Here is a 230,686-nt window from a genome sequence, read left to right as displayed (position 1 = left end):
TTGCTTCCTTCGTCAGCATGACAAACGGCGCAGTAGAGATGCTCCGGCGGCGCTCAGCCTGACCGTTGTTATTTAGCAACCAGCGCTACTCCCCGGCCGGAAAATCGGCCGCGTCGCCCACTTCGGCATACTGCTCCAGCTCTTTGGCGATACCGGCGAATTTCTCCCGCGCACCTTTCACCGCGGCTTTGCCCAGCGGCAGGTGCAGCGGCGGGTTCTCCAGCTGCACCACGTCGTACATGGCCTTGGCAGCGCGCACCGGGTCGCCGGGCTGCCGGCCACTGTAGCCCTGGATGCCGCGCAGGTTTTCGCCCACGGTAGCCTGGTAATCATCGATTTTAGTATCAGCAATGGTGGCCGACTCGCCAGCCCATTTCGTGCGGAAACCACTGGGCTCGATGTTCGTCACCTTAATACCCAACGGGCCCACCTGCTGGCTCAGGCTCTCGCCGATGGCCTCCAGGGCAAACTTCGAGGCATTGTAGATGCCCACGCCGGGGAAGGTTTTCAGCCCGCCGATGCTGGTGATGTTGAGCACGTGGCCGCTACGCTGCTGGCGCAGCTGTGGCAGCACGGCCCGTAGCACATGCAGCGCGCCAAACACGTTCACGTCGAACTGCCGCTGCACTTCCTCGGCTGGCACCTCCTCGATGCTACCCATGGAGCCATAGCCAGCGTTGTTTACGATGACGTCGAGCTGATTGAATTGGGCGATGGCATCGGCAATGGCGGTTTTGACGGTGGCTTCGTCGGTCACATCGCACACCAGGCCCAGAGTGCGACCTTCAGCCTTTTTAGTGAATTCGTCGGCTTGCTCCGGCTTGCGGAAGGTGGCGGCCACCCGGTCGCCTTTTTCAAGCACGTAGTCGGCTAGAGCTTCGCCGAAGCCGGACGAGGCGCCGGTAATGAACCAAGTTTTAGCAGGGGAATCAGACATGATAAGTCGGTTATTGAAATGGTAGGTGCTAAGACGGGTTGAGGTGACGAATTGTTTGCGGGCAAACTGCGCATTCCTCGTGTAGAGACGCGACACTTCGCGTCTCTTCGTTGAACGAGGGGATTAAACGACTATCGCCGAATTGAACCCATACGGCGCAGACGACGAGACGCGAAGTGTCGCGTCTCTACACCAGCCACGCCTCCCACTGTACCTTCGCGGCCCCAATTCCTTATCCTTCCCAATCCCACCCAACGCCATGAGAAAGCTTTTCTCACTCCTGCTGGCGCTCATCGGCTTCGCCGCCCACGCCCAAGTTACCTTCAAAATCACAGCGGTACCGGCCAACACGCCGGCCAATGCCACCCTCTACATCGCGGGCACTTTCAATAGCTGGAACCCCGGCAGCGCGGCCCACGCCCTCACACACAACGCCGATGGCAGCTACCAAATCACGCTGCCCGCCGCCACCGGTACCATGGAATACAAGTTTACGCGCGGCTCCTGGGCCGCCGTCGAAACCAATGCCACGAACGGCGCGGTGCCCAACCGCACCTATACCTTCGGCAGCAGCGCGGCCACCGTGCCCTGCCAGGTGCTGAACTGGGAAGACTTGGCCGGCGGCACGCCCGGCACCGGCACCTCCACGGCCGCCGCCAACGTGAGCGTGATTTCGACCGCCTTCGCCATGCCACAGTTGGGCCGCACCCGGCGCGTGTGGCTCTATTTGCCGCCCGGCTACGCCAGCAGCGGCCGCCGCTACCCAGTGCTCTATTTGCAGGATGGCCAGAATGTATTTGATGCCGCCACGGCTTTTGCTGGCGAGTGGGGCGTGGACGAGGCCCTGAACCAATTGGCCGCCAGCGGCCAGGACCCCACCGGCTGCATCGTAGTAGCCGTGGATAATGGCCCGAACCGCCTCGACGAATACTCGCCTTGGAACAACCCGACCTACGGCGGCGGCCAGGGCGATTTGTATGTCGATTTCCTAGTCCAAACCCTCAAGCCATACATCGATACCAACTACCGCACCCTGCCGGGCCGCGAGAACACCGGCATCGGCGGCTCCAGCATGGGCGGGCTCATTGCCACTTACGCGGCATTGCGCAACCCGTCGGTATTTGGCAAAGTGGCGTCGTTTTCGCCCGCTTACTGGTTTGCCTATCAGCAATTAGCCGCCTACGCCCATCTACACCCGGCCAACCCCAACACCCGCTTTTACTTCATGAGCGGCACCACCGAAAGCACCACCATGGTGCCCCAGATGCAGGCCCTGCGCGACTCGCTGCAGCGCGGCGGCGTGCCGGCCGCCAACCTCAATTTCAACACCCGCGCCGACGGCCAGCACGCCGAGTGGTTCTGGCGGCGCGAGTTTCCAGCTGGCTACTCCTGGCTGTATGCGCCCGCCACCACCACCGCGGCGCGTCCGGCCCAAACACTGAGCGTCAGCCTCTACCCCAACCCGGCCGCCCGCGAGTTGCGTGTGTCGCTGCCCGCTACGCTCACCGAAGAGGCGCAGCTTGAAATAACCGATGTGCGGGGCCGTGCCGTGCTGCGCACCCGCGTGCGCAACGGCCAGCGCGTGGACGTGAGCCGGTTGGCGGCGGGACTGTACCTGTCGCGCCTCACGGCCGGCGGCGCGGTGGGCAACGGCAAATTCACCAAAGAATAATCACAGGTCAGTGGGAAAGCGGGTTTCCAACCCAACTTCCCGCCGTACCTTTGACTGGCAAAAGGCCCCAACCCCCAACCCCTTTTGCCATGGCGGATTCCGCAACCCCCAAAATTGCCTTCGAGGCCCTCACCTACGACGACGTACTGCTGCTGCCAGCGTACTCCGAGGTTTTGCCCCGCGACTGCGACACCGGCACCCACCTCACCAACAACATCCGGCTGCAAACCCCGCTGATTTCGGCGGCCATGGACACCGTCACGGAGTCGGACATGGCCATTGCGCTGGCGCAGGAAGGCGGCCTGGGCATCATTCATAAGAACATGTCCATCAAGGCGCAGGCCGAGCAGGTGCGCCGCGTGAAGCGCAGCGAGTCGGCCCTGATTCAGGACCCCTTCACTCTACCGCCCACCGCCACCCTGGCCGACGCCCGCCAGCTGATGCGCAAGCACAACATCGGCGGCATTCCGGTGGTGAATGGCGGCCACGTCCTCGAAGGCATCCTCACCAGCCGTGACCTGCGCTTCGAGAAGGACATGAGCCAGCCCGTGACGACGGTGATGGTGCCCCTGAGCCGCCTCGTAACGGCCCCCGCCGGCATCGACCAAGCCGCGGCCGAAGAGTTGCTCACCGATAGCAAAGTCGACAAGCTCCCGCTGGTGGACGCCGACGGCCGCCTTGCCGGCCTCATGACTTACAAGGATATCCGCAAGCGCCGCCGCTCGCCGCACGCCAGCAAGGACCACCTCGGCCGCCTGCGCGTAGGCGCCGCGGTGGGCGTCACGCCCGACCTGCTCCAGCGCGTCGCGGCTCTGGTCGAAGCCGGCGTGGATATCGTGAGCCTCGATACCGCCCACGGCCACTCCAAAGGCGTGATGGATGCCGTGCGCGCCATCAAAGCCGCTTACCCCAACCTGGACGTGATGGCCGGCAACGTGGCCACCGCCGCCGGCGCCAAGGCCCTGGCCGATGCCGGCGCTGACTGCGTGAAAGTGGGCGTGGGTCCGGGCTCCATCTGCACCACGCGCATCATCGCCGGCATCGGCGTCCCGCAACTCTCGGCCGTGCTCGAAGCCGCGAAAGGCCTCGAAGGCACCGGCGTGACGCTGGTGGCCGACGGCGGCATCAAGTTCTCGGGCGACCTCGTGAAGGCCCTCGCCGGTGGCGCCGCCGCCGTGATGGTCGGCTCATTGCTGGCCGGCACCGAGGAAGCCCCCGGCGACCTCATCATTTATGAAGGCCGCAAGTACAAATCCTACCGCGGCATGGGCTCGGTGGAGGCCATGGAGGACGGCAGCAAGGACCGGTACTTCCAGGACGCTGAGGACGACGTGAAGAAATTGGTGCCCGAGGGCATTGTGGGCCGCGTGCCCTTTAAGGGCAATGTTTCGGAGGTAATTTACCAACTGGCGGGCGGCCTGCGGGCTGGCATGGGTTACGTGGGTGCCGCCAACATCGAGGCCCTGCAGGCGGCGCAGTTCGTGCGCATCACCGGGGCGGGCCTGCGCGAATCGCACCCGCACGATGTGCAAATCACCCGCGAGGCCCCGAATTATTCGAGCCGCTAACGCCGCCTATATAGCAGCCTGACGTACAGGAAGCCCCGCCAGTCTACGCTGACGGGGCTTCTTGGTGGGGCCATAATATTGGACATGGTTTTGTCCCCGCGATTGTATCTTGCACGCCGGTTGAGCGCCGCCTGCGACGCGACGGGCTGGTGTGCTTGTGTTATTCCTGGTTTCTGTCTGTGGCTCAACGCTTACGCTCTTTCTTATTGCCGCTTACCGCCCTTAGCTGGCTGTTGCTGCTGCTGAGTGCCCTGAGCCACTCGGGGGCCGGGCCGTGGCTGGGCGGCAGCTGGCCGCAATGGACTACGCAGCTGGCGCAGGGTGCTTTCGTGCTGGGCGCGTTCCTCTATTACCGCTACCAGCCCTCGCCGCTGCAGGGCCAGGCGTTCATCCGGCTGCTCAGGCGCTTGCTCACGGGGCCGGGCTTGCTGGCGCTGGGCTGCATTGGCCTGCACCTGCTGGAGCGGCTGCTGAGCCAGGACTCGGGCCTGAACAGCAACAGCATCCTGTTCACGAGCATCTACACGCTCAACCTGGGTTTGTTCGTCATTTTCCTGGCCCGCACCAACTATGCGTGGCGGGCGCTCGTGCTGTTCCGCTCCTCGGCCCGGCTGCAGCGCGAATGGACCATCTTTGAAGTGCTACTGGGCGCCACGCTGCTGTTCCGGCTCGTGGGCGTGAACCCGCCTAACTACCTGGCCATCCCCATCGTGGTGCTGCTGGGCCTATACGGCATCTACCTGAGCGGGCACCAGAAATGGGTGGCCTACCTCAGCCAGCGCGAAAAATGGCGGGCAGTGCTATTGCAGGCCGGGCTGCTGTTCAGCGTGCTGGTATTCGTGCAATACTTCCGCGTCACGCAGGTCGACCCGCAGCTGATTGCGCCGCAGCCGCAGCACGCTTTTTTGCTGCTTACGGCCTTCTTCTCGGCCTTCTATGCCTTGATGGGCCTGCTGGTCACATTTTTTAACATGCCCATTGCCGACGTCATCGAGCAGCGGCGCAACGAGATTCTCCGCCTGCAGCGCCTCACCCAGATTATTCAGCGCGGCCAGACCACGGCCGAAGTGTACCACATCCTGCTCGAATCGGCGGTGCAGACGGTGCAGGCCGACGCGGCTTGGCTTGACCTCGACCCTAGCCACGCCGGCATCGACGCGGCCGATGCCACGCAGTATTACAACCTCCCCCCGGCCCTGGCCGATGCCATGCGCACCCGCCTGCAGGGCCACGACCTGCCCGAGGGGGAGTTCATTACCAACGACTTGAATGCCCGCGTCGGCTTTGAGGGCACGTCGCAGCACTACCGCTCGCTGCTGCAACTGCCCCTGCGCGGCCTGCACTTCAACTACGGCATGCTCTACCTGCTGAAGCTGGAGCCGCACACCTTCGACCGCGAGGACCTCAGCATTCTGCAAACCTTCACCAGCCAGGCCGTGCTCAGCATCGAGAACCTGGAGCTGGTGCGCACCTCCCTGGCCAACCAACGCACCCAAGAAGAGCTGAAAATCGCCTCGCAGGTGCAAGACAGCCTCATTCCGAAGAACCTGCCCACCGACAACTGGTTCGAAATCAGCTCGCACTCGCTGGCGGCCAAGGAGGTGGGCGGCGACTTCTACGATTTCCTGCACCTGCCGGGCCGGCGGCTGGCCGTCATCATCGGCGACGTGAGCGGCAAGGGCGTCACGGCCGCCTTCCACATGGCCCAGATGAAAGGGATTTTCCATTCGCTGATGCAGGAAAACCCGCTGGCCAAGAACGAGCGCGACAAATTCCCGGTGCCCAGCCGCTTCATGGCCCAGGCCAACACGGCCCTGACGCATTGCCTCGAAAAATCATCATTCATCACTTCCTCGCTCTATATCATTGATTATGAGCAGGGTGGCTTCGTATTTGCCCGCGCCGGGCATTGCCACACGCTCTACTACCACGCCCTGCGCGAGGAGGTGTTCTACTTCGAGTCGCAGGGCCTTGGGCTGGGCATCATTCGGAACGAGAGCTACGAAAAACACATTAAAAACCAGTTTTACGACTACAGCCCTGGCGATGTGATGGTGATTTACACCGACGGCATTGTGGAAGCCCGCGGCGGCGACGGCACCGACGAATACGGCGAAGACCGCCTGAAGCTGCGCCTTGAAGAGAGTTATTTCCAGGAAGCCGAAGACATCAAGAACTTCATCCTCGACGACCTCAACGGCTTTACGCACGGGCATCCGATTCACGACGACCAGACCCTGCTGGTCATTAAATTCAAGTCGGCCCAACCCCTGCCGTTGGCCTGACGTATCGACCTCATTATGAAAGTAACTGCTCAACCCTCCGCTGATACGCTTACCCTCCTGCTCGATGGCGAGCTGGACGCCAGCTCCGCCATTGTCCTTGATACTGAGCTGGCTAAACCCGATATTTTGAACTACCGCAAGGTGTTGATTGATTGCGCCAAGCTGAGCTACATTTCCTCGGCCGGACTGGGTGTATTTATTTCCCACCTGCAGCGTTTCCAGGATGCCAACGTGAAGCTGGTGTTCTTCAACATGCAGGAAAAGGTGTTCAACGTCTTCGAAATCCTGGGCTTGGATGCGCTGATGACCATCGTGCCCAGCGCCGCCGAAGCCGAAGCCGCATAAACTTACGTTTTGAGTGTTGAGGGTAGAACGTTGAGTTAATAGGGGCTTTGGCCCGTGTTTTACACAACTATTCACTCAACATTCAACCCCCAACATTCAACACTTCCCACGTGAAATCCTCTCTCCGCATTGCCTGCTCCCGCAGCCACCTCCAAGAGGTGCGGGACTTCGTGCGGAACTACCTCAACAGCCGTCAGCTGCCCGAAATCACGATAAACCAAGTGGTGCTCGCCATTGATGAAGTCGTGGCCAATTTCATTATCCATGCCAACGGCGAGGACGAAACCCAGTTTCTGGACCTGGAGCTGGCCTTTGAGAAGCACGAATTGAACGTGGAAATTGCGGATAATGGCGACACCATTTACCTGCCCGGCGCCCACCAATCGCCCGATTTGCGGGCTTACATCAAAGAAGGCCGCAAAGGCGGCATGGGCATGGCCTTGGTGAACCGGCTCATGGACCGGGTGGAGTTTTTCACTCGCGGCAACCACACGGTGTGCCACTTGAGCAAGCACCTAGCTTAGCAAGGCTATTCGTTGCGGACGGTCATGCTGAGCGCCACCGAAGCATTTCGCGTGCCGAAGTAATCAGTTACTGGCACGGTAGAGATGCTTCGGCGGCGCTCAGCATGACCGTTTTGCTTTTCACCCTCCCCTCATAACGGGCACCTTTCTTTCCGTCCGGAAATTAGTTAATTTCGCACCGGTAATTTTATGCCCGCGCGGCTGACTTCTTTCCCGCCGACGTTTTTGTTTTCTCCTACTTTATATATGCACAAACGCATTCTGTACGCCGGCGCGGCCGTCGTTACGCTGCTGGCTGGCTGCCAGACCTCCAAACCGGCTGCTACGGCCGCTGTGGCTTCTACCGCCACCGGGCCCGTGGTCGAGACGCTGGGCACTTACCCGGTGCCGGCCAACGAGTTTGCCTATGTGTACCGCAAAAACAACAGCTCGGCGCCCGACTACGGCACCCGCCAGAGCGTCAACGACTACCTCGACCTCTACACCAACTTCCGCCTGAAGGTGCTGGAGGCTGAGCAGCGCGGCCTCGACACTACCCAAGCCTTCAAACGCGAGCTGGACGGCTACCGCCAGCAGCTGGCCCAGCCCTACCTCACGGAGAAGAGCGTGACCGACCAACTGGTGCGCGAGGCCTACGACCGCATGAGCCAGGAGGTGAACGCCTCGCACATCCTCATCCGCGTGGCGCCCGATGCGACGCCGCAGGATACGCTGGCGGCTTACCAGAAGGCTGTCAAGCTGCGGCAGCAGGCGCTGGCCGGCGAAGACTTTGGCCAACTGGCCCGCGCCAACAGCGAAGACCCTTCGGCCAAGGAGAATGGTGGCAAGCTGGGCTACTTCACGGCCATGCAGATGGTGTATCCGTTTGAGTCGGCGGCTTATAAAACGCCCGTGGGGCAGGTGTCACAGCCCATTCGCACGCGCTTCGGCTACCACCTCATCAAGGTGAACGACAAGCGCGCCGCACAGGGCGAAATCAAGGTGGCCCACCTCATGATTCGGATGAACGCCAACGCGCCCAAGTCGGATTCTATCACCGCCAAGAAGAAAATTGATGAGCTGTACAGCCGCTTGAAAAAGGGTGAAAACTGGGATAAGCTCGTGGCCCAATTCTCGGAAGACGCCGGTTCGGCCGCCAACGGGGGCGAGCTGCCGCCCTTCGGCACCGGCCGCATGATTCCCTCTTTCGAGGAAGTGGCTTTCAAGCTGCAGAAACCCGGCGACATTTCGGCGCCCGTGCAGACGCCCTACGGCTGGCACGTCATCAAGCTGATTGAGAAGCAGCCGCTGGCCAAGTTTGCCGACCTGGAGCCCGGCCTGAAAAGCAAAGTGGCCAAAGACTCACGCTCGGAGCTGAACAAAGCGGCTTTTCTAAAGCGCGTGCGCCAGGAAGACCAGTTTGTGGAAGTGCCCGCCGCCAAAACCTACGTATTCAGCAAAGCTGACACGGCCCTCGTGGCCGGCCGCTACAAGTACGCGGCCCCGGCCGCCGCTACCGGCAAGCCTGCCAAAAACGCCGTGACCGACAATTCGGCTCTGTTCACTATCAAAGGCAAGCCCTACACGGTGAAGGATTTCCTGACCTTTGCGCAGCAAAACCAGCGGCCCCGCACCGGCGCGCAGCCCAGCTTCGCCATGCAACAGCTCTACGACCAGTACGTGGAGCAAAGCCTGACCGACTTCGAGAAAAACAGCCTCGACACCAAGTACGAGGACTACCGCATGCTGGTGAAGGAGTACCGCGACGGCATCCTGCTGTTCCAGTTGATGGACGAGAAGGTGTGGAGCAAGGCCATTGAAGACACCGTGGGCCTGAAAAAATACTTCGCTGCCAACCAAGCCAAGTACCAGTGGGACCAGCGCGTGCAGGGCACCGTGGTGAGCGCCGCCACGCCCGCCCTGCTCACCCGCGTGCAGAAAGAGCTTAAAGCCGGCCGCTTCCCCGTCACGAAGAACGTGCCCAAGGCCATTGCCATCCGGCCAGGCTCGGCCGTGCCGAGCAAAATTGGCGGCATTGCTTTGCAAGACCTGATTAAGCAAATGACGCAGGACACCCTGTCGCGCGTGACTCTGACAGGCCGCGTGAAAAAGGGCGAAAAAGCCAGCTTCGCCGCCGCCCGTGCCGATTCGGTGGCCAGCTACCTGCGTCGGCGCGGAGCCATTTCGGCCCGCCGCATCAGCAAGACGGTGGCCAAAGCACCGGGCACGGAATCGGTGCAAGTGGCGCTGGTGAGCGCCAGCCCGGCCGCTATTGAGAGCGAACTGAACGAGCAAAACCCGCTGTCGGTCCAAATCAGCCAGCGCATCTTCCAGAAGGGCGACAACAAAGTGATGGACGACCTGCTGACCAAGGGCCCCGGCACCTACAACGTGCAGAAGGACGGCCGCTACTACGCCGTGACCATCGACAAAACGCTGCCCGCCGGCCCCAAAACCCTGGCCGAAGCCCGTGGCCAGGCCACCAGCGACTACCAAACCTACCTGGAAAAGGAGTGGATTGCGCAGATGCGCGCCGCCCGCCCCGTGAAGGTGAACGAGGCCGAGGTGAGCAAGCTCATCACGAAATAATAATTGCCCGTTAGCAGTGACCGGTTAACGGTGAGCAGTCAACCAATACTGTTCACCGTTAACCGGTCACTGCTAACTGTTTTTACGCCCTGCAACCTTCTCCCGGCAGCGCGGCTCCTTGTTTTTGTCCGCCCGCGGATTTATCGTGAAATTTGTGCGCCCGTTTGCGTGTTAGGCGTGGGTGTGGCTCAGGCCCCGGCCGACTGGCCGTTGGGCTTTACTTATTTGATTTATGCTTGTTAAAGTGAATCGCGCTGCGGCGTCGGCCCTGCTTACGTTGTTGCTGATAATGGGCCTGGCGCCCGCCTCCAAAGCCCAGTTGGGCATCACTCGAACCAAAGGGCAGGAACTGCTCGACGGCATTGTGGTGAAGGTGGACAACCAGATTGTGCTGCGTTCCGACGTAGAGCTCATCTATGCCCAGGAAGTGGCCCGCGCGGCCGGCAAGCCGCTGCCGCCCGATTTGAAATGCAAAATCCTGCAAAGCCTTGTGCTAAACAAGCTGATGCTGGCCAAGGCTGAAACCGACTCGGTGGTGGTAGAAGACAAGACGGTGAACAACGAGGTGGACCGCCGCATGGCCTATTTCGTGCAGCAAATCGGCTCGGAAAAGCGTTTGGAGGAGCAATACAACAAGCCCATCAAGGCGCTGAAGGACGACCTGCGGCCCCAGATTAAGGACCAGCTCACGCAACAGAAAATGCAGGAAACCATCACCGGCAAGGTGGCGGTGACGCCCCGCGAGGTGGCTCAGTATTTCAGCCGCGTGCCCAAAGACAGCCTGCCCTACTTCAGCACCGAAGTGGAAGTAGGTCAGATTGTGATTCCGGCACAGGTGAACGACAAAGCCAAGCAGGCCGCCATGGCCAAGCTGAACGACATCCGGGCGCAGGTGCTGGCCGGGGCCGACTTTGCCACGCTGGCCAAGCAGTATTCCGAAGACCCGGGCTCGGCCAAGGAAGGCGGCTACCTGGGCTTTTTCAAGCGCGGCGAACTGGTGCCGGAGTACGAAGCCGCATCGATGAAGCTGGAGCCGGGGCAATTGTCGCCGGTGGTGCAGTCGCAGTTCGGCTTCCACCTCATTCAGTTCATCGAGCGCAAGGGCAACACGTACTCGACGCGCCACATCCTGCTCAAGCCCGAAACCGGCGCGGCCGACGCCAGCGCCTCGGCCAAGCAACTGGCTCGGCTGCGCCGCCAGATTCTGTCCGACAGCATCAGCTTTGCCAAAGCAGCTAAGGATAATTCCTCGGACAAGCAGAGCAGCACCAACGGCGGCCTGCTGGCCAACCGCCAAGACGGCGGTTCGCGCCTGCCCCTCGACAAGCTCGACCCGGCCATCTTCTTCGTCATCGATACCATGAAGGTGGGCCACATCACCCCGCCCATGCCCTACCGCACCGACGACGGCAAGGACGCCATGCGCATCCTGTACCTGAAATCGAACACGCCCCCCCACCAAGCCAACCTGGAGCAGGACTACCAGAAAATTGCCGCCGCTGCCCTCAACGAGAAGCGCAACAAAGCATTGGATGAGTGGTTTGCCAAAAACCGCGGCAGCGTGTACCTAGAAGTAGCGCCGGAATACGCCCAGTGCAAAGTACTGGAATCGACGGATAACCGGTAGCAACCTTTCTTTGTCATCCTGAGCGTAGCGAAGGACCTTATCAAGTAAGAACGGTTTCCGTTCAGTGGTGATAAGGTCCTTCTACGCTCAGGATGACAGCTTTTTTAGCTTAGCTCATTTCTATCAATGGCTCAATTCCAAAACGACAAAGAAGCAGCCGATGCCCTGGCGGCCTCCTTCCAGAAGCTGCGCCAGGAAATCGGCAAGGTCATCGTGGGACAGGACGAGGTGGTGCGGCTGGTGCTCACCGCCGTGTTTTCGCAGGGCCACAGCCTGCTGGTGGGCGTGCCCGGCCTGGCCAAAACCCTGCTGATTCAGACCATTGCCGACTCGCTGGATTTGTCGTTCAACCGCATTCAGTTCACCCCGGACCTGATGCCGAGCGACATTGTGGGCTCGGAAACGATGAACCAGCAGCGGGATTTTCACTTCGTGAAAGGACCCATCTTCGCCAACATCATCCTGGCCGACGAAATCAACCGGACGCCGCCCAAAACCCAGGCGGCCCTGCTCGAAAGCATGCAGGAATACGCCGTGACGGTGGCCGGGCAGCGCTACCCTCTGCAGCGCCCGTTCTTCGTGCTGGCCACCCAGAACCCCATCGAGCAGGAAGGCACCTACCCCCTGCCCGAGGCGCAGCTCGACCGTTTCATGTTCAACATCGAGCTGGGCTACCCGAGCTACGCCGAGGAGCTGAACATCGTAAAAAACACGACCTCGAACATCAAGCACACTGTGAATAAGGTGCTGCACGCGGCCGATATCCAAGCCTTCCAGGAACTGGTGCGCCGCGTGCCCGTGGCCGACAACGTGGTGGAATACGCTGTGGGCCTCGTGCACAAAACCCGCCCCAACACCGAGCGCGCCCACGCCCGCACCAACCAGCTGTTGGAATGGGGCGCCGGGCCTCGCGCTTCGCAACACCTCATCGTGGGCGCCAAGTGCAACGCCCTGCTCAACGGCAAATACTCGCCCGATATTGAGGACGTGCGCGCCGTGGCCGTGCCCATCCTGCGCCACCGCCTCGTGCGCAACTTCAAAGCCGAAGCCGAAGGCATCGGCGTGGAGCAGATTGTGAAAGAGTTGTTGTAATTGTTAGTTTTTAGAACGTCATGCTGAGCGCAGCCGAAGCATCTCTACCGCAGCAGTGAATCCAATTGCATGGATTGCGTTGCGCAGCAGAGATGCTTCGGCTGCGCTCAGCATGACGTTCTTTGTATTCCAATTGACCGCCTGCCCCCTCATACCCCATGGAAGCCCAAGCCTACTATCAGCAATTTGAGCGCAACGTGCGCATCATCCTCGACGCCCTGGCCGCCGGCCTCGACCTGCGCACCACGGCCCTCGAAACCAGCCTGCCCATTGAGGTGTATGTGCTTTGCGAAGTACTAAACCAGGCCGCTGGCGAAGACTTTACCCTCACCGCCAGCGGCGTAGCCCGCCTGGCCGAGTTCCAGCAGCAGTTCATGAAGCACGAGGGCCAGACGCTGGCCGCCATGCAGCACGTGCTGGCCGACAAGCGCGCCACCATGCGCACGCCCGAAGGCCGCGTGCTGGCGAAGGAAATGCTAATCCGCCGCCTGGAGTTTTTCAACGAAGCCGCCCGGCAGGTGAACGTGATGCGGACCCAGCAGTCGCTGGGCAGCCCCAGCCAGTACGTGGGCATCAACAAGTAACCCATTGAATTTTTCTGGAAAGGCCGCTTCTGGGTTCAGTAGCGGCCTTTTTGTTTTTCTTCAGCCCGTACATCCCCTGACGGTGCTTTTGCCGTATTTCGACGCCATGCTGCCCCGTGCCCAACTCTACACCGAACGCCTCTGCCTGCGCCCCTACGACCCAGCCGATGCGGGTGCTTTTTTCGAGCTGCTGCATGCCGACCGTCCACGCTTCCAGCCTTCCTTCCCCGACCGCCTGCAGGCCGTGCGCTCCCTGGCCGACGCCCAGGTGGCCCTGAGCGCCTTTGCCGATGACTGGCGCACGGGCCGCTTCTTCGTGTTTGGCATCTGGCACCGCGCCACGGCCCGCTACGTGGGCGACATCTGCATCATGCCCCAGCAGAAAGGGCAGGCCGAAATTGGCTACTACCTGGCCGCTGCCGCCGAGGGCCAAGGCTACGCCCGCGAAGCCTTGGCGGCCGTGGTCGAGTTCGGCTTTGGGGCCTTGGGCAGCCAGCGCCTGCTGGTACGCTGCTTCCTGAGCAACGAGAAGGGCCAAGCTGTGGCCCGCGCCAACGGCTTTCAGCCCGAGCCGCCGCCCAAGCGCCCGGTTTGGTTTCGCAATTCCGATGCCGTGAGCCAAATCTGCCGCTTCTGGCTGGTGCGGCCTGAGTAACCTATATCTGGTATTACTGCCCTACCCGCGCGCGCTTGCCGATGTTGCCCAGCAGCCAATCCTGCCGGAAATTGAAGTACATCGCAAAGGAATAGTCGAGCAGCTTGGCGTTCAAATCAAACACCGGCTCCACCCGCGCCGTAAGGGCCGCCGCGTCGGAGATGCGGAAGTCGCGCAACAACCGCACCAGCACGATTTTGCGCTGCGGGTCCAGAAAATCAGGGTTCGACACCGTGCGCGAGGCGCTCTGGTACAAGTCGCCGCCTAGTGGCGAGATGAAGCGTGAACCCTGCCAGTAGCTCACCATCACATCGGCAAAACGGGTTTCGAGGGTGCCGTTCAGGTACAAACCCCGGCCGTATTTGTAGGGAAACTGCCCCGCCGTGAAGGAGTAATCCTGGAAGCCCAGCACGTAGCCATTGAAGCGCACCGCCTGTACCGTCGGCCCCTGCAACTGGTAGCGCGCCTCCAGCCCGAAGGCCTCGTTGAATGCCGTTTGCAGGGGCTTGTCCAGCGTATCAATCTGCCCACCGTGGTGAATGGCCGTGAACTGGAACGGCAGGGCCACGGTCCAGCGGCTGTCGTCCGGGCTGATGCGGTAGCTCGTGCTCAGGCCGCCGGCCACTTCTTCCTGGTAGTTACTGTAGCGGTACTGCTGGCGCTGCCAGTCCACCCACTGGTCCACAAACAGCCGCTTGCCATGGTAGCGCATCTGGATGCCCTCTTCGAGCGGGTTTAGCATCACCCGCTCGAAGTTGAACATCGGCTCGATGTAGTTGTGCGCCAGGTTGGGCCGGATGTTGCCCAGAATAATCTGCTGCTTGCCCGTCGTCCAGGTAGCCCGAAACGTGGGGCGCACTGCCTTCAGCACCGGGTTGCCGAAGTCCTTCCATAGAAACACACCGCCTTCAAGGCGAAGGTCCTTAATTGGGTAATAGACTAGCTGCGGGTTCAATTGTGTGCCGTAAAGCGTGTAGCCATCGACAATCTTGTTGAAGTATTCGTTGTCTTTAAAGAAGGTGAAGGCGTTGAGCGACAGGCGCAGCTCGCCGGCACTTGGCGGAGTTGCTGTGCGAATAACATTTGCCGTTACAGAGTCAATCTCTTTTCCCTGTTCATTTAGCAAATTATCCATTTCCATGTGGCCTTCCGGCCTGCCTGGCATAGGGCTCGTAAACGCCCGATTATCTAGTTGCGCCCGTGCTTCTCCCACTCTAATTAGCAGAGCCACAAGGCCAACTAAAATTCTTAGATAATTCATCATATATTTCCGCTTTCTGCGGCACCAAACCACTGGTCTTTCTGTTAGAAAAAGCCGCCGCAAAAGCGCCCATTCAGGGCTTTTGCTAAAGAATAGATTTATTCGATTGCGACCCGGCCAAAACCGTTAACTTTACCAAACCTAACCCGTTTTTCTTAAACACCCCCACATGGCACTAGCTACCAAAGCGGCTCCGAAAGCCGAAAAAGCAGAGAAGGGCGAAGTGAACACCGCCGCCGAAAAGATGAAAGCCCTGCAGCTCACGCTGGATAAGCTGGATAAAGCCTACGGCAAAGGCACGGTGATGAAGCTCTCCGACAACAAGGTGGGCGACATTCCGAGCATCAGCACGGGTTCGCTTTCGCTGGATATCGCCCTTGGCATTGGCGGTGTGCCCCGCGGCCGCGTGATTGAAATCTACGGCCCGGAATCGTCGGGTAAGACCACCCTCACGATGCACATGATTGCCGAGGCGCAGAAGAAAGGCGGCATGGCCGCGTTCATCGACGCCGAACACGCCTTCGACAAATCGTACGCCGAGAAACTCGGTATTGATACGAGCAATTTGCTCATCGCCCAGCCCGATAATGGTGAACAAGCGTTGGAAATCGCCGACCAGCTGATTTCTTCGGGTGCCATCGACATCATCGTGATTGACTCCGTGGCCGCCCTCGTGCCGAAAGGCGAACTCGAAGGCGACATGGGCGACTCGAAAGTGGGCTTGCACGCCCGCCTCATGAGCCAGGCCCTGCGCAAGCTCACCGGCACCATCAACAAAACCGGCTGCTGCTGCATTTTCATCAACCAGCTGCGTGAGAAAATCGGCGTGATGTTCGGCTCGCCCGAAACCACCACCGGTGGTAACGCCCTGAAATTTTACGCTTCGGTGCGCCTCGACATCCGCCGCATTGGCCAAATCAAGGAGGATAAGGACAACGTGACCGGCAACCGCACCAAGGTGAAAGTAGTGAAGAACAAAGTGGCGCCTCCCTTCAAGGTGGTCGAGTTCGACATCATTTACGGCCAGGGCATTTCCAAAGTCGGTGAGATTGTGGACCTTGGCGTCGACATGGGCATCATTGGCAAGTCGGGCTCGTGGTTCAATTACGGTGACACCAAAATCGGCCAGGGCCGCGAGGCTGTGAAGACGCTCTTGCTCGACAACCCCGAGCTGGCCGCCGAAATCGAAGACAAAATCCGCACCATGGCCAAGGGCGACGAGGACGTCATCCCCGTGGACATGAGCATTGCCGACGACGGCGAAGACACGCTGTAAAGCGTTGAACTGCTAAAGACTGAAAGCCCGTTGCTATGGCAACGGGCTTTTTTTACGTCCGTATCTTTGGGGCAATGCCTGGGCTGGCATTGCGTTTGTCTAGGCCCGGAATAACTATTTTGCTTTATCCCGTTATGAACCGCCGCTGGCTCTTTTTTACTCCTATTATCGTGGTATTACTGGCGGCCGCCGTGCCCGCTTTGGGGCCCGGCGATGCCGTGCGCAACATCCCACAGTCCAGCTTCGGGCGCGGCGAGGTCATCAAATACACGGTGCACTACGGCCTCATCAACGGCGGCGAGGCCACCGTGGAAACATCCGGCGGCCTGGAACGCTTCAACGGCCGCCCCTGCTACAAGGCCACTGTGAGTGGCAAAACCACGGGCTCATTCGACTTTTTCCTGCGCATCCGCGACAAATGGCAAGCGCTGATTGATACAACTAGCATTCTGCCCCTGCGCGCCCAGCGCGAGATTGCCGAGAAAAACTACCGCAAGCGCGAAACCGTGGACTTCGACCACCTGCACGACGTGGCCGAGGTGACCGACCACACCCACGAAAACACCCGCACCACCGTGAAGGTGGCCAACAACACTTTGGAGCTGGTGAGCGGCTTCTACTACCTGCGCACCCTGAACTTCGACCGCATGAAGGTGGGCGACGTGGTGCGCGTGCCCGGCTACTTCGACGGCGACAATTTTATGCTGGAAGTCGTCTTCAAGGGCCGCGAGGTGGTGGAAACCAAGGCCGGCGACGTGCGCGCCTTCAAGCTGGTGCCCAAAATGCCCAACAACAAGCTGTTCCGGGGCGAAAATGCCATTTCGGTGTATTTCTCCGATGACCGCAACAAGATTCCAGTGCTGTTTCAGGCCGAGATGTTTGTGGGCACCGTGAAGGTGGACATGGTGCGCTATCAGGGCCTGAAATCGCGGCTCAACCTAGTAAACTAGTCTTTGAGGCAAAGGTATTGCCAGCGAAGGTGCTGAAAGTGTGTAATATTAAGGCGCGCATTCTCGGGCTGGGTGACCGATATTTGTAGCTATGTGGCTGGCCGTTGAAAAATTTATTACCGATTTCTCAACGGTTCCCTTGGCTGTTGCCGGCGTTATTGGGGTGGCTCGATACCGCCGGCTCGACCGCAACATGCAGTACCTGTTGCTGCTCACGCTGCTGGCGCTGGTCGTCACGGCCGTGGCCATGTGGCTGCGGGTCCGGCACCGGCCCAACCTGTTCCTGTTTCCCATCGACACGGCCATTGAGTTCACGCTGCTGGCGCTCATCTACCGCCACGCCCTGCGCGAGCTGCCCATTAGCCGGTTCATTTTGGCGGGGGTGGGGTTGTTTCTGCTGGGCACGGCCCTCACCTACCGGCCCCGGCTCGACACGCTGGAATTCAGCCCGGTGCAGCACTTCATCGAAGGCGTGGTGGTGCTGACGTTTGTGTTCTACTATTTCCGGCGCGAAATCACCCGTCAAGTAGTAACCCGGCACCTGGAGCGCGACCCCATGTTCTGGGTTTCGACGGGCCTGTTGCTGTATTTCTCGGGCAATCTGCTGATTTTCCTCACCAGCAACCTGGTGCTGAAATACTCGCCGACCATCAGCCGGCACGTGTGGGCCATTCACGCGCTGCTCTACACGTTTCTCAACGTGTTCTACGGCATTGCCCTCAGCCTGCCGCCGTCCCGCGACGAGCTGCCGACGGCCGCCTGAGTCCGGGGTCGGCGGGGGCTGGGGCTGGGCGTCACATAATCGTAACATGGGGCGCGCCGCAGCGAGCGGTACTTTTGCAGCCGCAACCATTGCTTCACCTAAGCCCGTTACGCCGTGAGTACTCCCAAATCCGCCGTGTACAAGATTCTCGTGGTCGATGACGACCCGGACATTGTCGAGCTGCTGGAGTTCAACCTCAAAAAAGAGGGCTACCAAACCGCCTCAGCCGGCGACGGCCGCAAGGCCCTGGAAATTGCCGCCGATTTCAACCCCGACATCATCCTGCTCGACGTGATGATGCCCCACCTCGACGGCATTGCCACCTGCCGCCTGCTGCGCGAGCAGCCCAAGTTCAAAGACACCTACATCCTGTTTTTGACGGCCCGCGCCGAGGAATTTTCCGAAGTGGCCGCCTTTGAGGCCGGCGCCGACGACTTCATCGCCAAGCCCATCAAGCCGCGCGCGCTGCTGGGCCGCCTGGCCGCCGTGAAGCGCCGCGACCAAGACCCCCACGCTGCCGTCGATGCCATCGACATCAACGGCCTGCGCATCGACCGCACCGCCTTCGCCGTGTACCAGGACGGCAAAAAAATCACCCTCCCCAAGAAGGAATTCGAGCTGCTGGCCTTCCTGGCCGCCACGCCCCACAAGGTGTTCAACCGCGAAGAGCTGCTGAAAAACATCTGGGGCAACGACGTTTTCGTGCTGGCCCGCACCGTGGACGTGCACGTGCGCAAAGTGCGCGAAAAGGTGGGCGACCACCACATCCAGACCATCAAGGGCGTGGGCTACAAGTTCAACGCGGACTAGAGTCAGGATAAGGTGCTGCCCAAAGCACGTCATGCAGAGCGCAGCGAAGCATCTTGCCCGCCACCGGTAATTATTTACTATTGCACGCAAGATGCTTCGCTGCGCTCTGCATGACGTGCTTTTTAACTAATTCTCCGCACCGATGAACCTCTCCTCTCGCACCATTGCCATTCTTATTGCGCTGCTGGTGGCGGGCGTGCTCACCACGTATGCCCGCATCGGCCCCACGCTGCCGTTTCGGGAGGCGTTTCTGGCGGCGGGCGTCACGGTGGCGGCGTGCTTTCTGCTGGTCTACTTGTCGTTTGAGGCCCTGATTTTTCGGGAGATTAACGGCATTTACGCGGGCCTGGAGCACATTAAGCGCAAGGAGTTCAAGCGGCTCAGCAACAAGTTCCTGTTCCGGCCCGAGCCGGTGAAGCGCGTGCGCGACGAAATCCTGCTCATGGCCGAGCGCCGCCAGCAGGAGCTTGATGAGTTGGTGCGCCTGCAGGCCCTGCGCCGCGAGTTTCTGGCCGACGTTTCGCACGAGCTGAAAACGCCGCTTTTCGCCGCCCAAGGCTTTGTGCACACCATTCTCGACGACGAGGACGACGACATCGACCTGGCCACCCGCCGCAAATTCCTGCGCAAAGCCGCCGCCAGCCTCGATACCCTCGACGCCCTTGTCCAGGACCTCGTCACCATCGCGCAACTCGAAAAAGGCGTGGTCCGCATGCGCCGCCAGCGCTTCGACCTGGTAGCCCTGGTGCTCGACATCTTCGAGCTGCTGGAGCAGCAGGCCGCCCGGCGCGGCACCGCGCTGGAGCTATTCCCGCCCAACCTGCCCGAAACCGGCCTGCTCGTGGTAGCCGACCGCAACCGCATCCGCCAGGTACTGGTCAACCTGATTGACAACGCCATCAAGTACGGCCGCGACAACGGCCGCGTGGTGGTGTCGCTGGTCGAGGGCAAAACCTCCGTTCGCATTGCCGTGCGCGACGACGGCAGCGGTATCGCTCCCGAGCACCAGAACCGCATTTTCGAGCGCTTCTACCGCATCGACAAGAGCCGGTCGCGCGAGTCGGGCGGCTCGGGGCTGGGGCTGGCCATCAGTAAGCACATTGTGGAGGCGCACAAGTCCACTATCAAGGTGAAAAGCACCGTGGGCGAAGGCACCACGCTGGAATTCAAGCTGAGCAAGCCGAAAGGCGGCGGCCCGGTGAGCAGCTAAAACAAGAGAAGCGCCATGCTGAGCGCAGCCGAAGTATCTCTACCGGGTAAGTAAATAAGTTCGCGATAGAGATGCTTCGGCTGCGCTCAGCATGACGTCCTCGCATAGGTTCTTGCCGTTCGCAGGGCCGTACCTTTGCGGCTTCTTATGAAGCTCCCAAATTTCTCCGACCTCGTTATTTTCGAAAACGACGACTACCTCGTTGTCAACAAGCCGCCGTTTCTGGCCACGCTCGACGAGCGGGTGGGCGGCGCGCCCAACATGCTGCGCCTAGCCCGCCAGCACCACGACGATATTCAGGCTGCCCACCGCCTCGACCGCGAAACCAGCGGCGCGCTGGCCTTTGCTAAAAACCCGGCCGCCTACCGCCACCTCGCCATGCAGTTCGAAAACCGCGAGGTGAAAAAGCAATACCACGCCGTGGTGTGGGGCACCCCGCAGCTACAGGATGAAGTGGTGGAGCGCAACATCGAAACCACCAGCCGGGGTAAGGCCCGCCTCGCCTACAAGGGCAAGCCCGCCGAAACGCACTTCACCACCCTCGAAACCTTCAAGCGCCACGCCCTCATGCTGTGCGAGCCCGTGACGGGCCGCATGCACCAGATTCGCCTCCACCTCATGTACTTGCAGGCGCCTATTGTGGGCGACAAGGACTACGGCGGGGAGGATTTTTACCTGTCTTCGCTGAAGAAGAAGTTCAACATGAAGGAAGGCGAGGAAGAGCAGCCCTTCATCAAGCGCTTCGCCCTGCATGCGCTCAAGCTGCAGTTCACGGGCCTGAACGGCGAGGAAATTTCCGTCGAAGCGCCCTATCCGAAGGATTTCCGCGTGCTGGTGGAGGCGTTGCGGCAGAATCTGTAAGCCTCAACTTACCGCACGCGTTCGAAAATGACGATGCGCGTGGTGTCGCGCTCCGGATGCTCGGGGTGGCGGGGCAAGGCCGTCTGCCACCGCTCGCGGAAGCGGGCATCGGCGCGCATGGTGGCCAGCTGTACCCGCTTTTCGGTGCGAGCAAACCAGTCGTCCCAAATCAGCAGGGCGCCCACGGGCAGCGACTCGACCTGGCCGTTGTTGTTGAGCGCGATGTCGGGATGCGTCTGGGCGGTGAAGGGGTCGTTGCCCGTGGCCACCGACACATAGGGAAACTCGTAGGCCATGGGCCGGGCGGCCAGGTCGTCGGTTTGGCGCAGCCAGGCGGCGGCCTGGTCTACCACCAGCTGGTCGGGCGGCGGGGTAAAATCGCGCTTCCAACGGAAGGCATTGCGCGCGCCAGTGAACAGGAAAAGCACCACCGCCACCGCAAAACCTACCTGAATGCGCCGCCGGGCCAGCGGGCTGCGCCCCAGCAACGTCAACCCGGCTAAGCCACTAAGTGCGACCACGGCAAAGAGCGGCGTGGTCACGTCCAGCACGCGCGTTAGACCAAAGGAATTGAACAGTCCTTTAGCCCAGAAAATGGTGTGCGCGGCAATAAATACCGTGACGCTGCCGTACACCAGCAACAGTTCGGCGGCGAACAACGGCTCCCGGCGTCGCTCCGGCCGCAGGCAGTCGCGCAACATGCGCACGCCGCCCACCGCCACTAGTACCGACAGCACCCAGCCCAGTAAGCCCGGCAGGCTCGCCACGAAATGCGGCCAGTCGCCATGCCCATACACCGAAACGGTAGCGTACGGATTGCGCCCGAACACCCAGCCCGGCTCGCCCAGCACCACGGCGCCGGCCACGCTAAACAGCACATAGCCCAGCACCACCAGCGGCAGATAGCGCCACTGCCGCTCCCAGGCCAGGTACACTACCCAGATGCCAATCAGGATAAAGCCCTCGGAGCGCACGAAGGGCAAAAATGAAATCAGGGCCGCCGACCAGCCCGGCCGGCTCGTCATGGCCAGCGCCACGGAAGCGACAAGTATCAGCCCAAACAGCGGCTCGGTGAGACCCGAGAACTGGATGAGGAAATAATCGGGCGCGGCGTAGCAAAACAGCACCGCCAGCTCCGGCGCCGGGAGCCGCAATGCCCGCGCAATGACGTAGGCGCACCAAGCCGAAACGGCCACCACCGTGCACTGAAACAGCTTCATGCCAATAAACCCGGCCTGCGCCGGCCCCGACGAGAGCAGCGTGAATAGCGGCTTGGCCCACGAATCGAAATAATTGAGCGGGTACTGAAAGGCGTAGTGCGCAAACAGGTAGTGCTTCACGCTGTCACCCGAGTCGTAGGTACCTTTGGTGATGAAGGCCATGACAACCGAAATCAGCAGCAATACGGCCAACAGAAGCCGGGCGCGGCGGTCGGAAGCAGTTGTATCAGAAAGAGCAGCCGAAGGATTCATAAGCGACATTAAGCTTCAAAAGTACGTCTTGGGGCCAAGCATTGCCATTTATCAGCCTCTGGCTTTGACGGCATCAAAAGGGAATCCTGGAAAAACTACTGAGGTACGTTTGGCTATTTCCCCATAAATCAGTACCTTTGTGTCCGTTTTTCCCGAAGCCCAAGCGGCTCCGTACTCTTATTCAATAGTTTAGCATACCTTTTTTTCGACTCATGGACCACCTGAGCTTCAAGACGACCCACGTCAATAAGGCCAACGCCCAGAAGAGCTGGGTTATCGTAGACGCCAGCGTGGCCCCGCTGGGCCGCGTTGCCAGCCAAATTGCCAACATCCTGCGTGGCAAGCACAAGCCTTCGTTCACCCCCAACGCGGATTGCGGCGACAACGTCATCGTTATCAACGCCGACAACCTGCGCGTGACGGGCAAAAAAATGACCGAGAAGGTTTACATCACCCACTCGGGCTACCCCGGCGGCCAGAAGCGTCGCACCGTGCGCGAGCAAATGGAGCGCGACTCGCGCCGCGTGATTGAGCATGCCGTGAAAGGCATGCTGCAAGGTAACCGTCTCGGCGCCGCTCAGTACCGCAACCTGTACGTGTACGCCGGCGACCAGCATCCCCACGAGGCCCAGCAGCCCGTGGCCATCGAACTGAAAAACCTGTAAGCCACGACGGCTTACGCTTCTTTAATTTTTCCACTAATGGCAATTACCAACACCTCTGGTAGAAGAAAAACCTCGGTGGCCCGCATCTACATGCAGGCCGGGCAAGGGAATATCACTATCAATGACCGGGACATGAAATCGTACTTCAGCAACGAGTTGCTGGAGAACGTTGTAAATCAGCCCCTGGCAATCCTCGAGCAAGTCGGCCAGTACGACATCAAGGTGAACGTGCGCGGCGGCGGCATTTCGGCTCAGGCCGAGGCTATCCGTCTGGCTATCACCAAGGCGCTCGTTAGCGACAACGAAGAAACCCGTCCGGCTTTGAAGAAGGAAGGTTTCATGACCCGCGACCCGCGCATGGTGGAACGCAAAAAATTCGGCAAGCGCAAGGCTCGTCGTTCGTTCCAGTTCTCGAAACGCTAATCCAGGAGGAAACACATCATGGCTCAGACGACTTATAAGGACCTGCTCGACGCAGGTGCCCACTTTGGTCACCTCACCCGCAAGTGGGACCCCAAAATGGCGCCGTACATCTTCATGGAGAAGAACGGCATCCACATCATCGACCTCAACAAAACGTTGGTTTCGCTTGATTATGCAGCCCAGGCTATTCGCAACATCGCGAAAAGCGGCCGCAAAATCATGTTCGTAGCCACGAAAAAGCAGGCGCAGGAAATCGTTACGACGGAAGCCGAGCGTTTGAAGATGCCTTTCGTGACCGACCGGTGGTTGGGCGGCATGCTCACCAACTTCGCCACGGTTCGCAAGAGCCTGAAGAAGATGGCCACCATCGACAAGATGGTGAAAGAGAACACCGCTTACGCCGCACTAGCTAAGCGCGAGAAACTGATGATGCAGCGCGAGCGCGAGAAGCTTGACCGCGTGCTCGGCGGCATCGCCGACCTCGGCCGTCTGCCCGCTGCCCTGTTCGTAGTGGACGTGAAGCGCGAGCACATCGCCGTGAAAGAAGCCCACAAACTGGGTATCCCTGTGTTCGCTATCTGCGATACCAACTCGAACCCCGAGCTGGTGCAGTTCCCGATTCCCGCCAACGACGATGCCTCAAAGTCGATTCAGCTCATCGTGAGCGTGATTGGCAAGGCCATCGAAGACGGCCTGTCGGAGCGCAAAGTTGACAAAGAAGACGCCGACCGCAAGGAAGCCGATGAGGCCGCCATTGCTGAAAAAACGGCTGCTGACGAAGAATAGTCCCTTCTGAGCTCTTTGAAAAAAGGGAACCTTCGAGTAGTCTAGGCTCCGGAGGTTCCCTTTTTCTTTTCGTAGCGCGGACTTTTAGTCCGCGACTTTTCTCAAAAAACAACCATTCACTTAATTCGCGGACTAAAAGTCCGCGCTACTTCCAATGGCCGCTATTACCGCCGCAGACGTAAACAAGCTCCGCACCATGACCGGTGCCGGCATGATGGATTGCAAAAAAGCCCTGACCGAAGCCGATGGCGACTTCGAAGCTGCCCGCGACATTCTGCGCAAGGCTGGTCAGAAAATCGCTGACAAGCGCGCCGAGAACGAAACCTCGGAAGGCTTCGTGGCAGTGAACGTGAGCGAGGACGGCACCAACGGCAAGCTGGTGGCCCTGGCCTGCGAAACCGAGTCGGTAGCCAAAGTGGCGAACTTCCGCGAGCTGGTGCAGCGCATCCTCGATGCCGCTGTGCGCACCAACGCCTCTACCAAAGAGGAGCTGCTGGCTGTGAAAGAGGACGATGGCCTGACCATTCAGGAGCACATCACCGACCTGACCGGCAAAATCGGCGAGAAGCTGGACCTGACCTACGTGACGCTGACCGCTGAGAAAGTGGCTTCGTACATCCACTCCGACAGCAAGAAAGGCGTACTCGTGGGCCTGAAGAACGTGGGCTCGGCCGACGCTGCTGCCGTGGGCCGCGACGTGGCCATGCAAATCGTGGCCATGAAGCCCGTTGCCGTTGACAAAGACGGCGTGGACTCGGCTACGGTGGAGCGCGAAATTGAAATCGGCAAAGAGCAGGCGCGTGCTGAAGGCAAGCCCGAGGCGATGCTGGAGAAAATCGCCCAAGGCAAGCTGAACAAGTTCTACAAAGAGCAGACCCTGCTGAACCAGGAGTTCGTGAAAGACAACTCGATGACCATCGCCCAGCTGCTCGACAGCAAGTCGAAAGGCATGACGGTTTCGGACTTCAAGCGCGTGGCTATCGGCGCTTAAACCCCATCCGCGTTGGTTGTGAAAGCCCGCTGGCAAATTGCCAGCGGGCTTTTATATTTAGGTCTTTTCTCAGTTGCTAGTCAGGCAGTTTCACTCTAAATGCGCCGATGGTATGGGCCCTTTCCGTTACACCTGCTTACTGACAATGTTAATGGGTATTGGGCTGCCAGGGCAAGCTCAGGATTTGCCGGCTACGGTACACAAGCGCACGTATGGGCTGTACGCGAGTGCTGTGGCAACTGCATTACAATCTCAACGTTTCGAGTCGACAAATGCTGTCATTCAAACCAGCAAGGGCCCGCTTCTTCCGGTCTGGGGGCTGCACTTGGGCTATAGTCATTCGCCGACGCTGTCGTTTGAAACCGGACTGCTATTCCTGCGCGCCGGCTACGGCTTTCGAGTGCAAGTGGAGCAGGTTGGCATAAGCCGTGCTTACCTGCATAACTACACGCAGGTGCCGCTATCAGTGGTATTACGGCTGTGGCAGCCGACACCGCGGATTGCGCTGCACGTAGTAGCTGGCGGAGTCGTGAGCTTTCTTTCTCCTCAAAATTATCCCTTATTAGTTGACACGTTAGGCTATCAAAACGGACTCAGGACAGTGCCCAATCAGCGTATTTTTCTTACCGCACAAGGCAAGACCCCCGGCGCCCGATATACTGCTGCACTAGGATTGCGAGCGGAGTGGCAGGCTTCACCCATGCTCCTGATTGGAGGAGAAGTGAAAAACATGGTAGCCTTGTCAGGATTGAATGAAAATGTGATTTCCGTGGTGGATGAGGCGACGCACAACGTCTTGGCTACGGCACACACGGACCTTAGATTGAATACGCTGTCTGCTGCAATCACTGTACGGTACGTTTTTCTGACGGGCACTAAGTATCGTTACCAGCCGGAGCAATAACTACTTCACTACAGCTTTACCCGCGAAGCTATCGGCGCTTAATTGCCGTTTTTAGCTAAATTGAAAGCCCCGCTGGCGTTGTGCCGGCGGGGATTTTCTTTGTAGTCATGAATACCTCAGTTCAAGCTTCCAGTAGGCTATCCCGAGTTGTGACTATTCTTGCTGTACTCATTGGTACGCTGCTCTTGGATGGATTTCTGGTAGCGTGGATATGGGCTGATGGCGTTGACTTTGCGACGATGGACAGAGTGATGCCAGGAGAATCAGGGTTTCATATAGCCCCGCTGCCTATCAGCTATAAACTACTATTAGGCTTGATTCTGCTCATCAATGTCGGCCTACTTTATCTACTATCGAAAAGGGGCAGGCCGCATGTATGGGGGTTTGTAGCGGGAGCTATTGTGCCCATGGGATACTTGCTGTTCATCATGGCATCGGCTTAGCCTTTGTATCATTTTTTTAACCACGCCCGCACCCGCGCCCGAGAATTCTCCCGAATGTTCATGTAAAACAGCGCGTAATCGGCGATGTGGCGGGAGTAGCGCAGCTTCTTCTTGCCGGAGGGTGGGAAGTGTGGGAAGCCTTTGAAGCGCGGCGCGTGCACCCAGAGTTGACCGTGGTGAATCTGGGCATCGGTGAAGTGGGGGTGGACGTGCTTGAAGCGGATGCTGACCGCGCCGCGGTTGAGGCTGGCCGGGGCCAGGGTGGAATCGAGCGTCCAGGTGAGGGGGTTGACGGCGATGCTGGGCTGGAACATGGGCGACTCATGACCGGCATCGGAGGTGTTGTAGGCGATGAAGCAGTCGGTGGCCAGCGAGTCGGCGCAGGGCTGGATGGTTAGGAACTCATTGGGCTTTACCTGGAAGCCGATGAGGTAGGCGGCTACGAGTTGGCGGCGCAGCTTGGTATCCTTATCGAAAAACTCGTGGAGCAGGCGCGTGGCGTGGTCGGTGCCCTGGCTGTGGCTGGCGATGATAAACGGGCGGCCCTGGTTGTAGTGCGCGAGGTAGTATTGAAAAGCGGCGCGCACGTCGGAGTAGGCCAGCTCCAGGGCTTTCTCGCCGTTGGGCTCTTTGTCGAGGAAGGAGAAGAGCGTGGCCTGGCGGTAGCGCGGCGCGTAGATGCGGCCGGTGGCGTTGAACACGCTGGCTTGCTGCTTGATGGTGGTGCGGTCGGTGTACTTGTTCAGCCACTTTTTTCGCACGTCGCCGTTCCAGTGACGGGGCGAGTAATAGGTGGTGGGGTGCACGAAAAACACGTCGACGGCGGCCTTAGCCTGTTCGTCGCGCAGCGTGGAGTGGCGGGGCACGGCATCGGCCGAGTCGCGCTGCGTGGGCAGGGCGGCCCAGCTGCTGGCTTGAACGTAGTCGGGCGCGGGCGGAGGCAAATATTTCTCAAACGGCCGGCCTGGCTTGAGCAACAACCGGATGCAGCCATTCAGCGTCAGGAGCAACAGCAGAAGCAGGGCGGTGCGGAGGTGGGAGGCTAACCGGAACATAGTTTGTGAAACAGTCATGCTGAGCGCAGCCGAAGCATCTCGCATACGCAACGCAATCCAATCAATTGAGTCACTACCACACGCGAGATGCTTCGACTGCGCTCAGCATGGCGTTCTTTCTTAAGCTGATACCACCGGCCAGTGCTTCAACTCGCGGGGGGAGCCGTCGGCGTTGTAGAGCAGGGTCATCGGCTCGGCGGGTTTGGCTACCACATCAGCTAGGGTAATTCCCCAGCGCAGCCACATTTCGGCCAGTGTTTGGGTGTAGGCGCTGTTTTCCCAGGGGTTGAAGATGGCGCCGGTCACGTCGTCGATGAGAGCGTCGAATACGATTTGGGTATCGCCGGGGCGTGGGTGGCGCGGGTACACGTCGGGCACGACGTGCAACAGGTGCGCGGCGTAGTACACGCGGGCCTTGAACTCGGCAATCTGCACGGGGTGCAGGGGGCGCTGGGCGTCGGCGTACACCTTGCGCATGGCCTGGCCCACGAGGCCGATATCGACCAAGCAAGCCACCAGCACGGCTTTATCGAGCTTGATGCTGAACACAAGCGTGTTCAGGTCGTCGTCGTATTCGAAGGGCGTTACGTCTTCGGTGGGGTCGGCTTCGAGGACGAAGATGGAACCGGGCACGAAATCGGCGTATTCGGTAGGCACCCGCAGGCCCTGTAGCAGTTGAAAGAACGCCTGGAAGCGGCGCACCAGCGCGGCATTTTCGGCCAGTGGGTACTTGGGCTTTATCACGGGCTCGAACTCGTTCAGCAGCTCAGTGATGAAGATGCCGTAGAACATTTTGCCCATCCACAGAAACAGCGTGTCGTCGCCGAGGGCGCGCAGGGCGGCGGGGCCTTGCGCGGCGGCGGCCTCTACTCTACTCTCCAGTTCTGCGATGCGCTGGCGGGCGGCCGGGCTGGCGGGCAGGCGCAAATCCTTGATGAGAACGGTGCGCTGGTCGAGCAGTTGAATCGGGCGCTCGGCGAGGTTGTAGCGAGCTTGCAACCACTCGGCGAAGACGGGCACGGTATCGTCGGGGCCCACGGGTTGACCACTGAGAAAACAGGTTTCGGGGCCGAAACGCATGCCGTCGAACGGGTCGTAGGGCAGCAGGTCGGTGGGGGTTAGCTGGGGCATAAAATAGCAGTAGCGCGAACTTGGTGGCTCACGTCGCCAACCGCCGACCGGAAAATCCGGGCCGCGTGGCGACGCGAACTACAAAGTTCGCGCTACAATGGTTACCTCGGCGCGGTTAGCGCGAGAGCGTATTACCGGCTTTGATGAGCAGCTTGCTCAGGTTGGTGAGGGGGCTGCTGTAGTCGCCACCGGCGTCTTCGGCCACCTTGGCGGTTTCGGCACCGAGGCTGGCCAGGATTTCGGCAATGTCGTGGGCGGGGGTTTTGGGGTCGGCCAGCAGCTCGTTGAGCTGGTTGAGCTCTTGCTTGATTTTGGCGAGGCCCGGCCGTTCAGACGAAGCCAGCACAGCCTGCCAGCGCTCTACCTCGGCCAGGCCCTGGGGACCGGAGTTGGTGGGCGTGCTGGCGGTGAGGAAGGTGAGGGTATCGTCGAGCAGCGCGGTATTCTGTTGGTCGCTCACGGCCATGGGCACTTCGGGAGTGGCGGGCGTTTGCGGGATGTTGGCGGTTGAATCCATGGGAATGCGAAAAAGAGAGAATGCGTAAGGGGCTATACTAGCGCAGCAGCTAAAAAGTTAGCCCGGCCGTCGGCCGCCGATTCGCGCCCCGAGCCGACGGGCCGGGTTACCTTTTGCCGGCGCTTTTTATTAAGCACATCCATTCACCGCAATTTTATTTCATCATGAAAATGTCGCTGAAATCCCTGTTCTTAGCCGCGGCCGTGGCCCTGACCGCCACCGCCTGCGAAACCAAAACCGCCGAAACAAGCACCGCGGCCGACGGCACCACCACTACCACCGTAACGACTGACAGCACCGCCCCCGCTGGCTCGGCCGCCGAAGCTGGCGCCAAAATCGACGCGGCCGCGGCCAAAGCCGGCGATAAGCTGGAAGCCGCCGGCCAAAAACTCGACGCTAAAATGGATGCCGCCGGCGAGAAGCTCGACGCCAAAATGGCCGAGGCCGACGCCAAAATGGAAGCTGTCGGCAACAAGCTCGACGCCAAAATGAAGGCAATGGGCGACGCGGCTAAACGTTCGGCCGAGCAAACCAAAGCCAATGTGAAGGAAGCAGCCAACAAGTAAGCTCCTTATCGATTGCGTTGAAAAGGCCCGAATGCAGCTGCATTCGGGCCTTTTTTTATGGATGCTGTTTATCTGTCGCCATTAAGCGTACGCCAACTCCAGCAATACGTCGTAGTAGGGCCGGCCCAGCGTTTGGGCACGCAGCCAGGCGTAGAAACTGAGCACCTGCAGGTCTTCGCGCTCTGAGGAGAGGAAATTGGGCATGTGCCAGACGCGGTCGATGAATTCGGGTCGGCGGGCCTCGGCGGGGTTTTCAATCACCTCGCGCACCAGGCTCAGATAGAGCAGCACGGCCTGGTAGGGGCCGCCCACGGGCACGGCGGGCGCGTCGCCCTCGGCCGGCATGGCGGGGAACTGCTCGCGCAAGCTGCGTTCGGTGGCGCGCAGGCGGGTGAGGGCCAGCTCCTGGTTGCCCATTTCGAACTGAATGAGCAGCTCGCCGATGTTGCGGTTCACCATCCATTCCAGGCCCAGGTGCTGCTCCAGCCAATGGTCGGTGCGGTTGAGGCTGAGCATGCTTTGGTTGGCCTTGGCGAATTTGCCTTCGGCGAAGTAGTGAAACGAGAGCTGGAAGCGGGCCGTGAGGTCGTCGGCGGCGGCCAGGGGCTTGGGGCCGCGCAGGGCGCCTTCGAGCAGGGCAATGCTTTCGGCGTTGCGGCGCAAAAAAGCGTAGTTGGCCGCCAGCAGGAAGGTGAAGCGCGGCACCAGCTCGGTGAATTGCCGGGCCGGGCCAGCCGCAATCAGCGCCTGCCCCTGCTCCAGATACGCCACCGATTCGGCAAAGCGGCGCGAGCGGTAGAGCGCGTGCGCCAGCATATACAACAGCCGCAACTGATGCCCGCGCTGGGCCGGCGCAAAGCCGTGGCGCCGCTCCATGAGGTTGTAGCAGCGCTCGATGAAGGGCGCAAACGAGGTGAAGTCGCGCCGCACCAGCATGGCGTTGCGGGCAATGGACATGAGCCGGCTCAGCAGCGAGGGCGAACGGGCAAAGGCCTCCTGCAAGTCGTATTCGGCCAGAATCTGCTGCAAAATGCCATCCACGGCCACGGTGGCGCGGCCCCGGGCCCGCGACTCGCGCAGGCGCTGGCGCAGCAGGCTGTCGGCAATGTTGGCGCGCTCCTCCTCGTCGGCGGCTTTTTTGTTGGCCCGGTAGCGGGGCAGGATTTCGTCGAGCGGCACGGCGTGGGGCGAACCCGCGTACTGAATCTGGAGGTTGTACACCGCGTTCAGCGGTTCGTACTGCTCGTTTTCGCGGGCCAGCTTTTCGGCTTTGCGCAGCGTGCTCCAGGCCAGGCGCGGAATGCCGGCCTCGAACAGGTACTGGGCCAGCGTGAGCTGCCCGCGCACCGAGGCTGCGGCCGTGGTATCGAGCTGGCGCTGGCGCAACAGCAGGAAATCGGTGAGGTGGCGCAGCAGGCGCTTGCGCAGCGCGTAGTAGGCCACGGGGTTGGGCTCGTCGGGGTAGAGTTTGGCGATGAGCTGCTCGGGCTTGAGCTCCTTGGCCTGCACCAGCAGCTCGTAGAGGCGCGAATCTTGCCGGCCAGCGGCCTTGCGGCGCTGCCGCTGAATGAACACGCCAAAGTCGCGGCGCTCGTCGGGGGCCAGCGTAAGAAGCGTCGTGCGCAAATCGTCCATGGGGCCAAATTACGGCGGGCGGGCGGTTGAGGCTTCGCAGGAGGCCGGATATAAGAAAGGCCGTCAGGCAGCGCGTAGCGAAACCTTTCTACCGCGCACTTACTACCGGGTTAAAGAGGCTTCGTTACGCGCTGCCTGACGGCCTTACTTATCCCTTCGCTCCCGCTTACCATCCATCAATAAATTCAGCCGCAGCATTTTGCCGGGTTACCTTTTGCTTTCTGCTTGATTAAGGGTACATTTTTTCAATCATTCCTTTCCTTAATTAACCGCATGAAGACCTCCTTCAAAACCCTGCTGTTGGTAGCCGCTCTCGGCACTTTCACGTTCGCCTCGTGTTCCGAAAAAAAGGCCGATGACGCCGCTACCGCCACCGAAAATGCCGCTTCCAACGCCGGCGACGCCGTGGAAGGTGCCGTAGACAGCGCCAAAGCCGACATGGCCCGCGAACCCGGCGACACCGCCGTGGTGCGCAACAAGCCCGCCAACGGCGTGGTAGAAGAAACGCCCGCCACTCCGCAGAAGTAAGTTGAATCTTCGGTTTGCAAAAAGCCCCGCCATGCAAATGGTGGGGCTTTTTGCTTTTTGGCTGGCCAGGCGGAATCATGGGGCATCGTGCAAAATTCGGGCATTCGGGGTGGCGCAATAAACACAGCCGTGAGGCAGCGCGTACAAGCCCACAAATCACCTTTCTTTTCACATTTCCTTCCCACCCGTTTCAATCATGGACGTTAACAATAATAACATCGGCGACAGCACCGAGCTGCGCGCTCGCGGCAACTGGAACGACATCAAAGGCCAGGCCAAGCAAAAATGGGGCAACCTGACCGACGACGACCTGACTTACGATGAAGGCCGCCAGGATGAATGGCTGGGCCGCCTGCAGCAGAAAACCGGCGAAACCATCGACAGCATCAAAAACTGGTTCAACGACAAAACCGACAACGCCACGGCTTCGACCACCGGTACCGAGTGGCGCGCCCGCGGCAACTGGGACCAGGTGAAAGGCCAGGCAAAGCAGAAGTGGGGCAACCTCACCGACGACGACCTGACCTATGAAGAAGGCAAACAAGACGAGTGGCTCGGCCGCTTGCAGGAAAAAACCGGCCACGCCGTCGACGACATCAAAGCGTGGTTCAACCGCACCTTCTAGCTTTCCGCATTTCCCCCGATGAAGTAAACGTGCCTTCCAGCTCCACACACGGCTGCTTTGTCACAAAAGGCCCCTTCTGATTTCAGGAGGGGCTTTTTTGTTGATGCACTGATTTATATAATACTATCCCCAAAAACAGGCTTTATTCTTGCTTATTCGGCAGTTGTACTTAACGCTGGATTTTATGCAGGCAAACTCTTTACGCTGGTGGTATGGCATGTTGGGGCTATTGGTGCTACTCACTCAACAAGCAGCACGGGCCCAGACCCCCGACCCGGGATTTCAAGCCACCCTTGTCTACCAAATTGGCGCGTCGTTTAACGTCCCGGGGCAGATTAACGACGTCGTGCAGCTGCCCGGCGGCGGTTACATTGTGGGGGGCAATTTCACGCAGATAAACGGCGTGGCCCGCACAAATCTGGCCAAGTTAAGCGCTACGGGTGTGCCCGATGCCACCTGGCCGGCCGCAGCCGGCCCTGACCGCGAAGTTCGGGCCGTGCTGGTGCAGCCCGATGGCAAAGTACTGGTGGGCGGTGATTTTCAGAACATTTCGGGTGCAAGCCGGGCCGGCCTAGCCCGCCTGCTGCCCAACGGCACCCTCGATGCCGCGTTTGCGCCGCCATTTGCAATTGGCTCGATTAACCGGGTGGCGGTGTTGCCGAGTGGCCGGGTATTCGCGGCCGGCACCACGCAGCTGACGGGCGCCACCACCAGCGAAGATTGGCTTCGCTCGCTGGATGGCACCACGGGCCAGGCCGACCTCAGTTTTCCGCGCTATAATGCCAGCGACCTGGTGGTGCAACCCAATGGCAAGCTGGTGGTCGCCGGGTTTTACAATGTGAACGGGGCCCGTTTCGGCAGTGGCTCCTGCGTTTTTCGGCTCCTGCCAAGCGGGGGCCTCGACCCTTCTTTCACCGCAGTTTTCAGCCTGAGCACCGGCCTGGGCGGTGGGCCCGTGGTGACGGCCATTGGCCAGGACCTCAATGGCGACCTATATTACACCAGCTACTTCTACACTGACACGTCTCCATTTATTACGGGCGCAAGCCTCAACCATCTATTGCCCAATGGTGGCACGGCTGGCTCCGTCCAAAACTTGTCTTTTGCCAACACCGGCAGCTTGGCCGTGCAGCCCAATGGCCGCGTGCTACTGGGAACCCGCACGACGCTGCCCACCTCGCAGCCGGGCCTTAGCCGCGTGCTGGGCACGCTGGCCCCCGACGCCAGTTTTTTGCCAGCCAATGGCCCGACTACTGCGGTGAAGCGCATTCTGGTGCAAGCCGACGGGGCCATTATGGTGGCGGGTAGCTTCCTGAGTGTCGGGGGGCAAACCATCATCGGCCTCGTGCGGCTGCTCGACGGCAATGTGCTAAAGGTGAGCAGCCAGCAGCTCATGGCGTCCACCCAAGCCTGGCCCGTGCCCGCTAACGGGCAACTACACCTTTCCCTCGACGCGGCGAGCCGGCCCCAACACGTGGAACTGCTCGATGCCCTGGGCCGCGTGGTGCTGGCACGGGCCGTCGGCCAACCCGAAATGGCGCTTGATGTCGCACGGCTGCAAACCGGCGCTTATGTGCTGCGGGTGCAATACGCCGACGGTTTCGTGACGCGGCGCATAGCCGTGGAATAAGCCTGCCGAGGTCAAAGAATACCTGCCAGAACCTATGAGCTTCAGGCCACGGGCGCGGCATTGCCATCCGCCACGTAGTCAGCCAAATACGCGTACCGTTCCGTGAGCTGGCCGCCCTTGGCAATGGTGGCGCGCGCAATCACGCCTTCGGCATCGGAGCCCACCAGGTGGGGCAGCACTTTGTCGATAAGCTGGCGACCGAAGTCGCGGCTGGCGTTGCGGGGCAGCTCGCAGGGCAGGTTATCCACGGCCATTTCGGTGACGTTTTCGGGCTGTGAGTAGGCCGGCTCCAGCTGGCCGGTGGCGGGGTTATAGTCGAAGGCCGGTTCGGCAATGGTGCTGGCGCGTTTGGTGGTCGGGATGGAGCCGTTCACGTCGCAGGTCACATCGGCAATGGTGTTGATGCGGAAATCCGGGCGCTGCGTGTCGGCTTCCTCAAAAAGGCGGGGGGCGGCCGGGTGCCAGTAGGCGCAGGCAATGAGCAGGTCCGTCACGGGCAGGAAATTGCCGAACGTGGACTCGTATTCCTCCGGATGTTGGTGAAAATTCTGGGTGTCCCACACGCGGCCGTCGCGGCGGCGGTTGTAGTCGGAGCTGCGCAGCTGCGTGTACACCGGCTCGTTAAAATCGAGGTAGAGGTAATCGTACACGCTCACCCGCCGGATGCCCATGCGGTCGAGCACTTCCAGCGCGCCCTGCGCCACCCGGCCCGAGCCGGTAACCACCATTTTGATGGGCGGCAGCTTCTTCACCTTGAAAAACTCTTCCTGCATGTCGTCCATATCTACGCACTGGTAGGCCGGCTTCAGCTCGTACAGGCCGTGCTTGCGGCCGTAGGTGAGCAGGCCATTATAGGCTCCCACAATGCCCGCATAACGCCCAAACGCCACAATTCGCTCGCCGCGCTCGTTGGTCAGCAGTTCATAGTCGACCAGGGTAATGTTTTTCTGCAGCACGGCTTGCAGCAGTTTGCGGTTGGCGGGCTGCTTCTTCACGGTGTGCGAAAACATGAAGTAGGTTTTGCCAGCAATGAGCTGGTCGATGGCCACTTCCTTCACGCCCATCAGCACGTCGCAGTCGGTCACGTCGTCGCGCACTTTCAGGCCCAGGTCGCGGTATTCCTGGTCGGAGTAGCTGCGCACGGCGCTGCTTTGCACCACCAGGCGCAGGCCAGGGAACAGGCTCAGTGCTTCGGTGCATTTCTTGGGCGTGAGGGGCACGCGCTTGTCGGGCGGGGTTTTGCTTTCGCGAATGAGACCGATGGTAAGGGACATGGGTGGGAGTTTGAGGGTGGTGGGTGGGATGTAAAATCGCCTGTCATCCTGAGCGCAGCGAAGGACCTCACCACGATTGCGCGAATTTGGGTTGCTGCAAACTGTTCAGCCGTGACAAGGTCCTTCGCTGCGCTCAAGATGACAAACTTCAGCGGGGCTGCGCGCCAAAATTACGCCTTTGCCTTCAGTTCGCCGGGCCTTTTCGGGCTTACCTTTGTTAAGGAATCTGAACCTGAAAATTCCCCCGCCACACCGGCTTCTCATCTCCAATTTTCCGCTCCTATGATGCTGAAACCCCAGCTAGTCGACGTTTTTGAAGCTCGCCACAACGCGCCCGGCGCCGACGAGCAGGCCGCCATGCTCCGCACCATTGGCGTGGAAAGCATCGAGCAGCTCATCAACGAAACCGTGCCCCCGGCCATCCGCCTGAAGAAGCCGCTCGACCTGCCCGCCGCCCTCAGCGAACGGGCTTTTTTGGCGAAGTTCAAGCAGATTGCCAGCCAGAACCAGGTGTTCAAATCCTACATCGGCCTCGGCTACCACGATACGACGTTGCCCCCCGTCATTCAGCGCAACATCCTGGAAAACCCCGGCTGGTACACTGCCTACACGCCCTATCAGGCCGAAATTGCCCAGGGCCGCCTCGAAGCCCTCATCAATTACCAGACAATGGTAATTGACCTCACCGGCCTCGAAATCGCCAACGCCAGCCTGCTCGACGAAGGCACCGCCGCCGCCGAGGCCATGCACATGCTGCACAGCCAGACCAAGAAAAAAGGCGCCAACCAGTACTTCGTATCGGAGCAGGTGCTGCCCCAAACCATCGACCTGCTGCGCACCCGCGCCACGCCGGTGGGCATTGAGCTGGTGGTGGGCGACCACCGCCAGATTGACCTGAGCAACGAAGGCTTCTTCGGCGCCATGGTGCAGTACCCGGCTGCCGATGGCGAAGTGTTTGACTACAAAGACTTCATTGCTGACGCGAAGAAAAACAATGTTTTTGTGGTGATGGGTGCCGATTTGCTGGCTCTCACGCTGCTCACCTCGCCCGGCGAGCTGGGCGCCGATGTGTGCGTGGGCAACTCCCAGCGCTTCGGCGTGCCGATGGGCTACGGCGGCCCGCACGCCGGCTTCTTCTCCTGCAAAGACCAGTTTAAGCGCGTGATTCCCGGCCGCCTCATCGGCCAGAGCGTGGACGCCGCCGGCAACAAGGCTTACCGCATGGCCCTGCAAACCCGCGAGCAGCACATCCGCCGCGAGAAAGCCACCTCCAACATCTGCACCGCGCAGGTGCTGCTGAGCGTGCTGGCCGGCATGTACGCCGTGTACCACGGCCCGCAGCGCCTCCAGCAGTTTGCCGCCAACACCCATGTGCTAGCCCAGACGCTGGCCGCCGGCTTGAAGAAGCTGGGCATCGAGCAGACCAACGAAAACTACTTCGACACCCTGAACCTGCGCCTGGAAAGCGCCGAGCTGCAGCAGGCCCTGCGCAAGGAAGCCGAAGCGGCCCGCATCAACTTCCGCTATTTCGACGAGGTGCGCGTGGGCATTTCGCTCAACCAGAACACCGAGCTGCACGACGTGGCCGACATTCTGGACGTCTTCGCCAAGGTGCTGGGCCAGGAGGCCGACGCTGTGGAGCTGCCTGCTGAAGTGGAGCTGACCTGGCCCACCGGCCTGGTGCGTACCAGCGAGTACCTCACGCACCCCATCTTCAACACGCACCACGCCGAGCACGAGATGCTGCGCTACATGAAGCAGCTCGAAAACAAGGACTTGAGCCTGGCGCACAGCATGATTCCGCTGGGCTCGTGCACCATGAAGCTCAACGCCACCGCCGAAATGATTCCGGTGACCTGGGCCGAAATCGGCGGCCTGCACCCCTTCGCTCCCATCGAGCAGGCCCAGGGCTACCAACAGATTTTCTCCGACTTGCAGCACTGGCTGTGCGAGGTGACCGGCTTCGCCGCCGTGAGCCTGCAGCCCAATTCCGGCGCGCAGGGCGAATACGCCGGCCTGCTGGCCATTAAAGGCTACCACGATGCCCGCGGCGACCACCACCGCACCGTGGCCCTGATTCCGGCCTCGGCCCACGGCACCAACCCTGCTTCGGCCGTGATGGCCGGCATGCAGGTGGTGGTGGTGAAGAGCACCGAAGACGGCAACATCGACGTGGCCGACCTCAAAGCCCAGGCCGAGAAGCACGCCGCCAACCTCAGCTGCCTGATGGTGACCTACCCCAGCACGCACGGCGTATACGAGGAAACCATCGTCGACATCTGCCAGACCATCCACAACCACGGCGGCCGCGTGTACATGGACGGCGCCAACATGAACGCCCAAGTGGGCCTCACCTCGCCCGCCAACATCGGCGCCGACGTGTGCCACCTCAACCTGCACAAAACCTTCTGCATCCCGCACGGCGGCGGCGGCCCCGGCGTGGGCCCCATCGGCGTGGTGGAAGACCTGGTGCCCTACCTGCCCGGCCACGCCGTGGTGCCCGTAGAGGGCCGCGACAGCGGCTCGGTTTCGGCTGCGCCGTGGGGCTCGGCCAGCATCCTGCCCATCAGCTACGCCTACATTTCGATGATGGGCGGCGAGGGCCTGAAGCGCGCCACGGAAATTGCCATCCTGAACGCCAACTACATCAAGGCCCGACTGGAGGAGCACTACCCGGTGCTGTATTCGGGCAGCAACGGCCGGTGCGCCCACGAAATGATTCTGGAGTGCCGCCAGTTCAAGAAGGCCGGCATTGAAGTAGAAGACATTGCCAAACGCCTGATGGACTACGGTTTCCACGCCCCCACTGTGTCGTTCCCCGTGGCCGGCACGCTGATGGTGGAGCCCACCGAAAGCGAGAGCAAGGACGAGTTGGACCGTTTCTGCGACGCCATGATTTCCATCCGCAAGGAAATCGCCGCCGTGGAGTCGGGCAAGGCCGATGCCAAGGACAACGTGCTGAAGCACGCCCCGCACACCGCCGCCACTGTGCTGGTGCACGACTGGACCCGCCCCTACTCGCGCGAGCAAGCCGTGTACCCCATGGAGTACGTGCGGGCCAACAAGTTCTGGCCCAGCGTGAGCCGCATCGACTCGGCCTACGGCGACCGCAACCTGATTTGCAGCTGCACGCCCATCGAGCAGTACGCCGACCAGGAAGAAAACTTGGTGCAGGCCGATAAAGGGCCGTCGTATTAATCGCCTGTCATTGCGAGCGAAACGCAGTGGAGCGCGGCAATCTGTCCTCCTCTCAGCGACTCGCCTAGTAATGTGACAAGTACTAACCTAAAAAAGCCCCGGCACTGCGCAGTGCCGGGGCTTTTTTAGATTCAATACAAGGCTTTATCACGTCTCGGGGCTGGTCGCGGATGAGAGGACAGATTGCCACGGGCTTCGCCCTCGCAATGACAGACGAGGCCGCCCCTACTTATCGCCCCGCACGCCGAAGCAGCGGCGGTCCATGTAGCCGGTTTGCACTAGGCCGGCTTTTTCCAGCCGCACGCGCACGAAGTAAGCGTTGATGGTATCGAGCACCTGCACGGTATTGCCAGCGGTGGTTTGCACTAGTACGTTGGAGGTCTTGGTCATGCCGTCGTACACGGGGCAGTCCACAATGGTGTTGTGGGGCACGGGCACCGTGTTGGGCGCCGTGCGCCGGAGCTCGTCGCGGGATGAGGTGCAGGCAGTGAACAATCCGGCAGTAGCCAAAACCAACAAGACAGTACTTTTCATCGACGAAGCAAGAACGAAAGAATGGGAATCCGGGGGTAAGGTAGGACAAAATCCGGTTATCTCAATTTTGGACAGTGGGAAATTCATCGCTTAAACCCCGGCTTCGTTCGACTAAAATGTGAACGACAGCGTTCGGTTTTTCGTTAGTACAATAGCCGCCGAAAAGGCCTTATGGGCTTCGATTCCTGCCGTTTCAGCGCTTTTCACATTCCGTATCATACCCCCATTTATGAACCGCATCACCCGTTTCCTGGCCCGCCCTGTGGGCTTAGCCATTGCCGCCGTTGCGCTGCTCCTAGGACCCAGCGCCTGTTCGCCGGCTGCCCGCGTGGGCGTCACCAACGATTTCGACCACGCTGTTAATTTCCGGGCTTTCAAAACCTGGTCTTGGTACCCGCAGCAGCCCAGAGATGTTGAAGGTGGCCCCGCCAAGGGCTACGAATCTTTCCTCGACAAGCGCATGCGCGCCTCCGTGGCGGCCGAAATGACGGCCAAAGGCCTGACCGAGGTTACTACCGCGCCGGACATCTACGTGGCCTACAGCGCCCGCGTGGAGGACAAGCAGCAGGTATCGCCTTATTACAACGGCCTTGGTTACCCCTACGGGTATGGCTACGGCTACTACGGCCGAGGCTATTCGCCCGTGACGCAGTACAAAGCCGGCACCGTGGTCATCGACATCATCGACGCCCGCCGCAAGGAGCTGGCTTGGCGCGGCACTGGGCAGGCTCAGGTCAACCAGAACACGATTGACGAAGCCGAAACCCACCGCATTGTGAACGGCATCCTGAGCACCTACCCGCCCCAGGATACTAACGCCCGCCGCTAACCTTTGGCTTGGCGCGCAGCCACCAATTGACTGGAAAAAGTCTCTTCCTTTGCGGAGAGACTTTTTTTATGCCCCGATATCTCAGAATTACTTTCCTGTTGCTGTGCGGTATACTTGGTTTGAGCAGCTGCCAGACGGTATTTCAGGGCTTGTATGGCATCCATGGCTTGCGGCCGGTGTCATCAAGCGAGATGCAACAGTTGGCAGGCCGCTATGGCATTCCAGCCAATCAGGTTTTTGTGCTTGATACCAGTTACCGGGCCTTTCTTTCGCATCTGCACCGCCGCGATTCTGCAGCCGCCAAGAATCACTACCAACCGTTGCAGGCGGCTTACTATGACCGCAAGGGCCAGTTGCAGTCGTTCTACATTAATTGCTACGCCGGCGGTTTCCCCAACCTGGCCTGGAACGCCGCTGGTGGGCTGAACCAGTTTCCGCCCAAGCCCCAGGCCCCGGCCGATACGGCCCTGCCATTGTCTGACTACTTACGCTACTTGCGGCAACCCAGTGGCCAGCCCTTGCCGGCCCAGCCCACGGCCGACCATACCATCGTCGTCCAATGGAGCCGGTTTATGGGGCGGCAAAGCCGACGCCTGATACAGGCTGCCCAACGCAACGCGGCATTGGCAAGGCCGGGTAGCACGGTCCAGCTCCTGTTCGTGAACAACGATAACTTGGCTACCTACCTGGAAACCCGGCAGGCTCAATTCGCAACAAAACCCAATTAAGCCCGTCCACTTACAAAAACGCCCCTGCTTTGAAACCAAGGCAGGGGCGTTTTTAATGAATTGAGGCTGAAACAGTAGCGAAATTACACCGGCACATTCACATGGCGCTCGGCGTGGTAGGAGCTGCGCACCAGCGGGCCGCTCTCCACGTACTTCAGGCCGCGGCGCAGGCCCTCTTCCTTGTAGTGGGCAAACTGGTCGGGGGTAATGAACTCGGCCACGTCGAGGTGGCGCTTGGTGGGCTGCAGGTACTGGCCGAGGGTGAGGATGTCGAGGCCGTTGGCCACAAGGTCGTCCATGGCTTGGTACAGCTCGTCGGCCTTCTCGCCCAGGCCCAGCATGATGCCGGATTTGGTGCGGTGGCCGGCCAGCTTCGTGCGGCGGATTTGCTCCAGGCTGCGGTCGTAGCGGGCCTGCGGGCGCACGAGGCGGTAGAGGCTGCCCACGGTTTCGATGTTGTGCGAAATCACTTCCTGGCCGCCCGAAATCATCACGTCGAGCGCGTCCCAGTTGGCTTTCACGTCCGGAATCAGGGTTTCGATGGTGGTGCCGGGCGAAAGCTGCTTGGTGAGCACCACCGTTTCGCGCCACACGCTGGCGCCGCGGTCCTTCAGCTCGTCGCGGTTCACGGAAGTGATGACGGCGTGCTTCACTTTCATGAGGGCGATGGCCTCGGCTACGCGGCGGGGCTCGTCGAGGTCGTACTCGGTGGGGCGGCCGGTGGCCACGGCGCAGAACGAGCACGAGCGGGTGCAGATGTTGCCCAGAATCATGAACGTGGCCGTGCCGGCGCCCCAGCACTCGCCCATGTTGGGGCAATTGCCGCTTTCGCAGATGGTGTGCAGCTTGTGCTCATCCACGAGGCGGCGCACGGCGGCGTATTCTTCGCCCACGGGCAGCTTCACGCGCAGCCAATCGGGCTTGCGGGGGCGGGCGGGGGCAGCCGTTTCGGGCTGGATAACGGGCAAGTCAATCATCTTCAGTTATCAATTAGCAGCTGACGGAGTGCATCAACCCTATGCAAAAGCAATTCGCCGCCAAAACGTTTCAACCAAACGGCTACACAAAAATAAGCACGAACGGCTGCGCTATGGCGCAGCCGTTCGTGCCGGGTGGAGCGCGGCTCCTTAGCTATTCACTATGAAGCAATAGCCTTTATTGACGCGTTAGGAGCGGTGCCCGAAATACAGCGTCAGGTACACCGAAGGAAAGAACTGGCGGTTCACGGCCTGGTCTTCGGGGCGGCTGTAGGGGCTGAGGATGACCATGCGCTTGGTGAAGGCTTCGACCAGCACGCCCACTTCCAGGCCGGTCACGGCGTCGCGGTAGCGGCCGTACTCGAAGCTCAGGCCGGCGCGCACGTGGAAGCCCGGCACCACCTTGGTGTCGCTGATGCCGCTGAAAAGCGGGCCGTGGTCGAGGATGGCCGCCGGAAAGGTGTGCTTGAGCGGGTCGTATTGCTCGTTCACGATTTCGTCGGTGGCCAAGTTGGGCACCTGGGTGCGGGCAAACGTGCGGTCGTAGGAAATATAGTAGGGCATGAGCAGGCCAATGGACGGCCCCACGCTCAGCAGGCCGTTCACCTGCACACCGGCATCGGCGGCTTTGCGGAACAGAATGCGCTGCATGCCAATGGACGGCCGCAGCACAAACCCATAGTTGGTTTTGCGGTCGATGTAGCTGCCGCCCACGCCGGTGTTGATGCGCTCTTCCTTAGCGTTTTTCAGCATCACGCCCTCCAGGCTCCAGAAGCGTAGCAGGCGGTCATCGAGCACCCGGCTGGAACGGATGGAAGCGCCCCCGAGCAAACCGCCCTGGGTGTTGAAGTTGATGCCGTAAACAAATTCCTTGCTGTACGACTGCTCATCGGACGGCGCATCGGGGACCGGCGCCACGCGCGGGGGCGCCTGGGCCGGTGCTTCGGACGCGGCCGGCGCCGGGCGCGATGCAGGAGCGGCGGAGCGGACGGGTCGGTCCTGCGCCTGAGCAGCCGTGGCCAAACCGACTGCCGCCAGCAAGCCGAGATAACGGGAAAAAGAAGGAAGCATAAATCAACCGAAAAAGAGCCGCTGCCACCGCCACCGGAGCAGCGCACGGCATAATACGTAATTTAGCGAAAGAAGAAACTACTTGGTAAAGATAACTCGCTGACTTGATGAACACCGCCACCGCCCGCTACGCCGGCCACCTCCGCACCGAAGCCACGCACGTCGCTTCCGGCACCCTTATTCAAACCGATGCGCCCGTAGACAACCACGGCCGGGGCGAAGCGTTTTCGCCCACCGACCTGGTGAGCGCCGCCCTGGGCTCGTGCATGATGACCATCATGGGCATCGTGGCCGAGCGCCACGGCTGGGACCTAGTAGACGCCACCTGGGCCGTGACGAAGCACATGAGCCCGGAGCCCCCGCGCCGCATCGCCCAAGTCGATGTGACGTTTGAGCTGCCCGCCGCCCTCGCCCCCGCCGACCGCACCGTGCTGGAGCGCGCCGCCCTCACCTGCCCCGTGGCCCTGAGCCTGCACCCGGACATCCGGCAGAACGTGGTGTTTGGGTACCGGTAGAAAAGATTGAGTTTTTGATGGTATCGTCATGCTGAGCGAAGTCGAAGCATCTCTACCGCGAGAGTAATTCAGATTGCTTGCGCGGTAGAGATGCTTCGACTTCGCTCAGCATGACGTTCTGTTTTGTCCTTTCAGCTTGGCGCACTATTTCACCACCGATTGCACGTCGCTCAGGCGGATGCCCATGTGCGAGGCATCGTAGGTGCACTCGCCGTCTTTGATGAGCAGCAACTGCGGCGACTCGTGGCGCACGCCAAACTGCTCGGCAATCTGGGCCGAGAGGGGGCGGAAGCGCAGCAAATCGAGGTAGTAAATGGGCAGGTCGAGGCCGCTGTCGGCCCACTGGCGCTCAATCTTGCTCTTGGCCGCCGCGCTGATGGAACAGGTGGTGCTGTGCTTGAAAATGAGTACCGGCTGCTCGTGCGAGGCCTGAGCTAGGTCGGTGAGCTGTTCGGGTTGGGTGAGCGGAAGCCAGGGGGTGGACATAGGAAATCTGAATAAATAGCGAATGATGCGAGAGGCCGCGCCGGCCTGGCCCAGGGCAGCCAGAAGACGCTCCGAATTACTACAACAGTTTTGGAGCTAGTTGATTCCCGCGGGGCCGGTCATTTTTTTTCGTCGTTGCGGCCGGCCATGCGGTTGCGCTGACGCTTTTCCTTGCGCACGAGGGTGGTGGTTTTGTCGCGGCGCAGTCCCAGCAGGCCGGCGGGCTTCACGTTGGGCGCGGTGCCTTTCTTGTAATTCACGTCGCGGCTCGTCTCGGTTTGGGGCTGCGTGCTTTTGCCGCGCTTGAGTTGTTCGGCCGTCACGTCGAGGTGGCTTTCCTTGAAGGGCGACTCGGTGCGCTTGGCCTCGCGCAGGGCGCGGCGGTTGGCGGCCTTCACCTGGGCCGGTTTCGCGTCCACAATCTGGGCGTGCGCGGCGCCGCTGCCCAGGCACAGGGCCGCCAGCAGCACCAGCCAGGCGGCGCTAGGGCTTGCCGCCGCCATCAGGTGCGGCATCGGGCTCAGGGACTTCGGCCGGGGCTTTGGGAGCCGCGCGGTGGTCGATGTCGTAATTGGGTTTCTTGTGGAGGCCATACTTAAAGAAGTCACGGATAGATTGCCAGGGACGGAAAGGCTTGTGTTGCTTGTTCACCTTGCGGCGCTTGAGCTTGGGCTTTTTCATGAGCCCCTTTTTGTCGTAGCGCACGGTCGACTTTTCGGGCAGGGTGCGGGCCGGCGCTGCTTCCGTTGGGGCCGTGATGGTACCGCCGCTCGGCGTCGAGACGTCAGTAGCCGCTTCCTCCGCGTCGGCGCCGCCCTTCTTGGCGCTCTTCTCCGTATCGTGCTGAAACTCCAGCATCTTCTTTTCTTTTTCCTTCTTGGCCTTCTGCTGGGCTAGGTACTCGGGCGAGGGCTTGGGCGTGGGCAGGCGGTACGGATGAAATACCTTGTGATAGAGCGTACAGCTGCTCAGCAGCCACACGCCCAGCAAGGACCGAAGAACAACGGAAGGTATACGAGCAATCACCGTAAGACGGACAAAATCAAGAAGGAAGCGAGAGAAAGGTACGGCCTGGCCGCGCGAAAACCGCGCCAATACCGCGCCGCCTAATAGTTGCGCAGGGCCTGCACCTGCTCGCGCAGCCGCTGCTGGGGCAGGAAAGCCGCTTCCAGCGGCGGCGCAAACGGGATGGCCGTATCGAGCGAGGCCACGCGGCGCACGGGGGCGTCGAGGTGCTCGAAGCAGTTCTCCCCTATCCAGGCCGCGATTTCGCCGCCGATGCCGCCCGTCAGCGTGTCTTCGTGCAGGATGAGCACGCGGCCGTTTTTGAGCACGGTGCGGCGCACGGCTTCCTGGTCCCAGGGCAGCAGGGTGCGCAGGTCGAGCACGTCGGCCGACACGCCCAGGTCCTGGCACACATCCAGGGCCCAGCGCACGCCCATGCCGTAAGTAATGATACTCAGCTCGTTGCCCTCAGCAGCCAAGGCAGCCTGGCCGATGGGCGTGGTGTAGTAGGCCGCCGGCACCGGGCCACTCATGCTGCGGTAGAGCATCTTGTGCTCGAAGTACAGCACCGGGTTGGGGTCTTCGAACGCGGCGCAGAGCAGGCCCTTGGCATCGTGCGGGTTGCTGGGGTACACTACTTTCAGGCCGGGCACGTGCGTGAACCACGCCTCGTTGCTCTGCGAGTGGAACGGGCCAGCCGCCGAGCCCGCGCCGGTGGGCATGCGAATCACCACGTCGGCGTTCTGGCCCCAGCGGTAGTGGCTCTTGGCCAGGTTGTTCACAATCTGGTTGAAGCCGCAGGTCACGAAATCGGCGAACTGCATCTCGACCATGCTTTTCTTCTTTTTGATGCTCAAACCCAGGCCAATGCCCACGATGGCCGACTCACAGAGCGGCGTATTGCGCACCCGTGCCTTGCCAAATTCGGCCACGAAGCCTTCCGTGATTTTAAACACGCCGCCGTAATCGGCAATGTCCTGGCCCATGAGCACGAGGTCGGGGTAGCGCTCCATGCTCTGCTTCAAGCCCTCCTGAATGGCATCGATGAAGCGCTTTTCGGGCGCGGCGCCTTCTTTCGGCGCGTCCGTTACGGGCGCTTCGAAGGGCTGGTACATATCCGCAATTTCTTCCGCGATGTCGGCCACGGGCATAGGCACGGCGTCGGCCTCCTGCAAGCCGGCCTCAATGGCGGCCTTGATAGTTTCGCGGATGCTGTGGCGGGCGGTTTCGGTGAGGATGCCTTCGGCCAGCAGCCACTTTTCATAGTTTTCCACCGGGTCTTTGGCGGCCCACTCTTCCATCAGGCTCTGGGGCACGTACTTGGTGCCGCTGGCTTCCTCGTGGCCGCGCATACGGAACGTGAGGGCTTCTACCAGCACCGGGCGCGGGTTTTCGCGTAGGTCCTCGGCTAGCCGCTTCACAGTGGTGTACACTTCGAGTACGTTGTTGCCGTCGACCTGCACGGCCTCCATGCCGTAGGCGGGGCCTTTGTCTACGAAGGACTTGAAGCGGAACTGCTCGTTGGAGGGCGTACTGAGGCCGTAGCCGTTGTTTTCAATCATGAAAATGACGGGCAGCTGCCACACGGCGGCCACGTTCAGGGCCTCGTGAAAATCGCCTTCAGAAGCGCCGCCGTCGCCGCTGTAAGTAAGAGTTACCTTGGGCTTTTTGTCGAGCAAATCGGCCAGGGCGATGCCGCCGGCTACGGCCAGTTGCGGGCCGAGGTGCGAAATCATGCCCACGATGTGATGCTCGTTGGTGCCGAAGTGGAAGCTGCGGTCGCGGCCCTTGGTGAAGCCCGTGCGCTTGCCCTGCCACTGCGCGAACAGGCGCCCCAGCGGCACCTCGCGGCCCGTGAACACGCCCAGGTTGCGGTGCAGCGGCAGAATGTACTCGTCGGCCTCCAGCGCCAGGGTGCTGCCCACCGAAATGGCTTCCTGCCCGATGCCCGAAAACCACTTGCTCACCTTGCCCTGACGCAGCAGAATCAGCATTTTCTCCTCAATCAGCCGCGGGCGCAGCAGGTGCTGGTAGAGGTGCAGCAGGGTTTCGTTGGAGAGGTCTTGACGGTCGAATTGCAGGGCGACGGCGGCGGGTGTCATAGAGAAAACGGGTGGGTTGGGAGGCGCAAAGGTAGCGGGCGTGCTTTTGCTACCCCCGGCACTGGGCCAACTTATTCGATGGGCATGCGCAACGGCCTCAACAAACCTGATTGGCGCTAATGCCAGTCCACTCATGCCTTGGCGCAACGGTAGCCGGGTTTGCTTGAGAAACCGAAAAGTAGCCGGAACTTTGAATTTCAGACCCCATACCCCACCCTCGCACGCACACTTGTGGCGCAATTTTTAGCTTCTTTTTCCTCACGCTTCCACGGGTGGCGCGGTGCCCTATTGGTAGCCGTGCTGGCCTACCTGCCTCTGTTCTGGCTGCTGGCCAGCCACCCCGTGCAGCCCTGGGACGAGGCCCGCACGGGCATCAACGCCATCAACATCCTGCGCAACCACGACTGGCTGGTGCTGCGCGACGCCTTCCAGCAGCCCGACCTCTGGAACTGCAAGCCGCCGCTGTGGCCCTGGCTGCTGGCCCTCAGCTTCAAGCTACTGGGCCCCACCGAGCTGGGCCTGCGGCTGCCGGCCGCGCTGGCTGGGCTGGCCACCGCGCTGGTGGTGTACCGGGCCGGGCGGCGTTGGCTGGGCGGCTGGGAAGGCGGCGTGCTGGCGGCGTTGGTGCTGCTCACCTCAGCGGGCTACGTGGGCTACCACGTCGCCCGCTCCGGCGATTTCGACGCCCTGCTCACGCTCTGGACCACCTGCGGCACCCTGGCCTGGCTGCGCTACCTGGCCGAAGGGCGTGACCGCCACGCCTGGCTCACGGGGCTATTTTTCTTGCTGGCGGCCTTCACCAAGGGCGTGGCGGGGCTGATGTTCGGGCCGGGCCTGGTACTGGCCACTTTTGCGCTGGGCCAGGGGCAGCGGCTGCGGCGGCCCGCGCCCTGGCTGGCGCTGTTGCCGCTGGTGCTGGGCCTGGGCACGTGGTACGTGCTGCGCGAACACATTCTGCCCGGCTACTGGCAGGCCGTGTGGGACTACGAGTTGGGCGGCCCGGCCGGCTCGCAGCTCGAAGGGCATAAATCCCGGTTTTATTATTATTTGGCGGGCCTCACCGAAACCAAGTTTATTTTTTGGGTGGTGCCGGCCGTGCTGGGCGGCTTGCTGGGCTGGTGGCTGCCCACCGAAAACCGCGTCCGCTGGCTGGTGCGGCTGGCCGTGTGCGTGGCCGGCACCTTCCTGCTCATTCTGGCCCTCACTCAAACGCGGCTGCCCTGGTACGATGCGCCGGTGTTCCCGGTGCTGGCGCTGCTGGCCGCGGCGGGCCTGCTGCCGGCGGCCCGTGCTGTGGCCGCGCAGCAAGGCTGGCGGCCGGGGCCGGTGGCCCGGCTGGGCGCCCTGGCGCTGGTGCTGGCCCTGCCCTACTGGGCACTGTGCCGCACGCTGGTGCGCACCTACGATGCCCGCTACCAGCAAGTAGCCCAGCAGGTAGGCCACCACATCCGCCAGCAGGCCCGGGCCCGGCCCGAGGTGCAGGACTATTACTTCGGCACGCCCGGCGAATACAGCGAGAGCTTACTGTTCTACCAGGCGGCGGCAGAGCTGCAATTTGGCCACCGCATCACGGCCGTGCCGCCGTGGGAATTGCTCAAAACCACGGCCGGGCGCGAGGTGGTGGTGTGCGGCAAGGCCACGCGCCGGGCCTGGGAAAACTACTACCGCACCAGCGTGGTGCTCGAAACCGACTCCTGCGTAACGCTGCGATTGGAGGCCCGGCGCTGACCCTATATGGAATAAAGCCTCGACTGGCATCAGGCTTCGTGGTGGCCTTCGTTTGCAATATGAACCGAATTTTAACCCTTACTTTTTTGCTGGCTTTCAGCACTGCGGCCTACGCGCAGGAGCCACTCGATGCGCTGCCACCTCGTCGGGCCGCATTGGCGCTGGCACCGCCGCCGCCGCTCGACTCGCTGCTGGGGCCGCAGTTCAGATGCAGCTGCAACCCGGTAAGCATTACCGTTTACGCCCCCTGGCAGGCAGCGCCTTTTCTGACCCTGCAGCCGCTGCTCCCGCAGGTGGCCGGGGTGCAGGTAACGCCCAATTCCGGCGCGCCCGGTGACTGGAGCACGGTGCGCATTCGGGGCGGGAGCAGCCTCGCCAGCCCCGACCAGCCGCTCTTGGTTGTAGACGGAGTGCCGGCTTTGAATGCCGATTTTGAACCCGGCGTATCTATTCGGGCCGCTTTTCCATTCAGCAGCGGGCCTGAAGCCACGCGCGCCGGGGCCAACCCGCTGCTGGCCCTGCCCATGGAGGACATCAGCAGCATCCGGGTGATTTCGGGCGGCGTGGCCGCGGCCCAATACGGCGCGCAAGGCAGCAACGGCGTGCTGGAAATCACGACGAAGCGTGGCGGCCTCAAAGGCCGAAAACAGGCCCTTCGGGTGAGCTACGCCGGTTTTGGCGGCGTGCAGCAGGTGCGCCAACGATACGACCTGCTGAATGCCCGTCAGTATGCCGACCTGGCCAATGAGGCTTCCCAGCGCGTGGGTGGGGGCGGCATCGTGGCCTACCCGCTCAGCGGCCCCATCGCGCCGGAAACGGACTGGCAGCGCGAGCTTTTCCGCACGGCCTTGCTCCAAAACCATCACCTCACGCTCGACGGCAGCGGCGGGCGTACCCGCTACGCCATCAGCGCCGACTACCTGAACCAGGAGGGCGTGGTGGTGCATTCCCGTCTCGACCGCTACGCCCTGCGCCTCAACCTCGACCAGCAGGTGGGCGCCCAGCTGCGGCTGTTTCTCAATGCCTCGGCCGCGTCCATCAGCCAAGCGCTGCCGGTACCGGGCACGGTGGCCCAGGCCCTGCTGGCCCCGCCCACGGTGGGCGTGTACGACGCCCGCGGCAATTTCCAGAACTACGGCTTTTTTGGTAACACCCGCAACCCGCTGGACCTGGCCACCACCGACGGCACGGCCATCAGCACCCGCCGCTTGCTGGTGCAGGTCGGGGCCGAGTACACGCTACGGCCGGACCTGCTGCTCAGCGGCAGCCTGAGCCGCGAAGAAGCCCGCGTGGCCAACGACACCCACTTTCTGGTGACCACCGGCCAGCCCTACACGCCCACCGCCACGGCCAGCAGCACCTTGCGCCTACCCACTTCGGCTACCGTGGCCCAGCTGCGCTTGGGCTACGACCATACTTTCAACGAGGCCCACCGCGTGGGCCTCACCCTTAGCGCGGGCTACCAGCGCTACCTGCGGGGCACGGCCGGCACCTACCACGATTACGCTACCGCTTCAGATTACAGCACCGATGCCACCACGTCATTCGCCAACATTGGCCTCGGGGCTACCTACGCCTTTCGCGGGCGCTACGAGGTGCTGGCGTCGGTGCGCCGCGATGCTGGCCAGGGCGCCACGGCCTTCTTCCTGGCCGAAGTGCCGCCCGCCTGGCTGCCGGGAGGCGAAGTGCGCTGGCACCTGAACCAGGAGCATTTTCTGGCCGATTTTACCCCGCTCAGCACCGCCACGCTGTGGGCCAGCCTGGGCCAAACCAGTACCACCAGCTTGCCCGCCACCGGCCTGGGCAGCGGCGTGTCGTCGGACTACATCCGGCTGGGCCCGGGCCAAACCGTGAGCACGCTGTACTCGTCGGCGCCGGTGCCGCCCGCGCCCCGCACCACCCAGCTGGAAGCCGGCTTGAGCCTGGGCTTCTGGCAAGACCGATTGGGAATCGATGTTACCGCTTTTCGCCGCAATACGGCCCACATCACCGTGCCCCAGATGCTGGTGCTGGCCACGGGCACGGGCTTCGGCACCCTGGTGCAGCCCCGCGAGGCCGCGCTGCGCAACCAGGGCCTGCTGCTGGGCATCAGCGGCCGCTGGCAGAAGGGCAATTTCAGTGGCAGCAGCCGGCTGGCCGCCACCTGGCAGCAGCAGCGCGTGGCGGCCGTGGCCGAGCTGGCGGGTGCCGGCAGCGTGCCCGGCCTGCTGGCAGGAGAGGCGCCGCACCCTTATTTCCTTTACCACCGGCTGCCGGTGCCGCCCGTGGGCGCTACGGATGCCCGTGGGCAATCCATCGCCGGCACGCTCCGCTACCAGGACTTCGACAACAGCAACGGGTACATCACAGATGTCGATGCCCGCTACCAGGGCACGGCGCTGCCCACCCAGCTCTACACCTTCGGCCAAACCCTGCGTCTGGGCCGTTTCGGACTCGATTTCCAGCTCGATGCGCAGGCCGGGCATCAGCTGCTCAACACCACACTGGCCACGCTGGACTTGCCGATAGGCTATAACAACGGGACCACCCGTCTGCTCGACCGCTGGACACCGACCTATTACAATGCCGATATTCCGCAAGCCGGCGCTTCGCCGGCCAGTGCCGTCGGGGGCACTCCGCGCTACGACGACGCCCAGCTGCAGTCGGCCGCCAACCTGCGCCTGAGCCAGGCAACTTTCAGCTACGCCCTGCGCCCGGCTACCGGCCCCCACCCCGTCAGCGTGTGGGTGGGCGGCCAAAACCTGTTCGTGCTCACCAGCTACCGCGGCTTCGACCCCAACGTGAGCAGCGGGGGCGCCACCTTGCTGGCCGCCGGCTACGACACCAATCTCTACCCCGTGCCCCGTACCTGGCTGCTGGGGGTGCGGGCCAGCTTTTAAACCAATGATGCCGCATTTCACCCACACGTCGCCCGTTGCGACAACGGTTTTGCCGTACTAGCTGTTGTTCCTTTGGCGTCTGATTCGCCTTCACCTTTTCCCGCTACTTCCCTGTGATTCACTTCACCGAATTCACCCTCGATAACGGCCTGCGCTGCATCGTCCACGAAGATTTTTCCACGCCCATGGCCGTGCTCAACGTGATGTACGACGTGGGCTCGCGCGACGAGGACCCCGACCACACCGGCTTCGCGCACCTGTTTGAGCACCTGATGTTTTCGGGCTCGGTGAATATTCCGAGCTACGACGAGCCGCTGCAGCGCGTGGGCGGCGAGAATAACGCCTTCACTTCCAGCGACATCACCAACTATTACCTCTCGCTGCCCGCGGCCAACCTCGAAACCGGCTTCTGGCTGGAATCCGACCGGATGTTGAACCTGGCCTTCTCCGAAAACGGCCTCGAAGTGCAGCGCAAAGTGGTGGTCGAGGAGTTCAAGCAGAGCTACCTCAACCAGCCCTACGGCGACGTGTGGCTGCAGCTCAAGCCCCTGGCCTACCACACCCACCCCTACCAGTGGAACACCATCGGCAAGGAAATTTCGCACATCGAAAACGCCGTGATGGACGACGTGCGCGGCTTTTTCCAAAAGCACTACGCGCCCCAAAACGCCATTCTGGTGGTGGCCGGCGCGGCCAGCGCGGCCGAGGTGCGCCGCCTGGCCGAGAAGTGGTTCGGCCCCATTCCCGGCGGCCCGGCCTACCAGCGCCAGCTCCCCCAGGAGCCCGTTCAGACCGAAGCCCGCCACCGCACGGCCTCGGCGCCGGTGCCGCTGTCGGCCCTCTACAAGGCCTACCACATGCCCGCGCGCGGCGACGCCCGCTACCACTCCGTCGATTTGCTCAGCGACATGCTCGGCCACGGCAAGTCGGCCCGCCTGCACCAGCGTCTGGTGAAGGAGCAGGCCTTATTCAATAATATTTCGGCCTCGCTCACCGGCTCACTTGACCCCGGCCTGCTCGTCATCAGTGGCAAGCTGAACGCGGGCGTCGACCTCAAAGCCGCCGATGCGGCCGTGGAGGCCGTGGTGGCCGAATTCCTAACCGCCGACGTGGACGCCCAGGAGCTCGAAAAAGTAAAAAACCAGGCCGAAAGCAGCCTGGTTTTCGGCGAAATCGACCTCCTGAACCGCGCCCTGAACCTGGCCTACAGCAAGCTACAAGGCGATGCCAACCTGGTGAACGACGAAAGCCGCCGCATCCAGGCCGTGACCGTGGCCAGCGTGCGCGCCGCCGCCCAGGAAGTACTGCGCCCGGAGAATTGCAGCACACTGTACTACGAAGCCGTGCCGCAAGAGGACTTGGTTGAGGCAGAATAGCGGACTTGTTTGTTCAGCCTAAAACCAAGAACGTCATGCTGAGCGTAGCCGAAGCATCTCTACCGCAAGAGTAAATAATTACTACTGCGGTAGAGATGCTTCGGCTACGCTCAGCATGACGTTCTTTTATTGCCTAGCGTCTACTTCCGCTTGGTCTTCACCTTCGTCTTCGAGGCCGGCGCGGTGGGCAGGTTGCTGTCGCGGCTCAGGGAGCTGTTGGCGGGCTTGGTGTAGCGGGGGCGCGGGGTTCGGTTGTCGTTGTAGCCACCGTTGTTGGTGTAGCCTACCTGCCGGCGCATGGGCGTGGCCGGGGCTAGGTACATCGAGCCGTTTTTGATGTCTTCGGGCACGCCGGCGCCGTAAGGCTTACCAGTGTGTGGATTGATTTTGACGGTCGTCTTCACCTTGCGCGGGCCGCGCGTGGAGTAAGGAGTCAGTTTTTTGCCGCGCGACTGGGCCGCGGCGTCCGTGGCGGCTACTGCCAGCAGCAGCAACGATGCGAAAATGTAGCGAATCATATTGGGGAGAAAAAAATGGGGTAATTCAACCGCAACGGGCGCAGCCGAAGCCGGGCCGAAAGCGAATCGGCTCCCCTTCATACGCACAACTGCCCGGGGCGGATAGTGGCATGAAAGAGGAGCCGATGCAAAAGTAAGCGGGCCGCCGGCTGGACTTATGGGCAAAACCCAGGGTCAGGTACTGTTAGTTGCCGAGCGTGGTCTGGGTGGCGGCGGGCTTGCGGGCCGGGCGCACGCTGTAGGGAGTCAGGCCGTTGCTGGTGCGAACGTGCACGGGCATGCCGGGCGCGGCCGAGATGTTCTGGTTGTCGATTTCGCCGCGCGAGGAACTGGCCGGAAGAACCGATTCGGCCGAGTTCCAGCCGTCGTTCGAGGCCACGGCGGTTTGGGTGTTGTTTTCGATGGGGGGCCAGCCGTCGTTGAGGGGCGCCACCGGGGCCGACTTCACAGCAACGCGGCGGGCTTTCTTGGCTTTGCGGGCCGCTACTTTTGCGGCTTTGGTGGTCTTTTTGGTCGAAGCAACCGGGGTGGTTTGGGCGCTAGCTTCAGCCAGCAGGAACATCGACAGGGCGAGGGTGAGGAACGAACGAAGCATGGCTGAAATGAAATGGCGGAAGTGAAGAAAAATTGATTACCGTAGCTGTATGGACATATTCCAAAGGCGTGCCAACTTTTTCATCCGCGCATTTTCCGCTCCAAAAAAGACCCGCCCGGCATGCAAATGCATACCAAGCGGGTCATTGTCTCGACCAACACCAAGGTTTTATCGCGGCGTGAGCGTGGTGCGGCTTTTGGTGCGGGCGGGGGCGGGCCCGTTGTAGCCCTGCACCTTCTTGGGGTTGTCGACATTGACGGGCATGCCGGGGGCGGCGTACACGCTTTGGCCCTTGCCATCGGCGCTTTCGGTGGAGCCTACAGCGCCATTGCCGCCGGGCCCGATGTCGTTGCGGCCGCCCGAATTAGGCGCGGTTCGGGCCGACGCCGGCTTCATGGTGGTGTTGCGCGTGGTAGCGGTGCGGGTAGCGGTTTTGGTGGTTTTGGCTTTGGTCGTTTTGGTGGCGGGCGCCGACTGGGCCGCCGCTTCAGCGACGATGGCCAGCGCGAGCAGGGCGGAAAGCAAGGAACGCAGCATGAAAAGGGTGGTGAGGGGTGAAAGAAAAACGGCTTCCGATGCTCCCGGAGCAGCGCGCTCCCGGGCGGTACCGTCGTGCTGGGCATACGCTAAACCCTGCCGCTCGGTACGCCATTGCGCTAAACATTTACCTTTTCCTGATACCGTTCGGAGGTCGTTCGAGCGATGTAAGAATAGGGTCGCGGCCCGTTCAGAAACTTTTCTGACTTCCCAGCCAACGCCAAACGGCCCGGCTGCCCCACGCAGAAGCGTGGAACAACCGGGCCGTGCTATTCAAAAACAAATGCAGGCTTATCAGCTTACCAACCGAGGGGTTCGGGAGCTTTTTTCTTGGGAGCCGCTTTCACAGGGGCCTTCGCCGGGCCTTTGTCGGCGGTGGCGCTGCCGCCTTTGGCAGCGGTGGCACCCGTGCCGACTGTGGCCTCAGCCGGAGCCGGGACGGGCTCAGCGGCTGCGGCGGCAGCCGGGGTGGGGGCGGCAACTACAGCAGCCTCAGTGGGGCGGGGCGGCCAGGGCTTCTCGCGGCGGGGCTTGCGGTTGAGGCGACGCTCGCGGGCGGCAATGGCGTCGTCTTCCATCACGTGGCGACCACCGCGCATCATTACCGGCGCGCCGGGCGCTACCGAGATGCCCTGGCCAATGCTGGCGCTGCTCGGCGTGGCGGCGCCGGCACCACCGAAGCCTTTATCGGCGGCGGGAGCAGCGGCGGCGGCGGCTTCCAGCGAGGGAGCGGCTTCGGGCGCGGGGGCAGCAGCGGCCGGCGTGGCACCGCCACTGGCCGTGCCTTTGGTGCTGGTGGCCGCGGCGTTGGTTTTGGTGGTGGTTTTCTTGGCGGGGGCTTTTTTGGGGGTATCCCAGCCACCGGTATCCCAGCCGGCTTGGGCCGAGGCGGAAGAAGCTACTCCTCCGAGAATTAGCAAGAAAAATAGCGCACGTTTCATGGCAAAGGCTTTAAGGATGATGAAGGAAGATGAATCGAGAATTGCGGTAACTGAATGTGTTGGTGAATCGTTCGGCCAGGGCCGGGCCCTTGCCGTAACTTTGCGGCCTATGATGCAGGAATCCATTGCCGCTCTTACGGCCGAAATTACGAAAGCCGAACTGAATAATCCCGCCGAACTCGATGCTTTTCGCATCAGCTACCTCGGCCGCAAGGGTAAGCTGGCCGATTTGTTCGACCAGCTCAAGACCGTGCCCAACGAGGAGAAGCGCGCCGTGGGCCAGCAGCTCAACGCCCTGAAGCAGCAGGCCCAGGCCCGTTTCGACGAGGCCCAGCAGGCCGCCGAAGCCGCCGCCGACAACGCCCCCGCCAATCCTGACTTCGACTACACCCTGCCCCCCGTGCCCAACGCCCTGGGCACCCGCCACCCCCTGAGCCTGGTGCGCGAAGAGATGCTGCGCGTGTTCGCCCGCATCGGCTTCGCCGTGGCCGAGGGGCCCGAAATCGAGGACGACTGGCACAACTTCACCGCCCTCAACTTCCCCGAAAACCACCCGGCGCGCGACATGCAGGACACCTTCTTCGTGGCTCCGGTGTCGCACGCGGCTGGGGCGGCCGACGCCGACGCCACCGGCGATGCCGCCACCGGTGTGCCCAATTTGCCCCACCTGCTGCGCACCCACACCAGCACAGTGCAGGTGCGCGTGATGGAAACCGAGCCGCTGCCCATCCGCCGCGTCATGCCGGGCCGCGTATTCCGCAACGAGGCCATTTCGGCCCGCGCGCACATGATGTTCCATCAGGTGGAAGGTATTTTCATCGACGAGGGCGTGAGCTTCGCCGACCTGAAGCAGACGGTGTATTACTTCGTGCAGGAGCTGTTCGGGGCTGACATCAACATCCGCTTCCGCCCCAGCTTCTTCCCCTTCACCGAGCCCAGCGCTGAAATCGACATCACCTGCCTCATTTGCAAGGGCGCGGGCTGCAACATCTGCAAATACTCGGGCTGGGTCGAAATCGGCGGCTGCGGCATGGTGGACCCTGCCGTGCTCGAAAATGCGGGCATCGACTCCGAGAAATACTCCGGCTACGCCTGGGGCATGGGCATCGAGCGCATTGCTATGCTGAAGTACCAGATTAAGGACTTGCGCCTGTTCACGGAGAATGACATGCGCTTCCTGCGGCAGTTCGAGGCGCTGTAATCGGATGAGGTAGAGACGCGACACTTCGCGTCTCGGCGGTCGCACCATTTGGGTGAAATGTTCAACAAGGAGACGCGAAGTGTCGCGTCTCTACACTGTTCAGGGGCGGGGAATGGTTGGCGACAACTGTTTCCCGCTTTTTTGCATCTCGACCAGTATGCTACCTGCCCAATCCATGCCGGCGCCACCCGCCCCTCTTGGCCCTTTTCTTAGTCAAAAGCTACGGTTTTGGTCGCTGGTGGCCATGGTGCTGCTGATTTACGTGCACGCCTACAACCTGCACCCGCGCTACCTGCAGCCCTTCACGCCGGTGGAGGAGCCGCTGGGGCCGGGCACCTGGCTCCAATACTTCTTGGCCAACGGGCTGCTGCGGTTTCGCATTCCCATTTTGTTTGCCATTTCGGGCTACCTGTTTACGCGGCGCGAGGGCGCGGAGCCACACGGGCAGCGCGTGCGGCGGCGCCTGCGCACGCTGGGCCTCCCCTACCTGCTCTGGAGCGGGCTCTGGCTGGCGGCGCTGTGGGCCTTGGAGCAGTTTCCCATCACAAAACAAGCGGTTATTGATGCCGAAATAAGCCCGTTCTGGCCCCGGCAGCTGCTTAGCCAACTCAGCATCGGCGAACTGGTGCAGCGCTGGTTGGTGGTGCCGGCGCCGTTTCAACTGTGGTTTTTGCGCAGCCTGCTGGTTTGCAACCTAGCCTACCCGTGGCTGCGGGCGGCCATTTTGCGCAAGCCGGCCATCTATTTTATTGTGGCAGGGCTGCTGTGGTTTTTTATGGTGCCCGTGCCGCTGGTGCAGGATGAGGCGCTCTTGTTTTTTGGGCTGGGCATGTGGCTGGCCCTGCGAGGCAAGGACGTGCTGACGCCACCCGGCTGGTTCCGGCTGGCGCTGTTTGTATGCGTGTGGCTGGGCACGGCCGGGCTCAAAACCTGGCTGGCCTTCCACATGGGCCCACCGTTTTCGCTGCCTTTAGCGCTGACAATGCTGGCGCTGCACAAAATGGGCGAAATCAGCGGTATGCTAGTGGCCTGGTTTGGACTGAACGGGCTGGTGCGCTGGTGCATGGCCCTGACGTGGTTTCGCTGGCTGACGGGGTTTTCGTTCATGATTTACGTGCTGCATGTGCCCTTCGTGAACTATGCCACCGAACTGGCGTTGCGCTATGGGCGGGCCGTGCCGCACATTCATTTGCTCACTTACCTGCTCTTGCCTTTGTTGGTAGTGGCTGTGAGTGTGGCCCTTGGTGCGCTGCTCCGGAAGGTGGCGCCGGGCATTTATGCCGTGCTGACTGGTGGTCGGGGACTGGCTACGTCGTAATTTTGGGGTTCGGCCGGCAAGCAATCTATCCTATTCGCGCTTGCCGCCTTGTTCCGCCGACGCAGCTGATGCCCTTGCGCCCATTACCGCATCAGCGAAATCACGGTTAATCAGTTTAAATCAGCGCTTGTGAAAGTTAGAAATCAGACCCAGAATAAAGTTAACGTCATCACCCTCGGCTGCTCGAAGAACATCGTGGACTCGGAAGTCCTGATGGGCCAGCTGCAAGCCAACGACTTCGATGTGACCCACGAGGCCGAGAAGTCCGACGCCAACATCGTCATCATTAATACCTGCGGCTTTATTGATAATGCCAAGCAGGAAAGCATCGACACCATTCTGCGCTACGCGGACGAGAAGGAGGCCGGCCGGCTGGACAAGCTCTACGTGACGGGCTGCCTCTCGCAGCGCTACAAGGACGAGCTGGAAGTGGAAATTCCGCAGGTGGACGCCTATTTCGGCACCCTGGAGCTGCCCCAGATGCTGAAGGTGCTCAACGCCGACTACAAGCACGAGCTCATCGGCGAGCGCCTCATTACCACGCCCAAGCACTACGCCTACTTCAAAATTGCGGAGGGCTGCAACCGCCCCTGCTCGTTCTGCGCCATCCCGTTGATGCGCGGCAAGCACGTCGACCGCAAGATTGAGGACCTGGTAAAGGAGGCCAAGCGCCTCGCCAGCATGGGCACCAAGGAGCTGATTCTCATTGCCCAGGACCTGACCTACTACGGCCTCGAAGCCTACGGCGAACGCAAGCTGGCCGACCTGCTCCGCAACCTGTCGGACGTGAATGGCATCGACTGGATTCGCCTGCAGTACGCCTATCCCTCGCAGTTTCCGCTGGATGCGCTGGACGTGATGGCCGAGCGCGAAAACATCTGCAAATACCTCGACATGCCCTTGCAGCACGGCTCTGATGCCATGCTGAAAACCATGCGCCGGGGCATCACCAAGCGCCGCACCATTGAGTTGGTCGATACCATTCGGCAGCGAGTGCCGGGCATTGCGTTGCGCACTACGCTCATCGCCGGCCACCCCGGCGAGACGGAAAAAGACTTCCAGGAAATGTATAATTTCGTGGAGCAGACGCGCTTCGAGCGCCTGGGCATCTTCACCTACTCGCACGAGGAAAACACGCACTCGCACACCCTCGTGGATGACGTGCCGGCCGAAGTGAAACAGGAGCGCGCCGACGCCATCATGGAGCTGCAGCAGGGCATTTCGATGGAGCTGAACGAAGCCCGCGTGGGCCAGACCTACAAGGTGCTGTTCGACCGCAAGGAAAGCGGCCATTTCGTGGGCCGCACCGAGTTCGACTCGCCCGAGGTGGACAACGAAGTACTGGTGGCCGTGGAGAAGGACACGTTTGTGCGCTTAGGCGATTTTGCCAATGTGAAAATCGATTCGGCGTCGGATTTCGACCTGTACGGGCATTTGGTGTAGAGACGCGACCCACTCAAAAGGAACATTTCGGCCGGGGCCGGGTTTTGTGCGGACTTTTGCCATTGGCTGAGGTTCGCACTGAACCCGGCCCTGCTCGTATTACCCCCATGCCCACTCGCTGTACCACCCTGCCCTACGCCGAAACCGGCGCTTTCTCCGGCCTGCTGACTGATTATTTGGCCCAGAAACCCGCCTTGGCGCCCTTCTACCACCGCTTTCCTTCGCTGGAAAACTTTGCGGCCCAAATCGACGAAAAGCAGGCCAGCTACACCCCCGAGGCCCGCAAGCGGCTGGTGGCCGCCCTGCGCGACCAGTACGGCCTGGCCCCCGAGCCCGAGCCGGCCATCGAAACCAACCTGCTGCTGCTGGCCGAGCCCACCACTTTCACCGTGACCACCGGCCATCAGCTCAACCTGCTCACCGGGCCGCTGTATTTCATCTACAAAATCGTGTCGGCCATCAAGCTGAGCCGCGAGTTGAAGGCGAAGTACCCGCAGTACGATTTCGTGCCGATGTACTGGATGGCCACCGAGGACCATGATTTCGCCGAAATCAACCACTTCTCGCTGTTTGGCAAAACGTATTCGTGGGACGCGGCCGGCACCGGTGGACCCGTGGGCCGCCTGCCACTCGACGGCCTCAGCGAGCAGCTGTTGAGCCAGTTGCCGCCCGAGGTGCCCGCGTCTTTTCACAAGGCGTATTCAACCTCCAAAAACCTGGCCGAGGCCACGCGCAAGCTGGCCGATGCACTGTTTGGCGAGTTCGGGCTGGTGACGCTGGACGCCGACCGCCCGGCCCTGAAACAAGCTCTGGTGCCGCTGCTGACCAAGGAAATCAAGGAGCAGGTTTCCAACGCCGCCGTGCAGGCCACCAACGAGCGCCTGATTGAAGCCGGCTACAAGCCGCAGGTGTACTCGCGGCCCATCAACCTGTTTTTCATCACCGACGAAGGCAAGCGCGAGCGGCTCGAACCCGACGCCAGCGGCGCCGACTGCGTGGAAGTGACCATTCGCAACACGGCCAAGTGCCACAGCCAGGCCGAATTGCTGGCGCTGGCCCAGGCGCACCCCGAGCAGTTCAGTCCCAACGTGGTGCTGCGCCCGGTGTACCAGGAAATGCTGCTGCCGAACCTAGCCTACATCGGCGGCGGGGCCGAGGTGGCGTACTGGTTCCAGCTGAAGGACGTGTTTGCGGCCTTTGGTGTGCCCTACCCCATTGTGCTGCCCCGCAACTCGGCTGAGTACATCAGCCGCGCCAACGCGGGCAAGCTGAAGAAGCTGGGGCTGACTTCGCTGGAAATTTTCCGCCCGCTGCCGGAGCTAAAGAAACACGTGGGCGCCGCCCTGGGCCAGGAAGAAATCAGCCTGCAGGAGCAGCAGCAGGCGCTGGCCGCCGCCTTCCAGCAGGTGCAGGACCTGGCCCAGCGCCTCGACCCCACCCTAGTAAAAACCGTGGCCGCCGAAGCCCAGAAAGCTGCCGGTGGCCTCGCCGGCCTCGAAAAGCGCCTGAGCAAAGCCGCCGAAGCCAAGCACGAAACAGCTTATACGCAGTTGGCGGCGCTCAAGGAAAAACTGTTTCCCGGCGGCGGCTTGCAGGAGCGGAGCGAGAACGTGCTCAGCATTCTGATTAACAACCCCGGCTTCATCGAGCAGCTGATTGAGGCTTTTGAGCCGCTGGCGTTGGAGTTCACGGTGCTGGAGGAAGAGTAAAGCCAAGGAACATCTTATGCTAGAGATAGTGGACCGCTGCCTGCAATGGATGATGAAACATCACCTGAACAGCGTACCAATGCCGGTCCACCCTGCAATGGCGGATTCACAGCCGTGCCCTTGTGCTAATGAGGGCTACGAAAATTGGCTACCTATTGCCAGCATCGTCACAAATCAGCAATTAGATGACTTGGAGGCTACAATCAATTATCCATTGCCTGCAGATTACCGTCGTTTTCTACAACACAAGCATTTTTATGCTTTGTTACTAGGAGGCGCTGAGTTCTTTCCGCACCCAATAGACGAGTGGCAGCAGGTGCTTCGCCAAGAAATGCTGACAAACTGGCCCGATGCATTACGGGCGGGTTACATTCCCTTTGCCAATTATGGCGGAGCCGGCGATGTCTTGTGCTTCTACGCCGAGCCAAACCAATCCACAGCTGATTACCCGGTGGTGTTTTACGACCACGAAGACAGCCGTGCCCAACCGTTCAGCCGCAACTTTGCTACTCTACTGCCGCAGTTGCTGGCCGAAATCCCAACGCGCGACATGTGATGCGTAAAACCGACCTGCGCCGCACCGCCCTGGCCCGCCGCCTGGCCCTAGACGCCGGCGAGGTAGCGCGCCGCAGCGACAAGCTGCGCGAGCACCTGTTCCGCCAGTTTCCGGTGGAGGAGTGGCAGTGGCTGCATTTGTTTCTGCCGCTGGAAAAGCGCAACGAGCCCGATACCTGGGCTTTTATCAATTGGGTGTGGGGCGAGGAATTGCCGTTGCGCCTGGCGGTGCCCGTGGTGCAGCCCGACGGCATTTCGCTGAAACACTACGAGCTGCTGCCCGATACCCAACTGACTCAAAACCGCTGGGACATCACCGAACCAGTGCCCGAACCGGTAACCGCGCCGGAAATATCGCCGGCCGTGCTCGACGCCGTGCTGGTGCCGCTGCTGGCCGTGGACCGCACCGGCCAGCGCGTGGGCTACGGCGGCGGCTTTTATGACCGGTTTCTGGCACAGTGCCGGCCGGGCACGCAATTCATTGGGCTGAATTTGCTGAATGAGGCGCCCGTGCGGCGCATTGCCGACGTGCTGCCCACTGACGTGCCGCTCACGGCCTGCATCACGCCGGGCCGGGTGTGGCGGTTCTGAGCCATGTTGGCTGCGGCCAAGGCAACTAGATAAAACGCTGGAAATGCGGGTCTAGTGTGGGCGAAAAAATTTATATTTTACATATAATCCCCTTACAATAAGGCAATAGCGCAGCGCGTTGGCCGGGTATCAATCACCTAAAAAGGACTGAACCCATGGCCGAAATCCAACCCCAGGCCGCCGGGCCGAACAAGGCCGGCAAGCGCCGCTCCAGGAAAATGTCGACCCGCATCGACATGACGCCGATGGTCGATTTGGCGTTTCTGCTGCTCACCTTCTTCATGCTCACCACCACGTTTGCCAAGCCCTATGCCATGGACTTGCAGATGCCGGCGAAGACCAATGACGAAATCACCCCGGTGGCCATGAAAAAGGCCATGACCATTATTCTGGGCAAGGGCCACCAAGTCCATTATTTCTTTGGCCTGAATGCGCCCGACGATAAAACCGTGGCCGTGCCGGAATTAAAAACCACCACTTTTTCGGCCGATGGCATTCGGCAGGTGGTGCTGGCGCGGCAGCGGCAGCAGGCCGGCCTGGTGGTGCTCATCAAGCCCGGCGAGGAGTCCAAATACAAGGATATGGTGGACATTCTCGACGAGATGAACATCACCAACCAGAAAAAATACGCGCTGGTGAAAATTACGCCCGCCGACCTCACCCTCCTTAAAACCGCAACGTTATGATGACCAATACCCAACTGGCCACGGCCAGCCTCAACGACATCGTGTTCGATGGTCGTAACCGCCAGTACGGGGCCTACCAGCTCCGCGCCCTCTACCAACGCCACGTGACGCGGGCGCTGGTTATCGCCACCGCCATTTTCGCGCTGATTCTGGTGTTTCCGCTCGCCGCGCAGTGGCTGAAGGACAAGCTGCCCGTTGCGCCTCCGAAGACGGGTGTGCTCGTCAATCCCATCCTTCCGCCGCTGCCGCCCGAAACGGTGACGCCGCCGCCGCCCGCCGAAAGCCGGCCCTCGACCCCACCACCCCCGCAGCCGCCCACGGTGAAAAACGTGGTGCCCGTGGTGGTGGAAGACAAGAAAGCGCCCGAGGAAAGCGAGGTACCTGAACAGGACGAACTCAAGGACAAAGCCTCCGGCCTGCACAACATCAAAGGTGATGAGGGTGCCAGCGCCGAAACCAACCTCGACGACCTGAAGACTGGCAAAGGCAATGACGTCATCGGCGACGCGGTGGCGCCCACCACTTACACCTACGTGGAGCAGATGCCCGAGCTGCCCGGCGGCGGCGGCATGGGTGCCATCGTGGCGGCCATTCAGAAAGCCTGCCGCTACCCCGGCGCCGCCCAGAACCAGGGCATCGAGGGCAAGGTGTACGCCAGCTTCACGGTGAACTCGAAAGGCGACATCACAGACGTAAAAATCGTGAAAAGTGTCGGCTTCGGGCTGGATGAGGAAGCCATGCGCGCCATCAAAACGCTGCCCCGCTTCATCCCCGGCAAGCAGAACGGCCGCGAAGTGAACGTGTCGTTCACCGTGCCCGTCACGTTCAAGATTCAGTAGCCGCTTCGCCTGTCATTGCGAGGGCGCAGCCCGTGGCAACCGAAAGACAGCGTAGCTAATCCTTCCTGTCAAACCCAGACACTTTCACCACAAAGCCCCGGCACTGCGCAGTGCCGGGGCTTTTCGCGTTTCAAGCAAAGGCTTTAGCTTCGCTGACCTTCGGTTGTCACATTACTAGGCTGGTCGCTGAGAACAGGACGGATTGCTTCGCTGCGCTCGCAATGACAATTCACCCCACCAGTCTACGAATCCTCTACTTCTTCCCCACCACATCCTCCACTCGCGTGATGCGGGCCTGCCCCCAGGGCGCGATGCTGACGTGCACCCGCAACGGGTGCAGGCGGCCGGCTTTTTCGAGGCGCAGGCCGCTGCCTTCGGGCACGTAGTAGCGCTCCAGGTTGAAGCGCAGCGACAGGGAATGGCGGTACACATCCGTCACCCAGGCGCGCAGCACGGCTTGGTTGGGGCCGGCCATGGGCGCTTTGGGGTACACGCCCACGGTGGTGCTGAGGCTGTCGGGCCCGGCGGCCAGCAGCACGAACACGCCCTGGCGGCGGCGGGGCGGCGCGGCTTCGTGCCACTGGCTCAGGGGCGCTTCGCTCACGGCGTAGCGCAGGCGCACGAAGTCGCCGTAGAGCAGGTCGCGCGGGTCGACGGGCGTGGTGGCCAGCACAATGTGCTGGCCCAGCGCCGTGGTGGCGTAGCCTGCGCCGGCCACGCCCAGCACATACACCACCTGCGCAGCCACCAGCAGGCGCAGCAGCGGCCGGCGGCGCGCCGGGTCCGAAGCCCAGGTGAGCAGGTCAATCATTGGGGGGCGCGGCTTCGGGTGAAACGGTCGAATCCGGCGTCGCTTCGGATGCATTTGCGCCTAGCGTCGGAGATGCCGCGGCCAGCGTTTGGGCATTACGCTGGCGCAGGTACCAGCTCAGGCTGAGCAAGAGCACGCCGCCGAGCAGGAAAAACAGCGACTTATCCAGAAACGCCCAGGTGAGCTTGAAATAGGCTACGGCCGTAGCCACCACAAACAGCACCGCGCCCAGCGTGAGCTGGTCGGAATCCTGGTTGCGGTGGGCGCGGGCCAGCACCGAGCCGGCGTGGGCATACAGCACCACCAGCGTGGCCACCGCCAGCGGCAGCCCGCCCGGCAGATAAAATCCGGGAAGTAGCAGCAGCCAGTCGAGCAGCGTGTTCATCCGCCCGCGCACCCGCTTGCCGGCCACCGACAGCGCAAACACCGCCGCCAGCGCGCCCAGGTAGGGCAGCAGCGGCGGGCGCAGCACGTTGGCGTAGGTGTCGGTTTCGCCAAACGTGGCCAGCCCGAACATGAATAGATAAGCCGCCACCAGCGGCGGCGCCTGCAGAGCGCGGGCCCCGGCGCGGTTGGCCTGCCAGTCGCCGGCCGCGTAGATGGCCATCGCCGGCACAAAAAACCAAGTGATTTTGGCGTGCAGCACAATCACCAACAGTCCCGCCTGCCACAGCAGGCCAATGGCCAGCACCGTGCTGCTCACCACCGCCGGCTGGCGCCACCAGAAGTAGCCCAACCCGCCCGCTACCAGCACCGCCGTGGCGTAGCTAAAGCTGCCCAGCACTTCCACGCAATACGTTTGCACGGCCGCTCCAATCAGCACCGTGAGCAGCACCAGCAGCCGCGAGCCATACACGTAGCTGAGCGCCGTGCCGGCCACCACCCAGGCCAGGAGCCCGCTCACATCATAACCCACCAGCTGGTAGAGCTGGCTGACGAGGATGATGCTGGCGCCGAATACGATTAGCCCCAGTCCCATCAGGCCGTGGCCCAAGTCGGCATTGCCGCGCCGCAGGAAATATGCGCCGGCCCCGTACGAGCCCAGCAGGCTACCGAGTAGCAGCGCCAGCCGCAGGGCCGCGGGCAGCGCCTGCCAGTTGGCGGCCACCACGCTCAGCGCGCTCAGGCCCACCAGCACGCTGCCCAGTAGCGGCAGCAGCCCGAGGGCCTGCGCTTCGGGCGGGTAGCGGGCCAGCAGCTGTTGCTGCTGCGCCTCGCTGATGAGGCCGTCGGCCACCCAGCCGGGGCTTTCGGTTTCTAGAAATTTGCGGGACAAGGGTGGTGGGTTGGTGGAGTGGTGGGTTGGCGGAATAAAAGGATAAAAGAACCGTCATGCTGAGCGGAGGCGCAGCCGCAGTCGAAGCATCTCTACCGCAATAGTAAACCTTGCGATTAAAATTACTTGCGCGGCAGAGATGCTTCGGCTGCGCTCAGCATGACGTCCTTTTTTAACCAGCAGCCTCCTTCCGCGCTCTGGTCATCTCGCGCTTGCCGGGGGGGCCGGGCAGCTTTTCGGTGTGCCAGCCGGCGGCCCGCAGGTTGCGCCGGAACTGGCCCTGGGCGCAGTAGCTCACCAGCACCGCGCCGGGCGCGGCGGCAGCGTAGAGCCGGGCAAAAATGGCTTCCGTCCACAGTTCGGGCTGCTTTTCGGGAGCAAAGGCGTCGAAGTAAATCAGGTCGTAATAATTGGCGGGCAAGGTGGCATCTTCCAGCGCCTCGGGCAGCTTGGTGAGGAAGAAATGCGGCGCCAGCGGCACGGTTTCGGCCCAGGGCGCGGCGTGCAGCCGCTGCAGCAGCGGCACGGTTTCGGGCGAGTCGGCGGCCCATTTGCGGGCCAGCTCGGCCACCACGTCGGGCGGCAGCGGCACGGTTTCGAGGCCGTCGTAGGCCACAGCGGCGCCGGTCGCGTGGGCACGGGCCAGGGTGAGCAGGGCATTGAGGCCCGTGCCGAGGCCTACTTCGAGCAGGTGCAGCGGCCGGGCGCAGGGGCCGCCCAATCCGGCTTCGAGCAGCGGCAGCAGGCCCGCTTCGATGAACACATGCTCCGATTCCTGCCGGGCGCCGTGGCGCGAGTGGTAATGCTCGTCCAGCGCCGGCACGTAGAGCGTGGCTGAGCCGTCGGCGGTGCGCCGCACTTCTACCTTTGGCTCGTCGGCGAATTCCTCGTTCTTCATTCCTGATTCTTCCTTGAAAAAATGGCCCGCGTAAAAGTAGCCCTGCCCGATACGTTCTCCTTCACCACGCAAATCCCGGTCCGCATCACCGACCTCAACTACGGCGGCCACCTTGGCAACGACGCGCTGCTGGGCCTGCTGCACGAGGCGCGGGTGCAGTTCCTGCGCTCATTGGGCCTGGAGAATGACTACGACCCCGTCAGCAAGCTCGGCCTCATCATGGTCGATGCGGCCGTGGAGTACAAGGGCGAGGCCTTCCGCGGCGACGTGCTGCATATCCAAATGGCCGCCGCCGACGCCAGCAAGTACGGTTTCGACGTGGTGTACCACGTGCACAACCAAGCCGGCAAGGAAATAGCCCGCGCCAAAACCGGCATGCTCTGCTTCGACTACAACGTGCGCAAGCTGCGCCTGCTGCCCGAGGCGCTGGCGGCGCAGGTGCGGTAAGTTTATCTTTTTTACCTTCACTTCTTAACCATCGCAGTCCCTCATGGCACAGCAAATGCAGTTTTCAGCCCGGTTGCTGCTAATTGTAGCGCTGGCATTGGGTGGTGCTTTGGCTGCAAACGCCCAACAAAAAGCCCCCATACGGCAGCCATTTCAGCGGTGGAATACCAGCGTGGAGCAGATGCCGCAACTCCCTTCCGGCGGTGGCACCCGAGCGTTGATTACCGCTATTGAGCGGCAGGTGGTATGTCCGTCAGAGGCCGCAAAGGGCCGGGTATTCGTGAGCATGCTTGTAACCGAAGAAGGAACAATCAAGAACCTTGCTATTGTGAAGGGCTTGCGGCCTGACTGGGACGCGGCGGTGCTGCAGGCAGTTCGGAAAATAACGCGCTTAGCCCCAGGCCGGCAGGAGGGAAAAGCTGTGGACGTTTACATCACCCTGCCTATCACCTTGCAGCCCGCACCCAAACCGCCGCGCTAGCTGTCCCGGAAAAATAAGAAGATAGAAGTTTTAAGGTCTGGCCCGGGCTTCTCTGGCAACAAGGCGTTTCCACGGGAACCCAACGCCCTACTAGCTTGTATCTTTGCACTATGCTGCTAGAATTGCCCCTCGCCCCCATTGTCAAGAAGCGTGATATCCGCAAAACCTCGCCCGACGAGCTCAAGGCCTTTATGGTGGAGCACGGCGAGAAGCCCTTCCGTGCCAAGCAGGTGACGGAGTGGCTGTGGAAGAACACCGCCGCCACGTTTGAGGAGATGAACAACATCTCGGTGGCCACCCGCGAGCTGCTCGACCAGCACTTCGTCATCAACGGCGTGACGGTGCAGAACAAGCAGCTAAGCAACGACGGCACCATCAAATCGGCCTTCAAGCTCTACGACGGCAACGTGGTGGAGGGCGTGCTCATCCCGCACGACACGCGCATGACGGCCTGCATCAGCTCGCAGGTGGGCTGCTCGCTCACGTGTAAGTTTTGCGCCACCGGCTACATGGACCGCAAGCGCAACCTCGACGCGGCCGAGATTTACGACCAGGTCGTCCGCATCCGCGAGCAGTGCGAGGCCCAGTACGGCACGCCGCTCACCAATATCGTGTACATGGGCATGGGCGAGCCCCTGCTCAACTACGCCAACGTGGTGGAAAGCGTGCGCCGCATCACCGCGCCCGATGGGCTGAACATGGCCCCGCGCCGCATCACCATCAGCACGGCCGGCATTGCCAAGATGATTAAAAAACTGGCTGATGATGACGTGAAAGCCAATCTGGCCCTTTCGCTGCACGCCCCGACGGATGCGAAGCGCAACGAAATCATGCCAATCAACGAGGCCAACTCCCTGGCCGCGCTCAAGGAAGCCCTGCAGTACTATCACCAGAAAACCGGCCGCAAAGTCACCTACGAATACATCGTGTTCGACGGCTTCAACGACGGGCTGGACGACGCCGCCGAGCTGCTGAAAATCAGCAAGTGGCTGCCCTGCAAAATCAACCTCATCGAGTACAACCCCATCGACAACGCCAGCTACCAGAACGCGGAGGCCGACAAAATCACTGCCTTCCACAAGTTCCTGGCCGACCGCGGCGTGCAAACCAACATCCGCCGCTCGCGTGGCAAGGATATCGACGCCGCCTGCGGGCAGCTGGCGGTGAAGGAAGAAAAAGGCACGGCCGTGGCGTAAGCTGACGCAGTGATTACCAAAAAAGCCCTTGCTTCTATACAGAAGCAAGGGCTTTTTTTATTGGCGAGCACAAGAACGGCGGCTACAGCAGTTCTATGCCAGTAATCTGGCGTTGCTTGTGGTACTGCTTGGTTTCGGCCTGAAAAACATCCACCTCCTCCCACGACACGCGCACCTGGCGGCCTTTCAGCTTGTCTAGCTGGCTGAGCAGCTCATCGTCCTTCGGAAAGTGGCGCGACCACACGAACGACGCTTTATCGGTTTTCCCCACCAGCAGGTCGAGGCTGGCCACGCTGGTGCCACTCAGGCCGTTCCACTCGCCGGTGGTTTGGCCCGTGGTGGCGGCGGTGCTGGCAGCATCGCTGTTGCCGGCCATTACCATCGAATAGGTAATGAACGTGGGGCAGCTTTGCAGCATCTGGTTACCGACTTCGCGCCCCACGTTGTTCATCACCTGTTTGTCGTTGATGGCATTTGGGCCGTACACCTGCTGAATGCTTTTCATGTCCTTGCCGGCACTCACCGCGAAACACTGAACAATGATGCTTTGCGCCGACTCCTTGGTAAGCGGCTTCTGGCCTTCTGCCGGCGTTTTTGCCTGCAGACAATCGCAGATGACGCCTGCCAGTTTATCGGTAAGGGCCTTTTTGGCCGCGGCGGAGGCTTGCGCTTGGCCCACGCGGGGAGCAGCCAGGGCGGCCAGGGCAATGAGAACGGGTAAACGACGCATCATACTGGATAGGAGACTGGGAATAAAGGAAAACGTAAAACGCCTCAAACTTACCACCCGCCTGCTTTTCCATCATCGTCCACGTCCCTTACTAAGCGCTACTCTAGTTTCTTAGTTTCCCGAACCGCACCGTGAACTCCCCGAACGGGTAAACGTAGCTGCCCGAGCCGTTGAAATAGTCGAAGTCTTCCAGCTGGCCGTAGGCGTAGAACACACCCAGCCCGCCGCCGAAGCGCGGCCCCGCCACGCGCACGCCCGCTACGCCGGCCACCAGCAGGAACTTGCCCAAATCCAGAAAGGCGCGGTCGTAGAGAAAGTAGGTTTCGTTCACGAGGGCCACGCGGCGGGCCAGCCGGGTGGCCCCGCCCACCATCACCAGCGGCGTACTGAAAATGCCGCGCTGCCCCGTGGCGCCGTAGCCCAGGCCCAGCGTCAGGTTGTGGTCGGCGGTGCCGTAGGTGGTGTTGGCGTAGGTGAGGGCGCCCACGCCCGAGCGCGTGCCCACCAGGAAGCTGCCTGCCCCCACCCGCAGCCGGCCCGCCACCGGCACGCTCACTTTGGGCGTGAGGGCCACGATGTTATCGAGCCCCTGGCCGGGGATGACCGAGGCCAGGATGCCAAGCGAGAAATGGTCGGTGATGCCGTAATCGGCGCGCAGCACGGCCAGCTCCAGGTCCTGCGCGTAGCCTTCGCCGCGGCGCAGGTTGCGGGCGGTGGGCATAAAAAACAGGTGGTCGCCGCTGCCCACGTCGTCGTAGCCGGGGCGCAGGCCCACGGGCCGGCGGGCAGTGGTGTCGCCGGGAGCCGGGCTGGGGGTGGCCTGCTGGGCGCGCAGCGCCAACGGCCGCGCGCCCAGCAGGCCGAAGATTGCCGCACAGACGAAAAGTTTGGACATAGCCGGGGATTGAACGAGGACGAAACGGCCGCAAATATGCACGGCTCACGCCCACCGGCTCATACCCCAAACCCTGGCGGCATGTTGCAAAACCGCCCCACCGGGCGGCCCGGGTGCTACTTGTGCTTGCCGAAGCGGTAAGTCAGCTCCAGGTAGGCGGGGTAGATGCCGTCGAGGTAGCTGCCGTAGACGAAGCCCAGGCTGCCACCGTACCGCTCGCCCTGCAGGCGCCCGCCCACCAGGCCCAGAAAGCCGCTCGAAACAATGTAGGTTTCGTTGAGCAGCGAGAAGCTGCGCGATATCCGCTTGGCGCCGCCCACCAGCACCACCGGGCTGCTGCTCACGCCAAAGCCATCGGCAAAACCGTAGCCCAGGCCCAGGGTGGCGTTGTCGTCGGCGGTGCCGTAGGTGCCCACGCCGTAGGCAATGCCGCCGCCGTAGCCAAAGGCCCGCGCGTAGAGCGCCCCGGCGCCAACATGAAATTTTTCCGATACCGGCACGCTGACCTTGGGCGTGATGGCGAAAACGTTGGCGCCCAGCCCCGGCACGAGGGGCACCAGCGCCCCCACCGAAATATTGTCGGAGACGCCGTAGTTGACCCCAACCAGGTACACGAGAATGTCCTGCAGATAGCCTTCGCCCTGGCGCAGGTTGCGGGCCGTGGGCGCGAAAAAGAGGCGGGTGCCGTTTCCGGCATCGGTGTAGCCCTTGGCGGCCTGCTCGGCGGTGAGCAGCGAAAGGCGCTTGAGGTTGCTGCGCTGCACCGTCACCAGGCCCAGGTCTTTGGTCATGAACTCCAGCGCGTCGGGCGCGGTGGTTTGCAGCACGCCCGTGAACGTGGTGCCCGAACGCAGCTCGATGCTGTAGCTGCGGCCGGGCAGCTCGGGCGTGCCGGGACTACTGGCATTGGTGCCGGCCGCGGGCTGGGGGTTGGCGTCGAGCTCGCGCTGGCGACGCTCGATGAGGTCGCGGGTGGCCTGGAATTCGGCCAAGGTAAAGGCTCGGGCTACCTGGCGGCCGTCGCGCAGGCGGGTGCGCAGCGTGATGGCGCTGTCCGGCACCAGAGCCCGCAGGAAGCGGGCATCCTGAAAACTATCGGCCGAATAATACGGAAACAGGCCAAAACGGGCCTTTTCGGCGCCGTCGATGACTTCGCCCACCACGGGGCTCACGACGATGACCCGCTCGGCGGGCGTTTGGGCGAGGGCCGAAAAACGGATTAGGGCCAGCGGAAGGCTGCAGAAAAAGGCGCGTAGGATTTGGTGCATGGGGGAGAATTTTCCCCAAAGATGTCCCCACTCACGCCATTGGTTGCAATTCAATATATGGCAGTAAAGGACTTCAAGCAAGCCATGCTTTTTATCAACTTGCGTCGGCAATGGGCGCTATAAATCCCGCCAGACGGCTTATTGGCGCCATCCAATCAACTACGAAAGGACTTTTCAACCGATTGCCGGCCGGTGCTTAGGCCCGCCAGCGGCCCGTGGAGCGGGGGCGGCCGGTGGCAATTTCCTCGTCCGACTCGCCGGGCGCGATTTCCTCCAGGCGCACGCGCACGGCGTGGGCCTTGGGCTGCACCTTCTGGCCGAAGGCGTCGGCAAACTCCTGGGTAAACTCGGCCCCGAAGAAGATGATGAGCGACGAATAGTTGACCCACAGCAGCAGCACAATGGCCGAACCCGCCGCCCCAAACGCCGAGCCGGGGTTCGACTTGGCAATGTAGAAAGCAATGAGGTACTTGCCAATCACAAACAACGTGGCCGTGATGAAGGCCCCAACGCCCACGTCGCGCCAGCGAATGATGGCATCGGGCAGGAAGCGGTAAATCAGGGCGAAAAGCAGCGTGGTGATGCCCAGCGACAGCACCACATCGACCACGTGAATGACGATGACGCCCACCTCCGGAATCTGCCGCTGCAGCCAGTCGGTGAAGACGCTGAGCACGGCACTAATCACGAAGGAAATGAGCAGCAGCAGGGCCACGCTCAGGATAAGGCCAAAGGACAGAAACCGCTGCTTGAGGTAGGCCCCGATGCCGATGCCGTTGGTTTTCACCTTCAAATTCCAGATGTCGTTGATGCTTTCCTGCAGGGTGACGAAGAAAGTGGTGGCCGCAAAAATGAGCGTGGCCACGCCGATGGTGGTGGCCACCGGCCCGCGCTGCTGCACCGTAAACTTGGCAATGCTGTCCTGCAGAAATTTGGCCGAATCGGCCCCGACCAGCCCCTTTAGCTGTCCGTAAATCTGGCCCGTCAGGGCCTCGCCCCCGTAGGCCGCGCTGGCCACCGTGATGACGATGAGCAGCAGCGGCGGCAGCGAAAAGATGGTGTAGTACGACAGCGCCGCCGCGTGGCGGAAGGAATTGTTGTTGCTGAACTCGCCCGCCGAGGACTTGATGACGGCGAGGATGTCGGAGAATTTGTAGTGCGTAGGCATGCAGAAGGGAAAGGAGTGGAAACGCCGTTCTAGTACGGCCCGAAACCCGCACAGTTATCAAACGCCCTGTTTTACGCCTTTGCCAAGGTCCAGCGCAGGGTTTCGACGGGCGCGGCGCGCAGGGCCGCGGCCAGCTCGGCATCGTCTTTATATTGCAGCTGCGTGAGCACGCTGGCTTCCACGCTCACCTCGATTTTGGGCGCCTGAAACGGCCAGGGCTCCACCAGTACCGGGCTGCCGGGGGCGGGCTGGCGCAGGGTGTGGCGGCGGCCGTCGGGGCCATGGTGGATTTCCACGGCGCGGCCCATTTCCGGGATTTCGTGCCGGCAGAGGATGAGCGAGAGGCGGTCGCACCAGTGCAGCAGGGTGTAGGCCTGGCCGGCTTCCTTTTTGGTGATTTTGAGGGCCCGCTCCCACTGCCGCTGCTGGGCCTTGAGCTCATCGAGAAAGCCGTCGATTTCCTTCGACTGGCCCCGCAGGCCCTCATACAGGCAGCTCAGGTGCAGGCTGGTGAGCAGGCTGCGCCAGCGTCCCTGGAAGCGGGCGGCGGCCAGCACCCCGGCGGCCTGCTCCATGGAAAAGGCTTTTTGGGTGAAGTTGGCCGGCGCCCCGGCGTCGGTGAGGCCGTGGTGGCCGCCGCGGCCGCGCCAGGCGGCCTGCTCGTCGTCGTGCTGGGCAATGGCAGCCAGCAGGCCCACCCACTGGTCGGGCGGCAGGGTGGGCGGCCAATGCCAGGCCAGCTGCATGGCCAGCAGGGCGTGGGCCTGCTGGTAGATGACTTGCCAGCCGGCGGGCGTAGAGTTGACTATCATGAACGATGTAAAGCGTGTGCCCCTTGAACCGGCCACGTTGCCGGTAGGTTGCGCCACGCCCCTGCGGCTAACTCCTGTGAGCCCGCACCGTACATTCGGGCCCATGTCCTCCCCCACCGCCGGCCACCCCACGCCCCTTACCATCGGCCTGCCCGACGGCCGCCGGCTGGGCCTGACGCGCTACGGCGACCCCGCGCACCGGGCGGTGGTGTTTCACCACGGCTTCGGTTCCTCGGGCCTGGAGCTGCCCGATGACGCGGCGCTGCTGGCCCGCCTGCAGCTCCAGATTTTGGCGCCCGACCGGCCCGGCGTGGGCCAGTCCGGCGTGTACCGGCGGCTCACGTTTCCGTCGTTTGCCGATGATGTGGTGGCCATGCTCGATGCGCTGGGCATTGATTACCCGGTGGGGGTGATGGGCTGGTCCGTCGGCGGGGTGCACGCGCTGGCGCTGGCGGCGCGGCACCCCACGCGGGTGGCGGCGGCCCAACTGCTCAGCACCTGCCTGCCGCTGGGCGAGCGGGCTGCCTACCGCCACCTCTCGCCCCTGTGGAAGTTCCTGCGCTGGGGCCAAATCGGCTTTCCGTGGCTGAACCGCACCACCTTCCTCTGGCTCAGCCGGCAGTGGCGGCGCCACCCCGACCGTACGATTGATTGGTTTATCCGCGGCATGTTTTCGGAAGAAGCGCGCGTGACCACCCGCTTCCGCGCGCTGCTGCGCGATGCGGCCACGCACGGCTTTGCCAACCACGGCCGCGGCGTGTATGACGATGCGCAGGCCTGGTGCCGCCCGCCCGGCTTCCGCATCGAGGACGTGCGCGCCCCCGTGCGTCTCTGGCACGGCGCGGCCGATGGCGTGTGGGCGCCCGGCAACATCCCGTATTTAGCGAAGCGGCTGGGTAGCGCGCCGGTGCACCTGCTGCCCGGCCAGGGCCACATGCTGTATCTGGAGAATTGGACAGCTATTTTGGAGGAATTGGCGGGGTTGCTGTAGCGCGGACTTGGTAGTCCGCGTCCCCGGCGGACACTCGAACGATGCCCGAACGGCGCAAGGACGCGGACTACCAAGTCCGCGCTACATCCGCACCCACAACTGGTGGCGGCCGGGCTCCTCGTAGTGGTAGCTCAATAAAAACCCGTACGTTTCGCAAATCTGCCGCGCGATGGCCAGGCCCAGGCCCACACTACCGGGCGGCCGCTCCGGCCCGGGCCGGAAGCGCACGAAAAGCTGGTCGGGCGGCAGGGCGCGGGGGCGGCCAGTGTTTTCCACCACCAAAAGCTCTGGATTGAGGTGCACACGCACCTCGCCGCCGGGCACGTTGTGGCGGATGGCGTTGCTGAGCAGGTTGCTCACCAGAATGTCAACCAGCGAGCGGTTGGCGGCCAGGGGCAGCGCCGGCGGCAAGTCGGTTTCGAGGCGCAGGCCGGCGGCGGCCAACTGCTCGCGCAGGTGGCCCAATTGGGTGCGAATGGCAGCGGCCAGGTCCACGGTTTCGGTGGGGAAGAACAGCTGCTGGTCCAAGTGCGCCAGCAGCAGCAGGCTGCGGCTGAGGTGCGTGAGGCGCTGCGTCACATCCAGCAGCGGCTCGATGTGGCTGGCCTGTTCCTCCGTCAGGCCGGGGGCCTGCACCAGTATATCGAGCTTGGTGCGCAGGATGGCCAGCGGCGTTTGCAGCTCGTGGGCCGCGTTTTCGGTGAACTCCCGCTGCCGCCGGTAGATGCGCTGGTTGCGGTTGAGCAGGCGGCCCAAGGCCGTGTTCAGTTCTTTGAACTCGGGGATGCGCGTGGGGGCCAGATGCACCGGCTCGGGCTGGTCGAGCTTGTAGCGCTGCAGTTCGCCCAGCGTGCGGTAAAAAGGCGCCCAGAGCCGCCGCGCCAGCAGGTGCTGCAGCACCAGCAGCCCCACCAGCAGCGCCCCAAACAGCAGCGCCCCCGCCTGCACGATGCGCCCGAGCAGTTCCTGACTGTCGAGCATGGTGGTGCGCAGTTCCAGCCGGTAGGGACGGCCCTGAAACATCACCGGCGCCGCTAGCTGCCGGTAGGGCACCACAGTACCGGTCAGCTCATTATACATCATCCGCACGCTGAAAACCGGCCGTAAGCCGGGCTGCTTCAGCGCTTTGAATTCCACGTTGTGGTCGAGGCGGTGCCAGAAATCCAGGTCGGCGGGCGTGCGCAGGTGCAGGCGCAGGGCCTTATCCACGCGCAGCTTGCGCCGGCTCAGGGTGCGGTCGACGTAGGCATAATAGATTTTGCGGATGAAGCCGTAGTACACGAATGTGCCCGCCCCGGCCACCACGCTGGCGTAGATGAGAAAGTAAACGGTGGTGCGGGCCAGGAGCTTCATTCTTTGATGGATAGGGGTGCCATTCGAATGTCGTTTCGAACGTCATGCTGAGCGCAGTCGAAGCATCTCTCCCGCGCAACGCAATTAATTACTACTGCAGTAGAGATGCTTCGACTGCGCTCAGCATGACGTTGTTTCCATTTCTGGAACCATCAGCAGCCTCAGTTCGGCTCAAACCGGTACCCCAGCCCGTACACCATCCGAATGTAGTTCGGCGCGCCGGCCTCCGTGAGCTTGCGCTTGAGGTTTTTGACGTGGGCGTACACATTCTCAAACGTATCAAACTGCTCGGCCGCGTCGCCGGACAGGTGCTCAGCAATGGCGCCTTTGGTGATGACGCGACCTTGGTTCGCCAGCAGCAAGAGCAGCAGGTCGAACTCGGTGCGCGTTAAAGTCAGCGGCTTGCCGGCCACGGCGGCGCGGCGGGCAGGCACGTCCACGGCCAGTTCGCCGGCTTGCAGCAGGTTGGTGCCCTGGTAGTGGCGGCGGCGCACCAGTGCGGCAATGCGGGCGCTAAGCTCGGGCAGATAGAAGGGCTTGGGCAGGTAGTCGTCAGCGCCCAGTTCGAGGCCGTTGATGCGGTCGTCGACGGCGGCGCGGGCGCTGGTGATGATGACGCCGGCCGCCTTCTGGTGTTTTTGCAGCTCGCGCAGTAGGTCGAGGCCGTCGCCGCCGGGCAGGGTGAGGTCGAGCACGATGCATTCGTAGTCGTGCAGCAGCATTTTTTCCTGCGCCTGGGCGTAGGTGGTGGCTACTTCGCAGATGTAGTGCTGGGCCTGCAGGTAGCTCACCACGCTGGCCAGCAGGGCCGGTTCATCTTCGACGAGGAGCAGTTTCATTCGGGGGGCAGGGCAGGTGGAAAGGCAAACGGGACAGATTGTCAAATCAAAGAACGTCATGCTGAGCGCAGCCGAAGCATCTCTACCGCAGGAGTAAACCCTTTTGATTGGATTAGTTGTGCGGTAGAGATGCTTCGGCTGCGCTCAGCCTGACGTTCCTTCTATTACCGCTGATTAGACAGACGATGAATAAGTAAGCACTCCCTCACTTATTTTTCAAAATCCCGATTTCTTCCAAATGTATTCTAAATCGCCGCGCTACTTCGCTTCCCTAAACCACGAGCTCACGCCCACTTTCCCAAAATTCCCATGAAGCGAATCCTACCTTCCTCTCCCCTCTCGGCCCGGACGGCGGGCGCGGCGCTGCTGCTGGCCGCCTGCGCGGTGGCCGGTCCGGCCGCTGCCGCTTCGGCAGTTTCAGCTGTAGCCTCGGCCCCAAACGATTCCAGCCCCGCTGCTCGCCGGCCGCTCACCGGCCGCATTCTCGATGGCAACGACCAAAGCCCGCTGGCCTTCGCCTCGGTGGCGGTGAAGGGCACCAACCGCGGCACCACCACCGATGCCAACGGCAGCTTCAAGCTCGACGTGGACGACGGCGACGTACTGGTGATTTCCTACGTGGGCTACGAGCTGCGCGAGATGCCCGTGCCCGCCGGCGCCACTACGCTGGACGTGCCCATGAAAACCACCAGCCACACCACCGCCGACGTCATCATTGTAGGCAACCGCGCCTCCGAGGCCCGCACCAACGTGGACCTGCCCGTGCCCGTGGACGTGCTCACGGCCAAGGAAATTACCAAAACCGGCCAGACCGAGCTGGGCCAGATGATTCACTTCACGGCGCCCTCCTTCAACTCCACCAAGCACGCCATCAGCAACGTGACGAGCTATGTGGACCCGGCCACCCTGCGCGGCCTGGGCCCCGACCAGACCCTGGTGCTCGTGAATGGCAAGCGCCGCCATCAGTCCTCCGCCCTGAACGTGAACAACGTGGTGGGCCGCGGCTCGGTGGGCACCGACTTGAACGCCATCCCGACGGCCGCCATCGAGCGCGTGGAGATTCTGCGCGACGGCGCGGCGGCCCAGTACGGCTCCGACGCCATTGCCGGCATCGTGAACATTGTGCTCAAATCCAACCCGCGCGGCGGCGTGGTGACCGGCAACTACGGAATCACGGCCAAGGGCGACGGCGCGACTTATGACACGGGCCTGAATTTCGGCCTGCCCGTGGGCAAGCGCGACGGCTTCCTGAACCTGACCGTGCAGGGCCACCACAACGACCCCACCGACCGCTCGGGCGACTACAACGGCCGCGTGTACAACTCCAACCAGGCTACCGACGACGCCCTGGTAGCTCAGAACAACTTCAACCGTCACGTGACCAAGTACGGCACGGCCCGCAATACCATGGGCCAGTTCTTCTACAACGGCGAAGTGGCGCTGGGCGAGAAGTGGCGGCTGTATTCCTTCGGCGGCTACTCCTATAAGGACATGACGGCCTACGGCTTTTTCCGCAACCCGAGCAACAAGGCGCGGGCGGTGCTCTCGTTGTTTCCGAACGGCTACAACCCTGTATTTCCGGCCACGGTGCAGGACGTGGCCTCCACGGTAGGTTTGCGCCGCAAAACGGCCAGCGGCTGGAACCTTGATTTCAGCCTCGGCGGCGGCCAGAACATCATCAAGACCTACGCCAACCACACGGTGAACCCGTCGTACGGCAGCGCTTCGCCCACTGATTTTTATACCGGCACCAACAAGTTCGGGCAGGTGCTGGCGAATGTGAACGTGTCGAAGGGCTTCGCCATCGGCGGCCTCAAGTCGTTCAGCCTGAGCTACGGCGGCGAGTTCCGGGTGGAAAACTACCAGCTGCTGGCCGGCGACGAAGCCTCCTGGAAAAAAGGCCCCGTCACCACCAACAACCCCGACGTGGGCAGCAGCGGGCGTGAAGGCATCGCGGCCGTGAACGCCGTGGACCGCACCCGCAACAACGTGGGCGTGTACGTGGACGTGCTCAGCGACATCACCGACAAATTCCTGGTGGGCGCGGCCGGCCGCTTCGAGCGCTACTCCGATTTCGGCTCCAACGTGAGCGGCAAAATCTCGACCCGCTACAAGTTCACCGACCTGTTTTCGGTGCGCGGCTCGCTCAATCGGGGCTTCCGGGCGCCCTCCATGCACCAGCTCTACTACTCCAACTACGCCGATGCCCAGTGGCTGACGCTCAACGGCGTGTTCGACTCCTACCCCATTGCCCACCTGCGCAACGACAACCCCTACGTGCAGAAACTGGGCGTGGGCCAGCTCAAGGCCGAAACCACGCTCGACTACAACCTCGGCTTCACGGCCCAGGTCACGCCCGACCTCGTGTTCACGGCCGATGCCTACCAGATTGACATCACCGACCGGGTGGTGATTTCGGGCCAACTCGATGCCACCAAGCCGGCCCTGGCGCCCACCTTCGCCGGCTCGGGCTACGCCCAGGTGCAGTTCTTCTCCAACGCCCTCGACACCCGCACCCGCGGCCTCGACGTGGTGGCCAGCTACCGCAAAAAGATGGACCGCGACCAGGAAATGGGCCTCAACCTGGCCATGGCCCTGAACTCGACCAAAGTAGTAGGCGAAGTGCGCACGCCCGCCTCGCTGGCCAACCTGGGCACCCCGCTCGTCGACCGCGTGATGATTGGCCTGATTGAAGTAGCCCAGCCGCGCTCCAAGTTCATCGGCTCGGCCAACTACCGCTTCAAGAAAATCGAAGGCTTGGTGCGCGCCACCCGCTTCGGCGAAGTAACCGCCATCCAGAGCACCGCCGAGCTGGACCAGACCTTCTCGGCCAAAATCATCACCGACGCCTCGCTCACCTACGGCTTCACGCCCCGCCTGGGCCTGACCGTGGGCGCCAACAACCTCTTCAACGTCTACCCCGACGAAATCGCCTTCCCCTCGCTCACCGCCTCGGGCCAGACGCCTTATACGCGCTTCACCTCGCAGTTCGGCTTCATGGGCGCGTATTATTTCACGTCGCTGCGGTTTAGCTTCTAGGCAATTATCTGATTAAACCGAACAAAAAAGAACGTCATGCTGAGCGAAGCCGAAGCATCTCTACCGGGTAACTAACTCGTTTGCTGCAACGAATGAGGTGGGACGAATTCGTTGCCCTAGGGTTGGTGAGCCGCGCAACGAAGCGGTAGAGATGCTTCGATTACGCTTAGCATGACCGTTCTTTTTTAATCCACCAATCCACTCATCCACCAACCCACCACCATGCTCGCACTCGCTGGCTTTGCCATGATTCTCACCTTCATGGTGCTGATTATGACGAACCGTCTTTCGGCCATTACGGCGCTGCTGCTGGTGCCGGTGGCGTTTGCGGTGCTCACCGGTTTCGGTGGGCAAATGGGGCCGATGATGCTCGACGGCATCAAGAATATTGCGCCCACGGGCATCATGCTGGTGTTTGCCATCATGTATTTCGGGCTGATGACGGACGCCGGCCTGTTCGACCCGGTCATCAACCGCATCCAGCGCGTGGCCCACGGCGACCCGCTGAAAATCATCGTCGGCACCGCCCTACTGGCTCTGCTGGTGTCGCTCGACGGCGACGGGGCCACCACCTATATCATCGTAGTCACGGCCATGCTGCCGCTCTACCGGCGCCTAGGCATCAGCCCCTTGATACTGACCTGCATGAACATGCTGGTGGGGGGCGTGATGAACATCCTGCCCTGGGGCGGCCCCACGGCCCGCGCCATGAGCGTGCTGCATTTAGATAGCACCCAGCTTTTCAACCCGCTAATTCCGGCTATGGGCGCGGGGTTGGTGTGGGTGTTTTTCGTGGCCTGGCGCTTCGGCAAGCGTGAACGGAAACGCCTGGGGCTGGAGCATCTCAATGAAGCGAAAGCTGCCAAAACCGTCGTTTACGGCCTGGCCGCCGGGTTATCCCAACCGCTGCCCGAAGTGCCGGACCTGGAAATCTCACCCGAAGAAAAGGCCCTGCGTCGGCCCAAGTTGCTATGGCTGAATGCCCTGCTCACCATTGCCCTGATGGTGGCGCTGGTGCGCGAGCTGCTGCCACTGCCGGTGCTGTTTATGCTGGCCTTTGCGCTGGCGGCGGTGCTAAATTATCCGAATCTGTCGCAGCAGCGGCAGCGGTTTGCGGCGCACGCGGGCAATGCGCTGTCGGTGGCGGCGATGGTGTTTGCAGCGGGCATTTTCACGGGCATTCTCGGCGGTACGCACATGGTGGACGCCATGGCGCAGTCGTTTGTGGCGCTGGTGCCGCAGTCGCTGGGCCCGCACTTCCCGGTGCTGACGGGGCTGGTGAGCGCGCCGCTCACCTTCTTCATGTCGAATGATGCGTTTTACTTCGGCATCCTACCGTTTTTTACCAAGGCGGCGTCGGCGTTTGGCATTTCGGCGGCCACCATGGGCAAGGCTTCGCTGCTGGGGCAGCCGGTGCACCTGCTGAGCCCACTGGTGCCCTCTACCTACCTGCTGGTGGGTTTGGCGGGCGTCGATATTGGGGCGCACCAGCGCTTTACGCTGAAGTGGGCCGGCGGCACGGTGCTGGTGATGCTGATAACCTCGCTGCTGCTGGGCATCATTAGTCTCTGAATATTAGCACGTCATGCTGAGCGCAGCCGAAGCACCTCGCGTGCAGCAGTAACCAAAACCGTTTCAACGATTGAGTTACCGCTACGCGAGATGCTTCGCTGCGCTCGGCATGACGTTCTTTTGTACTTAGTGCCTGCTGGCATCTTTCCGCCTGCCGCCTCGTTACCCAGCTACCCTAGCTTCCCCGCCGTGAACCAGTACATCGAGCAAATTATCAACAATCCGCTGGCCTCGCTGGCCATCGTAGGCAACCTGGTCATCATCGAAAGCCTGCTTTCGGTGGATAATGCCGCTGTGCTGGCCACCATGGTGGGCGACCTGCCCAAAGAACAGCGGCACAAGGCCCTGCGCTACGGCATCATCGGGGCTTATGTATTCCGGGGCGTGTGCATCGTGTTTGCGTCGTTTCTTATCAAGTTCTGGTTTTTGAAGCCGCTGGGCGGGCTCTATCTGCTTTACTTGGCGTACGGCCACTTCAAGGCCCGGCCCGCGCACGACGACGAAACCATCGACAAGGAAAAGAGCTGGTTCTACCGCAACACGCTCGGTTTGGTGGGGAAATTCTGGGCCACCGTAGCGCTGATTGAACTGATGGACTTGGCCTTCAGCATCGACAACGTGTTTGCTGTGGTGGCCTTCACCGACAACCTGATTCTAATTTGTGTGGGCGTGTTCATCGGCATTCTGGCCATGCGGCTGGTGGCGCAGGCGTTCGTGCTGCTCATGGGCAGGTACCCGTTTCTGGAAACGGCCGCCTTCGTGGTCATCGCCCTGTTGGGCCTCAAGCTCATGCTCTCGCTGGTGAGCCACTTCCTGCCCGGCCACCCCGTAAGTGAAGCGCTGGAAGGCGAAGCCGCCGACGTGGCCCTGACGGTGCTCACGGTGGCCTGCTTCCTGGTGCCGTGGGCTACTTCGCTGCTCTTCAACGTGCCCCAGCGCCCCGGCGGCAACCGCATGGCCGAGGCCAAAGCCGCCGAGCAGGCCGACTCGGCCGCCCAGAAAGCATAGCCCGTGGCCGAGGTTTTTCGCTCGCTGCAGCACCGCAATTTCCGGCTCTACTACGCCGGCCAGTCCGTCTCCCTCATTGGCACCTGGATGCAGCGGCTGGCCGTGGCCTGGCTGGTTTATAATGCCACGCATTCGGCCTTTCTGCTGGGGCTGGTGTCGTTTTGCGGGCAGATTCCGACGCTGCTGCTCTCGCCCTACGGCGGCACCGTGGCCGACCACTACAGCCGCTACCGCGTGCTGCTCATCACCCAGATTGCCTCGCTGGTGCAGGCCAGCGTGCTGGCTTGGCTGGTACTGAGCGGGCACTACGCCACCTGGGCCGTGGCGGGCCTGAGTTTGCTGCTGGGCACCATCAACGCCTTCGACATTCCGGCCCGGCAGTCGCTCATCGTGGAGCTGGTCGACGACCGCGCCCATCTGCCCAACGCCATTGCCCTGAATTCGACCATGGTGAACCTGGCCCGGCTGGTGGGGCCGGCCGTGGCGGGGCTGCTGCTAGCGCGCTTCGGCGAGGGGCCGTGCTTCGTGGTAAATGCGGCGAGCTTTGTGGCCGTGGTGGCCTCGCTGCTGCTCATGCGCATTGCGCCGCGTCCGGCGCGGGCGCACCGCCCCAGCGCCTGGAAAGGCTTGCGCGAGGGCTGGGCTTATCTGCGCCAGGCGCCCATCCTGCGCCGCCAGATTCTGCTGATGGCCGGCATCAGCTTCTGCGTGATGCCTTTTGGCACGCTGCTGCCGGTGTTTGCCAAGGACGTGTTTCACGGCGAAGCCGGCACTTTTGGGTGGCTGAACAGCCTGTCGGGGCTGGGTTCGCTGGTGGGCGCCTTCTACCTGGCCGCGCAGCCGGCGGGCGGGCGCCGCACGCAACTCATCACCTACGCGGCGCTGGTGTTCAGTGCCAGCGTGTTGGCCTTTGCGCTCAGTCCGCAACTGGCGTTGGCGCTGGTGTTCATCACGCTGGGCGGGGCGGGCATGATGCTTTTCATTGCGGGCACCAACACGGCCATCCAGACCAACGTGGACGACCACATGCGCGGCCGGGTGCTGAGCTACTACGTGATGGCCTTCCAGGGCATTCAGCCGCTGGGGGCGCTGCTGGTGGGCTGGCTGGCTCGGCACATCGGGGCGCCGCACACGGTGGTGATGCAGGGCGCGCTGGGACTGGCGGTGGGGCTGGCGTTTTGGCGGCAGGGCCGGCGGGCTGCGAAAGTGGGGCAAGTAGCAGCCACCGCCGCTAGCCAACAGGCCTAGCTTCGTCAAAACAGCGAACAGCCTGTTGCCGTCCCAAAGGTGCCTGACGCGCAGTATATTTGGCCACTCCTTACCATTGTTTCATGTCCAAGGCTACCCGTTGGAAAACAGTCTTTTTTGTCGTTTTTAGTTTCAGTTGGCTGGCCGGTGCTGGCCCCTTGCGCGCCCAAACCTGGCAATGGGCCAGCAGCGTCGTCATGGGTAGCTCGAACGACGCTTCGATGGCCACCGCTGCGGCGGTGGATGAGGGTGGCAATACGGTGGTGACCGGCTATTTCCACGGCACGGCCAACTTCGGGGCCATCAGCCTCGTCAGCAACGGCGGCACCGACCTGTTCATCGCCAAACTAAGCCCGGCCGGCAACTGGGTTTCGGCTGTGCGGGTGGGCGGCAATGGCAGTGTCATTCCCCACGCCCTGGCCATCGACGGCGAGGGCGCAGTGCTGGTGGCCGGCTCGTACACCGGCAATGTAAACTTTGGTTCCTTCACCCTCACCAACGTTACCAGCAGCACGTCTTCGCCCGACAAAGTATTTGTGGCCCGGCTAAACAGCAGCGGCATCTGGACAATGGCCACGGCCCCGCAGGTGAGTGGCGTGGCCACGGCGCTGGCTCTCGACCCCCTCGGCAATGCGGTGGTGGCCGGCTACTACGCCGGCACCGCCACGTTTGGCACCACCACTTTGCCGAACGCCAACACCTCGTTCGGTGGTGCCAGCGCCGATGCTTTCGTGGCCACCCTAAATCCGGCGGGCACCTGGACGACGGCCGTACGCGCCGGCGGCCCCAACTACGACACCGTTCGGGCGCTGGCGATTGATGCGGCAGGCAACGTCACAGTGGCGGGCTATTTTCAGGGCAGCGCCACTTTTGGCCCCATCACCATCACCGCCGGCACCAGCTCCAACGTGGACCTGTTTGTGGCGCGGCTCAGCGCAGCCGGCACCTGGACGCAGGCCGTGGGGGCCGGCGGCAGTGGCAGCGACAGCGCCGACGCGCTGGCCCTGGACGGGGCCGGCAACGCCGTGGTGGGCGGGGTCTTTTTTGGTACCACCGCCTTTGGCGCCACCACCCTGACCAGCGCGGGCGGGGTCGACGTTTTTGTGGCCCGCCTGACGCCCGCCGGTACCTGGGCGCAGGCCACCCGCGCCGGTGCTGCCGGCGACGACGGCGTCAGTGCCCTGGCCGTTGATGCCACCAACAATGCTACGGTGGTGGGCTTTTTCGCAGGCAACGTTGGCTTTGGGCCCTCCGTGCTTACCAGCACCCAACTAGGTGATGTATTTGCCGCCACCCTGAGCCCTGCGGGTACCTGGACGCAAGCCGTGCGCGGCGGGGGCCCCGGTGACGACCAGGTAGCGGCCGTGGCCTTGAAAGCGGGCAGCGCTACCTTGGTGGGCACCTTCCAACAGTCGGCCACCTTTGGCAGCATCACCGTCCTGAGCAATACCATCGGCAACCGCAGCAGCTTCGTGGCCCGCCTGAGCGGCTTGGCCACGGCCGCTCGCCCCGCCGCGGGCATTGCGACATTTACGCTTAGTCCCAATCCGGCGCGGGGCTTGGTGCGGGCAGATTGGACAGCGCCCCTGGATGCCTCGGCCCGCCTGCTGCTATTCGATGCCATGGGCCGGGAGGTAGCCCGGCAGCCCCTCGCCGCCCGGACCAGCTCTGCCTACCTCGACATAACCGGCCTCGCGCCCGGCCTGTACGTGGTGCGCTGCGGCGCGGCCACCAGCCGTTTGCAAGTAGAGTAAGAGTTTTTCTGAATAATCTTAAGAAAATAAAAGCCCGTCTGGCAAACCAGACGGGCTTTTTATTTTCAACTTTTAACACATTACGCCGACTGCATCTGCTTCAAATGCAGCAGCATGTCGGCCGTCATCTTGTCGAGGTCGAAATCGGGCTGCCAGCCCCAGTCCTGCCGGGCCTTGGAGTCGTCGATGCTGGCGGGCCAGGAGTTGGCGATTTGCTGGCGGCCGTCGGGCTTGTAGGTTACTTCGAAATCGGGGACGTGCTTTTGGATGCTGGCCGTGATTTCGGCCGGCGAGAAGCTCATGGCACCTAGGTTGTAGCTGGTGCGCACTTTGATTTGCTCGGCCGGGGCGTGCATGAGGTCCAGCGTAGCTTTCAGCGCATCGGGCATGTACATCATGGGCAAATACGTGTCTTCCTCAAGGAAGCACTCGTAGTTTTCGCCGGCCACGGCGCGGTGGTAGATGTCGACGGCGTAGTCGGTGGTGCCGCCGCCGGGCAGGCTCTTGTAGCCGATGAGGCCGGGGTAGCGCAGGCTGCGCACGTCGAGGCCGTGCTTGCGGTGGTACCACTCGCACCACTGCTCGCCGGCCAGCTTGCTGATGCCGTACACCGTGTTGGGGTTCATGATGGTGACCTGCGGCGTGTTATCGCGCGGCGTGTCGGGCCCGAACACGGCAATGGAGCTGGGCCAGTACACCTGGGCCACGCCGTGCGCTACGGCCGCTTCGAGCACGATGAGCAGGCCGTCCATGTTCAGCTGCCAGCCGAAGAGCGGGTTCTTCTCGGCCGTGGCCGAGAGCAGCGCGGCGAGGTGGTAAATCTGCTTGGGGCGGTACTGGCGGATGAGCTTGTCGAGGCGGGTGCGGTCGAGCACGTCGAGCAATTCGAAGGGGCCGCCGGCCAGCAAATCCGGGTTTTTGGGCGGGCGCACATCGGCCGCTACTACCAGATGGGGCGCGTAGCGCTGGCGCAGGGCGGCCACCAGCTCCAGGCCCAGCTGGCCGCAGGCGCCAATAACCAGCACGGAGCCGGGTAAAACAGAAGTATCAGTATCGCCGGGAGTTGCAGTCATGGAGCGCGGTAAGTGAGGGGGCGGGATGGGAGTTTGGGCGCAAAGATACCGGGCGTATTGCAGCCCAAGCGTGGCTTGCTACGTATTGTCAACTTCCACGTTGCTTGCGCGCTCCTACCAGGGCGCCCTGTCCTATGCCCGAACCCTCCACCCTCTACTCGCTGCTTTACCGCAGCGAGGCTTCCCGTGCCGTGCACGAAGTGACCCTCACCACGCTCGTGCGCAAAGCCCGCCTCTACAACCAGCAGGCGCGCATCACCGGCATGCTACTGTATGGCAAAGGGCAGTTTCTGCAGCTGTTGGAAGGCCCCGAGCCGGTCCTGAGCGACCTCTACGCCCGCATCAACGACGACAAGCGGCACTACGACGTGACTACGCTCTCCTACGGCCCCATCGAGCTGCGCGCCTTTGGCCGCTGGCCCCTGGCCTACGCCGCCGTCGACGCGGCTTTTCTGGAAAGGGTGGCCCAATGCCTGCCCCGGCCCGCCGCCGTGGGCCTCACCGCGCCGCCCTGCCCCGAAGTGGCCCAGCTCCTGCGCGACTTTGCCAGGGAGCAGGACTAGGCTGTTTAGCGCAGACAGCGGCTAGTCAGGGCCCACGGTATCTTTGGACAGATGACGACCCGGTTGACTTCCCTGCTTTTCCTGTTTGGTGCGCTGCTGAGCAGTGCCACGCTGCACGCCCAAACCGCCCCCGTCCCGCCCTACCGCAACCTCGTGATGGAGGGCGGCGGCATCCGCGGCATTGCCTACGGCGGCGCCCTGCAGGAGCTGGAGCAGCGCGGGCTGCTGCGCGAGTTGCGGCGGGTGGGTGGCACTTCGGCGGGGGCCATTCAGGCGGCGCTGCTGGCGGTGGGCTACTCGGCCCAGGAAATCATCGACGTGGTGAATGCTACGCCCGTGCAGCGGCTGAATGACGGCCGGTTCATCTTTTTCGGGGGCACGCACCGGCTCATCACGCAGTACGGCTGGTACCGCGGCGACGAGTTTGCCACTTACCTCAGCGAGCTGGTGGCCCGCAAAACCCAGCAGCCCAACCTCACGCTGGCCGAACTGCACGAGTTGGCGCAAAAAGACCCCGGCCGCTTCCGCGACCTCTACACCACCGGCACCAACCTCACGCTGCAGCGCGTGCAGGTGTTCAGCTACGAAACCAACCCCACCATGCGCGTGGCCGATGCCGTGCGCATCAGCATGAGCATTCCGCTTTATTTCCGGGCCGTGCTGCTCGATGCGCAGGGCAATATAGTGACCGGCGAGCCGGCCCCCGGCCAGCCCATGCAGGTGCTCGTGGACGGCGGCCTGCTGGCCAACTACCCCGTCGATTTGTTCGATTACCCGCGCTACCTGCCCGCCGGCTTCACCGGCCCCACCGACGCCCGCGGCCACGTCTACAACCCCGAAACCCTGGGCCTGCGCCTCGACCGCGCCGAGCAGATTCCGCTCGACACCTCTCCCACCGGCCGCCAACAGCTCGCCCCTTACGACATCCAGGACTTCAACTCCTACCTGGCCGCCCTCTACACCGTGGCCCTCGAAAACCTCAACCCCGTGCAGCCCGCCGACCGCCAGCGCACCATCAACATCGACTTCCTGAACTTCAGCCCCAAAATCAAGCGCATTTCGGACGCCCAGAAAAAGCAGCTGATGGACAGCGGACGCAAGGGCGTGCAGGCGTTTCTGGCGCGGGAGCCGGCGCGGAAATAATAGCGGCTCAAAGCAAAAGCCGCTGTCCAATTAAATGAACAGCGGCTTACCGATTAGGAATGACGCGCTTCCCTACGCTGCCCGGAAACCCGTGGCCTGGCGCACGCTGCGCTCGTTGCCGGTGGCGGCATCGGCGTAGGAATGGTCGCCTACTTCCACCGAGAGGCGCTTGCCCACCAGCTGCTTGGTGTCGAGGTCTTTGCCAGCTTCGGGCTTGATGCCGACCGCCGAGTAAAGCTGAAGGATGATGGGGTGGCCGGCTTCGGAGTTGTAGAAGCGCTGCGACACAAACCCGTCCTCGTTTTCCATGCGGGCGGCGAAGAACGGCACGTTCTGGTGCTCGCTCACGCCTTCTTCGATGGCCGTGATTTCGACCGTGTGGCGGCCGTCGGGCAGGAAGCCTTTGTCCTGGCCTTTGTCAACTGAGATTTTCATATAACTAAATTTATTGGGAGAGGAAGACTAATTTAATTAGCTTAACGTCGGTACCGGACTAAGGTTACAACTTTCGGCAACGGCGCTTGTCTTGTTCACCCAAACACGTATTTGTCGAGCAACCACGGCAGCCGGCCCGGCCCGGTATCTTTGGAGTCTCAATCCACTATCCCACCACTTCCCCAACCCGCCTATGTACGCCACGCTCCAGCCCGACCTCACCCAGCAGCTTCAGGAAATCAAGGACGCCGGCCTTTTCAAGAAGGAGCGCATCATCACCTCGCCCCAGGGCGCCGAGATTGAAACCGACGAAGCCGGCGAAGTGCTGAACTTCTGCGCCAACAACTACCTGGGCCTCAGCTCGCACCCCGAAGTCATCAAAGCGGCCAAGGAAGCCATTGACACGCACGGCTACGGCATGTCGTCGGTGCGCTTCATCTGCGGCACGCAGGACATTCATAAGGAGCTGGAAGCCAAGCTGGCCGATTTTCTGGGCACCGAGGACACCATTCTCTACGCCGCCGCTTTTGATGCGAATGGCGGGGTATTCGAGCCGCTGTTTAACGAGCAGGACGCCATTATTTCGGATGCGCTCAACCACGCCAGCATCATCGACGGCGTGCGGCTGTGCAAGGCCCAGCGCTACCGCTACGCCCACAACGACATGGCCGACCTCGAAAAGCAGCTGCAGGACGCTCAGGCCAAGGGCACGCGCCACCGCATCATCGTGACGGACGGCTCGTTTTCGATGGATGGCACCATCGCGCAGCTCGACAAAATCTGCGACCTCGCCGATAAATACCAGGCCCTGGTGATGGTGGACGAGTGCCACAGCAGCGGCTTCCTGGGCAAAACCGGCCGTGGTACCCACGAATACCGCCACGTGATGGGCCGCGTCGACATCATCACCGGCACGCTGGGCAAAGCGCTGGGCGGCGCCATGGGCGGCTTCACCTCGGGCCGCAAGGAAATCATCGACATGCTGCGCCAGCGCAGCCGTCCGTATTTGTTCTCCAACACGCTGGCGCCGGCCATTGTGGGCGCCAGCCTGCGTGTGCTGGAGCTGCTGACCGAGAGCACCGAGCTGCGCGATAAGCTCGAAGAAAACACCAAGTACTTCCGCGAGAAGATGACCGCTGCCGGCTTCGACATCACGCCCGGCGAGCATCCCATCGTGCCCGTGATGCTCTACGACGCCAAGCTGGCCCAGGAATTTGCGGCCCGTATGCTCAAGGAGGGCATTTATGTGGTGGGCTTCTACTACCCCGTGGTGCCGCAGGGCAAGGCCCGCATCCGGGTGCAGCTCAGCGCCGGCCACAATCGGGAGCACTTGGACAAGGCCATTGCCGCCTTCACCAAAGTAGGCCGCGACCTAGGTACCCTGAAGGACCGCGCCGCTGCTGATGCCGCGCCCCAGAGCGGCCAGGTGGTGACGAACACGCCGTGAAGCCAGCCCCGGGCGCAGCCCGATAAAAGCTGCCGTTTCAGCTTTCGCTAACGAACAAAAAAAGCCCCGCTGGCAATGCCAGCGGGGCTTTTTGATGCGCCGAAGCGCGAGGGCTATTGCCGTACCACGCGCTGCGTGAGCACGCCCTGCTCCGTCAGCACCCGGAAGGTGTAGACGCCCGCCGCTAGGTGGCTAAGCTTGAGCTGGGCCGTGCCGGCGGCCACCGTGCCGGTGTGCACCACCTGGCCCAGCGCGTTCAGCACCGTGAGCTGCGAAGCTTTGGCATTGATGCCGCTCAGCTCGATGCTCAGCTGGCCGTCGGCCGTGGGGTTGGGGAACACGCGCAGACTTACGCCGGCCAGCGTGGCCGTGCCCGTGGCCGTGGCTACCGTCACCGTTACCGCTGCCGAAGGCAGGGACGTGCACTGCGTCGTCGAGGCCACCACCGTGTAGGAGCCCGACGGCGAGCCCACCGGCAACTGCAGCGAGCCCGTGGGGGTAGGCGCGCCCACCGGCGTGGCCGTGCTGCCCACATTCAGGTAGAACTGGTACGTCACGCCCGACAGGGCTGGCGTGCTCAGCAGCACCGCGCCACCTGTCTGCGCAGTGGCCGTGAGCACGGGGCGACCCAGGCCAAAGATGACATCGAACGTGGCCGTAGACGTAGCGCCCGTGCTGCAAGCGCCCGTGCCGGTCACCGTGTTGGTGATGGTGAACGTGCCGTCGATATTGGTGTTGGTGAGGGTAATCACACCCGTTACCGGGTCAATACGCAGGCCCACGCCTGAAGCTGAGAACGTGCCAGCTACCGCGCCGGGCGCCAGAATGGGCGCTACCGTCACCGGCGAGTTGGTGCAATACGTACCCGCCGGGTAGCTGAACGAGGAGTTCGGCGGCGTGGTGATGCTGAGCACCGCCCGCGCCGTTTGGGTGCAGGCCGCGGCCGGACCGGTGGGGGTCAGGGTAATGGTTACGGTGCCGGCCGTTACGTCGGCAGCCGAAGGCGTGTAGGTGGCGTTGAGCGCCGTGGCGCTGGGCGTGAACACGCCCGTGCCGCTGCTCGTGTAGGTGCCGCCCGTGGCCGTGCCGGCAATGCTGCCCGCCAGGGTGTAGGGCGAACGGCCGCAGATGCTGGCGGCGTTGGAAGCCAGCGTGGCCACCAAGCCCGGGGTCACGTTCACCTGAATGGGCGTGCGGGCGGCGGCGCTCACGCACTCCGTCCCAATCTGCCAATTATAGAAGTAGTAATAGTAGGTCGTCACACTCGGGGCGGTGATGGATATCAAGCCACTCGGCGAGGTGTAGGGGTAGCCCGTGGAGTTCGAGCCGCCGCTGTCGCGCACCAGGCCGCCCTGAGTGGCCGAGCGCAGGTAAAGCGCGTACTGGCCGGCGGCCGGAATGGCATAATTGAGCGTAATCACGTAGGGCGCTACGCCGGTAGCCGGGCCAGCGGGCACGGCAAAGGCCGTGCTTTGGCCGTTGACGACGGCGCCACTCGTGGTATTACCGGCCAGCAGGTCGATGGTAACGGTACCAGCAGCCTGACCGGCATTGAGGTACACCGTCACGTTGGTAATCGTGGTTGGAGCGGTAGCGGTGAAGTACAGCGCGCCGCCCGTCTGAGGGGTTTGTCCGGAGCTGTTGTAGGCGGCAGCGCCCACATATTCCTGGCTGCCCGCAAAGGCCTCAGCATAATAGGTGGTGCTGGCCGTCAGGGCGGGCGTCACGTAGGGGTTGCCCGTGCCCACAGCCGTGCCGCCGGTAGCGGCCGTGAAGTAGCGCACGTTGATGCCCGTGGGCACCGTGGCCGTGAGCGAAGCCGTGCCGCCGGCACACACCGTCAGGGGCGAGGGTGCGGCCGAAATCACCGGGTTGTTCACCGTCACTACGGCCACGTTGCTGTACGCCACGTTGGTGCCGCAGCTCACTTTGGCGCGGTAGTAGGTGGTGCTGGTGAGCACCGGCGTGGTGTAGGTGGCTGCAGTAGCCCCGGCCACGTCCGTGAAGGTGCCCGTGGCGCTGCTGCTGCTTTGCAGCTGGATGCTGCCGTTGGCCGCGCCGGCCAGGGCCAGTGAAGCCGTGCCGCTCACGCACAGCGAGTACGTAGCCGGCGACAAGGTGCCGCCCACCGGCGCGGCCACGTTGAGCGTGGGCGCGGGCGCGAGCAGGTCGTTGCTGGTCACGGCGTCGCCGGTCACGGTGGCCCGGATGGCGAAGGAGTAGCTGCCCAGCGGCGTGAAGTCGGCCAAGCTGGTGAGGGTGATGTCCTGCGTGGCCGTCGAGGCCAGGGTACCCGTGCTGATGGTTTGGGTCAGGGTCTGGGTCGAGCTGTTCGGGCCGCTGATGACCACCGTCACGGTGAGCGGGTTGGTGGCGAAGTTGAGCACGCTCGTGCCGAGGTTGCGCACCCGCACCGTCACCGGCGTGTTGGCGCCGTAGCAGGTGGAAGTAGCCGAATTAACCGGCGAAACCAGGGCGCTGGGGGCCACGTCCACGGCCTGGGGTGCAAACTGGTAAGCGCCGAGGCTGGGAGCCGTGGCCGAACGGGTAGCGCCGGTGAAGTCCACCGTCACGCTGAGCGGGGTGCCGGCGCTGGCTACGGCCGGCGAAACCGGCAGCAGGTTGGTGGCCGACGTGAAAATCGGGTCCGTGCTCAGCGAGTTCACGTCCTTGCCGGTAGCGGTTTGCAGGGCGGCCAGGGTGGCCACATCGGCCCCCACGTAGGCCAGCACGCCCCGGGGGGCGCTCACGTAATAGTCGTTATAGTCGCTGACACTCAGCGAGCTGGCGACCGAGTAGTACACGCTGTACGATTTCACCGTGCTGGTGGCGGCCGAGGTGGTGATGGCGTTGGCGAAGATGTTGTCGCGCACGTCCAGGCCCGTAGCCAGGCTGGTGGTCACCAGCAGGGCCGCGCTGATGTTGCTGGGGCTGGAGTAGTTGGTAGTGGGCGTAATCGAGCCGGCCAGGCCCACCGTGTTGTAGTAGATTTTGATGCCCGTACCGCCCGCCAGGCGAATGCCGAAGGGGTTGTAGGTGGTGCCGCTGGTGTACGCCGCCGTTAGAATGTCGGAAATCACGTTGTTCGAAATTTCCGCGTTGGTCACGTTGGTGGTGCTGTTCACGTTGATGCCGTAAGCACCCCAGCCGCCGGTGTTCAGCTGGCGCAGGCCCGAAATGGCGTTGCGCGAAACCACGGCGTCGGTCACGTTGGTGTTCAGCTCGATGCCGGCAATGTTGATGGAAGCGGCCGTGCCGTCCATGCCCAGAATGGTGTTGCGCGACACGAGCGGCGCGGTAGCACCCTGCAGGTCGATGCCGCGGAACATCACGTTATCGGCCGAAACCGTGCCCGTGGTCGTGGGGGCCGCGCCAATGCGGTTGCCCACAATCTGCAGGCCGTCGTAGGACGTGGCCACGCCGTTGGCGCGGGCAAAAATGGCTTCGTAGGCCGTGGTCACGGCGTTGTTCTGCACCACGAGGTTGTCGTTGTCGTCGCCGTAGGTCGAAGCGCTGGGCACAGTGACAGCGGCCGAGGGCGCCGCCGAGGCATAAATACCGAACGAAGCGCTGTTGCTCATGCTGCCGCCCACCACGTTGAGGTTGCGCACGGTGATGTTGGTGGAGCCGGCGCTGGCGCCCTGGCTGCCCACCCACACCACGGCGTTGGCGCCGGTGTTGGTGCTGGTCAGGGTGAGGTTGCGGGTGGTGCCGCCGGTGGTGTTGGCGCCGTCCAGGGTGATGTAGCGGGCGGCGGTGAGTAGCACCACGGCCGGGGCGCCGCTGGTGCCCGTCACCACCGGGCTCACGCCCGGAGCGGGGCTCACCAGCAGGGTGTTGGTGGCCGAGGCCGCAGGGTTGTTGGTGAAGGTAATGGGGAAGGTTTCGGCCGTCGAATACGTGGCATCGAGCAGCAAGAACGTGGTGGCGCCCACCAGGGTGTTGATGTTATAAGCATTGGCGGCCGCCGTGAGGGTGGCAAACACGCGGCTGGCCGGCGTGCCGGCGGGCGGCGTGGAGGTGCCCACGTAGTAGGTGCCGCTCATGTTGCCCACAATCTGGAACGAGCCGGGGTTGGCCGGGGCCGTGCTGCCGGGGGGCGTGGCGCCGCTGCCGCCGCCGGGGCTGGTGCTCACGTTGCCGGCCGTAGCCAGGTCCTGGGCCGCCACGTAGTACTGAATCAGGTCGCCCTGGGCCACGCCGCCGCCGGGCAGCAGCGCGTAGTTCAGGGTGAAGGTGTAGCTGCTGCCGCTCACGCTGGTGGCGTTCACAAACACAAAGGCGCCCGTGGTGCCCTTGCGGTAGTACAGGCGCGGGGCGTTGGTGCCGGTGGCCACGCCGCTGGGGTCCGAAATAGTGACAACCAGCGTGCGGTTGGCGGTGCTGGTGGTGTTGTTCAGCGTAACGCCCGCGATGAGCGGGCCGGTCAGGTCGAGCGGCTGGTAGGTGCCTTCGAAGGCGCCCAGGTCGGGGGCGGTGGTGCTGCGCGTGAGGTTGGCGTAGTCGGTGGTGATGCCGCTGATGGGCGCGCCGCCGCTCTCAATCTGGGTGGGCGTGGTGGTGCTCACCTTCAGGAAGTTGGCGTTGGTGCCGCTGGTGCTCAGGAAGGGCGGGTTTTCGGTCACCGAGCTGGCGTCGCGGCCGGCCACGAAGGTTTTGTAGTCGGCCAGGGTCTGCTGCCCGTTCGTGACGGGGCTGGTGCCTTCGCCGTAAATCAGGTTGGCCGTGCCGGGCGTGCCGGCGTAGTAGAGGTTGTTGTTGGTGGCGCTGGTCAGGTTCACGGGCGCGGCGCCCGCCGTGCCGCCCGAGCGGCGCAGCGCCACGGTAGTGCCCGTGCCGGCCGGCGTGGAGTTGTTCACCACCACGTTGTTGCGCAGCGTGACCAGCGTGGTCGATGTCGAGGTGTAGTAGATGCCCGAGGTGCCGAAGTTGGTGCCCGAGCTGCTGGCGTTGAGGTAGATGCTGTTGTACTGGGCATTCACCGTGGTGCCGCCGCCCAGGTACAGGCCCGAAAGGGCCGAGGTGCTGGAGGCCGTGGGCGTGTTCAAATCACCAATGATGTTGTTGGTGACGTTGGTGGTAGCGCCCGAGGTGTAGATGCCGTAGATGAAGCCGCTGGCGCCGTTGGCCGTCAGGCCCGACACGCGGTTGCGGTACACGTCGAGCGTAGCCCCGCTGCTCAGGTACATGCCGTACACGGTGTTGCCGTCGGTGCTGATGTTCTGCACCGTGTTACCATAGAACTGCACCGCCGCCGCCGAGTTGTTGAAGGCGTAAATGCTGTACACCGACGACGACGTGCCGGTGGTGTTGAAGTTGCTGACCGTGTTGTTGAACACGTTCTGGGTGGCGCTGGCCCCGGTGCTCACGTACAGCATGTAGTTCGAGCCCGACGTGGCCGCCGTGCGGCTCCAGTTGTCGAGGGTGTTGCCCGAAATGTTCAGGTTGGCCACCGAAGCCGTGTTGTAGAGGCCATAGAACGTGGCCGACGTGGCCGTGCCCGAGGTCATCGTCAGGCTGTTGTTGGCGATGTTGACCGTGCCGCCGGTGGCGTTGCCGCCGCTGCCGTTCTGGATGCCGTAGGTGGTCGAGGTGGTCGTGTTGGTGGTCAGGCGCACGGTGTTGCCGAACAAGTCGGCACTGCCGCCCGTGCTCACCAAAATGCCGTAGAGCGTGCTGGTGGGGGCCACCGCCGCGCCCGTCGGGGCCGAATCCACGGTGTTGCCCTGCACCTTCAGGCCGTTCTGGTAAATGGCGTAGATGCCGTAGGCCGTGGTGGTGGTGCCGTAGTTGGTGATGGTGTTGCCCGTGGCCGCGGTGCCGCTCACCACGCTGCCCACCTCGTTGTTCTGGTCGTAGTAGGTGTAGGGGCTGGCCGCCGCGTAGCCCGATACATAAATGCCGTTGTTGACCCCGCTGATGGTATTGCCGTAGAACTTATTGTTCGAGTGGGTGCCCGCCGCCGTGGTGGGCACCACCTGCGCGAGGGCGGTGGCCGTGTGGCTGTTGGAATAAATGCCCGACGTCACGGTGCCTTTCTGCAGCGTAATGGTGCAGTTACGAATCGTCACGTTCTGGCAGCCGTCCACGGCCGGCGAAGTGGTTTTCAGCAGCGCGAAGCCCCATTCCATCTGGGTGTTCACCGTGCCGTTGGAAGCCGGGTCCACCAGCGTCAGGCCGTCGAAGGTCACGTAGTCGGCCGCCTGCAGGCCGATGATGGCGTCCAGCGTGGGCGAATTGCCCACCGCCGCCGTGATGGTGGGGTTGGCGCCGGTGCCCGCTTTCTGGAAAATGATGGGGTTGGCCGCCGTGCCGGTGGCCGTGATGGACCCCGCCGTGGGCGAGGCAAAGGTTTCGGTGTAGCCCGCCGCCAGGTTGAAGGTGACGCCGCCGGGGCCCACGCCCTGCACGTTGAGGTCGGCAATAGCCGCCGTCAGCGTGGCGTAGCCGGTGCTGCCCGAGCCCGGAATGGCTTTGGTGCCCGAGAGCTGGGCCTGCGCGCCGAAGCTGCCGAGCAGCAAGGCGCCCACGCCCAGGAGCCGTGCCAGCCGCTTGCCGGGCGCGAGGGTGCCAAGCCGCAGGAATTGCGGCTCGCGAAGTAAATTTTTGTGCATGAAAACTGAAGGTAAAAGTGAGTGAATACGGAGGTGGGTGAAGAGGAAAAGGGTGGCGGAAAACGAAAACTCTACGGGTGGTAGAAAGCAACGGCCCGGGATAAGCGCACGGCGGGTGGCAGCACCTGCGGGCAATGAAAAGAAGCCCCCAAACGCCACGGCCAACGGCGGGTCGGACCGAACATCTGGAGAAAAGTAAATCCGAAAAGCCCAGAAACCTAATTCTGCCATTGCCAGGCGCCGGTCCAAAAACCTTTTAGCAAATTATCAAACCGCTGATTATTAGCATAATTACTAAATATCAGCTACGCCATCTCATGCCCAATTCTGGTGGCTGGATTTTCGCGCACGGTTTCCGAAAACGCAAGTTACAGCGGGCCAGGCGGCCCGGGCCTAGGCCGCCGCTTCCGGCTTGAGGGAAGCGGCCGCGGGGGTGGCGGCGCTGCTCAGCAGCCACTCGTTGAGGCGGGTGCGCAGCTCGGCGGTGGCCAGGTTGCGGAACACTTCGCCGTGGTGCACCAGGCTCATGGCGCCGGTTTCCTCGCTCACCACCAGCACCACGGCGTCGGTGATTTCGCTCAGGCCGATGGCGGCGCGGTGGCGCAGGCCCAGCGAAGCAGGCACGTCGGGGTTTTCGCTCACCGGCAGGATGCAGCGCGCGGCCTGAATGCGGCCGCCGGCAATGATGACGGCGCCATCGTGCAGGGGCGAGGTTTTGTTGAAGATGGAAAGCAGCAGGCGCTTGCTGATTTCGGCGTCGAGCCGGTCGCCGGACTCGGCAAAGGCCGTGAGGTCGGAGGCCTGCGCGAAGCAAATGAGGGCGCCGGTGTATTTGTTGGAGAGACTTTTGGCGGCTTCCACGAAGGGGCCCACGGCCAGCGGGGCGGCCTCGGAGGGGCGGCCCCAGCTCCAGCCGCGCACCCGTTCCAGGGCCGTGGCCTTGCCCACGTTGAGCAGAAAGCGCCGGATTTCCTGCTGAAACAGGATAATGCTGGCCAGCACGCCCACGCTCATAAACTGCCCCAGAATCTTGGTCAGCAGTTCCATGCCGGTGGCTTTCACCAACAGATATAGCACGTAGAACGACACGAGCCCCAACGCCACGTTCAGCGCCACCGAGCCGCGCAACAACTTATACAACTGGTACAACAGCACCGTCACCAGGAGCACGTCGGCCGCGTCAATCCAGCCGAAATGCAGGAAATTGATGGGGAACGGGCCGGACATGGGCGGGGCGAATAAAGGGTAGCAGGAAAAGAAGTAGCTCGGTTTCTTTCCCGGAAAGGGGTGCATCGGAGCCCCTCGGTTGCACGGCAAGGCTTCGTCCCTCAAATTACGGCCTTTATTCCGCCATTGGAAAGGTATGCGCAAATAATTCTATGGTTTGCTGGGCCTCAGCTACGTCGTGGGCGCGCAGCAGGCGGGCGCCGCCCTGCAGGGCCACCATGTGCAGGGCTGTGGTGCCGTTGAGGGCCGTTTCGGGGCCGAGGCCGAGGGGGCCGTACACCATTCTCTTCCGAGACAAGGCGGCCAGCACGGGCAAATCCAGCATCTGCAGTTCGGACAGGCGGCGCAGCAGTTCGTGGCTCTGGGCGGCGGTTTTGGCGAAGCCGAAGCCGGGGTCGAGCACGATGTCGACCACGCCGGCTTGGCGCAGGGCGGCCACGCCGTCGCGGAAGTAGCGCAGCAGCGTGAGCACCAGGTCGTCTTCGTAATGCGTGAGTTTGCTCATGGTTCGGGGGGTGCCGCGCAGGTGCATCAGCACATAGGGAACGCGCAGGCGGCCCACGGTGGCAAACATCTGCGGGTCGAGGGTGCCGCCACCTACGTCGTTCACCAGGTCGGCGCCGGCGTGCACGGCGGCTTCGGCCACGGCGGCCCGGAAGGTATCGGCCGAGAGGAAGGCTTGGGGGAACTCGCGGCGCAGGGCTGCCACGGCGGGCAGCAGGCGGCGGGTTTCTTCTTCGGCCGAAATGTCGTCGGCGCCGGGGCGGGTGCTGTAGGCGCCGAGGTCGAGCACGGCGGCGCCGGCCGTCAGCATGGCTTCGGCGCGGGTGAGCAGGTCGCGCTCCGAGGCCACGCGGCTATCGGCGAAGAAGGAGTCGGGCGTGAGGTTGAGAATGCCCATTACCTGCGGCCGGTGCAGGCTGAGCAGGCGGCCGTGGGGCGAATGCAGGGATGCATTGAATAGTTGCCGGGGTGAATGCTGAGGAGCCATAAGTTTACTTTGTCGTGCTGTTATCTAGCGTCCGGCACGAAGCAACTTATCACGGCTGCGTGCTTCGGGAATTGCCCAACCATGTAGCGTGGACGTGATAAGGTCCTTCGCTGCGCTCAGGATGACAATATTAAGTCGTCGCCCACCGCTTGACCACTCCCGACCACTACGACCTGCTGCTGGCCCGCTGCCGCACCCTGTTTCTGGCCAAAACCCACGACTACGGCACGGCTTGGCGCATTCTGCGCCTGCCCTCGGTCACGGACCAGATTTTTATCAAGGCCAACCGCATCCGCACCATTCAGGAAACCGGCGTGCAGCTCGTGGCCGATGACGTGAACGAGGAGTTCGTGGCCATCATCAACTACTGCCTCATTGCCCTGATGCAATTGCACCTGCCCAAGGACACGCCGCTGGACATGACGCCCGACGCCGTGGCCACCGCCTACGACCACGAAGCCGCCGAAAACCGCCGCTTGCTCTTGGCCAAAAACCACGACTACGGCGAGGCCTGGCGTCAGATGCGCGTGGCCAGCATCACCGATTTGATACTCATGAAGCTGCACCGCGTGAAGCAGCTCGAAGACATCGGCGGGGCCGCGCTGGTGAGCGAAAGCGTGGAAGGCAGCTACCGCGACATGCTGAACTACGCCGTGTTCGCGTTGATTTTGCGGGGGGAGAAGTAGGGCGCCCGCAGAGAATCCTGTAATCCTGCTAAAAAAGACGGTCATGCTGAGCGTAGTCGAAGCATCTTTACCGCAACACTAAAATTGATTAGTTGTGCGGTAGAGATGCTTCGACTACGCTCAGCATGACCGTCTTTTAGGCAACCGCTGATATCATCTGTGCATCTTACCGGCACACGCCAACGCCAACTACGATGAAACCCTTCCTGCTTCTGCTACTCCTTATTGGCATTGCCTTCACTGCGGCGGCCCAGACTACTACCCACGCCGATTCGCTGCTCACCATCGCCCAGCAAGCCAGCAAAAAGAAGGACTACCCGGCTGCCATTGCCGCCTACCAACGGGTGGTAAACGAGCCCACGGCCAAGCCGCGCTACAAGGCGGTGAGTCTCTATAACATTGCCTGCTACTACAGCCTGCTGCACGACGCGCCCAACGCCCTGACCAACCTGCGCAAGGCCATTGACGCGGGCTACGTGAACAGCAAGCAGATTAGCACCGACTCGGACCTAGAGTTGCTGCACGCCGACAGGCAGTGGCCCAAGCTGCTGGCCCGCGCCCGCCAGCTGGAGGAAAAGCAAATCATCCGCCGGCCCGAGGATGTGCGGCTGACCACCACCGACATCGACCACTTCTGGACCGCCTACGCCGCCGCCCGACGCGATACGGCGCAGGCCCGGGCCGTTTTCCGGCGCGAGTATTTCGACAAAGCCTCGGCGGGCCTGCGCGATTATTATGACCTCAAAATCAAGGACGACAAGTTCTTCACGAAGCGGATTTTGCAACGACCCAACTACTATAACTCCATCCGGCCCACCACGCTGGCCATTGCCAGCGAGAAACCGAAGATTGTGGCCGCCTTCCGGCATTTCCAGGAGCTGTACCCGGCGGTGCGCTTCCAGAACATCTACTTCGTGGTGGGCGGCTGGGTGTCGGGCGGCACCGTGTCGGACGCCGGCCTGCTCATCGGGGCCGACCAAACGGCCAACGGCCCGGGCGTGAACACCTCGGAGCTGAGCCTGGTGCAACGCAACCGCTGCGCCCCGGTGGCCGAAATGCCTTCGCTGATGGTGCACGAACTGGTGCACCGCAACCAAGGCCCGCAGGATGGCACCCTACTGAGCTACGCCCTGAACGAGGGCATGGCCGATTTCGTGGCCGAGCTGGTGACCGGCCACATCACCAACGCTCGCCTGCACCCCTACGGCAACGCCCACGAAAAACAGCTATGGGCCGATTTCCAAAAGGAAATGCTCGGTACCAACCCCGACAACTGGATGGCCAACGGCAACCAGGAAACCCCCGAGAAGCCCTGCGACCTGGGCTACTACGTGGGCTACCGCATCGTGCAGGCTTATTATAAGCAGGCCACCGACAAGAAGCAGGCCCTGGCCGACATCCTGAGCATCCGCGATGCCAAGGCGTTTCTGGCCCGGAGTAGGTATGCGGAGGTGGTAGCTGGGCGGTAGCTGCGGCTCGTTCTGGTGTGGCGCCTCACTCCCCGGCCCCCTCTCTTCAGGGAGAGGAGGTGAGCTCTGGAAAAGCTGGCATCCGGTTCCCCTCTCCTTGGGGAGAGGGGCCGGGGGTGAGGCGACACGGCAGAACAGCGCCCGCAGGACTTTCAACTTCCGGCCCGACCTTTATGCAAACATTGGGCGTTGCCCGCGCGTTTGCCACCGGCTTACTTTGTTCTTATGTCCACCATTAGCTCCGCCCCTGCTGTTGCCCCGGCCCCTCACTTGTTGCGCACCGTCACCCGCGTGTGCTGGTTTGTGCTGGGCGCCATCTTCATTTTTTCCGGCCTCATCAAGCTGAACGACCCGGTGGGCACGGCCTACAAGCTCGAAGAATACTTCGAAGTATTTTCCGTTTCGGTGCCGGCGCTGGAAGGGTTCTTCATGTGGTTCAAGAACATTTCGCGCACGCTGTCCATCGTGCTCAGCTCGCTGGAGGTGATTCTGGGCGTGGCCCTGCTGCTCCGCTGGCACCTGAAAGTTACCCTGTGGGTGCTGCTGGGGCTGCTCACGTTTTTCGGCTTCCTCACGTTCTATTCGGCGGCCTTTAATAAGGTGACGGACTGCGGCTGCTTCGGCGATTTCATCAAGCTCACGCCCTGGACGTCGTTTGCCAAGGACATGTTCCTGCTCGTGCTGTGGTTCGTGGTGTTCACGCACCAACGGTTTCTGCGCCACTCGTTTGTGCAGGGCACCTTCGGCATCATGGTGATGACGTTTGCCACGGCCATTGCCATCGGCATTGGGGTGCGGGCGCTGGGCCACCTGCCCTATTTCGATTTCCTGCCCTACAAAGTGGGCAACAACATCGGCCAGCTCATGAAGCCCGCCGAGCCCGCCCGCTACCGCTACACGATGACCCGCAACGGCGAAACCAAGCAGTTCGACGCCTACCCCACCGACACCACCTGGAAATACAAGGCCATGGAGTCGCTGAATCCGAAAACCTCCACGCCGGTTATCACCGACTTCGAGGTGTCCGACGCCGAGGGCAACTCCTATACCCAGGAGCTGCTGAAAGGCAGCAAGCTGGTGCTCATCGTGCAGAACACCAACAAGACGGACCGCGACCGGTTTGAGGCCATCAACGCCCTGATGGAAGGCGCCGCCAAGTCGCGCCGCGGCATCACGGCCCTCACCATCACCAGCACCAGCGCGGCCAAGTTCGACTCGTTCCGCCACGATGTGAACCTGGCCGGCCCCTATTACTTCGCCGATGCCACCGTGCTTAAATCCATGATTCGCTCCAACCCCGGCCTCATGGTGCTGCAAAACGGCGTGGTAAAAGCCAAGTACCACTACCACGACCTGCCCGCGCTCTGGGAAGTGGAAAAGGTGCTGAAGGAATAGTGGTTAATAACTAAGCCTAAAAGAGCCTGTCATCCTGAACGTAGCGAAGGACCTTATCACCGAAGAACAGGTAACGTTCGAACCTGATAAGGTCCTTCGCTGCGCTCAGGATGACAGACGAAAAACCTAATTCCTACTTATGCTCGCCTTCATCCTCCGTCGCTTAGGCCAGGGCCTGCTCGTGCTGGTGGGCGTGGCCTGCACGGTGTTTGTGCTCTTCAACGTGCTGCCCGGCGACCCCGCCGCCCTGCTGGCCGGCCAGCGCACCGACCTGGCTACCAAAGCCGCCATCACCGCCGACCTCGGCCTCGACCAGCCCCTGCCCACCCGCCTGCTCGGCTACCTGAACGACGTATCGCCCCTGGGCCTGCACCCCGCCGACTCAGCTGGCCGGGCGCGCTATGGCGGCGTGGCCGTGCTGCCGCTGGGCTCCAAGGCATTGGTTTTGAAAACGCCCTACCTGCGCCGCTCCTTCCAAAGCAACAAGGATGTGCTGCGCATCCTGCTCGATTATTTTCCCGGCACGGCCTGGCTGGCGCTGGCGGCCATGCTCATTGCCAGCGTGGGCGGCGTGGCGTTTGGGGTAGCGGCGGCGCTGCGCCCGCAGTCGTGGCTCGACAGGGTGCTGGTGAGCACCTCGGTGCTGGGCATTTCAGTGCCGTCGTTCGTGGCGGCCATTCTGATTGCCGTCACGTTCGGCTTTTACTGGAGCCACTGGACGGGCCTGAGTCTCACCGGGCAGCTCTATGAAACCGACCCCTTCACGGGTGAGCGGCACCTGGTGCTGCGCAATTTGCTGCTGCCGGCCGTGGCGCTGGGCATCCGGCCGCTGGCCATTATCACGCAGCTCACCCGTTCCAGCATGCTCGATGTGCTGAGCCAGGACTACATCCGCACAGCCCGCGCCAAGGGCCTGAGCCGCGCGGCTACGGTGCTGCACCATGCCCTGCGCAACGCCCTCAATCCGGTCGTAACAGCCGTTTCGGGCTGGCTGGCCTCGCTCATGGCGGGCGCGTTTTTTATCGAATACATCTTCAACTGGAAAGGCCTGGGCACGGTAACGCTCCGCGCCGTCGAAAACCTCGATTTCCCGGTGGTGATGGGTGCCACGCTGTTCGTAGCCGCGCTGTTTGTGGTGATAAATATTGCCGTGGACGTGCTTTACGCCGTGCTCGACCCGCGCGTGAAGCTGGGGTAGGTCGAACGTCAATAAAAGAACGTCATGCAGAGCGCAGCGAAGCATCTTGCCCGCCACTACTAAACCCAATCGTAAGGAATTACTGGTGGCGGGCAAGATGCTTCGCTGCGCTCTGCATGACGTTCTTTTGCCTACCTGACTTCTAAACCCCGTGCCCTCTTCCCTCCCCAAAGACGCTCTGATACCCGGCGGCTCCGGCCACCTGAGCCTCGTGGGCCTGCCCGGCGCGGGCAAAACCACGCTGGGCCGGCAGCTAGCCGCGCACTTCAACCGCCCGTTTCTCGACCTGGACATTGCCATTGAAGCCCAGACCGGACGCGGCGTGCGTGAAATTTTCGCCACTGAGGGCGAGGCCGGGTTCCGGGAAATAGAATCGGCGGTGTTGCGCCGGGCGCTGGCCTACGCCGGGGCGCCGCTGGTGCTGGCCACGGGCGGCGGCACCCCCTGCTTTCACGATAATATGGCTCTGCTCAACCAGGCCGGCCCCACGCTTTGGCTCGATGTGCCGGTGGCCGTGCTGGCGGCCCGCCTGCCGCCCGAGGAGGTGGCCAAACGCCCGTTGCTGGCCGCCGCCGGCGGGGCCGAAGCGTGGCTGCGCGAAACCCTTACGGCCCGAATGAAGTTTTATGCCCAGGCGCGGCTGCGCTGCTCGGCGGCGTGCACGCTGCCGGCCGTGGTAGCGCAGCTGGCCGGCGCGGGTTTTGCCCTGCCCGGCACTTTGCCCCCGGCATCGTAATTTTGTTTCTTCTTTATTCCGCCGTTCGTTAGTCTTATGCAATCCGTATCCACCGAAGAACCAGACGTTATGCCTACTCCGGCGCCCGCCGCGGCCCCGGTGCGGCCCAAGCACAAAGGCTCGGCGCAGCTGTTTCAGAACCCCTTGCTGGAGCGGCTTTCGCACACGCACATTGCGCTGCCGGTGAGCATTTTCGCCATCACCGGCATCCTGAGCATGTATTATGGCCTCACCCGCGGCTTCATGACGGGCCTGGGCGCGCTGGGTTTGTTTCTGGTAGGGCTGCTGGCCTTCACGCTGGTGGAATACCTGGTGCACCGCTACGTGTACCATATTCCGGCCACTACGCCGGGCCGGGCCAAGTTCCAGTACACCATGCACGGCGTGCATCACGAATACCCCAAGGACAAGACGCGCTTGGCCATGCCGCCCATCATCACGGTGTTTGTGGCCTCGTTGCTGTTCTTCATTTTCCGCTTCAGCTTTGGTTCCTATGCATTTGGGCTCTTGTCGGGCTTTACGTTTGGCTACGCCATGTACCTGTTTGTGCACTACGCCATTCATGCCTACGCCCCGCCGAAGAACTTCCTGAAAGTGTGGTGGACGCACCACAGCCAGCACCACTACCGGCAGGATGAGGTAGCCTTCGGCGTGAGCAGTACGCTTTGGGACCACATTATTGGCACCATGCCCAGCAAGCGTAGCGAGTAACACTACCGCTTGCGTTGAAAGCAAAAAGCGCGGCCCCTTCGCAGGAGCCGCGCTTTTTTGTTGATTGGCGGACCGAACTAGGGGCGCGGGCCGCGCATTCTGTTCACGATGAAAAACAGCAGCGCCACCACGATAAACACGGCGATGATGCCCGTATAGGCCCCGGCCTTGAAGATGCCGGCAATGGCGTCGCAGCCGGTGAGCGTGGTGGCCAGCGCGAAGAAAAAGAACATTAGGGTAAGGCGGGAAGCATTCATGGCATTGACAAAAAGAAGGGTGAAAGAAATTGTCTGCGGCTTTGGCTACCGCCGAATACAGGCTGATACTTAGCCTGTGCCGAAAAGGTTGGAAACGATAGCCGGCTGCGGCGAGCTGGGTAGCTTTGAGCAATGAAACATCTTCTCGCTTTTGCGCTTTCGGCGGCCCTGCTGAGTAGCCGGGCCCACGGCCAGACCGTCGCTCTTCGCCTCGATTCGCTGGCGCACCAGCGCAGTGTGCTGGCCTTCCAGCAGGCCCTGAATGAGGAATTTCGCAACCCCAACGAATCGCCCCTGACGCCGGCCGAGCAGCAAGCCCTCACCAGCCTGCCCTTCTATCCTACCCGCTACGGCTACTACGTGGCGGCCACCTTCGTGCGCGATTCCACCTCCCGGCCTTTCGCCATGGAAACCAGCACCGCCCGCCGGCCCACCTACCGCAAATACGGCGAGCTGCGCTTCATGCTCGATGGCAAGCCCCGGCGGCTCAGCGTGTACCAGAACTACGATTTACTGAAACGGCCCGGCCTGGAAGACTACCTGTTCCTGCCCTTCACCGACCTTACTAACGGCCACGGCAGCTACGGCGGCGGCCGCTACATCGACCTGCGCATTCCACCGCGTGGCACCACGGTGATGCAAATCGATTTCAATAAAGCCTACAACCCATCCTGCGCCTACAACCACGGCTACTCCTGCCCCGTGCCGCCGCCGGAGAACCGGCTGAGCGTGGCCATTCCGGTGGGCGTGCAGAGCGACCATTAGAGGGAGTGCCTGTCATTGCGAGGCCGCAGGCCGTGGCAACCGAAGGCCAGCGTAGCTAATCCGTCCTGTCAAAACCAGACACGTCCTTTTATCAGAAAGCCCCGGCACTGCGCAGTGCCGGGGCTTTCACTTTTTGAGGCGTTGTCACATTAGCAGGCTGGTCGCTGAGAACAGGACGGATTGCTTCGCTACGTTAGCAATGACGGGCGACATCTACCAGCTGCCGCTGGCGCCGCCGCCGCCGCTACTGCCGCCGCCGAAGCCGCCGAAGCCACCCCCGCCGCCGCCACCACCGCCCCAGCCACCGCCGCCGCCACCGAAGCCCCCACCACCGAAGATGATGGGCGGGATGAAGCCGCCGCCGAAACCGCGGTTGCCGCGGCCACCGCCGCCGCCGCGGTTACGCAGCAGGGTGAAAATGATGACCATCACGATAATGATGGTCCAAAACGGAATGCCCGAGCCCGAGGAATCGCGGCTGCGTTGCGGGCGGGCGTCTTCCGGGTCTACTTTGTATTCGCCTTTGGCGAGGGCGATGAGCTGGTCGGTGGCCCGGTCGAGGCCGGCGTAGTATTGGTTTTGCTTGAAGGCGGGCACCAGCGTGTTGCTGATGATGCGCTTGGCGATGGCATCGGGCACGGCGCCTTCCAGGCCGTAGCCGGTCTGGATGCGGGCCACGTGCTCCTGCTGAGCCACCAGGATGAGGATGCCATTGTTCTTGCCTTTGCGGCCGATGCCCCAGCCCTCGTAGAGCTTCTGGGCATAGTCGGCCACCTCGTCACCGTCGAGGGTAGGCACGGTCACCACGGCAATTTGCGAGGAAGTGCTGTCGTCGTAGGCCACCAGCTTGCGTTCCAGCGCTTCGGCCTCGGCGGGCTGCATCAGGCCGGCCAAGTCATTCACCAGACGCGGCGGGTTGGGGCGCGGCGGGATGGACTGGGCGCTGGCCGCGATGCTGGCCCAAGCCAGCAGCAACACCAGCAGCCAACGCCACGGCGCGGGCCGCAACGCGCGCGCCTGGCCCGCCAGCCCAGCAAGGGGCGTCAACAAACGGGCGTCAGCCACGGAATTTTTCATGCGTCGGAAGACGGCTTCTGGCCGCCGAAGGAAATTGAGTCGTCCAGCTCGTTCTGGTCGGTGCTGGCATCATAAGGGAAGTAGCGCTTCAGCTGCTCGCCCACCATTTTGATGCCGCGCTCAAGGCCCAGCACGTAGTTTTCGTGCCGAAACTGCTCTAGCACGGCTTCTTTGGTGGTTTCCCAGAAGTCGTCGGGCACAGCCGCGTTGATGGCCGAATCGCCCACCACGGCAAACTGCCGGCTTTGCCAGGCTAGGTAAAACAGCACGCCGTTGCGGGCGGCGGTCTTGTGCATGTTCAGCTCGCCGAAGACCTGCGCGGCGCGGTCCAGCGGCTCGGGCGTGGGGCAGGTGTCTTCGAGGTGTACCCGGATTTCGCCGGACGTGGTGACCTCGGCCTGCCGGATGGCGGCCACCAGCGCCGCGTCCTGAGCGGGAGTAAGGGGAGAAGTCATTGGTGGGAATTAGGTGAGCTAAAAGTCAACAAAACGTCATACTGAGCGCAGCCGAAGCATCTCTACCGCACAACTAATTGATTTTACTTGCGCAGTAGAGATGCTTCGGCTGCGCTCAGCATGACGTTCTTTTTTATCAGTTATGACCGATAATTCCAACCCTAAAACTGCACCGTGGGCGCCTTGCTCGCGGCCGGGTCGGCTTCGAAGTAGGGCTTTGGCGGGAAGCCGAACATGCCCGCAAACAGGTTATTCGGGAAGGAGCGGGTGAAGGTGTTGTAGTCGTTGGTGACGGCGTTGAACTTGTTGCGCTCCACGTTGATGCGGTTTTCGGTGCCCTCAATCTGGGCTTGCAGCTCCTGGAAGTTGGCGTTGGCTTTCAGGTCGGGGTAATTCTCCGACACGGCCAGCAGGCGGCCCAATCCGGCCGATACCTGGCTCTGGGCTTCCTGGAATTTCTTGATGTTTTCGGGCGTCAGGTCGTTGGCGTTCAGCTGCACGCTGGTGGCCTTGGCGCGAGCCTCGATGACCGAAGTGAGGGTGCCCTGCTCGAATTTGGCGGCGCCTTTCACGGTGTTCACCAGGTTGCCGATGAGGTCGTTGCGGCGCTGGTAGGCGCTTTGCACGTTGCCGGCCTGGGCCTTCACGGCCTGGTCGCGCTGCACCATGCCGTTGTAGCCGCACGACGACTGGGTGAGCAACAGGGCCAAGCCCGCGAAGTACAGAAGAAAGCGTTTCATGTTAGAAAAAGAAGGGGTGAAAGTGAAAGAAGCGAGGGTTTTGCGGCCGGCGCCAAAACCTGGCGCCGCCGGCCCGGTTTGGTTCCGGGCTTGGCGCAAAGTACGTAGCTTGGCCCTAGTAGTTGTAGCTTGCTGCTTAGCAGGGCCCGGCCCTGGGCCAACGGCTCCTGCTTTATCGCTTCTCACCCCGCTTCATTACAATGAAAGCCGTCATTCCCGTCGCCGGCATTGGCTCGCGCCTGCGCCCCCACACCCACACCCAGCCCAAAAGCCTGGTGCCGGTGGCCGGCAACACCATTCTGGGCCATATCATCGACCGCCTGCGCACGGCCGGCCTTACCGAGTTTGTGTTCATCGTGGGCTATTTGGGCGATAAAATCGTGAGCTACGTGCGCCGCAATTACCCCGACCTTAACGCCAAGTTTGTGGTGCAGGAGCCCCGCGAAGGCCTCGGCCACGCCCTGTGGCTGGCCCGCGAGGAGTTTCGCCACGACCCGGACGGCGTGCTCATCCTGCTCGGCGATACCATCGTGGACGTGGACCTGGCCGCCTTGCTGGCCACGTCCGGCTCGGTGCTGGCCGTGAAGGAAGTGAAGGACCCCACCCGCTTCGGCATTGTGGAGCTCGGGGCCGGCGGCCGGGTGAGCAAGGTGGTGGAGAAGCCCAAAATCCCGAAATCGAACTTTGCCATGGTGGGCCTCTACAAACTGGCCTACCCCGACAAGCTGGCCGAGGCCCTGGAGTGGCTGCGCGAAACCGACGTGCGCACCCACGGCGAATTTCAGCTTACCGACGCCCTGATGCACCTCATCGAAGACGGCGAGGTGATGACGACCTGCCCCGTGGACAACTGGTTCGACTGCGGCCGCAAGGAAACCCTGCTCGAAGCCAACGCCCGCCTGCTCAACACGGCCGAGTTCCTGGAAGGCCGCGACTACTCGGAATTTCCCGATTCGGTGATTATTCCGCCCGTCAGCATCGGGCGCGGGTGCCAGATTTCGCAGTCCATCATCGGCCCGAATGTGGCCATCGGCGACAAAACCATTGTCAGCCATACCATTCTCAGCGACTCCATCATTGGCAGCTACTCGGAGCTGCGCTCGGCCGTGATGCACGACTGCATTGTGGGCTCCGATGCCTCGTTTCGGGGCATGAACCATTCGCTGAACATCGGCGACAACACGGAAATTGACTACAGCTAAGAAGAAGATGGACGCTGGGCCGGCATTTCGTACTTTTCGGTCCTCAACCACTTTTCTGCGCATGATTTTCCGCCGCCTGCTGCTTGCTTTTGCCGTTGCCCTGCCGTTGTTGGCAGCGGCCCAAACGCCCCTGGGCCAGCCCTCGCTCGACGAGAGCAAAGTGCAAATCTGGTGCGCCACGGTACGCTTCGTGTACGACGACGCCGGCCGGCCCAACCTCAAAAGCACCGTGCGCTGCGAGGGTGCCAACCTGCAGGCCCTGGCCGCCAGCATCCGGCCCGACAGCCTGCGCGTGTACAGCCTGCTTTATCAGCCCATCGAGGGCCGCGGCGCCATTTACCAGGGCAAAAAAGACAACCCCGCCCGCCTGGCCGCCTTGGCTAAGGCCATTGTGAGCAAGCTCAAAGGCTCGCCGGCCCGCCGCAAAGACCCCGCCCGCATGGCGCGGGTCGAAGCTCTGGAAACCGCCCTCACTAACTACGTGGAAAGCGGCACGCCCATGGGCGAAGTGGCCGCCGCCATGGCTCCCGAAAAAGTAGACACCTTGGCCGCCCCCGGCGCCCCCGGCCCCGCCGAAGCCGCCGAAGCCCAGGCCGCCGCCGAGCGCGATGCCGCCAACGCCAGCAGCGCGCCCCTGCCCGCCACGGGCCCGGGCAGCCTGCTCTACCGCTTTGCGGCGCCGCTGGCCCTCATTCTGGGCATTCTGAGTTTGGCGCTGTACATCATGCTGCGCATCACGCTGGGGCAGTGGCGCCGCCAGCAGCGCCGCGAAACCCTCACCGCCAAGCAGGCCGCCACCACCGCCCAGGCCGCCGCTGCCGAAACCAGCGCTGCCGTGGCCGACTCCATTGCCCGCGTGAAACGGGCCGAGGCGCTGGTGCTGGCCGCCACCTCCGATGCGCCCCAATCGGCCCCCACGCCGGCCCTCGACCAGCTCAGCCCGGCCCAGCGCCTGGAAGTGGAACGCCTGGTGAGCCAGCGCGTGGACGAGGAGCTGCGCTGGCTGCGCGCCAACCTGCCCGAGTTGGTAGCCGCCGCCGTGGCCCAGCAAGCGCCCGCCACCCCGGAAGCCGGCGCCGGCCCCGGCGCGCCGGGGACCGATAACGCGCAGGTGGAGTAACTTTAGGTAGCCCGGCGCTTTTATTGGCACATCACAGTAGACAGTAGCACGTCATGTCAAGCTTGCCGAGACATCTCGCGTGCCATCACTAATTCATTCGAAAGGATTACTTCGGCACGCGAGATGTCTCGGCAAGCTCGACATGACGTTCTTTCTTTTACCATTCTCACCTCTACGTATGAAAGCTGCCTTTCGCCCGCTTGCGCTGTTGGCAGCTTTGGCGCTGTCGGCCTGCCGGGCCAGCGCGCCGCCCGCGCGCAACACCCTGCCCCGCCGCCAGCCCCTCACCGAAGCCACTACCCCCGAAAATGCCGAGCCCAGCCGCAAAGCCGGCCTCGAACTCCCCGACACCACCCGCCGTGACCTACCCCAACAGCCGTAAAGCCGACACCACCGACACCTATTTCGGCACCGCCGTGCCCGACCCCTACCGCTGGCTTGAAGACCCCGATTCCGAAGAAACCAAGGCGTGGGTAACCGCCCAGAACGAGGCCACGTTTGGGTATTTAAAGGAGATTCCGTTTCGCGATAGCATTCGGGCGCGCCTCACCAGCCTCTGGAACTACGAGCGCTACGGCGTGCCCGAGCAGGTGGGCAATGAGCTGGTATTTGCCAAAAACGACGGGCTGCAGAACCAGGCCGTGGTGTACCGCCAGCGCGGCACCGAAGAGCCCCGTGTGCTGCTCGACCCCAATAAATTCTCGGCAGATGGCACCACGGCGCTGGCCGGCATGGAATTCAGCAACGACCACCGCTACCTGGCCTACGCCACCAGCAGCGGCGGCTCCGACTGGAACCAGGTCCGCGTCATGGATTTACAAACGCAAGAACTGCTGCCCGACACGCTGGACTGGGTGAAAGTCTCGGGCACATCGTGGACGTCGAACGGCTTCTACTACAGCCGCTACGACGCGCCCCGGCCCGGCGAAAACGACCTCTCGGGCAAAAACGAGTTTCACAAAGTATACTTCCACCAGCTAAACACACCACAGGCGGAAGACGAGCTGGTGTACGACAACCCCGATATGGCGCTGGGCTTCCGCATGGCCGGCGCTACCGAGGACGAGCGGTTTCTGTGCCTCTACCTCACCGATGGCGTGTCGGACGGCAACCGCCTGCTGGTGCGTGACCTCACCGACGCGGGCCAAGCCAATGCCTGGACGACGTTGTTTGAGGCTTTTGAATTCAACAACACCGTCATCGGCAATGTGGGCGGCGAGGTGCTGGTGTACACCAACTACCTGGCACCCAACTACCGCGTGGTTGGCATTGACCCCAGCCAGCCCCAGGAAAGCAACTGGCGCGAGGTGCTGCCCGAAACCGCCAACAAGCTCGAAAGCGTGACACAGGCCGGCGGCTGCCTCATCGCCGGCTACCTGCAGGATGCCCGCTCACTGGTGCAGGTGTATTCGGAAACGGGCGAATTTCGGCATGAGGTGGCGCTGCCGGCCATTGGCACGGCCAGCGGCTTCGGCGGGCGGCGCGAGGCCACGGCGGTGTATTACGCCTTCACGTCCTTCACCTACCCGACCACGATTTACCGCTACGACATTGCGGCGAATACCAGCACCGTTTTCCGGGCCCCGGCGGTAGATGTGAACCCGGCCGACTACCGGACCACGCAGGTGTTCTACCCCAGCCGCGACGGCACGCTGATTCCGATGTTCATCGTGCACAAAAAAGACGTGACGCTGAACGGCCAGAACCCCACCTACCTCTACGCCTACGGCGGCTTCAACGTGAGCCTGACGCCCGGCTTCTCGGTGGCGCGCGTGCTGTGGCTCGAAAACGGCGGCATCCTGGCCGTGGCCAACCTGCGCGGCGGCGGCGAATACGGCGAGGAATGGCACCAGGCCGGCATGACGCCGCACAAGCAAAATGTGTTCGACGACTTCATTGCCGCTGCCGAATACCTCAAAACCAACCATTACACCGACACGCAGCACCTCGCCATCGCGGGCGGCTCCAATGGTGGCCTGCTGGTGGGCGCCGTGGCCAACCAGCGGCCCGACCTGTGCCGGGTGGCCCTGCCCGCCGTAGGCGTGATGGACATGCTGCGCTACCAGAAGTTCACCATCGGCTGGAACTGGGCGCCCGAGTACGGTACCTCCGACGACGAGGCGCAGTTCCGCAACCTGTTGGCCTTCTCGCCCTTGCACAACCTGCGGCCCGGCACCGCCTACCCCGCCACGCTCATCACCACCGCCGACCACGACGACCGGGTGGTGCCCGCGCACTCCTTCAAATACGCTGCCGCCCTGCAAGCCGCCAACGCGGGCCCCTACCCCACCCTCATCCGCATCGACGTGAACGCCGGCCACGGCGCGGGCAAAAGCACGGCCCTACTCATTGATGAGTGGGCCGACGTGTGGAGCTTCTGCTACGCCAACATGGGCGTGACGCCAGCGCTGCAGTAGTTTGGTAGCTTCTTTTTCAACTGGCTACTTCTTTCTCGGCGATGAATGTTTTTCTGCAAGCAGTCAATTTTCGGTTCGTACACCGGCGGACTATAGCCCTGCTCAGCTTCATCCTGATTTTCAACCTACTACTGCCTTCCGCCGGAAATGCTCAGTATCACTTGATGACTCCGGATGCGGTGCTGCCTTATGCCAAGAACACCATCCTCAAGGCCCATGCTACCGCCATTGCCGGAGCCTCGGCCAAGCAAATTGCAGCCGCGGGCCAGCATATGATGCAACCCGAGCCCTTGCCCGCGGTAGAATCGGTTGTCTTCGGGCCAGCGCTTGCTGCAGCAAAAGCGGCTTATAACCAAGCCCATTTCGCCGAAGCCGTAGCTGATTTAAGCCTTCCCGTAGCCAGCGAACCCCAGAACCGTTTCCTGCTTTTTCATTATGCCCGGGCGCTTTATCAAACGGAATCAACCAAGCCGCAGGCATTTGAGGCATATCAGAAGCTGATTAGCGACTTAGACCGTGAAAACGGTGAAAATGACTCCACGGCCACCATCGACTACTGGTTTCTGGAGGCTTATTGGAAACTCGGCACCCTACAAATGGACCAGGAGCAATGGAAACCGGCGGCGTACAACATGGCGCGCTTTCTAATCGGGGCCTCATCGCTGAGCGAGCTTACCCAAAACCCGCTGCTCTACGAACAAGCCCTGGGCTACCTGACCGAATGCTATTTCCGCCTGAATGAGCCCGAAATCTGCCGCTACTACGGCAGCCGCACCCTGCAATTTTTTCCCAAAAATCAGTACGTGCGACCTTATCTGGCCCATCTGCCCCCAATCACCAAACCCAAAAAGAAAAGCTGACGGGTACCAGCCTGCTACCATTATAACGGGCGCAAACAAAAGGCCTGACTGGCAGTGAAGCCGAGAACTGTGCCCGGAGCTCATTGCCCTGCCCCACTCCGTTCCCCGACGGGCTTGAGGTTGGTTTCGAACAGCTTAAGAATACGCTTGTACTCGTCGGTCCACGACGAAGGCTCCACGAAGCCGTGGTCTTCGACGGGGTACACGGCCAGCTCCCAGTTCTCCTTTTTCAGCTCGATGAGGCGCTGCGACAGGCGCACGATGTCCTGGAAGTGCACGTTGGTATCCACCATGCCGTGGCACATGAGCAGGGCCCCTTTCAGGCCGTTGGCGTAGTTGATGGGCGAGGAGCGGGCGTAGGCCAGGGAGTCGTTGTAGGGCTCGTTGAGGATGTTGTCGGTGTAGCCGTGGTTGTAGTGCGCCCAGTCCGTCACGGAGCGCAGCGCAGCGCCGGCCCGGAACACCTCGGGCTGCGTGAACATGGCCATGAGCGTGATAAAACCACCGTAGGAGCCGCCGTAAATTCCAATGCGCTGCGGGCTGACGCCGTATTTTTCGGTCAGCAGCTTGGCGCCGTCCACGTGGTCCGAAAGGTCCTTGCCGCCCATGTAGCGGTAGATGCCCGTGCGCACGTCGCGCCCGTAGCCAGCCGAGCCGCGGTAGTCGATGTCGAGCACAGTGTAGCCCTTCTCCACCAGCAGGTTGTTGAACATGTACTCGTGCGAGTACTGACTCCACCACTTGTGGGCATTCTGCAAGTAGCCGGCGCCGTGCACGAATATCACAGCCGGGCCCTGAGCCGCGGGGTTGGCCGGGCGGTAGAGGCGGGCGTACACGTCGGCCCCGTCGCGGGCCTTGAAGGTGATGATTTCGGGGTCGCGCCAGGGGTAGCTTTCAAACTCCGGCGTGGTGCTGTGGGTGAGCTGCCGCATGGGGGCCTTGGGCTTGTTGGCCATCACAAACAGCTCCCAGGGCTTGTTAGTGTAGCTGTAGCGCACGGCCAGGGTGCGCCCGTCAGGCGACACGGTTACCTCGTGCGCGCCGGGCCGGGTCGTGATTTGCTGAAGCGCGCCGCCGTTCAGGGGCAGGTGGTAAAACTGCTGCTCGCCGGGGTGCGTGGCGTTGGCGGTGAGGTACCAGGTTTTGCGGTCGCGGCTGAGCTGGGCGTTCTGGATTTCGAATTTGCCGCTGGTCAGGGCTTTTTTCTGGCCGGTGGTCGCGTCCACGGTGTAGAGGTGGCTGTAGCCGGTTTCCTCGCTCTGGAACCACACGCGGCGGTTGTCGGGCAGCCAGCCCACGTTGCCAGGGCCGTAGCCGATGCCGGGGCCGTTAATCCAGGCATCGTCGTGCTGGCGGTCGAGCAGCTTAATGGTTTGGGTGGCCGGGTCGAGGCCCACTATCCACCGGTCCTTGTTGTCGGCGGTGCGCATCACCAGAAACGCCCGCTGCCCATCGGCCGACCAATACGGACCAAACGGCTGCACACGGCGCAGCTCGGGCTTCTTCGCTTTGCCCGCGGCGGCCTTGGCCGAGTCGGCGGGCATGGGCGCTTTGGCCGGCAGCGCGTATTCCTTGCGGTAGGCCGGCTGCTCATCCAGGCCCTTCAATTCCTTGTAGCCCAGCACGAAAGTGGTATCGCGGGCAATGTCATAAATACCCAGCTCGACAGCCGTTTGGGGCGCGCCCACTTTGGTACGGCTCGAAATATCTTCCGTAAAGCCCGAGGCCGTCACAAAGCTGGGCACCAGCGCCACCTTGGCCGCCGTAGGCTCCTGCCGCAGGGTGTAGGTCACGTAACGGCCGTCGGGGCTGAGCTGCAGGTTGGCCACAGTTTGCAGGCCCAGGTAAATAGCCTTGGGCTGCAGCCGGGCCAAGGCTTTTTGCTGGCGCTCCTGCGCCTGCCGGTCCTGGTCGCGCAGCCGCACCACCTCAAATAGCGCCAGCTGCTGGGCCCGCAGGTAGCGCTCGGCCTTGTCGGTGGGCGTGGTGCTGGCGGGCTTGCTGCCCTTGCGGAAGTCGGTGCGCTGCACGGTTTCGCCCGTGGCCGGGTCCCAGGTGTAGAGGTTCTGGGCGCGCACGTAGCTCACGAGTTTGCCCAGCTGGGCGAAATCGGGGTTGCTTTCGCGTTCGGCGGTGTTAGTCACACGCCGGCTTTTCTGGGTTTTGAGGTCGAGCAGGTAAATGTCGCCTTCTCGCTCGTACACTTTGCGCGTGTAAGCGTCGTCGTACACGCCGGTGCTGGCGGGCAGTTCGCGTTGCTCGCGCTGGCTCAATTTGCGCGGCGCGGCCGGGCCCGTGGGAGTCACCTCATAAAGCGAGTCGCGCCGGGCCTTGGTCGGGTTCCAGTTGAAATAGATGCGGCGGCCGTCCTCGGCCCAGTAGACGTTCGACGGCGCGGTGCCCACCCACTGCACCGGCTCGCGCATGATTTTATCGACGGTAAGCGGGCCCAGACTGCCCGCCGTCGTTGAAGGTACCTGTGCCAGTGCAGGTTCAACTGCGCTCAGCAGCAAGCCTAGAAAGTAAAGATTACGCATAAGCAAAGCTACTTCGTCGCGACTGAGATGGGTTGCGGAATATTGCGTAGCTCAAGTAATTGGTGGTTGTTCCCAATTTCGCGGCCGTTGCGCGCTATTTCGCCCAAAACAATTGGCCCCGCTCGCGCGTCTCGCGTTCTGTCTTTGCAATCGAAACCCCTCCCTCATGGAAATTGGAATTAGCTCCTTTGGCGAAATCGCCCCCGCCCATCTCGCCGGCCACGACCACGCCGCCGCCCAGCGCATGCAGGAGCTGCTGGCCATGGGCCAGTTGGCCGACGAAGTTGACCTTGACGTGCTGGCCCTCGGCGAACATCACCGGCCCGACTTCATCATCTCGGCTCCCGAAGTCATTCTGGCCGCCGTGGCCGCCATCACCAAGCGCATCCGCCTCAGCAGCGCCGTCACCGTACTCAGCTCCGTCGACCCGGTGCGGACCTTCCAGAACTTCGCCACCGTCGACCTCATTTCAAATGGCCGGGCCGAGATTATTGCCGGGCGCGGCTCCTTCATCGAGTCGTTTCCGCTGTTCGGGCAGGACTTGAAGGACTACGATGCGCTGTTCATCGAAAAGCTCCAGCTGCTGCTCAAAATCAATGAGAACGAAGTGGTGACGTGGCAGGGCAAGCACCGCGCCGCCATCGAGGCCAAGGGTGTGTATCCGCGCCCGGCGCAGGCCAAAATCCCGGTCTGGATAGGCGTGGGCGGCACGCCGGCCTCGGTTATTCGGGCCGGGCAGCTGGGGCTGCCGCTCACCATTGCCATTCTCGGCGGGGCGCCGGCGCAGTACGTGCCGTTTGCGGAGCTCTACCGCGAATCGGCCCAGCAAGCCGGGCACGACGTGGCGGCGCTGCAGCTGGCCATCAATTGCCACCTGCACCTGGCCGATACCGCCGAGCAGGCCCGCGACGAATTTTTTCCGCCCTACTCCACCCTCATGAACCGCATCGGCCGCGAGCGCGGCTGGTCGCCCATGGACCGCCGCCACTTCGACTACCTCTGCGGCCCGCAGGGCCCGCTGCTGGTGGGCGCGCCGCAGGACATCATCGACAAGCTGCTCTACCAGCACCGGCTGTTCAACAACACCCGTTTCCTGGCCCAACTCGTCATCGAAGGCATTGCGCACCAGAGCGTACTGCGCTCCATCGAGTTGCTGGGCACGCAGGTGGCGCCGGCGGTGCGGGCGGCTTTGGGCCAGCCCACGCCCAATACCGCTACCTTCCCGAAGTAAACCAACGCTTACGCCTCTGCCTTATGTTGAATTTGCTATGGTCGGCGCTGAATGTGCTGGTGCTGCTGGGCATCGTCTACATCCTGTTTCGGGCCGCCAAGCTGGTGCGGCAGCACTTGGGCCGGGGCGCCCTGCTGCTGTTTGTGCTGGCGGTGCTGGTCATAAGCCGACGCTCCGCTAATCCAACCGGACCGGTCAAAAACCTGTTGGCCAGGGCTTCGACGCACGGTCTGTTTTCCAACGCCGGCGCCAACCAAACCGTCGACCTCGGCGGCAGCAACCGGCTTTTTCTGCGAGCCGAGTACGATTCCAGCCACAACAGCCTCAAGCCCAACGGCCTCTACGCCAGTATTTCGGGCTTCACGCTGGGCCACCGGTGGGAGCCCGTGATGGGCACGCTGCAACCGCACGGCACCCAACTGCGCTACTGGGCCGTGCTCAATCACCATTGGCTGCTGCTCGGCACTCCGGTCCTCACCAGCAGCGGCGAAGAATTTGAAGGGCTGATGAACACCCAACCAGCCATTGGCCCGACGTTAGAAGTCAACAAAAAGGCCCACGTAGCAAACATGCTAAGTGGGCCTTTTTAAGTACAGACTCGTTAGCAGCGTCTCCTTGGTAGCGGTACAGGTTCGACTTGAACGGACTTTCTACCGGCACCTTGTACGCAAACTGTTCAAAAGCCCTCTTACCGGGTGAGCAGTTAGCGCGGGCTTATGCATCTACTTTATTACCAGACGTTTTATAACTCGAAACCCTCTGCTACGTTAAACGCTGTACACTTGCAAAACCAACAGCTATGCGCTACACGCTTACTCTTATAATCGTACTTGTATCGTTGGCGCTAGCCACCTCCGCAGCCTTCGCTCAAAGCAACCCGCTCCTTTTCATCAGGCCAACTGTAGTACCGGCAACCCCCACGGTAAATGACCAAGTCAGGCTAAATTTTTACGCAAGCACTGCCTTTGAAGGATACCGCCTCAACACCAGCTTTATAGTCAATGGGCGTCAAATGACCTTTAGCGGTTGTTATCAGGTAGCGAATGCTACTGTTATGTCCCGTTTCATCGATTCGGTGAATGTAGGCCGCCTTCCGGCTGGCACTTACACCGTGTCGTTTATTGGCGCGATGCTGGGCTGGGGCCAAACCTGCACCAGCGGGCCCCGCGATACCGTTTCGCTCACGTTCCAGGTGCGGGGCGCCTTGGCCACCAAGCCGGCCGACGGGGGCTGGGCCGTGTACCCCACGCCGGCCACCGGTGGCGCGCTCTCGCTGCTCATCCCGAGCGATAAGGAAATCAGTTCCATTACCCTGCTCGACGCGGTGGGGCGCCCCTGCTACGCCAGCACCGGCAGCACGCTTCAGCCAGCCACTGGCGGCCACTGGCGGCTGCACTTGCCCGCGCTGCCCACCGGTGCCTACACCTTGCGCCTGGGCGTGGCGGGCGGAGCCGCGGTGTCGCAGCGCGTGCTCCTGGAGTAGCGTTGGGTCGGTCGGAAAATCAAAAAGGCCAGCCCATTTGCGTGGGCTGGCCTTTTTGTTCTGGCAGCAGCTACTAGTAGCGGTACAGGTCCGACTTGAACGGGCCTTCTACCGGTACTTTGATGTAGTCGGCCTGCTTGGGGCTCAGTTCGTCCAGCTCCACGCCGATTTTGGCGAGGTGCAGGCGGGCCACCTTCTCGTCGAGGTGCTTGGGCAGGGTATATACCTGGTTTTCGTACTGGTCGGCGCGCTGCCACAGCTCCAGTTGGGCCAGGGTCTGGTTGGTGAACGAGTTTGACATCACGAACGAGGGGTGGCCGGTGGCGCAGCCCAGGTTCACGAGGCGGCCTTCGGCGAGGATAATCACCTCTTTGCCCTCGATGGTGTAGATGTCTACCTGGGGCTTCACCGTGTCCTTGGTGTGGCCGTAGTTGGTGTTCAGCCACGCCATGTCGATTTCGTCGTCGAAGTGGCCGATGTTGCAGACAATGGCTTTGTCGCGCAGGGCGCGGAAATGCTCCTCGCGGATGATGTCGCAGTTGCCGGTGGTGGTGATGACGATGTCGGCGCGCGGAATGGCGTTTTCCATCTTCTTCACTTCGTAGCCGTCCATGGCGGCCTGCAGGGCGCAAATGGGGTCAATTTCCGTCACGATGACGCGGGCGCCGGCGCCGCGCAGCGAAGCAGCAGTGCCTTTTCCTACGTCGCCGTAGCCGGCCACCACGGCCACTTTGCCGGCCATCATGATGTCGGTAGCCCGGCGAATGGCGTCCACGGCCGACTCTTTGCAGCCGTACTTGTTGTCGAACTTCGACTTCGTCACCGAGTCGTTCACGTTGATGGCGGGAAAGGGCAGCGTGCCGTTTTTCACGCGCTCGTAGAGGCGCAGCACGCCGGTCGTCGTCTCCTCGCTCACGCCCTTGATGCCGGCGGCCAGCTCGGGGTAGCGGTCCAGCACCATATTGGTGAGGTCGCCGCCGTCGTCGAGAATCATGTTCAGCGGCTGCCGGTCTTCACCGAAGAACAGCGTCTGCTCGATGCACCAGTCGAACGATGCCTCGTCCATGCCTTTCCAGGCATACACCGGGATGCCGGCGGCGGCAATGGCGGCGGCGGCGTGGTCCTGCGTGGAGAAGATGTTGCACGACGACCACGTCACTTCAGCGCCCAGGGCGGTGAGGGTTTCGATGAGGACGGCCGTTTGGATGGTCATGTGCAGGCAGCCGGCAATGCGCGCGCCTTTGAAAGGCTGGGCCGCGCCAAACTCCTCGCGCAGCGACATCAGGCCCGGCATTTCAGCTTCGGCGAGGCGGATTTCCTTACGGCCCCACTCGGCCAGGCTCATGTCCTTTACTTTGTACGGAACGTACGTTTTCGTCGTGGTTTCCACCATGATAGAGGTTTATTGTTGGTATCGCGTTTCAACTGCAAATGTACTCATTTTGTTTGCTGCAACCGGACGGGCGCCCCCAATTTCGGGCCCGCCAGACGGCAGGCGTTTTTCCACGCCTAAGCCAAATTGTATTGCAATATATGATTTTTAAGCTTTGTCAGTTCGCGTGAAGCAACTCTATATTTCGAATGCCGAAACTGAATCGTTAGGCCGCCGATTATCAGCACGCTCCCCTTTCCGGACTTAATCATCTGCTGGTCAACCCGTTTTGATGGGCGCCTACCCGGCTGCTTCCAATGGGTACGGCCAGTTCCTCTTGCTTGTCCCTTGTCCACCTCAATTACTTTCTATGACGCATTTCTTACTTTCTAAGCGGCGCCCGGCGCTGTTTTCCTTCCAATGGCTGGGCCGGCTGGCGCTGGGCGCGGCGGCCATGCTTGGGTCGCAGGCGGCCCATGCGCAGATTTCGGGCTCCAAAACCATTCCGGGCGATTACCCCAGCGTAACCGCCGCTATAGCAGACCTGAACACGCAGGGCGTGGGCGCGGGCGGGGTCACATTCAACGTGGCGGCGGGCTACGCCGAGACGTTTGCCAGCCCCACGGCCGGGTCCATCACGGTCACTGGCACGGCGGCCAACCCCATTGTGTTCCGAAAGGCTGGCACCGGCACCAACCCGCTCATTACAGCGGCGCTAAATGGTACCGGCACCGGCGCTGACTACGTCATCAGGCTGACGGGTACCGATTACATCACCTTCAATGGTATCGACGTGCAGGAAAACGCGGCCAATATCGCTTCCAACGCCGTCAAAACGGAGTACGGCTACTACCTGACCCGCGCCTCGGCCACCGACGGCTGCCAGAACGTGTTGATTACCAACTGTGGCATTTCGCTGGACCGCAGCAACAGTGCCACGGTGGGCATTTTTTCCGCAAACATCAACTTTACCGCTTCCTCGGCAGCGGGCGCTAACTCAGCCAATAAATTCACCAGCAACACCATCAGCAACTGTGCAGTTGCGATTTACCTGCAAGGCAACGGCACTTTCACCACAGCCGCCGTACTCGATGCCGGCAACGAGATTGGCAGTGGCGGCGGCAACACCCTGACCAACATCGGGGCAAATAGTGGGGCGGTTTATGGTATTCGCGCCGAAGGCCAAAGCGGCCTGAAAATTGAAAATAATACCCTGACGCTCAGTACGACCACAACGACCAACAACGTGCGGGGCATTGCCGTGGGCACCGGTGGGGCCACGGCGTTTGCGGGCACGGTGCTCATCAACAACAACACGGTTGGCATTACGAATGCGGCCGGTTCGTCGGGCACGGTGGTGGGCATTCAGCAGGGAGCATCCAGCAACATCAGCGGCGTGAGCATCACCAACAACCGGGTGCAGGACTGCGTGCTGCCGGGCAGCGGCGAGGTGCATTTCATTGAAGACCAAGCCAGTGGTACCAGCATTGCGATTAACATCACGGGCAATACCATCTTCAACAACTCGGTTGCCAACAACACCCTGAATTACGGCATCTACCGGTCGGCTGCCACGTCGGCTTCGGTCACGATAGGCGCAGTGGGCGCCGGTAATGCGTTCCGGGACAATACCTTCAGTGCTACTTCGCCCACCATCTACGGAGTGCACGTGGTCACCCAGTCGCCCACCACTTCGCCGGTGGCGCTAGTGGCCAACACCATCAGCAACAACACGCACACCAGCACCGGCGCACCCAAATTCTACGGCCTTTACGTGGGCACCGGGGTTATTACCGCCACCGGCAACACCATTGCCGGCAACAGCATCAGCAACGGCACGGGCAGCACTCCGTCGGTGCTTTATGGCTACTTCAGCGGCGGCTCGGCTACCGCCGAAACCGTGACAGGCAACACCGTGACCGGCAACACGCTGGCCGGCAGCAACACCATCACCGGCCTGATACTGCAGGGCCTGACGTCGAGCAGCACCAACGGCGCCAAAACCTTCTCACAGAACACCATTGGCGGCAACACGCTGGGCGCCGCGGGCAGCACCAACAGCGGCGAGGTGCGGGGCATCAGTATTGCGGCCGGCACCGCGGCCAACGCCATCGGCGGCAACAAGATTTATGGCAACGTGGCCTACGGGCCGAACTCGCGCTCGGTGGGCATTGCCGTTGCCAGCGGCGCCACGCACACGCTGGCCAACAACCTGATTGGCGGGCTGAGCGCGCCGGCCTCGGCGGACCTGAACGCCGTGGTGGGCATCAGCACCACGGCGGCCGCCAACCTCTACCACAACACCATTTACCTGGCCGGCAGCAGCACGGCTACCAACTCGGGCAGCAGCGGCGTTTACGTGGGCACCACCTCCAATGCGGTGGACCTGCGCAACAACTTGGTGGTGAACACCAGCACGCCGGGCGGCACCGGCGTCGCGGCAGCCCTGCGCCGCCTCAGCGGCACCACCGGCACGGCGCCCACCAACCTGGCCAGCACCAGCAACAACAACCTCTACTACGCCGGCACGCCTTCCGGCACGCGCTTGATTTACGCCGAAGGTACCGGCACGCTCACCAACGCGCTGCCTTCGCTGGCCGCCTACCAGGCACTGGTGGCCGCACGCGAAAGCAACTCGCTGACGGGCAGCGTATCGTTTGCCTCCGTGAATGGAGCCGACGGGACGTTTCTGCATTTCGCGCCCGGCACGCCGCAGCCGGTGGAAAGCGCCGGGCAGGTGGTGGCCAGCGTGGGGGCTGACTTTGAAGGAGATGCGCGCGGCCCCTACCCCAATGGGGCGGGCGGCACGGCTCCTGACATTGGGGCCGATGAAGGCGACTTTCTGCCCGTGGACCGCACCCCGCCGGCCATCGTCATTGCCACGCCGCTGGGCAACCAGCCCGTGGGCAGCGGCCCCACCCTCGCCGGCGTGGCCATCACCGATGCCAGCGGCGTAAACGTGGCCGCCGGCACCGCCCCGCGCCTTTATTTCAAGCTCAGCACCGACGGCAACGCTTTCAACGACAACACCAGCGGCACGGCCGGCTGGAAGTTTGTGGAAAGCAGCACCGGCGCCTCGCCTTTCAGCTTCACTATCGATTACAGCCTGCTGCCGACGACGCCCGTGGCGGGCACTATCATTCAGTATTTCGTGGTGGCCCAGGATTTGGCGGCCATTCCGAACGTGGGCATCAACGCGCCCAACACGTTTGCCGCGACGCCGGCCAGCGTGGCACTGAGCGGCGCCGCGTTCCCCATCGGCGGCACGCCGCTGAGCTACACGCTGCTGGAAGGCTTTGGCGGCACGGTGAGCGTGGGGCCGGGCGAGGTGTACGGCGGTCAGCCGCTGGTGTCGCTCACGGCGGCGGGCGGCCTGTTTGCCCGCCTCAACGCCGGCATCCTGACCAGCAACTTGACCGTGCTCATCACTGGCGATATTATGATTGAGGACGGCGCCAATGCGCTGAACCCGCTCACTGAGCAAGGCGCGGGCGGCTACTCGGTCAGCATTCAGCCCAGCGCGGCCACCGAGCGCCTGATTACGGGCGCGGCGGGCAGCATGGGCCCGGCCGGCATTGTGCTGAACGGGGCCGACCGCGTGACCATCGACGGGCGCGTTGGCCAGGCGGGCACGGCCAAGTACCTGCGCCTGCGCAACACCAGCGCTGGTGGCCCCGTGTTCACGGTGCAGCAGGACGCGACGGGCAACACCCTGCGCGACTGCTACGTGGAAGGCGGCACCACCAGCACGAGCAATGGCGTGGTGTTCATCGGCAACTCGAACACCACGGCGGTGGGCGGCGTGGCGGCCGGCGTGAGCGGCAACGACAACACGAGCATTCTGAACTGCGACATTTTCAAAGCCGCCGCGGCCGCCAACCGGCCGGCCCAGGCCATTTATTCGGCCACACCCAGCGTGGCCGCCGCTTCGCCCAGCGGCGTGACGATTACCGGCAACAACCTCTACGACTGGGCCACCAACGGCATCGTAACCACCGGCGCGGGCAGCAACTGGACCATCAACGGCAACAGCTTCTACCAGACCACGACGGCCACCGCCACCGCCCAAACGGCCCTGAACCTGGGCGCCGTTTCCAGCTCGGCCACCACGGGCTGGGTGGTGAGCGGCAACTACATCGGCGGCTCGGCCGCGCAGGCCGGCGGCGCGGCCTGGACCAACAGCGCCGTGGTGGCCTTCCGGGGCATTTACCTGAACGGCCTGGGCACGGCCAACGCCCCCAGCACCACGGTTTCGGGCAACTTCGTTCGCAATATCAGCCTCACCGCCGCGGGCGCCAGCACCTTCTCGGGCATTGAGGTGAAAAGCGACAATACGTCCTACCTCCTGTCGGGCAACACGGTGAGCGACATCAGCAGCGCCACCACGCAAGGCGGCAGCCTGGGAGGTACAGGGCTGATAGGCATCTACACGCTGGGCACTGCCTCTGCTTCCCAAGCCCAGCAAATTGTCGGCAACTTTATTTTTAACCTGAGTGCTACCGCTACTGCCACGCTCAACAACTACGTTACCGGCATTCTAACCAAATCAACCTCGAATCTGGGGACGGGCACGGCCGCCCAGAACCGGGTGTACAACCTGACCAATGCCTCGGCCGGGGCGGGTGCCGGGCTGGTGGGCATCCAGATAGGCGGCGGCGCCTGGAGCGTGCGCAACAACCAAGTTGTGCTCAGCAACGGCTCCAATACCAATCCGCAAGCCGTGTATGCCTTGCTCGATAACGTGTTCGGCTCAGGCATCACCACCACTTGGTATTTCAATTCGGCAGTGGTAAGCGGCTCCAACACCGGCACCACCAAAAGCTATGCATACAACCGCAGCGGCACCGTCGGCGCCAACGTGCGCAACAACCTGCTGCTGAACCTGCGCACCGGCGGCACGGCCAACTTTGCCATTGGCATCAACAACACCACCAGCTTCACGTCGAACAACAACGACCTTTACGCCGCCGACCCCGCCAAGCTGGGCGAGGTGAACACCACGGCCTACACGTTTGCCACCTGGAAAACCAACACCAGCCAGGACGCTGCTTCGCTGAATATTCCCGCCAAGTTTGTGGACCCCGCCGCCGGCAACCTCAACCTGGATGCCACCACCAACTGCTCGCTCAACAACGCGGGCGTGGCCATCACGGGCGTCAACGGCGAGTTCGACGATGCCAACACCAGCCGCCAGACCACGCCCGACCTGGGCTCGGATGAGTTTACGCCCGTGCCGCAAACGGCCACCATTGCCACGCCGGGCCCGGTGTGTGGCCCCACCACGGCCTCGGTGACGCTGACCGGCAACGGCGGGCCGTTCGCGGTGACCTACACCGACGGCACCACGCCCGTCACGACTACGGCCGCAGCCTCGCCCTTCACGTTTGCGGCGGCCGCGGGCAAGACGTACACCCTCACCAGTGTGAGCGACGCCTACGGCTGCTCGCTCACGCCCGGGGGCTCGCTCACGGTGAACCCGCTGCCCACGGCGGCCCTCGCCAGCCCCGGCACCACGCTTTGCCCCGGCAGCTCGGCCACTGTGAACACGACCCTGACCGGCACGCCGCCCTACACCGTGACAGTAGCGCGCACCGACGCCAGCGGCACCACCAGCCAAACCGCCACCGTGCCGCTAAGCGCCTACTCGCTCAGCTATCCGCTCACGCAAAGCACCACCTTCGCCATCACGGCCGTCACCGATGCCAACGGCTGCGCGGCCGATGTGAACGGCCTGCCCAGCATTGCTTTCACCGTAACCGACCAGACCACTTACAAAGGGGTGAACAGTGACTGGTTTGATGCCGCCAACTGGACCGCCTGCGTGCCCAGCGCCACCGTCGATGCCGTTATTCCGGCCGGCCTGAACTTCTACCCGAACCTGAGCACCACGGCCACCGCCGACGTGCGCACCCTCACCCTGGCCAGCGGCGCCCGCCTGGCTCAGAGCGCCGGCACATTAAACGTGTACGGCGACCTGACCAGCAGCACCTCCGCCGCCAACGTGAGCCTGACCGGCGGCACAGTGGCCTTCCGGGGTGCTACGCCCACCCTCACCGGTCCGCTGGCTCTCTACAACCTCGCGGTGAACCTGGCCAGCACCAGCGGCGTGCTCGCATTGGCCAATGACGTCACGGTGGCCAACACGCTCACCATGAGCCAAGGCGTGCTGAACACCGGCACCTACGCCGTGACGCTGACGCTAACCGCTACCATCGCCGCCGAAACCGATGCCAGCTACGTGCTGGGCCAGGTGGCAGTGCCGGGCCGCAACGTTAGTTCGGCCACGACGGAGAGCTTTGGCAACATCGGCCTGACGCTGACGCCGGACGCGGCTTCTACCGTCTTCCCGGGCCTCACCACAGTGGTGCGCACCACGGGCACGGTGCTCACCGGCGTAGGCGCCAGCCAGAGCATTAAGCGCTACTTCGACATTCAACCCGCCACCAACACGGGCCTGAACGTGGCCATGAGCTTTAGCTACTTCGACCACGAGCGCAACGGCATTGCCGTCGGCAATGTAGCCTTGTCCAAGTCGGTGAGCGGCACGAGCGGCCCCTGGGCCAGCCAAGCGCCCATCACCATCGCGGGCAACACGGTGGGCAAAACCGGCATCACCGACTTCTCCGTCTGGACGCTGGGCAGCGCCGCCAACCCGCTGCCCGTGGTGCTCACCGCCTTCACGGCCACCCGCCAAGGCCTCGATGCCCACCTGACCTGGGCCACCGCCAGCGAGAAAAACAGCGCCGGCTTCGAGGTGCAGGTGAGTGGCAACGGCCGCGACTTCCGCCTGCTGGGCTTCGTGGCCAGTGCCTCGCCCGGTAGCACCACGGCGCGCCAGTATGCCTTCCTCGACGCCGAGAAGGGCAAAGCCGGCCCGCGCTACTACCGCCTGCGCCAAGTCGACCTGAGCGGCGCGGCCGAATTCTCGCCGGTGCGCACCGTGCGCTTCGATGCGGAAGCCGCCCCGGCGCTGCAGTTGCGGGCCGCGCCCAATCCCTTCCGCAACCAGTTGGCGCTGGTACTGACACTGCCGACTGGTATGGCCGCTGCTCCGGCCCAGCTGCGCCTCACCGATGCCGCCGGGCGCCTCGTGCTGGCGCTGCCCACCGCCGCGCTGGCAGCCGGCGAAAACCAGCTGGCCCCGCTCGACCTGCACGAGCTGGCCAGCGGCGTGTACTTCGTGCAGCTGGCCTTCCCCGGCCAGCCCGCGCAGCACCTGAAGGTGGTGAAGGAGTAGCTACTCCTTCGCCCGATAAGCAAAAAGCCCCCTGGCGTCGGCCAGGGGGCTTTTTACTTATCGGGCGAGCCCGCTTAGTTGTTTTGGATGAGCACGGCTTTGGGCTGCAGGTCGGCCGGAATCAGGGCATTTACCTGGCCGCGTAGCAGCACGGTATATATTTTGCCGGCTTCGTAGGTTTTGTTGGTGCCGCCACCCGAGCCGCTGCCGTCGCCCACGTTGGCGATGACGACGGAAGGCGTGCCGCTGGTAACGGCAATGTTGTACTGACCGGGAATGATTTCCACAAAGCCCGAGGTGTTGGCAAACTGGGCATCGGTGCCGGCAATGTCGGCAATGCCGGCCACCACCGTCGAAAGCTTGGCAGCCGTGGCTGCCCCCTGGCCAATGTGGATGAACCGGATTTTGGCTTTGCCCGACGAGGGAGCCGTCAGGTCGTCGGTGGTGAGCAGGCCGCCGACGGAGTTAGCCCCATTGGCATAGGCGAAGTAGGAGTAGTTCTTATCCTTCTCCACCGTCACCGCTTGGGTAGCCTGGGTGGCGGCCGACGAAGCCACGTTAATTTTCAGGGTATGGGCACCGGTATTTACCGCTTGGTAATTGGCGCTTTGGCCGTAGGTGAGGTTGGCTTTTTCGGCGTCATCCACCAAAAACTTAAGCGGTACGTTGGCCGTGGCGGCGCCGTGGTAGAGGTAGACGCGGCCCTGGTCGGGCGCTGGGGTGGGCGCTGGCGTATCGGACTTGCCGCAGGCGGCCAGTAGCAAAGTGGCGGGAACCAGGGCCCGCAAAGCACGAGAAATGAAGGATGTTTGCATAAAAAAGCAGCTTAAAAGGGTGGAGCGGGCCGGCTGGAAACCACCGGCCGGCCCGGCCTGAACGTGTGCGCCAACGCGTTTGTTGAGTTGGAAGGGCAAAAAAGTGGAGGCGAGGGGCATTTTCTGCCTCCACCCGCATTCTATCTTTGTTATATGCACAAACTTAATGGGTTGACTGCCGCACCGTGGGGGCTGCGCGGCACGGTAGCTACGGCACTGATTTTGACGGCTCTGACCTCGGCACAGGCGCAACAGGCCCCGGCCACCATCCGCCTCCACCCCGACGATGTCACGCGCGGCCTCAACGGCCCGCAGCACAATTTCGATTTTCTGCCCCCCGGCGTGGGCGGCGACCAATACCAGTCGGCCGGTTTTTTCGGCCAGAAGCTGCGCCCCTACCTGGCCGGCCACCCCGAAGCCCTGGCCTACCTCGACCAGTACCGCCGCCAGAAAACCGCGTTTCTGATTGACCGGGTGGTGGCTGTGGGCTCGTTTGGCCTGTGGGGCCAGCAAATTCTGATTGGCGACGAGCGGCAGTACTTCAACAACACCCAAAAAGTGGCCCTGGGCATATTTGCGACGAGCATCTTGGCCACGGTGTTCATCAACCGCAACACCAACACGTACATGAAGCGCGCCGTGGAATCGTATAACGGCAGCCCGGCGCATGGCAGCGTGTGGCCGCGCCTGCGCCCCACTACCATGGGCGTGGGCCTGGCCCCCACGGGCCAGCCGGTGCTCGGCCTGCGCTGGGCGGTGCGCTAGGAAGTAGTGAGAGTTGAGAAGTGAACAGGTTGCTGCTTTATAACGCGCTTCTCCACACTCATTACTCATATTTCACTGCCCACCTCTCGCTCTAACCCGCCGTTTTTCCGTATACGCTTCTTCATGGACTACCCCCTGCCCGAAGCAGCCCGGCGTTACGTGGCCGCCCACCTGCACGACGACCCGGCCCACCTGGCTTTGCAAGCCCGCCGCCACCCCGGCCTGCCCGTGCCGGAGCTGGTGCGCCAGATTCAGGCCCGCCAGAAGGCCCGCGTGAAGCTGCCCGCCTGGGCCGACAACCCCGACCTGATTTTCCCGCCCGCGCTGTCCGTCGAGCAGGCTTCGTCGGCGCGCACGGCGGCTTTCAAAGCCAGCCTGGTGGAAGGCCAGCGCCTGGCCGACCTCACCGGCGGCTTCGGGGCCGACTCGGCGGCGTTTGCGGCCCGCGTGGCGCACGTCGACTACGTGGAGCGCAACCCCGCGCTGGCCGAAGTGGTGCGCTACAATTTCGGCCAGCTCGGCCTGACCAACGTGGACGTGCACGCCGCCGAAGCGCTGGATTTCCTCAAGGAAACTACCCACCACTACGACTGGCTCTACCTCGACCCGGCCCGGCGCGACACCGCCGCCCGCAAGATTTTTCTGCTGCGCGACTGCGAGCCCGACGTGGTGAAGCTCCTGCCGCTGCTGCTGCACCGGGCCGATAAGGTGCTGCTCAAAACCTCGCCTATGCTCGATATCGAGCACGCCGTGCAGGGCCTGGGCCACGTGCGCCGCCTCTGGGTGGTGGCCGTGGACAATGAGGTGAAGGAAGTGCTCTACGAGCTGGGCCAGGAGCCCGCCGTCGACCCCGAGCGCTACGCCCTGAACCTGCGTCGCGACGGCAGCCAGCAGGAGTTCCGCCTCAACCGCGCCCGTGAGGCCCGTGCCACCCCGCGCTACGCCGAAGCCCAGCAATACCTCTACGAGCCCAACGCCGCCGTGCTCAAGGCCGGCGCGTTCCGCAGCATCGGCACGGCCTTCGAGCTGCTGAAGCTGCACCAGCACAGCCACCTCTACACCTCCGACGTGCTGCGGCCAGATTTCCCGGGCCGCATTTTCAAAGTACTGGCCGTGGAAAAAGCCGACGGCTCCGCTCTGAAAGCCCACCTCGGCCCCGAGGCCCGCGCCCACGTCACCACCCGCAACTTCCCCGATTCGGTGGCCGATTTCCGGCGCCGCACCGGCATCCGGGAAGGCGGCGAGGTGTACCTCTTTGCCACCACCGACCTGCGCGGCCGGCCCGTGGTGCTGGTGTGCGAGAAGGTGATTCCGACGACCGGCTAGCTGGCGTAGCGGCCATTGGCTATTTGGTGTTGCGCCCGAAGCGATAGGCCACGTTCAGATGCGACGTCCAGCGGCTCACGATGTGAAAATACCGCCCTAATGGGATAGCCGTTTTGGTCGCGCAGCAACTCGTTGACGGTTAGGTTGTCAGGACAGTCCACGGTTTCGCCAGTGCCAACATCCAAACTGACCGTGAAACGCTGGTGGCGTAGCCCGGCTTCTAAATAAGCCATCGGCAACTGCAACACCGGGCCGAGAAAGTCAGAAGTTCCCTCGACATAAATCGGTACCTGATAAACCGGAACGGTATTGCTGGGCCGGTAGGCAATGATGCGGCTTTGGCCATTGCCGTAGCGCGCCGTGGAGGTGTTGCGCAGGTCGAAGCCGAAATCGATGCCCCCGCCCCCGAACACGCTTCAGTCGGCGTTGCGATTGAACACATGGCGCGCCCCGAAACGGCCATTGATTTGACTGCCAGACCACTGATACGCCAGCACACCCGCGGTTTGAGTTGCGGCTTGTCCGTAGGTGCTGTAGGTTAGTTCTGTATGCACCATCCAGCGCCGGGCGGGCAGCAGCACATCCAAGTACAAGCCCATGCTGGGGTGCCACTTGCCATCCAAACGCAAGTCGTTGAAAAGGGGCGACTCAATCCCCGCTTTGGGGTTGTCGAACGAGAGCCGGTTGTAGCTGCCGCCCGCCAGCAAGCCTCCGTTGAAGGCAATAAAGTGCGGGGGCTTTAGCACGGCCGTTGTACTGGCGGCCTGCTGAGTGGCCGAGCAGTTGCGGGCAAACGCCTGCGCAACGGCTATCAGGTCTTTTGCCAAAAACGATGCCTTACCGGCGGCGGCTACCGCCGCCGGGCATTCGCCGAAATAAATGGTTAGCTGGGACTTATAGTTGTTGGCATCCACTACAAGCGCCTGTCCGTTTTTGTCTACCAGATATTTGCGTTCGGTCAGTTCCAGAAAAGGCTGTCCTGGCCGTTGCACGAAGTAGTGGGTCACGTCGTCGACCACTGCTTGCAACAGCGTAACCGGCCCTTCCACCAGCACTTCGGCCAACAGCAATTCGGGGCGCTGGTCAAACTCCAGCTTACCCAGTAGGCTGGCCGTCCGGCTGCGGGCGGCGCGGTCTAGTGGCACCACTTCGGCGCGGAAATAGCGGCCCTTCTCCAATCGGAAAGCGCGCAGCTGCGCCTTGTCGAAGGTGCGGCGGCTGGCCTGCGGCGCCGGCCGGAACACCACGTTTTCAGGCGGGGCTTGCCAGAAACGGTTTTCGATTTCGCCGCGCAGCGTGTCGCCGGCCGTCGTCACCACCAATCCGCGTTCAAATCCTTGCCCGTGGGCCATGCCGGCACAACCAAAGGCAAGCGCACTTAGCAGCAGCCCTCTAAAATTTTTACGCACAGATAGCAGGTTTAAATAGGCCAGCAAAGGAAGTATATCGCTACCGCTTGTTATCTCCGTCGCGCGAGCAGAGTAACCAGCCGTTTTTCCGCGTGGCCATCGCGGGACACTGCCCCACAGGGTGTTGGCACCGCAGCCGGTAATGCTTCATCACGGCTTGGCCAGCTGGTCGGGGCGGTGGCTGAGGCGAAAGCCCACCAGCGCCCGGTACGTGAGCTGCACGCCCGAGTAGCTGTAGCCATTGTACGAGGTAGTGGTGGCCAGGGGGTCAGCGGGGTCGTGGTCGGCCTCTTTCACAGTCAGCGGGTCGGTGTAGCTGGCGCCTTCGTTCAGGGCCGCGTCGAGGCTGAAGGTGAAGCGCCCGTAGCGCACGCCGGCCTCCAGATACGGCCCGATGCCAAACGCCGGCCTGCCGATGAAGCCCGACTGCGTGGGCACCAGCACGTAGGTGCGCGTGAGCCGGCTGCTGCCGGTGCCGTATTGCTCCTGCGAGTGCGCGCTGGTGGTGAAGTTCAGCAGAAAGCCGCCGCCCACAAACACTTCGCGCTGCTGATTTTGCAGCAGCGCGTTGCGCACGCCCAGGTGGGCATCAACCCGGGTGCCGTACCACGTGTAGGAGCCCGCGCCACCGGCCAGCGCAAAGGTACCCTTGCGGCCGTACTCGCTGAATACGGCTTCGGAGTGCACCATCCAGCGCCGGCCCGGCAGCAGCATATCGAGGTAAAGGCCGCCTAACGGGTGCGCCTGCCCGTCCAGGTTCAGGTTGCTGAGCAGGGCCGCTTCTTCGCCCCCGCCCGCGCTGCCGAATTGCAGATGGTTGTAGCCCACCCCGGCCAACACCCCGCCATTGAAGGCGAATGACCGGTGGCTGCCCGTGCGGGCGGTGTAGCTGGTGCCGGGCCGTTTGGCCGGGCTGCACTGCTCGTTGAAGGCCTGCACCACCCCGGCCAAGCCGGCCACGGTGAAAGGCGCGCTTTCCAGCGCGGTGGTGGCCGCTGGGCAGTCGCCGAAATACAGCAGCAGCTGGCCCTTGTAGTTGTTGGCGCTCACAATGCCCTGCCGGCCGTTCGCGGTGCTCAGGTACTTGCGGTCCACCAGTTCCTCAAAGGGCTTGCCGGGCCGCTGCACGTAGTAGTGCGCTACGTCCTCCACCACGGCCCGCAGCAGCGGCGCCGGCCCATCCACCAGCACTTCGGCCAGCAGCGTGTCGGGGCGCTGGTCCACCACCAGGCGCTGGGGCAGGTCGGTGCCCTGGGTGCGGGCGGCGCGGTCCAGCGGCACCACTTCGGTGCGGAAATACCGCCCGCCGTCCAGCCCAAACGCCCGCACGCGGGCCCGGCCCAGCACCTGCGTGGGCGCGGTGGCCGAGGGGCGGAAATCGATGCGCGTGGGCGGCTGCTGCCAGAAGCGGTTTTCGATTTCGCCGCGCAGCGTGTCGCCGGCCGTCGTCACCACAAATCCGCGTTCGAACACCTGCCCGTGGGCCGCGCCGGTGCCGCTCAGGCCGAGCGCGAGAAGGAAAAGCCTTGTTAAAGATTTGCGCACAGCAGGAGGAAGTTGAATGGGGCGGCAAAATACGCGCCGGTGGCGGTTGCATCTGTTGTATTTTTCGCTTCGGGGGCTTTTTTCCTGAGTCATACAGCCGCTCCGGCAAGTCGGACGTAAAACAGCCGTTCCGCCAACCGGCGGAAGCTTTTCAAACCGGTTGATTCAGCATGCGTTTTACCAATAAAATATGCCTCGTTACGGGCGGCACTTCCGGCATTGGCCAGGCGGCCTGCCTGCGCCTCGGGGCCGAAGGCGGCCAGGTCGTTGCCCTGGGCCGCGACAAAGCCGACGGCGCCGAAACCGTGCGCCTCATCACCGAAGCCGGCGGCAAAGCGGTGTTCATGCCCTGCGATTTGGCCAAGCCCAAGGCCATCGAAGCCACCGTGCAGAAGGTGTTGGCCAAGTTCCACCGCGTTGATGTGCTGGTGTGCGACGCGGCCATGATGACCTTCGAGCCCCTCGCCAAGCTGCCCCTCGACCAATGGGACCTGCTCATGCAGGTGAACCTGCGCTCGCTGGCCCAGCTCACCCAGCTGTGCCTGCCGCATATGCCCAAGGGCAGCGCCATTGTGGCCATTAGCTCGGTGCACGCCCACCAAACCACCGCCAACGTGGTGCCCTACGCCACCAGCAAGGGCGGCCTCGAAGCCTTCGTGCGGGGCATGAGCCGGGAGCTGGATTTCCGCCAGACGCGCATCAACGCCGTGGCGCCCGGCGCCGTGGATACCCCCATGCTCTGGAGCAACCCCAACGTGAAGAGCGGCAAGGAAAAAATCGACAAAGCCGCCGTGGGCCAGCCCGAGGAGCTGGCCGCCGCCATTGCCTTCATGGCATCCGCTGAAGCCAGTTTCATCCACGGCACCACCCTGGCCGTGGACGGCGGCCGGCTGGCGCAACTGTAGGCAGCCCCGCCAGCGCCGGCCCATGCGCATAACCGCGGGCAATGCCCCGATTTTTCGTACTTTCGCGGTGCGCCCGCCCGCCGACTACTGGCTGGGCGGGCGTCTTTCTTTTTCTCTTTTGCTCTTTTCGCGCACTCAATGCCGTATCTGTTTACTTCTGAATCTGTTTCGGAAGGCCATCCCGATAAAGTTGCCGACCAGATTTCCGACGCCATTCTCGATGAGTATCTGCGTCAGGACCCTACCTCTAAAGTAGCCTGTGAAACGCTCGTGACCACTGATTTTGTCCTCGTTGCGGGCGAAATCAAGTCCAAGGCCCACGTCAATGCCGAGCCCATTGTGCGCGCCACCATCCGCCGCATCGGCTACGACAAGCCCGAGTACCTCTTCAACGCCGACACCTGCGAGGTGATGAACCGCCTGCACGAGCAGTCGCCCGACATCAACCAGGGCGTGGAACGGGCCAAGGACGAAGACCAAGGCGCCGGCGACCAGGGCATGATGTTCGGCTACGCCAGCCACGAAACGGCCAACTACATGCCGCTGGCCCTCGACCTCTCGCACCGCCTGCTGCGGGAGCTGGCCGCCATCCGCCGCGAAAAAACGGACATGCCCTACCTGCGCCCCGACGCCAAAAGCCAGGTTACCATCCGCTACTCCGACGACCACCACCCCGAGGCCATCGACACCATCGTCATCAGCACCCAGCACGACGAATTCGACGCGTCGGAGAGCGTGATGCTCGATAAAATCAAGGCCGATGTGCTCAGCATCCTCATCCCGCGCGTGAAGGCCGGCCTGAGCGCCGACGTGCAGGCCCTCTTCACCGACCGGATTACCTACCACATCAACCCCACGGGCAAGTTCGTCATCGGCGGCCCGCACGGCGATTCCGGCCTCACCGGCCGCAAAATCATCGTGGACACCTACGGCGGCAAGGGCGCCCACGGCGGCGGCGCCTTCTCGGGCAAAGACTCGTCGAAAGTAGACCGCTCGGCCGCCTACGCCGCCCGCCACATCGCCAAAAACCTGGTGGCCGCCGGCGTAGCCGACCAGGCCCTGGTGCAGGTGGCCTACGCCATCGGCGTGGCCCAGCCCGTGGGCGTGTTCGTGACCACCTACGGCACCATCCACGCGAAAAACGCCGCCGGCCAACCCCTCACCGACGGCGAAGTGGCCGAGAAAGTGCAGAAGCTGTTCGACCTGCGCCCTTACGCCATCGTGAAGCGCTTCGGCCTGCAGAATCCCATCTTCGCCCAAAGCGCCGCCTACGGCCACATGGGCCGCCAGCCCGGCACCGTGAACGTGGTGATGCCCGACGGCGAAACCAAAACCTTCGAAACCTTCACTTGGGAGAAGCTCGACTACGTGCCCCAGATTAAGGCCGAGTTCAGCCTCTAGTCAATTAGCCGTTAGCTTTCGCTCTTACCGCAATAAAAAGCCCCGCTTGATTACTCAGGCGGGGCTTTTTATATGAATTAATTTAGCCAACAGCGCAGAATTAGTGGCTCAGGGTTTTCTCTTTGTGGCGGGTAATCTGGCGGCGCAGGCTTTCGGCAGCGGCATCGGCGGCGGCTTCGAACGACGCGGCGTCTTCGGTGCTGAAAAGGGTGCTGCCGGGCACCAGCAGCTTTATCTCTACCGTTTTGTTCTCAATGCCATCTTTGTTGTTGAGGCGCATAATTACTTCGCCACCGGTCACTTTATCGTAAAAAGTTTCCAGCTTATTGAGGCGTTGCTGCACAAAATCAAGCAATTTTTTGTCGGCGTCGAAGTGCACCGAATGCATCTGAACTTTCATAAAGCAGTTGATTAAGAGGTAAAAAGGGTGTGGCAATCTCAGGCCCGTGGGTGGGCCTGTTCAAATACGGATTTCAGGCGGTCGACGGACAGGTGCGTGTACACCTGCGTGGCCGCCAGGCTGGCGTGGCCCAGCAGCTCTTTAATGGAATTAAGGTCGGCCCCCTTGCCCAGCAAATGGGTGGCAAAGGCATGCCGCAGCGCGTGTGGGTGCTGCTGCGCCCCGGAGGTCGTAATCTGGCTCAAATACCGCTTCACGGTGCGGTACACAAACTTTTCGTACATCGCCTCGCCCTTGTCGGTGAGCAGCAGCGGGCCGGCCACGGCGCCGAACTCGTGCGCCCGCCGGGCCTGGTATCTCTCAATCACCAGCTTGAGCGTGGGGTTGAGTGGCACGATGCGCTGCTTGTTGCCCTTGCCCGTGACGCGCACCGTGCCCGCGCCCAGGCTCACGTCGTCGGCGTGAATGCCGATGAGTTCCGAGAGGCGGATGCCGGTGCCGTACAGCATCTCCAGCACCAGCTGGTCGCGCTGGCCGGGGAAGTCATCGCCAAACTCGAATGTATTCAGCAAGCCGTTCAACGATTCCTCGGGCACGAACTCGGGCAGCTTCTTGGCCATCTTCGGCGCCTTAATGCGCAGCATGGGATTGGCGGCAATGGTGCCGGCGCGCAGCAGGAACTTGTAGTAGGAGCGCAGGCAAGCCACTTTGCGGTTCACGGTGCGCGGGTCCAGGTTTTGCTGCATCAACTCCACCACCCAGCCGCGAATGAGCGGGTGCGTGGCCTGGGCCGGGTCGGCCAGCTCGTAGGCCGATTTCAGGTAGGCGGCAAACTGGCCGAGGTCGGTTTGGTACGAGGTGAGCGTGTGCGCGCTGTAGCGCTTCTCAAAGCGCAAAAAATCGAGAAAAGCGTCCATACCAACAGCAAAAATGCCCGGCGGTTGGGCCGGGCATCCAATGTAGCATTTTTTTAGTTGAAGCCAACCTAACCGCTGCCGTACGGACGCGAAAAAACCGGCTGGCCTGCCCAAGGGGGCAAGCCAGCCGGTTTTAGCAAAGCTAACCGCAGCTTACAGCAGCAGGCTATTCGCCGGGCTGGCCGTAGGTGGCGAGTTTATACACCGCCTTCTGCTTCATTTTGCGCTGCGTGATGCTGGGCTTCTGGAAGAACGTGCGACGACGCAGCTCTTTCAGGACGCCGGTGCGCTCGAATTTCTTTTTGAAGCGCTTCAGAGCGCGGTCAACCGATTCGTTGTCTTTGATTTGAACGATAATCATATCAGGGAATGAGGGAGATTTTCAGAGAAGGCGGCCTAAACCGGGCCGCAAAGATAGAATGTCTGAACCGCAGATGCAAAAGATTTTGAGATTAAGTGAGATGCTGTCGCCATTCAGAAGCGCGCGCCGAATTTAAAACGGCGTCGGCAACGGTCCCCACACGCTCGCACCTTACTTTAATCCTGAAATATTTGCTACTTACCTCTTACTTCAGAAGCACCCGGGCAATGACCAGCTTCTGAATTTCGCTGGTGCCCTCCCCAATGGTGCAGAGCTTGGAGTCGCGGTAATACTTCTCGGCGGGGTAGTCTTTGGTGTAGCCGTAGCCGCCAAAAATCTGTACGCCTTCGTTGGCCGTGCGCACGCACACCTCAGAGGCATAAAGCTTGGCCATGGCCGATTCGCGGTTCACGTTCTGGCCGGCGTCCTTCATGGCGGCGGCGCGGTAGGTGAGCAGGCTGGCGGCCTCAATCTCGGTGGCCATATCGGCCAGCTTGAAGGCAATTCCCTGGAAGTTGCTGATGGGCTGGTTGAACTGGTGCCGCTCCTTGCTGTACTGCAAAGCCGCTTCATAAGCGCCCTGCGCAATGCCCAGGCTGAGCGCCGCAATGCTGATGCGGCCGCCGTCGAGCACCTTCAGGCTCTGCACGAAGCCGTCGCCCACTTTGCCGATGACGTTGCCCACGGGCACTTTGCAATCGGTAAAAATCAGTTCGGTGGTTTCGGAAGCGCGCATGCCCAGCTTGTCTTCCTTGCGGCCGGCGGCGAAGCCGGGCGTGCCCCGCTCAATGATGAAGGCGGTCATGCCGTGGGAGTCGCCCACTTCGCCGGTGCGGGCGATGACGACGGCCACGTTGCCGGTTTTGCCGTGGGTGATAAAGTTTTTGGCGCCGTTGAGAATATAATTTTCGCCGCTCTCGTCAAGCACGGCCGTGGTGCGCATGTTGCCGGCGTCGGAGCCGGTGTTGGGCTCGGTGAGGCCCCAGGCGCCAATCCATTCGCCGGTGGCCAGCTTGGGCAGGTACTTGTGCTTCTGCTCCTCGGAGGCGTGCTGCAGAATGTGGCCGGTGCAGAGCGAGTTGTGGGCGGCCATGCTCAGGCCAATGCTGCCGTCAATCTTCGACAGTTCGGCGATGGCCGTGACGTACTCCACGTAGCCAAAACCGGCCCCGCCGTATTCCTGGGGCACCAGCACGCCCATCAGGCCCAGCTCACCGAGCTTGTGAAAAACATCGACGGGAAACTCTTGGCTTTCATCCCACTTCATCATGTGGGGCTTGATGTGCTGGGCGCCAAAGTCGCGCACCATCTGCGCAATCATGGTCTGGTTTTCAGTGGCTACGGCTTCCATGGAAGGGGAACGGTTGGTGGGAATTGTGAGTACGTAAGAACACGCCTTTTCGAAACAAACGACTGTTCGTTTTGGCTACGCGAAAGTACGGGTTTCGGCGTTGACAATAGCGGCGCGGGCGGCGCGCCTAACGGGCTGTTGTTGAACGGGCGCGGCAAAAGCGTTACTTTTGAGGCTTTTTGGGGGAAACCTGCCGTTGCCAGCTTCGGGAGTTTCCGGTTTTTTTTATTTGATTCTGCACTTATTGGCCTTCATGCCGACATTTCTTCTTTGCCGCCTTGGGCGGCTGTGGCTGCTGGCCCTGCCGGCGCTGCTGCTTTTTTCGTCGTGTGCCTCCACGCAGTACTATCAGCGGCGGACGCTTTTCCGCCTCACCGACAGCCAGGGCCGCCAGCTCGACAGCACCAAGCTGCGCATTGCCGTGAACCGGACCGAGCGCAACTACGTCATTCAGCCCAATGACTACCTGGACGTGCGGGTGAACACCAACAAGGGCGAACGCATTCTGGACCCCAACGGGGAGTTGCAGTTTGGCTCGCCGTCGGGCGGGCTACCCAGCCGTGGCAGCGTGGTGGGCGGCCAGAGCGGCGGGCGCAATGCCCAGCCCGCGCGCAACACCGGCGCGGGCGCCGGGGCGGTGAGTGGGGGCTCGGAGTTTTTGGTGCAGGCCGACGGCACCGTAGTGCTGCCGCTGGTGGGCCGCATTCGCGTCAGCGGGCTGTCGCTGCTGCAGGCCGACAGCGTGCTGGCCATTCGCTTTGATGAATACTATAAGCAAGCCTTCGTGACCACGCGCGTGACCAACAACCGCGTGGTGGTGCTGGGCTCGGTGGGGGGCCAGGTCATCTCGCTCACCAACGACAACATGAACCTGCTGGAAGTGCTGGCCCTGGCGGGCGGCATCGACGGGAGCGGCGGCGGCAGCGGCGGCCTGTACCGCAACGGCGGCCGGGCCGACAACATCCGCATCATTCGCGGCGATTTGAAAAACCCGCGGGTGCAGCAAATCGACCTGTCCACGCTCGATGGCATGCGGCGGGCCAACCTGCAGGTGGAGCCCAACGACGTGATTTACGTGGAGCCCATCCGGCGTCCCTTCATTGACGCGCTGACCGACGCGGCCCCCATTCTTAGCCTCACCAGCCTGGTGCTGACCTCTACGTTCTTTATTATTTCTCAAGTCCGACGGTAACCGCTGCGTTGTCCGGTCTCACGTATACTTATACCGCCTTTGTGGAGCGGGCAAATCTGGCAATTCTAGTGCAATGGCTATAAACGAAAACCTCGAGCTCGAAGAACTCATCCGCAACGCGGCGGGGGGAGTGACGGCCCCGCCCACCACTCCCTTCAACGACGCGGAAGAGGACGACTCCGCGGGCCTTGATGTGACCACCCTGGTGCTGGTGGCGCGCCGCAGCTTGCTGTGGATGCTGCTGCTCATTGTGCTGGGCGTGACGGCCTCCTGGCTGTACCTGCGCTACACCAAGCCGGTGTACCAGTCGGCGTCGCTGCTGAAACTTGATGAGCGCGCGCAGGCCAGCGACCTGGGCATTGCCGAACAGATAGCCCCGGCCGGCGACAAAGGCCGCGGCAGCAAGCTGGCCGGCGAGGTCGAATTAATCAAGTCCAACGTCATTTACCAGCGCCTCAAGGATTCGCTGGCGCTGGACGTGAATTACTACGTGCAGGGCACCGTGCTGGAAACGGAGCTCTACGGCACGTCGCCGTTCCACGTCAAATACACCATTACCGACCCGAGCCTTTACAACCGCAAGTTCAGCCTAAAATTCACCAGCCTGCAGCGCTTCAAGCTGGATTTCATCAACCAGGGAAACACGCTGGGGGGCGAATATGCCCTGGGCCAGCCCATCAACCTGCCCGGTATTCAACTCCAGATTGATGGCACCCGCCACCTCAACCAAACGGTGCTGGAATCGGATTACCATTTCACCATTCAGGATGCGGGGGCGGTTAATGCTTATCTGGATAAAAACCTGGCCGTAGAAATCGTGAACCCGGACGCCAATACCATTGGCATCTCGTTTAAAGATTTCACTCCCATTAAGGCTCAGAGTATCGTCAACAAAATAGACACGGTCTACAAACAGGCGAAAATGGCGCAGAAAGCGCAGTCGGTGGACCTGCAAACCAAATTCCTGGACAAAACCCTCAACGACACCAAACAACAGTTGCAGGATGCCGAGGCGCGGCTCCAGGCCTTCACCGAGCGGAACAAAACCTACGATGTGAAAGCCGAAGTGGGCACGCTCATGGACCGGCTGGAAAAGCTGGAAACCGACAAAGTTGTCCTGAATGAGAAGCTGAGCCTGCTGGCCGAACTCAGCCGGCTGATAAAGGAGGAAAGCATTACCACCTCCGAAGACGAGCGGGTGGAGGAGAGCATTCCCGCCATTGCGGGCCTCGAAGACCCCCAGCTCGCGAGCGGACTCAACGACCTGAACGACCAGCAGTGGCAGCTGCGCCGGCTGCGGCGCTCCAGCACCGACAAAACCGAGGGGGTGCAGGTGCGGATTGCCAACCTGGAGTTTACGCGCAACAAAATCCGGCGCATTTTGCAGCAGGACGAAAAACTGCTGCGCCGCCAGCTGGGGATGCTGGCCGACCAAAGCGGCAAGCTCAACGCCTCGCTGCAGGACAAGCCCGCCCAGGCCACCGAGCAAGACCGCCTGCGCCGCCCAGTGGAGCAATACGGCAAGCAATACCTGAACCTGTTCGAACGGAAAATCAATTTCGAGATTCAGAAAGCCGGCAACGTGGCCGACTTCACGATTTTGTCGCCGGCCTCGCTGCCGGGCGCGCCCATTTTCCCCAACAAGCTCCTGGCCTACGCCATTGGGCTGGCCGGCGGGCTGTTTCTGGGTCTGGGCCTGATTGCGGTGCGCTACTTCATGCACAACACCGTGACGAACGTGCGGGAGTTGGAGCGCAGCACCAAAGCCTCGGTGCTGGGCATCATCCCCACCTACGACAAGGAGAAGATGGAGATTTCGCGCCTAGTAGTGGATAAGAACCCTAAATCGGCCATTTCCGAGTCCATTCGCTCCATTCGGACGAACCTGGACTTTATCAGCTCTTCGAAGAAAAAGCGGCTGATTTCGGTCACTTCTACCATCTCGGGCGAAGGCAAAACCTTCGTGACGGTGAACCTGGCCGGCATCATTGCCTTGTCGGGGCAGCGGGTGGTTATTCTTGACCTGGACATGCGCAAGCCCAAGGTAAACCTGGCCTTCAGCGCCGAAAACACCAAGGGCGTGAGCACCATTCTCATTGAGCGCCACAGCGTGCAGGAGTGCATTCAGCAGACCTCCATCGAGTCGTTGCAGTTTATCTCGGCCGGCCCCACGCCGCCCAACCCGTCGGAACTGATTCTGAGCGACCGGTTCGATGCCATGATTCAGGAACTGTACCGGACCTACGACGTGATTCTGATTGATACCCCGCCCGTAGGCCTCGTTACCGACGGCATCCTGATTATGCGCAAAGCGGACATTCCGCTCTACATCGTGCGGGCCGATTATTCACGCAAGGCATTCATTAAGAACATGAACCGCCTCATGCGCAGCAACAATTTCACGAACATGTGCACCATCCTCAATGATGCCCCGGCGGGCGCGGGCTACGGCTATGGGTATGGGTATGGGTATGGCTACGGCTATGGCTACGGCAACTACGGCGGCTACGGCCAGGGCTACTATGAAGAGCCGGCCAGCCGCCCCCTCACCTTTGGCCAAAAGCTGAAGAAGTTTTTCACCTAACGCCCCGCAAGTAGATGGCTTCGCTCTGGCAAAAGCTTTTTGGCGGGGCAGCGCCCGTAGCGGCTTCGGCGCCGCCCAAGGCGGCCCTGGCGGCACTGAACGCCGACATGCACTCGCACCTGCTGCCCGGCCTCGACGACGGCGCCGAGACGGTGGCGCATTCGGTAGAATTGCTGCGCGCCTTGCGCGAGCTGGGCTTTCGCAAGCTGGTGATGACGCCCCACATCATGGGCGACTTCTACAAGAACACCCCGGAGGGCATACGGGCGGCGCTGCAGCTGCTACGCGATGCCGCCGTCGAAGCCGGCATCACCGATGTGGAGCTCGACTGCGCGGCGGAGTATTACCTGGACGAATTTCTGGGCCGCAAGCTGGCCGACGGCACCGAAATGCTCACCTTCGGCGGCGAGAAGCGGTATTTGCTGTTCGAGACGTCGTACATGAACGAGCCGCTCAACCTGTTTGAAATCATCTTCGAGATGAAAGCCCAGGGCTACCGGCCCGTGCTGGCCCACCCCGAGCGCTACACGTATCTGTACGGCCGCTTTGCGGAAATTGAGAAGATGCGCCGCGACTACGATGTGTTGCTGCAAGTCAATCTGAACTCGCTGGCGGGCTATTACTCGCCGGGCGCCAAGAAGGTGGCCGAGCAGTTGATTGACGGCGGCCTGGTCGATTTCGTCGGCACCGACACGCACCACCTGCGCCATACCGACACGCTGCTGCGCCGCACCGTGCCCCAGCCCTATCTGGAGAAGCTGCTGAAGTTACCGCTGCTGAATAATACACTTTGAGTGGGGTCGATAATCAGTGCTTGTCATCCTGAGCGTAGCGAAGGACCTTATCACGGTTGACCGTTAAGAAGTGACAAAGTCCTTCGCTACGCTCAGGATGACAAACGAAAAACGCTAATCTTTCATCCCCCCACCACTGAAACCATGATTTTCGTCACCGGCGGCACGGGCCTCATTGGTTCCTTTCTGTTGCGGGCCCTGCGCGAGCGAGGGTTGCCGGTGCGCGCCCTGCACCGGGGTGCGGTGCCTACCAATGCCGCACCGGGCGTGGAATGGATAGCCGGCGACCTGCTCGACACCGAACAGCTACGGGCTGCCCTTACGCCTGAGGTGACGCACGTATTCCACTGCGCGGGGCTGGTGTCGTACGCGCCACAAGATGAAACGCTACTGCTGCAAGTGAACGTGGAAGGCACCGCCGCCGTGGTTGATGCTTGCTTGGAGCGACCGGGCATCCGGCTGGCGTACGTGTCGTCGGTAGCGGCGCTGGGTTTGCCTTCGGGGGCGGCCACGGCCACCGGCACGCTCACCGTGACGGAAGCGGCTACCTGGGACCTGGGCGCGGCCCATCCGGCTTATGCGACCTCGAAATACTTGGGCGAGCTGGAGGTTTGGCGGGGCGTGGCCGAGGGCCTGTCGGCCGTCATCGTGAATCCGTCGGTGGTGCTGGGGCCCGGCGACTGGAACCGCAGCAGTACCCGCCTGCTGCGCTACGCCCACCAGCAGCACCGTTTTTACACCCGCGGGCTGGTCAACTTCGTGGACGTGCGCGACGTGGTGGCCCAATTGCTGGCCCTGACGCTGGACCACCCGGAGGTGAGCGGCGAACGCTACATTCTGAGCGCCGAGGCCCTGCCGCTGGGCGACTTTTTCCGGCAGGCGGCGGCGGCTTTGCAGCGCCGCCCGCCCACCGTAGCCGTGCCCGATTGGGCCGCCGAGGTTATCTGGCGCCTGGAGCACGCCCGCGCCGTGCTCACCGGCGCCCGGCCCCTTATTACGAAAGACACGGCCCGGGCTGGGCGCCGGCCGGTGGTGTACGCGCACGGCAAAGTCCAAAGCGCTACCGGGCTCACATTCCGGCCGTTAGCCGACACGCTGGCCTGGTGCGCGGCCGGATTGAGCGAAAACCCGGCCAGCGCCCCGGCGGTTATCGTATCTTAGCAAGAGCCGGATTGCACGGTTTTGCCCAATATTTGTTATCATTGACAGAGTACTAGCAAGTGGAGTGAACAGCGGTTTGCCGACGGTCTATCTTTTATTATCCGACGCCCAGGCCGTCCGTTCACAAAACCCCGATTAATCCACTTAACTGCGATTTTATGCGCATGAACGAACATTTTGAAAACCACCGGACTGTGCTGGACACCGTGCGCCGCTTCGAGCGCATGCTGGCCCAGCAGGAGTCTGTTTTCTTCGACCTGGAGGACTTCGAGAACATCATCGACCACTACGTCACCAACGCGGAATTTGACAAAGCCCTGCAGGCCTGCGAGGCCGCGCTGGGCCAATACCCCTTCTCCACGGAGCTGCTGATTGACCGCGCCCAGGTGACGGCCATGCGCGGCGACTACACCGAAGCCGAGCGCCAAATTGACGCCGTGGCCGAACTCGACCCCACCAACGCCGACGTGGCCGTGACGCGGGGCATTATCAGCACGCAGCGCGGCGAATTTGCCGAGGCGGTGGAGTTTTTCCGGGCCGGCCTGGAGCAGGAGCCTGAGCGCGAGGACATTCACTTCAACCTGGGCCTGGCTTTCCAGAGCTGGCAGAAGTTCAAGAGCGCGGCCAAGCACTACAAGCAGAGCCTGCGCCTGAACCCCGACAACGAAACCGGCGTGCAGGAGCTGTTGCACTGCCTCGACATCACGGGCCGTCTGGAGGAACACGAGGAATTCTTCAAGCGCTTCACCGACGACGACCCGTACTCGGCTACGGCCTGGTACAACTTGGGCCAGTACTGGTACCGCCGCGAAGACTTTACCAAGGCCGCTGAAGCGTTCGACTACGCTGTGACCATCAGCCCCGATTTTCACGACGCCCACCACTGGCTGGCCGACACCTTCGTGTGCCAGCAGGAGTACCAGAAGGCTATTGCGGAGTTTGAGCAGGCCTACCCCGCCGGCCAGCCAACGGATGAGGCGCTGTGCAACATCGGCGAGTGCTACGAGAAGCTGCGCGAGTGGGAGCCCGCCCGCAAATACTACCGCCAGGCGCTGGAGCTGAACCCCGAGATGGACGAGGCTTGGTTTGGCCAGGGCGTGCTGCTGCAGGAGCAGGGGCGCTGGTTCGAGGCCATCCACTACTTCCGCAAGGCTACGGAATTGTACGCGGAGAGCGGCGAATACTGGTCGGCGCTGGGCGCGGCCGAAAACCAGGTGGGAAACGTGGTGAGCGCGCTGGAATCGTACGAGAAAGCCACTGAGGTGGCGCCCGACGACGTGCAGGGCTGGGTGAGCTGGAGCGCCATCCTTTACGAGCAGGGCCACTTCTCCGAGGCCGTGGACCTGGTGCGCCACGCCGTGGAGTTGCACCCGCACGAGGCGCACTTCCACTACATGCTGTGCGCCTACCTGCTGGCCGATGGCCGCATGCGCGAGGCCTACAACACCCTGGAAACGGCTCTCACGCTTAACTACGAACAGCACGTGCTGCTGTTCGACTACTTCCCGGAGCTGCGGGAGCAGCCGGGCCTCAAGAAATTGATTGAGCAGTTTCGGAAATAACATTTCCCTCGCTTAGACGCTACTTTTGTAACCGCCCGTTCTCGCGAACGGGCGGTTTTTTGTTGCCGGCTCCACCCGTTTCCGGCTACTGTTTTCTCCTTAACTAACCCCTTTTACCCCGAAATTGATGAATTACGACCTCTCTCAACTTCCCGAGCGCACGGCCAAGCCCCGCGAGCAAGGCTACACCATGGTGATGGACAAAGGCATGAGCCTGCGCGAAGTGGAAGATTTTCTGGAAGTGGGCGGCGCCTACACCGACGTGGTGAAGCTAGGCTGGGCTACCTCTTACGTGGTGCCCAACCTGCAGCGCAAGCTTGAAATCTACCGCGCGGCCGGCATTCCGGTGTACTTCGGCGGCACGCTGTTCGAAGCTTTCATCATACGCAACCAGTTCGACGACTACCGCCGTCTGCTCGACAAGTTCGGCATGGAATACGCCGAGGTATCGGACGGCAGCATCGACCTCGACCACGGCCGAAAGTGCGAGTACATCCGCGAGTTGAGCAAGGGCGTGCGCGTACTGAGCGAAGTGGGCTCGAAGGATGCCGAGAAAATCATTCCGCCTTACAAATGGATTTCGCAGATGGAAACCGAGCTCGAAGCCGGCGCCATCAAGGTCATCGGCGAAGCCCGCGAGGGTGGCAACGTGGGCCTGTTCCGGAGCACCGGCGAGGTGCGCTCGGGCCTGGTGGAGGAAATCCTGACTAAGATTCCGGCCGAGAAAATCATCTGGGAAGCCCCGCAGAAGGCCCAGCAGGTGTGGTTCATCAAGCTGCTCGGCTCCAACGTGAACGTGGGCAACATCGCCCCCAACGAAGTGGTGAGCCTCGAAACCATCCGCCTGGGCCTGCGCGGCGACACCTTCACCCACTTCCTCGACATGGATGCCGTGGACCCCATGTTCCACCCGGCCGCCAAGAGCACCAAGCCCGGCACCTCCATGCCCCGCGGCTAAGCCAGATGCGGCTTTCGGCTCGATAAGCAGCCAGTTAGCCAGTTAATAGCAAAAGCAAAAGGCCGGCCCCCTTGCGGGAGCCGGCCTTTTTTCGTGGGCGTGGGGCAGCTTATTGCTTCACCACTTTCAGGGTCTTCGTTTCGCCGGAAGGCAGCGTCACGCGCACCATGTAAACGCCGGCTTTCAGTTCTTTCACGCCGTTCACCGGCATGTCGGACAAGCCTTTGTTCAGCTCAATCGACTCTTCGCGCACCGTGCGGCCGGTCATGTCGGTGATGCGCAGCGTGCCTTTGCCAGCGTCGTTCGACTCCACTGCAATGTGCAGCTCGTCGTTGGCGTTGTAGGGGTTCGGGTAAGCCACGGCGGTAGAAGCGGCTGCTTTGCCATCGAAGTTGACAGTGCGGGGGCCGAAGTAGGCGTCCTTGCCGTCAAGGTCGATTTGGTGCAAGCGGTAGTACACCGTGTTCACGCTGTAGCTCGTCTTGTCTTCGTAGCTGTAGTTGGTCAGCTTCGTGGAGTTAGGAGCAGCGCTGGCCACGTAAGCCACCGTGTGGAACTCCGTGCCGTTGGTCGAAGCCTGCACTTCGTAGCCTTTGCTGTTCAGCTCGGTAGCCGTCTGCCAGGTCACGAGGGCGTTCTTGCCGAAGCGCTTGGCGTCGAAAGCCGTGAGGCGAACGGGCAGCGGGTTGTTCTGGTCGCCGAGGGTGAAGGTAGCGAAGGCGGTGACACCGGTTTTGGTCAACCGGTTGTTCGTCACATCCACAGCGCCGTCGCGGCCCAGAGCGCCGAAGGTGTTGCCCGAGTTGGTCGAAACGAAAGCAATAAGGTTGGCCTCAGGAATAGTGCCCACACCAGGCATAGTGGTAGTAGAGCCATTCAGGTTGCGGGTTTCGCTGTCGCGGTAGTGGAACACCATAGTAGCCTGCAAGCCGCCGTTGTTGGTATTGGGGTCGGCAGGACGTACACCCCAGATGCGGCGGATGCCAAATTTGCCAACTACCGGCGAATACGCTTCTACCGTATTGCGGGTCACATCTACTTTACCAGGCGCATTGACGCCGGTGAAGGTGATGTCCAAACCAATATTACCAAAAGTACGGGGGTCATTGACACCAACCTGTGCCCGGCTGGTCGTTACATAGCCGTAGAGGAACGACAAATCAGTTTCGCCGTTAATCTGGGCACCGTTGTTGGCATTCGAGCTGCCGCGGTCAGCAAGTACGATTGCAGGCAGGCTCAAAGGAGGTGCAACCGAAACATCGGTGTACAGCACACCAGCGTTGGCGGCCAGCGCAGTAACTGGGTTCGGACGCACAACATTGGGCTGGCCGGCCGCATACAGGTCAGGCGTAAGGAAGTTCAATGATTCGGAGATGTTCATCACGCCCGTTACCTGCTTCTTGCCGCCACCCGAAATATCAACCCGCTCGAAGGTACCGCCCGTGATTACCTGCGTAACCGGATTGGAAGCGAGGGCCGGCATCGAGTTGTCCTGGCTCGACACACCGGCGAACTCGATAATCGTATTCTCGCGCTGAACAAAGCTGTTGTAGTTGTTATTGAAGTCGCCGAACACTTGCAGCTGGCCTTTCACCAGGCGCGCAATGGAGCGCTGGGCCTGCGAGGTGCCGCCCATGGTGAAGTTGCGCACTTTGGCCGGACCCGAGTTCGTGTTATCGTAGGCCACGTTGGTCGAGCTACCCACGTACACTACCACACCGGAGTTGATGTTGGGGTAAGGCACGTTAACACCAGCACCCAGGTCACGAATCAGGGCATTCTTGTTCTCGTCCGGCACACCGTTGGTCCAGTTGGCCGAGTTGAACCAGTCGTCGTTGAAAGCACCCGTCCAGATGGTGGTGGCAATGGGCGTACCAGCTACCGTGAAGAAGGCCGAGTAGCTACCCGTTGGCGGATAGGCCACGCTGAACGTCATACCCGTCGTTGAATTGACGCCGTTGGCTTGGTAATAAACATCCACCACATAGTTGCCAGGGGCGGTCACCGCCGGGGTGGCAATCAGGTTGGGCTGGTTGTTGACGTTGGTGGTGGAGTTGGGGTCGATTACGAACGTGCGGGTACCGCCAACCGTCGGGCCCGACTGGGTCAGGGTGATAGGCTGATAAGCTCCGCCGCCCGAAGAAGCCAAGCGAGTGCGGTAGTACAGCACCACACTGGTTACAGTGTTGGTACCGGCTTCGGTCGTGGCAACCGTCGTATTGGTTAAGCGCAACTGGCCATTGTTGATGTCAAATGCGCCCTGAACACCACCAGCATTGGTAGAGGAAGTGAAGGTGTAGTTCGGGTACTGCGGGGTAGCCGAAGGGTTGTTCGGGAAGAAGTAAGAGGTACCCGTGGTGTTGTTATCAGCAGCAATCTGAATGGTGTTCGGGTTGATAGTCGGAGCGGGCGTTTGCGTGCCCACTACATCGAACCGCGCATTGTAGGTATTCGTGTCGTTGGCACGTGACGGAATACCCGTGCCATTCTCCTGGTACGTGGCATGGAAAGTAACTTGGAGCGTATACCCTGCGCCAGCCGTGTTCACGAGCCGGATAAGGTCGGTGGTGCCGCTGGTCAGCGAGAAATCGCGAACCCCGCCCGACGGGTTGGGGGCCTGGGTCAGTTGCAGCGTACCGGTAGTAACCGTCGTGCCGCTGGGGCTATACACGTTGTAATCCAGGAAAGCGCCGTTTACGACGTAAGTGCCCGTCTCAGTAGTTCTCACCGAACCGCCTCTGAGAATCAGGTTGCCCGTATTGATATCGAAAGCCGGCGTAGTGGTCGAGCCCGGCTTCTGGTCTACCAGCGTCGTGTTGAAAGCGGTACCGTTGTAGGTCCGGTTGCCATTGCCTTGGTCGACAGTAACCGACTCGTTCGAGAAGGTAACCGAGCTAGGCACGGGGCGCGTACCCGTTACATTGAAAGATGCCGTCCGAATCCCGTCCGAAATAACCGCAGCACTTGACCGGGTACCATAGTTTACAGTAAAGTTGCCGTCGATTTCGTAGTCACCTGAGTTAGGGACCAAGCTTATCAAGCTCCGCTGGGCGTTGCTCAGGCTATAAGTATAAACGTTGCCGCTTTGAGTCGGAGTGCCGAGTGGGATGTTTTGCGTAGGGCCAACTGCATTGCCCGTGGTGACGGAGTAAATAGTGTAGTTCAACTGAGCCCCCGTTGGTGCAACAGTGCTGGTGAACGTCAATTCACCGCCATTAAGCAGCAAGTCATTCGGGTTGTTGATGTTGAAGCTACCGAAGTTTGCACCGCTGAAGTTTGGCGTCACGGCAGAACTGCCACCGTAAGTTGTGTTAGTGGTGCCAGGCGTATTATCGACAAAGAAATTGGTGCCGCTTATGGTCTGTGCTTGCACAGTCCCCAGACCGACAAAAATGGCGAACAGCGGGAGCAAAAAGCTGAGAAAGCGCCGCTGTCGCAACAGCTTCTGAGTAAAGATTAAAGTTTGCATTTGGATTGGGAATTGGATGTAAAAAGGAGGGAAACGAAAAGCCTGTGTTTCGTCACGAGGCGCATATACGCAGGTGTCAAAAAAAGGTGGAACGGTTTGAGAAAAATGAAAGATTTTGTTCAAATGATTATAAATAAGCATTTTGCTATATTCAGCACATGAGCTTCCGAACCAAACAGTTGGCAGCTCGACAGCCACCCACGTTAAGGGTTAGTGAACGATGCTGTAAGGAATATTGGCCAGGGCCTTTTTCTCGGCGGGCAGCTCCACGCCCAGCAAATCATGCACGCTTACCCGAATCTTGTTCGAAAGCTGCGTGATGGGCAGGTCGTTGCTGTCGTACCCGAAGGGGTTTTCAATCTCGTTGCCAATCATCTCCAGGCCCAGCATGGCGTAAGCCCCAATCATGGTGATGGGCACCATCCACCAGCCGCAGGAATCGACGAGCACCAGCGGCATTATCATGATGAAAATGGTGATGTAGCATTTGATGAAAAAACTGTAAGAATACGGAATCGGCGTGGCCTTGATGCGCTCGCAGGTGCCGTTCACGGTCATCATGCCCAGGTAGTGCTGCTTGATGTTGATGAGGTGAATGGGGTCGAAAATCTGCACCTGCCGCAGCTGCTCCACGCTCTCCATGAGCACGGCAATGATGGTAGAACACACGCTTTCAGCCTTTTGGAGGCGGTCGATGATGTCGGGCGTGGCTTCCATCTTGTCGAAGCGCACGCGGTTGCGCAGGCTGCCTTCGAGGGCAATGGGAAAGTTGGAGATGAGGGCGGCAAAGTAGCGGCGGCTCGATTTGGCCTCGCGGGGGAGCAGGGCGTTCATTTCCATGGCCAGCCCGCGGCAGTGCGACACGAGCTGCCCCCACACGCCGCGGCCTTCGTAGTAGCGGTCGTAGGCGGTGTTGGTGCGGAACACGAGCAGCAAGCTGAGCAAAATGCCCAGAATGGACAGGTACTCGCGCCCAATGCGCACGTTGAGGGTGTGAAAGTCGATGCTAATCACGGCGATGGCCGACCCGTAGAGTCCGACCAGCGCCACGCGCTTCAGCAACAGACGGATGACGGCGGAGGTGTGGAAATGCCACAGGGCCCGCCACCAATCGCCTCCTTGATAAACAATCATTCTTCAGGTAATTTTTTTTCTACGTCCTGCAACGGCAAAGGAATTGCAGAGGTTGGGGTGGCCTGAAAGCAATGCAACACTGAACGTGCCACCGGGGGACCGTTGCAGGGCCGCATATCACAGGTCATGCCATTATTGAAGCACAGGCGGCGGCAAGCAGCCGGTTGGGGCAACTTTTTTTGGGTAAAATAGGGCCCGCACGATGCAGAAAGGGTTTTTTCCGGCAGAAGTGAAACAGCAGAAAAAAATAATTAAACTTCAGCCGGCCACCGCTTAAGCGGGCGCAAAGGTAAGCCCCAGCGCCCGCCCGCCCTACCCCCACCCGGAAATAATGCCGCCAAGCGGCCACTTCGGTGCCCAGCCGTTTTCTTTGTGGCTCACATCAGGCCCGGCATGGAAATCATTAAGCACTTTTTCGACCTCTTACTTCACCTCGACAAGACGCTGGTCAACGTGGTGCACGACTACGGCAACCTCACATACCTCATTCTGTTTCTCATCATTTTCACCGAAACCGGGGTGATTGTGATGCCCTTCCTGCCCGGCGACTCGCTGCTGTTTGTGGCCGGCACGCTGGCCGCCCAGCCCAACCCCGACACGGGCCACCCCCTGCTCAACATCTGGCTGCTGATTCCGCTGCTCATCGCGGCGGCCTTCATCGGCGATAACCTGAACTACCTGGTGGGCGACTACCTGGGGCCGCGCGTGTTTCGCGAGAACTACAAGTTCCTCAACCGCAAGTACCTCGACCAGACGCAGGCTTTTTATGCCAAGCACGGCGGCAAAACCATTATCATGGCGCGCTTCGTGCCCATTGTGCGCACGTTTGCGCCGTTTGTGGCCGGCGTGGGCACCATGACGTACCGCTACTTTGCCTCCTTCAGCATTGCGGGGGCGGCGCTGTGGGTGGTTTCGCTCACGCTGGCGGGCTACCTGTTCGGCAACATTCCGGTGGTGAAGAACAACTTCACACTGGTGATTTATGCCATCATCCTGATTTCGGTGCTGCCGCCGCTGTGGTCGTTCCTTAAAAGCAAGTTTGGCGCCCAGCCGGCGGCCGATGCGCGCTAAGCAGCCCGTCAGCTTTTGCCCACGATAAATTGTCACTTTTCAGCGAAACGCCCCCCATCGAAAGGTCGGGGGCGTTTTTTTGTGTTCTTTTGAAGCCCTCCCCTATCCACCTTCCCATGCGCCAGTTCGGGCTTATCGGCCGCACCCTCAGCCACTCGTTTTCGCAAACGTATTTCACCCAGAAGTTTTACTCGCTGGGCCTGGGCGACCATCAGTACGAGTTGTTCGAGCTGGCTTCGGTGAACGAGCTGCCGGGCCTGCTGGCCGCCCACCCCGATTTGGTGGGCCTGAACGTGACGGTGCCTTATAAGGAATCGGTGATGCTCTACCTGGACGAGCTGGCGCCCTCGGCCACCCGCGTGGGCGCCGTGAACGTGATTGAGCGGACGCCCGACGGCCGCCTGCGCGGCCACAACACCGACTACATCGGCTTCCGAGAATCGTTGCGGCGGTTTTTCCCGCTGCGGCCCGAGGCGCGGGCGCTGGTGCTGGGCACCGGCGGGGCCTCCAAGGCCGTAGCGGTGGCGCTGCAGGAGCTGGGCATTGCGTACTGGACGGTAAGCCGCGACCCGCTGGGCGCTGGCCTCACCTACGCCGACCTGACGCCCCAGCTGCTGGCGGCGCATCCGCTCATCATCAATGCCACGCCACTGGGCACGTTTCCGCGCACCGATGAGTGCCCGCCGCTGCCCTACGCGGCCCTCACCGAGCAGCACTACCTGTATGACCTGGTGTATAATCCGGCCGAAACGCTGTTTATGCTGAAAGGCAAGGAAGCGGGCGCGCAGGTGAAGAACGGCTTCGAGATGCTGTGCCTGCAGGCCGAGGCGGCATGGGAGATATGGAATGGGCGGTGAGGTTGCACTTGTCAACGTCCTTCGGTTGCCACGGCCTGTGGCCTCGCAATGACGGGGGCTGCCTACTGCTGACCGCCTTGGCTTTCGCCGGCTTTCGTGTCGTCGTTGCGGATGCTGCGGCGCTGCTTGGGCGGGGCGGCTTCGATTTTGCCGAAGCGGTAGCCGAAGGCCAGGCGGATGCCGCGCAGGGCGATGTAGTTGTGCTGCTCCAGGTTGAAGGCGGGCGTGCTGACGTAGGAGTTCAGGTCGCGCCGGGCGGTGATGAAGTTGTCGGCGTTGAGCGTGAGGTCGCCTTTCTCCTTCAGGATGGTCTTTTTGATGCCCATGGAATAGTAGTTCCAGGCGGAGGAGCGGCCCTGCAGCTGCACGCGCGATGAGCTGATGCCGCCGTAGAACTGCGCGCTCAGGGTTTTGGTGAATTTGTAGGTGGAGTTCAGGTTGAAGTTGTACATCAGGCCCTCGTTGGTGGTGTTGAGGAAGCCCGAGCGCAGCACCACGTAGTTGAACGAGGTAGAGCCGCTGATTTCCCACTTGGTGGTGGGCTTGAAGGAGCCGAACACGCTGGCGCCGTAGGTACGGTTGCGGGCCACGTTGGCGAAGGTGCTCACGGTGGTGTCGAGGCGCTGGGTGCGCACGGTTTCGATGGCGTTGTTGGTCTGGCGTGTGAAGAGCGAGAAGTTGAGCACCGAGCCTTTCACGAAGGTGCTGTAGTTCAGCTCGTAGCTGTCGGTGAACTCGGGGTCGAGCTCGGGGTTGCCGCGGCTCACGTTGAATTTATCGACGCGGTTTTCGTAGGGGTTCAGGTAGTAGATGTTGGGGCGCTGGATGCGGCGGCTGTAGGCCAGGCGGATGCTGCTGCCGGGCTTGCGGGTGTAGTTGATGCTGGCGTTGGGCAGCAGGCTGGTGTAGCCGCTGGTGAAGCGCGTGATGTCGTTCTGCTGGAAGCGGCCCACGATGTCGGTGCGTTCCAGGCGGGTACCCACGCGGGAGTTCAGCTTTTTGCCCAGCGGGAAGCCGTAGGTGGCGTAGGCGGCGGCCACGTTCTGGTCGTAGTCGAACACGTTGGAGCGCTGCTTGTCAACCACAAATGGCGCGTCGGTGCCGGTGGCGGTCTGAATCTGATAGTCGCTCAGCACCTGGCGCAGAATGGCTTTGCCGCCCACTTCTACGCTGCGCTTGTCGCCGATGGGGTGCGTGTAGTCGGTTTGGAGCGTGGTTTCGAGGTTGCGCGAGAGGTTGTCGCTGCTTTCGCGGTAGTTGGGCAGGCCGGTGGCGGTGTATTGGTTTTGGTACTGATTCAGCGCGTAGGGCTGCAAATTCCGGTTACGCGAGTGCTGGGCCAGCAGGCTCCACTCGCGGCGCGGCTGGCCCTCGAAGGTGCGCGTGTAGGTGCCATTCACGTCGTAGCTCGACGAGTTGTAGTTATTTTCGGCGGCGCGGGTGAACAGCTGGCTGGCGGTGGGGCCGCTGAACACGCGCAGGTCGTTGGTTTGCTGGTTCTCGTTGTGGTTGCGGTTGAGGCTGCCGCTAAAGCCCACCGTGAGGCTGTGGTTTTTGGCGGGGTCGTAGTCGAGGCTCATGCGGCCGTAGGCGCCACCGCCGATGTTGTCGCCGCTGCCGTTCTGGTTCAGCCGTGAGATGACGTTATCGGGCGAGCTGCCGAAGTTGGTGCGTTCCGAGTTGCTGGCGCTGGGGCTGTAGTAGAGGTAGCTGCTGAGGTTGGTGTTCACGCCCACCTTGCCGCGGCGCACGTTGAGGCTGCCGCCGGCGTTGGAGCTGCGGTTGCCGGCGGCGGCGTTCACGCTGCCGTTCACGCCCTGCAGGTTATTCTTTTTCAAGATGATGTTCACGATGCCGGCCGTGCCTTCGCCGTCGTACTTGGCGCCCGGCGTGGTGATGACTTCAACGGAGGCAATCTGGTCGGCGGGCAGCTGCTTGAGCGCATCGGCTAGGTTGCCGGCCAGGATGCTGCTGGGCTTGTTGTTGATGAGTACCTTGATGTTGCTGGAGCCGCGCAGCTGCACGTTGCCGTCGAGGTCCACGTTGAGCAGGGGCACCTTGCGCAGCACGTCGGCGGCCACGCCGCCCTTATTGGTGAGGTCGCGGTCGGCGTTGTACACAATGCGGTCGGGCTTCACTTCCACGGTTTCCTTTTCGCCGGTCACGGTCACGTCGCCCAGTTGCTGGGCACTGGCCGCGAGGCTGAGCGGGCCCAAATCGGTGTTGCCGCCGGTCACGGTCACGTCCCGCGTCAGGGCCGCGTAGCCCAGGAAGCTGAGCTGCAGGCGGTAGGTGCCCGGCACCAACCCGCGCAGGCTGAAGCGGCCCTTTTCATCGGCCACGGTGCCGTCGATGGGTGTGTCGCCGGTGGCGGGCAGCAGGGCCACGGTGGCAAACTCCACGGGCTTTTTGGTGGTCCCGTCGAGCACGGTGCCGCTGAGGCGGCCGGTGCCTTTGGGCGCGTCGGGCAGCACCAGCGGCTTGGGCGCGGCGGGTTTAGCGGGGGCCGTGGTGGGGGTGGTGGCCGGGGCAGCCGGCGTTTGGGCGTAGGCAGAGCTAGCGCAGGTCGCCAGAAGCGACAAGCCGAGTAGGGTGTGTTTCATTTGCAGAAAGAAGGTGTGGCGAAAGATGTGGAAAGCAGGAAAGCGTTGCGCCGGCCACAAAAGTACCAGCCAAGCCAGAGGTATATCGCACCACCAACTATTTTATTACACTACCCATTAAAAAATAAGCACTTATAAAACTAATTTCTTAGTTTAAAGCCAAGGAAAGCACTTTTTACACGTCCGTGCGCAGCAGACTCCGCATATTATACCCACGAAAATAGCCGCCCCTGAAGGAGCGGCTATTCATATTTATGAACTTACAACGAAGGCTGAATCACGCTATTTAGCCGCTAGCTTCTGCGCGATTTCGGCCGTGTGCCGGCCCTGGAAGCGGGCGCCTTCGAGCTCGTTTTCGCTGGGCTGACGCTCGCCCTGGCCGCCGGCCACGGTGCTGGCGCCGTAGGGCGTGCCGCCGGTCACTTCCTCGTGGCCCATCTGGCCCTGCCAGGCGTAGGGCAGGCCCACAATCACGAAACCGTGGTGCAGCAGCACGGTGTGGAAGCTGCGCAGGGTGGTTTCCTGCCCGCCGTGCTGGGTGGCGGTGCTCACAAAGGCGCCGCCCACTTTGCCCACCAGCGCGCCCTTGGCCCAGAGGCCACCGGTGCTGTCCATGAAGGCCTGCATCTGGCCGCAGAGGTTGCCGTAGCGCGTGGGCGTACCGAAGAGGATGGCGTCGTACTCCGTGAGTTCCTGCGGGGTGGCCACGGGCACGTGGGCGAAGGCCTGCTGGGCACCAGTAGCGCCGGTCTGGTCCAGAATTTCTTTGGGCAGGGTTTCGGGCACGCGCTTCACCACGACTTCGTTGCCGGCTACCTGGCGGGCGCCTTCGGCAATGGCTTCGGCCAGCTTCCAAACGTGGCCATAGGTGGAATAAAACAGCACAAGAGTCTTCATGCGAAAGGGGTTAAGGTGATTGGAAAAGGTTAGAACGATGTAAGGCGGGGCATGCCCCCGCCCGGGCGTCGAACGGAACTGTTGTCGCGGCACAAGCGCCCAGGCGGGAAAAACCCCGCCTCTACCTCGTTCAGTCTCAACTCTGAAATTGCAGTCAGGGTTGTTGCACGAGTATTAAATATCTTCGGGAATGGATTGGTGGGTCGCCATGCTTCAGTTGTTGTTTTGGAAGGTTTGCAACCTGCTTGCAACCCTTTGGCGGCCGCCTGCATCTCCCTTGCAACACGCCTCTTGCGGGCCTGGATTTTCCTGGCCCGACTCGCCTTTCCATGCTGCAGAAAATGACCTTCTCTACTACCTTCTCCCCCGCCGGCACGGGTTACCGGCTGTCGGCATGAGCGCCGCGACCTGGTTTGCGTTCGGGGCCGACGATGTACTGCCCGACCAGCCCGCCACGCCCGTGGCGCCGCGCCTCACCGCCAGCCGCCACTCGGCTGTGACCAGTCCGCCCACCGAAGCCGAGCTCATCGACGGTTGCCTGCGCGGCCGCCAGCTCGCCCAGAAACTGCTCTACGACAAGTACGCCGGCAAAATGATGGCCGTGTGCCTGCGCTACGCCCAGACCACCTTCGAGGCCGAAGACGTGCTGCAGGAAGGCTTCCTCACCGTGTTTCGCACCCTGGGCAGCTTCCGGCGCGAGTGCCCGCTGGAGTTCTGGATTCGCCGCATCATGATTAATGCCGCCCTGCGCCAGCACCGCCGCAATGCCTCGCTGGTAGCAGTGAGCGACGGCGAATACCCCGAAACCCTGGCCAGCGAAGAATTTACGCTCAGCAACTACAACTTCCAGGAGCTGCTGGCCATGGTGCAGGAGCTGGCGCCGCGCTACCGCATGGTTTTCAACCTCTACGCCATTGAGGGCTACACCCACAAGGAAATCGGCGAATTATTAGGCATTACGGAGGGTACGAGCAAGTCGCAGTATTCCCGGGGCCGCGTTATCTTACAAACTAAACTGGAGCGCCTCGGCAATCCAACCCGCCATGTCAGCTAATCCTATCGACGATAACACTACGCCTAAAACCACCGGTAGCCTGGAGGACCTGTTTCGCCACCACCTGGGCGAGGAGGCCGCCGTGCCGCCGCGCCCCATGCTGTGGGACCAGATTGACAATTCGCTGCTGATTCGGCAGAACGAAATTTACCGCAAGCGGCTCGTGGCTACGCGTTGGGTGGCGGCGGCCAGCCTGTTTCTAGCCTCGCTGGCCGGCACCGGCTGGTGGGCCCAGCACGACGGCGGTTTCCGCGGCGCCGAAGTTGCTACCGTGACGGCCCCGGCCGCCGCGCGCAACGGCCAGCCGGCCAACTCGGCTGCCTCTTCGGCCGGCCGGGTCTTTTCTGAAAACGGTAGCTTAAACGGTGTAGCAAATCAGTCTGCTACGGCTGGCACCTCAGCCGGCACCGTTGGCGCCAGTGCATCTTCCACAAACGGCTTGAATGGCCGCGGCAGCAACGCCACGCCTGCTTACGCCGCCAATACCGCGCCCGCTGGCACCGGCATCGGCGCGGCCTCGGTACGCGGCGGCTTCGAGCGCGATGCTCGCGCCGAAGCTGGCCGGAACAGCAGTGCCACGCCGGGCGCAACGCTTGATGCAGCTGCTGCCCAGACCACTGGCCGCAGCGCCATCGTCGCGCAAGGCGGCCGGCCGTTTGCTGCTGGTAGCATTGGCACCAACGGTACCACGGAGACTGGTCTGGTTGCTGCTGTCACCGCGCCGGTCGGCATTGCTTCGGTTGCTACCGCCACTGGCTTGGGTGTATCGGAAGCAACCGGTGCAACTTCTGCTTCGGCAGGCTTGGCGCAGGCTTCGGCCGTGGCCGGGCCGCAGCAGGTGGGCTTCCTCGCCGCCCGCCCGGCTACGCTCAGCCTGACCAACGGCCCAGCGCTGCCCAACGGCCTGGCCACCGTGGCCCTGCCCGAGCCCACGCCCGCCGCCGAGCTCAGCAAATGGCACTACGGCGTGAGCTACGCAGCTTCGGTTTTCAACCCCAACGTGAATTTCTCGCGGGCCGGCATCGAGCCTGAGTTTGGCTACAACCCCGCTCTGGGCCCTGATTCGCCGAAGCTGACGGAGGCTGCCGCCGCCCAATACCGCGACAACCTGCGCCCCGGCCTGAGCCAGCGCCTGGCGCTGCTGGCCACCCGCCACCTCAAGGGCCACTGGTCGGCCAGCACGGGCCTGGAATTCAGTCAGTCTACCGCCCAGTCGGCTTCCACGGCCTCCTTTGTGGGCGAGCAACTCTACGACCTGGGCTCGTTCACCAACGGCCAGATGCGGACCACCAATTTCCGCTACCGCATGGGCAGCGTGCCGCTGCAAGTGAGCTATTCCAACCCCGTGAAGCGCGGCTGGAGCCTCTACGGCCGCCTCGGCGGCGTGGTGAGTGCCCTGCTCGGTGCCCGCAGCGATGTGGAAGGCGAGCCGGAAGCTACCAAAACCTACTCCGTCCTCTCGGCCGGACCCTACCGCCGGGTGCTGGGCAGCGTGCGCGGCGCGGCCGGCGCGCAGTTCCGCCCCGCCACGGCGGGCTGGGCCCTCACCCTCGGCCCGGTGGCTGAGTTGGGTTTAACGCCGCTGAATGCCCATCCGGCGCAGAGCTATCTGGCCCAGAGCCGCCCGTATAGCTTTGGTTTGGAGGCGGGGATGGAGTTCGGGCGGTAGAAGCTCAGCTGTCATCCCGAGCGCAGCGAAGGACCTTCTCGCGTTTGAACGTTGGTTGTTCAGCTGTGAAAAGGTCCTTCGCTGCGCTCAGGATGACAGGCGGCGCAAGCGAGATGTCTCGGCAAGCTCGACATGACGTTCTGTTTTCACCTTTTCCACCTCACGGCTCGCCAGCTTTTCCCGCTTCCCGCGAAACCCTATTTCCTCCGTTAGGGTTAAGGTAGGCTGACCTATTCGGCCTACCTTTCGCGTTGCATGGAGTACCAACTGACCTCTGAATTTAAGCCCACCGGCGACCAGCCCACCGCCATTGCCAAGCTGGTGGAAGGCGTGAACAACGGCGAGCCGGCCCAGGTGCTGCTCGGCGCCACCGGCACCGGCAAAACCTTCACCATGGCCAACGTCATTGCCGAAACCGGCAAGCCGGCCCTGGTGCTCTGCCACAACAAAACGCTGGCCGCCCAGCTCTACGGCGAATTCAAGGCGTTTTTTCCGAACAACGCCGTCGAGTACTACATCAGCTACTACGACTACTACCAGCCGGAAGCCTACATCGCCAGCACCGACGTCTTCATCGAGAAAGACCTGGCCATCAACCAGGAAATCGAGAAGCTGCGGTTGCACACCACCTCCACCCTGCTCAGCGGGCGGCGCGACGTCATCGTCATTGCCTCGGTGTCGTGCATCTACGGCATCGGCAACCCTGAGGAATTCGCCAAAAACGTCATTTTCCTGAAGCCGGGCATGCGCTACACGCGCAATAACCTGCTCTATCAGTTCGTGCAGATTCTGTACTCGCGCACCGAGGTGGAGTTCACGCGGGGTTCGTTTCGGGTGAAGGGCGACACGGTGGACGTGTTTCCGGCTTATGCCGACTACGCCATTCGCGTCTACTTCTTTGGCGATGAAATCGAGTCGGTGCACAAGATTGACCCGGTGAGCGGCAAGAAGCTGAGCGACGAAGCCCACGGCATTGCCCTCTACCCGGCCAACCTGTTTGTGACCGGTAAGGAGACGCTGAACTCGGCCATCAAGCAGATTCAGGACGACATGGTGCACCAGCACGCCTACTTCGAGAAGGAAGGCCGCGATGCCGAAGCCAAGCGCATCATGGAGCGCACGGAGTTCGATTTGGAGATGATTCGGGAGTTGGGCTACTGCTCGGGCATCGAGAACTACTCGCGCTATTTCGATGGCCGGAGCCCAGGCTCGCGCCCGTTCTGTCTGCTTGATTATTTCCCCAACGACTACCTGCTGGTGGTGGACGAAAGCCACGCCACCATGCCCCAAATCCGGGCCATGTGGGGCGGCGACCGCAGCCGCAAAACTGCCCTCATCGAGTACGGCTTCCGTCTACCCTCGGCCCTGGACAACCGGCCGCTGACCTTCAACGAGTTCGAGAGCATGTTCCGGCAGGCCGTGTATGTGTCGGCCACGCCGGCCGACTATGAGCTGGCCCAGGCCGACGGCGTAGTGGTGGAGCAGATTATCCGCCCCACCGGCCTGCTCGACCCCGAAATCGACATCCGGCCCAGCCTCAACCAGGTTGATGACCTGCTGGACGAGGTGGACAACCGTGTGAAAATGGGCGACCGGGTACTGGTGACGACCCTCACCAAGCGCATGGCCGAGGAGCTGAGCAAGTACATGGACCGCCTCGGCATCAAGGTAGAGTACGTGCATTCCGACGTGAAAACGCTGGACCGCGTGGAAATTCTGCGCAAGCTGCGGCTGGGCGAAATCGACGTACTCATCGGCGTGAACCTGCTGCGCGAAGGCCTCGATTTACCCGAGGTGAGCCTGGTGGCCATTCTGGATGCCGACAAGGAAGGCTTCCTGCGCGACCAGCGCAGCCTGATTCAAACCATGGGCCGGGCCGCCCGGAATGACCGCGGCAAGGTGATTATGTACGCCGACCGCATGACCGGCTCGATGCAGCGCGCCATTGACGAGACGAACCGGCGCCGCGCCACCCAGTTGGCCTACAACCAAGAGCACGGCATCACGCCGCGCACGGTGCGCAAGAGCCACGCCGAAATCATGGGCCAGACCGACCTGGCCGACTACCGCGTGCTGGACACCCAGGCCTACGCCGGCCCCGACGATGGCGGCACCGCCCTGGCCCTCGCCGCCGAGCCCGTGGTGGCCATGATGACCAAGCCGGAGCTCGAAAAGCTCATCAAAACCACCGAGAAGCAGATGGAGGCCGCCGCCAAGGACCTGGACTTCCTCACCGCTGCTAAGCTGCGCGACGAGTTGGCCGCGCTCAAAACCATGCTGAAGGGCAAGCGGGACTAGCATCGTTTGCCCGGGCGGCAGTAGATTTAGCCGGGGAAAGCGCGAGCCGCTTTCCCCGGCTTTTTTATTCTTTCTGCCCTATGCCCATGACCTTTATTTCTTTTCAGCCGGCAGCGCGGCACTCGCTACGCCGGTTTTTCCTCCTGTGCGGCCTGGTGGCCGGGCTGAGTTTGACGGCGCGCGCGCAAACGGCCCCGCCCAAGGCTTACGAGTTTATGACCATGAGCACCTTTGAGTCGCAGGCCAAAGCGCTGTCGCATATTCTTCTGGCACCGCCGTTCCAAGGCAAGGCCGACATTCAGCTGGAAGATTTTGGCGGCTTCTCCACAAGCAAAAACCTCGACAAATACCAGCGCAACGCCCTTCTTGTCACCCAGCAGCTGGAAGCCCTGACGGCGGCGGGCTGGGAGTTGGTACAGGTATATCCCGTTTCGGAAGTGGGCGTGCTCACCACGCGCTACCTGTTTCGCAAAGCCAAGTAAGCACTAAGCCAGGCAACCGTTTGGGCACGCCAGGCATCTGACGGACACTCCGTTTCACCCTATTTTCTGCAATCATGAAAGTTCTTCTTCATTTGCTGGCTGTTGCGGCCACCGTTGCCATTTTTTCCTGCACGGCTCAGGCCCAGGTGAAACAATCCCGCCAGGTGGGCAGCTTTCAGGCCGTGGAGTCCAGCGGCGGCATTGACGTGGTGCTGACGCAGGGCGCCGGCACGTCGGTAGTGGTAGAGGCATCGGACGAAGCCCAGACCCACCTCATTACCAAAGTAGAGGGCGGCACCCTGAAAATCGGTTGGGAATCGGGCTTCAGCTGGAAAAACCTGCTCAGCAACAACCGCAAAGCTAACGTGTACATCACCTGCCCGCGCCTCACGGGTCTCAGCCTGAGCGGCGGCGCCGATGCCAAAGGCCAGTCTACCTTCACCGCCGATGCCTTCCGCATCCAGGCCAGCGGTGGCTCCGACGTGAAGCTGAGCCTCAGCGCTAAAACCCTCACCTGCTCGGCCTCGGGCGGCAGCGACGTCGACTTGAGCGGCCGCGTGGAACGCCAGACCGTGGACATCAGCGGCGGCTCCGACTACAACGCTTTCGACCTGCGCAGCACCACCGCCGACGTCCGCGCCAGCGGCGGCTCCGACGCCAGCCTGACCGTGGACGGCGAACTATCGGCCAGCGCAGGCGGCGGCTCCGATGTGCATTACAAAGGCAACGCCCGCGTCACCAGTGCCTCCCACTCGGGCGGCAGCAGCGTGCGTCGCGTGCAATAAATCGGCAGCTAATGGCCCTTCGAGCCCTATATTTGACGTTGTAAGAGCCTTCTAGCCGCTAAAAATCTAAAGCCCAAACCTGACCGGTTTGGGCTTTTTTTGTACCAATGTTTCGGCACAAAGTAGCAACTCATATGTGGCTTCAAGGATGCTTATATAGCACCCCGCCTTTCATCACCAACTGTATCTGGCGCACGGCGGCCACATCCTGAGTAGGGTCGCCGACTACGGCCACCAGGTCGGCCAGCAGACCGGGGCGGATGCTGCCGCGGTCGGCGAGGTGGAAGATTTGGGCGTTGCCGCTGGTGGCCTGGCGTAGCACCTGCAGCGGCGTGAGGCCGTAGTCGCGCACCAGCAGTTCCATTTCGCGGGCGTTGTCGCCGTGGGCAAACACGCCGACGTCGCCGCCCATGGCCAGCGTCACGCCGGCTTTCAGGGCCGCTTGCATGCTGAGGTGCTTTTGCTGCACGCGCGGCGGCAGCGGGTCCTGGCTTTTGTGCCAGCCTTTGTATTGGGCGGTGGCATCGCCGGCGGCCACGGTGGGGCACAGGGCCACGCCGCGCTTTTTCATCAGTTGAAACACTTCCGGCGTGCCTTCATCGCCGTGCTCGATGGTTTCGACGCCGGCCAGCACGGCGCGGCGCATGCCCTCGGCCGTGCTGGCGTGGGCTACCACGCCCCGGCCCGCCGAGCGCGCCGTTTGCACAATCAACGTCAGCTCCTCCAGTGAAAAAGTGGGCTGTGGGCTGGCGTTCGGGCCCCAGCGGTAGTCGGCGTACACTTTCACTACGTCGGCCCCTTTGCCAATCTGCTCGCGCACGGCCCGAATGATGCCATCCACGCCGTCGGCCTCCTGCGCGCCTTGGGGCACGTCCTCGTCAACGGACAGTTTGGGGCCGTAACTGCCCGTGGCCACCAAGGCGCGGGTGGCTACCAGCAGGCGCGGGCCGGGAATGATGCCTTTGTCGATGGCTTGCTTGAGGCCCACGTCGGCGTAGGCCGCCCCTTCGGTACCCAGGTCGCGGGCGGTGGTGAAGCCGGCCAAGAGCGTGCGCTGGGCGTGCACCGTGGCGCGGGCCACGCGCAGGGCCTGCGATTCCAGCAGCACCTGGTCGTTCCAGGGCGTTTCGTTGTAGGGGTGGAGCAGCAGGTGCGAATGGCCTTCAATCAGCCCCGGCAGCAGGGTGAGGCCGGGCAGGTCGAGGGTGCGGACACCGGCGGGCAGCGCCAACTGCGCGACTGGGCCCGCGGCCGTTATCCGGTCGTTTTCGACCAGCACGGCCCAACCGGCGTGCAGGTCCTGGCCATCGAACACGGCGGCGGGCCGCAACAGGATTGCCGCGGAAACGGCCGGCTGCGCGGCCGGTTGCGCCTGCCCTGGCAAGGCCGCCGCCAGCAGAGCTGCCACACTCCACCGCCGCACGCGCCCCGCCAGCGTCGTCCGGCTCCCTCCTTTACCTGACCACTGAAACCATTGCATAGCCCAAGACGAGAAAGCGGCATCACCCGATGCCCATTCAAGGCAGCGAAGCTACAGCCCCGGCCCGATGTATAAGCGCCGCCCGCCTTGGCCCGGACGCAAAACGCCCCCGGCCGGAAGTGGCCGAGGGCGCTGGGCAACGGTGGGATAAAAAATGGTGGGATAAAATCGGACTAGAGGCGGCGCAAACTCCGGCGGGCTTCGCGGTGGGCCGTTTTCAGGTAGGCCTTAAGTTCTTGTTTGCGGGCTACTTTGATGGGCTGGGGCGAGGCCAGCTTCAGGGTCGTATCCGGCGAATCGGGGTGGACCGACACCGTTTCATCCGCAAAACCGGCGTAGCTCACGACGAGCTGCACGGAAGCCGAGGTGGCGGGCAGCAGCACGCTGAATTCCCCGTTGGCGTTGCTAACGGCCATTTCTTTGGTGCCCACCACTTTTATCACCGCGCCGGGCAGGGCGCCCTCCGGGTTCACCACCCGGCCGATGAAGGTGCGGGTGGCACCGTCTTCGCGCGGGCTGCTGGCCGGGCGCGGCGCGTAAGCCGTGCTGCTGGCGTACACGGCCTGCGCCCGGGCGCTGAAACTACTGAAGCTCAGGGCTGCAATGAAGGAGATGGCGAGGAGAAACGAGAAGCGCATAAGCAAGGAGGAAAAGGCGTGCCGGCTAGCGTTGTTGAACAATATAAATTTAGCCTTGCACCCATCCCATTTACTGCTGCTTCTGGCTGAATGGCCGGACTGACCCGGCCAATGGACGCTTTTTGCCTGGCAATGGAAACCAGGCATTCACATATTTTGGCTTTACCAATAACCAATTGTTTAAAGCCGAGAAATAATCAGTTTTTCGAGTCAAGGCAATGTTGCTCGTTGCGGCTTTCTCGGCCTTCTTATTTCCGCTTCAGCGCGGCGGCCACGGCCTGGTTGAGCAGGGGCTCCATCACGCGGTAGCCGGCGAGGTTGGGGTGTACGCCGTCTTCGCCGTAGGCTTTTTTCAAGCCGTGCTGCTCGTCGGTCAGGGCCGAGTGCATGTCGTAGTACACGCAGTTGTGCTGGTCGGCATAAGCCTTGATGCGCTGGTTGAGGGCGATGATTTTTGGGGCGGGGTTCAGGCCCTTGCGCCACCAGAATTCGGTGCTGGGCGCCACCGAGCCCAGCACCACCCGAATGTGGTGGGCCTGGGCCAGCTCCACCATGCTCATGAGGTTGTTCAGGGTGGTTTGCGGGTTGTAAGGACCGTTGTTCTCGGCCACGTCGTTGGTGCCCACCAGGATGACCACCACGGCAGGCTTCAGGTCAATTACATCGGGGCGGAAGCGCACCAGCGTCTGGCCCGAAGCCTGCCCGCTGATGCCGCGCCCGATGTAGGCGTAAGGCTTGCCGGCGAAAAAGGCGGAGTCCTGCTTCACCCAGCCTTCGGTGATGGAATTGCCGATGATGACCACGCGGGCCGGGCCGGCGCCGGGCGCGGGCAGGCGCTGGTTGGCGGCGGCGTAGCGCTGCAGGTTGGCCCAGTCGTTGCGCAGCTGGAAGTCCTGCCGCTGGTGCTCGGCAGCCGCGGCGTCGGGCCGGGGCGCTGCGGGGGATGCCGGCGGGGTTTGGGCAAGGGCCGGGCGGCCGACGGTGCCCAGCAGCAACAGGCAAAACAGGTGTTTGGGAAGCTTCATAGCATTTCAAAAGGTTGGGCGGCGCTTACTACTGGTCAGCGCCAGCGGACTATTTATTGTAGCGGAAATGTTGTGGTGAAAAATCCAGGGCTTGACAACGGTGTTCCCCCTTTCGCAGTGCCGAAAGGTCGCAAACGTTTGGGGTAATACACTTCGCCCGCCTGCCACCCTGCCCCGGCCGTTGATAAAAAGTTAAAAACAGCGTTTCAAGCATGCTATGGCGCCTGATGTTGGTTGGCCGGCTCATTCACACACAGCAGCGGCGCCGCGTTGATTCCGCCTGTGCCGGCGCGATGCGGGCGGATTAGCCGGTAGCAGAAATTGAATAGTCCACGCGTTTCAGATTTCGGGGCCGAAAACATTGCGCTGCGCACGCGGCTTGGTAATATTCACGTTTTAAAGCAGTATCTTTCCTTACTTTTCGGCTGCAAAATCGTTTTTTTGCTTTCCCTCAGCTTCCTTTTATTTCGGTGAAAATAGCGTCCGACTTTTCGGAATTGGAGTACCTGCGCCGCCTCCGGCTGAGCGACGAGCGGGCCTTTGATGCGCTGTTTCGCCACTACAGCGCGCTGGTGTACCGGTTTGCTTTCAGCTACCTGAAATCGCGGCCCGTGGCCGAGGAAATCGTGCAGGAGTGCTTCATCAAAATCTGGGAAAAGCGCGAGCAGGTGCGCGACGACCAGCCCCTGAAAAGCTACCTCTTCACCATTGCGCACCACGCCGTGCTTAATGAGCTGCGCCGCGACCAGCACCACCTGCGCCTGCAGGGCCAGGTGGCGGCCGGCCGCCCCGAAAGCGTGACGAATGAGGCCGAGTACGAGGAAATGGAAAACCTCTACCAGGCCGCCCTGGAACAGCTGCCGCCCAAGCAGCGCGAAGTGTTCGTGCTGAGCCGGCAGCAGGGCCTCACCTACCCCGAAATCGCGGAGATGCAGGGCCTGTCGGTGAAAACTGTGGAGGCCCACATCGCCCGCGCCCTCAAAACCATGCGCAGCTACCTGCGCCTGCACGGCGGCGGCATCCTGGGCATGCTGCTGGCCTGGATGCTGGAAAAGCACTAGGCCGGTTGAAGCAGGGGCGGGTTCGTATCCGGCAGGGCCCGCCTGTATGGTATTCTGACGGCTTCTTGAAAAAAATATTTACGAGCCGTGTAGGGGGGAACGAGGGCCACGGTGTACTACCGCAAACGTTTGGGATTTTCTGCAATCGTTGCCAACCAGGCGCCCGCAGTTTCACCGCCTTTTACCGGCTGCCGCAGCGAGGTTGACCGCCTGTTTATCTGCTCTCTATGCCAACAGCTATTACACAAACTTCTTTCACGGCTTACGTGCAGGGCACGGCCAGCGCCGCCGAGGCCGAGGCCGTGCGCCACTGGCTGGGCCAGCCCGAAAACCAGTCCCAGGTCCAGCAATGGATGCACGAACACTGGGAAACGCTGGCGGCGGCTTCCGGCGAATTTGATGCGGCCGACGAGCCCGACTACGAGAAAATGTTGACGCGTCTGCACGTGCAGATGCTCATGAGCGAAACCCACGAGCCGCGGGCCGAACCGACGGTGGCGCCCGTGTGGCGCCGCTGGGCCGCTGCGGCCGCCGTGGCCGGCACGCTGCTGGCCGGCGGCGGCTGGCTGTACTCGCACCGCGCCGCCGCGCCGCAGGAATACGCCACGGCCTACGGCCAGACCAGCACCCTGCAGCTGCCCGACGGCAGCACCGTGATTCTGAACGGACACTCGACGCTGCGCTACCCCACGGCCTGGGCGCCCGGCAAGCCCCGCGAGGTGTGGCTCGACGGCGAAGGCTACTTCGCGGTGCAACACCAGGCCGATAACCAGCGCTTTGTGGTGCACACCCTGGGCGGATTTAGCGTGGAGGTGTTGGGCACCAAGTTCACGGTGGTGCAGCGGCGCACGCAGGGCCGCGTGGTGCTGCTCTCGGGCAAGGTGCGGGTGAGCTTCGACGACAAGCGCCAGCCCGACGTGCTGCTGGCCCCCGGCGACCTGGTGGACACCCGCGAAACCGCCCCGGCCAAGCTGGAGGTGACGGCCCGCCGCAACGTACCCACGGCCCCCTACGCCTCCTGGAAGGACAACATGCTGGTGCTCGACGGCACCACCATTGCCGAGCTGGCCAACCGCCTCGAAGACACCTACGGCCTGCAAGTGGTGGTGGCCACGCCGGAGCTGAACGAGCGCAAAGTGACGGGCACCGTGCCCGTGCAGGACCTCGACGTGCTGCTGCAGTCGCTGGAAGAAACCTTTCACATCCGGGCCGTGCGCGAAGGCAACCGCCTGACCCTGACCGAACAGAACTAACCTTTTTTCATTTTTTCCCACCCAATCATGAACAGAACCCTTACCCACCTGGGTTTGCTGGCCTTCCGGCCCGCGTGTTTGGTTGCCGGCGTCACAGCGCTTCAGCTGCTGGCCTCGCCGGCCCACGCCCAACTTCTCGCGGTCAACTCGGTGCGGCAGAACCCGCCGTCCGACACGCCGGCCAACACGAAAACGGTCTTGCTCAAGTCGCTGCTCAAGCAGTGGGAAAGCGAGTACCACGCCACCATCTTCTACGAAAGCAAGCTGGTGGACGACAAGCGTGTGCCGGCCCAACTCGTCAGCGGCTCGCTGGCCGACAAGCTGGCGGCCGTGCTGCCGCAGGTGGCGCTGCAGTACAAGGAACTGCGCACGAATTACTTCGTGATTACCGGGGCCCCGGCCGCTGCTGGCGTGTCCGCGCCCGCAACGGCCGCTGCCGCCGGCGCCGTGCAGGACATCCCCGTGTCGGGCCGCGTGACCAGCGGCACCGGCGAGCCGCTGCCCGGCGTGACGGTACTCGTGAAAGGCACCAGCATCGGCACGGCCACCGACACGAACGGCAACTTCTCATTGAGTGTGCCTGAAGGCAGCACGCTGGTGTTCAGCTCGGTGGGCTTTGCCCGGCAGGAAGTGCCGGTGGGCAGTACCACCACGTTCAACATCCAGCTGAAGGACGACACGCAGTCGCTGAAAGAAGTGGTGGTGGTGGGCTACGGCACCCAGAGCCGGCAGGAAGTGACGACGTCGGTGGCGTCGGTAGGCGCGGCTCAGATTGCGCGCCAGCCAGTGGCCGGCTTCGACCAGGCCCTGCAGGGCCAGGCGCCCGGCGTGCAGGTGACGGCCCCGAGCGGCGCGCCCGGCGCGGGCATCAACGTGCGGGTGCGGGGCAATGCCTCGGTGAGTTTGAACGGCTCACCGCTGTACGTGGTGGACGGCGTGCCCATTCTGCCCGACTACCAGCAGGAAATCACCAACAACAACCAGCGCCTCAACCCGCTGAACACCATCAACCCCAACGACATCGAAAGCATTGACGTGCTAAAGGACGGGGCAGCGGCGGCCATCTACGGCCTGCGCGCGGCCAACGGCGTGGTGGTGATTACGACCAAAAAGGGCCGCGTGGGCCAAGCCCAGGTGGGCCTGAGCGTGTACTTCGGCCGCCAGTACCTGCGCAAGAAGCTGGACGTACTCAACGCCAGCCAGTTTGCGTCGGAATACAACGATATCATCCGCAACTTCAACGCTCAGCAAACCGACCCCCGGAACATCAAAGCCATTCCGTATCCGGACCTCAACAACCTGCCGCCTTACAACACCGACTGGCAGGATGAGATTTTCCGGCCCGCCAACCAGCAGAGCTACCAGCTGAACGTGAGCGGCGGCACCGACAAAACCCGCTACTACGTGAGCGGCGGCTACTTCAAGCAGGACGGCATCAACATCAACTCGGGGTTTGACCGCTACAACTTCAAAATCAACCTCGACCAGCACGTGTCCGACCGGTTCCGGCTGGGCACGACGTTGAACATGAGCCGCTCGCACACCAACGGCTCGGTGCGCTCGGAATCGGCGCTGGGCAACTCGGGCACGGTGCTGGGCGCGCTGACGCAGATTCCGACGGTGCCCGTGAAAAACGCCGACGGCACCTACGGCACCAACCCCTTCACGCTGAGCGACAACCCGGTGGGCAACCTGCTCGAAACCAGCAACCAGGCCATTGTGTACCAAACGGTGGGCAACCTCTACGGCGAGCTGGACGTGCTCAAGAACCTGACCTTCCGCTCGTCGGTGGGCCTCGATTTCCGCACCCAAACCGAAAACGCGTTTTACACCCGCAACTACCCCGGCACCTCGGCCGCCGACCCGTCCACGCGCGGCTCGGCCAACACGGCCACCAACCAGCAGGTTATCTGGCTGCTGGAAAACACGTTGACCTATAACAAAGACCTCGGCGACAAGCACCACTTCACGCTGCTCGGCGGCCAGTCGATGCAGGCATCGGACCGGTTCACGTCGGGCGCGGCCACCAAGGGCTTCTCCACCAACGCGGTGCCCTACCTGAATGCCGGCGCCACGGCCAACGGCATCCCGGGCAGCTACGCCGACCAATGGTCGCTGCTGAGCTTCTTCGGGCGGGCCAACTACAACTACGACGACCGGTACCTGGCCATGGTGAGCTTCCGGGCCGATGCCAGCAGCCGCTTCAGCGGCGCCAACCGCTTCGGCTATTTCCCGGCCGTGAGCCTGGGCTGGCGCGTGTCGAAGGAAAGCTTCTTCCCGCAGACCCGGGCCATTTCGGACCTGAAGCTGCGCGCCAGCTTCGGGGCCAACGGCAACCAGGAAATCTACGCCTACGAGCGCTACTCGCGCTACGCCGTGGGCTACAACTACCAGGGCTCGGGCTCGGCCATTCTGGGCGGCATTTCGCAGAGCAACATCGGCAACGACGTGCGCTGGGAAACCACCTACCAGTACAACGGCGGCCTCGATTTGGGCATGCTCGACAACCGCCTGACCTTCACGTTCGACATTTACAAGAAGCGCACGCAGGACCTGCTCACCAACGTGCCCATTCCGCAGAGCACGGGCGCCCAGACGCTCAGCATCATTCAGAACGTGGGCACGGTGGAAAACCGGGGCATTGAACTTGGCCTCGTGACCACCAACGTGCAGGGCGCCAACGGCGGCTTTGGCTGGACGACCAACTTCAACGTATCGGGCAACCGCAACAAAATCATCGACTTGGGCACCCTGGCCAACGACGCCGGCGTGCAGGTTGACCGCTCCATCATCGAGGGCAACGGCTACGCCATCGAGCAGAAGGGCAGCCCGATTGGCTCGTTCTTCGGCTATCGGGTGCAGGGCATCGTGCAGTCGGACGCCGAAGGCAACACCCTGCCCAAGCAGAACAGCCTGGCGCCCAAAGCCGGCGACATCCGCTTCGTGGACCTGAACGGCGACGGCGTTATCAACGCCTCCGACCGGACGATTATCGGCAACCCGTTTCCGAAAGCGTTTGCGGGCGTCACCAACAATTTCACTTTCAAGGGACTGGAGCTGAGCGTGTTCTTCCAGGGCAGCTTCGGCAACGACATCTACAACCAGAACCGCACCATCACCGAAGGCCAGACCACGGCCCTGAACCAAAGCACGGCCGTGCTCAACCACTGGACGCCGACCAACACGAACACCGACATCCCGCGCCCCATCTTCGGCGACCCCAACGGCAACAACCGCTTCTCGACCCGCTTCATTGAGGACGGCTCCTACGTGCGCCTCAAAAACCTGACGCTGGCCTACACCGTGCCCACCGGCCTCTCGAAGCGCGCCGCCCTCAAAACGCTGCGCATCTACGCCACGGCCCAGAACCTAGTGACCTGGACGCACTACTCGGGCTACGACCCGGAGGTGAGCGCCGACCCCTTCTCCTCCACCGGCTTCGGCCGCGACTACGGCGTGTATCCGCAGGCACGCACCTACACCGTTGGCCTCAACGCCGCTTTCTAAGCCGACTTCTTCAGAATTCCCATGAAAAAGATACTCATCCCCGTTTGCGGCCTGGCCCTGCTGGCCGGTTGCAACTTCCTGCAGAAGGAGCCGCTGACCAGCATCACGCCCAACAACTTTTTTGGGTCGGGCGACGACGCCGAAGCCAGCATCACGGCCTGCTACGACGCCCTGCAGGGCGCCGGCGCCTACGGCCAGGACATGCTGACGATGGGCGAAATGCCCACCGACAACTGCACCAGCAACAACACCGACGTGAACGCGCTGCGCACCATTTCCTGGACGCCCGGCACCAGCCAGGTGGGCAACGTGTACCGGCAGTTTTTCCTGAGCGCCAACCGGGCCAACATCGTGCTCAAGTACGTGCCCACGGTGGTGATGGACACCATGCGCCGCCGCCAGATTCTGGGCGAGGCGCGCTTCGTGCGGGCCTTGTCGTACTTCAACCTGGTGCGGGCCTACGGCGCGGTGCCGCTGCGCCTGCAGCCCACCGAAACCACGGCCCCCTCGGAGCTGAACCTGCCCCGCACGCCCGCCGACCAAGTGTATAACCAGGTGGTGGCCGACCTGACCGCCGCCGCCGTGCAGATGCCCGCCTCCAACCCCAACCGCGCCGGCAAGAACGCCGCCAACGCCCTGCTGGCCCGCGTGCAGCTCACGCAGCGCAACTGGGCCGCCGCGCAGGCCGCCGCCGCCAAGGTAATTGCCAACAACATTGCGCTGAATTCGCCTTTCAAATCGCTGTTTCCGGCCGAAAACAAGGGCCCGGAGTCGCTCTTTGAAATTCAGTTTGCCGGCTCGGCCGACGGCGGCAACCTGATTGCCGACGAGGTGCTGCCCCTGCCAATCGCCACGTATTCCTACGCCAAGTTCAACGTGCCCAGCGCCGAGCTCATTGCCTTCGCCGACACGGTGAACGACAAGCGCTGGGCCTTCAATACCATCATCCGCAACAGCAGTGGCCAGTTTGTGGGGCGCGACCACGTGAGCTACCTCGACGCCAAAAACGTGGGCGTGAACGGCGCCAACGGCAACGACCGGGGCCCCTTCGTGTACAAGTGGACCAGCATCGGCAACGGCTTCAACTCCGTGGACAACGTGTATGTGCTGCGCTACGCCGAAGTGCTGCTCACCTACGCCGAAGCCGTAAACGAGCAGAGCGGCCCCAGCCAGGACGTGCTGAACAAACTGAACCTGGTGCGCCAGCGCGCCGGCCTCGCGGCCCTCACCCTGGCCTCGGCCCAGGCCGCTACCAAGACGACGATGCGCGCCGAAATCGAGCGCCAGCGCCGCCTGGAGTTTGCCTTTGAGGGCGAGCGGTGGTGGGATTTGGTGCGCTACGCCCGCCACACCCTGGCCGACGCCTCGGCCACGCACACCATCACGGCCCTCGACATCATTGCCCAGCGCCGGGCCGGCGGCGCCCGCGACGTCAATTTCCTGGTTTTCCCCATTCCGCAGGCCGAAATCAACACCAATCCCCAGGTACAACAAAACCCGGGGTACTAGCCAAGCTGCCGTTTCGGGGCGGACAGGTGGGAAAAAATGGTGGGAACAGTGTTTCCGATTTTCTGCTCCGGAGCGGCACGCTAGGGTGCTGGGCAATTGGCTTTCGAACCTCTACAGAACGTCCTGCTGAGCGCAGCCGAAGCATCTCTACCGCGCAATGCAATTATTTACTTACGCGGTAGAGATGCTTCGGCTACGCTCAGCAGGACGTTCTATTTTTTTAATCCCCTTTCCATGCCAATGCCATCTGTTTCTATTCGTCGCTGGGGGCTGAGTGCCCTGTTTGCCCTCGCCCTGCTGCCGGGCTACGGGCAGCAGCGCGGCCCCAAAGTCAAAACCAAAACGAAGGCCAGAACCAGCGCCCCCGCGCGCATCGCCAGCTGGGTGACCACGCCCGACCAGTCGCAGCTGCTGCAGTTGCAGCCGGCCGGCCTCGTTTTCGGGCCGGGCGCGGCCACAGGCGCGGTAATTGAAGTGGACGACTCCCAGACCTACCAGACCATGCATGGCTTCGGCTACTGCCTCACCGGGGGCAGCGCCCAGCTGCTGCACGCCATGAGCCCGGCCAAGCGCGCCGAGCTGCTGCGCGAGCTGTTTGGCACCGCCGGCCAGGCCATCGGCATCAGCTATTTGCGCCTGAGCATCGGGGCTTCGGACCTCGATGCGCAGGTGTTCAGCTACGACGACCTGCCGGCCGGCCAAACCGACCCGACCCTGGCCAAATTCAGCCTGGCGCCCGATGAGCAGCACCTCATTCCCATCATGAAGGAGATTCTGGCCATCAACCCCGGCATCAAAATCCTGGGTTCGCCCTGGAGCCCGCCGGCCTGGATGAAAACCAACGAAGCCACCAAAGGCGGCTCGCTCAAGCCGGAGTTCTACGCGGCCTACGCTCAGTATTTCGTGAAATACCTGCAGGGGATGAAGGCCCGGGGCATTCGCCTCGACGCCATCACTGTGCAGAACGAGCCGCTGCACCCCGGCAACAACCCCAGCCTGCTGATGCCGGCCGAGCAGCAGGCCGAGTTCATCGGCCGGCACCTCGGGCCGGCCTTCAAAGCGGCCAAGCTCGACACCAAAATCATTTGCTACGACCACAACTGCGACAAGCCCGAGTACCCCCTCACGGTGCTCGGCAACGCCGAGGCCAACCCCTACGTGGAGGGCTCGGCTTTTCACCTCTACGGCGGCACCATCGACGCTCTGAGCAAGGTGCACGACGCCTATCCCACCAAAAGCCTCTACTTTACGGAAGAGTGGGTGGGCTCGCGCAGCAAGTTTGAGGGCAACCTGGGCTGGCACACCAAAAACATGTTCATTGGCGCGCCGCGCAACTGGGCCCGCAACGTGCTGGAGTGGAACCTGGCCGCCGACCCCGAGCAAAACCCGCACACGCCCGGCGGCTGCAACCAGTGCCTGGGCGCCATCACCCTGGCCGGCGACGCGGTGACGCGCAACGTGGCCTACTACACGGTGGCCCAGAGCAGCAAGTTCGTGCGGCCCGGCTCGGTGCGCGTAGCCTCCACCAGTACGGGCGTGCTGCCCAACGTGGCCTACCACACCCCCACCGGCGGCCACGTGCTGCTGGTGCTCAACGACCAGGCCACCCCCCAGTCCTTCAGCCTGCGCTACAAAGGGCAAATGGCCACGGCCACGCTGCCAGCGGGCGCTGTGGCCACTTATGTGTGGTAGTCTGCCAACGGCTGCCACCAAAACATAAAACGTCATGCTCATCTGGCGTCCGCGCAGCCGAAGCATCTCGCGTGCGGTAGTAATTCAATCGCCAGAAAAAGAATTTGTGACGGTACGCGAGATGCTTCGGCTGCGCGGACGCCAGATGAGCATGACGTTCTACTTGCACTTCTTCTTCCTCCCGCCACCTCCTCTTTCGCCCCAATGAGACTCCCCACCCGTTTCCCTTGCCCGGCCAGCCTGCTGCTGGCGCTGCTTCTGCTACTCGGCGGCTGCAAAAAGGACAGCCCTGATACGCCCGTGACGCCGCCGGTGACGCCGCCTACCACGCCCACGGGGCCCTCGCAGGTGGCCGTGTGGCTGACCACGCCGGATAAGACGACTCTTTTCGCCCGGCAGCGGACGGTGCTGAACTTCAACGGCACGGCCAACGCCGACCCCACCATTTCGGTGGACACCACCCAGACTTTTCAGACGATGGACGGCTTCGGCTACACCCTTACCGGGGGCAGCGCCTACGTGATGAGCTTGATGTCGGCCGGCAACCGGGCGGCGCTTATCCGGGAGCTGTTTGCCACGGACAGTACCTACATCGGCGTGAGCTACCTGCGCGTCAGCATCGGCGCCTCGGATTTGAGCAGCCAGGTGTATACCTATGACGACTCGGGCGCGCCCGACCCAAACCTGACGGGCTTCAGCCTGGCGCAGGAGCAGGCTTACTTCATTCCGGTGCTGAAGGAAATTCTGGCCGTCAATCCCAGCATCAAAATCCTGGGCTCACCCTGGACGGCGCCCTCGTGGATGAAATCAAACAACAGCCCGATTGGGGGCAGTTTGCTGCCGCAGTACTACCCGGCTTATGCCCAATATTTCGTGAAATACATCCAAGGCATGCAGGCCCTGGGCATTCCCATCGACGCCGTGACGCTGCAAAACGAGCCACTGTATGGCGGCAACAACCCCAGCATGGTAATGACCGGCGCCGAGCAGGCTGCTTTCATCAAGAATAACGTGGGCCCGGCCTTCCGCGCCGCCGGCTTGAGCACCAAGATTATTGCCTACGACCACAACCCCGACGCCGCCGGCTTAGCCTTCGTGAACACCGTGCTGAGCGACCCCGCGGCCAGTGCTTTCACCGACGGCTCGGCCTTCCACCTCTACGGCGGCACCATTGGGGCCCTGAGTTCCGTGCACGACAACTTCCCGGGCAAAAACCTATACTTCACGGAGCAATGGACGCAGGCCCCCGGCACCAACAGCTTCGCCAGCGACCTGACGGACCACCTCCTCAAACTCGAAATTGGGGGGCCGCGCAACTGGAGCCGCAACGTGCTGGAGTGGAACCTGGCCAGCGACCAAAACTACGGCCCGCACACCAGCGGCACCGGTTGCTCGACTTGCCTGGGCGCTCTCACCATTTCGGGCAATACCGTGGCGCGCAACGTGGCCTACTACACGGTGGCGCACGCCAGCAAGTTTGTGCGGCCCGGCTCGGTGCGCGTGGCCACCAACCAGCCCGCCAACCTGCCCAACGTGGCCTACAAAACGCCCAGCGGCAAGCGCGTGCTGGTGGTGCTGAACAACGGCGCCAGCCCTTCTTTCAACATTCAATACAAAGGCAAAACCGCCTACACCACGCTGCCCGTGGGGGCGGTGGCTACTTACGTGTGGTAGCCGTATTTTACGCCCCATGATGGCGCCCTTCTTTTTCCGATGGTTTCTGCTTAGCGCCCTGGCTGGCGGAGTTCCGCTGCTGGCGGGTGGCCAAGGCCCCGGGCCAGGTCCGGTAGCATCCACAGTCGCCGGCCGCCTGCAGGGCACCCGCGAGGCCAGTGGCGGGCTGGCCTTTCGGGGCGTGGCCTACGCCGAGGCGCCAACGGGCGCCGCCCGTTTCCGGCCGCCCCAGCCGTTGCGGTCTTGGTCTGGCGTGCGCCCGGCCACCGCATTCGGCCCGCATGCCCCGCAGAACACCAACAACGCGCCGGCTGGCGACGAAAATTGCCTCACGCTGAATGTCTGGACGCCCTCGCTGCGGGCCGCCCGGCCCAAGCCCGTGGTGGTGTGGGTGCACGGCGGCAGCTTCACCGGTGGCTCGGGCGACGACTTTCCGGGACAGAATTTCGCCGGGGCCGACAGCCTTGTAGCCGTGAGCATCAACTACCGGCTGGGCAGCTTCGGCTTTTTGCAGCTGGGCAATTTGCTGGGCCCCGAATACCGCCAGGCCGGCAACCTGGGCCTGCTCGATGCCGTGGCCGCCCTGCGCTGGGTGCACGCCAACATCGCCGCCTTCGGCGGCGACCCCGGCCGCGTGACGGTAATGGGCGAGTCGGCCGGGGCCAAGCTGCTCGGGGCCGTGCTGGCCACACCCGCCGCCGATGGGCTTTACCAGCAGGTCATTCTGGAAAGCGGCGGCACGCAGGCTGTGCGCGACACCGCCACAGCCGCCACCGTTACCGCCCGCCTGCTGACCGCCCTCGGCCTGCGCCCCGACCAGGCCCGGCAGTTCCTCACCCTGCCCACCGCCGACATTCTGCGGGCTCAGCAGCAACTCACCGCCGGCCCCAATGGCCTGCAGCTGTTCGGGCCGGTGCGCGACGGCCGCACCATTCCGGAAGAACCGCTGGCCCACCTGGCCCGCAAACGGCCGCTGCTGCGGGCACTGGTGGGCACTAACCGCGACGAAGCCGGCCTGTTTATGGGCTTCTGGCCCACGCTGCGCCAGCCGAATGCGGACGTACTCACCAACCTGTTCGGGACCAACGGCGCGCCGGTGTGGCGCGCCTACCAGCAGGCCGCCCGCACCCAGCCCACCGACCAGGCCTGGCTGCGCACCACTACCGACTACCTCTACCGGCTGGCTTCGTACCGGCTGGCGGGCACGCTGGCCCGCGCCGGCCACGCCGTGTGGCTCTACCGTTTCGACTACCGCGTACCCGGCGGCGCGGGCCCGGTGCACGCCCAGGAGCTAGGCTTCGTCTGGAACACACTGGGGCCGAAGGCCGCCGCGGCACCATCAGCCCAGGAACTTGCGCGGCAGATGCACCGGCGCTGGGTGAGCTTCATTGCCACCGGCAGCCCCGGCGCGGAATGGCCCGCCTACGTTCCAACCCGGCCGCAGGCGTTGGTGTTCGATTCGGTAAGCCGCGCCCAGCAGTTCAAGCCCTACGAGGACGCGGCTTTTCCCAATCAGGCTTTTCATCTGTAATCCTTCCTTTTTCAGCGCTTGCGCTAATTCCCACTATGATGCCTCCTTTCAAAGTCCTGCCGGCGCTGCTGGTCACGGCCCTCCACGCGGCCGGCGTAGCTGCCCAAACGCCTAAGCAAGTTCCGCCCAAAGCAGCCCCGGCCAAACCGGCCACCTACTCCGCTGCCGGCAAGCAGGTGCAGGTGTTCACCACAGCGCAGGGCACTACGCAGCGGATGGCGGCCGGCGCGGCGCTGAGTTTTCAGCCGGCTGCGCAGCCGCTGGAGACGCAGGTGTGCGTGTTCGTTGACCCCGGCCACACCTTTCAGACTATGCTGGGCATTGGCGGGGCGCTGACCGATGCCTCGGCCGAAACCTTTGCCAAATTGCCCAAGGCGCAGCAGCAGGAATTTCTGCAGGCTTATTACAGCCCCACCAAAGGCATTGGCTACACGCTGGGGCGCACCAGCATCCACAGCTCCGACTTTTCGAGCGGTAGCTACACGTATGTGGCCGACAAGGACGCGGCGCTGAAAACCTTCAGCGTGAAGCACGACGAGCAGTTCCGCATTCCCTTCATCAAGCAGGTGATGGCGGCGGCCGGCGGCAAGCTCACCCTGTTTGTGAGCCCCTGGAGCCCGCCCGGCTGGATGAAAACCAACGGCGAGATGCTGCACGGCGGCAAGCTGCTGCCCCAGTACCGCCAGGCCTGGGCCGACTACTACGTGAAGTTCATCAAGACTTATGAGCAGATGGGCATCCCCATCTGGGGCCTCTCGGTGCAGAACGAGCCCATGGCCACCCAGAAGTGGGAGTCGTGCATTTTCACCGGCGAGGAAGAGCGGGATTTCATCAAAGGTTACCTCGGGCCCACGCTGGCCAAGGGCGGGCTGGGCGGCAAAAAGCTCATTGCTTGGGACCACAACCGCGACCTGCTGTTCCAACGCGCCAGCACCGTGCTGGATGACCCCGAAGCCGCCAAGTACGTGTGGGGCATTGGCTACCACTGGTACGAAACCTGGACTGGCTCGGGCATGCTGTTCGACAACGAGCGCCGTGTGCACGAGGCTTTCCCCAACACCAACCTGATTTTCACCGAGGGCTGCAAGGAGAAATTCGACCTGGCCAAAGTGGACGACTGGAGCCTGGGCGAGAAGTACGGGCAGTCGATGATTGGCGACTTCAACGCCGGCACCGTGGGCTGGACCGACTGGAACGTGCTGCTGGACGAAACCGGCGGCCCCAACCACGTGGGCAACTTCTGCTTCGCCCCCGTCATCGGCGACACTAAGGCCGGCAAGCTGATTTACACCAGCGCCTACTACTACATCGGCCACTTCTCGAAGTTTATCCGGCCCGGCGCCAGGCGCGTGGCCAGCACCACCAACCGCGACTGGCTGCAAGCCACCGCCTACCGCAACCCCGACGGCAAGCTAGCCGTGGTGGTGATGAACAGCGGCGACAAGCCCCAGGAGTTTCAGCTCTGGATAAAAGGCCAGGCCGCGGCCACGACCAGCCCGGCGCATTCCATTGCTACTTATGTGGTTAACTGATGTGGTTAACTGATTTTTGAGTATCGTTCAGGCGGAGCGCCTCACCCCCCAGCCCCGGTTCGCTTGAAGCGCGAAGCCTCAGGGAGAGGGGGTGCGTTCTAGAAAAACTGACGTCTGGCACCCCTCTCCCTGAGGCTTCGCGCTTCAAGCGAACCGGGGCCGGGGGTGAGGCGCCCGCCAGAACGAAGCACGCGAGATGTCTCGACTGCGCTCGACATGACGTTCGAACAGATTTCGTTTTCCGCATGAAAACACTGCTGCTCCTCCTTCTCACCGTCCTCCCCGGCCTCGCCCAGACGCCCCTGCTCCGCGCCGACGGCCCCAAAATCGTGGACGCCCAGAACCGCGAGGTGCTGCTGCAAGGGATGAACCTGGGCGGCTGGCTCCTGCAGGAAGGCTACATGATGAAGCCCGGCTACGGCGGCACCCAGGGCTCGGTGAAAAAGGTGCTCTACCAGGCCGGCATGAGCGACGCGGCGGTGGAGAGATTCTACCAGCGCTACCGCGACAATTTTATTACGAAGGCTGATATCAACTTCATTGCGCAGCAGGGCTTCAACTGCATCCGGCTGCCGCTGCACTACGACTTGTTCCTGACCAGGCAGCAGCGGGCGGTGCGCAACGGTGTTATCCGCGGCACGGTGCCGTATGCCGAGTACGTGGACAAGCTGAAGCAATGGCAGCAGGCCGGGCAGCTTTTCCAGAAGCCAGCCCAACTGGAAGCTATTCGCATCATTGATAAAACGCTGGCCTGGTGCGCAGCCAACAAGCTCTACGTGGTGCTGGATTTGCACGCCGCGCCCGGCGCCCAGGGCACCGATTCCAACATTGCTGATGCCCTGCAGCCGCTGGATTTCTGGAAGGAGCCCGTGTTTCAGGACATGACGAACGGGCTGTGGGCCACGCTGGCGCGCCGCTACAAAAACGACGGCCGCATTGCCCTATACGACCTCGTGAACGAGCCCAACAACGTGCCCGGCGGCAACCCGCCCATTCAGGCCATGCTGGAGCGGCTCATCAACACGGTGCGCGGCGAGGGCGACCAGCACTTGCTGCTGCTCGAAGGCAACGGCTACGGCAACAACTACAACGCCATCGAGAAGCGCACTTTCACCCACCAGGAAAACCTGGTTTATAACTCGCACCGCTACAGCATCCTACCCAAATACCCGCTCAGCAACGCCCTCGACGCTACCAACCCCGACGCCAACCAGCTCGGCGCCATCGCCAACCTGCTCCGCTTCCGCGAAACCCAGAACGTGCCCGTGTGGGTGGGCGAAACCGGCGAAAACTCGGCCCAGTGGATGGGCGAAGCCGCCCGCAACCTCAACAGCGTGGGAATCGGCTGGTGCCAATGGACCTATAAGCGTTTCAACGACAAGCCCATTGCCGCTCTGCTGCGCATCAAGCCTCCTTACATCGTGGATGTGAAAAGCGCCGCCGAGCTGCCCCAAATTCTGGAAAATATCAAGTTCCAAAACTGCCTGCCGAACCCGGACGTCATCGCCGCCTTGAAGGCGGAATTGAAGAAATAACAATTACATAGAACGTCATGCTGAGCGCAGTCGAAGCATCTCTACCGCAGTAGTAATCCATTCGCTGCAACGAATGACTGCTGAAAAGCTTCGCCGTCTGGGTTTGGTGAGAAGCCCGGGCAACGAAGCGGTAGAGATGCTTCGGCTCCGCTCAGCATGACCGTTCTTTTATATCCCGATGCCCGCACAATGAAGCCCAATGCAAGCCTGAAAACCCTGCTACTCCTGCTGCTAGTGCTACTCAGCAGCCCCGGCCTCAAAGCCCAAACCAGCCCGCCGGCTGGCCGCGTGGTCGTCACCTACCTCGACTCGAAGCTGCTGCGCGGCAACCCCGGCGGCGAAAACCCACGCCGCCGCGTGAGTGTGTATTTGCCCGCCGGCTACGACGCCAACCCCGCCCGGCGCTACCCGGTGCTCTACTACCTGCACGGCTTCACCTGGAACGATAGCCTGATTTTCAACAAAGACGGCATGAAGCCGCTGCTCGACCAGGCCATTGCCGAAGGCAAAATCCGTCCCTTCATCATGGTGGTACCCAATGAGCAGACCCGTTTCGGCGGCAGCTGGTACGTGAACTCCGCCACCAACGGGCCGTGGGGTGATTTCACCGCCCGCGAGCTGATTACCTTCATTGACAAGCAGTTCCGGACGCTGGCCCGGCCCGGCAGCCGCGGGCTGGCCGGCCATTCCATGGGCGGCGGCGGCACACTGCGCCTGGCCCTGCAGTACCCCGGCAACTGGGCGGCGGCCTACGCGCTGAGCCCGGCGCTGGTGGGGCCGCACCCCAGCTACCTGCCGGGCCCGGGCCTGCCGCAGGCCCTGCGCGCCACGAATGCCGCCGAGGCCCTGCGCAGCCACCCGGTGCTGTCCACGGTGGCGGTGTCGCGCGCCTTTTCGCCCAATCCGAAGGCACCGCTGTTCGGGGCCGACCTGCCCGGCTCATTGGGTGCCGACAGTCTGGCCCGGCGCGATGCCGCGCTGGCGCGCTGGGTGGCAGGCACGCCTACCTATTTGCTGCCCACACATACGGCGGCGCTGCGGCAGTTACGGGCTCTTGTATTTGATTGGGGCGCGCAGGACGAGGTGCGCCACATTCCGCCCACCTGCCGTACGTTCAGCCAATGGCTGGCGTCGTTCGGCATTCGCCACACGGCCGAAGAGTACGAGGGCACGCACGGCAGCCGCATCATGGGCCACGACGGGCGGATGTTCCAGCACGTGCTGCCGTTTTTTGACAAGCACCTGGATTTTAATTGAACGGTGTAGAGACGCGACACTTCGCGTCTCGTCGTTGAACGACCAGAGCCCCGTAACACCGCACAATCATAACAACATCAGCAACGACGAGACGCAAAGTATTGCGTCTCTACATCCTTCCCAACTGCTTCATGCGCTATCTGAACTTACTAGCTGTCCTCTTCATTTGCGGCCTACTCTCTCCCGCTGCTCAAGCCGCCAAGCCACCGAAGAAACCCACGGTTATCCTGTTCGTAGGCAATAGCTTTTTCCACGGCGCCCGGCCGCCCGTGCTCAACTACAACGCGGCCAACGTTACGGATGAAAACTTCACGCCCAACCGCCACGGGCAGCGCTACCGCCAGTACCTGAACGAGCCCGGGCCCTGGGGCGGCATTCCCGGCATTTTCAAGAAGATGACCGATGAGGCCGGGCTGAATTACGAGGTACACCTTGAAGCTCTCAGCGGCCAGACGTTTCAGTTTCATTACGACAGCCTACTAGCCATCATCCGGCAGCCGAAGTGGGAAGTGGTGGTGATGCACGACCTCAGCACCGGGCCGCTGCCGACGCGCCACGGTGGCCAGCCCGAGCGGTTCGTCACCTACGGCACCAAGCTGGAACAGGCGGTGCACGAGGCCAACCCAGCCGCCAAAGTCTACCTCTACCAAACCTGGGCCAACGCCAACATCACCTACACGCCGGGCGCCACCTACGCCGGCCAGCCCCTCGACTCGATGACCCACGACCTGCACGCAGCCTACTACGGCCTGGCCCGGCGCGACGGCCGCATCGCGGGCGTGGCCCCGGCCGGCGATGCCTGGCTGCGCGCCATCCGAAGCGGCGCGGCCATGCCCAACCCCTACGCCCCCGATGCTAGCAAAATGAACCTCTGGGCGCCCGACGGCCGCCACCCCAGCCAGTGGGGAGCCTACCTCAATGCCTGCGTGCTCTTCGCCGAGCTCACCGGCAAGGACCCGCGCAAGCTGGGCGCCGCCGAGCAGGCCGCCGCCGCGCTGGGCATTTCGCCCGCTCAGGCTGTAGCATTGCAGCGCGTGGCGTATGAGCAGGTGCAGGCGTCCAAAAAGACGGGCCGGAAGTGAAAAATTTGGGCCTTCGTGCGCGCCGATGCTGCCGCAGCAACGGGCCGCTGTAGTTTTGTAGAGCGCACGAGGCAATCGGGATGGCGCGGCCAGCCGGCCGCCGACCCCGGTTTCGTCGGCTGTGCACTACTCCAACAACATCTTACTCAAGCCCGTACCCATGACTAAAATTAAGGTAGCCAATCCCGTAGTGGAGCTCGATGGCGACGAAATGACGCGCATCATCTGGAAGTTCATCAAGGACAAGCTGATTACGCCCTACCTCGACCTCGACATCAAATACTACGACCTGGGCATCGAGTACCGCGACGAGACGAACGACCAGGTGACCATTGACGCGGCCAACGCCATCAAGCAGTACGGCGTGGGTATCAAGTGCGCCACCATCACCCCCGACGAGGAGCGGGTGAAGGAGTTTAACCTGAAGCAGATGTGGAAGTCGCCGAACGGCACCATCCGCAATATCCTGGACGGCACGGTGTTCCGCGAGCCCATTGTGATGGCCAACGTGCCCCGCCTGGTGCCCAACTGGACGGCCCCGATTTGCATCGGCCGCCACGCCTTCGGCGACCAGTACCGCGCCACCGATTTCGTGACCAAGGGCAAGGGCAAGCTCACCATCACCTTCCAGCCCGAAGACGGCGGAGAGGCGCAGTCGTTTGAGGTGTTCAACTTCAAGAGCGACGGCGTGGCCCTGGCCATGTACAACACCGACGAAAGCATCCGCGGCTTCGCCCACGCCTGCTTCAACCAGGCCCTGATGAAGGGCTGGCCGCTGTACCTGAGCACGAAGAACACCATCCTGAAGAAGTATGACGGCCGCTTCAAGGACATCTTCCAGGAGATTTATGAGCAGGACTACTTGGCCAAGTTCAAGGAAGCCGGTATCACCTACGAACACCGGCTGATTGACGACATGGTGGCCTCGGCGCTGAAGTGGAACGGCAACTTCGTGTGGGCCTGCAAAAACTACGACGGCGACGTGCAGTCCGACACCGTGGCCCAGGGCTTCGGCTCGCTCGGCCTGATGACCAGCACGCTGGTGACGCCCGACGGCGGCACCATGGAGGCCGAAGCCGCCCACGGCACCGTGACGCGCCACTACCGCGACCACCAAGCCGGCAAGCCGACCAGCACCAACCCGATTGCGTCGATTTTCGCCTGGACGCGCGGCCTGGAGTTCCGCGGCAAGCTCGACGGCAACCAGGAGCTTATCGACTTCTGCCAGGCCCTGGAGCAGGTCTGCATCGAAACCGTGGAAAGCGGCAAAATGACCAAGGACCTTGCCGTCTGCATCCACGGCAACAAAGTGGAGCACGGCCGCGACTACCTCTACACCGAGGAGTTCCTGGCTGCGCTGGACGAGAACCTGAAAGCCAAGCTGGCGAAGTAATTTCTGCCTGGTTTTATGAATGAGAAAGGCCCCTGCCGGTTGGTAGGGGCCTTTTTTATAGTTAGGTAATTATGACCGTTCTTTTCGGTTGTTTTAGCAGTTGTCCATGAACCTACCGCTGGTACACCCGCACGTAGTCGATTTCGTAGCGGCTGGGAAACGTGGTACCCGTGAGCGGGCCGCCGTTGTCGCCGCCGAGGGCGAGGTTGAGCAACACGTAGTGCGGCTGCATCATCGGGTTGAAGTTGGTGCCGTCCTGGTTCACGGTATTGGTGAGTAGGGTTTCGTTCAGCAGCAGGTCGTCGACGTAGAGACGGATGGCTTTTTCATCCCAATCCATGCGCCAGACGTGGAATTTCTGGCTCCACGCGGGGTCGGCGAAGCTGGTGACGGGCTTGGTTTCGGAGTGCCACCTGGCGGTGTAGGGCCTAGCGGTGCCGGAGGCGACGTTGGCCAGCAGGTTGCCCTTGTAGTACTCCATGATGTCAATTTCGCCGTTTGAGGGCCAGGGCTTGTCCACGCCCAGCGTCCAGAAGGCGGGCCACAGGCCGGGGCGGGTATCGATGCGGGCGCGCATCTCGAAGCGGCCGTACTGCCATTGGTGTCGGCCGCTGGTGTTGAGGCTGGCCGAGGTGTACTCGATGGTGGGGCGGCTGGTGCGCCAGTCGGTGCTGCCGGGTTTGTAGTTCGGGTTGGGCCGCGTTTCCTGGCGGGCTTCGATGACGAGTTGGCCGCCTTCCACGCGGGCGTTGTCGGGCTGGTACCACTGCAGCTCGTGGTTGCGGGCGAAGCCGGTTTCGAACTGCCAGTTTTTCGGGTCGGGCGCGCCGGGCGTGTTGAACTCGTCGGCCCAGGCCAATTTCCAGCCCTCGTAAGACGGCGCGAGCGGTTTGATGCCGCCGCCCGGCGCGCTCGGCACTACGGCGCCAATGCTGGCGGGCTGCACCGGCTGGCCCGGCTTCCACTCCAGAATGTACACGGGCTGGGCGGGCAGGTTTTCCAGGGTTTCGCCGTCGCCCTGGCCGGTGCGCTGCACGAAGAGGCTGAGGATGCCCTCGGCTTTCCAGCGCTCGGTGTCGTAGCTGGGCTCCCAGTTGCCCACGGAGCTGGCAGTGAGGTCGGCGGGCGTCCACTGGTTTTTACTGAGGTTGGGGCATTGCAGCACCGAGGCGCGGTCCTGGCGCTCGGCGTCGCGGTAGAGCAGGTAGGCGGCCGTGCGGCCTTTTTGCGTTGAAACCAACAGCTGCGGGCGGGCAATCGGAATCTTCTTCGTGCCCACCCCGCTCAAACTGAACGGCGTGGTGCGCTGGCTGACCTGCGCAGTTTTCCAGATTTTTCCGGCCTTATAAATAATCTGATACTGGGGCACCTGCGTGCCGGTCGGCCGCCAGTAGCTGGCAATGTAGGGCGTGCCCGCCGCGTCTGCCGTGATGGCCGTTTGGTTGATTAGCTCGCTGTTTTGGGGGATGCGGGCGGCGTACTCGGCGGTGCTTTCGGTGATGGGAATCTGGTATTTCTCGCCGGTGCTGCGCTGCCAGGTCAGGCCGCCGTCTTTCGAGCAGGCGTAAGCCATGTCGTGGTTGGACGCCACGTTGGGGCTTTCGCGCCACACCCAGGAGACGTGGATGGTGCCGCGCGCGTCGATGCAGGCCTGCCAGTAGGCATTGCGCTTGCCTTCGCCGTCGATGAGTATGCTGTGCAGGCGCGTCCACTTTTGCGTCTTCACCGCGTAGCGGTTCAGCACGAGGTTGCCGTTGCCGGAGCCGCCGTCGCGGTACATGAACAGCACATCGCCGCCGGGGAAACGGTGAAACTCCGGGTAACTCACCTTCTGCTCCTGCTGGCCGGTCATGGCTTCGAGCGGGCCCATTTCGAGCGAGCCGGGGGCTTTGCTGCGGCAGTAGTGCAGGGGGTTGTTGTGGTGGTCGAAGCTCAGGTGCAGGTAGCCGGCGCCGTCGGCCATCAGGCTGATGACGTTGTGGGCATCCTTCACATTGCCTTTGTAAGCAGTGCGCTGCACCTGCCAGGGGCCGGCGGGCAGGCGGCGTTTGGCCAGCGTCACGTAGCCGGTGGAGTCGTAGTAGGCCGTGTACTGGTCCCGACCCTGCGTCACGACGGAGTTTTTGCGGAATACCGCGCCGTTCACGTTGTTTTTGGCCCAGCCCAGGCCGACGGGCGTTTGGGCCTGCGCCGCGTTGGGCTGAATAATGCTACCGCCCAAGAGCGTCAGCAACAGGCAACCGGCAAATCGAAAAGGAAGCATCAAGTAATGGGGTGATTTAAAGCGAGGCCGTGCCACGAATCAGAATCCGTGGTTTTCCAGATGGGTCGGGAGGCAAGGGCGGCGGGATGCGGTTAATAATTCGGATATCAACCAGCACGTCGAGGCTCGAAGCAGCGGCCCGCGTAATGTCGATGCGCTCGATGGCGTCGTTGGCAATGCGCAGGTCGGTTCCGGCCACCGGCATGCCATTAACCGCGTAGCTGATTGTGCCTAGCAAAGCCAAGCTACGCCCAATCTGGGCGAGAGAGCGACTGGTCACTTTCAGCTTCGCCTTGCGTTTCATCGTGATATCAATAATGCCGTAGGCTGTAAGCGGACGCCACTGCGGCGGCGCATCGGCACCTTTATAAATCCTCAGCTTGTCAATGTCATTTGGGTTGATTGCCGGGTTGGTGAGGTCGATGACAATCGAAGAGTTCAAAAGCACCAATGGCCCCGGCGCAGCAACCGGGCGCACCAAGGCAGCCGCAGGCGCCGGTCTTGCATCCGGTGGCTGCGGAGTGACCGCCACGCTCTGGTGCACCGGAGCATCCGGTAAAACGGTAGCCAACTTAGGGGCAATGGGCGCTACTGCTGCTGGTTGCGCCATACTCGGTAGCCAAGCCAAGCAACAAGTGGTCAGAAGCAGCGAGGGAATCCAGTTGTGGCGCATGGCGAGGGGATGTCGGGTTGTTGGCACGATGTAGAGACGCGACACTTCGCGCCCATAGTTGAACGACATCTCCTTAAAAATGATGTCTGGCCGTCAAGGTACCGGTCGTTCAACTACGAGATGCGAAATGCCGCGCTTTTACATACCCGCCCCCGCTTGAGGCGCCTTCTCGTCCACCAGCCGCAGGGTGTAGCTGTACGAATACGTTTTGTCGAGCAGGCGGTATTGGTCGTGGGGGTAGGCGCCCCAGCTGTTGTCGCCGCCCACGCCGCGCTGCTTCAGGTCCACGTTCAGGAACACCCGGTCGTGGCGCTTCACGTCGCTGGTGTGCTGCTGTTTTTTGGTGAGGCCGGGGTCCAGTTCCTCGGTTCGCACGTCGAGGGCGCTGAAGCTGAGGGGCTGGGCGCCTTCGATGCGCAGGCCCTGGCCGGTGGCGTTGGTGAGGGCGAGCCAGCGGGCATCGGTGTGGTAGCCAGCCTCCTGGGGGCGGATGTACACGTTCGGGTACTGATTGCGCACCGAGTCGCGGAACACGCCCAGGAAGGTGGCGGTGTTGCGGTCCTGGTAATTTTCCCAGGGCCCGCGGCCGTAGTAGCTCAGGTTGTTGTAGCGGCCGGGCAGCTCCATGCGCATGCCGAAGCGCATCAGCTCGGGCAGGTCGTGGCCGGTCATGTCCATTGAGGCGGTTACGTTCACGGCGCCGTCGGGATGGATGAGGTAGGCCACGGTGTAGGGCACGTTGATGTCGGTGAGCAGGTATTCGACCTTGATGGGCAGGCCGGCGGCCGACTCCTCCCCCACCGTCACGCGCTGCACCTTGCGGGCCGCGTGGGCCGTGCGCCACACGCCCAGCCGTTGCGGCATGTTGCTGCCGAAGTCATTATCAGTCGGCGCGCGCCAGAAATAAGGCTCCGGGTACTGGCCGATAACCTGGTTGCTGCCGCGGCGGTAGTTGCTCAGGCGGCCCTGCGCCGTGTTGAACTCGCCGCTCACCTCGCCCGAAGTAAACGCCAGCTTGTCGCCCTCGCGCTTGATTTGCAGGCCGGTGGCGGCCACGGCCGGGCGCGTGAAGTAGGCGGCCGCAGGCGTGAGGCGGAACTGCTCACGGGCCACCTCGTGGCCGGCTGGTATCAGCGCATCAGCCGCTTTGGTATGGGCGAATACGTTGAGCACGTACTCGGCGCCGGGCTCGGTGCTCAGCTTGGGCAAATCCAGCTTTACCTCCTGTTGCTTGCCCGGCGCGGGCCTGGCCGCGAAAGTGCCGGTTTTCACGGCCGCGCCGTTTTTCAGCAACTCCCAGCGAAAGGCGTAGTTGTCCAGGTTTCGAAAGGAGAAGCCGTTGAGCACCGTGATGCGGCCCGAAGCAGGCTGCGCGGCGCTGAAGCGGATGTCCTGGTACACCTTTTTCACTTCGTACAGGCCCGGGTGGGGCTTGCGGTCAGCCGTCACAAGGCCGTCGGCGCAGCCGTTTTCATCGTTTTGCAGGTTGTAGCCGCCTAGGTCGCCGCCGTAGGCCCAGAAGGGCGCGCCGTAGTTATTCACCGGAATGCCCTGGTCGACCCAGTCCCAGATGAAGCCGCCCTGCATGTGCGGGTGCGCCCGAATCAAGTCCCAGTATTCCTGAAAGTTGCCCTGGCCGTTGCCCATCGAGTGGGCGTACTCGCACATGATGTAGGGGCGCTTCTTGTCGGTGGCCTCGGCGTAGCGGCGCATCGAGCCCATGCCGGGGTACATCGGGGCCACGATGTCGGTGTTCACGTCCTCGCCGGCCTGCTCAAAGGAGATGGGGCGGCTGGGGTCGCGCTGTTTCAGCCAGGTGTAGGCTTCGTGGAACACCGGGCCGTTGCCGCACTCGTTGCCCAGGCTCCAGATGATGACCGAGGGGTGGTTTTTATCGCGTTCCACCAGCCGGTCGATGCGGTCGCGGTGGGCGGCTTTCCACTCGGGGCGGTAGGCGGGGTGCTGGTTTTTGTCGAACCAGTTTTGCCATTCGGCGCCGTAGGCGTGGGTTTCGATGTTGGCCTCGTCCACGAGGTACATGCCCAGCTCGTCGCAGAGGCGGTACCACATTTCGTCATCGGGGTAGTGGCTGGTGCGCACGGCGTTGATGTTGAAGCGCTTCATCGTCTCCAAATCCTTGCGCATGCCGGCCTCGGTCACCACGCGGCCGGTGGTGGGCTCCCATTCGTGGCGGTTCACGCCGTGCACTTCCACGGGCACCCCGTTCACCAGCAATTGAGCGTTTTTGATTTCAACCTGGCGGAAACCCAGCGCGCAGCCGGTCATGGCCAGGGGCTTGCCCTGCGCGTCCTCCAGCGTGAGGCGGCACTGGTAGAGCGTGGGGATTTCGGCGCTCCAGGGCCGCACGTTTTTAATGGTGCCGGCCAGCTTCACCGTCTGGGTGCCGCTGGCGGCCAGGGCGGGCGCGGGCTGCTGCTGGCGCAGCACGGTTTTGCCGCTGGGGTCTAGTATTTCCACCGTCAGCTTACCGGCCGCGCCGGCGGCGGGCGCGAAGTTGCGCAGCGTCACGTCGGCCGCGAACTGGCCGTTTTTGTAGCTGGGGTCGAGGCCGGCGTGGGCGAAGAAGTCCCAGATGGTTTGCTTCGGCAGGCTGTAGAGGTACACGTCGCGGTCAAGCCCCGAGACGCGCCAGAAGTCCTGGTCTTCCAAATAAGACCCATCATGCCAACGGAATACCTGCACGGCCAGCGCGTTTTCGCCCGGCTTGAGGTAGGGCGTGATGTCGAACTCGGCCGGCGACTTGGCCACCTTGCTCATGCCCACGCGCTGCCCGTTCACAAACACCACCGCGTAGCCTGAGATGGAGCCGAAATTCAGCAGCACCTCGCGCCCCGCCCAGCCGGCCGGCACCGTGAAGCTGCGCCGGTAGGTGCCCACCGGGTTGTCTTTCCCGTCAATGAACGGCTGGTTGCGCGGAAACGGGTAGGTGATATTCGTATAAATGGGCACGCCAAACCCCTGCATCTCCCAGTTGGAGGGCACGGCAATGGTTTTCCAGCCGGCATCATCGAAGCCGGGCTGCTGGAAATCCATCGGCCGCTGGTCGGGCCGGGCCACGTAGCTGAATTTCCAGGTGCCGTTCAGGCTTTGGTAGTAGGGCGAGCGGGCGTAGTGGTTGGCGGCCACGTCGGCGGCCTTGTCATACACCATGAAGCTGGCGTGGGCTTTCTCCTTGTTCTGGTCGACGGCCTGGGGGTTTTCCCATTCGTTGGGCGGGGCAGCTTGGGCCAGGGCCACGCCGCCGGTCAGGAGCAAGGCAGCGGTGAAGCAGTGAAAAACGGACATGGATGGGGTGGAAAAGAGGTACGCAGCCGGTGCTTGTTTTATAGAATCAGTCGGGCAGTAATAGCATCACAATACTACCGCTGCGGCTTTCCGGCCAGGGGGGACATTTTGGGAAATAGAGGGGTAGTTTTCGGGCTGCACCCGCTAAAAAGCGCCTGAACGATGCAGGGGCCATGCCCTAAAAGCAACAGGGCTGGCCGACGCGAAGTCAACCAGCCCTGCTATTGGGATGAGAAACGCAGCGCTAGCCGGCTCAGGCGTGGCAGCTGCTCCAGTTGCAAAAGGCACCGGGGCACGAACCACACAGACCGTCCAAGACGACAGTACGCTTCATTAAACGCCTGCTGCCTTTTTCAGGCCTCGCACCCGCCGCAGCCGCGCCAGGCCGTAGCCAACGCCGGATGCCAGTAGCAGCGAAGCTCCGCCATCGAGGGGCGCATCGGTAATGGCCGGTGGGGTGCCGGGCCCGGGCCCGCCTGAGCTAGGCTGGGCCTGCACCGCCTGCAGAGTGGCCCCGCCCAGCAGCAAACCGGCTATCAGCAAGGTTCGGCAACGAGAATGTGACTGATAAAGCATGTTGTTGGGGATAAGTATGGGTGAGACCCGGAGTTTTCCCCAAACGGCCAGGGGCCATTTGGGGAAAAGGGGAAAACCAGAGACAAAAACGGCCGGCTACTGCACCAGCAGGCGCTTGCTAATGGTGCCCTGGCTGGTGGCCAGGCGTACCGTGTACACGCCCGCAGCCAGCCCGCCGAGCGGCAGCAGGCGCAGCGCCCCGGCCGGCAGCGTGCGCGTGAGCACCGTCTGGCCCAGAGCATTCAGCACGTCAGCCTTCAGGACTTCCGACTGCAGGACAGCGGGCAGGCTGAGCTGCACCTCGCCGTGGGCCGGGTTCGGGAAGAGCGTCACCTGCTGGCTGAGGGCGTTGGTCATACTCAGCACCTGCTGCGGGCCAAACAGCAGCGAGAAGCGGCCCGTAGCCGACGCGCCGGCCGCTACCGAGAAACGGTAAGTGGCCTGGGCGGTCAGCGGGAGCACGGTGCCGGTCAGGGCGTCGCGCAGGGCCACGCTACCGGTCTGGTTCAGCAGCTGCTCGGCGCGGAGGGTGTAGGTGCCGGCCTGGGACACGGCCACGCCCAGCGGCACCACCAGGCTTTGCGCGCCCGGCTGCGGCAGGCCATTGATGCTCAGCTCCGTACCAGCTGCCAGCGAGAAGACGTTCAGGGCAGCAGAACCCACGTTGCGCAGCTTGGGCGCGTCGTAGCGGGCATCGGGGCCGGCGGTGGCGCCGGCTTCGAAGTACACGTAGGCGTCATCGGCCGCACCGGCCGCGCTGCTCAACTGCAGTTGCACCAGCGGGCGGGTTCCGGCACCGCGCTGCATGGCGGGCTGGGCGCCGAAGGTGGTGACGCGGTTGGCGTTGCTGAGGGCCAGCGTGGGCGTGGCGCCCGCCGTGTTCACCCGCACAAAAAAGCCCTGGCCCGCCGGAATCAGCGGCGACTGCCCGATGCCGTTGGCATAGCTGCGGTAGCTGCCGGCATACTGGCCGGTGCTCTGGTACACATACATGGCGCTGCCCAGGCCGGCGGGCACCGTCACCGTGCTCCAGTCGAGCGGGGCCGGGTAGGGGTTGCCCAGCAGCTGCCAGCCGGCTTCGGAGGGCACGCCGCGCGTCAGGTTTAGATTAATATTGCCGTTGTTCAGCGTGCCTACGAAGTCCACCAGCTCGGTGGCGGGCAGGTTCACGGTGTAGCCCTGGCCCACAGCCAGCGGCGTGCTGAGTGCGGCCGGAGCCACCCAGCCCTGGTCGAAGAAATTGGCGGCGGAAGTCAGGCGGCTCTGGTCGTAGCCGTACACGGTGGGGAAGGCGCTGCCGGCCACGGCCGGCGCGAAGCCGCTGGTGGCCAAATCATTCACCGTCGTGTTGCTCACCGGGGCGCTGTAGTGGCGGTAGCCCGGGCCGGAGTTCAATGTGGGGTCGATATAGCGCTGCATGGTCACGGTGCCCAGCACTGCGCCGCCGGTGTTGTCGACCAGGGCCGTGCCGCTGGCGTCGGAAAGCAGCGTGAGGGGCTGGGTGCCCAAGCTCAGGTTGCCCTGCGTGAGGCGCACCAGCTGATGCACCTGCAAGGGCGCGCTCAGCGTCACGCCGGCCGGGTTTTGCACCAGCAGGCCGCGCACTTCGGCGGGCAAGCCGAGGCCGGTTTGCTGCGCCACGGTGCCCAGGTAGGCATAGCTAGCGTCGGGGCTGAAGGTGCGGGTGCCGGTGGTTTGCACCGCGCCGCTCATCACGCCGGTGGGCATGATGCCGGCCGCGTCGCACACGCGCAGTTCCGCGCCGGCTTCCACCCGGAAATCGGCCGCGCCGGTGATGGCCTGGCAGCCGGTGTTCAGCATGCCGCCGCTGGCTACCGTGATAGTGCCGGCCGCCGCGAGCGGGGCGCTCAGGGTCAATTCACCCTGAACCAACACGTTGCCGTAGCGGCTGCTGGTGCTCATGTTCATCTGCTGGCCGGCGGCCACGGTGAGGTCGCTTAGCACCGTGAAGGTGCGCGACACCGGCGTGGCACCTAGGTATTTGAAGTCGCCGGGCTGGCTTACGGTGATGGTGACCGTGCCCGACCCCACGATGCTGATGAGGCCGTTGTTCACCGTGGCCACGTTCAAATCAGACGTGGCGTAGCCCAGCTGCAGGCCCGAGGTGGTAGTGGCGTTGGGGTAAAAATCGGCCGCGCCCTGCATTTGGTCGGCAATGGGGTTGAAGGTGATGGTCTGGGGCACGCGCACGTAAAGCGAGTCGCGGGTGCCGGGTGTGAAGGCGATGCCACGGTAGGCGTAGGTGGTGCTGGCGGCATTGTTTTTCAGCACCGTCTGCGTCACGCTCAGGTTGTTGGTGAAGGCCGGATTGGCCAGCGTGTAGGTGGTGGCCCGGTCTTCGAGGCGCACGATGGACGTATAGCTCACCCCGTACAGCGTGGGCACGCCGCGCACCAGCGTGCCGGTCATGTCGCGCAGCAGGTTGTCGTTCAGGCCCGTGATGGTGAAGGTGCCACGCGCCGTCCAGGTAGTGCCGTTGAAGGTGTACTTGTTGAGCGTGGGCGTGGGCGTGTCGTCGGTGTAGTAGAGCAGGTCGAAGCCCGGCACGTTGGGGTTCACGTCGAACATGACGAAGCCACCCGGCTGCGAGGTCGACGACGGCGCCGGCAGGCCCGGCAGCGTGACGGGCGTCGAAGCCCGGCCCGGCATCCCGTTCAGGCGCATCACCTTGGTGGTCGTCGGCGCCACCGGCCCGCCGGAGGTCGAAGCCGCGCCCGGCACGGTGGAGGTGGTGAAGTACAGGTTGCCTTCGTATACGGCCAGCTTTTTGAGGCTGATAGTGGGGAAGATGGTGACGCCCGTGCGCGTCTGCGGCGTGTTGGTCACGGTGCGGGGCAGCGAGGCGTGGCGCAGGCCGTAGCTGTTGTTGCCGTAGGCGATGTACACCGTGGCGCTGTCCGTGACGGTGGCCGTGCGCATGGGCTGGCTGTTGCCGTCCGAGAAGCCGGTGCGGGTGTCGAGGTTGCCGTCGGCGTCCAGAATGGCCACCACGCGGGGCGAGGTGCCGCCATTCACGTTGGTGTTGCCGGTGGCCGAGTTGAAGCCCGAAATGGCCATTTTGGTGCGGTCGGGCGAGATGCCGATGGCCCCGTCGGCGTTGGCTTTCATGGCCGAGCCCACGTAGCCGAAGTTGGCCCCGTAGTTCGCGGTCGGAATATTCACGGTCCGCATCAGCTGTCCGGCCGAATACAGCGGCCCGCTCACGGGCGCAAACTCGTCGATGTACACCGGCAGCGTGGCGCCGGTGCCGCCCGTCCAGGAGCTGCTGCCGTAGCGCGTCACGGCCAGGTTGCCGCGCCCGAAGGGCACCGGCACGGGCACACTCACGGTGGGCGGCACCAGCGTGGGGTCGTAGGCCATGGGCGAAATCTTGTCGCGGTACACAATGCCGGCCGGCGTGATGGAGCTGGGGTCCGAGTCGGTCACGAACATCTTGCGCGTGTCTTCCACCCACTGGTACAGCGAGTAACGCTCCACAATGCGCGCCGTGTCGAGCATCGTGATGAAGCTCTGAATCTTGGCCGCTTCCTCGGCATACGTCGGCTTGGGGCAGCCCGTCGAGCTGGTCCAGTTGGCGCCGTTATTGAATTCCGTAATCCAGATGGGCCGCTTGGTGCGGTCATAAATGGCTTTCAGAAAGCCGTAGAACTGCGAGGCCGTCTGGCAGCCCCGGTAGAAGTGAATGGCCACGTAGTCGACCCGGTAGCCGGCCGAGTCGGCCTTGTCGATGAAGGAATACAGCCAGCTGGCGCCGCCGTCCGTCGGGGCCGGCGAGCCCACGCGCAGACCCGATTGCAGCAGGCCGGGCCAGTTCAGCATGGCCGTCTGGGGGCTCATGTTGGCCTGTTGGGTCGAATTAGGCTCGTTGTAGCCCAGCAGGTGGGTCACCTTCTTCTTGGCGTTCGTCGTAGCAAAACCGGGCCAGTACTGCGTCTGCCGAATCGGCACGTACTCCATGTCCAGCGTCGACTGGCCGTTGTTGTTCCAGTTGTAGTTCCAGGCCGCGTGCAGCGAGTCGCCGAGCAGCGGGGCGCTGCACCAGCCCTTCTTGCTCACCCAGGCCCACGGAAACACCCGCACCAGCGAGATTTTACCTTGCAGATTCGTCGGCAGCGTGTTGATGGTAATGTCGTTATCGGGCGCGATGTACACCTTGCTGGCGCCCGTGCCGTCCTCATTTTCGGCGAAGGTGGCCATGTATCCCTTCTTCAGCCGGAACGACGCAATGGCGTTGTTGAACGCGCCTAGCTCGGCCGTTTTGTAGTAAGTATACTGGTCAAATTGCATGGCGCTGCCGCCCAGGCTGGCGGCGGTGTAGGCCTGCAACGGCTGGTAAGTAGCGGGTTGGCTGATGAGTACGCATCCTTGCAGGTACTGCACCAGGCGCACGGTGGTGTCAATCTGGGCGCGCTGGCCGTTCACCGTCACCTGCGCCAGCAGCCGCTGGTTGAACTTCGACGGCCGCACGCCCTCAAAATACAGCCACACGTTGTCGCCCTGCATATCTATCATCGTGCCCGGCAGCGGGTTGCTCCCCGTGAAGTGATACTCCGAGTCCCCGCTGATGCTCAGGATGCTGTTCGTGATGCTGGCCTGCGTGCTGCTGGGGGCGTTGCTGACGGTTTGCACCGGCAGGGCCGCGCCGTTGGCTTGCAACGCATAGCTCTTGGGGGCACCGCTGGCGCTGGTCACCACGATGCTGAGGCCGCTGGCGAGCACCGTATTCTTGGCTACCGGCACGCCGGCCCCATTCACCACTTTAATAGTGGCGCCGGCCGAGTACTGGCTGCCCGAAAGCAGCTGCGCCACCCGACCGTTGGCGGGCAGGCCGGTCACCTGCAAATTGGCCTGGTCGATGGTGCCGAGCCAGGCGGCCGTCAGGTCGTTGGCCGTCGATTGGGCCAGGGCGGCCGTGCTGGCCAGCCAGGCCCAGGCCAGGGTCATTAACAGATAGATAGGACGCCGCCACGGCGCCCGTTGAGGGGAAAAGTTTACCATTGCTGGGTGGGGAAAATGGTGGAAGTGGAAACGTCAGGCGGCGGCCGGTTTCAACCCGACCTTGCTTTCGCCAGACAATACTACTTCGGCCCATGAGCCAGCAACGGGGGCATTTCGCGTAAAAAAAGGGGGCATATTCGCCCCGTGATTTTTAGCCTGTTAAGCACGTCTTATTGAGCTTGCCGAGACATTTTGCGTGCTTCGTTCTGGCGTGGCGCCTCACCCCCGGCCCCTCTCCCAAAGGAGAGGGGAGCCAGCTGATTGAATTAGTGACAACACGCAAGATGTCTCGACTGCACTCGACATGACGTGCTTTTCACTCTCTACCGGCACAGTCAAGGCCGATAAGCCTTGCCCAGCACCAGCTTGTCGCCGGTCAAATCTACCTCGAACAGGTGGGGCACGCGGATGTAGCGCCCGCCCTCGCTGCGGTGGCTGTGAATGGCCATCAGCGACTTGCCCTCGAAGGACTTGAACAGCATGCCGTGGCCGAAGTTGGGCGGCGTGATGGGGCTGGGCTCCTGTGTCCAGGGCCCGGCCAGAGTGCCGCTGGTGGAATAGGCCACGCCCTGGGTGTACACGTCATAAATCCAGCTGGTCCAGACCATGCCCAGGCGGCCGGTGCCGGTGCGGAAGACGTAAGGGCCGTCGGTCACTTTATTGGGCCGCGCGGGGCCGGAGCGCGGGTCCTCGCGGCTCCAGGGCGAGTCAGTGGCGCGGAATAACACCTGGGCCTCGCCCGTAGTGCCGCTCAGGTCGGGCTTGAGGGCAATTTTCTCCACGGTGCCGTTCATATCGTTCAGCCATTCATCGCAGTACACGAGGTAGGGCTGGTCCTTTTCCACCCAGAGCGTGGCATCCAGCGTCAGGCGGTTGGCGGGCAGGTAAGTGGCGTCGCGCATGGGCTTGTAAGGGCCGTCGGGCCGGTCGCTCACCAGCACGTGGCAGGCCCGGCGGTCCAGCTGGCGGCCGTCGGTGGCGCTGATTTTCAGGGCTTCGTTAGTGAAAGTGGCGAAGTAGTAATACTTGCCTTTGTAGGGGTGAATTTCGGCCGCCCAAATCATGGGCTTCGGGCCCATCCAGGAGGCGGGGTCGGGCTGGGCCACGGCGTAGGGGCCGTCCCAGCGCTTCAGGTCGCGGCTTTTCCAGAGCAGGCCGCCGGTGCCGGTCATGTAGTAGAGGTGCGTCTTCTTATCGGCCAGAATAAACGGGTCGCTCAGCTGAATGGAATCCAGCGGCACCTGCAGGCGGATGGAACGGGCCGGCTGGGCAGCGGCCAGAGTGGGGAGGAGGATGGCGAATAGGAAGGCCAGCCAGTTGGTTCTCATATTCATGTTCATATAGTTCCAGTGACTTGTTCTGACGTGGCGCCTCACCCCCCGGCCCCCTCTCCTCAGGGAGAGGGGGTGCGTTCAACGGTTCGTAAACGCGCAAGTCCGGTGCCCCCGCTCCCTGAGGAGAGGGGGTCAAGGGGTGAGGCGCCCGCGCTGCCAGCGCGACATCCTCTACTTCAATTCCAGCACCACCACCGACTTGGCCGGGAGCGTCACGGCCAGCTTGTCGCCCTTCTTTTTGGCGCCTTTAAAATCGGCCAGGGCTACGGTGTTGGGCTTGTCGAAGGTGTTGTAGTCGTTGATTTTCGCCGAGGTCAGCACGCGGCCGGTCACGGTTTTCCAGCTCACGCCGGGCAGGGAGGTTTCGATAGTCAAGGGCTTGTTGGGGTCGAGGTTGACGAGGGAAATATGGACGGCGCCGCTCTTGTCTTTCGAGGCGGAGGCGTTCAGGGCCGGGATTTTCTCGTTGCCGAACACGTAGTCGGGGCTACTGAACTGCACGGGCAGAAACTCCGCGTCCTGGTGCACCTGGTAGAGGTCGAAGACGTGGTAGGTGGGCGTGAGCAGCATCTTTTCCTTATCGGTGAGGATGACGGCCTGCAGCACGTTCACGGCCTGGGCCAGGTTGGCGCCCTTCACCCGGTCGCAGTGGTTGTTGAAGATGTTGAGGGTGGTGCCGGCCACCAGCGCATCGCGCAGGGAGTTTTGCTGGTACAGAAAGCCGGGGTTGGTGCCGGGCTCCACGTCGGTCCACACGCCCCACTCGTCTACCAGCAGGGCCACGCGCTTGTCCTTGTCGTACTTGTCCATGATGGCCGCGTGGCGGGCCACGATGGCGTCCATGCGCAGGCAGTTGCGCAGGGTGCTGAAGTACTGGTCTTCGCCGAAGCCGGTGGCCTTGCCCTTGCTGCCGCTCCAGCTGCCGGTGGGCAGCGTGTACTGGTGCAGGGTGAGGCCCCACATCTGGTTGAGCGGGATGTTTTTCATGCACGTCTCGGTCCAGTTGGCGTCGTCGCCGTTGGCGCCGCTCACAATCTTCTTCAGCCTAGTGCCGGGGTAGTCGTGGGCGAAGGTGGCGTAGCGCTTGTACACGTCGGTGTAGTACTGGGCGGTCATGTTACCGCCGCAGCCCCAGCTTTCGTTGCCGATGCCCCACCAGCTCACCTTATAGGGTTCGGGGTGGCCGTTTCGGCGGCGCTCCAGCACCAGGGGCGTGTCCTCGTTCGAGTTGAGGTATTCCATCCAGCCGGCCATTTCTTGCACGGTGCCGCTGCCCACGTTGGCCGCCAAGTAGGGCTCGGTGCCGAGCAGCTGGCACAGCTCCAGAAACTCGTGCGTGCCGAAGCTATTATCTTCCAGGGTGTTGCCCCACCACAGATTCAGCATCTTGGGGCGCTGGGCGGCGGGGCCCACGCCGTCGTGCCAGTGGTAGGTATCGGCGAAGCAGCCGCCGGGCCAGCGCAGGTTGGGCACGTGAATGCGCTGCAGCGCCTGCACCACGTCCATCCGAATGCGGCCCTGCTTGGGCACGTTCAGCTTCTCATCCACCCAAAAGCCGTCGTAAATGCAGCGCCCCAGGTGCTCGGCAAACTGCCCCTGAATGTGTTTGCTGATGAGAAGCTTGGGGTCGCCGGGCTGGACGGTAAGCTGCACGGTTTGGGCGGGGGCCAGCAGCGGCAGGGCGGCGGCCAGGAGAGTGGTGAGGGAGGATAAGAGGCGCACGGGAAAGTGGAGAAGAGAAGAGTGGTTAAAAGTCTTTTTATCGGCTGTCATCCTGAGCGCAGCGAAGGACCTTATCACCGAAGAATCATTGGCAGTAACTCAGCTAATGCGAACGAGATAAGGTCCTTCGCTACGCTCAGGATGACAGACAAATCAGCCTATCGTCGCAGCCAAAGCTACCGCAATTCACTCACCAACGTGGTGATGGAGCGCGGCGCGATGTGCAAGGCCTGCCCAGCCGCCACGGCAGGGCCGGGCTGCAAGTCGGCCGTGGCAGACGTGACGTAGCTACGGCCCGCGCCAAGGCGCCGCCGCGCCAGTTGAAGACGTAGTTCAGCAGGCGCGTCAGCATCGTTCACCACAATGGTTATCAATTGCTTGCCTTTAGCGTCCTGGTAAGCCGACACCAATAATTTCCCTGCGGCCGGTGCATCGAGGCTAGTCGAAAAACGCACGGTGCCCGGCCGCAGGAAGCGGCTGTAGTTGCCCAGGGCCCACAGCATTTTGCTGGGGTAGTAGTTGCCGTCGGTTTTGTTTTTGTCGATGTACACGAGGCCGTCCTTGTAGTTGTAGGGCGACACGGCCAGCCACCACTGCCAGGAAGTGGCGTTGGCCACGGCCAGGTCGGTGTGGATGGCCCGGGCCACATACAGCGCCGGCGCGATGCCCAGGTCGCGGGGGTTGCCATTGATTTCGCCGCCGTTATCGCCGAGGATGCAGTATTCTGATTGCCAATAGGCCAGCCCGGGCAGGGCCTGCACTTTGGCCGCCAGCTGCTGGCGGGTCTTCACTTCCTGCGCATAGGGCGAGGTGGTAAAATAGCCGTGCCCGGCGCCGATGCGGGCCACGCGGGGCGTAGCACCGAGGTAGGTAGCGGCCGTGCTGTCGCCCCAGAAAGTGGCCAGTTGGTTGCCGCGGTCCGGCTTGTCGGCCACCGCGAACAGATAGTCGAGCTTGCCGGCTTCGGGCACTACAATTTGGGTGGTCAATTTTTGGGCCACCAGCTGGCGGCTCAGGGCCTTGGCGATGCCGGCCACCTGCTCGTTGCGGAAGGGGCTGCCCTCCTGCCCGCCGTCGCTCCAGTCCCACTGCGGCTCGTTCACGGGGCTGAGGTAGTCGAACGTAATGCCGGTTTTTCGGCGTAGGCCTTGTAGCACGGTGGCGAGGTAGGTGGCGTAATCGTCATTGCGGGCGGGGTCCAGGTTGGGCTGGTTATTGGTGGCGAAGGCTTTGTGGTTGGTGGTGAAGGCCACGGGCGGGCTGTTCAGAAAGCCCAGAAATTGATGCACGCCGCGCCGCCGGGCCGCCTGCATAAACCATTGCTGCCCTGCCTGACGCGACCAATCATAGCTGCCATCGGCGTTCAGAAACGACTCGGCCCGCCGCCATTCGTCCTTGATGCCGCTTTGCTCGCCCTGCTGGGCACTGCCCGCTCCCAGGTTCACGCGCCACAACGACAGCCCGATGCCCTTGGGCTGCCCGCCCGGCCCGGTGGCGGTGCTGAACAGCAGGTCGGCAATGGCCTCTTTTTTAGCCGCCGGCCAGATGCCTACAAACTGGCAGGCCCAGGCATCGGAAGCACCAAAGTGGGCAATGGTCTGCTGGGGCTTGGTGTCGTCAATGCGCACGGTGGTAAGCCCGGCTTGGGCCGAAACCAGCAGCGGAGCCACCAGGGCAAACGCGAGGACGAGGGGGCGAACAGGGAACATGCACGGGCTACCGGCGTTTGCCGGCGGCTTTGATTTTTGTTGGCTTCACCGGCTCGAAAACATCGACCGGCAGGATGTTGCCCTGCGCATCGAAGCGCAGGGGCGCGAGGCAGGTTTCGCGGTTGTAGCCGTTGCCATCGGGGATGTGGAAGCGGTGGAAGGCCACCACCCATTGGTCGGTGCCGGGCACCTGCAACACCGAGTGGTGGCCGGCGCCTTTCACCACGCCCCGGCCTTTCAGCACCGGGTTTTTAGTGGCTTTGGTGAAGGGGCCCAGCGGCGAGGCGGCCGTGGCGTAGGCCACTGAGTAGCGCGGGTCGCGGGTGTCGTACTCGCTCCACATAAGGTAGTACTTGCCCTGGCGCTTGAAGACGAACGAGCCTTCGTTGTAGCCCGGCGGCTTGAACTCGATGACGGCGGCGGGGTCGAAGGACACCATGTCGGGGTTCAGCTTCACCGCGTGGCACTGGCCCTGTCCCCAGTAGAGGTAGGCGCTGCCGTCGTCGTCGACCAGCACCATGGGGTCAATCATCTGGCCCCGAAACTGGCTTTTGGCCACCAGCGGCTTGCCCAGCGGGTCTTTGAACGGGCCGGTGGGCCGGTCGGCCACGGCCACACCGATGCTTTGGGCGGCCGAGTAATAGAAGTAGTATTTGCCGCCTTTGGTGGCAATGGCGGGGGCCCAGGCGTTCCTGGCGGCCCAGGTCAGGTCGCGCGGCAAATCGAGGATGACGCCCTCGTTCGTCCACTTCACCAAGTCTTTCGACGACCAGCAGGTGAAGCTCGTGGCACCCCAGCCGGCAATGCCGTCGGTGGTGGGATAGAGGTAGTAAGTACTGCCGAAAGCGGCCAGGTGGGGGTCGGCATACAGGCCCGGCAGCGCAGCGGCGGGCGCGTGCAAGGTGTCAGCAGGCCAGCGTTGGGCCCGGGCGGGGCCGCTCAGCCAAGTGCCCAGCAGCAACAGAAAAACGGAAAACGGGATGCTGCGCACTGTTGAAAATGGCTGAAAACCTTACGAACGCACGGCCCCACTTCAGTGGCCGTTTAAAGTCCCACCTCCTCGCGGCCAACGGCGGCCTGGGTGCGCCGCCGCGTGGTCTCACTCAGCAGGCCGATTCGCCTGCATCACGCTGAAAAGGAAGCCGTACGTTCGTTATTTGGTTGAATTAGAAGTCGAATTGAAGGTGATAGTTCGGGTGCTGCCGTCGGCGAATTCTACTTTGGCGCCGCCCGCAGCATCGGCCGCCACCTGCTGCACGGGGCCCAGCTCGGCATCGGTCCATTTCCGGCCCGACTGCTTCCAGAGCATCAGGGTGGCGAAAAGCTGCGGTGCGTGGGCCGGGGCGGTGGCCACGGCGTTGAGGACGGTGCTGGCGGGACGCACGGGGTTCAGGCCGGTGGCGTCCACGGCTTCGAGGTGGTCCCAGCCGCTGAGCGCCACCAGCGCCAGCTGCCAGGTGCCGTTGTCGATGATTTGCACCTCGCGGCCGTGCAGGCGGCGGGTGCTGCGCTTGATTTTGCCGGTGAGGTTGGGCAGGGCGTAGTGGCCCAGGCGCAGCGGTGTGGCTTCGGTGGCTTGGCAGCGGTCGACGCGCAGGATGCCGTCGGACAGGGGCATTTCGGCTAGCTGCAGCTTCACGGCCTTGTTCTTTTCCAGTTCGGCGTCGCGGTAGTATACCCCGTTTTCGAACCGGCGAAAGGTGTAGAGGCGCAGGGCCTCCCACTGGCCGCCCGGGGCGCGGGCCACGTAGCTCATGGCCACTTCGCCATTGGGGCCGTCGGCCTGCCAGGGAAAGGCGCTGTTGTAGCTCAGGCGGTTGTAGTTCTCGTTGCCGCGGTTGGCGTCGCTAGCCGGCTGGCGCGGGGCGTCGCGGATTTCAGCCGCGCCGCTGTTGGGGTAGTCGGTCACGAGGAAGTTGGGGCCGGGCTCGAACTTGTTGAAAACTGTGCCCGGCTTCATCTCGCTGGCCCAGGACCCTTCGTTCTCGGTGGCCGTCCAGAATGGGCTGCTGGCCGGCACCAGCAAGCCCAGAAAGGCCTTGCTCAGCCAGAACACGCTGCCCCGGCAGCTGTAGGCCTGCACGGCCGGCTCGAACGGCCCATAGAAGCCCAGCGTGGGGATGTTGTCCTGCAAAAAATCGGGGTTCTGCAAAAATTGCAGCAGCGAGCCCGAGGCAATGCGCCGCATCCAGCCGAAGTTGGTGCCGGGCTCGGGCTGCAGGCCCATCAGCGGGAAGGGCACCGCCGCCGCAAAGCGGTAGCTGATGCTGCGGCCCCACATGACCATGCTGCCGTCGCGCCCGAACTGGTGGGGGTAATTGTTTTTGAGCGGGGCGAAATTGGCGGCCAGTTGCGCCGCCACCGCCGGGTAGTGCTGGCGCCCGTAGTACTCGCTCCACAGCCGGCCGTACATCTGGAAGGCCCACATGCTGTAGTAGTCGAAGGTCGGCGCGTCGTCGTACCAGCCCTCGCCCTTGTAGTGAGTAAGCTGCTTTTGCAGGTATTCTTCCATCAACGTTGAGTTGACGGCGTAGCCCCGGCTCTGGTAAAAGCTCAGGATGAAAATGTTGAAGTAGCGCCAGTTCTGGGGCACGGTGGGGCCGTCGCCGTAACTGAGCATGGTGGCGGCCAGGGCTTCTTTGGTGGCCGCGGGTAGCGGGTCCCACAGGATTTCGGGCGCCGCAAACAGGGCCACGCTCAGCCCGCCAAACTCCACCAGAATCTGGCTGGGGCCGCCGTCCTTGGCCCGATGCGGGATAAACGACGGGCTGGCCGGGTTCACCAGCTGGGCCAGCTGGTGGCGGTAGTAGTCGCCCACCTTCACGCCGTTCAGCGTCAGGCCGGAGTCTTCCTTAAGCAGCGGCGCGGCCATGAACAGCGTGCGGCACAGGCCTTCGAGCTTTTCGGTGGGCACCTGGCCGGCGTTGCGCGGGTAGCTTTTGCCCGGCTGCTTGGGGAATTGCATTGGGTCGTCCAGCGTCCGCACGTAGCTGAAGGCGCCCGTGAGCAGGTAGCGGGCGGCGTCCTGCCAGTGCCGGCGCGTCATGCCGGTGAAGGGGCTGAGCTGCTTGTCCGGCTGCTTGATTTCGAACAGCGGCAGCTTGGTAGCGGCCGGGGCCACATGGGTATCGAAGGCAGCCGGCGCGGCGGGCTGGGCATGGGCCGACCCAACCGCCAGCCCGGCCAGTGCGGCAACTAAAAAAGAACGAGCGGGTGGGAAAGGCGAGGAAAAGCGCACGTAATCAGAGCAGAGAAGTTGTTTCAAAGGTACCCCGCCGGGAAGGGGCTGGCGGGGCCATTTTCGGCAATAAGCGCCCCTGTTTTCACGGCATCGCTGCTTCTTACTTCGCCTGAAAGGTGTTGAAGGAGTGCGCGGGCAGCGTCGCACTTAGGTACCGCTCACCCAGCCGCACGGCCACGGTTTTGGACGTCGCGCCGAAGTTGCCCGCCACCACCACGTACCGGCCCGGCGCGGTGGCGGCCACCAGTACCGGCAGCTGGTCGGCGGTGCCCTCGCGGAAGGCCACGATGGTGGTGCCCGCCCCGATGAAGTGACTAAAGTGCCGCGCGGCGTAGTACTCGGGGGTGTAGGTGGCGGTGCGGGTTTTGGAGTCGACCCGAATCAGGGCGTTCTGCTTCCAGCCCCAGGGGCTGACGCCGCCGTCGGCCAGCACGGCGTTCCAGAAGGTGTATTCGTCGCAGCCGTTGCCGAGGTAGTGCGTCATTAGGCCAAAGGTGTGCTCGGCCGCCTTCCAGTCGAACGCGCCCCAGCCGCATTCGCTTTCCGACTGCATGTAGCGGTACTGCGGGTACTTGGCCCGCAGCCGGGCCAGCAACTGCCCGCCCTCCCACTGCAAGCCCACCCCTTTAATAGTCTGCGCCATGCGCGGGTCGGCCAGCACTTGGTCGATGGTTTCGTAGCGGTTGGTGTTGATGGTGCCCAGGTACAAATCCACCGCCGGGTGCTGGGCCCGGAGGGCCGGGGCCAGGTACTCGGTGTTGAAGCGGACGATGCCCGGCGCCGTCCAGGCGCAACCGGGGTAGATGGTGTAGCTCCACGCCTCGTTCTGAAACATGGCCGTGGTGATGGGAATGCCCTGCTCTTTGTAAGCCGAGATGAACTGGCAGAAATAATTAGCATAGGCGCGCAGGTAGCGCGGGTCCTGAATCAGGTAGTCGTTGGCAGCCAGCCGCTCCGGGAAAACGCCCTTGTCTTTTTCAGCGCCGTTTTCATAAAGCGCCACGTCCGAAGCGGGCGCCAGCTGGTTGTACTTCGCGTCGCTACGCACGGCGTAGCTGTGGTTGATTTTCATCCACGCGGGCGGCGACCAGGGCGAAATCCAGAACGTCAGGGCCGAGTTGTGGCGCTGGGCGGCTTTGAGGTAAGGAATCAGCGTGGACTGGTCGTGGTCGATGTTGAAATGCTTCAAGTCGAAGTCACCGTCCACCTCGTCGCAGCTGTACCAGGCGCGGGCGTAGTCGTTGGCGTTCATGGCGAAGCGGCCGCGGGAAAAGCGCAGCTCCCCGGCCGGGGCGAAGAGCTTGCTCAGCAGGGCCTCCTGCTCCGGCTTGGGTAGCAGTTGCAGGGCGTCCCAGCCCAGTTCATTAAAGCAGGTGCCCCAGGCCTTGAAGGCGACGATTTTCTCGCCGCCCTTCACCGTCAGCAGGGGCGCTGTCGGCGCCGTTTTTTGTAGGCTCGTTCGGACTTGCGTCCACTCGTGGCCTTCGGTGCTGCTGGTCCAGGTATATGACTGAGCACCAGCCGGACAAGCGCCGGCAACGCCCAGCAGCAGCGTCGCCAGTTTTGCGCGCAAATGATTCATCAAACCAGTGATATTGAAAAAATGACACCGGGCACGCCAGTGCCCCAATCCATCGGACAAAGCAGGGCACTCCCGCTGCTATAGCATTACAAATGCACGGCTCCGGCCAGTGGCCGCAAAGAGTCCCACCTCCTTTCGGGCCAAACCGCCCGCGTGGGGCGGCGCCGGCTCACTCACTGTACCGGGCGCGAAGCCCGGGTGGCCTGACCGGAGCGGTGCATTTGTTGAAGGTTGAACCAGTACCCCGAAGCTCCAGCTTCGGCTCGTTGAACGATGCGGACGCGGGCCGAAGCGGAGTTTCGGGGTACTGGTTCAATTAGCCACTGCCTTCGCCCTGGCCGCATCGAACACGCCCAGGTCCCAGCGGTCGGCCCACTGCAGGCGGGGCTGGTCGCCCTCGAAGCTAAGCGGCAGCCAGATGTAGCCGCCGTCGATGGGGTTCTTCGGCGTCCAGCGGTCGGCCAGGAAGATGAAGGCGTCCTTTCGGCCGGCCACGGGCAGGATGTAGGTGCTCTGCGAGTTGTAGGTGATGTTGGCCTGCGGGCCGGTAGCGGGGTTGTCGAGCTGCTTCCACGGCCCCCAGATGGACGAGGCCACGAAGGAACGCGCCGCGTTGGGGTCCCAGCCGGTGCAGCCCGAGGTGATGAGGTAGTACTTGCCGTTGCGCTTGCAGAGGGCCGGCGCCTCGTTGTGCCCGGCCGGCGCAATGGTGTTCCAGCGCCCGGTGAAGCCTTGGTAGTCGGGCGTTAGCTCGGCTACGTGCAGAGTCAGGTTGTCTTCGGAGGAGTGGATGTTGTAGGCCTTGCCGTCGTCGTCCACAAACACGGTCATGTCGCGGGCCATCTGGCCGGGCGCAAAATCGCGCCGGATAAACAGGCCCTCGGCCACGGCTTTGGTCCAGTCGGGCGTCCACCATTTCAGGTCCTTCTCGCCGGGCACGGGCTGCTTCCAGGCTTCCTGAAAACCCAGCGGCCACTGCCCCGCGCCGGGCCGGAACGACTTTACGTAGGCATACGGGCCGGTTGCCCGGTCGCTTACCGCCACAGCGGTGCGGGCAGCCGCGTAGCCCTGGCCCTTCAGCTCCAGGTGAAACCACATCACGTACTTGCCGGTCTTTTTATTGAACACGACTTTGGGGCGCTCGATGATGCTGCCCTGCTCGATTTCGGAGCCCGAGCCGGCGGGCGCCACTTGCAGGGCAATGCCTTCGTCCTGCCAGTTGTAGAGGTCCTGGGAGGAGTAGCAGTGCACGCCCACCTGGGCGCTGTTGCCCTTGCCGCCCGCAATTTTATGCTCGCCGAAGAGGTAGTAGCGGCCCTTATCGTAGAGCACGCCGCCGCCGTGGGCGTTGAGGTGCGTGCCTTTGTTGTCGGGCCAGGTTTGGCCGGGTTCGAAGGCCGTGCGCTTTTGCGCCTGGGCCGCAGCGGCCGCCGCCAGCAGGGCCACGGTCAGGAAAGTCTTTTTCATGAGCGGAAATCAGTCGTTGGCCGCGGCCACGCCCGGCTGCAGGTCGTTCAGGATGGCGTGGTCGAGGAAGGGCAGCTTGGTTTGCTCAGGCTTGAGCAGTTCCAGCACGGTGATGTTGTTCGAGCCTTTTTTCAGCCATTCGGCGGGCACGTACAGGGTTTGCTGCGGGCCGATGGCCCAGTAGCGGCCCAGGTTGTGGCCGTTCACCCACACCACGCCCTTGCCCCACTGGCGCATGTCGAGGTAGGTATCGATGGGCTGGCCCACGGTGAAAGCGGTGGCACGGACGGCTGGCCCGGCAGTGGGCCCGGCGGTTTTAACAGTGGCCTTGGCCGTTGCCGGCACCTGGTCGAAAGGCAGACCGAACATTTTCCAGCTTTTCACTTCCTGGCCGCCCAGGCTCACGCTTTTGGTGATGCCCTTGGTGTTTTGGAGCAGGTATTCGCCGAAGTTGACGCGCCCCAGGTTTTCCACCAGAATATCGAGCTGCACCTGGCCCGCGGGCAAAGCCACGTCCAGCACATCCTGGCGCAGGCGGCGGTCGAGTGTGCCCACCCGCTTGCCGTTCACCATAATGACGGCATAGTCGCGCAGGTCGCTAATTTTTAGCTTTTTGACACCGCCGCCCGGCACCGTGGCGCGGTAGAGCACGAAGCCGTAGGCTTGCTTCAGCGCCTCGAAGGTGAGCGGGGTGGCACTGGCCACCGGCGCGGGCAGGCGGTCGAGCAGGCCGGCGCTGGCGCTCAGCGTGAGCGTGGGCAGGGCGCCGCTGGGCTTGGCAGCGGGCACGGCGGGCAGCGGCTGGTTGGCGGGCCGGTATTTGGCAATCACCTCGCGAAAGGCCAGAAACTTGGGCGTGGCGTTGCCGGCCTCGTCGAGGGGCGCGTCGTAGTCGTAGCTGCTGATTTGGGGCTCGTAGTGCGAGGAGTCGCCCTTGTAGTTGGCGCCGTTCATGAAGCCGCGGGTAGTGCCGCCGTGGAACATGTACATGTTGATGCTCATGCCCGCGCGCAGCACCGAATCGAGGCCCGGCGTGTACTTGCTGGCCGGCACGGTGTGGTGCTTGGTGCCCCACCAGTCGAACCACGCGGGGTACCACTCGGCCACGTAGTAGGGGCCTTTGCCGCCGTGGTTGGCTTGCACCAGCTTGCGAATCTGGCTGGGCTTGTCGGTGCCGTTCACGGCGGGCAGCAGGCCGTCGAGGTGGCCTTTGGCGACGTCGCGCACGGGGTCGCAGGTGTAGAGCAGGCCGTCGAAGCCCACTTCTTCAAACAACTGCTTATTCGAGGCCAGATAGGCTTTGTCGGAGCCGTAGGAGCCGTATTCATTTTCCACCTGCACCATCAGAATGGGGCCGCCGTGGTTTACCTGCAGCGGAGCCAGCTGCTTGGCCACGGCCTGCAGGTAGCGGCGGTAGGCGGCCACGTACTGCGGCTCCTGGCTGCGCACTTTCAGGCCCGGAATGTTCTGCAGCCAGTAGGGATAGCCGCCGAATTCCCACTCGGCGCACACGTAGGGGCTGGGGCGCAGCACCACCCACAGGCCTTCCTCCTGGGCCATTTTCACGAAAGTGGCCACGTCGTTGTTCCCACTGAAATCGTACTGGCCCGGCTGGGGCTCGTGGGCGTTCCAGAACACGTAGGTGCCCACCGTATTCAGGCCCATGGCCTTGGCCATTTTCAGGCGCTGGCGCCAGGCCTCGCGCGGAATGCGCGGGTAGTGCAGCTCGCCCGAAATCATCTGAAACGGCTTGCCATCAAGCAAAAACTGCTCGGTGCCCAGCGCGAAGGTGTGCGCGGGCGGCGCGGCCTGCGCAGCGGGTAGCGCCAGGCCGCCGGCCAGCAGCAGGGGCAGCAAGCGGCGCAAGGAGCGGTGGAAAGGGATATGGGCAGCGGACATAAATCGGATAATCAACAGGTTGTTTTGTCGGGCGGAGCACGGGGGCTACAATGCTTCGTTCTGACGGGGCGCCTCACCCCCCGGCCCCCTCTCCTCAGGGAGAGGGGGAGCCTGAAGAATTCGCTTGGAGCATTTCCGGTGCCCCCTCTCTCTGGGGAGAGGGGGTCAGGAGGTGAGGCGCCCCGTCAGAACGAGGCACTCCCCTACCAGCCCGGGTTCTGGCGCATGAGGGGCACCTTGCGGATTTCACCGTCCGGAATGGGCAGCAGGTACATCTCGGGGCGGAAGTTGTGGCGGCGAATGCTCGACACCACGTTGTAGGTGTAGGTGAAGTTGGGCGAGGTGCCGCTGCGCACGATGCGCATGCGGCTGTTGTAGGCGTTGTTGGTCACCATCGCAATTTTCCAGCGGCGGATGTCGTGCCAGCGGTGGTCCTCGAAGGCCAGCTCGATGCGACGCTCGTTCTGGATGAAGGCGCGCATCTGGGCCTGGCTCAAGCCGGTGGGAATGCCGTAGCGGCCGTCCACGCCCGCGTCGATGCCGGCGCGGCGGCGCAGGTCAATCAGCTTGGGCACGGCCAGGTTGGCCTGGCCGGTTTCGTTGATAGCCTCGGCGTAGTTGAGCAGGATTTCGGCGTAGCGCAGCAGCGGCCAGGCGCGCTGGGTGTTGGCCGAGGACGTGGCGTCGCACATCTTGCGGCCGTAGTAGCCGGTCACCGACGTGGTCTGGTCGAAGCCGTCGGAGGCGGCGCCTTCGTAGGTGTTCACCGGCGCCATGGCCCCGTTCAGGAACAGCAGCGACTGGTTGTAGATGATGGTGTTGTAGAAGCGCGGGTCGCGGTTCACGTAGGGGTTGGTGGCCGAGTAGCCCGAGGTGGGGTCGGTGATGGCCTTGCCGCTCTTCATCGGGAAGGCGTCCACGATGTTCTGGGTAGGCATGGCGTTCCAGGCCCCGCCGCGGGTGGGCGGAAAGTAGAAGCCTTCCATGTCGCGGTTGCCGCCGCGGTTGAAGGGCAGGATGTACTCGGTGTTCACGCGCTGCAAAAACAACGCGTAGAAGCCGTTGCCGGGCGCGGTGGTGTTGTCTTCCACCAGCGCGTACTGGTTCGAGGCAATCACGGCCTGGGCCGCGTCGGCGGCGGCCTGCCAGCGGCTCACGCTGTAGCTGGGGTAGCTCACGATGGCGGCCAGGGTGGGGTCCTGGGTTTCGGCGCCGCCGTTGAAGAGCGGGCTGGCGGCTTCCAGCAGCAGGCGGCTTTTGAGGCCCAGGGCGGCACCGCTGGTGATGCGGCCGTAGTCGGGGCCGCTCTGGGCGGCGCGGCTGGGCAGGCCGGCGGCGCAGGCGTCGAGCTCGCTGCTGAGGTAGGCAATGCAGTCGGCGTAGGAGTCGCGGGGCTGGTTGATGACGTCCTCGATGCCGTAGACCTTGTCGCCAATCAGCGGCATGCCGCCGAAGACCACCAGCAGCTGCTCGTAATAGTAGGCCCGCAGGAAGCGCGCCTCCAGGGCCAGGCGGTTTTTAGTCGACTGGGCCAGCGGCGTGGTGGGCAGCTTACTCAGCAGCAGGTTGCAGCGGCGGATGTTGGCCCAGGGCAAATCATAAAACTCCGGGAAAGGGAAGTTGAGCGGCGTGAGGGTGCCGCTGTAGAGCACCACGGCCTTCTGCGTGGCGCCCGAGTAGCGGTACTCGGCGTCGTCGGTGGCTTCCTCGGTGTTGCCGTGCGAGTCCCAGCGCCCTTTCGAGAAGCTGAAACCCATGTCGGCATACACGCGGTTGAGGAAGGAGAACGTGCGCAGGCTGTCGGAAAACACCGTGTCTTCGGTGAGGGCGCTGGTGCGCGGCTCCAGGAAGTCGTCTTTTTTGCAGGCCGTCGTCAGGGCAGCCCCGGCCAGCAGCAATCCAAGTAACTTTTTCATCTGATGAGATGGCTAAACTGTTGAACTGTTGAATGGATGGGCTTCAAGGTTGGCAAAATCAGTCAAGCGACAATTCAACCATCTAGCCGTTAAGCCATTCAACCGTTAATCATTAAAAAGTGACGCTCATGCCGAAGTTGATGAGGCGCTGCGGCGGGTATAGCGGGCGCGAGGTGTTGAGCGTCACCTCGGGGTCGAAGTCGTAGAGCTTATCCACGGCCGACCAGGTGAGCAGGTTGGTGCCGTTGGCGTAGATGCGGGCCGAGGGAATGCCCAGGTAGCGCATGAAGCTGGTGGGCAGGTCGTAGTTGATTTGGGCGGTTTTGAGGCGCACGTAGTTGCCCGAAATCTGCCAGAAGGTCGACTGGTTGGAGCTCGGGTCGCTGATGCTGGGGAGCAGCGTCAGGCGCGGGTACTGGGCGTTGTCGCCCAGCTCGGGCGTCCAGGCATTCTGGTGCACGGCGCTCAGGTTGGCGGTGAAGGCCTTGATGGCCTCGGCGGCACCCGACACGTTGAAGTTGCTCGCGCCCTGAAACAGCACGCTCACGCTCAGGCCCTTGTAGCGGGCGCCCAGGTTCACGCCGTAGGTGGTGTTGGGCAGGTTGGGCAGGCCGGTCACCTTGCGGTCGAAGTCGTTGATGACGCCGTCGCCGTTCAGGTCCTCGTACTTCAGGTCGCCGGGGCGGGCGCCCGAGGCGGGCTTGGCCACGTCGCGGCTGGCAATGTCGGCGGCGCTGTAGAAGCCCTGGAAGACGTACACCCGCTGCTGGCCGATGCTGTTGCCGGTGAAGCGCTGGTACTCGTACTGTGGCACGGGCTCGTCCTGAAACAGAATCTTGTTTTTGGCAAACGAGTAGTTGCCCTTAATCGACCACGAGAAGTCCTTCGAAATCGGGCTCTGGTAGCCCAGCTCCAGCTCGTAGCCGCGGTTGTTCACGCGGCCCAGGTTCACCGGGGGCAAGGACTGGCCGAAGATGCTCGACACCGTGCCGCGGGTGGTCAGGATGTCGTACCGGTCGTTGTTGAAGAAGTCGGCGCTGCCGAAGAGCTGGTCTTTGAACAAACGGAACTCCACAGCCACGTCGAGCTTCTTCTCCTTTTCCCAGGTCACGTCGTTGTTGGCCAGGCGGCCTTCCTGAATGCCGGGCGCGCCCGTGCTGTTCAGGCCGAAGTCGTAGCCGCTGCCGCTGCCGTAGTTCTGCTGGTAGTAGTAGGTGAACTGGTTGCCCAGCGCGTCGTTGCCCACCAGGCCGTAACTGCCGCGCAGCTTCAGGTATGTCACGGCCGGCACGGCGGCGCGGAAGAACGACTCCTCGGCCACGTTCCAGCCCGCCGACACGGCCGGGAACAAGCCGTAGCGGTTGTCGGCGCTGAAACGGTCGGAGCCATTGTAGCCGGCGTTGAACTGAATCAGGTAGCGGTTGTCGTAGTCGTAGCCCAGGCGGCCCGAGTAGCCCAGGAAGTTGGCCGGAATGAAGTTGTAGGTGTAGTCGCCGTTGGCGGCCGTGTTGGCGTTGCGGTTGTAGAGCGCCAGGCCGTACACGTGGTGCTTGCCGAAGGTGCGGTCGTAGTTCACGATGGCTTGCAGGTTCACCACGCGCGAGGTGCTGCCGCCCGAGTAGCCCAGCGCGAAGGGCCGGGTGCGGTAGAGGTTGGGGTCGCGCGCCTCGTAGCTCTCGGGCGTGGTGGCCGTGGCGGGCGTGTAGATGAACGACGGGAAGTCGGTACGCGTCATCTGGCGGTAGTAGCCGTAGTTGCTGGTGTAGGCCAGGCGGCCGGTCACGTTCAGGCCCTTCAGCCCGTCGGCAAACACGCCCAGGTCCTGCTTCAGCGAGAACACGCCGTTGATGTTGTTCTCGTTGTTGCGGCGGTAGCCGTTGTTGGTGAGACGGCCCACGATGTTGTTCACGTTGTAGCCCGAGTTCACGTCGCGCGACCATTTGCTGTAGCCGTACGAGCCGTCGGGGTTGTAGATGGGGTAGGCAAACGGCGCCAGCGTGGGGAAGCTGCTGTAGTCGTAAAACACGTCGTCGTTGGCGTTGAAGGCCGAGCTGAAGGGCGTGTTCACCCGCGGAATGTTCACCTGGCCGAAGTTGCCATACAGGTCGATGCGGGCGTCGAGGCCCTTGGTGATGTTGATGTCGAGGTTCGAGCGGTAGTTGTAGCGCTGGTGGAAGTAGTTGCTGTTCACGCCGGCCGAGCTGCCGAAGTCGTTCAGCAGGCCGTTCTGGTAGAGGTAGCCCACCGACACGAAGTACTTCACCCGCTGCGAGCCGCCGCTCATGTCCACGTTGGCGCGGTACTGCTGGCTCCAGTCCTTGAAGAGCACCTTGCGCCAGTTCACGTTGGGGTGGCCGTAGGGGTCCGAGCCGTCGCGGAACTTCTGCAGGTCGTCGTCGGAAAAGCGCGGCTTGAAGCCGGGCACCGGGTTGAACTCGTTGTCGTTAATCTGGGCCTGGTTGTAGAGGCGGGCCGACTCGGCGGCGTCGAGGTAGTTGGTGAATTTGGTGGGCTGCGTCAGGCCAAACTCCACGCGGGCCGAAATCTGGGGCGGTCCGTCTTTGCCGCGGCGGGTAGTCACCACCACCACGCCGTTGGCCCCGCGCACGCCGTAGATGGCGGTGGTGGCGGCGTCTTTCAGAATCGACAGGCTTTCAATCTCGTTGGGGTCGAGGCGCTGAAACTGGTCGTAGCTGTACTGCACATCGTCCACGATGATGAGCGGCTGGTTGTTGCCGTTGTAGGAACTGATGCCGCGAATGAAGAAGGCGGCGCCGTCGGCGCCCGGCCGGCCCGAGGGCTGCTGCGAAAAGAAGCCCGGCAGGCGGCCAACCAGCGTGTTCTGCAAGCTGGCCGAGGGGTTTTCCCGGATTTCCTTGCCGCTCACCTGGCTCACCGAGCCGGTCTGGGTAATCTTCTTCTGCTCGCCGAAGCCCACCACCGTCACCTCGTCGAGGCTCTGGTCGGCCGATTCCAGCTTCACGTCCACGCTGGTGCGGGTGCCCACTTGCACCTCGCTCAGCTTGTAGTTCACGGAGCGGAAAATCAGGATGCCGCTCTTGCCCTTAATGGCCAGGCTATACCGGCCTTCGGGGTCGGTGGTGGTGCCGTTCGAGGTCAGGTCCTTCTCGTACACGGCCACGCCGGGCACGGGCCCTTGCGCGTCGCGCACGGTGCCCTGCACCGTGCGGTTCTGCGCCGCCGCCCGCTGGCCCAAGGCACTCAGCACCAGCAGCAAAACAATGAATAAAACGTTTTTCATAAGTCGGGTGGGAAATTCAGTGGTGAAATGGGGAGGTGTGGGATGGTGATTAATAAGCGGTTACTGGCGAAGGCGAAGCGACAAAACGGCCTTGCAGAGCCTGTCTCGTCACCCGCCATCTCACCAGTTCACCACCTCACCAGTTCACCTCTTACCAGCCAGGGTTCTGCGTCAGGTTCAGGTTCTTGGTCGTCTCGTCGTAGGGCAGCGGCATGTAGTAGAGCCGGTTCTGCCAGGTCAAATTGGCCGCCGTGGTGCGCGTGTAGGTGTAGGTGGGCGCCGTGGCCGAGCCGCCTTTCACAATCTGCACGCCGTAGAGCGGGGAGTTGAGCACTGTCTCGGCCGTTTTCCAGCGGCGCAGGTCCCAGAAGCGGTGCTCCTCGAAGCCCAGCTCGATGCGGCGCTCGTTGCGGATGAAGGTGCGGGCGTCACTCTGGCTCAGTGTGGTCGGGATGCCGTAGCGGTTGCCCGTGCCCGCCGTGAGGCCCGCCCGCTGCCGCAGCGGCACCAGCGCAGTCAGCGCCTCGGTGGTGCGGCCCAGCTCGTTGAGGGCCTCGGCGGCGTTGAGCAGCGTCTCGGCGTAGCGGAACAGGGGGAAGTTGTGGCTCTGGTTCGAGTACGAGGTCGAGGTGGTGAAATCGCCCAGGAACTTGCGCAGGTAGTAGCCGGTGCGGGTTTGCACGGCCCCGCCGCCGGGCCGGTCGCGGCCGCCGTCGAAGGTTTCCACGTTGCGGCTCAGCCAGCGGCTGCCGGTGGTGGTGGTGCCGGTGGTCACGCCGTTGGCAAAAACCGAGAACAGCAGGCGCGGGTCGCGGTTGGCGTAGGGGTTCTGCGGGTTGTAGCCCGAGCCGGCGTCGGTGATGGCCGCGCCCGAGAGCATCGGGAAAGCGTCCACGAAGTTCTGGCTGGGGCTGGTGAGGCCCTGGCTGGCGGCCGGTGCGCCGTAGCCCATCGGCGCGTTCCACACTTCGAGCGTGGTGTTGTTGCTGGCCTGCTTGGCCAGAATAATCTCGCTGTTCTTCTTCACCGTGAATACGCTGGGGAAGGCCGTGGCCGCCGGCGTGGTCACCAGCGAGTGCGCGTTCAGGGCGATGAGGTCCTGGGCGGCGGTGAGGGCCAGCTGCCAGCGGTTGGCGTCGGCGTTGGGGTAGCCCTGGCGGTCGCCGGCGCCGTTCACCTGCCCGCCGTTGAAGAGCGGGCTGGCGGCGTACAGCAGCAGGCGGCTCTTGAGGGCGAAAGCGGCCGTGCGCGGAATGCGGCCCCACTCGCCGTCCGGAATGGCCGCGGGCAGGCGCAGGTCGGGCTTGATGAGGTCGCACTCGCTCACGATGTAGTTCACCGTTTCGGCGTAGGTGTTGCGCGGCACCGACAGGTCGTCGTCGAGCGTGAAAATCTTGTCACCAATGAGCGGCACGCCGCCGTAGCGCTTCAGCAGCTCGAAGTAGAGCATGGCCCGGATGAAGCGGGCTTCGGCCTTCCAAATCACGATGTTGGCCGGCAGGGCGGGCACGCGGTCAATGTTGGCCAGGAAGATGTTGACGCGGCGGATGCCGGCGTAGGCCGAGGCCCAGTAGGCATCGGGGTTGTTCACCACGCTGATGGCGCCGTTGGTGAAGTACTGCACCGGGCGGTTGAGGCGCGAGGGCAGGGCGTCGTCGGTACCGGCGGCCAGGAAGTCGCCGGTGCCGTCGCCAATGCGGTTGAAGCCGCCGGGCATGTAGTTGAACAGGTCGTTGAAGAAGTACAGCGCCACGGTGGCGTTGCGGTCCTTCGCGTCCCACTCCGTGTCGTCGCGGATGAGGTTGCGCGGCTCGGTTTCGGGGTCTTTCTGGCAGGCGGTGGTGCCCAGGGCCAGCACGGCGGCCAGGGCCGCGGCGTATAGTTTCGTATTCATCGGAACAGAAGCGGCGGGTGGGAATTAGAGCTTGAGGTTGACGCCGAAGTTGATGAGGCGCTGCTGCGGGTAGGCGGCGTTGAAAATCTCCGGGTCCACGCGGTCGTACTGGCTGAAGGTCACCAGGTTGGTGCCGTTGGCGAAGAAGCGGATGCCCTGCAGGCGCACGCGCTTGCTCAGGTTCAGCGGCAGGGTGTAGCCCAGCTCCACGTTCTTGAGGCGCATGTAGCTGGCGTCGTGCAGCCAGTAGCTGCTGGTGGGCGCGTAGTTGTTCAGGTTGTTGCCCAGGCTCAGGCGCGGGTAGCTGGCGTTGGGGTTGTCGGGCGTCCAGCGGTCGAGGTGCTGCTCGAAGGCCCCGCCGAAGCCGCCGTTCTGGAAGGCGTACTCCGAAGCGCCCTGCAGGTAGATGACGCGGCTCAGGCTGCCCTGCAGCAGGGTGGTGAAGTCGAAGCCTTTCCAGCGGGCGCCCAGCGTCACGCCGAACGGAATGCTGGGGTTGGCATCGCCAATGGGCGCGATGTCGAACTGGTTAATCACGCCGTCGCCGTTCAGGTCCTTGTAGCGGATGTCGCCGGGCTGGGGCGTGTAGCCCACGATGGTGGCGGCGCCCTGAATCTCGGCCTGGTTCTGGAACAGGCCGTCGGCCACGTAGCCAAACGCCTGGCCCACCGGCTGGCCGGTGCGCTGCATCCACGGGTAGGGGCGGTACACCTCGTCCTGGTATTCCACTTTCGAGTACTGCACGCCCACGTTCACGGCGGCCAGCAGGCTCAGCTGGCCGAAGTTCTGCTGGTAGCTGAGCTGGGTGGTGATGCCCTGGTAGCGGTTGCGGCCGATGTTTTCGTCCGGGTACAGCTGGCCAATGAGCGTGCTGCTCCGGCCGCGCTGCTGCAACAGGTCGTAGTACAGCGAGTTGTAATACTCCACCGTGAAGCCCAGGTGGTTGTCGAGCACGGCACCCTGCAGGCCCAGGCTCAGCTTGCGGCCCTTCTCCCAGGTGCGGTTGCGCGAGGCCAGAATCTGCTCGCTGTTCGAGAACTGCGTGCCGGCGCCGGTGCCGAAGTAGGGCGCCGAGGTATCGAAGTAGGTCTGAATGTAGGTGAAGTAGCCCGGTACGTCGTTGCCGGTCAGGCCGTAGGAGCCGTACAGCTTCAGGTACGACAGCCAGGGCTGGGTGCCCTTCATAAAGTCCTCGCGCGACACATTCCAGGCCAGGCCGGCCGAGGGGAAGAAGCCGTACTTGAAGTTGCCGTTGTCGGGGTAGCGGTTCGAGCCGTTCAGGCCGAAGGCCAGCTCGGCCACGTACTTGCCCTTGTAGTTGTACGATGCCCGGCCCGAGAGGCCCTGCACCGTGTAGGGCAGGTCCGACTCCTGCAGCAGCGACTGGCGCGAAGCCAGCGCCACGGCGTGCAGGCCGTGCTCGCCGAACTGCCGGTCGTAGCCCAGGTCGGCTTCCAGGTAAGTGGTGTTGTTCTGGAAGTTGACGCCGTTGTTGTTCTGCTGGTCGCCGTTGGTGCCGTACTGCGTGTAGGTGGGCTGGCCGGCGGCGTTGGTGCCCTGCTGGAACACGGCAAAGGTTTTGTCGCGGTACACCGTTTCCGACAAGCTGGCGTAGTACGAGGCCAGGGCGCGCACCCACAGGCCGGGCGTCAGCTCGTCCAGGGTGCGGCGCAGGTAGAAGTCGGCTACTACGTCGCGGTTGTAGAGCTGCCGGTAGCCCGAGCCGATGGTCTGGGCCCACAGGTTATTGGTGAACTGCTGGTTGCCGCCGTAGCTGCCGTTGGCGTTGTACACCGGGTAGGCCAGCGCGGGCGTGTTATACAGCGTGTTCAGGATGGACGGCAGGCCCTGGCCGAAGTTGGCGCCCGTGTCGTTCGAGGTCAGGATGCGGCCCAGCAGGCCGATGCCGCCGGTGAGCTTGCGGCTCAGCTGCAAATCCACGTTCGAGCGGACGATGTAGGCCTTGTAGTCGTTGCTGGTGTTGTACTTGTTGATGTCGCTGGTTTTCAGCAGGCCCGTCTGGCTCAGGTGCTCCAGGCTCACGAAGTAGCGCGAGAACTTGTTGCCGCCAGTGGCCGAAAATGTGTAGCGGTCCAGCTTCGACGACTTCTTGAGGAGCTGGTCGAACCAGTTCACGTTGGGGTGGCCGATGGGGTCGGAGCCGTCGCGGTACTTCTGCAGGTCGTCGGCCGAAAAGCGCGGCTGAAAGCCGGCCACCGGGTTGGTTGCGTTGTCGTTCGTCTGCGCCTCGTTGTAGAGGCTGGCGTAGTTGTAGGCGTCCAGCGGCTTGGGCAGCTTGATGGGCTCCTGAATGGCCGACTGCACCGTGAACGAGATGCGCGGCTGCCCGGGCGTGCCCCGGCGCGTGGTCACGTTCAGAATGCCGCCGTTGGTGTTGCGCACGCCCAGCATGGAGGAACTCAGCGCGTCTTTCAGCAGCGTCACCGACTCAATCTCCTCCAAATCAAAGTTGTAGATGGGCCGCACAATGCCGTCAATCACCACCGTGGGCGCCCGGCCCAGCAGCAGGGCATTGCCCACGTCGGTGCCCGGCTGGCCCGAAATCTGCGTCACCTGCAGGCCCGCGCCCTGCCCGGCCAGCGCCGTCACAAACGACGTCACGGGCAGGCGCATTAGCGCCGCGTTGTACACCGTCTGGGTCGAGGCGGCCGTGAGGTCGGGCCGCAGGCTGGTGCCGTAGAGCAGGCGCACCGGCTTGAGGCGGGCCACGGCCGGGTTCTTGGTGTCGAGGACGATGGAAGGCGTCAGGTCGTCCGTCACCGCGAAGCGCCGAATCACCGAGCCGTCGATGCTCACGGTCAGCGTTTCGCCGGCTTTCACGTCCGGCATCCGGGCCTGGCCCAGCGAGTCGGTCACCACGGTGTAGCTGTTGCTGCCGCCGTTGGCTAGCGCCACGCCCGGCAGCGGCTCACCGTTCTCGTCCGTCACCGACGGCGTGAAGAGGGTGACGGTCGGCATCGACTGGTCGGCGGTCTTGGCCGTGTCGGCGGGCGTGGTGGCGCGCGGGGGCATCACCGGCATGTTCATCACCTGCGCCTGGGCGGCCGTGGTGCCGGCCAGGCCCGCGGCTGCCAGCAGCAGCAACCGGCGAAGAGACCTTGAGGGTAAGGGTTTACGCATAGGGTAAGAAAAATGAGAGTAGCGGGTGGGAACGTTTGGGGAATGGAAGCGGAGCAAACCCTCGCGGTGGGCCGCAGTGCGGCAACACGTTTAATGCATCCTTCAAAAAATGCATTTGGCATTTTGTAGTGGACAAAAGTAGCGGGCCTCACTACCGGCAGGCGGGGTGTTTTTCACCAATCAGTGGGGTGAAATTCAGCGGGCCGGCGCTGGCAAAACACCCCCTCCCTATTCCTGAAAGCCAAGCATACCGCCATGCAACAACCTGTTTTTTAATAACTTATTTTCAATTATCTATTTTCAGCAAGGGGGCCGAATCCTGCGGCGGCGGTTCGGGCAGTTCACGCGGGGTCGCTACCTTGCAGGTCCCGTCGGGCCCCACGGGTTGGCGCGGGCCGCGTCCGCACCGTTGGCGGCCTCGCTTGCCAGTTCTGCCGCGCGGCCGCCCCGGCCTGTCCCAGGCCCCCGCCGTTCTTCTCATTCCCACCCACCCACATGAAAGCTTTTGCCTGCTGGCAGTTTCTCGCGTTGCTGTTGCTGCCGTGGTGGCCCGGGCTGGCCCCGGCCGCGCGGGCCCAGGACACCGCCCCCAGCGAGTTCCGCTTCGAGCACCTCACCGTGGACCAGGGCCTCTCCCACTCCGACGCCATGGCCGTGGCCCAGGACCAGGCCGGCTTCATTTGGGTGGGCACCAACCGCGGCCTCGACCGCTACGACGGTTACGGCCTCAAGCAATACACGCTGCCCATCAACCCGCGCAACGGCATTTCCGGCAACCGCATCAGCGCCCTGCTGGCGGCGCCTGATGGCCGCCTGTGGGTGGGCACCGAGCGCGCCGGCCTGGGCCTCTACGACGCGGCGGCCGACCGCCTGCTCAGCTACAACGAGCAGCAGGTGCCCGCCCCCTACCGCTCTCTGATGCAGCGCCTGAGCCAGACCAGCGTCAACGCCCTGACGTCGGACAAGCAGGGCCGCCTGTGGGTGGGCACTTCGGTAGCGGGCGTGTTCGTGCTCAGCTTCGATGCGCAGGGCCGCCTCAACGGCCTGCGCCAGGTGCCGCGCGCCGACCAATCGACTGATGACTACCAGGTAAGCAGCCTGGCCACCGATGCCGAAGGCAAGGTCTGGATTGGCACCTTCAACCACGGCCTGCGCGTGGTGCGCCCCGAAAGCGCCGACCTGCGCGCCGAGCCCACCGACATGACCGAGCGGGTGCGCGTGCTGCACCTCGACTCCCGCGGCGACCTCTGGATTGGCACCAACCAGCAGGTGTGGTGGGTGAGCGCCGCCAACCGCCGCACCGTGCGCCAGCTGCAGGCCCACCCGCAGGCCCAAACCTACCCGCAGCTGCAGTCCATCCGCATGGATTCGTTTCATCGGTTGTGGGTGGGCACCATCTACGGCCTGTATGTGTGGGAGGCCGGCGCCGTGACCGGCAGCGCGCCGCCGCTGCGCCCCAACCCCACCCTGCTACTGCCCCAGGACAACGAGCCCTTCGGCATCAATTCGGAGCGGGTGCACCAGATTTTTGAAGACCGCAACCAGATAATGTGGCTCTGCGCCTCGGCCGGCGGCCTCAATCAGGTCGACTTGCGCCAGAAGCCCTTTGGACGGCTGCGCCAGCAGCTGTCGGGCGGCTCCACGCTGGCCAACAACTATATCAACGCGGTTTATAAGGAAGAAGCCACCAACATTCTGTGGTCGGGCACGCGCAACGGCGTGTACGGCTACGACCTCACGCACAAAACCACCCACAGCTACCTCAATCAGCAGTGGGCCGGGGCCACGCGCGGCGTCGATGTTTCGACCATTTTCCAGAGCCGCAACGGCGCCTTGTGGTTCGGTACCCGCACGACAGGGCTGAGCCGCCTCACCCGCGCCGGCGGCCGCGAAACCCTCACCACCTACGAGCAGTTGCCCGGCGGCCCCGACCTGCGCAGCTTCAGCCTCGAAAGCTTGGCCGAAGACCGGTTTGGCACGCTGTGGGCGGCCTCGTTCACGTCGGGCCTGCTGCGCCTGAGCACCGACGGTAAGTTCCTCGGCGCCTTCCGCCAGGAAAACAGCGCCCTGCCCACCAACCGCTTCACCTACCTGCTCTACGACCGGCGGCAGGACGTGCTCTGGGCCAGCACCGCCGACGCGGGCCTGCTCAAGCTGCGCGTTACCGCCGATTCGCTCATCGTGCTCAAGCAGTTCAAGCAGGCCGCCGGCGCCCCCGACGGCCTGCGCGTGAACTACGTGTGGCCACTGCTGCTCGACGACCGGGGCACGCTCTGGATTGGCACCATCGGCGGTGGCCTGCACCAACTGACCACCGACGCGCAGGGCAATGAAAGCATCCACAGCCTGGCCAAATACCTGCCCGAGAGCGACGTAGAAAGCATTCTGGCCGACGACGAGGGCCACCTCTGGATTGGCGGCACCGGCCTCTACCGCTACAAGCCCGCCACTCGCCAGTACCTGCGCTACGACGTGGCCGACGGCCTGCAAAGCAACGCCTTCAAGATTGGGGCCGCCGCCCGCGCCCAGGACGGCACCCTGTATTTCGGGGGCATCAACGGCATTAGCTACTTCCAGCCGCACGCCATTCAACCCAACCCTTACCCGCCGGTAGTGCAGCTCACCGGCCTGCGCATTGCCAACCAGCCCGTGGCCGTGGGCCAGCCCCTCAACGGCCGCGTGGTACTGCCCCTGCCCCTCTCGCAGCCCCAGACGGTGACCATCAAGGCCTCGGAGAATGACTTTTCGGTGGAATTTGTGGGTTTGAACTACGCCAACCCGCAGAAAAACCGCTACGCCTACCGCCTCGTGGGCTACAACGAAAACTGGGTGTACCCGGCCCCCGGCCAGCGCACCGCCAGCTTCGCCAACCTGCCGCCGGGCCAGTACACGTTTGAAGTAAAAGCCAGCAACGGCGAGGGCGCGTGGTCGAAAAAGGCCGCCACCGTGCGCTTCGACGTGCGCGCGCCCTGGTACAAAACCGGTTGGGCCTACGGGCTTTATGCCCTGGTATTGCTGGGCGCGGTGGCCCTGTACCGGCGCATCGAAATGGCCCAGCAGCGCCTGAAAAACCGGGTGGCGCTGGAGCAGTTCCAGACCGAAAAGGAAAAGGAGCTCACCGGCCTCAAGCTGGGCTTTTTCACCAACGTGAGCCATGAGCTGCGCACGCCTTTGACGCTGATACTCGGGCCGATGGAGGAAATCATCAACAGCCCCGGGCCGGTGGCGGGCCTACGCGAAAAGGTGGAGCTCATGCACAAGCAGACGCGCAAGCTGCTCGACCTCGTGAACCAACTGCTGGACTTCCGCAAGGTGGAAACCGGCAACGTGCCCCTGCGCGCCACCCCCGGCGACGCCGTGGCCTTCATCACCGACATCTACCCCACCTTCAGCCTCAAGGCCCGGGAGCGCGGCGTGAAGTACGTACTCGACCTGCCCACCGAGCCCGTGCCGCTGTATTTCGACCGCAGCAAGCTCGAAATCATCCTCACCAACCTGCTGGCCAACGCCTTCAAGTACACCCGCACCAACGGGCGCGTCGAGCTACTGGCCACGCCCGTGGGCAACCCCGGCGGCGAAGCCGTGTACAGCAACGGCCGCCTCACCGGCAACTACCTGAAAGTGACCGTGGCCGACAACGGCGTGGGCATCAAGTACAACGAGATTGAGCGCATCTTCGACCCCTACTACCAGGCCTCGCACACCAACACGCTGCGCATGACGGGCACGGGCATCGGCTTGTCGCTGGCCCGGCAGTTTGCCGAGCGGCACGGCGGCCAGCTCACCGCCACCAGCGGCGAGGGCCTGGGCACAACTTTCGAGCTGCGCCTGCCCTTCGGCCACCAGCATTTGCGGCCCGAAGATATTCAGGAAGACGAGCCGACGCCGGACATGGCGATGGAAGCACCAATTGCCGCTGAGCCAGAACCTGCAGTTGCTGAAGAGTTTGTGCTCCCCAATGCCGAACCCAGTGCTACGCGCCAGCCGCGCCTGCTGGTGGTGGAAGACCACGACGAGGTGCGCCAGTACATCCGGCAGCTGTTTGAGGCCGAGTACGACGTCATCACCGCCGAGGACGGTCTCGAAGGATGGGACAAGGCCCTGGCCCAGCTGCCCGACCTCGTCATTTCGGATGTGATGATGCCGCGCTCCGACGGCCTGGAATTGTGCCAGAAAATCAAGCAGCACCCCAAAACGGCCCACATTCCGGTGCTGCTGCTCACCGCCCGCACGGCCGAAACCCACGAGCTCGAAGGCATCGGCATGGGCGCCGACGAGTACATGAGCAAGCCCTTCAACCCCACGCTGCTCTACGCCAAAGCCGACGCGCTGCTGCGCAACCGCCGCAAGCTGCACGAGTACTACCAGCGCCACATCCTGCTCGAACCCACCGAAATCGTAGTGGCCGATGCCGACCGCCAGTTCTTGGAAAGCGCCATGGCCGTGGTGGAGCGCAACCTCGATAACTCGGAATTCAGCGTGCAGGTGCTGGTGAAGGAAATGGCCATGAGCCAGTCGGTGTTCTACCGTCGCATCAAAAGCATCACGGGCCAGACGGCCGTGGAGTTCATTCGCGACGTGCGGATGAAACGCGCCGCCCAACTCCTGGCCCAGACGCAGATGCGCGTATCGGAAGTGGCCTTCGAGGTGGGCATTGAAGACGCCAAGTACTTCCGCAAAGCCTTTCAGAAAATCTACAACGTCTCGCCCTCCGAGTACGCCAAGCAGCACCGGCCGGGCCGGGAGCCGGCGGCTTCGGCGGCTGAAGATTCAGCGGTAGCGCCGTAGAGCATCCTTCTGAATCGTCTGTCATCCTGAGCATAGCGAAGGACCTTATCACGCCTGCGCCGATTGATTGCTTCTGAATAGCCCAGTCGTGATAAGGTCCTTCGCTGCGTTCAGGATGACAGACGATTTTTGATTTATGAGCAGCTCCAAAAGCAATACGAATCAGGCTCGACGAAAAAGCACCCGTCTTTTTCCAAAATGGCCCCGCTGCATCCAAGAGCGTTGACCTACTATTGTGGTTGATTTCAACCCGGATAATCCGGCCCATGTGGCCGGTATCATTGTCCGTGGCTTCTGTAAAAACCCACCCGGTATGCTCTTTCTTTCCTCCCGCTTGATTCGCCCATTAGCCGCCGGCCTGCTGCTGACGCTCGGCCTCACTTCCAGTGCGCCCGCCCAAACGCTGGCCAAAGCCGACCAAGCCGTTTTCAAGCCGAAATACATCAAGAAGCAGCTGCTGAAAGCCACCCGGTGGCAGTTGGCCCATCCCAAGCACAAAGTCACGGACTGGACCAACGGGGCTTTCTACTCCGGCGTATTTGCCGCCTACCAGGCTACCAAATCCCGGCTGATTCTGGATTCGCTCATGGCCATGGGCAACCGCACCCAGTGGCGCCCCGACCGCCGCTACGACCACGCCGACGACATCGCCATCTGCCAGACCTACCTCAACCTCTACCGCCTCAAAAAGGAACGGCGCATGATTGAGCCCACCCTGGCCGTGGTGGAAAAGCTGCGCACCGTGCCCGGCCCCGAGGTGCAGCACAACGGCATCACCTGGTGGTGGTGCGACGCCCTCTTCATGGGCCCGCCTGTGCTCGTGAAGCTCGGCATGCTGGAAAACCAGCCCCAGTACCTGACTTTCAGCGACACGCTCTACGCCCAGACCTACCGCCGCCTCTACAACCCGCAGCAGCACCTCTTCACCCGCGACGCCAGCTACCTCTGGAACGCCGCCAACGAAGGCAAAACAAAAAAAGAAAGCAACGGCCAGCCCATCTTCTGGAGCCGGGGCAATGGCTGGGTAATGGGCGGCCTGGTGCAGATTCTGCAGGAGCTGCCCGCCAACCACCCCACGCGTCCTTTCTACGTCAACATTCTCAAGGAAATGAGCGCCAGCCTCATTAAGCTGCAGCAGCCCGACGGCCTGTGGCGCTCCAGCCTGCTCGACCCCGCCGCCTACCCCGGCGGCGAAACCTCCGGCTCGGGCTTCGACACCTACGCCATGGCCTGGGGCATCAACAACGGCCTCCTCGACCGCGCCACTTACCTCCCCGCCGTGCAAAAAGCCTGGATAGCCCTCGATAAAGTAGTAGGCGCCGACGGCAAAGTGGGCTGGGTGCAGCCCATCGGCGCCGACCCACGCCGCGATTTCTCGGCCGATAGCTGGGAAGTGTACGGCACCGGCGCCTACCTGCTGGCCGGCTCCGAGGTGATGAAACTGAAACTGAAGTAGCGCATGGAGCGCCGTTCATTCATCGCCGGCGTTGGGGCTGGCCTTTCTGCGCTGGCTCTGCCCACTGCCGGCGCTCCCGCCGCGAGTGAGGCATTGCCCACCGCCAAGCCTGTTTCCGACCGCGAGTATTGGGTCAGAACCTTATTACGCATCGTCGGGCCCGTGCTGGCGTCCGGGGCCGCTGGCACGCTGAAAACAGCTATGCCCGTCGAATCCGCCGCTGGCCAGCAGGAAGGCCGCCGCAAAGTCACCCACCTCGAAGCCTTGGGCCGCACCCTGGCCGGCTTGGCCCCCTGGCTGGAATTAACCGACGTGCCCGCCGCCGAGCAGGCCCAGCAGCAACGCTGTGCCGAGCAGGCCCGCCAGGCCATTGCCCACGCAGTGAACCCGCAGTCGCCTGGTTTCCTGAATTTCAACCAAGGCGGCCAGCCCGTAGTCGATACCGCCTTCCTGGCTCACGCCCTGCTGCGCGCGCCCAAGCAGCTCTGGGAAAAGCTTCCCGAAGCCACCAAGCCTCAGCTGATTCAAGCCCTGCAAAGCAGCCGCGTCATCAAGCCCGTATACAGCAACTGGCTGCTCTTTAGCGGTATCATCGAAGCCGCCCTGCTAAAATTCACCGGCAGCGCCGACCTCATGCGGATGGACTACGCCATCAAAGAGCACCAAACCTGGTACAAAGGCGACGGCACCTATGGCGACGGACCCGACTTCCACTGGGACTACTACAACAGCTACGTCATCCAGCCCATGCTACTCGACCTCGTGGGCACGCTGGTAGCCGCCGGCAAGGAAAGCAAAGACCTGCTCCAGCGCCTCCAAACCCGCGCCCAACGCTACGCCGCCGTGCAGGAGCGCCTCATCGGCCCCGACGGCTCGTTTGCCGCCTTTGGCCGCTCCCTGGCTTACCGTTGCGGCGCCTTCCAGCACTTGGCGCAAGTGAGTCTGCAAAACCTGCTGCCCGCCGAGCTAGCAGCCGGCCAAGTCCGCAGCGCCCTCACTGCCGTTATCCGCCGCACCATGGAATCCAAAGGCTCTTTCGATGCCCAGGGCTGGCTACAAATCGGCCTCTGTGGCCACCAGCCCGGCATCGGCGAAGGCTACATCTCCACCGGCAGCCTTTATTTGTGTACCACGGCCTTCTTGCCGCTGGGCCTGCCCACCAGCGCCCCCTTTTGGGCCGCCCCGGCGCAGGACTGGACCGCCCGCCGCATCTGGTCGGGCCAGGATGTCAAAACCGACCACGCGCTCTAAAATCCCTTGTGATGTTTTCCTCAAATAAATTGGCCGTCGCCTTTGGTGGCCTGAGCCTCATTGTATCTGCCGCCCAACCAGCCCGCGCCCAAAAGCCGCTGCGCAAAAACGAAGTCTTGCTCTTCGCTTCCTTTCGGGGCAACGGCGAAGACGGCCTGCATTTGGCCAGCAGCCCCGACGGCTACAAATGGACCGTCCTGCGCAACGACCAGTCCTTCCTGAAGCCCACCGTGAGCAAAGACAAGCTCATGCGCGACCCCTGCATCATCCGCGGCCACGACGGCCGCTTCCACATGGTCTGGACCACCAGCTGGCACGAGCGAGGCATCGGCTACGCCAGTTCCCCCGACCTCATCCACTGGACCGAGCAGCAAAACATCCCCGTCATGGCCACTGAGCCCACCGCCAAAAACTGCTGGGCCCCCGAAATCACCTATGACGCCAAAAACCACCAGTACATGATATTCTGGGCCACCACCATCCCCGGCCGCTTCCCGCAGGGCGAAACCGCCCTCGAAGGCGGCAACAACCACCGCATCTACTACGTCACCACCAAAGACTTTAAAACCTACTCCCCCGCCCAAGTCCTCTACGACCAAGGTTTCAACGTCATCGACGCCACCATCCAGCCCGCCGGCCGGCGTTTCGCCATGTTCCTGAAGGACGAAACCCGCGAGCCCGTGCAGAAGAACCTACGCGTCGCCTTCGCCGACCAGCTCACCGGTCCCTACGGCCCACCCTCGGCCCCCATTACCGGTAAGTACTGGGCCGAAGGCCCCACCGCCATCCAATTAGGCAACGAGTGGCTAGTTTACTTCGACAAATACACCGAACACAAATACGGCGCCGTCTCATCCACCGACCTAGAGCACTGGACCGACGTATCCGACCGCCTCGATTTCCCCAAAGGCACCCGCCACGGCACCGTCCTACGCATCACCCAGAAAGAGCTGGCCCAATTACTCAAAAACTAACCAAGCTCCCGCCTTATATTCTGCCCCGTTCCTTTACCCTCTATGAATCCACTCTTCGACCTAACTGGCAAAGTCGCCCTAGTCACCGGCTGCAACAAAGGCATCGGGCAAGCCATGGCCCTGGGCCTAGCCGAAGCCGGTGCCGACATTATCGGCGTCTCAGCCACCCTAGCCCTCAGCGGCAGCGAAACCGAGCAGCAAGTCCACGCCCTCGGCCGCAATTTCAGCGCCTACCAAGCCGATTTTAGCCAGCGCAGTTCAGTAGATGCATTCATCACCCAAGTCCAGCACGACTTCCCCCGCATCGATATTCTGGTAAATAACGCTGGCACCATCCGTCGGGCCCCTGCCGCTGAGCACGGCGATGAACCGTGGGACGAAGTATTAGCCATCAACCTCGACACTCCATTCCGCATCGCGCGCGCCATCGGCAGCCAGATGATAGTCCAAGGCCACGGCAAAATCATCTTCACCGCCTCTCTTATGTCTTTTCAGGGTGGCATCAACGTGCCAGGCTACGCAGCCAGCAAGGGCGCCATTTCCTCGCTGGTAAAGGCCTTGGCCAACGAATGGGCTAGCCGTGGAATAAACGTGAACGCCATCGCCCCCGGCTACATCGCCACCGACAACACCGAAGCCCTCCGCCAAGACCCCGACCGCTCCACCACCATCCTAGCCCGTATCCCAGCCAACCGATGGGGCCACGTCGATGACTTCAAAGGCCCTACCGTTTTCCTAGCCTCGGCTGCATCCAACTACGTCCACGGCACCCTCCTCACCGTTGATGGCGGTTGGATGGGCAGATAGTACTTGAGTAAGCACAAAATGAAAATGCCGCTCACATATTTAGTGAGCGGCATTTTCTTTCGTTTGATAGATGTCTACAAAGCAAAATATCCTATGGTTGTATAACCATCTACAAAGCAAAAATCCCTTCGGGCTGCTGGCGAAAGCATCCTGAAGGGATTTCCTGTTGATAAAGTTGGCGGCGACCGACTCTCCCACCGGTGAAGGCAGTACCATAGGCGCACCGGGGCTTAACGGCTCTGTTCGGAATG

The 230,686-nt window shown here is 62.7% G+C and carries 175 protein-coding genes and 1 pseudogene; 102 read left to right on the top strand and 74 right to left on the bottom strand.

The features are described 5' to 3' along the window. Positions 1 to 85: 85 nt before the first annotated feature. A complete protein-coding gene (locus Q4S41_RS00885; protein WP_305029245.1) occupies positions 86 to 937 on the bottom strand; it encodes an oxidoreductase in 852 nt (283 codons plus the stop codon). 259 nt (positions 938 to 1,196) lie between these two features. Between Q4S41_RS00885 and Q4S41_RS00880 the strand changes: the two genes are divergently transcribed. From Q4S41_RS00880 to Q4S41_RS00835, 10 genes are all read left to right on the top strand, one after another. After that, positions 1,197 to 2,609: an alpha/beta hydrolase-fold protein gene (locus tag Q4S41_RS00880; protein ID WP_305029244.1), complete on the top strand. Its 1,413-nt coding sequence runs from the start codon at positions 1,197 to 1,199 to the stop codon at positions 2,607 to 2,609. Positions 2,610 to 2,698: 89 nt separating this feature from the next. Continuing rightward, entirely contained in the window at positions 2,699 to 4,177 is a 1,479-nt protein-coding gene (gene guaB / locus Q4S41_RS00875) for an IMP dehydrogenase (protein WP_305029243.1), read from the top strand. Positions 4,178 to 4,383: 206 nt separating this feature from the next. Beyond that, the gene (locus tag Q4S41_RS00870) at positions 4,384 to 6,462 is read left to right on the top strand and encodes a PP2C family protein-serine/threonine phosphatase (protein WP_305029242.1); all 2,079 of its coding nucleotides are present in this window, start codon (positions 4,384 to 4,386) and stop codon (positions 6,460 to 6,462) included. A gap of 15 nt (positions 6,463 to 6,477) precedes the next feature. Then, positions 6,478 to 6,807, top strand: coding sequence for an STAS domain-containing protein (locus Q4S41_RS00865; RefSeq protein ID WP_305029241.1), 330 nt, complete (start codon positions 6,478 to 6,480; stop codon positions 6,805 to 6,807). 110 nt (positions 6,808 to 6,917) lie between these two features. Next, positions 6,918 to 7,331 carry an ATP-binding protein gene (locus tag Q4S41_RS00860; protein ID WP_305029240.1) on the top strand — a complete coding sequence of 138 codons (414 nt, stop codon included), beginning with the start codon at positions 6,918 to 6,920 and terminating at the stop codon, positions 7,329 to 7,331. A 246-nt stretch (positions 7,332 to 7,577) separates the two neighbouring features. Next, the gene (locus Q4S41_RS00855; RefSeq protein ID WP_305029239.1) at positions 7,578 to 9,899 is read left to right on the top strand and encodes a peptidylprolyl isomerase; all 2,322 of its coding nucleotides are present in this window, start codon (positions 7,578 to 7,580) and stop codon (positions 9,897 to 9,899) included. Positions 9,900 to 10,131: 232 nt separating this feature from the next. Next, positions 10,132 to 11,526 (top strand): peptidylprolyl isomerase, encoded by a 1,395-nt coding sequence (locus tag Q4S41_RS00850; protein WP_305029238.1) that lies wholly within the window; start codon positions 10,132 to 10,134, stop codon positions 11,524 to 11,526. Between the two features lie 126 nt (positions 11,527 to 11,652). Then, entirely contained in the window at positions 11,653 to 12,618 is a 966-nt protein-coding gene (locus tag Q4S41_RS00845; protein ID WP_305029237.1) for an AAA family ATPase, read from the top strand. 158 nt (positions 12,619 to 12,776) lie between these two features. Next, positions 12,777 to 13,202: a hypothetical protein gene (locus tag Q4S41_RS00840; RefSeq protein ID WP_305029236.1), complete on the top strand. Its 426-nt coding sequence runs from the start codon at positions 12,777 to 12,779 to the stop codon at positions 13,200 to 13,202. An 88-nt stretch (positions 13,203 to 13,290) separates the two neighbouring features. Next, positions 13,291 to 13,857, top strand: a complete 567-nt coding sequence (locus Q4S41_RS00835; RefSeq protein ID WP_305029235.1) for a GNAT family N-acetyltransferase — start codon at positions 13,291 to 13,293, stop codon at positions 13,855 to 13,857. A gap of 13 nt (positions 13,858 to 13,870) precedes the next feature. Here the strand turns inward: Q4S41_RS00835 and Q4S41_RS00830 are convergent, their stop codons facing one another. Continuing rightward, complete coding sequence (locus Q4S41_RS00830; protein WP_305029234.1) at positions 13,871 to 14,992, bottom strand: hypothetical protein; 1,122 nt, start codon at positions 14,990 to 14,992, stop codon at positions 13,871 to 13,873. Positions 14,993 to 15,362: 370 nt separating this feature from the next. Between Q4S41_RS00830 and recA the strand changes: the two genes are divergently transcribed. From recA to Q4S41_RS00800, 6 genes are all read left to right on the top strand, one after another. Next, positions 15,363 to 16,394: a recombinase RecA gene (recA, locus tag Q4S41_RS00825; protein ID WP_369811238.1), complete on the top strand. Its 1,032-nt coding sequence runs from the start codon at positions 15,363 to 15,365 to the stop codon at positions 16,392 to 16,394. Positions 16,395 to 16,528: 134 nt separating this feature from the next. Beyond that, positions 16,529 to 17,344, top strand: coding sequence for a DUF3108 domain-containing protein (locus Q4S41_RS00820; RefSeq protein ID WP_305029233.1), 816 nt, complete (start codon positions 16,529 to 16,531; stop codon positions 17,342 to 17,344). A 91-nt stretch (positions 17,345 to 17,435) separates the two neighbouring features. Next, positions 17,436 to 18,107 carry a hypothetical protein gene (locus Q4S41_RS00815; RefSeq protein WP_305029232.1) on the top strand — a complete coding sequence of 224 codons (672 nt, stop codon included), beginning with the start codon at positions 17,436 to 17,438 and terminating at the stop codon, positions 18,105 to 18,107. Positions 18,108 to 18,221: 114 nt separating this feature from the next. Further along, positions 18,222 to 18,917, top strand: a complete 696-nt coding sequence (locus Q4S41_RS00810; RefSeq protein WP_305029231.1) for a response regulator — start codon at positions 18,222 to 18,224, stop codon at positions 18,915 to 18,917. Between the two features lie 142 nt (positions 18,918 to 19,059). Continuing rightward, positions 19,060 to 20,127 (top strand): sensor histidine kinase, encoded by a 1,068-nt coding sequence (locus Q4S41_RS00805; RefSeq protein WP_305029230.1) that lies wholly within the window; start codon positions 19,060 to 19,062, stop codon positions 20,125 to 20,127. Between the two features lie 147 nt (positions 20,128 to 20,274). Further along, entirely contained in the window at positions 20,275 to 20,988 is a 714-nt protein-coding gene (locus Q4S41_RS00800; protein ID WP_305010053.1) for an RluA family pseudouridine synthase, read from the top strand. 8 nt (positions 20,989 to 20,996) lie between these two features. Here the strand turns inward: Q4S41_RS00800 and Q4S41_RS00795 are convergent, their stop codons facing one another. Then, positions 20,997 to 22,460: a hypothetical protein gene (locus Q4S41_RS00795; RefSeq protein WP_305029229.1), complete on the bottom strand. Its 1,464-nt coding sequence runs from the start codon at positions 22,458 to 22,460 to the stop codon at positions 20,997 to 20,999. A gap of 212 nt (positions 22,461 to 22,672) precedes the next feature. On the opposite strand from Q4S41_RS00795, the gene rplM reads away from it, so the two are divergent. The 5 genes from rplM to Q4S41_RS00770 all read left to right on the top strand — a co-directional run bounded on the left by rplM (position 22,673) and on the right by Q4S41_RS00770 (position 26,229). Next, positions 22,673 to 23,125, top strand: coding sequence for a 50S ribosomal protein L13 (rplM, locus tag Q4S41_RS00790; protein ID WP_305010056.1), 453 nt, complete (start codon positions 22,673 to 22,675; stop codon positions 23,123 to 23,125). Between the two features lie 36 nt (positions 23,126 to 23,161). Then, a complete protein-coding gene (rpsI, locus tag Q4S41_RS00785; RefSeq protein WP_208176116.1) occupies positions 23,162 to 23,548 on the top strand; it encodes a 30S ribosomal protein S9 in 387 nt (128 codons plus the stop codon). Positions 23,549 to 23,566: 18 nt separating this feature from the next. Then, positions 23,567 to 24,334: a 30S ribosomal protein S2 gene (rpsB, locus tag Q4S41_RS00780; protein WP_201977389.1), complete on the top strand. Its 768-nt coding sequence runs from the start codon at positions 23,567 to 23,569 to the stop codon at positions 24,332 to 24,334. 154 nt (positions 24,335 to 24,488) lie between these two features. Beyond that, complete coding sequence (gene tsf, locus Q4S41_RS00775; RefSeq protein ID WP_305029228.1) at positions 24,489 to 25,325, top strand: translation elongation factor Ts; 837 nt, start codon at positions 24,489 to 24,491, stop codon at positions 25,323 to 25,325. A gap of 145 nt (positions 25,326 to 25,470) precedes the next feature. Continuing rightward, on the top strand, positions 25,471 to 26,229 hold the full coding sequence (locus tag Q4S41_RS00770; protein ID WP_305029227.1) for a hypothetical protein: 759 nt from the start codon (positions 25,471 to 25,473) through the stop codon (positions 26,227 to 26,229). Positions 26,230 to 26,680: 451 nt separating this feature from the next. Here the strand turns inward: Q4S41_RS00770 and Q4S41_RS00765 are convergent, their stop codons facing one another. The 3 genes from Q4S41_RS00765 to Q4S41_RS00755 form a co-directional block, all read right to left on the bottom strand. Continuing rightward, positions 26,681 to 27,727, bottom strand: coding sequence for a DUF3089 domain-containing protein (locus tag Q4S41_RS00765; RefSeq protein WP_305029226.1), 1,047 nt, complete (start codon positions 27,725 to 27,727; stop codon positions 26,681 to 26,683). Positions 27,728 to 27,847: 120 nt separating this feature from the next. Beyond that, positions 27,848 to 28,858, bottom strand: a complete 1,011-nt coding sequence (locus Q4S41_RS00760; protein WP_305029225.1) for a hypothetical protein — start codon at positions 28,856 to 28,858, stop codon at positions 27,848 to 27,850. A gap of 115 nt (positions 28,859 to 28,973) precedes the next feature. Next, positions 28,974 to 29,375 carry a hypothetical protein gene (locus Q4S41_RS00755; protein ID WP_305029224.1) on the bottom strand — a complete coding sequence of 134 codons (402 nt, stop codon included), beginning with the start codon at positions 29,373 to 29,375 and terminating at the stop codon, positions 28,974 to 28,976. 170 nt (positions 29,376 to 29,545) lie between these two features. On the opposite strand from Q4S41_RS00755, the gene Q4S41_RS00750 reads away from it, so the two are divergent. Then, complete coding sequence (locus Q4S41_RS00750) at positions 29,546 to 29,941, top strand: hypothetical protein (RefSeq protein WP_305029223.1); 396 nt, start codon at positions 29,546 to 29,548, stop codon at positions 29,939 to 29,941. 81 nt (positions 29,942 to 30,022) lie between these two features. Here the strand turns inward: Q4S41_RS00750 and Q4S41_RS00745 are convergent, their stop codons facing one another. Then, on the bottom strand, positions 30,023 to 31,576 hold the full coding sequence (locus Q4S41_RS00745; RefSeq protein WP_305029222.1) for a hypothetical protein: 1,554 nt from the start codon (positions 31,574 to 31,576) through the stop codon (positions 30,023 to 30,025). 273 nt (positions 31,577 to 31,849) lie between these two features. Here Q4S41_RS00745 and Q4S41_RS00740 point away from each other — a divergent pair, with 273 nt between their 5' ends. The 3 genes from Q4S41_RS00740 (at position 31,850) to Q4S41_RS00725 (ending at position 34,359) form a co-directional block, all read left to right on the top strand. Next, positions 31,850 to 32,104, top strand: coding sequence for a hypothetical protein (locus Q4S41_RS00740; protein WP_305029221.1), 255 nt, complete (start codon positions 31,850 to 31,852; stop codon positions 32,102 to 32,104). 196 nt (positions 32,105 to 32,300) lie between these two features. Then, positions 32,301 to 32,729 carry a CsbD family protein gene (locus tag Q4S41_RS24535; RefSeq protein ID WP_369811234.1) on the top strand — a complete coding sequence of 143 codons (429 nt, stop codon included), beginning with the start codon at positions 32,301 to 32,303 and terminating at the stop codon, positions 32,727 to 32,729. 184 nt (positions 32,730 to 32,913) lie between these two features. After that, positions 32,914 to 34,359 (top strand): T9SS type A sorting domain-containing protein, encoded by a 1,446-nt coding sequence (locus Q4S41_RS00725; protein WP_305029220.1) that lies wholly within the window; start codon positions 32,914 to 32,916, stop codon positions 34,357 to 34,359. 41 nt (positions 34,360 to 34,400) lie between these two features. Here the strand turns inward: Q4S41_RS00725 and Q4S41_RS00720 are convergent, their stop codons facing one another. Beyond that, a complete protein-coding gene (locus Q4S41_RS00720; protein ID WP_305029219.1) occupies positions 34,401 to 35,633 on the bottom strand; it encodes an NAD(P)-dependent oxidoreductase in 1,233 nt (410 codons plus the stop codon). Positions 35,634 to 35,915: 282 nt separating this feature from the next. Between Q4S41_RS00720 and gcvP the strand changes: the two genes are divergently transcribed. Continuing rightward, positions 35,916 to 38,831 (top strand): aminomethyl-transferring glycine dehydrogenase, encoded by a 2,916-nt coding sequence (gene gcvP / locus Q4S41_RS00715; RefSeq protein ID WP_305029218.1) that lies wholly within the window; start codon positions 35,916 to 35,918, stop codon positions 38,829 to 38,831. A gap of 225 nt (positions 38,832 to 39,056) precedes the next feature. Here gcvP and Q4S41_RS00710 read toward each other — a convergent pair whose 3' ends face one another. Beyond that, the gene (locus Q4S41_RS00710; RefSeq protein ID WP_305029217.1) at positions 39,057 to 39,365 is read right to left on the bottom strand and encodes a hypothetical protein; all 309 of its coding nucleotides are present in this window, start codon (positions 39,363 to 39,365) and stop codon (positions 39,057 to 39,059) included. A 229-nt stretch (positions 39,366 to 39,594) separates the two neighbouring features. On the opposite strand from Q4S41_RS00710, the gene Q4S41_RS00705 reads away from it, so the two are divergent. Both Q4S41_RS00705 and Q4S41_RS00700 read left to right on the top strand, forming a co-directional pair. After that, the gene (locus Q4S41_RS00705; RefSeq protein ID WP_305029216.1) at positions 39,595 to 40,194 is read left to right on the top strand and encodes a DUF4136 domain-containing protein; all 600 of its coding nucleotides are present in this window, start codon (positions 39,595 to 39,597) and stop codon (positions 40,192 to 40,194) included. 8 nt (positions 40,195 to 40,202) lie between these two features. After that, on the top strand, positions 40,203 to 40,922 hold the full coding sequence (locus Q4S41_RS00700) for a hypothetical protein (RefSeq protein ID WP_305029215.1): 720 nt from the start codon (positions 40,203 to 40,205) through the stop codon (positions 40,920 to 40,922). Between the two features lie 83 nt (positions 40,923 to 41,005). Here Q4S41_RS00700 and lipA read toward each other — a convergent pair whose 3' ends face one another. Together lipA and Q4S41_RS00690 are read right to left on the bottom strand one after the other, a co-directional pair. Continuing rightward, complete coding sequence (gene lipA, locus Q4S41_RS00695; protein ID WP_305029214.1) at positions 41,006 to 41,899, bottom strand: lipoyl synthase; 894 nt, start codon at positions 41,897 to 41,899, stop codon at positions 41,006 to 41,008. 189 nt (positions 41,900 to 42,088) lie between these two features. Further along, a complete protein-coding gene (locus tag Q4S41_RS00690; RefSeq protein WP_305029213.1) occupies positions 42,089 to 42,970 on the bottom strand; it encodes a hypothetical protein in 882 nt (293 codons plus the stop codon). Between the two features lie 107 nt (positions 42,971 to 43,077). On the opposite strand from Q4S41_RS00690, the gene Q4S41_RS00685 reads away from it, so the two are divergent. Further along, on the top strand, positions 43,078 to 43,485 hold the full coding sequence (locus Q4S41_RS00685; protein WP_305029212.1) for an OsmC family protein: 408 nt from the start codon (positions 43,078 to 43,080) through the stop codon (positions 43,483 to 43,485). 144 nt (positions 43,486 to 43,629) lie between these two features. Here the strand turns inward: Q4S41_RS00685 and ytxJ are convergent, their stop codons facing one another. The 4 genes from ytxJ to Q4S41_RS00665 form a co-directional block, all read right to left on the bottom strand. Further along, positions 43,630 to 43,971, bottom strand: a complete 342-nt coding sequence (gene ytxJ, locus Q4S41_RS00680; protein ID WP_305029211.1) for a bacillithiol system redox-active protein YtxJ — start codon at positions 43,969 to 43,971, stop codon at positions 43,630 to 43,632. Between the two features lie 119 nt (positions 43,972 to 44,090). Beyond that, complete coding sequence (locus Q4S41_RS00675) at positions 44,091 to 44,486, bottom strand: hypothetical protein (protein WP_305029210.1); 396 nt, start codon at positions 44,484 to 44,486, stop codon at positions 44,091 to 44,093. Next, entirely contained in the window at positions 44,455 to 44,997 is a 543-nt protein-coding gene (locus tag Q4S41_RS00670; RefSeq protein ID WP_305029209.1) for a hypothetical protein, read from the bottom strand. Before Q4S41_RS00670 ends, Q4S41_RS00675 begins: the two co-directional genes overlap by 32 nt. A gap of 80 nt (positions 44,998 to 45,077) precedes the next feature. Further along, entirely contained in the window at positions 45,078 to 47,078 is a 2,001-nt protein-coding gene (locus Q4S41_RS00665) for an alpha-ketoacid dehydrogenase subunit alpha/beta (protein WP_305029208.1), read from the bottom strand. 231 nt (positions 47,079 to 47,309) lie between these two features. Here Q4S41_RS00665 and Q4S41_RS00660 point away from each other — a divergent pair, with 231 nt between their 5' ends. The 3 genes from Q4S41_RS00660 to Q4S41_RS00650 all read left to right on the top strand — a co-directional run bounded on the left by Q4S41_RS00660 (position 47,310) and on the right by Q4S41_RS00650 (position 53,061). Then, the gene (locus tag Q4S41_RS00660) at positions 47,310 to 48,806 is read left to right on the top strand and encodes an ArnT family glycosyltransferase (RefSeq protein ID WP_305029207.1); all 1,497 of its coding nucleotides are present in this window, start codon (positions 47,310 to 47,312) and stop codon (positions 48,804 to 48,806) included. A gap of 59 nt (positions 48,807 to 48,865) precedes the next feature. Next, entirely contained in the window at positions 48,866 to 51,685 is a 2,820-nt protein-coding gene (locus Q4S41_RS00655) for a TonB-dependent receptor plug domain-containing protein (protein WP_305029206.1), read from the top strand. 113 nt (positions 51,686 to 51,798) lie between these two features. Then, entirely contained in the window at positions 51,799 to 53,061 is a 1,263-nt protein-coding gene (locus Q4S41_RS00650; RefSeq protein ID WP_305029205.1) for a M16 family metallopeptidase, read from the top strand. Positions 53,062 to 53,201: 140 nt separating this feature from the next. Here the strand turns inward: Q4S41_RS00650 and Q4S41_RS00645 are convergent, their stop codons facing one another. The 4 genes from Q4S41_RS00645 to Q4S41_RS00630 all read right to left on the bottom strand — a co-directional run bounded on the left by Q4S41_RS00645 (position 53,202) and on the right by Q4S41_RS00630 (position 55,652). Next, positions 53,202 to 53,579 (bottom strand): hypothetical protein, encoded by a 378-nt coding sequence (locus Q4S41_RS00645; protein WP_305029204.1) that lies wholly within the window; start codon positions 53,577 to 53,579, stop codon positions 53,202 to 53,204. Between the two features lie 184 nt (positions 53,580 to 53,763). After that, positions 53,764 to 54,174 carry a hypothetical protein gene (locus tag Q4S41_RS00640; protein WP_305029203.1) on the bottom strand — a complete coding sequence of 137 codons (411 nt, stop codon included), beginning with the start codon at positions 54,172 to 54,174 and terminating at the stop codon, positions 53,764 to 53,766. A 168-nt stretch (positions 54,175 to 54,342) separates the two neighbouring features. Beyond that, the gene (locus tag Q4S41_RS00635) at positions 54,343 to 54,711 is read right to left on the bottom strand and encodes a hypothetical protein (protein WP_305029202.1); all 369 of its coding nucleotides are present in this window, start codon (positions 54,709 to 54,711) and stop codon (positions 54,343 to 54,345) included. Positions 54,712 to 55,010: 299 nt separating this feature from the next. Continuing rightward, positions 55,011 to 55,652 carry a hypothetical protein gene (locus tag Q4S41_RS00630; protein WP_305029201.1) on the bottom strand — a complete coding sequence of 214 codons (642 nt, stop codon included), beginning with the start codon at positions 55,650 to 55,652 and terminating at the stop codon, positions 55,011 to 55,013. A gap of 109 nt (positions 55,653 to 55,761) precedes the next feature. Between Q4S41_RS00630 and pheS the strand changes: the two genes are divergently transcribed. From pheS to Q4S41_RS00590, 8 genes are all read left to right on the top strand, one after another. Beyond that, positions 55,762 to 56,853, top strand: a complete 1,092-nt coding sequence (gene pheS / locus Q4S41_RS00625; RefSeq protein ID WP_305029200.1) for a phenylalanine--tRNA ligase subunit alpha — start codon at positions 55,762 to 55,764, stop codon at positions 56,851 to 56,853. A 244-nt stretch (positions 56,854 to 57,097) separates the two neighbouring features. After that, positions 57,098 to 58,171, top strand: a complete 1,074-nt coding sequence (locus Q4S41_RS00620; protein ID WP_305029199.1) for an acyltransferase family protein — start codon at positions 57,098 to 57,100, stop codon at positions 58,169 to 58,171. Between the two features lie 129 nt (positions 58,172 to 58,300). Then, complete coding sequence (gene rimO, locus Q4S41_RS00615) at positions 58,301 to 59,614, top strand: 30S ribosomal protein S12 methylthiotransferase RimO (protein ID WP_305029198.1); 1,314 nt, start codon at positions 58,301 to 58,303, stop codon at positions 59,612 to 59,614. Between the two features lie 107 nt (positions 59,615 to 59,721). Continuing rightward, the gene (gene bshC / locus Q4S41_RS00610; protein ID WP_305029197.1) at positions 59,722 to 61,323 is read left to right on the top strand and encodes a bacillithiol biosynthesis cysteine-adding enzyme BshC; all 1,602 of its coding nucleotides are present in this window, start codon (positions 59,722 to 59,724) and stop codon (positions 61,321 to 61,323) included. A 28-nt stretch (positions 61,324 to 61,351) separates the two neighbouring features. Beyond that, the gene (locus Q4S41_RS00605; protein WP_305029196.1) at positions 61,352 to 61,879 is read left to right on the top strand and encodes an SMI1/KNR4 family protein; all 528 of its coding nucleotides are present in this window, start codon (positions 61,352 to 61,354) and stop codon (positions 61,877 to 61,879) included. Next, positions 61,879 to 62,469 (top strand): 5-formyltetrahydrofolate cyclo-ligase, encoded by a 591-nt coding sequence (locus Q4S41_RS00600; protein WP_305029195.1) that lies wholly within the window; start codon positions 61,879 to 61,881, stop codon positions 62,467 to 62,469. The genes Q4S41_RS00605 and Q4S41_RS00600 overlap by 1 nt, the downstream gene beginning before the upstream one ends. 155 nt (positions 62,470 to 62,624) lie before the next feature. Beyond that, entirely contained in the window at positions 62,625 to 63,155 is a 531-nt protein-coding gene (locus Q4S41_RS00595; RefSeq protein ID WP_305029194.1) for an ExbD/TolR family protein, read from the top strand. Next, on the top strand, positions 63,152 to 63,994 hold the full coding sequence (locus tag Q4S41_RS00590) for an energy transducer TonB (RefSeq protein ID WP_305029193.1): 843 nt from the start codon (positions 63,152 to 63,154) through the stop codon (positions 63,992 to 63,994). Before Q4S41_RS00595 ends, Q4S41_RS00590 begins: the two co-directional genes overlap by 4 nt. 253 nt (positions 63,995 to 64,247) lie before the next feature. Here Q4S41_RS00590 and Q4S41_RS00585 read toward each other — a convergent pair whose 3' ends face one another. The 3 genes from Q4S41_RS00585 to mnmD form a co-directional block, all read right to left on the bottom strand. Next, positions 64,248 to 64,805 (bottom strand): GDYXXLXY domain-containing protein, encoded by a 558-nt coding sequence (locus Q4S41_RS00585; protein WP_305029192.1) that lies wholly within the window; start codon positions 64,803 to 64,805, stop codon positions 64,248 to 64,250. Then, a complete protein-coding gene (locus Q4S41_RS00580) occupies positions 64,798 to 66,081 on the bottom strand; it encodes a DUF2157 domain-containing protein (RefSeq protein WP_305029191.1) in 1,284 nt (427 codons plus the stop codon). The genes Q4S41_RS00585 and Q4S41_RS00580 overlap by 8 nt, the downstream gene beginning before the upstream one ends. Positions 66,082 to 66,253: 172 nt before the next feature. Continuing rightward, the gene (gene mnmD / locus Q4S41_RS00575; protein WP_305029190.1) at positions 66,254 to 66,979 is read right to left on the bottom strand and encodes a tRNA (5-methylaminomethyl-2-thiouridine)(34)-methyltransferase MnmD; all 726 of its coding nucleotides are present in this window, start codon (positions 66,977 to 66,979) and stop codon (positions 66,254 to 66,256) included. Positions 66,980 to 67,000: 21 nt separating this feature from the next. On the opposite strand from mnmD, the gene Q4S41_RS00570 reads away from it, so the two are divergent. From Q4S41_RS00570 to rlmN, 3 genes are all read left to right on the top strand, one after another. Then, on the top strand, positions 67,001 to 67,426 hold the full coding sequence (locus tag Q4S41_RS00570; protein ID WP_305029189.1) for a thioesterase family protein: 426 nt from the start codon (positions 67,001 to 67,003) through the stop codon (positions 67,424 to 67,426). 43 nt (positions 67,427 to 67,469) lie between these two features. Continuing rightward, the gene (locus Q4S41_RS00565; RefSeq protein ID WP_305029188.1) at positions 67,470 to 67,907 is read left to right on the top strand and encodes an energy transducer TonB; all 438 of its coding nucleotides are present in this window, start codon (positions 67,470 to 67,472) and stop codon (positions 67,905 to 67,907) included. A 110-nt stretch (positions 67,908 to 68,017) separates the two neighbouring features. Then, the gene (gene rlmN / locus Q4S41_RS00560) at positions 68,018 to 69,103 is read left to right on the top strand and encodes a 23S rRNA (adenine(2503)-C(2))-methyltransferase RlmN (protein WP_305029187.1); all 1,086 of its coding nucleotides are present in this window, start codon (positions 68,018 to 68,020) and stop codon (positions 69,101 to 69,103) included. Positions 69,104 to 69,185: 82 nt separating this feature from the next. On the opposite strand, the gene Q4S41_RS00555 is transcribed toward rlmN, so the two are convergent. The 5 genes from Q4S41_RS00555 to Q4S41_RS00535 all read right to left on the bottom strand — a co-directional run bounded on the left by Q4S41_RS00555 (position 69,186) and on the right by Q4S41_RS00535 (position 73,976). Further along, positions 69,186 to 69,836, bottom strand: a complete 651-nt coding sequence (locus Q4S41_RS00555; protein ID WP_305029186.1) for a hypothetical protein — start codon at positions 69,834 to 69,836, stop codon at positions 69,186 to 69,188. 100 nt (positions 69,837 to 69,936) lie between these two features. Further along, entirely contained in the window at positions 69,937 to 70,728 is a 792-nt protein-coding gene (locus tag Q4S41_RS00550; RefSeq protein WP_305029185.1) for a hypothetical protein, read from the bottom strand. 116 nt (positions 70,729 to 70,844) lie between these two features. Then, entirely contained in the window at positions 70,845 to 71,996 is a 1,152-nt protein-coding gene (locus Q4S41_RS00545; RefSeq protein WP_305029184.1) for a hypothetical protein, read from the bottom strand. Between the two features lie 196 nt (positions 71,997 to 72,192). Next, the gene (locus tag Q4S41_RS00540; RefSeq protein ID WP_305029183.1) at positions 72,193 to 73,164 is read right to left on the bottom strand and encodes a YihY/virulence factor BrkB family protein; all 972 of its coding nucleotides are present in this window, start codon (positions 73,162 to 73,164) and stop codon (positions 72,193 to 72,195) included. A gap of 71 nt (positions 73,165 to 73,235) precedes the next feature. Further along, the gene (locus Q4S41_RS00535) at positions 73,236 to 73,976 is read right to left on the bottom strand and encodes a DUF3891 family protein (RefSeq protein ID WP_305029182.1); all 741 of its coding nucleotides are present in this window, start codon (positions 73,974 to 73,976) and stop codon (positions 73,236 to 73,238) included. A 103-nt stretch (positions 73,977 to 74,079) separates the two neighbouring features. Between Q4S41_RS00535 and Q4S41_RS00530 the strand changes: the two genes are divergently transcribed. Next, positions 74,080 to 74,967, top strand: a complete 888-nt coding sequence (locus Q4S41_RS00530) for an alpha/beta fold hydrolase (protein ID WP_305029181.1) — start codon at positions 74,080 to 74,082, stop codon at positions 74,965 to 74,967. An 81-nt stretch (positions 74,968 to 75,048) separates the two neighbouring features. On the opposite strand, the gene Q4S41_RS00525 is transcribed toward Q4S41_RS00530, so the two are convergent. Next, a complete protein-coding gene (locus Q4S41_RS00525; protein ID WP_305029180.1) occupies positions 75,049 to 76,320 on the bottom strand; it encodes a sensor histidine kinase in 1,272 nt (423 codons plus the stop codon). A 161-nt stretch (positions 76,321 to 76,481) separates the two neighbouring features. Further along, positions 76,482 to 77,159: a response regulator transcription factor gene (locus Q4S41_RS00520; RefSeq protein WP_305029179.1), complete on the bottom strand. Its 678-nt coding sequence runs from the start codon at positions 77,157 to 77,159 to the stop codon at positions 76,482 to 76,484. 309 nt (positions 77,160 to 77,468) lie between these two features. On the opposite strand from Q4S41_RS00520, the gene Q4S41_RS00515 reads away from it, so the two are divergent. From Q4S41_RS00515 to Q4S41_RS00495, 5 genes are all read left to right on the top strand, one after another. Further along, the gene (locus tag Q4S41_RS00515) at positions 77,469 to 80,198 is read left to right on the top strand and encodes a TonB-dependent receptor (RefSeq protein ID WP_305029178.1); all 2,730 of its coding nucleotides are present in this window, start codon (positions 77,469 to 77,471) and stop codon (positions 80,196 to 80,198) included. Positions 80,199 to 80,420: 222 nt separating this feature from the next. Next, positions 80,421 to 81,770, top strand: a complete 1,350-nt coding sequence (locus tag Q4S41_RS00510) for a CitMHS family transporter (RefSeq protein WP_305029177.1) — start codon at positions 80,421 to 80,423, stop codon at positions 81,768 to 81,770. Between the two features lie 189 nt (positions 81,771 to 81,959). Further along, positions 81,960 to 82,778 (top strand): TerC family protein, encoded by an 819-nt coding sequence (locus tag Q4S41_RS00505; protein ID WP_305029176.1) that lies wholly within the window; start codon positions 81,960 to 81,962, stop codon positions 82,776 to 82,778. Positions 82,779 to 82,781: 3 nt separating this feature from the next. Continuing rightward, positions 82,782 to 84,026, top strand: a complete 1,245-nt coding sequence (locus Q4S41_RS00500) for an MFS transporter (RefSeq protein ID WP_305029175.1) — start codon at positions 82,782 to 82,784, stop codon at positions 84,024 to 84,026. Between the two features lie 83 nt (positions 84,027 to 84,109). Beyond that, positions 84,110 to 85,780 (top strand): hypothetical protein, encoded by a 1,671-nt coding sequence (locus Q4S41_RS00495; RefSeq protein ID WP_305029174.1) that lies wholly within the window; start codon positions 84,110 to 84,112, stop codon positions 85,778 to 85,780. An 80-nt stretch (positions 85,781 to 85,860) separates the two neighbouring features. Here the strand turns inward: Q4S41_RS00495 and Q4S41_RS00490 are convergent, their stop codons facing one another. Beyond that, a complete protein-coding gene (locus Q4S41_RS00490; RefSeq protein WP_305029173.1) occupies positions 85,861 to 86,853 on the bottom strand; it encodes an NAD-dependent epimerase/dehydratase family protein in 993 nt (330 codons plus the stop codon). A gap of 134 nt (positions 86,854 to 86,987) precedes the next feature. Between Q4S41_RS00490 and Q4S41_RS00485 the strand changes: the two genes are divergently transcribed. Further along, positions 86,988 to 87,416 carry a BLUF domain-containing protein gene (locus Q4S41_RS00485; protein ID WP_305029172.1) on the top strand — a complete coding sequence of 143 codons (429 nt, stop codon included), beginning with the start codon at positions 86,988 to 86,990 and terminating at the stop codon, positions 87,414 to 87,416. A 51-nt stretch (positions 87,417 to 87,467) separates the two neighbouring features. Beyond that, entirely contained in the window at positions 87,468 to 88,559 is a 1,092-nt protein-coding gene (locus Q4S41_RS00480; RefSeq protein ID WP_305029171.1) for a patatin-like phospholipase family protein, read from the top strand. A 72-nt stretch (positions 88,560 to 88,631) separates the two neighbouring features. Here the strand turns inward: Q4S41_RS00480 and Q4S41_RS00475 are convergent, their stop codons facing one another. Continuing rightward, the gene (locus tag Q4S41_RS00475) at positions 88,632 to 88,994 is read right to left on the bottom strand and encodes a hypothetical protein (RefSeq protein ID WP_305029170.1); all 363 of its coding nucleotides are present in this window, start codon (positions 88,992 to 88,994) and stop codon (positions 88,632 to 88,634) included. Positions 88,995 to 89,187: 193 nt separating this feature from the next. On the opposite strand from Q4S41_RS00475, the gene kbl reads away from it, so the two are divergent. Next, positions 89,188 to 90,441, top strand: a complete 1,254-nt coding sequence (gene kbl / locus Q4S41_RS00470; protein WP_305029169.1) for a glycine C-acetyltransferase — start codon at positions 89,188 to 89,190, stop codon at positions 90,439 to 90,441. A 113-nt stretch (positions 90,442 to 90,554) separates the two neighbouring features. On the opposite strand, the gene Q4S41_RS00465 is transcribed toward kbl, so the two are convergent. The 3 genes from Q4S41_RS00465 to folP form a co-directional block, all read right to left on the bottom strand. Next, positions 90,555 to 97,055, bottom strand: coding sequence for an Ig-like domain-containing protein (locus Q4S41_RS00465; protein ID WP_305029168.1), 6,501 nt, complete (start codon positions 97,053 to 97,055; stop codon positions 90,555 to 90,557). Positions 97,056 to 97,448: 393 nt separating this feature from the next. Further along, entirely contained in the window at positions 97,449 to 98,282 is an 834-nt protein-coding gene (gene cdaA, locus Q4S41_RS00460; protein WP_305029167.1) for a diadenylate cyclase CdaA, read from the bottom strand. Between the two features lie 115 nt (positions 98,283 to 98,397). Next, the gene (gene folP, locus Q4S41_RS00455; RefSeq protein WP_305029166.1) at positions 98,398 to 99,273 is read right to left on the bottom strand and encodes a dihydropteroate synthase; all 876 of its coding nucleotides are present in this window, start codon (positions 99,271 to 99,273) and stop codon (positions 98,398 to 98,400) included. A gap of 149 nt (positions 99,274 to 99,422) precedes the next feature. Here folP and Q4S41_RS00450 point away from each other — a divergent pair, with 149 nt between their 5' ends. The 6 genes from Q4S41_RS00450 to Q4S41_RS00425 all read left to right on the top strand — a co-directional run bounded on the left by Q4S41_RS00450 (position 99,423) and on the right by Q4S41_RS00425 (position 105,468). Continuing rightward, positions 99,423 to 99,959, top strand: a complete 537-nt coding sequence (locus Q4S41_RS00450; RefSeq protein WP_305029165.1) for a DUF1599 domain-containing protein — start codon at positions 99,423 to 99,425, stop codon at positions 99,957 to 99,959. Between the two features lie 194 nt (positions 99,960 to 100,153). Beyond that, positions 100,154 to 101,428 (top strand): gliding motility protein GldB-related protein, encoded by a 1,275-nt coding sequence (locus Q4S41_RS00445; RefSeq protein WP_305029164.1) that lies wholly within the window; start codon positions 100,154 to 100,156, stop codon positions 101,426 to 101,428. A 225-nt stretch (positions 101,429 to 101,653) separates the two neighbouring features. Then, a complete protein-coding gene (locus tag Q4S41_RS00440; RefSeq protein ID WP_305029163.1) occupies positions 101,654 to 102,823 on the top strand; it encodes a BT_3928 family protein in 1,170 nt (389 codons plus the stop codon). A gap of 139 nt (positions 102,824 to 102,962) precedes the next feature. Beyond that, a complete protein-coding gene (locus tag Q4S41_RS00435; protein ID WP_305029162.1) occupies positions 102,963 to 104,021 on the top strand; it encodes an ABC transporter permease in 1,059 nt (352 codons plus the stop codon). A gap of 151 nt (positions 104,022 to 104,172) precedes the next feature. Next, positions 104,173 to 104,757, top strand: a complete 585-nt coding sequence (locus Q4S41_RS00430) for a shikimate kinase (protein WP_305029161.1) — start codon at positions 104,173 to 104,175, stop codon at positions 104,755 to 104,757. Between the two features lie 36 nt (positions 104,758 to 104,793). Next, entirely contained in the window at positions 104,794 to 105,468 is a 675-nt protein-coding gene (locus tag Q4S41_RS00425) for a sterol desaturase family protein (protein ID WP_369811233.1), read from the top strand. A 77-nt stretch (positions 105,469 to 105,545) separates the two neighbouring features. Here Q4S41_RS00425 and Q4S41_RS00420 read toward each other — a convergent pair whose 3' ends face one another. Then, positions 105,546 to 105,701: a hypothetical protein gene (locus Q4S41_RS00420; RefSeq protein WP_305029160.1), complete on the bottom strand. Its 156-nt coding sequence runs from the start codon at positions 105,699 to 105,701 to the stop codon at positions 105,546 to 105,548. A gap of 156 nt (positions 105,702 to 105,857) precedes the next feature. Between Q4S41_RS00420 and Q4S41_RS00415 the strand changes: the two genes are divergently transcribed. Then, the gene (locus Q4S41_RS00415) at positions 105,858 to 106,490 is read left to right on the top strand and encodes a DUF1684 domain-containing protein (RefSeq protein ID WP_305029159.1); all 633 of its coding nucleotides are present in this window, start codon (positions 105,858 to 105,860) and stop codon (positions 106,488 to 106,490) included. Positions 106,491 to 106,703: 213 nt separating this feature from the next. Here Q4S41_RS00415 and Q4S41_RS00410 read toward each other — a convergent pair whose 3' ends face one another. From Q4S41_RS00410 to Q4S41_RS00400, 3 genes are all read right to left on the bottom strand, one after another. Further along, positions 106,704 to 107,567 carry a TPM domain-containing protein gene (locus Q4S41_RS00410; protein ID WP_305029158.1) on the bottom strand — a complete coding sequence of 288 codons (864 nt, stop codon included), beginning with the start codon at positions 107,565 to 107,567 and terminating at the stop codon, positions 106,704 to 106,706. Continuing rightward, positions 107,564 to 108,022 carry a TPM domain-containing protein gene (locus Q4S41_RS00405; protein WP_305029157.1) on the bottom strand — a complete coding sequence of 153 codons (459 nt, stop codon included), beginning with the start codon at positions 108,020 to 108,022 and terminating at the stop codon, positions 107,564 to 107,566. Before Q4S41_RS00405 ends, Q4S41_RS00410 begins: the two co-directional genes overlap by 4 nt. A gap of 161 nt (positions 108,023 to 108,183) precedes the next feature. Then, complete coding sequence (locus tag Q4S41_RS00400; RefSeq protein WP_305010140.1) at positions 108,184 to 108,762, bottom strand: LemA family protein; 579 nt, start codon at positions 108,760 to 108,762, stop codon at positions 108,184 to 108,186. A gap of 200 nt (positions 108,763 to 108,962) precedes the next feature. Here Q4S41_RS00400 and Q4S41_RS00395 point away from each other — a divergent pair, with 200 nt between their 5' ends. The 5 genes from Q4S41_RS00395 (at position 108,963) to Q4S41_RS00375 (ending at position 114,361) form a co-directional block, all read left to right on the top strand. Continuing rightward, entirely contained in the window at positions 108,963 to 109,964 is a 1,002-nt protein-coding gene (locus Q4S41_RS00395) for a sugar phosphate nucleotidyltransferase (RefSeq protein WP_305029156.1), read from the top strand. Positions 109,965 to 110,025: 61 nt separating this feature from the next. After that, positions 110,026 to 111,084: a hypothetical protein gene (locus Q4S41_RS00390; RefSeq protein WP_305029155.1), complete on the top strand. Its 1,059-nt coding sequence runs from the start codon at positions 110,026 to 110,028 to the stop codon at positions 111,082 to 111,084. Positions 111,085 to 111,262: 178 nt separating this feature from the next. Continuing rightward, positions 111,263 to 111,466 (top strand): hypothetical protein, encoded by a 204-nt coding sequence (locus Q4S41_RS00385; RefSeq protein ID WP_305029154.1) that lies wholly within the window; start codon positions 111,263 to 111,265, stop codon positions 111,464 to 111,466. Beyond that, positions 111,444 to 113,501 carry a prolyl oligopeptidase family serine peptidase gene (locus Q4S41_RS00380; RefSeq protein ID WP_305029153.1) on the top strand — a complete coding sequence of 686 codons (2,058 nt, stop codon included), beginning with the start codon at positions 111,444 to 111,446 and terminating at the stop codon, positions 113,499 to 113,501. The genes Q4S41_RS00385 and Q4S41_RS00380 overlap by 23 nt, the downstream gene beginning before the upstream one ends. Before the next feature lie 41 nt (positions 113,502 to 113,542). Beyond that, positions 113,543 to 114,361, top strand: a complete 819-nt coding sequence (locus Q4S41_RS00375; RefSeq protein WP_305029152.1) for a hypothetical protein — start codon at positions 113,543 to 113,545, stop codon at positions 114,359 to 114,361. 80 nt (positions 114,362 to 114,441) lie between these two features. Here the strand turns inward: Q4S41_RS00375 and Q4S41_RS00370 are convergent, their stop codons facing one another. Further along, complete coding sequence (locus Q4S41_RS00370; protein ID WP_305029151.1) at positions 114,442 to 116,898, bottom strand: S9 family peptidase; 2,457 nt, start codon at positions 116,896 to 116,898, stop codon at positions 114,442 to 114,444. A 166-nt stretch (positions 116,899 to 117,064) separates the two neighbouring features. Between Q4S41_RS00370 and Q4S41_RS00365 the strand changes: the two genes are divergently transcribed. The 3 genes from Q4S41_RS00365 (at position 117,065) to Q4S41_RS00355 (ending at position 119,612) form a co-directional block, all read left to right on the top strand. Next, a complete protein-coding gene (locus tag Q4S41_RS00365; protein WP_305029150.1) occupies positions 117,065 to 118,129 on the top strand; it encodes an LLM class flavin-dependent oxidoreductase in 1,065 nt (354 codons plus the stop codon). A gap of 23 nt (positions 118,130 to 118,152) precedes the next feature. Beyond that, a complete protein-coding gene (locus tag Q4S41_RS00360) occupies positions 118,153 to 118,719 on the top strand; it encodes a hypothetical protein (RefSeq protein WP_305029149.1) in 567 nt (188 codons plus the stop codon). A gap of 464 nt (positions 118,720 to 119,183) precedes the next feature. Continuing rightward, complete coding sequence (locus Q4S41_RS00355) at positions 119,184 to 119,612, top strand: T9SS type A sorting domain-containing protein (protein WP_305029148.1); 429 nt, start codon at positions 119,184 to 119,186, stop codon at positions 119,610 to 119,612. Positions 119,613 to 119,685: 73 nt separating this feature from the next. Here Q4S41_RS00355 and ahcY read toward each other — a convergent pair whose 3' ends face one another. Continuing rightward, positions 119,686 to 121,005: an adenosylhomocysteinase gene (gene ahcY / locus Q4S41_RS00350; protein WP_305029147.1), complete on the bottom strand. Its 1,320-nt coding sequence runs from the start codon at positions 121,003 to 121,005 to the stop codon at positions 119,686 to 119,688. Between the two features lie 349 nt (positions 121,006 to 121,354). On the opposite strand from ahcY, the gene Q4S41_RS00345 reads away from it, so the two are divergent. Then, on the top strand, positions 121,355 to 128,221 hold the full coding sequence (locus tag Q4S41_RS00345; protein ID WP_305029146.1) for a hypothetical protein: 6,867 nt from the start codon (positions 121,355 to 121,357) through the stop codon (positions 128,219 to 128,221). 74 nt (positions 128,222 to 128,295) lie between these two features. On the opposite strand, the gene Q4S41_RS00340 is transcribed toward Q4S41_RS00345, so the two are convergent. Continuing rightward, positions 128,296 to 129,036 (bottom strand): DUF4397 domain-containing protein, encoded by a 741-nt coding sequence (locus Q4S41_RS00340; RefSeq protein ID WP_305029145.1) that lies wholly within the window; start codon positions 129,034 to 129,036, stop codon positions 128,296 to 128,298. 153 nt (positions 129,037 to 129,189) lie between these two features. Here Q4S41_RS00340 and Q4S41_RS00335 point away from each other — a divergent pair, with 153 nt between their 5' ends. Both Q4S41_RS00335 and Q4S41_RS00330 read left to right on the top strand, forming a co-directional pair. After that, positions 129,190 to 129,801: a hypothetical protein gene (locus Q4S41_RS00335; RefSeq protein WP_305029144.1), complete on the top strand. Its 612-nt coding sequence runs from the start codon at positions 129,190 to 129,192 to the stop codon at positions 129,799 to 129,801. Positions 129,802 to 129,924: 123 nt separating this feature from the next. Continuing rightward, entirely contained in the window at positions 129,925 to 131,127 is a 1,203-nt protein-coding gene (locus Q4S41_RS00330; RefSeq protein WP_305029143.1) for a class I SAM-dependent methyltransferase, read from the top strand. Here the strand turns inward: Q4S41_RS00330 and Q4S41_RS00325 are convergent. The 3 genes from Q4S41_RS00325 to Q4S41_RS00315 all read right to left on the bottom strand — a co-directional run bounded on the left by Q4S41_RS00325 (position 131,124) and on the right by Q4S41_RS00315 (position 134,081). After that, on the bottom strand, positions 131,124 to 131,540 hold the full coding sequence (locus Q4S41_RS00325; protein ID WP_305029142.1) for a hypothetical protein: 417 nt from the start codon (positions 131,538 to 131,540) through the stop codon (positions 131,124 to 131,126). The two genes, Q4S41_RS00330 and Q4S41_RS00325, sit on opposite strands and share 4 nt — an antisense overlap. Before the next feature lie 3 nt (positions 131,541 to 131,543). Beyond that, positions 131,544 to 132,479 (bottom strand): hypothetical protein, encoded by a 936-nt coding sequence (locus tag Q4S41_RS00320; protein WP_305029141.1) that lies wholly within the window; start codon positions 132,477 to 132,479, stop codon positions 131,544 to 131,546. Between the two features lie 207 nt (positions 132,480 to 132,686). Further along, positions 132,687 to 134,081: a hypothetical protein gene (locus tag Q4S41_RS00315; protein WP_305029140.1), complete on the bottom strand. Its 1,395-nt coding sequence runs from the start codon at positions 134,079 to 134,081 to the stop codon at positions 132,687 to 132,689. 170 nt (positions 134,082 to 134,251) lie between these two features. Between Q4S41_RS00315 and Q4S41_RS00310 the strand changes: the two genes are divergently transcribed. Both Q4S41_RS00310 and metK read left to right on the top strand, forming a co-directional pair. Then, positions 134,252 to 134,986, top strand: a complete 735-nt coding sequence (locus tag Q4S41_RS00310) for an SDR family NAD(P)-dependent oxidoreductase (RefSeq protein WP_305029139.1) — start codon at positions 134,252 to 134,254, stop codon at positions 134,984 to 134,986. 138 nt (positions 134,987 to 135,124) lie between these two features. After that, positions 135,125 to 136,387 (top strand): methionine adenosyltransferase, encoded by a 1,263-nt coding sequence (gene metK / locus Q4S41_RS00305; RefSeq protein WP_305029138.1) that lies wholly within the window; start codon positions 135,125 to 135,127, stop codon positions 136,385 to 136,387. A 100-nt stretch (positions 136,388 to 136,487) separates the two neighbouring features. On the opposite strand, the gene hpf is transcribed toward metK, so the two are convergent. The 4 genes from hpf to Q4S41_RS00285 form a co-directional block, all read right to left on the bottom strand. Then, positions 136,488 to 136,787, bottom strand: a complete 300-nt coding sequence (hpf, locus tag Q4S41_RS00300; RefSeq protein WP_305010156.1) for a ribosome hibernation-promoting factor, HPF/YfiA family — start codon at positions 136,785 to 136,787, stop codon at positions 136,488 to 136,490. 38 nt (positions 136,788 to 136,825) lie between these two features. Further along, entirely contained in the window at positions 136,826 to 137,704 is an 879-nt protein-coding gene (locus Q4S41_RS00295; protein WP_305029137.1) for a tyrosine-type recombinase/integrase, read from the bottom strand. A 166-nt stretch (positions 137,705 to 137,870) separates the two neighbouring features. Continuing rightward, positions 137,871 to 138,065, bottom strand: coding sequence for a 30S ribosomal protein S21 (gene rpsU, locus Q4S41_RS00290; RefSeq protein ID WP_243516325.1), 195 nt, complete (start codon positions 138,063 to 138,065; stop codon positions 137,871 to 137,873). Positions 138,066 to 138,270: 205 nt separating this feature from the next. Beyond that, entirely contained in the window at positions 138,271 to 139,416 is a 1,146-nt protein-coding gene (locus Q4S41_RS00285; protein ID WP_305029136.1) for an acyl-CoA dehydrogenase family protein, read from the bottom strand. 253 nt (positions 139,417 to 139,669) lie between these two features. Here Q4S41_RS00285 and Q4S41_RS00280 point away from each other — a divergent pair, with 253 nt between their 5' ends. The 6 genes from Q4S41_RS00280 to Q4S41_RS00255 all read left to right on the top strand — a co-directional run bounded on the left by Q4S41_RS00280 (position 139,670) and on the right by Q4S41_RS00255 (position 147,667). Beyond that, a complete protein-coding gene (locus Q4S41_RS00280; RefSeq protein WP_305029135.1) occupies positions 139,670 to 140,608 on the top strand; it encodes a polysaccharide biosynthesis/export family protein in 939 nt (312 codons plus the stop codon). 73 nt (positions 140,609 to 140,681) lie between these two features. Continuing rightward, a complete protein-coding gene (locus Q4S41_RS00275) occupies positions 140,682 to 143,192 on the top strand; it encodes a polysaccharide biosynthesis tyrosine autokinase (protein WP_305029134.1) in 2,511 nt (836 codons plus the stop codon). 14 nt (positions 143,193 to 143,206) lie between these two features. Further along, on the top strand, positions 143,207 to 143,986 hold the full coding sequence (locus Q4S41_RS00270) for a tyrosine-protein phosphatase (RefSeq protein WP_305029133.1): 780 nt from the start codon (positions 143,207 to 143,209) through the stop codon (positions 143,984 to 143,986). A gap of 144 nt (positions 143,987 to 144,130) precedes the next feature. Continuing rightward, positions 144,131 to 145,147 (top strand): NAD-dependent epimerase/dehydratase family protein, encoded by a 1,017-nt coding sequence (locus tag Q4S41_RS00265; protein ID WP_305029132.1) that lies wholly within the window; start codon positions 144,131 to 144,133, stop codon positions 145,145 to 145,147. 164 nt (positions 145,148 to 145,311) lie between these two features. Further along, the gene (locus Q4S41_RS00260) at positions 145,312 to 146,709 is read left to right on the top strand and encodes a tetratricopeptide repeat protein (RefSeq protein WP_305029131.1); all 1,398 of its coding nucleotides are present in this window, start codon (positions 145,312 to 145,314) and stop codon (positions 146,707 to 146,709) included. Positions 146,710 to 146,836: 127 nt separating this feature from the next. Beyond that, positions 146,837 to 147,667: a phosphosulfolactate synthase gene (locus Q4S41_RS00255; protein WP_305010164.1), complete on the top strand. Its 831-nt coding sequence runs from the start codon at positions 146,837 to 146,839 to the stop codon at positions 147,665 to 147,667. Between the two features lie 109 nt (positions 147,668 to 147,776). Here the strand turns inward: Q4S41_RS00255 and Q4S41_RS00250 are convergent, their stop codons facing one another. Both Q4S41_RS00250 and Q4S41_RS00245 read right to left on the bottom strand, forming a co-directional pair. After that, positions 147,777 to 150,569 carry a T9SS type A sorting domain-containing protein gene (locus Q4S41_RS00250; RefSeq protein ID WP_305029130.1) on the bottom strand — a complete coding sequence of 931 codons (2,793 nt, stop codon included), beginning with the start codon at positions 150,567 to 150,569 and terminating at the stop codon, positions 147,777 to 147,779. 777 nt (positions 150,570 to 151,346) lie between these two features. After that, entirely contained in the window at positions 151,347 to 152,270 is a 924-nt protein-coding gene (locus Q4S41_RS00245; protein WP_305029129.1) for a bestrophin family protein, read from the bottom strand. A gap of 393 nt (positions 152,271 to 152,663) precedes the next feature. Between Q4S41_RS00245 and Q4S41_RS00240 the strand changes: the two genes are divergently transcribed. Then, the gene (locus Q4S41_RS00240; protein WP_305029128.1) at positions 152,664 to 153,341 is read left to right on the top strand and encodes a DedA family protein; all 678 of its coding nucleotides are present in this window, start codon (positions 152,664 to 152,666) and stop codon (positions 153,339 to 153,341) included. 116 nt (positions 153,342 to 153,457) lie between these two features. Further along, entirely contained in the window at positions 153,458 to 154,198 is a 741-nt protein-coding gene (locus Q4S41_RS00235; protein WP_305029127.1) for a shikimate dehydrogenase family protein, read from the top strand. Positions 154,199 to 154,260: 62 nt separating this feature from the next. Here Q4S41_RS00235 and Q4S41_RS00230 read toward each other — a convergent pair whose 3' ends face one another. Both Q4S41_RS00230 and wrbA read right to left on the bottom strand, forming a co-directional pair. Next, positions 154,261 to 156,801 (bottom strand): TonB-dependent receptor domain-containing protein, encoded by a 2,541-nt coding sequence (locus tag Q4S41_RS00230; protein ID WP_305029126.1) that lies wholly within the window; start codon positions 156,799 to 156,801, stop codon positions 154,261 to 154,263. A 282-nt stretch (positions 156,802 to 157,083) separates the two neighbouring features. After that, the gene (gene wrbA / locus Q4S41_RS00225; protein ID WP_305029125.1) at positions 157,084 to 157,698 is read right to left on the bottom strand and encodes an NAD(P)H:quinone oxidoreductase; all 615 of its coding nucleotides are present in this window, start codon (positions 157,696 to 157,698) and stop codon (positions 157,084 to 157,086) included. A 394-nt stretch (positions 157,699 to 158,092) separates the two neighbouring features. Between wrbA and Q4S41_RS00220 the strand changes: the two genes are divergently transcribed. From Q4S41_RS00220 to Q4S41_RS00200, 5 genes are all read left to right on the top strand, one after another. Further along, entirely contained in the window at positions 158,093 to 158,752 is a 660-nt protein-coding gene (locus Q4S41_RS00220; RefSeq protein WP_305010171.1) for an RNA polymerase sigma factor, read from the top strand. Further along, positions 158,742 to 160,421, top strand: a complete 1,680-nt coding sequence (locus Q4S41_RS00215; protein ID WP_305029124.1) for a hypothetical protein — start codon at positions 158,742 to 158,744, stop codon at positions 160,419 to 160,421. The genes Q4S41_RS00220 and Q4S41_RS00215 overlap by 11 nt, the downstream gene beginning before the upstream one ends. 255 nt (positions 160,422 to 160,676) lie before the next feature. Further along, positions 160,677 to 162,719, top strand: coding sequence for an excinuclease ABC subunit UvrB (uvrB, locus tag Q4S41_RS00210; protein ID WP_305029123.1), 2,043 nt, complete (start codon positions 160,677 to 160,679; stop codon positions 162,717 to 162,719). 86 nt (positions 162,720 to 162,805) lie between these two features. Next, positions 162,806 to 163,201 (top strand): hypothetical protein, encoded by a 396-nt coding sequence (locus Q4S41_RS00205; protein WP_305029122.1) that lies wholly within the window; start codon positions 162,806 to 162,808, stop codon positions 163,199 to 163,201. A 74-nt stretch (positions 163,202 to 163,275) separates the two neighbouring features. Further along, the gene (locus tag Q4S41_RS00200; RefSeq protein WP_305029121.1) at positions 163,276 to 163,986 is read left to right on the top strand and encodes a head GIN domain-containing protein; all 711 of its coding nucleotides are present in this window, start codon (positions 163,276 to 163,278) and stop codon (positions 163,984 to 163,986) included. Positions 163,987 to 164,128: 142 nt separating this feature from the next. On the opposite strand, the gene Q4S41_RS00195 is transcribed toward Q4S41_RS00200, so the two are convergent. The 3 genes from Q4S41_RS00195 to Q4S41_RS00185 all read right to left on the bottom strand — a co-directional run bounded on the left by Q4S41_RS00195 (position 164,129) and on the right by Q4S41_RS00185 (position 167,129). Next, positions 164,129 to 165,466: a metal-dependent hydrolase family protein gene (locus tag Q4S41_RS00195; RefSeq protein WP_305029120.1), complete on the bottom strand. Its 1,338-nt coding sequence runs from the start codon at positions 165,464 to 165,466 to the stop codon at positions 164,129 to 164,131. A 173-nt stretch (positions 165,467 to 165,639) separates the two neighbouring features. Then, positions 165,640 to 166,104: a carboxypeptidase regulatory-like domain-containing protein gene (locus Q4S41_RS00190; protein WP_305029119.1), complete on the bottom strand. Its 465-nt coding sequence runs from the start codon at positions 166,102 to 166,104 to the stop codon at positions 165,640 to 165,642. A gap of 248 nt (positions 166,105 to 166,352) precedes the next feature. Further along, positions 166,353 to 167,129, bottom strand: coding sequence for a GDSL-type esterase/lipase family protein (locus Q4S41_RS00185; protein ID WP_305029118.1), 777 nt, complete (start codon positions 167,127 to 167,129; stop codon positions 166,353 to 166,355). A 470-nt stretch (positions 167,130 to 167,599) separates the two neighbouring features. On the opposite strand from Q4S41_RS00185, the gene Q4S41_RS00180 reads away from it, so the two are divergent. The 12 genes from Q4S41_RS00180 (at position 167,600) to Q4S41_RS00125 (ending at position 186,155) form a co-directional block, all read left to right on the top strand. Beyond that, a complete protein-coding gene (locus tag Q4S41_RS00180; protein WP_305029117.1) occupies positions 167,600 to 168,190 on the top strand; it encodes an RNA polymerase sigma-70 factor in 591 nt (196 codons plus the stop codon). Between the two features lie 227 nt (positions 168,191 to 168,417). Next, positions 168,418 to 169,443 carry a FecR family protein gene (locus Q4S41_RS00175; RefSeq protein ID WP_305029116.1) on the top strand — a complete coding sequence of 342 codons (1,026 nt, stop codon included), beginning with the start codon at positions 168,418 to 168,420 and terminating at the stop codon, positions 169,441 to 169,443. Positions 169,444 to 169,470: 27 nt separating this feature from the next. Further along, positions 169,471 to 172,950: a SusC/RagA family TonB-linked outer membrane protein gene (locus Q4S41_RS00170; RefSeq protein ID WP_305029115.1), complete on the top strand. Its 3,480-nt coding sequence runs from the start codon at positions 169,471 to 169,473 to the stop codon at positions 172,948 to 172,950. A 21-nt stretch (positions 172,951 to 172,971) separates the two neighbouring features. Beyond that, positions 172,972 to 174,459, top strand: a complete 1,488-nt coding sequence (locus tag Q4S41_RS00165; protein WP_305029114.1) for a RagB/SusD family nutrient uptake outer membrane protein — start codon at positions 172,972 to 172,974, stop codon at positions 174,457 to 174,459. 240 nt (positions 174,460 to 174,699) lie between these two features. Next, positions 174,700 to 176,151 carry a glycoside hydrolase family 30 protein gene (locus tag Q4S41_RS00160; protein ID WP_369811232.1) on the top strand — a complete coding sequence of 484 codons (1,452 nt, stop codon included), beginning with the start codon at positions 174,700 to 174,702 and terminating at the stop codon, positions 176,149 to 176,151. A gap of 204 nt (positions 176,152 to 176,355) precedes the next feature. Next, positions 176,356 to 177,825 (top strand): glycoside hydrolase family 30 protein, encoded by a 1,470-nt coding sequence (locus tag Q4S41_RS00155; protein WP_305029112.1) that lies wholly within the window; start codon positions 176,356 to 176,358, stop codon positions 177,823 to 177,825. 16 nt (positions 177,826 to 177,841) lie between these two features. Beyond that, on the top strand, positions 177,842 to 179,356 hold the full coding sequence (locus Q4S41_RS00150) for a carboxylesterase/lipase family protein (RefSeq protein ID WP_305029111.1): 1,515 nt from the start codon (positions 177,842 to 177,844) through the stop codon (positions 179,354 to 179,356). 35 nt (positions 179,357 to 179,391) lie between these two features. Beyond that, a complete protein-coding gene (locus Q4S41_RS00145; protein ID WP_305029110.1) occupies positions 179,392 to 180,888 on the top strand; it encodes a glycoside hydrolase family 30 protein in 1,497 nt (498 codons plus the stop codon). A 245-nt stretch (positions 180,889 to 181,133) separates the two neighbouring features. Then, entirely contained in the window at positions 181,134 to 182,423 is a 1,290-nt protein-coding gene (locus tag Q4S41_RS00140) for a glycoside hydrolase family 5 protein (protein ID WP_305029109.1), read from the top strand. 156 nt (positions 182,424 to 182,579) lie between these two features. Continuing rightward, the gene (locus Q4S41_RS00135) at positions 182,580 to 183,680 is read left to right on the top strand and encodes an alpha/beta hydrolase (RefSeq protein WP_305029108.1); all 1,101 of its coding nucleotides are present in this window, start codon (positions 182,580 to 182,582) and stop codon (positions 183,678 to 183,680) included. A 131-nt stretch (positions 183,681 to 183,811) separates the two neighbouring features. Continuing rightward, positions 183,812 to 184,762 carry a DUF4886 domain-containing protein gene (locus Q4S41_RS00130; RefSeq protein ID WP_305029107.1) on the top strand — a complete coding sequence of 317 codons (951 nt, stop codon included), beginning with the start codon at positions 183,812 to 183,814 and terminating at the stop codon, positions 184,760 to 184,762. A 160-nt stretch (positions 184,763 to 184,922) separates the two neighbouring features. Continuing rightward, positions 184,923 to 186,155, top strand: a complete 1,233-nt coding sequence (locus Q4S41_RS00125; RefSeq protein WP_305029106.1) for an NADP-dependent isocitrate dehydrogenase — start codon at positions 184,923 to 184,925, stop codon at positions 186,153 to 186,155. A 112-nt stretch (positions 186,156 to 186,267) separates the two neighbouring features. On the opposite strand, the gene Q4S41_RS00120 is transcribed toward Q4S41_RS00125, so the two are convergent. The 18 genes and pseudogenes from Q4S41_RS00120 to Q4S41_RS00035 all read right to left on the bottom strand — a co-directional run bounded on the left by Q4S41_RS00120 (position 186,268) and on the right by Q4S41_RS00035 (position 221,159). Then, positions 186,268 to 187,074, bottom strand: a complete 807-nt coding sequence (locus Q4S41_RS00120; protein WP_305029731.1) for a glycoside hydrolase family 16 protein — start codon at positions 187,072 to 187,074, stop codon at positions 186,268 to 186,270. A 399-nt stretch (positions 187,075 to 187,473) separates the two neighbouring features. Next, positions 187,474 to 188,418: pseudogene (locus Q4S41_RS00115) on the bottom strand (BNR repeat-containing protein); the annotation flags it as partial. A 16-nt stretch (positions 188,419 to 188,434) separates the two neighbouring features. Further along, positions 188,435 to 189,160 carry a hypothetical protein gene (locus Q4S41_RS00110; protein WP_305029105.1) on the bottom strand — a complete coding sequence of 242 codons (726 nt, stop codon included), beginning with the start codon at positions 189,158 to 189,160 and terminating at the stop codon, positions 188,435 to 188,437. 69 nt (positions 189,161 to 189,229) lie between these two features. Beyond that, positions 189,230 to 192,397, bottom strand: a complete 3,168-nt coding sequence (locus tag Q4S41_RS00105; protein ID WP_305029104.1) for a glycoside hydrolase family 2 TIM barrel-domain containing protein — start codon at positions 192,395 to 192,397, stop codon at positions 189,230 to 189,232. A 333-nt stretch (positions 192,398 to 192,730) separates the two neighbouring features. Continuing rightward, positions 192,731 to 192,940, bottom strand: a complete 210-nt coding sequence (locus Q4S41_RS00100; protein ID WP_305029103.1) for a PID-CTERM protein-sorting domain-containing protein — start codon at positions 192,938 to 192,940, stop codon at positions 192,731 to 192,733. 129 nt (positions 192,941 to 193,069) lie between these two features. Next, positions 193,070 to 197,938, bottom strand: a complete 4,869-nt coding sequence (locus Q4S41_RS00095; protein WP_305029102.1) for a glycosyl hydrolase — start codon at positions 197,936 to 197,938, stop codon at positions 193,070 to 193,072. Between the two features lie 389 nt (positions 197,939 to 198,327). Further along, positions 198,328 to 199,326 carry a glycoside hydrolase family 43 protein gene (locus Q4S41_RS00090; RefSeq protein ID WP_369811231.1) on the bottom strand — a complete coding sequence of 333 codons (999 nt, stop codon included), beginning with the start codon at positions 199,324 to 199,326 and terminating at the stop codon, positions 198,328 to 198,330. 171 nt (positions 199,327 to 199,497) lie between these two features. Beyond that, on the bottom strand, positions 199,498 to 201,048 hold the full coding sequence (locus Q4S41_RS00085) for an alpha-N-arabinofuranosidase (RefSeq protein WP_305029101.1): 1,551 nt from the start codon (positions 201,046 to 201,048) through the stop codon (positions 199,498 to 199,500). Positions 201,049 to 201,224: 176 nt separating this feature from the next. Then, positions 201,225 to 202,757, bottom strand: a complete 1,533-nt coding sequence (locus Q4S41_RS00080) for a glycoside hydrolase (protein ID WP_305029100.1) — start codon at positions 202,755 to 202,757, stop codon at positions 201,225 to 201,227. Positions 202,758 to 202,764: 7 nt separating this feature from the next. Continuing rightward, positions 202,765 to 203,748 carry a family 43 glycosylhydrolase gene (locus Q4S41_RS00075; protein ID WP_305029099.1) on the bottom strand — a complete coding sequence of 328 codons (984 nt, stop codon included), beginning with the start codon at positions 203,746 to 203,748 and terminating at the stop codon, positions 202,765 to 202,767. A gap of 162 nt (positions 203,749 to 203,910) precedes the next feature. Then, positions 203,911 to 206,022, bottom strand: coding sequence for a DUF2264 domain-containing protein (locus Q4S41_RS00070; protein ID WP_305029098.1), 2,112 nt, complete (start codon positions 206,020 to 206,022; stop codon positions 203,911 to 203,913). 76 nt (positions 206,023 to 206,098) lie between these two features. Beyond that, on the bottom strand, positions 206,099 to 207,580 hold the full coding sequence (locus tag Q4S41_RS00065; protein ID WP_305029097.1) for a glycoside hydrolase family 30 protein: 1,482 nt from the start codon (positions 207,578 to 207,580) through the stop codon (positions 206,099 to 206,101). Positions 207,581 to 207,892: 312 nt separating this feature from the next. After that, a complete protein-coding gene (locus Q4S41_RS00060) occupies positions 207,893 to 209,047 on the bottom strand; it encodes a glycoside hydrolase family 43 protein (RefSeq protein ID WP_305029096.1) in 1,155 nt (384 codons plus the stop codon). Positions 209,048 to 209,056: 9 nt separating this feature from the next. Then, entirely contained in the window at positions 209,057 to 210,946 is a 1,890-nt protein-coding gene (locus Q4S41_RS00055; protein WP_305029095.1) for a glycoside hydrolase family 35 protein, read from the bottom strand. Between the two features lie 203 nt (positions 210,947 to 211,149). Then, a complete protein-coding gene (locus Q4S41_RS00050) occupies positions 211,150 to 212,862 on the bottom strand; it encodes a RagB/SusD family nutrient uptake outer membrane protein (RefSeq protein ID WP_305029094.1) in 1,713 nt (570 codons plus the stop codon). A gap of 112 nt (positions 212,863 to 212,974) precedes the next feature. Further along, complete coding sequence (locus Q4S41_RS00045; protein ID WP_305029093.1) at positions 212,975 to 216,124, bottom strand: SusC/RagA family TonB-linked outer membrane protein; 3,150 nt, start codon at positions 216,122 to 216,124, stop codon at positions 212,975 to 212,977. Between the two features lie 151 nt (positions 216,125 to 216,275). After that, the gene (locus tag Q4S41_RS00040) at positions 216,276 to 218,018 is read right to left on the bottom strand and encodes a RagB/SusD family nutrient uptake outer membrane protein (RefSeq protein WP_305029092.1); all 1,743 of its coding nucleotides are present in this window, start codon (positions 218,016 to 218,018) and stop codon (positions 216,276 to 216,278) included. 24 nt (positions 218,019 to 218,042) lie between these two features. Then, positions 218,043 to 221,159 (bottom strand): SusC/RagA family TonB-linked outer membrane protein, encoded by a 3,117-nt coding sequence (locus Q4S41_RS00035; RefSeq protein ID WP_305029091.1) that lies wholly within the window; start codon positions 221,157 to 221,159, stop codon positions 218,043 to 218,045. Between the two features lie 495 nt (positions 221,160 to 221,654). Here Q4S41_RS00035 and Q4S41_RS00030 point away from each other — a divergent pair, with 495 nt between their 5' ends. The 5 genes from Q4S41_RS00030 to kduD all read left to right on the top strand — a co-directional run bounded on the left by Q4S41_RS00030 (position 221,655) and on the right by kduD (position 230,435). After that, on the top strand, positions 221,655 to 225,947 hold the full coding sequence (locus Q4S41_RS00030) for a hybrid sensor histidine kinase/response regulator transcription factor (protein ID WP_305029090.1): 4,293 nt from the start codon (positions 221,655 to 221,657) through the stop codon (positions 225,945 to 225,947). Between the two features lie 334 nt (positions 225,948 to 226,281). Beyond that, on the top strand, positions 226,282 to 227,403 hold the full coding sequence (locus Q4S41_RS00025) for a glycoside hydrolase family 88/105 protein (RefSeq protein WP_305029089.1): 1,122 nt from the start codon (positions 226,282 to 226,284) through the stop codon (positions 227,401 to 227,403). 3 nt (positions 227,404 to 227,406) lie between these two features. Beyond that, complete coding sequence (locus tag Q4S41_RS00020; protein WP_305029088.1) at positions 227,407 to 228,654, top strand: DUF2264 domain-containing protein; 1,248 nt, start codon at positions 227,407 to 227,409, stop codon at positions 228,652 to 228,654. Between the two features lie 11 nt (positions 228,655 to 228,665). Then, positions 228,666 to 229,628 (top strand): glycoside hydrolase family 43 protein, encoded by a 963-nt coding sequence (locus tag Q4S41_RS00015; RefSeq protein ID WP_305029087.1) that lies wholly within the window; start codon positions 228,666 to 228,668, stop codon positions 229,626 to 229,628. Positions 229,629 to 229,670: 42 nt separating this feature from the next. Next, entirely contained in the window at positions 229,671 to 230,435 is a 765-nt protein-coding gene (gene kduD / locus Q4S41_RS00010) for a 2-dehydro-3-deoxy-D-gluconate 5-dehydrogenase KduD (RefSeq protein WP_305029086.1), read from the top strand. A 39-nt stretch (positions 230,436 to 230,474) separates the two neighbouring features. On the opposite strand, the gene Q4S41_RS00005 is transcribed toward kduD, so the two are convergent. Then, the coding region (locus tag Q4S41_RS00005; protein ID WP_305029085.1) for a hypothetical protein at positions 230,475 to 230,686 on the bottom strand (212 nt) is incomplete at its 5' end.

The sequence above is a fragment of the Hymenobacter convexus genome (assembly GCF_030580955.1).
GTDB lineage: Bacteria > Bacteroidota > Bacteroidia > Cytophagales > Hymenobacteraceae > Hymenobacter.
The sequence above is the reverse complement of the archived record's forward strand: the minus strand, read 5'-3'. Positions and strand labels throughout refer to the sequence as shown.

Coding starts and splice junctions, on each gene's coding strand:
- Q4S41_RS00635 (WP_305029202.1), bottom strand. CDS start 54,711: ATGCTGCGTTCCTTGCTTTCCGCCCTGCTCGCGCTGGCCATCGTCGCT.
- Q4S41_RS00420 (WP_305029160.1), bottom strand. CDS start 105,701: ATGTTCTTTTTCTTCGCGCTGGCCACCACGCTCACCGGCTGCGACGCC.
- Q4S41_RS00195 (WP_305029120.1), bottom strand. CDS start 165,466: ATGCAATGGTTTCAGTGGTCAGGTAAAGGAGGGAGCCGGACGACGCTG.
- rlmN (WP_305029187.1), top strand. CDS start 68,018: ATGCTGCTAGAATTGCCCCTCGCCCCCATTGTCAAGAAGCGTGATATC.
- pheS (WP_305029200.1), top strand. CDS start 55,762: ATGATGCAGGAATCCATTGCCGCTCTTACGGCCGAAATTACGAAAGCC.
- rpsB (WP_201977389.1), top strand. CDS start 23,567: ATGGCTCAGACGACTTATAAGGACCTGCTCGACGCAGGTGCCCACTTT.
- Q4S41_RS00185 (WP_305029118.1), bottom strand. CDS start 167,129: ATGAAGCTTCCCAAACACCTGTTTTGCCTGTTGCTGCTGGGCACCGTC.
- Q4S41_RS00200 (WP_305029121.1), top strand. CDS start 163,276: ATGAAAGTTCTTCTTCATTTGCTGGCTGTTGCGGCCACCGTTGCCATT.
- kduD (WP_305029086.1), top strand. CDS start 229,671: ATGAATCCACTCTTCGACCTAACTGGCAAAGTCGCCCTAGTCACCGGC.
- Q4S41_RS00150 (WP_305029111.1), top strand. CDS start 177,842: ATGATGGCGCCCTTCTTTTTCCGATGGTTTCTGCTTAGCGCCCTGGCT.
- Q4S41_RS00750 (WP_305029223.1), top strand. CDS start 29,546: ATGTCGCTGAAATCCCTGTTCTTAGCCGCGGCCGTGGCCCTGACCGCC.
- Q4S41_RS00275 (WP_305029134.1), top strand. CDS start 140,682: ATGGCTATAAACGAAAACCTCGAGCTCGAAGAACTCATCCGCAACGCG.
- Q4S41_RS00850 (WP_305029238.1), top strand. CDS start 10,132: ATGCTTGTTAAAGTGAATCGCGCTGCGGCGTCGGCCCTGCTTACGTTG.
- Q4S41_RS00770 (WP_305029227.1), top strand. CDS start 25,471: ATGTTAATGGGTATTGGGCTGCCAGGGCAAGCTCAGGATTTGCCGGCT.
- Q4S41_RS00685 (WP_305029212.1), top strand. CDS start 43,078: ATGAACACCGCCACCGCCCGCTACGCCGGCCACCTCCGCACCGAAGCC.
- Q4S41_RS00335 (WP_305029144.1), top strand. CDS start 129,190: ATGCACAAACTTAATGGGTTGACTGCCGCACCGTGGGGGCTGCGCGGC.
- Q4S41_RS00145 (WP_305029110.1), top strand. CDS start 179,392: ATGATGCCTCCTTTCAAAGTCCTGCCGGCGCTGCTGGTCACGGCCCTC.
- Q4S41_RS00550 (WP_305029185.1), bottom strand. CDS start 70,728: ATGTCCAAACTTTTCGTCTGTGCGGCAATCTTCGGCCTGCTGGGCGCG.
- Q4S41_RS00035 (WP_305029091.1), bottom strand. CDS start 221,159: ATGCGTAAACCCTTACCCTCAAGGTCTCTTCGCCGGTTGCTGCTGCTG.
- Q4S41_RS00475 (WP_305029170.1), bottom strand. CDS start 88,994: ATGAAAATCTCAGTTGACAAAGGCCAGGACAAAGGCTTCCTGCCCGAC.
- Q4S41_RS00345 (WP_305029146.1), top strand. CDS start 121,355: ATGACGCATTTCTTACTTTCTAAGCGGCGCCCGGCGCTGTTTTCCTTC.
- Q4S41_RS00055 (WP_305029095.1), bottom strand. CDS start 210,946: ATGTCCGCTGCCCATATCCCTTTCCACCGCTCCTTGCGCCGCTTGCTG.
- cdaA (WP_305029167.1), bottom strand. CDS start 98,282: ATGTCCGGCCCGTTCCCCATCAATTTCCTGCATTTCGGCTGGATTGAC.
- rpsU (WP_243516325.1), bottom strand. CDS start 138,065: ATGATTATCGTTCAAATCAAAGACAACGAATCGGTTGACCGCGCTCTG.
- Q4S41_RS00080 (WP_305029100.1), bottom strand. CDS start 202,757: ATGTTCCCTGTTCGCCCCCTCGTCCTCGCGTTTGCCCTGGTGGCTCCG.
- Q4S41_RS00270 (WP_305029133.1), top strand. CDS start 143,207: ATGGCTTCGCTCTGGCAAAAGCTTTTTGGCGGGGCAGCGCCCGTAGCG.
- Q4S41_RS00800 (WP_305010053.1), top strand. CDS start 20,275: ATGAAGCTCCCAAATTTCTCCGACCTCGTTATTTTCGAAAACGACGAC.
- Q4S41_RS00130 (WP_305029107.1), top strand. CDS start 183,812: ATGCGCTATCTGAACTTACTAGCTGTCCTCTTCATTTGCGGCCTACTC.
- Q4S41_RS00530 (WP_305029181.1), top strand. CDS start 74,080: ATGTCCTCCCCCACCGCCGGCCACCCCACGCCCCTTACCATCGGCCTG.
- Q4S41_RS00140 (WP_305029109.1), top strand. CDS start 181,134: ATGAAAACACTGCTGCTCCTCCTTCTCACCGTCCTCCCCGGCCTCGCC.
- metK (WP_305029138.1), top strand. CDS start 135,125: ATGCCGTATCTGTTTACTTCTGAATCTGTTTCGGAAGGCCATCCCGAT.
- Q4S41_RS00865 (WP_305029241.1), top strand. CDS start 6,478: ATGAAAGTAACTGCTCAACCCTCCGCTGATACGCTTACCCTCCTGCTC.
- tsf (WP_305029228.1), top strand. CDS start 24,489: ATGGCCGCTATTACCGCCGCAGACGTAAACAAGCTCCGCACCATGACC.
- hpf (WP_305010156.1), bottom strand. CDS start 136,787: ATGAAAGTTCAGATGCATTCGGTGCACTTCGACGCCGACAAAAAATTG.
- Q4S41_RS00570 (WP_305029189.1), top strand. CDS start 67,001: ATGGCCCGCGTAAAAGTAGCCCTGCCCGATACGTTCTCCTTCACCACG.
- Q4S41_RS00125 (WP_305029106.1), top strand. CDS start 184,923: ATGACTAAAATTAAGGTAGCCAATCCCGTAGTGGAGCTCGATGGCGAC.
- Q4S41_RS00135 (WP_305029108.1), top strand. CDS start 182,580: ATGACCGTTCTTTTATATCCCGATGCCCGCACAATGAAGCCCAATGCA.
- Q4S41_RS00880 (WP_305029244.1), top strand. CDS start 1,197: ATGAGAAAGCTTTTCTCACTCCTGCTGGCGCTCATCGGCTTCGCCGCC.
- Q4S41_RS00410 (WP_305029158.1), bottom strand. CDS start 107,567: ATGAAAAATTCCGTGGCTGACGCCCGTTTGTTGACGCCCCTTGCTGGG.
- Q4S41_RS00230 (WP_305029126.1), bottom strand. CDS start 156,801: ATGAAACACACCCTACTCGGCTTGTCGCTTCTGGCGACCTGCGCTAGC.
- Q4S41_RS00705 (WP_305029216.1), top strand. CDS start 39,595: ATGAACCGCATCACCCGTTTCCTGGCCCGCCCTGTGGGCTTAGCCATT.
- Q4S41_RS00555 (WP_305029186.1), bottom strand. CDS start 69,836: ATGATGCGTCGTTTACCCGTTCTCATTGCCCTGGCCGCCCTGGCTGCT.
- uvrB (WP_305029123.1), top strand. CDS start 160,677: ATGGAGTACCAACTGACCTCTGAATTTAAGCCCACCGGCGACCAGCCC.
- wrbA (WP_305029125.1), bottom strand. CDS start 157,698: ATGAAGACTCTTGTGCTGTTTTATTCCACCTATGGCCACGTTTGGAAG.
- Q4S41_RS00485 (WP_305029172.1), top strand. CDS start 86,988: ATGCCCGAACCCTCCACCCTCTACTCGCTGCTTTACCGCAGCGAGGCT.
- Q4S41_RS00435 (WP_305029162.1), top strand. CDS start 102,963: ATGCTCGCCTTCATCCTCCGTCGCTTAGGCCAGGGCCTGCTCGTGCTG.
- Q4S41_RS00110 (WP_305029105.1), bottom strand. CDS start 189,160: ATGTCGTTCAACTATGGGCGCGAAGTGTCGCGTCTCTACATCGTGCCA.
- Q4S41_RS00160 (WP_369811232.1), top strand. CDS start 174,700: ATGCCATCTGTTTCTATTCGTCGCTGGGGGCTGAGTGCCCTGTTTGCC.
- Q4S41_RS00445 (WP_305029164.1), top strand. CDS start 100,154: ATGAAACCCTTCCTGCTTCTGCTACTCCTTATTGGCATTGCCTTCACT.
- Q4S41_RS00515 (WP_305029178.1), top strand. CDS start 77,469: ATGAAGCGAATCCTACCTTCCTCTCCCCTCTCGGCCCGGACGGCGGGC.
- Q4S41_RS24535 (WP_369811234.1), top strand. CDS start 32,301: ATGGACGTTAACAATAATAACATCGGCGACAGCACCGAGCTGCGCGCT.
- Q4S41_RS00710 (WP_305029217.1), bottom strand. CDS start 39,365: ATGAAAAGTACTGTCTTGTTGGTTTTGGCTACTGCCGGATTGTTCACT.
- Q4S41_RS00040 (WP_305029092.1), bottom strand. CDS start 218,018: ATGAATACGAAACTATACGCCGCGGCCCTGGCCGCCGTGCTGGCCCTG.
- Q4S41_RS00395 (WP_305029156.1), top strand. CDS start 108,963: ATGAAAGCCGTCATTCCCGTCGCCGGCATTGGCTCGCGCCTGCGCCCC.
- Q4S41_RS00190 (WP_305029119.1), bottom strand. CDS start 166,104: ATGCGCTTCTCGTTTCTCCTCGCCATCTCCTTCATTGCAGCCCTGAGC.
- Q4S41_RS00855 (WP_305029239.1), top strand. CDS start 7,578: ATGCACAAACGCATTCTGTACGCCGGCGCGGCCGTCGTTACGCTGCTG.
- Q4S41_RS00390 (WP_305029155.1), top strand. CDS start 110,026: ATGATTTTCCGCCGCCTGCTGCTTGCTTTTGCCGTTGCCCTGCCGTTG.
- bshC (WP_305029197.1), top strand. CDS start 59,722: ATGCCCACTCGCTGTACCACCCTGCCCTACGCCGAAACCGGCGCTTTC.
- Q4S41_RS00465 (WP_305029168.1), bottom strand. CDS start 97,055: ATGCACAAAAATTTACTTCGCGAGCCGCAATTCCTGCGGCTTGGCACC.
- Q4S41_RS00370 (WP_305029151.1), bottom strand. CDS start 116,898: ATGCGTAATCTTTACTTTCTAGGCTTGCTGCTGAGCGCAGTTGAACCT.
- Q4S41_RS00590 (WP_305029193.1), top strand. CDS start 63,152: ATGATGACCAATACCCAACTGGCCACGGCCAGCCTCAACGACATCGTG.
- Q4S41_RS00495 (WP_305029174.1), top strand. CDS start 84,110: ATGTCCAAGGCTACCCGTTGGAAAACAGTCTTTTTTGTCGTTTTTAGT.
- Q4S41_RS00745 (WP_305029222.1), bottom strand. CDS start 31,576: ATGGACGATTTGCGCACGACGCTTCTTACGCTGGCCCCCGACGAGCGC.
- Q4S41_RS00045 (WP_305029093.1), bottom strand. CDS start 216,124: ATGAAAAACGTTTTATTCATTGTTTTGCTGCTGGTGCTGAGTGCCTTG.
- Q4S41_RS00280 (WP_305029135.1), top strand. CDS start 139,670: ATGCCGACATTTCTTCTTTGCCGCCTTGGGCGGCTGTGGCTGCTGGCC.
- Q4S41_RS00740 (WP_305029221.1), top strand. CDS start 31,850: ATGAAGACCTCCTTCAAAACCCTGCTGTTGGTAGCCGCTCTCGGCACT.
- Q4S41_RS00480 (WP_305029171.1), top strand. CDS start 87,468: ATGACGACCCGGTTGACTTCCCTGCTTTTCCTGTTTGGTGCGCTGCTG.
- Q4S41_RS00320 (WP_305029141.1), bottom strand. CDS start 132,479: ATGGCCCACGGGCAAGGATTTGAACGCGGATTGGTGGTGACGACGGCC.
- Q4S41_RS00355 (WP_305029148.1), top strand. CDS start 119,184: ATGTCCCGTTTCATCGATTCGGTGAATGTAGGCCGCCTTCCGGCTGGC.
- Q4S41_RS00060 (WP_305029096.1), bottom strand. CDS start 209,047: ATGAAAAAGACTTTCCTGACCGTGGCCCTGCTGGCGGCGGCCGCTGCG.
- Q4S41_RS00545 (WP_305029184.1), bottom strand. CDS start 71,996: ATGCACCAAATCCTACGCGCCTTTTTCTGCAGCCTTCCGCTGGCCCTA.
- Q4S41_RS00645 (WP_305029204.1), bottom strand. CDS start 53,579: ATGATTCGCTACATTTTCGCATCGTTGCTGCTGCTGGCAGTAGCCGCC.
- folP (WP_305029166.1), bottom strand. CDS start 99,273: ATGGCTCCTCAGCATTCACCCCGGCAACTATTCAATGCATCCCTGCAT.
- Q4S41_RS00205 (WP_305029122.1), top strand. CDS start 162,806: ATGACCTTTATTTCTTTTCAGCCGGCAGCGCGGCACTCGCTACGCCGG.
- Q4S41_RS00690 (WP_305029213.1), bottom strand. CDS start 42,970: ATGCTTCCTTCTTTTTCCCGTTATCTCGGCTTGCTGGCGGCAGTCGGT.
- Q4S41_RS00050 (WP_305029094.1), bottom strand. CDS start 212,862: ATGAAAAAGTTACTTGGATTGCTGCTGGCCGGGGCTGCCCTGACGACG.
- ahcY (WP_305029147.1), bottom strand. CDS start 121,005: ATGGTGGAAACCACGACGAAAACGTACGTTCCGTACAAAGTAAAGGAC.
- Q4S41_RS00255 (WP_305010164.1), top strand. CDS start 146,837: ATGAATTACGACCTCTCTCAACTTCCCGAGCGCACGGCCAAGCCCCGC.
- Q4S41_RS00260 (WP_305029131.1), top strand. CDS start 145,312: ATGAACGAACATTTTGAAAACCACCGGACTGTGCTGGACACCGTGCGC.
- Q4S41_RS00165 (WP_305029114.1), top strand. CDS start 172,972: ATGAAAAAGATACTCATCCCCGTTTGCGGCCTGGCCCTGCTGGCCGGT.
- Q4S41_RS00245 (WP_305029129.1), bottom strand. CDS start 152,270: ATGATTGTTTATCAAGGAGGCGATTGGTGGCGGGCCCTGTGGCATTTC.
- rpsI (WP_208176116.1), top strand. CDS start 23,162: ATGGCAATTACCAACACCTCTGGTAGAAGAAAAACCTCGGTGGCCCGC.
- Q4S41_RS00595 (WP_305029194.1), top strand. CDS start 62,625: ATGGCCGAAATCCAACCCCAGGCCGCCGGGCCGAACAAGGCCGGCAAG.
- Q4S41_RS00675 (WP_305029210.1), bottom strand. CDS start 44,486: ATGCCGCACCTGATGGCGGCGGCAAGCCCTAGCGCCGCCTGGCTGGTG.
- Q4S41_RS00765 (WP_305029226.1), bottom strand. CDS start 27,727: ATGTTCCGGTTAGCCTCCCACCTCCGCACCGCCCTGCTTCTGCTGTTG.
- Q4S41_RS00220 (WP_305010171.1), top strand. CDS start 158,093: ATGAGCGCCGCGACCTGGTTTGCGTTCGGGGCCGACGATGTACTGCCC.
- recA (WP_369811238.1), top strand. CDS start 15,363: ATGAAAGCCCTGCAGCTCACGCTGGATAAGCTGGATAAAGCCTACGGC.
- Q4S41_RS00640 (WP_305029203.1), bottom strand. CDS start 54,174: ATGCTTCGTTCGTTCCTCACCCTCGCCCTGTCGATGTTCCTGCTGGCT.
- Q4S41_RS00170 (WP_305029115.1), top strand. CDS start 169,471: ATGAACAGAACCCTTACCCACCTGGGTTTGCTGGCCTTCCGGCCCGCG.
- Q4S41_RS00490 (WP_305029173.1), bottom strand. CDS start 86,853: ATGACTGCAACTCCCGGCGATACTGATACTTCTGTTTTACCCGGCTCC.
- Q4S41_RS00285 (WP_305029136.1), bottom strand. CDS start 139,416: ATGGAAGCCGTAGCCACTGAAAACCAGACCATGATTGCGCAGATGGTG.
- Q4S41_RS00155 (WP_305029112.1), top strand. CDS start 176,356: ATGAGACTCCCCACCCGTTTCCCTTGCCCGGCCAGCCTGCTGCTGGCG.
- Q4S41_RS00510 (WP_305029177.1), top strand. CDS start 80,421: ATGCTCGCACTCGCTGGCTTTGCCATGATTCTCACCTTCATGGTGCTG.
- Q4S41_RS00840 (WP_305029236.1), top strand. CDS start 12,777: ATGGAAGCCCAAGCCTACTATCAGCAATTTGAGCGCAACGTGCGCATC.
- Q4S41_RS00310 (WP_305029139.1), top strand. CDS start 134,252: ATGCGTTTTACCAATAAAATATGCCTCGTTACGGGCGGCACTTCCGGC.
- Q4S41_RS00815 (WP_305029232.1), top strand. CDS start 17,436: ATGTGGCTGGCCGTTGAAAAATTTATTACCGATTTCTCAACGGTTCCC.
- Q4S41_RS00820 (WP_305029233.1), top strand. CDS start 16,529: ATGAACCGCCGCTGGCTCTTTTTTACTCCTATTATCGTGGTATTACTG.
- Q4S41_RS00030 (WP_305029090.1), top strand. CDS start 221,655: ATGAAAGCTTTTGCCTGCTGGCAGTTTCTCGCGTTGCTGTTGCTGCCG.
- Q4S41_RS00240 (WP_305029128.1), top strand. CDS start 152,664: ATGGAAATCATTAAGCACTTTTTCGACCTCTTACTTCACCTCGACAAG.
- Q4S41_RS00425 (WP_369811233.1), top strand. CDS start 104,794: ATGCAATCCGTATCCACCGAAGAACCAGACGTTATGCCTACTCCGGCG.
- Q4S41_RS00805 (WP_305029230.1), top strand. CDS start 19,060: ATGAACCTCTCCTCTCGCACCATTGCCATTCTTATTGCGCTGCTGGTG.
- Q4S41_RS00830 (WP_305029234.1), bottom strand. CDS start 14,992: ATGGATAATTTGCTAAATGAACAGGGAAAAGAGATTGACTCTGTAACG.
- Q4S41_RS00400 (WP_305010140.1), bottom strand. CDS start 108,762: ATGAAACGCTTTCTTCTGTACTTCGCGGGCTTGGCCCTGTTGCTCACC.
- Q4S41_RS00385 (WP_305029154.1), top strand. CDS start 111,263: ATGAAAGCTGCCTTTCGCCCGCTTGCGCTGTTGGCAGCTTTGGCGCTG.
- Q4S41_RS00215 (WP_305029124.1), top strand. CDS start 158,742: ATGTCAGCTAATCCTATCGACGATAACACTACGCCTAAAACCACCGGT.
- Q4S41_RS00535 (WP_305029182.1), bottom strand. CDS start 73,976: ATGATAGTCAACTCTACGCCCGCCGGCTGGCAAGTCATCTACCAGCAG.
- mnmD (WP_305029190.1), bottom strand. CDS start 66,979: ATGAAGAACGAGGAATTCGCCGACGAGCCAAAGGTAGAAGTGCGGCGC.
- Q4S41_RS00405 (WP_305029157.1), bottom strand. CDS start 108,022: ATGACTTCTCCCCTTACTCCCGCTCAGGACGCGGCGCTGGTGGCCGCC.
- Q4S41_RS00520 (WP_305029179.1), bottom strand. CDS start 77,159: ATGAAACTGCTCCTCGTCGAAGATGAACCGGCCCTGCTGGCCAGCGTG.
- Q4S41_RS00360 (WP_305029149.1), top strand. CDS start 118,153: ATGTTGAATTTGCTATGGTCGGCGCTGAATGTGCTGGTGCTGCTGGGC.
- Q4S41_RS00845 (WP_305029237.1), top strand. CDS start 11,653: ATGGCTCAATTCCAAAACGACAAAGAAGCAGCCGATGCCCTGGCGGCC.
- Q4S41_RS00090 (WP_369811231.1), bottom strand. CDS start 199,326: ATGAATATGAGAACCAACTGGCTGGCCTTCCTATTCGCCATCCTCCTC.
- Q4S41_RS00585 (WP_305029192.1), bottom strand. CDS start 64,805: ATGATTGACCTGCTCACCTGGGCTTCGGACCCGGCGCGCCGCCGGCCG.
- Q4S41_RS00175 (WP_305029116.1), top strand. CDS start 168,418: ATGCCAACAGCTATTACACAAACTTCTTTCACGGCTTACGTGCAGGGC.
- Q4S41_RS00295 (WP_305029137.1), bottom strand. CDS start 137,704: ATGGACGCTTTTCTCGATTTTTTGCGCTTTGAGAAGCGCTACAGCGCG.
- Q4S41_RS00340 (WP_305029145.1), bottom strand. CDS start 129,036: ATGCAAACATCCTTCATTTCTCGTGCTTTGCGGGCCCTGGTTCCCGCC.
- Q4S41_RS00330 (WP_305029143.1), top strand. CDS start 129,925: ATGGACTACCCCCTGCCCGAAGCAGCCCGGCGTTACGTGGCCGCCCAC.
- Q4S41_RS00725 (WP_305029220.1), top strand. CDS start 32,914: ATGCAGGCAAACTCTTTACGCTGGTGGTATGGCATGTTGGGGCTATTG.
- Q4S41_RS00600 (WP_305029195.1), top strand. CDS start 61,879: ATGCGTAAAACCGACCTGCGCCGCACCGCCCTGGCCCGCCGCCTGGCC.
- guaB (WP_305029243.1), top strand. CDS start 2,699: ATGGCGGATTCCGCAACCCCCAAAATTGCCTTCGAGGCCCTCACCTAC.
- Q4S41_RS00015 (WP_305029087.1), top strand. CDS start 228,666: ATGTTTTCCTCAAATAAATTGGCCGTCGCCTTTGGTGGCCTGAGCCTC.
- Q4S41_RS00065 (WP_305029097.1), bottom strand. CDS start 207,580: ATGAATCATTTGCGCGCAAAACTGGCGACGCTGCTGCTGGGCGTTGCC.
- Q4S41_RS00720 (WP_305029219.1), bottom strand. CDS start 35,633: ATGTCCCTTACCATCGGTCTCATTCGCGAAAGCAAAACCCCGCCCGAC.
- rplM (WP_305010056.1), top strand. CDS start 22,673: ATGGACCACCTGAGCTTCAAGACGACCCACGTCAATAAGGCCAACGCC.
- Q4S41_RS00365 (WP_305029150.1), top strand. CDS start 117,065: ATGGAAATTGGAATTAGCTCCTTTGGCGAAATCGCCCCCGCCCATCTC.
- lipA (WP_305029214.1), bottom strand. CDS start 41,899: ATGATTGACTTGCCCGTTATCCAGCCCGAAACGGCTGCCCCCGCCCGC.
- Q4S41_RS00885 (WP_305029245.1), bottom strand. CDS start 937: ATGTCTGATTCCCCTGCTAAAACTTGGTTCATTACCGGCGCCTCGTCC.
- Q4S41_RS00375 (WP_305029152.1), top strand. CDS start 113,543: ATGAATGTTTTTCTGCAAGCAGTCAATTTTCGGTTCGTACACCGGCGG.
- Q4S41_RS00755 (WP_305029224.1), bottom strand. CDS start 29,375: ATGGATTCAACCGCCAACATCCCGCAAACGCCCGCCACTCCCGAAGTG.
- Q4S41_RS00620 (WP_305029199.1), top strand. CDS start 57,098: ATGGTGCTGCTGATTTACGTGCACGCCTACAACCTGCACCCGCGCTAC.
- Q4S41_RS00095 (WP_305029102.1), bottom strand. CDS start 197,938: ATGACCCTGGCCTGGGCCTGGCTGGCCAGCACGGCCGCCCTGGCCCAA.
- Q4S41_RS00665 (WP_305029208.1), bottom strand. CDS start 47,078: ATGACACCCGCCGCCGTCGCCCTGCAATTCGACCGTCAAGACCTCTCC.
- Q4S41_RS00655 (WP_305029206.1), top strand. CDS start 48,866: ATGAACCGAATTTTAACCCTTACTTTTTTGCTGGCTTTCAGCACTGCG.
- Q4S41_RS00415 (WP_305029159.1), top strand. CDS start 105,858: ATGAAACATCTTCTCGCTTTTGCGCTTTCGGCGGCCCTGCTGAGTAGC.
- Q4S41_RS00105 (WP_305029104.1), bottom strand. CDS start 192,397: ATGTCCGTTTTTCACTGCTTCACCGCTGCCTTGCTCCTGACCGGCGGC.
- Q4S41_RS00235 (WP_305029127.1), top strand. CDS start 153,458: ATGCGCCAGTTCGGGCTTATCGGCCGCACCCTCAGCCACTCGTTTTCG.
- kbl (WP_305029169.1), top strand. CDS start 89,188: ATGTACGCCACGCTCCAGCCCGACCTCACCCAGCAGCTTCAGGAAATC.
- ytxJ (WP_305029211.1), bottom strand. CDS start 43,971: ATGTCCACCCCCTGGCTTCCGCTCACCCAACCCGAACAGCTCACCGAC.
- gcvP (WP_305029218.1), top strand. CDS start 35,916: ATGATGCTGAAACCCCAGCTAGTCGACGTTTTTGAAGCTCGCCACAAC.
- Q4S41_RS00525 (WP_305029180.1), bottom strand. CDS start 76,320: ATGAAGCTCCTGGCCCGCACCACCGTTTACTTTCTCATCTACGCCAGC.
- Q4S41_RS00565 (WP_305029188.1), top strand. CDS start 67,470: ATGGCACAGCAAATGCAGTTTTCAGCCCGGTTGCTGCTAATTGTAGCG.
- Q4S41_RS00795 (WP_305029229.1), bottom strand. CDS start 22,460: ATGAATCCTTCGGCTGCTCTTTCTGATACAACTGCTTCCGACCGCCGC.
- Q4S41_RS00265 (WP_305029132.1), top strand. CDS start 144,131: ATGATTTTCGTCACCGGCGGCACGGGCCTCATTGGTTCCTTTCTGTTG.
- Q4S41_RS00540 (WP_305029183.1), bottom strand. CDS start 73,164: ATGCCTACGCACTACAAATTCTCCGACATCCTCGCCGTCATCAAGTCC.
- Q4S41_RS00440 (WP_305029163.1), top strand. CDS start 101,654: ATGTCCACCATTAGCTCCGCCCCTGCTGTTGCCCCGGCCCCTCACTTG.
- Q4S41_RS00020 (WP_305029088.1), top strand. CDS start 227,407: ATGGAGCGCCGTTCATTCATCGCCGGCGTTGGGGCTGGCCTTTCTGCG.
- Q4S41_RS00760 (WP_305029225.1), bottom strand. CDS start 28,858: ATGCCCCAGCTAACCCCCACCGACCTGCTGCCCTACGACCCGTTCGAC.
- Q4S41_RS00630 (WP_305029201.1), bottom strand. CDS start 55,652: ATGAAACGTGCGCTATTTTTCTTGCTAATTCTCGGAGGAGTAGCTTCT.